We start from the raw sequence: 183,004 nt of genomic DNA, 5'->3' as shown, positions 1-183,004 counted from the left end.
CGTCCGGCCGTCTCTCCGACCCGTCAGCACCACCTCAGCAGCGCCGGTGAAGGGGGTTCTAAGTATTACCAGCAAAAGCCGCAAGCAGAAAATTACATAAACCTGCAAAATTCCGCAAAATTAAAAGTTTCCGTTTTTTATCAAACGATTACACCTCAAAAAATCATACACCAACCTTAACGGCCGACGCGCAAACTACCGAGAATCGGCTTTTGCACAGGGTTACCCACAGACTCAGCCCCGAGTCAGGCGGAATCGGCCTGACGAAACCGAGTCAGCAGGGTTGTGAAGGGAACACGCAGCAACAACAGGCCAGTGATCAGCGACAGATAGATCAGCGGCTCGACCTGAAAACCTTTGGCCAGCATGACATAGTGCAATCCACCAAGTATCGCCGCTGGGAAAACCAGACGCTGCAGGCTGCGCCAGCGCGGGCCCAACCGACGCACCGACAGATTGTTCGATGTCACGGCCAGCGGCAACATCAGGATAAAAGCGGCCATACCCACCGTGATATAGGGGCGCTTCACGATATCGGCCCAAATCTGACTGGGCACCTGCACGTCCAGAACCAGCCAGACCAGCAAATGAAGGCCGACATAGACGAAGGTCAGTACCCCCAATGCACGGCGGAACTTCATCAGGTTCAGCCCAAGAAACCGGCGCAGCGGCGAAATCGCCAACACGAAGATCAGGAGCTGCAACGCCAGTTCTCCGTATTTATGTTCCAAGGCTTCAATTGGGTCCACGCCCAGACCACCGGTCAGGCCTTGATAAAACAACCAGGGGCCCGGAATGGCCCCCAGCAGATACACCGCCCAAACAGAAATACGGCGCAATATCTGGTTCAGGGTCTGCATTGTCTTAATAGTTCTTTGACAAATCCATGCCTTCGTAAAGCCCCGCGACTTCGGTCTCGTAGCCGTTATACATCAGGGTCGGGACACGTTTGGTAAAAAGACCGCCGCCGATCTGACGCTCAGAGGCCTGCGACCAGCGCGGATGATCCACGTTTGGGTTCACATTACTATAGAAGCCATATTCCCTTGGGTTCGCCATGTTCCAGCTGGTTGGAGGTTCGGCATCCGTCAAAGTGATCCGGACAATCGACTTGATGGATTTGAAACCGTATTTCCACGGCACCACCAGACGCAGTGGCGCACCATTCTGGTTTGGGATCGGACGGCCATAAATGCCCGTGGCCAAAATCGTCAAAGGGTGCATAGCCTCGTCCAGCCGTAACCCTTCTCGATACGGCCACTCCAGCACCGGAAACCGCACGCCGGGCATTTCATCGGGGCGGTAGGCGGTTTCAAAGGCAACATATTTGGCACCATCTTGCACGCCTGCCATGCTCAGCAAATCAGACAGTTCGAACCCGTTCCACGGAATCACCATCGACCAGGCTTCGACGCATCGGAATCGATAGATGCGCTCTTCCACTGTCATCTCGGACATAACGTCTTTGAAGTCGTACTCTCCGGGCTTGTCGACCAGGCCGTCAATCTTGATGCTCCAGGGTTCAGTCACCAGCGTATGGGCGTATTTCGCCGGATCATCCTTCCGCGTGCCGAACTCATAGTAGTTATTGTACGAAGTGATCTCTTCCCAGGTGTTCGGCTCCAGCGCCTCTTGCGCCGCGGCACCCCGCGACAATCCCGCCAGTCCGACACCCGCCAGCCCGGCCATCACCTGGCGCCGGTTCAGAAACGCCGCCCGAGGGGTGACGTCGGCATGTGTCAATGTATTGGTCCAGCGATGCGCCATTTATGTCTCCGTAACCAAACACCCTCGAAAGTGAGGTAGTCCGCTGATAACACAGAGCCAAGGAAACAAGCGTAACGATTGAGAGACGGGATTGTAACGTAACGGGTTTGTGCAAGATCGGCGCCAGGAGAGGTGCCTCGATTGGGTCGCGTCACTTCCGCATTACATCAGATCGTTTTCGACATCCTCCGCCGAGATGCCCAGCGCATCCAAACCATTCTCAAGATGGTCGGACAAATGCGGCGTGCCGATCAGATAATCGGCGCAGGGGGTCGATGCTTCGGACTTGGCAGTCGCGACGGCCTCGGCCAGATCTTCGGCAAAAAAGCTTTCGCGCCCGATCCACATGACGGCGACCAGTTCGGCCTGCTCATCCTCACCCATCCGGTCGATAAAGGCGCGCAGCTCGCCCTCGGCCCGTTCCAGTTCACGCCCCATCATGGCGACCTGAGCGATTTTTCTTGCCGAGATTTCCAACATGACCCAACTCCTCGTGTTCGCGGTTTTCATCTTACCACAATCACTCTGTGCTGGCTGAGTCTTTGATCTTACGCAAACAAACCGCCCGCTTAAGGCTCTCGAAAGCGGGATATCGGTTGATCGGGGACGGGCGCAGTCCGAAACGGGCGGAACCGGGCCTTTTTCAGCTTCAGTTTCAGCGCCTGCCACATGATCAGTAGGAACGCGCGACGCGCTCCGAACGGGCGGCGCAACAGCGACCATAGAATGGAGCGATTGGTTAGCGGAGTCCGGGGTCCGGTCAACGTGGCGATCAACCCACCATCCTTGCGGCCGTAATCGATCCATACGCCCACGCGATCCGGGCGATAATCGAACCGGAAAGTGTAAGTGCCTTCGATTTTCTGAAACGGTGAAACGTGCATCAGTTTGTCCGCAACGATCCGGTCCGAGGGTTGAATGGGCGCGAATTCGGAGTTGTGACACAGATAGCTGTGACGTGTGCCATAGGTGTTCGTCACCTCAGCTACCACCGCGTAAAGCTGTTCCGCCGCGTCAAAACAGAACCAGAAGCTGACCGGATTGAACACGTGCCCGAATACACGCGGTTGGGTCAAAAGCGTGATCATTTGGGGTGAGGCGATACGCATCTCATCAAACCGCTCTCGCAGCCACGCCGCGCCACGCCCCTGGCCGGGTTCGCCACCATGGTCCAGATCCCGCCAGTTCGTTATGTTGGTCCGGTTGACCGAAAACAGTGCGGGTGTGTCCAGCTGGCCTTCCGGGTCCAGCAGGATGTAATCGACGGAATACCGAAAGGCATTCTCAATCGCTCCTTTGCGCCCGTGGTAAGTGTGCCCCGCTATATGGTCGACCGTGTTCACGTCGTTTTCCTCAATCTGCCTGCAATCCGTTCAACTGGTATTCATTTCCATGGTCTGCTTTCCCTTAGAATACGACACTCAATACGATATGGATCAAAATAACCGCTCAAAGTGATCCGGCTTGGGCCGCGCCACGTAATGTGGTTATGTTTACCGAGATCAATACCGTGACCTTGGATGAACCGGCGGCGGACAGGCCCGCAGTAAAACCTTGGCGCGCCAGGAAACGCATCAGGGGCAAGCCGGTGAACGGAACGGAAGACAGATGCGAGACCAAAACTGAATGGGTGAGCCACGTCAGGCGCATCCGTGACGCGCAGGATCAGGCGGCCTTTGCCGAGCTGTTTCAACACTTCGCGCCGCGCATCAAGGCTTTCCTGATCAAGTCAGGATCGGATGCCACGCTGGCCGAAGAATGCGCGCAAGAGGTGATGGCAACTCTGTGGCACAAGGCCCATCTGTTCGATCCGGCACGAGCTACGGTGGCCACGTGGGTGTTCACGATCGCCCGGAACAAGCGCATCGACGTCCTGCGCAAACAACGCCGGCCCGAACCCGAAGAATTGGGATGGGGACCCGAGGCGGAACCGGATCAGGACGACGTGATTGCGTTGCAACAGGAATCAGCGCAACTGCGGGACGCTCTGACAGCGTTGCCAGAGGCGCAAAGAGAACTGATCGAAAAGGCCTATTTCGGAGATCTGAGTCACCGCGAGATTGCCTCTGAAACCGGGCTGCCGCTGGGAACGATCAAATCGCGGATACGTCTGGCGTTGGACCGCCTGCGCCATTCGATGAATTGAGATGATGACGATGAGTGAGACCATAAAACATCACCTGACGGACGACCTGCTGATGGCATACGCCGCGGGCGCTTTGCCCGAAGCGTTCGATCTGATGGTCGCAACGCACCTGTCCCTTTGCGACCACTGCCGGGCACGGGCGGAAAGCTTTGACGCGGTAGGCGGATGCGTATTGCAGGATCAGGATGACGGTGCCGCCGTGAGCGATAATTCTCTGGCAGCGACGATGGCGCTTATTGCCAAGGGGGCGCCGACGACGCAACCGGCCCGTCCGAAATGTTCCGTCCTGCCGACGCCGCTGCAGGATTATGTCGGCGGTGACGTCAACGCTATTCGCTGGCGATCGATCGGCATGGGCGTGAAACAGGCGATTCTGCCGACTACGCGTGAGGCCACCGCACGACTGCTGTTCATCCCGGCCGGCGCGGCGGTGCCCGACCACAGCCATAATGGAATCGAACTGACCATGGTATTGCAGGGGGCGTTCTCGGACGAGGTTGACCACTTCGCCCGCGGCGATGTCGAAATTGCGGATGAAAGCCTGCACCATACGCCGACCGCGGATATCTCGGAGGATTGCATTTGTCTGGCCGTCACTGACGCGCCGCTGAAGTTCAGCAAACTGATGCCGCGCCTGTTCCAGCCCTTCCTGCGTATCTGATCCGCAAAACTCGTCTGTGCTACACTGATCCGACTCATTTCATTGGAGCGTGAAACCATGAAGGTATTTCTAACTCTATCCTTTGTTCTCTGTACGATGGCTTCGGTCGCCGCAGCTCAGCAAGTGGCGGATGTCAAATTTGAACCCGGCAATTTCGGCACGATGGTGAGCGGGACGGTTACCGGTGACGAATACTTCGATTACAAACTGGGCGCACAGGCGGGGCAGGAAATGTTTGCCGAGCTTCAGGTCAGCGATACCGATGGCAACGGAGTGATTTATTTCAACATCCTGCCGCCGGACAGCGATGGCGTCGCAATCTACAACGGTTCGATCAATGGCAACACCGCCCGTATCGACCTGCCGGAGGACGGAGATTACACCATCCGCGTTTATCTGATGGGCAATGACCGCGATACCGCCAAGACGGTCGGATACAATCTGGACCTGTCGATCCAGTAGGGCTTAACCTTCGGTCTTGCCCAGCGGCACCACATTGGTGTGGTCGTCCGGTGCCAGTTCCTCGAAATCGAAATTATCCAGCCGCTGCGCCCGGCGGCCCGCCTTTTCCGCGCTGATCTTGATCTCGGAAATATCCTTGGCGGCCTGTCCGAAATGCCGGTCCAGATTGGACACACGGTCGCCCAGGCGCTCCACATCCTTGTGCAAGAGGCCCAGTTCCTTGCGAATTGCCCCGGCCTGTTCCCGCATCCGCGCGTCCTTCAGGATCGCCCGCATCGTGTTCAGCGTCGCCATGCAGGTCGTTGGCGAAACGATCCAGACTCGTTTTGAAAAACTCTCCTGCACCAGTTCGGGGAATTTGGCGTGCAGTTCGGCATAGACCGCCTCGGACGGCAGGAACATCAGCGCACCATCGGCGGTTTCACCATCCAGAATGTACTTCTCGGCAATATCGTTGATGTGCTTGCGCACCGTGCTGCGGAACATCTGAACCGCCGCCTTCAGCTCGGCGTCATTGGTCGAGCCGATCAGCGCCTCATACGCTTCCAGAGGGAATTTGCTGTCGATTACGATCGGCCCCGGCGGGTTCGGCAGGTGGATCAGACAGTCTGCCCGGCGTCCGTTCGACAGGGTCGCCTGCAACTGAAAACTGTCCGAGGGCAGCGCCTTGGAGACAATATCATTCAACTGAATCTCTCCAAACGCCCCGCGCGTCTGCTTGTTCGACAGGATATCCTGCAGCGACAGCACATCACCCGACAGTTTGGTGATATTGTCCTGCGCCTTGTCGATGGCGGCCAGACGCTCCTGTAATTGAGTCAGTGAGGTCGCGGTCTGTTTCGAGGAACCGTGCAGCGATTCCTTCATCCGCTCCTGCATTTCGGCCAGTGCACGCGCCGATTTCATCGCATTGTCTGCTAGGCGGTCGTTCATCTGCTGCTGCACCGAGGACAGGCGCGATTCAACCGTCTGAATCACCTGCACCTGCGCATTGGCCTGCGTGTCAGAGACATGCTGCAACCCGCCGCGCAGTTGTTCCTGCCCCTGACCCAATTGCTGCACATGTTGCCCCAGATGCGCCATCTGCCGTGCCAGCGGTTCCGCCATGCGGGCCGAGCGGTTGGCCGCCCGCAAGGACAGGAACAACAAAAGCAAAATCAGCAGAACCACTCCGCCCCCGATCATCACAACCGGGTCGTTCAACATGTACTGGGTGCCTGCAATCTCAATCATGACGCCTCAAATGTTCTTGTTTTATTCTTCTTAACCCGACCCAGCTTTGGGATCAACTGCGCCCGAACAAACGTTCAATATCGCTCAGCTTCAGCTCCACATAGGTCGGGCGCCCGTGGTTGCACTGGCCGGAATGGGGCGTCGCCTCCATCTCGCGTAGCAGGGCGTTCATTTCCTCGGCGCGCATCCGACGCCCAGAGCGGACCGAACCATGACAGGCCACCCGGCTGAGAATCGCCTCGATCCGCGCCTGCACCGTCTGGCTTTCGCCCTGATCGGCCAGTTCGTCCAGGATATCCAGGATCATCGCACGGGCATCGACCTCACCCAGAATAGCCGGAGTTTCACGAACGGCGACCGCACCGCCACCGAAAGGTTCGAGGGTCAGTCCAAGACGCGACAGATCATCGGCGACCGCCATCAGACGCGCGCAATCCCCTTCCGAGAGTTCGACGATTTCGGGGATCAGCAGCGCCTGTGCGGCGACGCCGTTCTCAGCCATCTGGGTTTTGAGTTTCTCATAGACCAGACGTTCATGCGCCGCGTGCTGATCAACAATCACCATGCCATCGGCGGTCTGGGCGATGATGTAGTTTTCATGCACCTGCCCGCGCGCCGCGCCCAGCGGCAGGTCTTGCACAGGCGGTTCATCGTTTTCCACAATTTCCGCAGCCTCGGGTACGGGCTCGACAATGCTGCCGCTGTAATCGTTGGCAAGTTCGGCAAACCCCGGGGATTGCCCCCGATAAGCCGCCTGTCGAGCCGCGGATGAAGGCCGATCCATCTGGTACACACGCACCGGGGCAGGCTGCGCCGGTTCAGGCCGCATTGCACCCAACGTGGCGTTGGCCACCGTTGTAGATGCCCGATGTCCAGCCTCAGCCAGCGCGTGCCGCAGAGATGAAACGATCAGTCCCCGCGCAACGCCGGGGTCACGGAACCGCACCTCGGACTTGGCCGGATGCACGTTCACATCCACCAGCGTCGGGTCACAGTCGATGAACAGTGCCGCCGCCGGATGACGGTCGCGGCTGAGGAAGTCGAAATAGGCCGCCCGCAGCGCACCGGTCAGCGTTTTGTCGCGCACGGGCCTTCCGTTGACGAACAAGTACTGCGCCACCGCCGCGCCCCGCGAATAGGTCGGCAGTGCGGCATATCCATACAGCCTGATGCCTTCGCGCGTGGCGTCAATCTGCAGCGCGTTCTCGGCAAATTCGCGCCCGATCACACGGGCCAGACGGGCGTGCAAGGCATCGAACAGATCGCCATTCTCACGATCGGCGCGGAACGTCACACGGCCCTCACCTCCGCCCGAAACATCGCGGAGGGTGAAAGTGACGGAGGGCTCGGCCATGGCCAGACGTTTGACGGTGTCGGTGATCGCCTGGGTCTCGGCCCTGTCCGTTCGCATGAATTTCAGTCGGGCGGGTGTGGCAAAGAACAGATCGCGCAGCTCGACCACCGTGCCCACGCGCAGCGCGGCCGGTTTCACCGCCTCCATCTTGCCGCCTGCCACATGGACCGAGGCCGCATCAGCCCCCGGCACCCGGCTGGTGATGGTCAGCCGTCCCACAGCCCCCAGCGATGGCAGCGCCTCACCCCGGAAGCCAAAGGTGTGAATGTTCAACAGGTCCGAACCGTCGATCTTAGATGTCGCATGGCGCGACAGGGCCAATGGCAAGTCGTCAGCAGAAATTCCGCACCCATCATCGGTGACGCGAATCAACGTTTTGCCACCATCGGCGATATCGATGGCAATCCGGGTCGCACCGGCGTCGATGGCGTTTTCCACCAGTTCCTTGACGGCCGAAGCCGGGCGTTCAACCACCTCACCCGCTGCGATACGGTTGATTGCGGCATCGTCAAGCTGCCGGATCACCGGTCGATTTTCGCTGATATTGGGGTTAACCTGCGCCATACCGCTAGACCTAGCACATGCGCGTACGATTCTGCCACTGGTTTAGCGGTTCTGATTTCAGGGAGGGGGCGTTCGAACAACCGCACCGCGTCGGTCCCGGGAAGCGACGATCCTGGTCGCGATTGTCCGAACGATCCGTAGTGAGTGGTGGTCATTCATTTGGTAATTGGGAAGCCACTACCATGAAAAAAATTATAAGGCTTGTTAACTCTGAACGCCCGGTTGATCTGGGCAAAGATCAGCCGACGTGCCAAGATGAACAGTGGCGGGAACACGCCGTGTCAAGCTGTGCTTGGCGCTCCGGCGCGGGTTCGGCACGGGCCCCAAATCGCTGTGCAGGCCAGGATCAGGCCGGACATCGTCGCGATCATCCCCGCCGCGCTAACCGCATCCGCACCCCCAAGCCACATGGGGCCGTAGCCCGCCAGAACATAGCCGGAAACAGCCGAGATGCTGGCAAACGCAACGCTCCACGCAATCTGGGTTTCAAGCCGGTTGGTCATCATGCGCGCCGCCGCCGGAGGGCAGATGAACATGGCGATCACAATGATCGACCCCACCGCATCAAAGGCGGCAACGGCAGCGATCGCGGCTGTAATCACCAAAGCCATTCCCAGCGCTCCGGTGCGAATCCCGATGGTGCGGGCGAACCCTTCGTCAAAGGTCGAGATCTTCAGCGGTCGCCAGAACAGCCAGACAAACAGGATCACCCCGACCATCGTCAGCGCGATGCGCGGCAGTTCCGGCGGCAGGCCCGCCAGCGCCTCAAGGTCCAGCAGAGACGACCAGCCAACAGCGTCCAGCCAGATCAAGCTTTCCAGATTGCCATAAAGCGCGTGTTCCACGTCCAGATGCACGGTCGAGGTATCGGTCTGCTCCAGCAACAGAACGCCGCCAGCAAACATGGTGGTGAAGACGACGCCCATCGCGGCGCCCGGTTCGATCTGCCCCAGCCGCCGAACCGCCTCGATCATCACCACGGCCACCACGGCCGCGCCTGCCGCGCCCAACATCATGGGCCAGGTCGAGATCGCTCCGGTCAGCAGAAAGGCCACAACGATGCCGGGCAGCACCACATGACTGATCGCGTCGCCGATCAGGGCCTGTTTGCGCAGCACCAGAAAATTGCCCGGCAAGGCACATGCGACGGCGGCGAAAATACCGATCAGCAGCGGCGTCAGGGAAAGGGGGACAAACTCTTCACCGCTCATAACCGGATCTCCTGCGGGCCGCCGATCCGGCGGTCGATTTCCGCGATCTGATCGCGGGTCAGCACCGTTTCGATATCGCGCAGCCCATCATAGAGCGCCGCCGTCGCCTCGTGCGCCTGGTCCGCGCGCACGAATTCCCATCTTTTTTCGTCCCGCAAAGCTTTGGCGGCGCGGGCCTTCCCGGCCTCCGTCGCAACGCCATCAGCGCGGGCCAGCCCGGCGCGCCGCAACAGACGCAGAGTCAGCGGTTCATAGATCTTCTGGTCCTGCGCCAGCGCCAGCAGGCCCTGACGGATATGTACCCGGCGCTGAAACCTCAGATGCCGCAAGACCGCTGCCAGAACGCCGCGAACGGGGGCCAGAAGCAAGGACAGGGCGAAAAAGCCAAAGCTGACCAGCACGATGATAGGGCCTGTGGGCAGGTTGGGGGCCGAGGCTGACAGCGCCGCACCCAAATACCCCGCCAAACCGCCTGCCAATCCAGCCAGCAACACCACCCGGTCCGAACGGTCCGTCCAGAACCGCGCCGTGACCGGTGGGATGATCAGAAGCGCCACGATCAAAATCAGCCCGACGATCTTCAGACCCACCACAGTGACGGCCATCACCAGCCCCATCATGGCCAAGTCGATGCGATGCACCGGCAGCCCCCGGGCCGCGGCGTATTCGGGGTCAAAAGCCACCATCGTCATGGGGCGGCGGATGATCATGACCAAAAGCAGGGTCGCCGCCCCGCCGACTGCAATGATCAGCGCGTCCGCCCAGAGCATCCCGGCGGTCGAGCCCAACAGAAACCCTTCGAGCCCCGCCTGTCGCCCAACGCCCATGGTCTGGATCACGGTCAACAGCACAACGCCAAAACCGAAGAACACCGACAGGACCGCTCCGATGGCGGCATCCTCGGCCAGACGGGTACAGCGGGTCAGCCAGTTCATGCACAGCAGGCCGACCCAGGCCGAAACGGCTGACCCCGCCAGCAGTCCGATCAAATTGCGACCGTCGCCGCCAAACGCGACCAACACCATGAAGGCCAGGCAGACACCCGGCAGGGTCGCATGGCTGATCGCATCGCTGACCAGCGCACGTTTGCGCAGGAACAGGAAGGTGCCGGTGACCCCGGCTGATACGCCCAGCAAGGTCGCACCGATAGCGACCAGCGTGGCGTTATAGCCAAGCTGCAGGCTGAGAGCATCCCAAAGCATGATTACCCCAGCGCGCGCGAAATCTGGTCGATCTGGGCGGTGGCCAGACGGCCTCCGTAAGCAGATTGAAGGGTTTCGGCGGTGAAGGCCTCGGCCACCGACCCTTCGGCCACTTTACGCGTGTTGATCAGGAACACGTGGTCGAAGTAATCGGTGACGGTCGCCAGATCGTGATGCACGACGACAACGGTCTTGCCCGCCTCTTTCAGGGATTTCAGTACTGCGATGATAGCCTTTTCCGTGGCCGCATCGACCCCGGCAAAAGGTTCGTCCAGCAGATACAGGTCGGCATCCTGCGCCAGAGCGCGGGCCAGGAACACCCGTTGTTGCTGACCACCCGAGAGCTGACCGATCTGACGATCCGCGAAGTCATGCATTCCGACCCGGTTCAGGCAATTCATCGCGCAGGCCATATGACGTGCCCGAACGCGGCCCAGAAGGCCCAGTTGACGCGACAGGCCCATCAGGACCACATCAATCACGCGCGTGGGAAAATCCCAGTCCACACTAGCGCGCTGCGGCACATAGGCGATACGGGCTCGCTGTTTCTCAAGCGGCTCACCATACACGGTGACCTGCCCGGACAGCGGCGAGACGATTCCCAACGACGCCTTGAGCAAAGTTGATTTGCCCGCACCGTTCGGCCCGATGATCGCCGTCATCGCGCCCGGCTGAACGGTCATGTCCACCGAAAACACCGCCGGTTTCTGCCCGTAGGAAACAGTCAGTCCGCGAATAGCCAGTGGGCTGTCATCGATACCGTTTTCCTGAACCGAAATGCCCTGATCCGCAGCCAGTTCCAGCATCATCTAAAACCCCGCCGACAGTTTGCCGTTCATGCCGCGATCGGGCACATCCGCGCCCAGTGCTCCGGCGATCACAGTAATATTGTGGTCCAACATACCGATATAGGTGCCCTCATAAGTGCCCGGTTCTCCCATGGCATCGGAATACAGCTCTCCGCCAATGCCGACATCATGACCTTTGGCCGCAGCGCCCTCTATCAGTGCACGCATCGACCGGTCGGATACCGAGCTCTCCACGAACACAGCCGTCAGTTGCTGATCTACCAGCGTATCGACCAGCTCTCCGATCCGGTTCAGACCAGCTTCGGACTGGGTCGAGATGCCCTGAATGCCCAGAACCTCATACCCGTAATCCGCGCCGAAATAGCCAAAGGCGTCATGCGCCGTCACCAGCACGCGGTTGTTTTCGGGCACGGCGGCCAACACCTGTTTGCCATAGACCTCCAGCTGATCAATCTCGGCCAGAAACGCTTGTGTATTAGCATCGAAGAGGTCCGCTGCTTCGGGGCGCGCTTCGGTCAGGGCTTCTTGCACCTCCGCGACTACGTCACGCCACAAGGCTGGACTCATCCACAAATGCGGGTCGTATTTGTCGGCATAGTCATCGTGCGCGCGCAGTTTGGACGTATCCACCCCTTCGGCCACAGCCACAACCGCCCGCTTACGGTCGAGGTCGTGGAAAAAGTCTTCCATCTGCGCTTCCAGATACAGGCCATGCCACAGGATCAGGTCTGCGCGGGTCATCGCAACGATATCGCTGCGGGTCTGGCGATAAGCATGCGGATCGACACCGGGGCCCATCAGACCTTTCACCTGGACCTGATCCCCACCCACCTGACGCGCGGCGTCGGCGATCATGCCTGTGGTTGCGACCACTTTCAGCGGAGCCTCGGCCCAGGCTGTCAGTGGCAATGCAGCGGCAAATGCCAAGGCTGCAATAAAGCTGCGACGAATCATATCCGACCCCAATCTGGTAACTTGTTGAGAATGAATATGCGAACCATTCGCAACTAAGTCAACGCTATTGCGAATTATTCGCAAGAAAGTGCCATTTTTGTCCATTTGGTCAAAAAAATTCCACCACTGCGCCCGCTATATCTTCCATTTGGGCGCAAGCCGTGCGAATTTGGCGCAAACCTCCCAAAGGATGTGAATATGGAAACGCAGAGCTCAGAAAGCCCCGTGCGCACCGCGCATCTGCCGCAAGTGACCGAGCCCAGAAACCCAGGTATGGACCTTGATCTGGACTGGGTGCGCGCCGTGCAGGCCAATACCTCGGCCATCGAGCGCCGCGCCGCGACCCTGCCTGGTCGGCGGTCGGTGAAAAAGGACTATCAGGCCGCGTGGCTGCTGAAAGCGATCACGATGATCGACCTGACCACCCTGTCCGGCGATGACACGGTGGGGCGTGTGCGCCGCCTGTGTGCAAAGGCACGCCAGCCGGTGTCGCCCAAAGTGCTGCAGGCAATGGACATGCCGCCGATCACGACCGGAGCGGTCTGTGTCTATCACGACATGATCGAGACGGCTGTGGCGGCGCTGAAAGGTACTGGCATTCCGGTTGCCGCTGTATCCACCGGTTTTCCGGCGGGTCTTTCACCCTTCCACCTGCGGGTGGCGGAGATTGAGGAAAGCGTCAAAGCCGGAGCTGAAGAGATCGACATCGTGATCTCGCGCCGCCACGTGCTGTCGGGTGACTGGCAGGCTTTGTATGACGAGATGAAGGCGTTCCGCGTAGCCTGCGGCGACGCGCATGTGAAGGCGATTTTGGCAACTGGAGAGTTGGGCAGCCTGCGCAACGTCGCCCGCGCCTCGCTGGTCTGCATGATGGCCGGAGCGGATTTCATCAAGACCTCGACCGGGAAAGAGAGCGTCAACGCCACCCTGCCCGTCAGCCTCGTGATGATTCGCGCGATCCGCGACTATTACGACCGCACCGGATACCGCGTCGGATACAAGCCCGCGGGCGGCATCTCCAAGGCAAAAGACGCGCTGGTGTACCTGTCGCTGATCAAGGACGAATTGGGTGACCGCTGGTTGGAACCGGATCTGTACCGTTTTGGTGCGTCTTCGCTGTTGGGCGACATCGAACGGCAGTTGGAACACTATGTGACCGGGGCTTACTCGGCTGGATACAGGCATTCGATGGGCTGAGCCCGTGGATATGACCGGACAGTGAGTATTTGAGAAAAGATGAAGTCATGACAGTCAAAGAGATATTCGAAACCATGGATTACGGCCCCGCCCCCGAAAGCGCCGCCGAGGCGCTGGCCTGGCTGGTCGATCAGGGTGACAAGTTCGGTCACTATATCGATGGGGCCTTCACTAAGCCGGGCAAGGGATTCGAAAGCCGCAATCCGGCGACCGGAGAGGTTCTGGCCAAGCTGACGCAGGCGAAACAGGACGACGTTGACGCCGCCGTTGCCTCTGCTCGCAAAGCGCAGCCGAAATGGGAGAAGCTGGGCGGCGCTGGCCGTGCGCAGTTTCTCTATTCCATCGCGCGCCTGTTGCAGAAGCACTCGCGTCTGTTTGCGGTACTGGAGAGCCTCGACAACGGCAAACCGATCCGCGAGTCGCGCGACATCGACATTCCTCTGGTGCAGCGGCATTTCTACTACCACGCGGGCATGGCGCAGCTGATGGAAAGCGAGTTGCCGACCGCCGAAGCGTTGGGTGTCTGCGGGCAGATCATTCCGTGGAACTTTCCGCTGCTGATGCTGGCCTGGAAAATCGCCCCGGCGTTGGCGATGGGCAACACGGTGGTTCTTAAGCCCGCCGAGTACACCTCGCTGACCGCGCTGCTGTTTGCCGATATCTGCTCGCAGGCTGGGTTGCCAAAAGGTGTGGTCAACATCATCACCGGTGATGGCGCAGTGGGTGAGATGATCGTGGCTTCGGACGTGGACAAGATCGCCTTCACCGGCTCGACCGTAGTTGGTCGCCGTATCCGCGAAGCAACCGCTGGCTCTGGCAAGGAACTGACATTGGAGCTGGGTGGCAAGTCCGCCTATGTCGTGTTCGACGACGCGGATATCGACAGCGCCATTGAAGGTCTGGTCGACGCGATCTGGTTCAATCAAGGGCAGGTTTGCTGTGCGGGTTCGCGCCTGCTGGTGCAGGAAGGCATCGCCGACCGCTTCCACAACAAGCTGCGCGCGCGTATGGACAAGTTGCGCGTTGGCGATCCGCTGGACAAATGCATCGACGTGGGCGCGGTCGTGGACCCGGTGCAGCTGCAAACCATCAAGGGCTTGGTCGAAAGCAACACCGTTGGTCACGTGCATCAGGCGGCTTGCGAACTGCCCGCGAATGGATGCTACTACCCGCCGACGCTGATCTCGGGGCTCGAAACCTCCGACCCGCTGATGCAGGAAGAGATCTTTGGCCCGGTGCTGGTCTCCTCGACCTTCCGCACTCCGGAAGAGGCGGTGGAACTGGCCAACAACACCCGCTACGGGCTGGCCGCGACGGTCTGGACCGAAAATGTGAACCTCGCGCTGGATATCGCGCCCAAGCTGGTTGCCGGTGTGGTCTGGGTGAATGCGACCAACCTGTTCGACGCCGCAGCCGGATTTGGCGGCGTGCGCGAAAGTGGCTTTGGTCGCGAAGGCGGGTGGGAGGGTCTGGCGGCCTATACCAAACCCAAGGGAAAGGCCAAGCCGCTGACCAAGGTTGAAGCCACTATGGGCGAAGGTGCTTCGGTCGATCCGATTGACCGAACCGCCAAAATGTATGTCGGCGGCAAGCAAGCGCGGCCCGATGGCGGCTATTCGAAACCTGTCTGGGGCAAATCCGGCTTGCTGGGCCATGTGGGTCTTGCGAACCGCAAGGACGTGCGCAATGCGGTCGAGGCCGCAGCGGGTGCCAAAGGCTGGTCCAAGACCACCGGCCATTTGCGGGCGCAGATTCTGTATTATATTGGCGAAAACCTTTCGGCCCGTGCGGACGAATTCGCTGCCCGTATCGACGCAATGACCGGCAAAAAGGACGGTGCGAAAGAGGTCGAGGCCTCGATCCAGCGCCTGTTCACTGCTGCGGCTTGGGCCGACAAATATGACGGTCAGGTGCACGGCGTTCCGATCCGCGGCGTGGCCATCGCGATGAAGGAACCCGTTGGCGTAATCGGCGCGCTCTGCGCGGATGAGGCACCGCTATTGGGTCTCGTCTCGGCCATGGCGCCGGCGATTGCCATGGGCAACCGGGTGGTTCTGGCCGCCTCCGAGCCCTACCCGCTGGCCGCGACCGATTTCTACCAGGTTCTGGAAACGTCCGATGTGCCCGCAGGTGTGGTCAACATCCTGACCGGCAGCCACGCGGAACTGGCGAAACCGCTGGCCTCGCACCTGAACGTGGATGCGGTCTGGAGTTTCTCCTCCACTGACCTGTCGGCGGAGATCGAGGTCGTTTCGGCCGGAAACCTGAAACGGACCTGGGTCAATAACGCCACGTCCTTTGACTGGAGCATGGACCATTCCCGCCGCTTCCTGCAGGCTGCGACCGAAATCAAGAACATCTGGGTGCCCTACGGCGAGTAGGGCTCCCGCGTCAGGGAGGCCTACATGAGTTTTTCAGGGGATTTTTCGGGTAAAACCGTCATCGTCATCGGCGGAACCAGCGGTATCAATCGCGGCATTGCCGAGGCCTTTGCGGCCTCGGGTGCCAAACTGGCCGTGGCCAGCCGGTCGCAGGAAAAGGTTGATAATACTGTTGCCGCACTGAAAGACGCCGGTGCGGCTGAGGCGATCGGCGCGGCCTTTGACGTTCGCGACCCCGAAGGGGTAGCGGAGGGCCTCAAGCAGTTCCACGATGCGCTGGGTGATTTCGACGTTCTGGTCTCTGGCGCAGCAGGCAATTTCCCCGCGCTGACGTCCGAGATGTCCGTCAACGCCTTCAGGACGGTGGTGGACATCGACCTGATGGGTACTGTCCATGTGATGAAAGGCGCGTATGCCTTCCTGAAACGCCCCGGCGCCAGCATCATCAACATCTCGGCCCCGCAAGCGTTTCTGCCCTATGAGGGGCAGGCCCATGTCTGCGCCGCCAAGGCCGGGGTCGATCAGATCACCCGCACCCTGTCGATGGAATGGGGGGTCGAGGGTATCCGCATCAATTCCGTCGTACCGGGCTTTATCGAAGGCACCGAAGGTGCAAAACGTCTGGCCCCAACGGAAAACGCTCATGAAGAGCTGCGTCGTGATGTTCCCCTTGGACGCTGGGGGCAACCGCAGGACGTGGCCAATGCCTGCCTTTTCCTTTGCTCGGATATGGCCAGTTATATCAGCGGCACGGTTCTGTCCGTGGACGGCGCGCTCTATCAGCGCGGGTCGGGCAAGTTCGGGCAGATGATGGGGCAGATGCTGCGCAGCGCAGCGGGGAAAAAGGGCTGAGCACCGCTCAGCCCCCATTCATCAGTTTGTGGTTTCCAGACCTTCTGGTTTGCCAACCACTGTGAAATGCAGGCCTTCGGGGTCCAACAGCTCGCTGGCCACACGGTTCACCTCGTCCAGCGTCACCGCATTCACTTTGTCATTGCGGGTGGCGATGTAGTCGATTGGCAGGTTTTCCATCTGCATCCCGACCATGATCCCGGCGATCTGCCCGTTGCCATCAAACCGCAGGGGATAGGCACCGGTCAGATAGGTCTTGGCGTCGTCCAGCTCCTTTTGCGTCACCCCCTCGGTTGCGGCACGGGCCCATTCATCGCGGATCACTTCGACGGCATCGGCAATTCGATCGTTGGCCGAGGAAACCGACCCCAGATAGACCGACGCCAGATCCTTTGGCACAAGGTAAGTCCCGACCCCATAGGTCAGGCCGCGTTTTTCACGCACCTCCTGCATCAGGCGGCTTTCGAACCCGCCGCCGCCCAGAATATGGTTCAGAATGTAGGCCGCAAAGAAATCAGGATCGTCCCGGTCAATCCCTGCATGCCCGAACAGGGCCACCGATTGCGGCGTGTCGAACTCCACGACGCTGACGCCGCCGGGGATGTTCACATCAGCACGTCCCGGGATCGGCTTGCCAGTCTCGGGCAAATCGGCCAGCAGAGTGTCCAGCAATGCGCCCAGTTCCTCTGGGGTGATATCGCCTACGGCGCCGACATAGAGCCGGTCTTTGGCGAACACATTGTCGTAGGCGGTGATCACATCATCACGCGTCAGCGCGGAGACGCTTTCGATCGTGCCCTTGCCTTCCGAACCATAGGGATGATCGCCATATGCCATCTGTGCAAAGCTGCGCCCGGCGATGTCATTGGGGTCGGTCTGATCGGATCTGAGTCCCGACAGAACCTGTGCCTTAACACGGTCCACCGCGTCCTGATCAAAGCGCGGTTCATGGATCGTAGTGCGCAGCAGGTCGATCACTTCTTCCCGATTCTCGGTCAGAAACTGTGTCGAAATCGACACTGAGTCATCGGACGCGTTATACCGGAACGAAGCTGCCAGAGCTTCCAGTTCGCGCGCATAGGTGCGGGCGTCCATGTCACCTGCGCCCTCTTCGATCAGGCCGCTCATCAGGTTGATGGCACCACGTTTTCCGGGTTCGTCCAGCGAGGTACCACCGCGAAAGCGCAGCTCGAGCGCGGTGAAGGGGATCGAATGATCTTCGACCAGCCACGCCGTGATACCACCGGGCGACGTGACCTCTTCGATCTCGATTTCGGCCCATGCGGGCAGAGCAATGACAAAGGCAACCAGGGTTGCGAATATCCGTTTCATTGCGTCACCTCATCGTCGCGCATCAGCCAGCCGGTGACTGATGTTTCCGGTTGCAGTACTTCGCGGGCGGCGGCAATGATCTCATCACCTGTCACGGCCTGCAGGATATCGGGCCAGGCCTGCACATCCTCGACCGTCAGGCCGCTGGTCAGCGCGCGGCCATAGCGGTTACCGATCCCATTCACATTGTCGCGCGCATAGGTCTGGGCGGCACGCAGCTGCATCTTGATCCGGTCCAGGTCTTCTTCGTTCACTCCTTCGGCGATGAAATCGGCCACGACCTGATCCATCGCCTCTTCGGCTTCTTGCAGCGACACACCCTCGGCTGGCACCACCAGCAGATCAAAGGTCGTGTCATCCAGCGAGACGCCGCGATAGAACGCGCCGGCGTAGACGACTTTTTGCTGCTCGAACTGCAACTTTTCGTTCAAGTAGGAGGTCGTGCTGCCGCCCAACAATTCAGCCAGCAAGAACAGCGCGGCCGCTTTTTCCTGCTCACCCGGATCACGTTCCGGCGCCAGATAGCTGCGCTGGACATAAGGTTGCGAAACCCGCGGATCCTTGTAGGTCAAACGACGTTCAGCCGTTTGCGGTGGCTCTTGCGAGCGCACGCGCTCGGGCAGGTCTGGGTTGGCCGGGATGACGCCATAATATTGCTCGGCCAGTGTTTTGACCTCATCGGGCTCGACATCGCCCGTTACCACCAGAATGGCGTTATTGGGCGCATAATGCGTCTGGTAGAAAGACAGCGCGTCCTCCATGTCCAGCGTCTCCATCTCGTGCTTCCAGCCGATAATGGGCACGCCATAGCGGTGGTTGAGATACTGCGCCGCGCTCATCTGCTCACCGAACAGGGCACGCGGGCTGTTTTCGGTGCGCTGATTGCGTTCCTCGAGGATCACGTCACGTTCGGTAACGATATCCTCCTCGGACAGCCGGATGTTGCGCATCCGGTCCGCCTCCATCCGCATCATCAGTTCCAGCCGGTCGGCGGCGACGCGCTGGAAATATGCGGTGTAATCGTACGAGGTGAAAGCGTTGTCATTGCCGCCATTGGCCGCCACGGTGGCCGAAAACTCACCCGGAGCCAGGGTATCGGTCCCTTTGAACAGCAAATGCTCCAGAAAATGCGCCACGCCCGACGACCCGATCGGCTCATCAGCAGATCCGGCACGATACCAGACCATATGTTGCACGACCGGGGCGCGGTGATCCTCGATCACTACGACATCCATGCCGTTATCCAGCGTGAAGGTAGTGACCGCCTCGTGGCCATCCCCGGCAAAAACCGGGGTGGCGGCGATCAGGGCGGCAGACAATGCCAAAGCCCGAACCATGGGGCATCCTCCGTTTCGTTTCTGTGTTCAAACTACGGTGGTGCCGGGCAGGTTCAAGGCCGATGACGGAAAGTTAAAGATTATTCATCAACCGGAGGCGCAGACGGCGTCTCAATCCCGGCGCGACGCGCCGCTTCGTTCTGCTGGTCAGCATTGAGGGTTTCGCGCCGGTAAACCTGCGAGTAGCGATCCACCTTGAACAGGCGCAACCGTGTCAGGCGGCCCTGCTTTTTGCGGAACGCGGCATCTTCGGTGTCCACAACCTGCCGCGTATTGGCCGGAATGCCATAGCGGCTGGAAGCTGTCACAAGGGCCGCATCCGTGGACGGTATCGCCGTGTTAGGGTTCAGCGCAGCGGCACTGCCGCCCAGCGCAACCACCGCATCCGCCTTGGGGGTCGGATCAGTCAGGTTGCCGCCGCCCGGTGTTGGGGCAGGCAGAAACTGGTAATCCTTGGGCTGCGTCAGCGGTTTGACCGGCAGGACAGAGAATTCATCCGGTCCCGGCCCCGGTGCCTCAAGGTGGCGCAGGCCGATATTGGAACAGCCCGCGACGGCAAAACCCAATGTCACAGCAAGTATGGAACGCGGCAACCGCATCAGAGTCTCCAGCCAGTTTCAGGCGCTTCTATCCCATTTCTCCGGGCAGGTCACGAGGGCTTTTTGCCCTCGAACAGTACCAGTCCGATGGCTCCCGCAAAAATGAACACATCGGCAAGGTTGAACACAAACGGGTTGTTGATACCGCAGCAGGACATGTTCAGGAAATCCAGAACATACCCGTACAGCACCCTGTCCACGACGTTTGCAAGCGCGCCGCCGATCAGCAACCCGCCGCACACCAGCATGAGTTTCGACGGCGTCGTGCGCATCAGCCAGATCAGCACGCCGACCGAAATCGCTAGGGAAATACCGATCAGCGCCCAGCGCGCGGCCTCGGTATTGCCCTGGAACAGACCGAAATTGATGCCCCGATTCTCGCCGTATTTGAACACGACAAGTGGCGGCAGCACGTCGATGTTGCCTTCGGCCACGCGCATGACGTGAACGACCAGGTACTTGCTGATCTGGTCGATCAGGAACGCGGCCAGCCCAGCCCAGAGCAGCAGTCGATAGCGCATCAGTGGCGGAAATGGCGCATGCCGGTGAAGACCATGGCCAGACCGGCCTCGTCCGCCGCCGCGATCACCTCGTCATCGCGCATCGAGCCGCCGGGCTGGATCACGCATGTCGCGCCGGCCTCGGCAGCCTCCATCAGACCGTCGGGGAAGGGGAAGAACGCGTCCGACGCCACGGCCGAGCCGATGGTCAGCGGCTGCGGCAGGTCCAGCGCGTCGGCCATGCGTTCGGCTTTCTTAGCGGCGATCAGGGCCGAGTCCACACGGCTCATTTGGCCTGCACCCACGCCGACGGTCGCACCGTCTTTGACATAGACGATGGCGTTGGATTTAACGTGTTTTGCAACCTTCCAAGCGAACAGCAGGTCGCGCATCTGTTCATCGGTTGGCGCTTTCTTGGTAACAACCTTCAGGTCATCCAGGCCGACGAAACCGTTATCCTTGTCCTGTACCAGCAGCCCACCGGCCACCTGACGCACGGTCTTGCCGCCTGCAGTCACATCCGGCAGGCCTTCGGTCGTCAACAAGCGCAGGTTCTTCTTGGCGGCGAAAATGGCCTTGGCCTCTTCCGATGCGCCGGGAGCGATCACAACCTCGGTAAAAATCCCTGTGATTTCCTGTGCGGTTTCGGCATCCAGCGGCTGGTTCAGCGCTACGATGCCACCAAATGCCGAGGTCCGGTCGCAGTCGAACGCAGACTTGTAGGCGTCCAGCAATGTCGTCCCCTTGGCCACGCCGCACGGATTGGCGTGTTTGATGATGGCACAGGCCGCGCCTTCGGACGGATCAAACTCGGCGACCAGTTCAAAGGCGGCATCGGTGTCGTTGATGTTGTTGTAGCTCAGTTCCTTGCCCTGATGCTGAACGGCGGTCGCGACGCCCGGGCGATTGGTGCCGTCGGTGTAAAAGGCTGCCGACTGATGGCTGTTCTCGCCATAGCGCAGAGTCTGTTTCAGCTCACCCGCGAATGCGCGTCGTTTGGGGGCCTCAAGCTCCAGCGCGCCGGCCAGCCAGTTGGACACAGCGGTGTCATAAGCAGCGGTGCGGGCATAGGCTTTTTGCGCCAGCTTACGGCGGAATTTCGGGCAGGTCGCGCCGTCGTGCTGATCCATATCGCCCAGCAGCTTCTGGTAATCCTCGACATCGACCACAACGTTGACAAAAGCGTGGTTCTTGGCCGCCGCGCGGATCATCGCCGGACCACCAATGTCTATATTCTCGACACATTCGTCATAGTCTGCGCCTTTTGCCACAGTGGCCTCAAACGGGTAGAGGTTCACCACCAGCAGGTCGATCGCGCCGATACCGTGCTCCTCCATCGCGGCCACGTGGGTGTCGTTGTCGCGCAGCGCCAGCAACCCACCATGCACCATCGGGTGCAGGGTCTTGACCCGGCCATCCATCATCTCGGGGAAGCCGGTGACCTCGCTGACGTCCTTTACGCCCAGCCCCGCATCGCGCAACGCCTTGGCCGTGCCGCCGGTCGACAGCAGCTCGACGCCGCGCTCGGCCAGCGCCTTGCCCAGCTCGGTCAGCCCGGTCTTGTCGGAAACGGAAAGCAACGCGCGGCGCACGGGGTGAAGATCGGTCATGGGTCCAAAGGTCCTTTTGGCGTCAGTCAAACTCGGGCTCGTCCCGGTGCAGATCGCGCACGGCATAGGCGGTATCCTGTGCCTTGCTCAGCGTCCACCGGACGCGTGTCGCATACTCCATTGCGCGCCCGGATAGAACGATCTGTTTTGTCGCGCGTGGCTTCAGACGGCCTTTTTCAAGGTAAACACTTGGTTCAACGGTCAATTTTCCGACGCCGTCATGGCGGAAAACCCATATCTCACCGCTTTTGAGCGCCATCGACACCGCCGCACCGCCAAGATCAATGGCTGCATCCACATCAGGATGCAAATGAAACCGGATGTCAAACCCGACCCCATTCAACCCAGAGGCGTCCAGCGCCCTGTCAAACTGACGCTTCGCCTTTTCGGTGGCGGTCAGCAAAATGTCCTCGCCGGTCAGTTCGCGCCCGTCAAACCGCAACTCGAACGTACGGGCGTGGGTCAGGCCAAACACCTTGGCATAACCGTCATGCCCCACCATGAATCGCGTGCCTTCGAACGCCTCTTCGAATTCGACCGGAACTTCCTGAGGGGCATCGACCAGTGCTTCAAACTCTGTGCCGGGCGCAGGGGCCGCCAGTCGGGCACTGGAAAACCCGTCCAGACACAGGGTCGAGTGGGACGGTGTGGCGCGACCTGCACGGCGCCATTCAGACCCGAAACTTTCACCGGAACCGCAATTCACTATCAGCGGCCGCCGCCCGGACGTCAGCTCAAACGCAAGGGTCGAGGCATGGGCATTATAGGACGCGGCCCCTTTAGGGGGCACGTTTGCATCCACGATCACGCTGGTCCGCGCTGCGTAAAGCCGCGCATAGCCCATCGCCAGCCCCGTCGCGTGCTGCGGCCTGACCCCGCTGTTGGCCAAAGCCTGATCCAGCCGCCCTTCAACCCCGCGCCCGCCGCCGTGGAACCGAGCTAAGGCGCCATCGGAATGGCGCAGACTGCGCAAGGTGGGGGCCATGCGCTTGATCGCGTTGGCCTGCGCACCGGGTGTCCCCCGGCCCAGATCACTGAGTGCGGCCGAAGTCCAGGCCAGCAAGGTAAAGACCTCCAGCAATTCCTCAGGGTTGCGCGTGGGAATTCCGCCGTGCTGATCGATCTGCTTTTCACATTCCCGCGCCAACGCCCGCAGGGCCGGGTCGGCCAACTGCTCCAACCCTTCCAGTGCCAGCCCGGCCTGAACCAGCCCGGCCAGAGCCTCAAACCGGGGCAGGCCCGGTGTGGCCGCCTGCCAGCGTTTGGACAGGAACCAGGTTTGCTGTGCCAATGAGCGGAAGAACGCGCGGCTTTGTTTCTCATCTGCGCCGCGCAGCAGGAAAATCGCGTGGTTGATCCAGCGCATCACCCGCCGTCCGGTCAGATCGGGTGCCCAGCCGGGGCCCTGCCCACGGCCATGCGCATCGATCCACCCCCAGACCCAACGCTGGGCTTTTTCTCGCGCCCGCATATCTCCGACGGCGGCCAGATCATCCAGCCAGGCAAAGCCGTGACGCTCATTGTCAAAACCGGTGCTGGGGGCCACTACATCCCATAGGCCGGTGTCCTGTGCCTCAACCAGATAGCCGGCGAACAGCAGATTTCCCGCCACCAGCTGCCGACCCCGTGCAAATGACCCAACGGTGCGAGGCTCAGGCTCACCGACAAAACCGGTAACCGCCTTGCGCCTTTGGCTGAGGCGCGCGTAGAGACGGTTTTGAAACCGTGTCCACCGGTTGGCCATGGTATCTGAGTTCGACATGACGCTCGTTACTCTGCCTCTTGCGCTCTGCTGGCGCCTGAACCAACGATAGACCGCGTTGTTCGTCAAGTCATCGAAAAGCGTCGCCTCAGGCCGATTTGTTCAGACAGGCAATATAGAAGCCGTCCATGCCGCCCCGGTCCGCCCAGTAGTCGGGCCGCAGGCGCAGGCCGCCCTCGTCTGTGATCCAGCCCTGTTCGACACCGGCAACGTTAAGAGCTACGCGGTCAATGCGCATATCCGGATACATCTTCAGCGCGTCTTCGACCTGCACCTCGCCCTCATCCGGCAGCAAGGAACAGGTACAGTAGACGAGCCGCCCGCCGGGTTTCAGCAGAGTCCAGGCATGGGCCAGCATCTGCGCCTGCAATTCGATCAGTCCGCCAAATTCTGATCCGTCCTTGGCAAAGGGCAAGTCGGGGTGACGGCGGATGGTGCCTGTGGCGGAACAGGGCGCATCCAACAGGATGGCATCATACTGACCCTGATGTTCCAGCGCATCACCCGCGATAACATCGGCTGTCAGACCAGTACGCGCAAGGTTTTCGCGCACCCGTTCAAGCCGAGATTCTGAGATATCCAGCGCCGTGACCTTGGCACCTGCAGCAGCCAGTTGCAGCGTCTTTCCACCCGGTGCGGCGCAGAGATCCAGAACGGTCTCGCCGGTCTGCGGCGCCAGAATGCGCACCGGCAAGGCCGCCGCCGCGTCCTGAACCCACCACTCACCCCGATCAAAACCGGGTAAGGCAGAGACCTGCCCGGCATCCTGCACCCGCATCGACCCCGTTGGCAGGGCCTCACCGGGTCCGGTCGCCCCCGGTTTAGGAGTGATGTCCAACGGGGCACCCGCAAAATGTGCCTGTTCCATGCCAGCAACGGCCTCGGCACCCCACCCCATGATCAGCGGATCGCGCAGCCATTCCGGCAGGCGCGGCACCCGCATTTTGGGCCATGCATCAGGCCCTTCAGCAGCGACCCTACGGAGAACCGCGTTGACCAAGCCTTTAAGGCGCCCATGCTTGCGCGAACGGCCGACGATCTCGACCATGGAATTGACCACGCCATGCGCCGCTTCGCCGTGGCACAGCTCGACCGCGCCAAGCCGCAGGGCGTTGTGCACGGTCAGGGCCGGTGTCCGGCTCAGGTGATTGTCCAGCAGCCGGTCAGCGCGCTCCAACCCGCGCAGGGTTTCCAGCGTCAGACGTTGGGCCCGCGCGCGATCTTCCGGGCCAAGCCGTTCCAGCGCACCTGCGGCCAGGCATTCGGACAACAACCGCCCTTCACCCAGAATCTGATCCAGCAGATAGATCGCGCTGCGTCGCGCCGCTGTTGCGTTGTCGGACATGGAACTGCCTTTGCTGTGACCCTCGCCCGCATTGCCAAGGGCGGACGGGGGCGTATATCAAGCCCCTGCACGGAAAGGAACCCGATGTCATGAGTGACGACCGCAAAGACCTGCCCCCCGCCGCCCGGCGCGCGCTGGCCGAGGCTGAAGAGCGCCGCCGCAAAGCCGAGGCCGAGGCAAAAGAGATTCCCAAGGAACTGGGCGGGCGCGACGGCCCAGACCCGGCCCGCTATGGCGATTGGGAGAAAAAAGGCATCGCGATCGACTTTTGATCGCCTAACCCCGCAGCGCCTGCAGGAAATCCGCAATCAAAGCACGCTGTTTTTGGGATTTTGCGCGGTCTTCGGGCCAGGTCAGCCAATACCCATCTCGCGTTTCCAAGTGTGGCAACTCAAGCTGACGCAACCGCCCCACCTGCAAATCGGCCCTGGCCAGCGGTACCGACCCCAGCGCCACACCCATCCCTTGCCGGGCCGCTGAAAGGGCGTGCTCCATCGAATCGAAGCTGATGTTTGACGGATTCAGATCGCCCTGATCCGCCTTGCGCGACCAGTCCCGCCAGCCCGGCCGTTCCCCACGCAAGTCGATCAGCGGTGCCCCCCAATCCACACCCGGCGCGGCCATCGGCACCAGCACTTCGGGCGCAATCAGTTCCGCATCCCGCCCTGGCCAGGCACCGCGCCCGTAGCGGATTTGCAGCCACGTCCGTTCTTCATCCAGAGACGACCGCCGTGCCACGGAATCGGTCATCACACGCACATTCGGTCGCAATTCCAGAAACCGGGCAATGCCGGGCACCACCAGCGCGTGAATGTTCGATGACAACCCGGCCACGCGCAATTCGCGCGGCGATTTCCCGAACAGATCCTCGGTATTGCGTTCCAGCGCCTGTAGGCTGTCCTGCACAAGCGGCAGATAGCTCTCGCCTTCAACTGTCAGCGACACCCCCCGCGCCTCGCGCACAAACAGCGTCCGGCCCAGCCAGGCCTCCAGGTTGCCGATCCGCTGACTGACCGCTGCTTGGGTCAGGCCAAATTCCCGCGCCGCCGCCGAAAAGCCGCCCAGACGCCCGGCGGCTTCGAACACGCGCAGCCAGTCCAGCGGCGGCAATCCGATCTTTTTCTTAGCCATTAGTTTTTCCAAGCCTCAGCAGCAATAAGGATTAATTGTCGTAATGCCACAAGGCGCGTATCTCCTCAACCAAAGCCCGCGCCGAACAGGAGACCCCCGATGCTGCGCAATGCCACCCATGACGCCTCGGTCGTGACTGTTGAATTCGACACCGGCACCCGGACCCGCTTTCACGCCATCTGGCTGCGCGACAATGCGCTCGACCCCGAGACCCGCGCGCCCGGAAACGGCCAGCGCCTGATCACCATCGGCGACATTCCCGCCGACATTTCGGTCAGTGCCGCCGAGGTTCTGAATGGTGATCTGAATGTCACCTTTCAACCCGAAGGCAAGACCGTCACCTTCCCCGCCGACTGGCTGGCCGAACACACCTATGACTGCGATCGCAACCGCCCCCTGGGTCAGACGGCCCCCGGCATCACCACTTGGGAACGCGGGATCGAAGCGCCCAGCGCCGATTGGAACGAGGTCCATGCCAACACCGCCGCCAAGCGCGGCTGGCTGGCTGCGGTGGCCGAATACGGCTTTGCCAAGCTGACGGGTGGCCCGACCGAGCCGGAATCGCTGCTGAAAGTGGCGGATCTGTTCGGCTATATCCGCGAGACCAACTACGGCCCCTATTTCGAGGTTCGGACCGAGGTCAATCCGACCAACCTCGCCTATACCGGCCTTGGGCTGCAGGCGCACACCGACAACCCCTATCGCGATCCGGTCCCGACCCTGCAGATCCTCTATTGTCTGGAAAACAGCGCCGAAGGTGGCGATTCCATCGTTGTCGACGGCTTCCGCGCTGCGGAAAAGTTGCGCGAACAGAACCCGGAAGGCTTTGCTCTGCTGGCAGGTTACCCTGCACGGTTTGAATACAAGGGCTCGGACGGGGTGTGCCTGCGCTCGCGCCGGCCGATGATAGAGCTGTCGCCGGATGGTGAGTTGATCGGCATCCGCTTCAACAACCGCTCGTCCGCTCCGTTTGTCGATGTGCCCTTCGACCAGATGGAGGCCTACTACGCCGCCTATCGGCAACTGGGCGACATCATCGACGATCCAGCGATGGGTGTGTCGTTCAAGCTGGAACCGGGTGAAAGCTTCATCGTCGACAACACCCGCGTGCTGCACGCGCGTCTGGGCTATTCCGGTGCCGGTTCGCGCTGGTTACAGGGATGTTACGCCGACAAGGACGGGCTGCTGTCGACCTTGGCCGCGATGGACATGGCCCAACCGGAGGCGGCAGAATGAAACCGGATTTCTCGACCCTGAACCGGAGTAACATCGTCGCCTTTATCGGTGACATCTTCGAGCGCCGCGGCGGCGAGGAATATCTGGGCGAGCCGGTCACCATGGCCGAACACATGCTGCAGGGCGCCACCATCGCCGAGCAGAACGGCCAGCCCGAGGAAATCATCATCGGCGCTCTGCTGCACGATATCGGCCATTTCACGTCCGAGTTCGGCACCTATCACCCAGACGATACTGAGGATCGCCACCACGAGGACGCGGGCGCCGAGGTACTGGAGCAGTTCTTCCCCTCGGTCATCACCGATTGCTGTCGCTATCACGTGGCGGCCAAGCGGTATCTTTGCGCCACCAAGCCCGAGTATTTCAACCGGTTGTCCACCGCCTCGGTCCATACGCTTGAGCTGCAGGGCGGACCAATGAATGCCGAGGAAGTTGCCGCCTTCGAGGCCAACCCGAACCTGAAAGAGATCATTCAGGTGCGCTATCTGGACGAGGCGGGCAAGCGCGCGGATATGGAAACGCCGGATTTTGCCCATTTCGCACCAATGGTGCAGCGCATGGTCGACAGGCATTTGGGGACGCCATGAGCGCGCCGGAATACATCTTTGAGGCCAGTACGAAACCCTCGCTGCCCTGGCACGAGGTGCCGCTGATCCGCGCCACGGACGAGTCGGTCAAGGGTTATGGCTGTCTGGTCGATGACCCCGAAGGGTTCGAGATCGAAATCACCCGCTGGCCGCAACAGGGCTGGCGGCCCATCGACAAAGGCACCGGCGACGAAGGTGGTTGGGTCGAAGGCACCTTTCGTGGCGAGTGGAAGGGCGATGTCCTTTATGGCGAGAACGAAGCGGTCAACGGCCACTACGTTCTCGGTTGGTCGACAGATCCGCAGCAGGCCCAGACCGACCGGCAAACCGCGCCGCGCGATCAGGTACTGCTGTGGCACATGAACTATCACCCGGATGGCGGGCAGATGTTCTGGCCGCTGGACAACAAGCCGTTCATCATCCCCGCCGCCCTACCCGGCGATAACCTGACGCCCGAGAAAGTGGTAGCGTTCTGGTGCGACGGCTCGCGGGGTCTCTATATCCATCCCGGCATCTGGCACGAGGGGATTTTCCCCGTCGAGGACAACCAGCGTTTTCTTGATAGGCAAGGCCGGGTGCATGCGCGGGTAAGTGCGGACATCGGCAAAGAATTCGGTGTTTACCTTGCCTGCCCGCTGCGCGCAGAGAAGATCAGGGAATCTTGATCTGAAACGCGCCAGCCTGGCTTGGCGCGTTTTCAGAATCCCTTAACGTTCACGCCAAACATCTGTGATACTCTCGATAAACGCATTAGTGCGCACGGGAGACATCACATGGGATGGAACAGACGTAGAGTGGTCCAACTTGGAACAGCAGCGACAGTCGGAACGATGCTGCCACGGCTGGCAATCGGGGCAGCCGATCAGAATGACGCGTTTGAACAGGAATTCGCCGATATTTTGAACCGTCTGAAAGCGGCCTTTGCCGAGTTTGGATTTACAGAAGCCAAGCCGCATTCAATTGCGACTGGAATTGATGACTACAATGGCGGCCTACGGCACGATTTCGATCAGGCCGCCCTGCCCTCGAATGCCTTTGTGATTCAGCCTCTGGCGAGGGTGGGCGATGTCGATGAAAAATCCCGCGCGGATGTCCTGCCCCTGTTCCACGAGGTCGGTTGCCACCCCGCCGGCGATGCCAACGGTCAGACAACAACCCGCCTGATGCTGCGCCTTCTGACCGAAGTGTTTGGCCTCGACCCGTCGCGAATCGCCTTTGTCAGCGTGCCGCAATCAGAGGAAATGCGCCCGGTCCTGGATGAGATGGGTTTGCCGTTTGCCGAAAAGGTCCTGCTGCGCGATGAGGCAGAAGCACTGGCCGCCCGCGATGCCTCGGGGTTCTTCTTTCCCGACCCATTTGGCGATGACTATATCGTGACCATGGGTGTCTATTACCGCGTCGGCGACGTGGATGAGCCTGCGCCGACAGCCTACCCTCCACCCCCAGACTGGACCGAGATCGGAGAAATCGTGATTGGCGGCGAGGCTGCGCCCCTTGGGATTTCCATCGGAGCCGAACGTCTCACCTATGCTCTGACAGGCCAGTATCCGACTTGGGATCAGCGGTTGGGAGTTTTGTTTTCGAATGCGGAACAGGAGGGCGCGGAGCCGCCCGGTCTGGCGGCGTTCCGGTGACGGGGCTTACAGCCCCAGCACATCCACCATGTCATACTGGCCGGGCGCCTTGCCCTGCCCCCACAGCGCCGCCTTCAGCGCGCCACGGGCAAAAATGGCGCGGTCAGAGGCCAGATGGCGCAGGACAATACGCTCTCCGGGCGCGGCGAACAGCACGTCATGTTCGCCGACGATGTCGCCGCCGCGAATGGCGTGGAACCCGATGTCACCCCGCTTTCGCGCGCCGGTGATGCCATCGCGGCCCCGGTCCGAGACATCCGTCAGATTGACGCCCCGCCCTTCGGCGGCGGCTTCACCGAGCATCAGGGCCGTGCCCGAAGGCGCGTCGACCTTGTGTTGGTGATGGCCTTCGATGATCTCGATGTCGAAATCCTCGTCCAGTGCAGCCGCGACCTTTTTGGTCAGTTGTACCAGCAGGTTGACGCCAAGGCTCATGTTCCCGGCCCGCACGATGACGGCGTGACGCGCAGCTGGCTCTAAAGCCGCGATCTGCTCATCCGTCATGCCGGTGGTGCCGATCACATGCACACAACGCGCCTGCGCAGCCAGCGCGGCAAATTCCAGCGTTGCCTCGGGCGCTGTGAAATCAATCACGGCCTGCGCCTGCGCGAAGGCCTCCAGCGGATCATCGGTTACGGACACGCCCAACGCCTGACCGCCCATCGCTTCGCCGACGTCCTGTCCGATCCAGTCGTGACCTGCACGCTCGACCACGCCGACCAGACGTGCGTGATCGCTGTCCGTCACGGTCTTGATCAGCATCTGCCCCATGCGGCCCGAAGCCCCTGTGATGACGATCCCCGGAATATGGGTCATTGCGCTGGTCCTTTTGTTGAAGTCGGCTCAAAGCCTCCTACCCCGTTCGCGCCCGCTTGGCAAAGCCTCGCTTTGGGCTTAGATCGGGGGAATGGCAAAGAACAAATTCCACGATGGCCCCGGCCCGTCCCAACGACAGCTACGCGTCGGCGAACTGATCCGCCGCACCCTGTCCGAAGTTCTGGCGCGCGGCGATGTCCACGACCCCGACCTGAACCGCATGTCGATCACCGTGGGTGAGGTGCGCACCTCGCCCGATCTTAAGATCGCCACCGCCTATGTGCTGCCCTTGGGCGGTAAGGGGCAGGAGGACGTGATCGAATTGCTGGCCCGCAACAAAGGTGAGCTGCGGCGCATGGTCGGCAAGAAGGTGGGCCTGAAATTCTCGCCCGATCTGCGGTTCCGTCTGGATGACACGTTTGACCGTCTCGACGACACCCGTCGCATGTTCGATCAGGACGCGGTGCGCCGCGATCTCGACGAGTGATCCGCACGCTGGCCACGCTGGGCGCGGCCCTTTGGGCGGCGCAAGCCTCTGCGGTCACCTGTGAAAAGCTGACCCATGAGGATAAGCGGTACACCATCTGCGAGGTGGATGCCGCCAACGAAGACCTGCGCCTGTTTCTGAATGATGAAAACGGCGACCTGTTGGGCCATTTTTCCTCGGTGAACGAGGCGCTTGAACCCAATGGCCTGCGACTGGCTTTTGCGATGAACGCAGGTATGTATCACGACGACCGTTCACCCGTTGGCCACTATTTGGAAGAGGGCGAAGAGGTCATGCGCGTGATTCCCAATGCCGGGCCGGGCAATTTCGGTCTGCTGCCGAACGGCGTGTTCTGCATCCGCGACGGCCGCGCAGACGTGTTCGAAACGCTGGACTACGTCGATCAGGCACCCGAGTGCCGCTTTGCCAGCCAATCCGGTCCGATGCTGGTGATCGATGGCGAGCTGCACCCACGTTTCCTGCCCGATTCGACCTCGCGCTATGTGCGCAACGGGGTCGGCACCAGCGACGATGGTTCGCGCGCCGTGTTCGCAATCTCGGAAGACTACGTCACCTTCCATGAATTCGGCAGCCTGTTCCGCGATGTTGTCGGCACCCCGAACGCGCTGTTTTTCGACGGCAATATTTCCCGCATGTACGACCGCGCCAGCAACCGCTCCGATGTCGGGTTTTCGCTGGGTCCGATCGTGGGCGTGGTGCAGGATATTCCCTGACGGCCTTCCACCCTTCATGCTAAATTGACAGCGCCCGACCGATCCGCTAGGTCGCGCGCCTCGGCAAAACTCAAGGTGCAAGATGGGACGCAAACGCAAGGGTCGTGACATTTCCGGCTGGCTGGTGGTGGACAAGCCTGCGGGCATGACCTCGACCGCCGTGGTCAACAAGGTGCGTTGGGCGATGGACGCGAAAAAGGCGGGTCATGCGGGTACGCTGGACCCCGAAGCGACCGGCGTTCTGGCCGTGGCCTTGGGCGAGGCAACCAAGACCGTTCCCTATATCACAGACGCGTTGAAAGCTTACATATTCACCGTGCGTCTGGGTCAGGCCACCAACACCGACGATGCCGAAGGCGAAGTGATTGCCGAAAGCACCGCGCGCCCCTCAGATGACGAGATCAAACAGGCGCTGAGCCCGTTTTTGGGTGAGATCATGCAGGTCCCGCCTAAGTTTTCGGCCGTGAAAATCGATGGCCAGCGCGCATACAAGCTGGCGCGCGACGGTGAGGATGTGGAACTGTCCGCGCGCGCCCTGTGGGTCGAAGAGCTGATACTGGTCGACCGCCCCGACGAAGACCACGTTGTGCTGGAAATGACCTGCGGCAAGGGCGGTTATGTCCGCTCAATCGCCCGCGATCTGGGTGAAGCGCTGGGATGCCACGGCCACGTCAAAGAACTCCGCCGCATCTGGTCCGGACCCTTCGAGGCCGAGGACGGGTTGAGCATCGAACAGATTGACGACATGGCCAAAACCACAGCGCTGGACGATTATCTGCACCCGTTGGAAACCGGCCTGTCGGACCTGCCCGAGTTGAAATGCACCCCCGAGGGCGCCACCCGCTTGCGCAACGGCAATCCGGGCATGGTGCTGGCCTCAGACGTGGAATACGGCGATGAGGCTTGGGCTTCGCTGGATGGAAAGGCCGTGGCCGTGGGCGTCTACAAATCCGGCGAATTGCACCCCAGCCGAGTATTTGTTGCCTGAACTATTTTCTTTTGCCTTTGGTTTCGTCCTGAGACAAAACCGAGGCGGCTAGAGATTTAATCTCTTTCTTAGTGGGAGTTTTCTTCCCGGAAAGTACCTTTGAGGCCAAGGACGAGACTTTGTTCCCAGACTGTTTTTTGCTCTCAGTCTTCTTCTTTTTGCCGTCAGTATTCTTTTTGGCGGGTTGCTTTTTCGGTGGCATTTCAATCTCCTATCGAATCAATACAAACACGCTGGCACAAAACGAGAACACAATCCATATGTTGTGGTATCAAATTAACGCAACGGAAAATCAAGTATGATCACCCGTTCCCATACCAAGGGCGACGCGCCCTCAACCGCCGTATATTCCGATTGCGAGAAGTATCGCTATAGTCTGACCCGTATCTGGGACCCGGAGGGTCGCAAGGCGCTGTTCGTGATGCTGAATCCGTCCACCGCGACCGAGGTGCAAAACGACCCGACAGTGGAACGCTGCGAACGACGTGCGCGGGCGCTGGGGTTTGGCGCGTTTCAGGTGACTAACATCTTTGCCTGGCGCGACACCGATCCGCGCAAAATGCGGGCCGCCACGGACCCCGTCGGTCCAGAGAATGACACAGCCATTCTGGACGGCGTTGATTGGGCCGATCAGATTATTGCTGCCTGGGGCACGCACGGCGCACATCTCGAGCGTGGCCCGGCCGTCGAAAGTTTGCTTCGCGGCACCGGACAGCCCCTGTTTCATCTGGGGTTGACCAAGGGGGGGCATCCGAAACACCCGCTCTACATTGCCTACACTCAGCAACCCGAAGCGTGGTGACAAAGGGTTAACCACAAGATCAGCTTGGCTTTGACCAACCGGTTGAACCCATGAGATATTTCATCCTCGGAGCAGTGCTTCACGGAGGGTTCCCATGTTTCTGATCGGTTTGCTGAGCCTGGCCGCCGTAGGCGGTGCAGCCTACGCGATGAGCGATGTTTTCGTTACCGAGGACGAGCCCCAGGATATCGACATCTCGGATGAAAATGTCGACGAGATATCTGAAGGGAACTTTCTGGAGATCGGCGAAAACGTCGAAGAACCCGCCGCACCCGAGCACAGTACGGAAACCGGAGAGCCGGAGCCTTCAACCGGAACCATCATTTCCGAATTCGAGGGCGATCTGGTCATTGCCGGAAGTGACACCGCCGATGACCTGACCGGTCAGGATGGCGACGATCAGATCAATGGATATGGCGGCGATGATAAAATCGACGGCGGCGAAGGCAACGACGTGCTGCACGGGGATGACGGCATGGATACGCTGTCCGGCGGGCAAGGCGACGATATTCTCCACGGCGAGGATGGCGATGACCTGCTGGCCGGGGATGAAGGCGACGATGCTCTCTATGGGCATTCCGGTGAGGATCATCTGGACGGAGGCGTGGGCGATGATGAACTCTACGGCGGTCAGGACAACGACAAGCTGACGGGCGGCGATGGGAATGACGCATTGCAAGGCGGGTTTGGCGATGACGCGCTGGACGGCGGCGCAGGCGAGGACGCGCTGTTTGGCGGCGATGGGGATGACACCCTGACGGGCGACGACGGTGAGGGTGAAAACGCGACGGATTTTCTGAACGGGGGTGCCGGGAATGATACGATCCTTGCGGACAGCGCCGACATCGTGACCGGAGGTGAAGGCGAGGATGAGATCGTCCTGTCTCCCGATGCGGATGACGAGGCCGTCACCGTGATGGATTTCCAACCGGGGCAGGACAAGCTGTTCATATCATGGGATGGTCAGGAAGACCCTGATATTCAGATTGAGACCGACATTGATAACGATGACCTGACCCATGTGCTGATCGACGGGCAGAACGTGGCCCAGTTGCTGGGGGCTGAGGGAATGACTCCGGACGATATTCAACTGATCACAGGGGCAGAACTGGCGCAGCTTAGCACCTTGGGCTGAAGAGGCAGAATCCCTTTGCCATTTCCCGAAAATCCGCATATACGCGCGCATCCGCATCGGAATCGGTGCGGTTTTCTCCATGGGCCTGTGCTGGACGACATCCCGGCCTGCGCCATTCACTCTAACCTTTCAAAGGAGACCCCGATGTCGATTACTGCCGCTGAAAAAGCACGCGTCATGAAAGAATTCGCAACCAAGGACGGCGACACTGGTTCGCCTGAAGTCCAGGTTGCAATCCTGACCTCGCGCATCACCACCCTGACCGAGCACTTCAAGACCCACAAGAAAGACAACCACGGTCGTCGCGGCCTGCTGAAGATGGTTGCCCAGCGTCGTAAGCTGCTGGACTACCTGAAGGGCAAAGAAGAAGCACGCTACCAGGACCTGATCAAAAAGCTGGGCATCCGCCGCTAAGCGCCATTTGGCGTTTTGGACGGGTTTTGAGACCCGCTTTGCAGATTTATACGCCCGCCGCTTTGGTGGGCGTTTTTTTAGCCCTCAAGAAACCCCACAATCAGATGGTCGAACGGGCACAGGCCGGCTTTTTCTACCGTTACTGAACCGACGTGCCCTAAACGGCAGGAATGGCGATAAAACTACCATTTTTACTGACTGCGGAGAAAGACGGAATTTAGCCCAAACCAACGTTGCTTCATTGTGCTGATTTGACAATTTCGGGAGGATTTGACGTCACAATGTTAATAGTGTGGTCAAGTGTATTGATCTGATAGTGTGTCAAATCGCCGGGAAATTCTGACGCCGCCCAAGTACTTCGTTCTACAAAATCTAAAAAGAACGACTTCGAAAGGATTCGAAGCCAATCACCGACGGAATCTTCTTGATCGCTATGTTGAACAAACATTTCTTCGGTCACTGAATAAGCGATAAAATCATAAAATCTCAACCTCACCGCATCGCTTTCAGGTTTGATTTCAAGGGGGTATACGTCATCAATTCCACCCGTACTTTCGGGCTGAGTACTCCGCAAAGCGACAGCAATTTCCACAACCAATTGACGTTGGTTTATCGGTTGAATCTGCTTGGTTAGCCAGTTTCCACCGTTGTTAGCCCAAACAACAATTGGATGCTCAATGGTATTCCAAAGGTCAGTCATAAATTTCTCAATCAATGCGACTACAACTTGGCCCACTCTATCTTGGATTCTCTGAGTTGAAACATGCAACGTCAGCTTTGTCCGCTAAGCCGACCTAATTCGGGTACCTGGTGAATGTCCGTATAGCATCGTCCGCGACATGCCAAATGAGCGAAAGCTTCGGTCGTGTTAGAATACCGGCAAGGGTTCAAGGCCGCATTCATCAACACAATATGAAACGCCCGCCTTCGACGGGCGTTTCGTATTTTTAACATCCTACCTACATCTTCGACCGTTCCGATTTCAGCGCCAGCCACAGGCAGTAGCACATAATCAGAACCACCAGCGTGAAGGGGATGCCGGTTGACACCGCCGCTCCTTGCAGCGCGGACAGGCCGCCACCCAACAACAGCGCAATGGCCACGAGGCCCTCGAGCGTGCACCAGAACACGCGTTGCACGACCGGCGCATCCATCTTGCCGCCTGCGGTAATCGTGTCGATCACCAGCGAGCCTGAATCTGACGAAGTGACAAAAAACACCACGATCAGGATCAGCGCGATGGGCGCCACGATGCCATAAAGCGGCAACTCTTTCAGGAAGCCGAACAGAGCACCCTCGGGGGCGTAACTCTCGATTACCGTGGCGCGAACGCCTTCTGCCCCGCCCGCGTTCAGCATATCGATGGCGGCGCCGCCAAAGGTCGACATCCACAAGGCGCAGACCGCCGTGGGCGCCAGCAGAGCGCAGATGACGAATTCACGCACCGTGCGACCCTTGGAGATGCGGGCAATGAACATGCCGACAAACGGCGACCACGCGATCCACCACGCCCAGTAAAAGGTTGTCCAGCCGTGGAAGTAACTGGTGTCTTCACGCCCGAACGGGTTTGACAATGCCGGCAGGTGCAGCACGTAATCCGTCATCACGTTGAAATACCGCGCGATGGCGGTACCGATCCCGGTTACAACGATGACAAAAATGAACAGGCCCACGGCCATGACCATGTTGATCTCACTCAGCCGTTTAACGCCCGCATCCATGCCCATCAGGACCGAACCCAGCGCAATCATGGTGATGCCAATGATCAGCAGAACAACGACCGTCGGGCTGGGTTCGATGCCGAAGACCTCATTCAACCCGGCGGCTACCTGCTGTGCGCCCAATCCCAGTGAGGTTGTCAGGCCGAACAGCGTCGCAAACACCGCCAGTGTATCGATGATATGGCCCCACCAGCCCCAGACACGCTCTCCCAAAATTGGGTAGAACGCCGATCGCAGGGTCAGAGGCAAGCCAAGGTTATAGCTGAAGATCGCAAGAGCAAGACCGACAGCGGCGTAGACCGCCCAGCCCTCAAGGCCCCAATGATGAATAGTGCCGACGATGCCGGCATATTCATTGCCCGGTACTGCGATATCAATGCCCAGCGGGACTGCGTTACCCTCTTCGGCAAAGTTGTAATAGACCGGTTCCATCACTCCAAAAAACAGCAGCCCGATGCCGATACCGGCGGCGAACATCATCGCAATCCACCCGGCATAGGAATAGTCGGGCTTGGCGTCCTTGCCGCCGATTCGCACCTTGCCCACTGGCAAAACAATCAACACAAGGCAGAACAGGGTGATCGCATCGACCGAAAGCACTAAAAACCAGTCAAATGTGCTGGTCAGCCAGGGCCTGAGCCAACCGAATAGCGCCGCTGCCCCTTCCTGATTTGCAAGTGCGATCAGAACGAACGCAAAGATAAGGATACTCGAGATCAGAAAAACCGGGTTGTGGATATCCAGGCCGAACGGCCGGACGTTATCCTGACCGAGTTCGTATTCTGTTTCGAAATCATAGATCCGTGGATCCGGATCCAACATCTTTTTCGATTGAGACATTCGACTTCCTCTGTTTGCTTTGTGCAAACGCCAAGGCATTCAGTCGGCTGACGGGCATGAGTGTTCTGTTCCCCCTTGGCGTAATCCCGTCTTTTCGACCGCGGGTGAAGTTACGACAGGCTACACTAACATCATAATTTCACAAACTTATTCAATTAACAGAATACATTTTAGAGGCAAAGTTAATGGAATTCCGATGCCCCTGCGAAAATTCATGGCAGGAAAGTGGATTTCAACTCCGGGGCAGGACTGCTCTCTTTCAATCCATCGCAATCTGATGTATGGGCGCAGCATCTGAGACGTTGTGCCCTGACCCCGGCACTCGAACGGAAGATAAAATGGGGTCGGCGGCAATGGGGCCGCCATGCAAAACGGGAGACCCGCAGGGGCGGGAGTGCTCCCTTCTAGGATACGCATATGTTTGATGTAACGAAGAAATCGATGCAGTGGGGCGAAGAGACGCTGACACTGGAAACCGGCAAGGTTGCCCGTCAGGCTGACGGCAGCGTGATTGCCACGCTGGGTGAAACCAGCGTCATGGCGAACGTGACCTTTGCACGGCAACAAAAGCCCGGTCAGGACTTTTTCCCGCTGACCGTGCACTACCAAGAGAAATACTATGCCGCCGGCAAGGTTCCGGGCGGCTTCTTCAAGCGCGAGGCGCGCCCGACCGAGAAAGAAACGCTGACCGCGCGTCTGATCGACCGTCCGATCCGCCCGCTGTTCGTTGACGGCTTCAAGAACGAAGTTCTGGTGATGTGCACCGTACTGAGCCACGATCTGGTCAATGATCCCGACATCGTTGCGATGATCGCCGCGTCGGCCGCACTGACCATTTCCGGCGCGCCGTTCATGGGCCCGATCGCCGGTGCCCGCGTTGGTTTCGAGGATGGCGAATACGTCCTGAACCCGACCGTCGACGATATGCAAGACCTGCGCCTGAACCCTGAACAGCGTCTGGATCTGGTTGTTGCCGGGACCAAAGACGCCGTGATGATGGTGGAATCGGAAGCGTACGAGCTGTCCGAGGCGGAAATGCTGGGCGCGGTGAATTTTGCGCATGAGCAGATTCAGCCGGTGATCGACCTGATCATCTCGCTGGCTGAAGAAGCCGCGAAAGAGCCGTTCGATTTCCAGGCGCCGGATTACTCGGACCTGTACGCCGCCGTTAAGGCCGCCGGTGAAGAGCAGATGCGCGCCGCCTTCGCAATCACCGACAAGCAGGAGCGTACCGCCGCTGTTGCCGCTGCACGTGAAGCGATCAAGGAAGCGCTGACCGAAGAGCAGCTGGAAGACGGCAACCTCAGTTCGGCAATGAAAAAGCTGGAAGCCGGCATTCTGCGCGGCGACGTCGTCAAAGGCGGCAAGCGGATCGACGGTCGTTCGACCACCGACATCCGTTCCATCGTTGCAGAAACCTCCATGCTGCCCCGTACACACGGTTCCGCCCTATTCACCCGTGGTGAAACACAGGCGCTGGCCGTAACCACGCTGGGCACCGGTGACGACGAACAGTTCATCGACGCCCTGCATGGCAACTTCAAATCGAACTTCCTGCTGCACTACAACTTCCCGCCCTACTCGGTTGGCGAAGTTGGCCGCGTGGGTGGCCCCGGCCGTCGCGAGATCGGCCACGGCAAGCTGGCATGGCGCGCCCTGCAGGCGGTTCTGCCTGCGGCGACCGACTTCCCCTACACGATCCGCATCGTGTCCGAGATCACCGAATCCAACGGCTCCAGCTCGATGGCGTCGGTCTGCGGCGGTTCGCTGTCGATGATGGATGCGGGTGTTCCGCTGAAAGCACCGGTTGCCGGTGTGGCCATGGGTCTGATCCTGGAAGATGACGGCGAATACGCCATCCTGTCGGACATTCTGGGTGACGAAGACCACCTGGGCGACATGGACTTCAAAGTGGCGGGTACCGAAAACGGCATCACCTCGCTGCAGATGGACATCAAGGTTGCGGGCATCACGCCCGAGATCATGGAGAAAGCCCTGGCGCAAGCCAAGGACGGCCGGATGCACATCCTGGGTGAGATGGGCAAAGCCCTGTCTGAGACCAACGAATTCTCGGTCCACGCGCCGCGCATCGAGACCATGAACATCCCCACCGACAAGATCCGTGAAGTGATCGGTTCGGGCGGTAAGGTCATCCGCGAAATCGTGGAAACCTCGGGTGCCAAGGTCGACATCAACGACGATGGCGTCATCAAGATCGCCTCGCCGGATGGTGAATCGATCAAGAAGGCCTATGAAATGATCCACTCGATCGTGGCCGAGCCGGAAGAAGGTCAGGTCTACACCGGTAAAGTGGTCAAGATCGTCGACTTCGGCGCCTTCGTGAACTTCTTTGGCAAGCGCGACGGTCTGGTGCACGTGTCCCAGATCGAAAACCGCCGCCTGAACCACCCGTCGGATGTTCTGAAGGAAGGTCAGGAAGTGAAGGTCAAGCTGCTGGGCTTTGATGATCGCGGCAAGGTGCGCCTGTCGATGAAAGTTGTCGATCAGGAAACCGGCGAAGAGATCGTTCCCGAGAAGAAAGAAAAGAAAGAGGAAGGTGCAGAGTAATCTGCCTCCTCATTGACGAACTCAGGCCCCGGCGGAACCACCGGGGCCTTTTTTGTGCTACACTGTCATCAAGGCCGGAGGGAGGGGTGGCGATGTCGGACAATGATCGGATTGAATTCCTGGCGCGGCAGTATTTACGGGCCATCGAAAATGGCGACGTGTCCGAAATGCTGAACCTGTTTGCCGAGGATGCGACGGCAACCTCGCCGATTTCAGGAAAGCAACCGGCGCGGGACTTCTATACCAATGTTATGAAGATCACGAGCGACCGGTCTACCGTTCACAAGAACACCTTTTCCGACACCTCGGGCGCGCTGCAGATGGCGGTGCATTTCGACTACACGCGCACCATCCACGACGGGCACCCCGAAACCATCGAATGCGTGGACCTGTTCGTATTGACCGATGATCAAAGCCGGTTCAAGTCGGTCCGGATCATCTACGACACGGCGCCGGTCCTTGTGGATATTGGCGAGGCCTGAGCGTCAGTGCGCCACGCCTGACGGCCCGTGCTTCATGACATGCCATTGGCCGTAGCTATCATTCAAATCCAATTTGATCGCCGCGTCCGCCTTAGTCGAAGCGCTGCCGATTTCGGCCAACGTGAACTCGATACCGCCGGGAATGTCGATCCGGACACGATGCGGGCCACCGCCATGGGGTGCCTCAATCGGGCGGCCGGTCGAAGTCAGCACATCGCCAATCGTTACGCTGGCCGAGCGCCCCTCCATGTCCATCTCGAAATCAATCGGCACATATAGAGTCTCGTGAACGTTGTCGCACATTGTTCGGAAGACGTGCCAATGGGTCGCCATTTCCTCGGTCTCTTCCCCGTGAAAGACCTTTTCCAAAGCGGCGCGTTGCGCGTCCGAGGCACTTGGGTCGATGATAACCTGCATCTCACCGCCTCCCTCAAATATCGGACCCGGCCAGGCATAGATCAAAGCAGCTTTCGTACCACTTAGATCCGTGTCGCCGAAATACCCCTTTGTTACTTCCAACACTTCAAACCCGCGGCAATGGCCATGGGTCGGCAATTCTTCGAACTGGCAGGGGCATGCATACCCGCAATTGCAGTTCCCAAAAGCATCGCCTTCAATGTACCAATCAGTAAAACCCATCGTCTTCTCCTGTTATGCACAGTCTGAAATCCCGACGTCGTTGGTCGCATGCCTGTAGATTGCTCCCCGGGGACACCCTATCACATTTCGACCGCGTTCAGAACCTGAAGCCAAAGGTGCTCTGATACCAATGAGGCCGCGGCATAAACCTTGGTTTAAAACCAACTGTTTCAACCGAAATCCAATCGCAGCAATCCGGGACCACACCCAGATCGATCGCATCGACGCAACACACGAAAGGAGATGCGAGATGGAAACCTTCAAAATGCTGACACTGACCGGCCTGATCGTAACCGCCCCGGCCCTGGCATTTGCCAATGTGGGACTAGGCGACAAACTGGGAACCAGCGAGGCTGAAATCCGCTCGGCTCTTGAGGCGCAAGGGTACCAGATCGAAGAGATCGAGTTCGAAGACGGCGAGATCGAGGTTGAACTCAGCAAGGATGGCGTGGAAACTGAACTGGTTCTGACCGAGACGGATGGCGTGGTAACCGCCATCGAAATCGAAGAGGACGACGACTGATAGCGTTATCTCAAAGGAGCGCCATGAAGCCTTCGCAGACGTCATTACTCTGGCTCCTTCTGGTGGTGCAGGCTGTCTGCGCCGCCTTTTTCTTGACCGACGCCGCCATGGACTGGACTGGGGGCGAAAGCGCCGGATTCCGCCATCTGCACGGCTTTGAGCTGGTCCTGTCGCTGGCACTGATAGGAGGTCTGGCGGCAACGGTCACACTGATACGCACGCAAAACCGGCGCGTGCACGACATGCAGCGCCAACTGGGCGTAGCGCAGGGCGCTTTTGCGCAGATCATCGAAACCCAGTTCCGTGATTGGCACCTCAGCGACGCCGAGCGTGACGTCGCCATGCTGACGATCAAAGGCCTGCCCATCGCCGAAATCGCCCGGCTCAGGCAGACAAAGGAAGGTACGATCAAGGCACAAAGCGCTGCAATCTATCGCAAAGCGGGTGTCTCGGGGCGGCTTCAACTACTCAGTTTCTTCGTCGAAGAGCTATTGTCCGAGCCCCTTCTGAACAATTCCGAAGCCGGAAAAAGCCAGGTGTGATTAGGCCTGACATTCGGCTTTAACATATTCACTCACACGCCCCCAAAACCCTGTGAAACGAAGTGAAGGCCGCGAACCTTTCCTTCCCCTCTGTCCCGACCACATGTGCGACATACACAATTCGGAACAAAGGACATGGTTATGGCTTCTCGTCTTATTCTCGCCTCGACGGCTCTGACGATCAGCGCATCGGCGCTGGCTGCGCAGAGCCTGACGGACGACATCTACATTCAGGGCTTCGCAGGATACAGCCAGCTGCAGGACAGCGATTTCAGCGGTACCATCAACGGATCGTCGCAATCGGTGGACACCGATTTCGATGGTGGTTTCGGGCTGGGTATTGCAGTCGGCACCGAGATTCCGCGATGGTCAAACGACCAGATCGGCACCCGTATCGAACTGGAGCTGTCCTACCGCGACAATGACGTGGATGGCGTGAACTTCTCGGGCAACGGGCCCGGCGCCGAGGGCAACGTGTCGGGCGATGTGACGCAGACTTCGCTGTTTGCGAATGTTCTGGTCGATTTCAAGCAGGCCGGTGCTTTCACCCCCTATGTCGGGTTGGGTCTGGGCGCCACGTATTCGGATCTGAATTTCGCTTATGGTCCGGGCGTGGCGCTGGATGACAGCGATACGACCTTTGCGGCGCAGCTCATCGCCGGTGTCGCCTATGAGATCGACTCGAACACGTCCCTGACGCTGGACACCCGCTATTCCCGCGCCTTCGACGTCTCGTCCGAGCGTCTTGCCCCCAACGGCGCCTCTACCGGTACGGTCGAAGATGATATCGACGCGTTCAGCGTCAATATTGGCCTGCGCTACGGCTTCTGATTGCAAGAGGGGGACGTGTTTCTCTTCGGTTACTCTTCCCCCGCATGTTCCCGTGTTCTATGCACGGGAACATGCGATCCTTTGTCATCCATATGTCTTCGAGCACAGCACGCAGGCCCAACGCCGAACAACTGTGCGTCGACCTGCCCAACGCCGAGCTGTTCGAGGCCGTGAACGGCCGTGATCCGGACCAGATTGCGGGTATTCAACTGCATCCCGGCAACCTGCACCGGCCACACTACCCCTTTGCCCTGCGCCCCGCCGAAATCGGCGTATTCGAAAGCCACCGCCGGATCTGGCGCAAACTGGTCGAGGAAGAGATTGATCTGGCCATCATTACCGAGGACGACCTGCGCGTCGATCCAGCCCGCATGGCCGAAGCGCTGGACCTGCTTGCCCCGATCGCAACGCCGGATCACCACATCCGAATCCCCGTCAAACAACGCGAAGTGCCCGCGCAAACGCTGGCGGAACGCAATGGGCTGCGCCTGATCCTGCCCAAGGTGATCGGCCTGCAATGCATCTGCCAGATAGTAGGGCGACGGGCCGCCAATCGCCTGCTGGCGGCAACCAACCAGATCGATCGCCCGGTGGATACATTCCTGCAGATGCATTGGCTGACCCACCAGCCCATTCATGCTCTGCAAGGCACTGGAAATCAGGAAGTCGCCGGCGAAATCGGTGGTTCGACCATCCAGGCCAAACCGCCGCTGACCGACAAATTGACCCGCGAGTTCAAACGCGCCGCCTACCGGGCGAAGCTCCACCTGCACCCACAACGTCCGCCTACTTCATCAGGCTGAAAAACCGTCGGGTGAAATCGCGCAGGTGGCGCAAAGGGGGGCAAACACCCCCCCCTGGCACGGGCGCCTCTTAGGACGGCGCCTTGGTCTTACGCAGATAGGGAAAGATCGTCTCGAACTCGCCGAACTTCTCCTTCGCTTCTTCGTCGGACACTGCGGGCGGGATGATCACGTCTTCACCCGGCACCCAGTTCGCAGGTGTCGCCACGCCCTTGGCAGTCATCTGCAGCCCGTCCAATGCGCGCAGGATCTCGGCAAAGTTCCGGCCCACGGTCATCGGATAGGTCATCGACAGCTTCAGTTGCTTGTCCGGGCCGATGATAAAGACCGAACGCACCGTGGCGCTGTCAGCCGGAGTGCGACCATCGGGCAAATAAGCCTCGGCAGGCAGCATGTCGAACGCCTTGGACACGGCAAGACCGTCGTCCGCGATGATCGGAAAGCCGGGGCTGACGTTGCCATAAGCCTCGATATCCTTCTTCCACTTCTTGTGGTCCTCAACACCGTCAACCGACACACCCAGTACCTTGGTGTTGCGGGCGGCCCATTCGTCGTTCAGCTGCGCAACAGCCGAAAACTCGGTGGTGCAGACAGGGGTGAAATCCTTGGGGTGAGAAAACAGAATAGCCCAGCTGTCGCCGATCCAGTCGTGGAACTGAATGGTACCCTGATCCGTTTCCGCAGTGAAATTCGGGACAGTATCGTTAATGCGCAAACCCATGATGCACCTCCTTTTTCAATGAAAAAACCGACTCGGTTGCGCTCAAGGTAAACACTTTGCGCCATTGTTAAAGAACCCGAAGCCTAAGGCGGGCATAAATCTTCCTTTGGGTCGGCAAAATAATTTGATCAAATTTTTCCTTGCGGCGCATTAAGCCCGATGCCAGAGTGTCGCCAAACCCCGGTTTCGGGCATTATGGTCGGGAGGACACGCCATGATCGAAAAACGCGATTTCTACATTAACGGCCAGTGGGTTGCCCCGTCGGCGGCCCATGACTTCACGGTTATCAATCCGTCGACCGAGAAGCCCTGCGCAGTAATTTCATTGGGCTCACAGGCGGATACGGATGCCGCGGTTGCGGCCGCAAAGGCCGCTTTGCCCGGCTGGATGGCGACCCCGGTGGAAGAACGCATAGCGTTGGTGGAAAGGCTGGTCGATATCTACAAGACCCGCAGTGAAGACCTGGCGCAGGCCATGTCGCTGGAAATGGGCGCGCCACTGGATCTGTCCCGTACCTCGCAGGCGGGCGCCGGAGCCTATCATCTGAAGAATTTCATCCGCGCTGCCAAAGCGTTCCAGTTCGAGCGTCCGCTGGGCGATCACGCCCCTAATGATCGGATCATTCATGAAGCCGTGGGCGTCGCCGCCCTGATCACGCCATGGAACTGGCCGATGAACCAGGTCACGCTCAAGGTGGGCGCGGCGGCGATTGCAGGTTGCACCATGGTTCTGAAACCCTCGGAGCAAAGCCCGCTGAACGCGATGATCTTTGCTGAGATGATGGATGAGGCAGGGTTCCCCGCTGGCGTATTCAACCTCGTGAACGGCGATGGTGTGGGCGTGGGCTCTCAGCTGTCGGCGCATCCGGATGTGGATATGGTCAGCTTTACCGGATCGACACGTGCGGGCACCGCGATTTCCAAAAGTGCGGCCGAGACCCTGAAGAAAGTACATCTGGAACTGGGCGGCAAGGGTGCAAACGTTATTTTTGCCGATGCTGATGAAAAAGCCGTCAAACGCGGTGTACTGCACATGATGCAGAACACAGGGCAAAGCTGTAACGCCCCCAGCCGTATGCTGGTCCAGCGCCCGGTCTACGATCAGGCCGTTGAGACCGCCGCCGAAGTCGCCGGAAACATGGCCGTCTCCAACGCCATGGAAGAAGGACGTCACATCGGCCCCGTGGTGAACGAAGTGCAGTGGAGCAAGATTCAGGATATGATCCAGAAGGGAATTGATGAGGGCGCCCGACTGGTGGCAGGCGGTACCGGTCGGCCCGAGGGTCTGAATAAAGGGTATTACGTACGCCCAACGGTCTTTGCCGATGCAAACAATCAGATGACCATCGCGCGCGAGGAAATATTTGGCCCGGTCCTGACCATTATACCTTTCGATACCGAGGAAGAGGCCATCGAAATCGCCAATGACACGCCCTACGGCCTCACCAACTATGTCCAGACACAGGACGGAGACCGCGCGAACCGCATGGCCCGCGCGCTGCGCTCGGGCATGGTCGAGATGAACGGCCAGTCGCGCAGCGCGGGCTCACCCTTTGGCGGCATGAAACAGTCCGGAAACGGGCGCGAAGGCGGCGTCTGGGGTATCGAGGATTTTCTGGAGGTCAAGGCTGTCGGCGGCTGGGCGGCTGAGTAATCCTGCCATCAGATCAAGTATTAAGGGCGAGGCATAACGGGTGCCTCGCCTATTTCTTAAGCAGGCCGCACGACAAGCTGCGGCTCTCCGTCCGAGGTCTCTCGGGGGGACCGGCCATCCCAGCCGATTTCGCCGGTGACGCGTTGCCGAAAGGCCGAAAAGCTGTCGAAGCGCACGACATCCACCGGTCTGTCGAAATGAAGCGTCACTCTGCGGTGCGTGCCGTCCCCCAGCAGGGTCAGGCCGCGAATTCCCGCTGTGAACGGCTGACCCAGATACCGGCCCTCGACCCGATCCCCGACACGCAGGTGCATACGGTTCCCTGACATCGCGCACAGCGTGTTCCAATCCCGGGCGCCGTGCTGATGGGCCAGAAGTTCCAATGCTTCGCTATGTGAAAGTTGCACACCGGAACTGCGCAGTTTCTCTCGCAGCCGTTTTGCCTGCGCTTTCAACTCCTCAACCGGAGCGATGTTCTGTGACATTGTCATGTTTTGCCTCGTTTCCCTGAACGGGCGCGAAATCAGGACGGGGTTCGCATTACCATCCGCGCGCCGGAAAAGGGCAACAGATGTTCTGTCACCGGGTTTCACCAAAGCCAAGCGGCCGCGAACGGCAGGGAACCCGAACCTGCAGCGGTTTTCGCAGCCTCGAAGGGGTCTGTCAATCAGGCATCCGCCTGCGCCGCCTCATACGCCAGCATGGCGCGCTTGACCGGCAGTCCCCAATGATAGCCTCCCAGACCACCGGACTTTCGCAACGCCCGATGGCAGGGGATCAGCCAACTGACCGGGTTGCGCCCCACGGCCGTCCCCACTGCGCGCACGGCCTGCGGCGAGCCCACCCGCTGCGCGATTTCGGAATAGGTCGTGACCTGGCCCGAAGGAATATGCATCAGCGCCTCCCAAACTTTGATCTGCAAGGGCGAACCGATCAGATACAAAGGCGTCGGCTCCAACCGGTCGCTGGCAGCGCCAAAAGCGCTGAGCACCCAGGGGCGCAGGCGCATCGGGTCCTCGACGAAATCCGCCTGCGGCCAGCGCGACAACATGTCTTCCATCGCCTCTTCCTCACCGGTTTCTGCACCGAAAGCCATTCCACAGATACCCTTGTCGGTGCCCATAACCAGCGCAGGGCCAAAGGGGCTTTCGAACCAGCCCCAATAGATCGTCAGACCACGCCCTTTGCGGGCGTATTCGCCAGGGCTCATAGATTCCCATTTCAAGAAAAGGTCGTGCAGTCGCCCACTGCCGGACAACCCCACATTGTGGGCGGTTTCGAGCGTCGTGAAACGCTCTCGCAGCAGCGCCTTGGCGTGGCCCAGTGTCAGGTATTGCTGATAGCGCTTGGGTGACACGCCGGTCCAGCGCGAGAAAAGGCGCTGGAAATGGGCGGGGCTCATGTCCATCTGACGCGCCATTTCTTCCAGGCTGAGGGTCTCTCCGCCCTGATCGATCAACTCGATCGCGCGCCGCATGACGTTGTAGTGATAGCCGCTTTCCGGAGTTTGGACGTTCATGGTCTCACCTCATTATCTTGGGTAAAATATAGCGACGGGGCCACGCCCCCGCGACCCGGAACTTGCGCATTGGCTTTGGGCTTGTGTCATGGGCCGTCGGGCGGCATTAAGACCCGGATGGCAAAGCAACTTGATTATCACACGATCCGCGAGATCTTTACCCGCTTCCACGAGGCCGACCCTGAACCCAAGGGTGAGCTGGAGCATGTGAACGTCTATACTCTGGTCGTCGCGGTGGCGCTGTCGGCGCAGGCCACCGATGCGGGGGTCAACAAGGCCACGCGCGCGCTGTTCAAGATCGCCGATACGCCGCAAAAGATGCTGGATCTGGGCGAGGACGGTCTGATTGAACACATCAAGACCATCGGGTTGTTCCGCCAGAAGGCCAAAAATGTCATCAAGCTCAGCCGTATTCTGGTCGACGACTACGGCGGCGAGGTACCCAACTCCCGCGCCGCGCTGCAATCGCTGCCGGGTGTGGGGCGCAAAACGGCGAATGTCGTGCTGAACATGTGGTGGCATTACCCCGCGCAGGCGGTTGATACGCATATCTTTCGGGTCGGCAACCGCTCGGGTATCTGCCCCGGCAAACACGTCGATGCGGTCGAGCGCGCCATCGAGGACAACATCCCAACAGACTTCCAGCTTCATGCGCATCATTGGCTGATCCTGCATGGCCGTTACCATTGCAAAGCGCGTAAGCCTTTATGCGGAACCTGTATCATCCGCGATCTCTGTCAATTCGAGGACAAGAACCTATGAAAACCTACCAGCTTGTCGGCATCGGAAACGCCGTTGTGGACGTGATTTCCCAGGCCGATGACAGTTTCCTAGAACTGATGGGCATCGAAAAGGGCATCATGCAACTAATCGAACGCGATCGGGGTGAGGTGTTGTATGCCGCGATGGAAGGACGGGTGCAGACACCGGGCGGCTCGGTCGCCAATACAATTGCCGGGGCTGGTGCGCTGGGGCTGGACGCCGCGTTCATCGGACGGGTGCATGACGACGCTTTGGGGCGGTTCTACGCGGATGCGATGAACGAGGACGGTGTCGATTTCGTCAATCCTCCGGTTCCGGGCGGGGAACTGCCAACCTCACGATCGATGATCTTTGTCTCGCCCGATGGCGAGCGGTCGATGAACACATATCTGGGCATTTCGTCTGAACTGTCCTCGGCCGATGTATCCAGCGACGTGGCGGGCAACAGCCAGATCATGTTCCTCGAGGGCTATCTGTTCGACAAGGAAAAGGGCAAGGCGGCATTCCTAGAGGCCGCGCGCAACTGCCACAAGGGTGGCGGCAAGGCCGGTATCGCCATTTCCGATCCGTTCTGTGTGGAACGTCACCGGGTCGATTTCCTGCTGCTGATCGAGAACGAGCTGGATTTCGTGATCGGCAACGAGGCTGAGATCAAGTCGCTGTTCGAAACCGACGATTTGGAAGACGCGCTGGCAAAGACCGCCGAGATTTGCCCTCTGGTCGTGTGCACCCGCTCGGGCGATGGTGTGACCGTTCTGAACGGCGAACAGCGCATCGATGTTCCGGTGGAAAAGGTGGTGCCGGTGGACGCCACCGGCGCAGGCGACCAGTTCGCTGCCGGGTTCCTCTACGGCATGGCCACGGGTCGTGACTATGAAACCTGTGCCCGCATCGGCAATGTCTGCGCCCGCGAAGTGATCAGCCACATCGGCCCGCGTCCCGAGGCGAATATGCTGGAGCTGCTGCGCGCCGAGGGCCTGCTGTAAGCGCCTCTAGAACCCGGCGGTGGCGTCATTCAACGCCCAATCGTATTTATACGCCCTGACGCGCGGTGCTTTTTGCAGCCGCGCGCGCAGGTCCGGATTTGCCGCCGTTTCGATATAGGCCAGCACGGCCTTTTCATTCGGACCGAAATCCTCGCGGAACCAGATGTAGATCTTCGACAGGATCGGTCCACCACGATCATCGAACCGCACCCCGCGCGGGTCGTTGATGTAGGCATGTTCAGCGGCGGTGAAGTCGCGCTCCAGCGTTTCGGCCTGCCAGGCGCGGGCCATCAGGTTTGGACAGCCCACTGCGGCGCAGTTCAGGGCATAGTGGATACGGGGTTCGTTGAATGTCGGTCGGATGATGCGGTGTTCGATATCGTTCAGCGTCAGTGTCTCGCCCGCCACCTGAACCAAGGGCCTGTCCCACGGACCAAAGGACAGCGGACCGTCTGTAATATCGCGGATCGAAGCAACCGGATAGTTCTCAAGGATCACATCCACTGTCACTGCGTTGTACAGGTTGATCCAATAGGCCAATTGCTGCTCGCGGGTCAGGCGCGCCGGGTCAACGGCCTGCAGATCGGTCAGATACCCATCCAGCCGCGCCCGGTCGGCAGGTGTAACCTGCGCATAGGCCACCCGGTTCACGCCCTGCGCATCCGGCGCGACATAACGGGACAGGAAGATGCTCCAATCCTCATGATCGACCCGTTCCCCCGGAGGCGGAGCAGCACGCGTCAGGTCTGTTCCCGGCAAGGGCGCGGCGGCAGGTAAAGCCAGACGTTCCACGCTGGCGCAAGCCGCCAGCAGGGGCGGCAGGAGGAGGACGAGAACCTTCCTCATGACGCGTTCTTCCGGTTCTGCCTCTCGGCCCGCAGCTGACCCTTGAGCCGTTTGAGAGGAGCTTGCAAAGGGTCGCTCAGGTCCGGCAGATCGGGACTGTCGGACAAGCAGGGTATGGCGGCATTCCACCAGCTTGGGCCAATCGGACCTTCAAGGCGGTCGGGGCTGGCCAGATGCAGGTCCCTCCGCGCGTTATGAGCGCACATGGACAAAGGGCCATTCGCCGTAGCCACCATGAAGACGCAAGAGGCGCACCGATCCTCTTCCAACGCATCGGCGGCCATGAAGTTATGAATGAACACAGCCTGCCGTCGCACCGGCCCGCGTAGCAGTCCCGAGCGCAAACGCAGGGCGCATCCCAGCAGATGCAGCCCGGCCCGCATCGCCAGCCGCGGATTGCGCAGAATCATACGCCGCACGCTGTCGCGAATGCCGAGGTGACCGTCCGTTGACCGATCCACCCGTTCCAGCGCGGCAATTACTCTATGCACCAGGCGCCGGTCCGACAGGAGTGACACGGCCCGTCCTCCGGCGGTGACGACGCTGGTATAGCGATTACACTTCGAATGCCCCACCGCGGCCGTGCCGAAATGCAGCGGCGTTTCATATCCTTCTTCAAGCGCCTGGGCGACACTGTCCTGCGTGATCGCATCGGGTCGCTCGCGCAGGACGCCGCGCCCGGTATCGGCCTGCATCTGAAAGGAAACAAAGGCGACCTCGGGGCGGTCGCGCAGAAACCGCGCCAGGGCCGATAGTTCGTCGAAATTGCCGCCAAAAACAGTCGTATTGAACAGGACTCGCAACCCCAACCCGCGCGTCCGCCGGATACAGCTGCAGCGCACGGTGTTCAGTTCGGCCTCGCTGTCAAAACCCTTGCGTTCCTGCGTCATGTCGACATGAAAGGCCACATCGTCCAACCCGGCGGCAGCCAGCCGTGCCAGAAATGCCCGGCTGGCGCGAATACCATTGGTCATCAGACAGGACCGCATACCAAGGCGGCGAATCTCACGGCAAAGCGCCTCAAGATCCGCGACTTTTCGCAGGGTCGGATCGCCGCCCGTCAGCTGCACCGAAACACCGGGACCATAATGGCTGTGGATCGAGGCGAGACGTGCAAATAGGACCGAAAGCGGCGGGTCATAGGTCATCTCGGCCCGATCCGAGAGGTAACAGAGCGTGCAATCCAGGTTGCAGCGCTGGGTGACCTCAAGCGCGACGCAGGCGATGGGATAGAACCGCCCTGCCGTCTGGCCCGCGCCGTATTCGCCGCAACCTTGCAATCCCTCCTGTAGCGGTCGGCGACGGTCGGCACCGTTGAACTTGCGCCCGGCTGGAGAGATGAAGGAAAGGTTGTGCGCGGTGTCATTCATGGGCACCAAGCTAGAGGTGCGCGGTACACCAAACCACGCCCCCTCACGGCAAGTTGTGGCCGGGTGATCCGCGTGACAAAGCGTCAAATTTTCGCCTCAAAACGAAACTAGGAAAATCGGATTGGACTTGAGGGTTAAGAAGAGATGACACGCTGCACGGCTATTCTGGTAGACGGTGACAATATTAGCTCCACTTATGCAAATGAGATTTATACGGCCGCACAAATCTTCGGGCGTGTCGACATCGCAAGGGTCTATATGAACGCGCAGCAAAACTCACCCTGGCATGATGCGAGCAGCTTTCACCTGATACATAGCGGAACTGGCAAAAACGCCACCGACCTTCTGCTGGCCATTGAGGCAACCGAGCTGGCATTTCGCCAGAATATCGAGACCATGGTCATCGCCAGTTCGGACGGAGATTTCGTGCACCTGCATCGACTTTTGCGTGAGCACGGTGTGGTGACTGTTGGAATGGGCGAGGCCAAAACCCCTGGAAACATTCGAAGCTCGTGTTCGCAGTTTACTGAGCTGGGTTCAAACTTGGATCGCAAACAGACAAACGGGGCAAGTAAACTCTACTCTGAATTGGATTTGAAAATCCGCAGCGTCATTGCCGAGGGCAGTACCAGTGGCAAAGGCATTCGCATTGCTGACCTCAATCCATCCATGCGTCGGAAGCACGGCGTCAAGATCAGCTCATATCCTGAAAAAAGCTGGCGCAAGTATTTGGAGGCACGCAAGGGCCTCTATGAGCTTGAGCCGAAGGGGCCGGATGCTCATGTCCGGTTCAAGCCAAACGGGTTTATGTCCTGATCCTTGTTGTTACGACAGATAGTCCGCAAAAGCGGCAACCACCTGCTCATAGACTTCGCGCTTGAAGGGGACAATCTCTTCGATCAGACGATCGGGCTCCTGCCATTTCCAGCGGGTGAATTCCGGGTGTTCGGTCTGTATGTCGATCTGGTCGTCGCGCCCGGTAAATCGCAGCAGGAACCATTTCTGCACTTGCCCACGATAGCGGCCGTGCCAGATTTTGGGCACGATGTCATAGGGCAGATCGTAGGTCAGCCAACCGTCAGTTTCGGCCACCACCTCGACCAGATCGGCTGTGACACCAGTTTCTTCCCACAACTCGCGCAGGGCCGCGTCGCGGGGGTTTTCGCCCATGTCTACACCGCCCTGAGGCATCTGCCAGGCGTCTTTGTGGCGGTCATTGCGCTGACCGACGAAAATCTTGCGCTGAGAGTTCATCAACATCAACCCGACGCAGGGGCGATAGGGCAGTTTGGCGATTTCTTCGGGGGACATGCGCGGCCTCATGAAAGTGCTATGACATGTCTGTATCAAGCGCCACTGCGCCCGCAAAGGGGGTGACGTTAGGTTTCGCGTGACAATGTTGACGCGAACGTCAATCTGTCCGGCAAATTCGGAAGGGAGAGTTCGCCATGACCGCGTACCCAATCATGCTGGCCCCGCTGGATCTGGGCTTTACCACGCTGAAGAACCGCGTGCTGATGGGGTCGATGCATACAGGGCTTGAGGAAACCGGCGACTGGGACAGGGTTGCCGAATTCTATGCTGACCGGGCGCGCGGAGGTGTGTCGCTGATGGTGACAGGCGGGATCGGGCCGAATCTGGAAGGCTCGGTATTGCCTGGCGCGGCGATGATGACCACGGACAAAGATGTCGCCAACCATTCCATCGTGACCGAGCGGGTACATGAAGCGGGTGGCAAGATCGCCATGCAGATCCTGCATGCGGGCCGTTATGCTTATGGTCCGAAATGCGTGGCCCCCAGCCCGGTGAAATCACCCATTTCTCCATTCCCGCCAACCGAGCTGGATGAAGAGGGCATCGAGAAACAGATCAGCGATATCGTCAACGCCGCCGTTTTGGCGCAGAAGGCGGGCTATGATGGAGTCGAGATCATGGGGTCCGAGGGGTATTTCCTCAACCAATTCCTTGTGGCCCATACCAACAAGCGCTCCGACCGTTGGGGCGGAACCTACGAAAACCGGATGCGTCTGCCGATTGAGGTGGTGCGCCGCACGCGTGAAGCCGTTGGCACCGAATTCATCATCATCTATCGCCTGTCGATGATCGACCTTATCCCCAACGGCTCGACCCATGATGAAGTGGTCCAGTTGGCGCAGGAGGTCGAAATGGCCGGGGCTACGATCCTCAATACCGGCATCGGCTGGCACGAGGCGCGGATTCCGACCATCGCCACCAGCGTACCGCGCGCGGCCTTCGCGTGGGTGACCAAGAAGCTGATGGGCAAGGTGTCGATCCCGGTGATCACCTCGAACCGGATCAACACACCTGAGGTCGCCGAAGAGGTCCTGTCGACCGGCTGCGCCGATATGGTTTCGCTGGCACGGCCGATGCTGGCTGATGCGGATTTCGTAAACAAGGCGGTTGCAGGGGACGCTGCGAAAATCGCGCCCTGTATCGCCTGCAACCAAGCCTGTCTGGATCATACGTTCAACGGTAAGCTGACCACTTGCCTGATCAACCCGCGGGCCTGCAATGAGACCGAACTGGTAGTCACAAAGGCCGAAACACCGAAATCCGTGGCCATCGTTGGTGCCGGTCCTGCGGGACTGTCAACGGCAATGACCGCCGCCCAGCGCGGCCATGACGTCACCCTTTTCGACCGCGCCTATGAGATTGGCGGACAGCTGAACATGGCCAAACAGGTACCGGGCAAAGAGGAGTTCTGGGGGCTGGTCGACTGGTACAGGACGATGATATCCGATCTGGGTATCGCGGTGGGGCTGGGCCGCGAGGTTGGCGCAGACGATCTGACCGGTTTTGACGAGGTGGTCATCGCCACTGGCGTCACCCCGCGCGATCCGCAAATTCCGGGGCAGGATCGGGACAATGTCCTCAGTTATATCGACGTGCTGCGCCACAAGGCCGAGGTCGGCCAGTCGGTGGCCGTGATCGGCGCGGGCGGTATCGGGTTCGACGTGTCCGAGTTTCTGGTCGAGGAAGGCCACAGCCCGACCACCGATTTGCCCACCTGGATGAAGGAATGGGGCGTGACCGACCCGGCTAAACACCGTTCGGGCCTGGCACCGGAAGGGCCTCAGCCCGAAGCACCCAAACGTCAGGTCACGCTGCTGCAACGCAAGAAACAGGCGCATGGCAAGGGGCTGGGCAAGACCACTGGCTGGATTCACCGCGCGACTCTGAAGATGAAGGACGTCAATTTCGTGGGAGGCGTGAATTATGAGCGCATCGACGACGAAGGCCTGCACATCAGCTTTGGCGAAGAGCGCGCCGACCCGACCGTGATCGCGGCGGATACGATCGTCTTGTGTTCCGGGCAGGTTTCAGAACGCAGCCTTGCGGACGCGCTCATTGATCGAGGCATTACTCCGCATGTAATCGGTGGGGCGGACGTGGCCGCCGAACTGGACGCAAAGCGGGCAATCAATCAGGGCACACGTCTGGCGACAGCGCTCTGAGTCTTCGGGCTCAGAACTGAATTCACTCAGACAGGGCTAGTTTGACGCCCAGCGCCCCAAAAGCCGTCGCAAAACACCTTTTAATCCAGGCCATCACAGATGGCTTGCGAATGACATAGTCACGCGCCAGCGCGGCACAGGTGCCATACCCGATAAAAACTACAAAGGTCATGGCCATGAACGCCAAGGCGAGCTTGAGGAGTTCCACCCCCGTATGTGCCACGTCCGAAGGTACAAACTGCGGCAAGAAGGCCAGAAAAAACAGGGACAGTTTGGGATTCAGAACATTGATCAACGTCCCGGTCACCGCAATATTGACATAACCTGTCGCGGTTTTCCCCGTGTTGATCTCCATGGCTCCATCCTCTTTGACAATCCCCCAGGCCATGTAGAACAAGTAGAGCACGCCAAGATACTTGATGATCTGAAACGCCAGCGCGCTGGTATGCAAAAGGGCAGCAAGACCGATAACGCTAGCAAGAGCAGCCGGAACGATACCAATAGTGCACCCGGCTGCTGCAGCAAGACTGGCGCGAAATCCGCGCCCCAGCCCGACGGCCAGCGTGTAAAGAACGCCGGTGCCCGGCAATAGTACGACAATCAATGACGTCAGGAAAAACTCTAGTGACATGCGCCCCCCTGTGTTTGGAGGCAGAATTTCCGACACTAATAAGAATGTAAACAGCGCGCTGAAGCGCGCCCTCTAAAGTCTTGGCGATTATTGCACCGTAATCGTAATCACCTCCGACACAATAGGCGTCGCATGGGGCACGTGCCCGGCGTCACCCAGCACCAGTTGCAGAGTGTGTTCGCCAGGGGGCAGGTCCAGCGTCACCTCGGTCTGGCCGCCGCCAAAATGCAGGTGGTTGTCGTCCGCGGGCAAGCCATAGGCCAGCTCATCCGCGCCATCCTCGCCCTCACCCAACGGAGGACGGTCGATCAGCAAATGGTGATGTCCGGTGTTTTCCTTCTCGGTGCCGGAGGGGGCGACACCCATCCCGCTGAGCCCAAAGACTACGGTCACGGGTGATTGTACGGTATCCCCATCGGAAAGGTTCACAAAATAGACCTTTGCGTCAGGGTTGGAAGGCGTCTCACCTCCGGCTAGTGCAAGGCTTGCGGAAAGGCACAATGCAGCGATGGTGAATAAGGCTTTCATGATCTCCTCCGTGGTCACAAAATTGCCATTCTCATCATAGCATATCCGTGCCAATGCCCATAAAATCCCTGCTTTACTAGGCTTGTGGCCATCCCGGAAACCACTGTTTCCGCGTTTCCCGACTGCGAACGATCCGATTTAAATCCCTGATATTATCCCATGTATGCCGCGTTCTCGCCCAGATTGACCCCGATAGTGTGACAATGAATAGAAGACCTGGGGAACGAGTATGGATCGACTGACCGAAATGGAAGCTTTCGCCAATGTGGTGGACCAGGGTGGCTTCACCGATGCGGCCAAGAAAATGGGCATTTCCAAATCGGCCGTGTCAAAGCACGTATCGAGCCTTGAGGCCCGGTTAGGCGCCCGGCTGCTGAACCGCACGACACGCCGTGTATCGCCGACCGAGATTGGGCTGGCCTATTATGATCGCGCGCGTCGTGTTCTGAATGACGCAGGCGAGGCGGATGCGCTGGTCACCTCGATGCAATCCGCCCCGTCCGGCCTGCTGCGGATCAGTGTGGCGACGGATTTCGGCGTGAATCACCTGTCTCCGGTTCTGTCCGAATTCCTGTCGGCCTACCCGGACATCACAGTGAACATGGTTCTGAACAATCGTTTTGTGGAACTGATTTCCGAGGGGTTCGACGTAGCAGTGCGTATCGGAGAGTTGGAAGACAGCACATTGCGCGCCCGCAAGCTGACGGAAACCGTCAAACGAATGGTTGCAGCCCCGAGATACATCGAAAAGTTCGGGCGTCCGCAAAAGATCGACGAACTGAACGAACATAAGCTGCTGCATTACTCCAGCCAGTCGTCAGGGAACGTTTGGAAACTGACTGCGCCATCGGGTGAAAAGCGGCAGGTGCGCACTGCCGGGTGGCTGAGCGTGAACGACGGTCAATCTCTGCTGAATGCCGCGATTTCCGGGTTGGGGATCGCATATCTGCCCAGCTATCTCTACGCAGATGCACTGAAATCCGGCGCGGTTGTGGACGCGATGCCATCGTTGCCGGATGAAGTTCAGGGCGTCTATGCGGTGTACCCGCCCGGCCGCTTTACGCAGCCCAAAGTGCGGGCATTTATCGATTTCCTCGTCGAGTCCTTCAACGACAAGGGCCCGATGGACTGGTAGAAACTCCCACGGTGAAACCTCGATGGCCCGCACTGATGTGCGGGTCTTTTTTTACGTGTTGTGGGGCGGGATCAGAATCGTTCGACCCATGGACGAAGGGTCAGTTCGTCGCTCCAGGCCGAGCGGTCCTGGTGGATCAGATGCATGTATTCTCGGGCGATGGCATTCGGATCCAGCATACTGTCGGGATTGTCCTCAGGTTCGACGCGTTCCGGGCGCGCCGCGTTGCGGATACCGCCATCAATGTTGATCCAGGCGACATGGATACCCTTGGGGTGCAGTTCGCGCGCCATGGATTGCGCCAGACCGCGCTGCGCAAATTTACCCATGGCAAAGGGTGCGGACAGCGGAAATCCTTTGACCCCTGCAGAGGCGCCGGTGAACAGGATAGTGCCGCGCCGGTTGTCCCGCATCTCTTGTGTCAACATCCTGCGGGCGGCGGCCTGGCCCAGCAGGAAAGCCCCGTGGGCGGTGACTTCAACCGCTTTGCGCACGATCTCGGGGTCGAGCTCGGTGATCGGACCCCGTTGCCGGGCCGACGGGTTGTAGCAGGCCACGCGCAGTTCACCCGGGAGGTCCGCGACCAGCGCCGCAACTCCCTGGGCATCGGTCCCGTCCAAATGGTGCAGCGTGGCGCCGGTCTCAGCCGCCAACGATTCCAGATCAGAGACATCGCGCGCCGCCAGATGCAGGCTATAGCCGTCCTGTGCCAGCGTCCTCGCGAATGAGGCCGACAGGCCTGCCCCCGCGCCAATAATCAACGCCTGCGAAGAGTTGTTCCGGTCCGGCATGAGAACTCCTTGGATTTTTGTCCCTTCGTTCTCCTGACCTATATCACTGTGATTAGTTGACCAGCAAAACCGCCTCGACCCGGCGATTCAAGTCGCGACCCTCGGGCGTCGCGTTGGAGGTGAACGGGGCCAGATACCCAATCCCGCGCGCCTCAAGCCGGTCGGCGGCCACCCCGTGCTCTTCGATCAGGCGGGCCCGTACCGCCTGTGCGCGGCCGGTGCTGACAGAAATATTCGCGTCCAGCGTCCCGGTGTCATCCGTATTACCCACAAGCGCCAGACGTTTATCCGGATTGTCCTTCAGGAAACGTGCAATCAACCCCAGCGAGGGAAAAGGACCGTCGCCTAGCGTCATCTCACCCGTTCGGAAATGCAGATCGTCCAGAATGACATGGCCGTCCCGTTCGAGTTCCGCCAACAGGCTTACAGTCTGCTTGACTGGCTCTTCTATAACCAGTGGCGGCGGAACTTCGGCATCCACCGGGGTCACGCGGATCATTTGCACGTAACCGTTTGGCGGATTGCGGCTGACCAACAAACTCAGAACCTCGTTTCCGCGGGTAGCGGACAAAAAGCGATAGTCCTGAATTGCCACATACATATCCGGCGTCGGAACCACCTCGGTCCCAAAGCGGAAATCGAACCCGCCGCAAGCGCGGGCTTCGCATTCGAAAAGAACATCGTAACCCTGCGCGACGATCTGGTCGCGTAACGGTGCCAGCAGTTGCAACGTCGTGCTGGAGCCCGATTGCAACCGCCACGTGATCCTTTCGACCCGCCCTTCGGTCTTGCGCGCGGGTACGATGCCATCGGCGTACGGGCCTGTCGGCAGGTCGTAACTGTCCAGCGGGCTGGCGCGATCACTGAGTTGGCGAGCACCGGCGGGCAGGGTCAGTTCCTGCGCCGCAATCGGCCCGGCCAGCAACAAGAGGATCAGAGAGGCAAATCGGATCATCGGGCCTGCGCGTGATATTCGTCGTTTGGAGCCATCGCGGTCGCGCTGGCGACCCGGTTTGACATGTTGAAAAACCCGGTGACGTTGGCGATGTCCCAGATGTCACGATCGGTAAACCCTACGTTGCGCAGGTACTGGCGGTCGGGCTCTTCGATCTCGGTACTGGCGATGGTCATTTTTGCCGCGAAATCCAGCATCGCGCGCTGGCGGTCATCCAGTGCGGCAACCCGGTAGTTCATCACCAGCTTTTCACCCAACTGGGGATCCCCTGACAATTGCCGGACGGCCGCCCCATGAGCCACCAGGCAATAAAAGCACTTGTTGATCGCCGATACGACGACCGCAATCATCTCGCGCTCCAACTTCGACAGGCCGCTGTCTGAAAGCATCAGATCATTATACATAGTGGTAAACGCGTTCAGTTTGTCGATGTCAAAGGTATAAGCCTTGAGCACATTCGGCACGAAGCCCAGCTTTTCGACACAGATGTCGAAGTATTTCTGCGTCTCGGGCGGCAGCGGGTCCACCATCGGCAGGTCCAGCGCGGTGGGCATGATCTGGTCGTTCACGTCGGGCTCTCTCCTTGGGCAAGCTGACGGTAATGGTATTCGCCGACGATCTCCATCCCGAGCGAATGGTAGAGACCATTTGCCCCTGCATTCGCCTTGGTGCATATCACGCTAAGCGTATGCGCCCTGTTGTCCATTGCCCAGAACGCCGCGGCACGCATGGCCCATTGGCCCACACCCTGACGACGGTGCGCGGGCAGAATTTCCAGCGCATGCACCATCGCAACACCGTCATATATCGCAACGAATCCGGTTCCGGCGGGTTTATCGTCGTTACGCAAAAGCAGGCCTGTTTTCGGGCCTTTTGCCCGGTGCATGACCGCCAGCCGTCGGGGACCGATCCCCCCCTGTGCCCAGATTTCCCTCATGATCGCCAGAGGCTCCCACGTGGGGAATACTGTCACTCGGGGGATCGGGATGCCGGTCAGGTGATCGATTGGGCAGGAATAGACATTGACCGGATCAAGAATCTCATAACCGCGTTCGCTAAGCTGCGCATCCAGAGCCTCGTCCCCCGGTCGCAGACAAAAGATGCGCTTTTGTCCCATCGCCTGCATCGCGGCCTCGGCGGCGTCAATATCGGCCTCTGTCACCGGGTCCAGCGCATTGGCCGCAGATACACGAGATCCACCGCCCTGCCCTTCGCGCAATTGAATTGGCCCCAGACGCTCATACCGGGCGGCAGGCCAGGTACCGTCGACGATGTCGGCCCAGTTGACGCTCACAGATCAAGTTCTTTCGCAAGCCGGGTGGTGGCGGCGTCAATGCGGGACCCGTCGGTGCCGCGCACAACCACATTGGCCCCAAAAACACCGTTGATCTGGAACGGGTAGCAACCGATAGACAGGTCTTCGAATTCTTCGGCCAGCGCGGCCAGGGTGGCAGCAATATCACCTTCGCCCCGGTCCACCCGCAGGGTTTGCGACAGCAGGGGGCTGCCGCCGGTCAGGCCTGGCAGAACGCTGGCGACCATGGCCTGAAAGACCGAAGGCACCCCGGCCATCACATGCACGTTTTCGATGGTAAATCCCGGCGCGGTCGAGACCGGATTGTCGATCAATACCGCCCCGTCGGGAATGCGTGCCATGCGCAGACGGGCTTCGTTCAGCTCCAGACCCGACTTGTCGTAATGTGCCTGCAGCAAGGCGCGCGCATCGTCCCGAATGTCGATATGTGCGCCAAAGGCGTTCGCAATGCAGTCGGCGGTGATGTCGTCATGCGTCGGACCGATTCCGCCGCTGGTGAAAACATGATCATGGCTTTCCGACAGCGCCTTGACCGCCGTACCGATGGCGGAGGCGTCGTCGCTTACGATCCGGACTTCTTTCAGGTCGATACCGTGCTTGGTCAGTTCTCCGGCCAGGTAGTGCATATTCGCATCGCGGGTGCGACCCGAGAGAATCTCATCCCCGATCACCAGCATTGCGGCGGTTGGATTGGCCATGGCGCGCTCTCCCCTTGATCGACCTTTAGGGCAGGTATAGGCCCTGAGACATGCGATTTGAAACCCCCCTTATCCCCGCCCGCCTGATCCGCCGCTACAAACGCTTTCTGGCGGATTGCAGGCTGGAGGACGGACGAGAGGTAACAGCCCATTGCGCCAACCCCGGCTCGATGATGGGGCTGGCCGAACCCGGCGAGAAAATCTGGCTGGAGCCTAATGACGACCCGAAGAAAAAACTGAAATTCGGCTGGAGGCTGGTCGATCACGAAAACAGTCATTTCACCGGGGTCGACACCTCGGTCCCCAACAAAGCGTTGCGCGCGGCATTGGAGGCGGGCGAAATAACCGAACTGGCGGCGTATCAAGCCGTCCGGCCCGAGGTGAAGTACGGTGAAAACAGCCGCATCGACTTTCTGCTGACCCAGCCCGGCCTGCCGGATGCCTATGTCGAGGTCAAAAGCGTGACCCTCTCGCGCCAACCGGGCCTGGCCGAATTCCCCGACAGCGTCACGGCACGCGGCACCAAACATCTGGGTGAGCTGGCGGCGATGGCGGCACAGGGGCACCGGGCGATCATGCTGTATCTGGTGCAGCGCACCGATTGCGAGCTGTTCGCGCTGGCCGCTGATATCGATCCGGCTTATGCGGCGGCTTTTGAACAGGCCAAGGGCGTAGAGCGGTTGGTTTATGGGACGCGGATTTCGCCGGAGGGCGTCTGGGTGAACCCGATCCGTCTGGCTTGAAATCCTCTGCTTCCAGCCCTTTTCAGAGACTGGTTCGATTTCCAGTATTCAACGCCGCAATACCCGGTCAATCGCCTTAAAAGTGCCATACTGCCAGAACACACACGACAAACGAGTTCACCCTATGTGTATGGAGTGGCCTTATAGAACCCGAAAATAATTCAGAGGCACAAATGAAAAAAGTATCCGCGCTTATTATAGCAGCAATCGCCCTGACCGGGTGTTCGGTAGACCCCAAAGCCGCCGCCACCCGTCGCGCCAGCCTGGTTCAGAGCGTATTTCCGAACCCTGCCGATCAGCAGGGGCTGGACCTTGCGTTCCCTCTGGAATCCGGCGGCGTCTACAAAACACTGGAAGTCGGCTTTTTTCCCGATGAGGTTTCCGAACCGGAAGTCAGACGTCGTGTAGCGTCATTCTGTGCCGGGCAGGCCAGCCCAAGACTGACCGGGCAGGCAGCCATCAAGAAGGACTCGGGCATCAGCAACAGAACACAAGGGGATGGATCAGTTCGACCGGTGCACACAATCTTTTATACCTGCGTCTGATCCGATCATATCTGATTTTTTGAAAGACCCCAGCAAATCCGCCGGGGTCTTTTTGGTTTTACAGCAAACTGGTAATACAGTCTTGAAACCTGAAAGGCTGCCAATTCGAATTCGTTTTCTTGAATTTTCCCGGGCCCGGCCCATCTCACAGAGAGCGAAAACAGACGCTGTCCAACACCCTCTGGTACTTTCTGAACAAGCAGCGTAAAAGGAGTGCTGCGCGAAACTTTTGGAGCCTCGCATCGATGAAAGAACATCGTGGCCGTCTGACCAAGGACGGTATCCGCATCTATGAACAGGGTGACTTTGCCGGCATGCACGCCGCAGGCGCATTGGCTGCGCGGATTCTGGATGACGTTGCAGATCATGTCTTTCCCGGTCAAAGCACCGGTGAGATCGACCGCCTGATCACTCAGATGGTCGAGGATGCGGGCGCGACTTCGGCGACAATTGGCTACAAGGGTTATCAGCACGCCAGCTGCATCAGTGTGAATCACGTGGTCTGCCACGGTATCCCCGGCGACAAGCGCCTGAAAGACGGCGATATCCTGAATATCGACGTCACGGTCATCGTCGATGGCTGGTTCGGCGATACTTCGCGCATGTATGTGGCGGGCAAACTGCCGCGCAAGGCCGAGCGCCTGATACAGGTCACTCATGACGCGTTGTTCAAAGGCATCGAGATGGTCAAACCGGGCAACACGTTCGGTGATATCGGCCACGCGATTCAAGCCTATGTCGAAGCGCACCGGATGAGCGTCGTTCGCGATTTCTGCGGCCACGGTCTGGGCCGGGTGTTCCACGCCCCCCCAAACGTTCTGCATTACGGTCGTCCCGGCACCGGGGCCAAGCTGGAAGAAGGTATGTTCTTTACCATTGAGCCGATGGTCAATCTGGGGCGCCCCGAGACCAAGACACTGGCTGATGACTGGACAGCCGTAACCCGCGACAAGTCACTGTCGGCACAATTCGAACACTCGGTGGGTGTAACGGCTGATGGGGTCGAGATCTTTACCATGTCGCCGGGCAACAAGTTCCATCCGACTTATTCGTCCTGATCGGCGGCCTGCTCTCGCAGGAGTTTCAGAAGAAGTGTCTCTTGTCCCCAGGGCGTAATCGCGTCGTGGATGAAGACAGGTGCGCGCAGGAGTTTGCGTTCCGGCCCGGTGGCGGCGCCGGCATCCTGTGAGACAGTCCAGATCGGAGGGGTCAGAACACGATCCATGACCCGGGTTTTAACACGTTCGGATCAAATCCCCAAAAGCGCGGGGACCTCGGCCATGTCAACAAAGACCTCAGCCCCGAGATCGGCCAGTTTCTCGCCTTGTCCGTGTGGCGCATAGGCCAGACAGCGCATTCCCGCACGCATTGCAGCGGTCACGCCGTTCTGGCTGTCTTCGATGACGACGGGCGCAGTTGCTCTGAACCTGTCAGCGGCCGCCCGGAACATCGCCGGGTCGGGTTTGGCCGTTCCCAGTTCATGGGCTGAGTACATCACGTCGCTGAACCGATCCCACAGCCCGTTCTGACCCAATGTGATTCTCATTTTGTCCGGGCTGCCGTTCGATGCGACACAGAAGGGAATGCCCCTGGCGTCCAACGTGGTCAGCAATTCCGGAATACCCCGGACCAAATCCACGCCCTGTTTCAAACGGCGATAGGTTTCTGCATAGACCTGATTGACCCAGTCATCGGGCAGATTTGCACCCAGCGCGCGCGCCTTGTCGCGAACCCCGGTCATGGTGCCCCCAAGGAAGAACCCAACGCTGTCTTCCAACGTCAGATTCAGCCCGTACCGCCCAAGGTTGTCGACCAGCACCTGATTGGACAAAGGCTCGCTGTCGACCAGAACGCCGTCGCAATCGAAAATGACAAGATCGTGCATTTGCACCTCCGCCCGTTTGGGGCCCGGTCTGGCCGAGACGTGAACCGCATGCAAATCAGCGGTCTGCGTTAACCCACCCGCTGGGCCTCAACCTGAAACATTCCGCCACATCAGAGAGATATGCGTATCCCCGTATTTCCGGACGTCCTGCAGGGTGAACGCCTCGGGCGCTTGCATCGGGGCGTTTTCTTCCCAGACCAGCAACGCGTCCTCGGCCACCCAACCGCCTGTGATCGCAGATGCCAGGGCCTTTTGCCCCAGTTGTTTTCCGTAGGGCGGGTCCAGAAATATCAGATCGCAGGCAGCGCCCGGATTGTCGCCCAACCGGGTCGCGTCCCTGCGGATCAAAGTGGTTTGGTCGCCGCTGCGGGTCAGGTCAATATTCTTGCGAACCAAACCCTGAGCGGCGCGGCCATCATCGACAAAGGTCACATGCGACGCCCCGCGCGACAGCGCTTCGAGCCCCAGCGCACCGGTGCCGGCAAACAGGTCCAGCACACGCAGGCCATCAAAATCGATCTGATGGGTCAGTACATTGAACAGACTCTCCCGCACCCGATCCGTGGTGGGGCGCAGCTGCGCACCTGCGTCGCCTTTCCCGACCGGGGCCAAAGCACGGCCCCGGAACTTGCCTGCAATGATCCTCACGCTTTGAGCAGTGGTTTCAGATCGGCTTCGGGGTCGGCGATAACCGCCGGGTCTGCTGTCTTGCCCATTTCGATCAGGCGCTTGCCGACCATATAGGCGCGCGGGTCGTTCATGGCGTCCACGGCAATCAGCCGGTCGCCGTTGTAATACCAGAAGGATACCGTCTGCCCCTCGCCTTGCCGCGTTACGACCCGGTCATAGCCGGTGTTCAGGCCCGCAATCTGCAGTTTGACGTCGTACTGGTCTGACCAGAACCATGGGGTTGCCACATAATCCTTGGCTGCGCCCAGCATGTTCTGGGCCACGACTTCGGCCTGATCGATGGCGTTTGGCACGCTTTCCAGACGGATGCGGTCGCCTTTGTGCGGGAAGGATGCACAATCTCCCGCCGCCCAAATCGAGGGATCGGACGTACGGCCGTAGGCGTCTGTCTTGATACCGTTGTCCAGCTCCAGCCCCGCCATCTCGGCCAGTTGCGTTGTCGGGGCGATGCCCACGCCGACAACAATGAAATCGACCTCAAGCTCGGTGCCGTCGGTCAGCACGGCTCCGGTCACCTTCCCGTTTTCCCCCAGCAGACGGTCAAGCCCAACGCCTTCGCGGATGTCGGCACCGTATTCGCTGTGCAAGGTGCGGAAGTAGTCGCTGGTCTCACGCGCAGCGACACGTTGCAGGATACGATCGGCCATCTCGACCAGGGTCACCTTGACCCCGCGCTTTGCGCAGACCGCTGCCGCTTCTAGCCCGATATAGCCGCCGCCCACGATCAGGGCGCGGGCGCCCTCGGTCACATAAGGTCCCATGTCGTCCACATGGGCCAGATCGCGCACCACGTGCACGCCCTCCAGATCACCGCCAATTGCTGCCGGCAGGCGGCGCGGGTCCGATCCTGTGGTCAGGGCCAGTTCATCATAGGTGATGACCTCATCCCCAATAGTTACAGTCTTCGCCTGCGGGTCGATGGCGGTCACACGCTGGCCCAGACGCAGGGTGATGTTGTTTTCGGTATAAAAGCTCTCGGGCCGCAGGAACAGGCGTTCGAGCTCCATCTCGCCCAGCAGGTAAGCCTTGGACAAAGGCGGGCGCTGATAAGGCAGATGCGGCTCGGCCCCGATCAGGGTGATGTCCCCTTCAAATCCGTCCTTGCGTAGCCTGGCGACAAGCGACGACCCCGCCTGCCCGGCTCCGATCACGACAATATGGCTCATGTTCCTCCCACCCTGTCGAATTCCCGTGGTTAACTTCATCCGCCAACCTATATTGCGACAAAGACTGACTCTGCAAATCCTATCGACAGGAACACAAGAATGATTTCAATAGGTGACACGCTGCCCGACGCCACATTGATCCGGATGGGGCAGGAGGGCCCCGAGGAGATCCGGGTTTCAGAAAAGACAAAAGGACGCAAAGTCGTCATTTTCGCTGTTCCGGGCGCATTTACCGGCACCTGCTCGTCCGAGCATGTGCCAAGTTATGTCCGAACCAAGGATCAGTTTGACGCCAAAGGCGTCGACGAGATCATCTGCTTGGCGGTCAACGACCCGTTCGTGATGAGCGCCTGGGGCGAATCCACCAAGGCCACGGCTGCGGGTCCGACCATGTTGTCCGATGCGGCGTCGAAATTCACCAAAGCCATCGGCATGGATTTTGATGCTCCGCCCGTCGGGCTGTTCGCGCGGTCGAAACGCTATGCGATGCTGGTCGAGGACGGCAAGGTGACCGCGCTCAATCTGGAAGAAAACCCAGGTACCTGTACGGTTTCGGCGGGCGAGGGTCTGCTGAAATCGATCTGATACTGCGTGGCCCAGGGTCGGCTTGGGCCATTAACTCTATTTAACTTGATGCGATTTCCTGATGGGCCAATACTAACCCCATTCAATCAGGGAGTTCTTTGATGAAACTGAAGGTTATCACGCTATTTCTGGGCGCAGCAGGGGCTTTGGCCGCCTGCGGACCGGCCCCGACCCCTCAGCAACAGGCGGCGCGGCAGCATGAGATCGCCTGCCTCAGCGGTACCCTGGGCGGCGCACTGATCGGTGGTGCAATCGGCAACCAGTTCGGCGGCGGGTCCGGCAAGTCGATCTTAACGGCGGCGGGTGCGGCTGCCGGCGGGATTGAAGGCAACCGGTTCGCATGCTGAGGAGAACTGATATGACACGTGGAATTATTGTCATCGCCGCCATGCTGCTCGCTGGTGCAGCCTCGGCTGAAACTGTCGCGGAGTTGCACGAAAAAGAGCTTCAGGCGATCGACGCGAACAATGACGGCTTTCTATCCAAAGATGAATTCGATGCCTTTTCCGACTATGCTTTTCAGGAAATGGACGAGGACAAGAACGGTACGTTGGGTCTGGACGAAGCCAAACCGTTTCTGGACATCAAGCAGTTCCAGAGTGTTGACCGGAACAACGATAGCTTAATTTCCAGAGCGGAATACGATGCGCAGATGAACGATGATTTCATTTCGGCGGATCAGGATGGCAATGGTCAGCTGGACTAACAACAGGAGCCCGCTATGAACAAATGGACCGGTCTGGCGACGCTGGCAGTGCTGGCTGCCTGCGATGTGCCGCAGGCACCCGTTGTCACCGGACCGGATGGTCTGGCGCGTATCCAGATCAACACCAGCGGGCTGACCTGTTACAATAACCGCTGTCTTGACATTAATCCGGCCGCACGCAGTGTTCGCCAGATCGGCAACCGGACCACGCGCATTCCGGGAAATATTGACGTCAGCGACGGAACAGTGACGCCCGAGGAATTCAGGCAAATGGGTACTGCGGCGTCTCTGGCGGGCGGTGAAGGATCGCAAAGCGACCGGGGTTAAACCAGACTGTCCATTTTACGCGCAAGCTTGGCGTCCAGCGCAGAAAGGCCGCCCACATCATGAGTGGCCAAGGTCACCTCGACCGTGCGGTAGATGTTGGACCATTCGGGATGGTGGTTCCACTTCTCGGCGAACATCGCCACCTGCGCCATCCAGCCGAAAGCATGAACGAAATCCTCGAAAATAAAGGTTTTTGTGATCGCATCCCGGTCTTCGACCATGGTCCAGCCGTTCTTGAACAGCGGGTCCAACAGCGGGCCGCGGGTCTCGGTCGACAGTAGTTCGGTCATTGTTGTTCCTCCGGGTTCGATTTTCTGAACGGTCCGTAATCCGTCAGAATCTCGATCTCTTCTCCCACTGCATGGGCTTCGGCGTCCAGAAAGTTCCTGATCGCGTCTGCAAAGCCGGGGTCGCCGACCCAGTGCAAGCTGTGCGTGCGCGTCGGCAGATAGCCGCGCGCCAGCTTGTGTTCGCCCTGCGCGCCAGCCTCGACACGGGACAAGCCTTCCGCAATGGCAAAATCGATCGCCCTATAGTAGCACAATTCGAAATGAAGGCAGGCGTGATGTTCGACGCAGCCCCAGTACCGGCCATAGAGCGTTTCGCGGCCGATGAAGTTCAACGCACCCGCGATGGGGTACCCGTTCCGCTCTGCCAATACCAACGCCACGTCATCAGACATGGTTTCATGTGCAATATCAAAGAATTGTCGGGTCAGGTAAGGCATGCCCCATTTACGTGATCCGGTATCCTGATAGAATGTCCAGAAGGCGTCCCAGTGTTCGGGCTGCAAATCCGCGCCCGTCAGCGTACGGATCTGACCGCCGAAATCGCAGGCTTGCGCCCGTTCCTTGCGGATATTCTTGCGCTTGCGCGAAGATAGCGCGCCGAGAAACCCGTCAAAACCCGCGTAATCGTCATTGAGCCAGTGAAACTGCTGCGACTGGCGCAGCATCAGACCCATTTGCTCACCCGCCAGCGCCTCATCCTCAGTGCAGAAGGTCGCATGAACAGAAGACACCCGGTTGTCGGCGGCTAGCTGCACCGCGCCCTGCACCAGCGCCGACATGCCGACCGCTTCGTAACCGGGCCGCACCAGAAACCGTCGACCCGTCGCGGGTGTGAACGGCACTGCGATCTGCAGCTTGGGGTAATACCGCCCGCCTGCGTTTTCATAGGCATGCGCCCAATTGTGGTCAAAGATATACTCGCCCTGGCTGTGTGACTTGGCATACATCGGGGCCGCGGCAATCAGCATCCCGTCCAGATAAGTGGTCAGGTATTGCGGCTGCCAGCCGGTGCCGCGCCCAACAGACCCGCTTTCCTCCAGCGCCAGCAGGAACCGGTGAGTGGTAAAAGGATCAAGCGGCCGCCCGCCATCGGCGGCCTCGGGGCAGGCGCAGCTGTCCCATTCGGCCGCAGAAATCTGCGACAGCGAGCCCAGTACCTGAACCTCGATTTGCGCCTGATCCATGTGCCCTCCGCGTCTGACCTTTATCTGTGACGCCGTGGGAAGGGATCAACCCGGATGGGGAGCCAAATACCCTTCGAAGGTCACATTATCCGCAATCTTGCGGGCTTCTGCCTCTTGTTCGGGCGACCGCACTGTCCAGCACAGGATCGGTACGCCGCGTGCTTTCAGTTCGACCACGCGGGGGCGGGTAAGGTCGTGAACCTCATGGCTGATGAAACTGGCACCCACGCGGTCGAAATCCGGAATGTCGCGCAGGTGATCGCACACCTTCCGAGGCAGCAGTTCGACCTTGGGCTGGTAAGAGCCCGTCACGATCCCACGTGGCAAATGCGGGGCCAGCCGGGCCAACTCGGCGACGGAATTGGGGTTGAACGACATCAGCGCCACTGGCCCGTCATACCCCTGCAACGCGCGGACCGCGTCCTGCTCCAGCGGGCCCACGTCCAGGCCCATCGCCCCGTCCTGATCCTTGAACTCGATCAGCAACGGCACCTTGCCCGCGACCATGTCTAACACCTCGTCCAGCGTCGGGATGCCATCATCCGCGTACAGCAACGACGTGGCCTGCGCCTGCGCCGAGGTGACCTGACGGATCGGACCGGACTGCCCGGTCAGACGGGTCATGTCATAGTCGTGAAACACCATGGCCCGGTTGTCCGAGGTCATTTGCAGGTCGATCTCGATCCCATATCCGGCGTCAATCGCGGCACGAATCGCCGCCCGGCCGTTTTCCGGGCGGTTGTCCGAAATGTCGTGTAACGCCCGGTGCGCTATCGGGCGCTGCAGGAACACATCAGGTAATATAGGTGTCATTGAACCTCAAAAATGCCTTCGATTTCAACGGCTACGCCCAGCGGCAGTGCCGCGGCGCTGACGGCGGAACGCGAGTGACGACCGGCATCGCCCAGCGCCTCGACCAGAAAATCCGAAGCCCCGTTGATCACTTGCGGCTGAGCGGTGAAATCGGCTGTCGAATTCACGAAACCGGTCAGCTTGATCACGCGAACCAGCTTTTCGATATCACCATCACAGGCCGCCTTGACCTGCGCCAGCAGGTTGATGGCACAAACTTTCGCTGCCGCGGCACCTGCTTCCACGCCCATGTCATCACCGAGTTTGCCGGTGATCAGATCCTCATCCTTGGATATCTGGCCCGAAACGTAAACGATATTGCCTACACGTACGAAGGGCACGTAATTCGCTGCGGGCGCGGGCGCGTCGGGCAGCGTGACGCCCAGGCTTTCCAGTTTTGCTGCGATGCTCATGAAGTTTCCTCCCAATCTTGAGTCGGGGCGAAGCTAACCGGGAAGCCCGAGTTCGGAAAGTGCGAAAAAACCTTTGAAACGGACCGAAAGGTGGGCGTAACTTTTCTTATTCCGGACTGTTGAACTTGTGTCACTTTACCTCGACCTGTCGGGCGAGTTAAACGCTGGCTGTTTCATTTTGACGGTGAAACATCTATGTGACATCAGATTGCGCCGCGCCAAGCGGCCACAGGTGGTATTGATTGAGTGTTCGGGTGAACGACATCCGAATTTTTGGAGTGGCAAAGACCGTGTTGAGCAGAATCAGCTTTTCGCACCTGATCGTCCTGTCCGTGCTGACAGTCCTCAGCGCCTGCGCAACGCAACCCCAGGACGCGGCCGCGCGGGGTGAGATTTTCGACCCTTATGAGAACGCGAACCGGGGTATCCACAAGTTCAACCTGGGCGTCGACCGGTTCCTGTTCCGTCCGGCCTCGAAAGGCTATGTCAAAATCGTGCCCGACCCGATGGTGACCAGCTTTAACCACTTCGCTGAAAACCTGACGATGCCCGGACAGGCTCTGGATTACTTGCTTCAGGGCAACATCAAACAATCGGGCAACGCGTTGTTGCGGTTCGTGATCAATACGACCGTGGGCGGCGCGGGACTGTCGGACCCGGCCAGTGAATTGAACCTGCCACCAGTTGACACGGATTTCGGCGAAACCCTGCATGTCTGGGGCTTTGGTGAAGGCGCCTATGTCGAGCTGCCCTTCTACGGCCCGTCGACCGCGCGGGATTCGATAGGCGTGATCGTCAATCTGTTTTCCAACCCGATCAATTTCAGCCCGGTGCGCCCTGTCGACAATATCGGTGTTTATGCCGAGGTTGTCCGCCGGATGGGAGATCGTGGCCGGTTCGCGGATACGGTGGATTCGATCCTGTATGAAAGCGCGGATAGTTATGCGCAGGCCCGGACTATTTACCTGCAAAATCGCCGCTTTGAACTGGCACGGGATGACGAGGCTACCTATCTGGGTCTTTATGATGACCCCTATGCCGAAACCGGGACCGACCCTGTCAGGGACCCCTATCTAGACCCTTACGAGGACCCTTATGAGGACCCCTATGCCGAATAACCCCTTAAACCGACGCGATTTTGTCGCCACCGGCCTTGCCGGTCTGGCGCTGTCCGCACTGCCCCTGTCTGCCTTTGCCCAGACCGAAGCCAGCGCCAAGGCCCTGGTCGTCAGCGTCGTTGACGACATCAACCGCGTGATCGCCTCGGGCAAATCCGAAAAAGCCATGATCCGCGATTTCGAGAAGATTTTCGTGCAATACGCCGATGTGCCAATCATGGCGCGCTATGTGCTGGGGGCCGATGGCCGCTCGGCCAGCCCGTCGCAGCTGAAACAGTTCACGCGCGCGTTTCAGGGCTATATCTCCAGCAAATACGGCCGACGCTTCCGTGAATTCATCGGCGGCCAGGTCACTGTTCGCAACGCGCGGAAAATCAAGGCTGGCTACGAGGTGCGCACCTCGGTCAAGCTGCAAGGCACGTCCCCGTTCGAAGTGACGTTTCTTGTCTCGGACAAGTCCGGGAGTGACAAGTTCTTCAACATGTTCATCGAAGGGGTGAATATGCTGCTGACCGAACGAACCGAGATCGGCGCCATGCTGGACGCACGCGGCGGCGACCTGAACCGTCTGATCAAGGATATGAAGCGGATCGGTTGATCCGGTCCACGAGGTTAGAAAAAGCGCCGCGCGAAACCCTCGCGCGGCGCTTTTGCTTAATTCAGACGCTCGCCGGTTTCTTTGGCGAAATATGACACCTTGCTCATGTCAAAGGCGAGGTTCAGCATCTTGCCCGCCTGGGCCGTGGTCTCCGCGTGCAGCCGCGCGGTGACCTGTTTGCCGCCGAGTTCCGAGACCACATAGGTATCTGCACCTGCCGGTTCGACCATATCGACCAAACACGTGGCTTCCTGCACTTCGGCGCCGGCGCGGAAACCGGCCTCGGCGATGTCTTCGGGACGCAGGCCCAGGATCACGTCCTGCGGTAGCGACAGATCGCGGGCGTCGTGCAGCACCAGTGTCTCACCCGTGTCACGCGTGATTGCGATTTGTGTGCCCGACCCGTTCTTTGTCGCCTGCGCCGGGATCAGGTTCATCGCGGGCGAACCCATGAAATCTGCCACAAACAGGTTGGCAGGGTTGTTGTAGATCTCGGCCGGGCTGCCGATCTGTTGCACGATACCGCCTTTGAGAACCACGATCTTGGTGGCCAGCGTCATCGCCTCGATCTGGTCGTGGGTCACGTAAACGATCGAGGCATCCAGTGTCTGATGCAGCTTCTTGATCTCGGTACGCATCTCGACCCGCAGCTTGGCATCAAGGTTTGACAGCGGCTCGTCAAACAGGAACAGCTTGGGGTCGCGCACCAGTGCCCGGCCCATCGCCACCCGCTGACGCTGACCGCCGGACAACTGGCTGGGGCGGCGGTTCAGCAGCGGTTCGATCTGCAGCAGCGCGGCGACCTCTTTCAGCTTGGCCTCCTGCGTGGCCTGATCGACGCCACGCACCTTCATGCCAAAAGTGATGTTCTTGGCCACTGACATGGTCGGGTAAAGGGCGTAGGACTGGAACACCATCGCGATGTCGCGGTCCTTGGGGCTGACATGGGTCATGTCTTTGCCGCCAATTGCCAACGTACCGCCGGTGATCGGCTCCAGCCCTGCAATGCAGTTCAGCAGGGTGGACTTACCGCAGCCCGAGGGGCCGACCAGCACCAGGAAATCCCCAGGCTCGATCGAGATGTTAATGTCTTTGAGAATCTCGGTCGCGCCGTAATTCTTGTAGAGGTTGTTGATGTCGAGGATGGGAGCCATGGGTCTTATCCCTTCACAGAGCCAGCGGTCAGACCGCGGATGAAATATTTACCGGCCACGACATAGACGAGCAGCGTCGGCAGCCCCGCGATGATCGCGGCGGCCATGTCGACGTTGTACTCTTTGACGCCGGTGGTGGAGTTTACGATGTTGTTGAGCGCAACGGTTACAGGCTGTGTTCCCGCCTGGCTGAACGACACGCCGAACAGGAAGTCGTTCCAGATCTGCGTGAACTGCCAGATCACGGTCACCACGATGATCGGCAGCGACAGTGGCAGGAAGATCGACCAGAAAATCCGCAGGAACCCGGCACCGTCGACCCGAGCCGCTTTGGTTAGCTCGGACGGAATGGTGACATAGTAGTTGCGGAAAAACAGCGTAGTGAAGCCCAGCCCGTAGATCACGTGGACAAAGATCAGCCCCGGAATGGTTCCGGCGATGCCCATCATGCCCAGTAGGCGCGCCATTGGCAGCAGGACCACCTGGAACGGGATGAAGCAGCCGAACAGCATCAGCGAGAAGATGATGTTGGCCCCTTTGAACCGCCATTGCGCCACGACATAGCCGTTCAGCGCACCCAGCAGGGTCGAGATGGCGACCGCTGGTACAGCGATCAGGACAGAGTTCCAGAAGTAAGGCCGCAGACCTTCGCATTGGATACCGGTACAGGCGCTGGACCATGCGGTTTTCCAGGCGTCCAGACTAACTTCGCGGGGTAGCGAAATCAGGCTGCCGGTGCGGATCTCCTCGAGGCTTTTCAGGGATGTTGTCAGCATCACAAACAGCGGCATCAGGTAATACAGCGCAAACAGGCCCAGCATCACGTAAAGCAACCAGCGCAAGGCAATCTTGCCGGTGGCGCTTTGGGTACGGGTTTGAGTTTGGGGCATCGACAGATCAGTCATTTTTCGCCCTCAGTTCTGAGTAAAGGTAAGGAACCACGATGGCAAAGACGACCAGCATCATGATCATCGCGGAAGACGCCGCCTGACCGATATCACCGCGCGAAAACGCCATGGCGTACATGTAGGTGGCGGGCAGATCGGTCGCGTAACCCGGACCACCACCAGTCAGGGCGATGACAAGGTCAAAGCTCTTGATCGCAAGGTGGGCTAGCACGATGAAGGCAGAAAGGAAGATCGGGGCCATCGAGGGGATGATGATCGCCGTATAGATGCGCCATGTTGGGATTCCATCGACTTGCGCGGCCTTGATGATCTCACCATCGACCGAGCGCAGACCGGCCAGAAACAGCGCCATCACAAAGCCCGAACTTTGCCAGATCGCGGCAATCACGATGGTGTAGATGGCGTAATCGGGGTTCACCAGCCAGTCGAATTCGAAATTCGGAAAGCCCCAGCCTTGGACCATGGATTCAATGCCCAGACCCGGATTCAGGATCCATTTCCACGCCGTACCGGTCACGATCATCGACAGCGCCATCGGGTACAGATAGATCGTGCGAATGGCCCCTTCGACGCGGATCTTCTGATCCAGCAGGATGGCCAGCAACAGGCCCAGAACCATCGCGATCACGATGAACAGCGCGCCGAAGATATATAGGTTGTTGATTGCCGTATCCCAGCGGGGCGAGTCAAACAGGCGTTCATACTGGATGAAGCCCTTGATCTCGTATTTCGGCAGCAGTTTTGAGCGGGTCAGCGACACCCAAGCAGTCCATCCGATAAAGCCGTAGACAAAGATCAATACAGCGATGAACGAGGGTGCCAGTACCACCTTGGGCAGGTGGTTTTCCAGCCATTCGGACATATTAGCCTCCGGGGAAAGTTGCTCTGCCCCCGCATTATAGGGGCAGAGCGTGTGGGATCAGTAGCTGTTGGCCACTGCGTCCGCCAGTTGCTGCACCGCGTCAGCCGAGGACATATCCGAGTTGAAATGCGCGGTCACAACATCCGTGATCGCACCAGCCTGCGACCCACGCAGTGCCATGCCGTGGGCATAGGAAGGCAGCAGCGAACCACCCGCCGAGGTCGAGCCCATATCTTCGGCCGAGATCTTGGCGCAGATGTCAAACGCATCCAGTGCCACGTCTGTCCGCGCTGGGATCGAGCCCTTGTTCAGGTTGAACACTTCCTGGAAGTTCGGCGCAACGATCAGCTTGGCCAGCAGTTCCTGACCAGCGCGGTTGTCGTCACCCTCCACTTCGAACATGGCAAAGCTGTCGACGTTGTACAGATATCCGTCGCCGGGGGTCGAGGCGCACAGGAAATCTTCGCCGGGGGTCTTGCCAGCGGCCAGGAACTCACCCTTGGCCCAGTCGCCCATGATCTGGAAAGCCGCCTCACCATTCATCACCATGGCGGTGGCAAGGTTCCAGTCGCGGCCCGAAAAGTTCTCGTCCACGTAACCGCGCAGAGTGCGCATCTGGTCAAAGACCTGAACCATGGTGTCGGACGTCAGCGCCTCGGGATCGAGATCAACCAGAGCTTTCTGATAGAACTCAGGCCCACCCAGACCCAGAGCAACCGCTTCGAAAACGGTGGCGTCCTGCCACGCCTGACCGCCATGCGCCAGCGGGATCACGCCCGCGGCCTGCAGCTTTTCAGCCGCGGCGTTGAATTCATCCCAGGTGGTGGGCATTTCGATACCGTTGGCGGCCAGTACGTCGGCATTCGCCCAAATCCAATCGATGCGGTGCACGTTCACGGGTGCAGCGCACCACGTGCCGTCACACTGCATGTGACCAGCGATCGACGCTGGCAGAACATCCGCCCATCCCTCGGCCTCGGCCACATTTGAGATGTCGGCCAGAACACCTTCTTCGTACCACTCCTGAATGGCCGGGCCTTTCAGCTGGACGGCAGTCGGCGCGTTTCCGGCCAGAACACGGGCACGCAGAGCGGTCATCGCGGCGTCGCCACCACCACCGGCAACGGGCATATCTGTCCAGGTACCGCCGTTCGAGGCGAACTCTTCCTGCAGAACCGCGACCGACTTGGCCTCACCGCCCGACGTCCACCAATGCAGCACTTCGGCCTGCGGTTCGGCCAATACCGACGACCCGGCCACAACGGCCAGAGTCGATACGGTGGCAAATGCAAAACGTTTCATTTCCTGTTTCCTCCCTGGAAATTCGAAGACTGCCAAAAAGCAGCGATGCCCTCCATTCTGAGACCAGATCACCATCTGGCAACGCGCAATCCGGGGTAAACCCCGGTTGCGGCCCAATTTTTCACCGCTTTTGTTACAGCGTGTTACGTTGACATTGAATCTGTTTCCGTTCGTTACAATTGACGGCACCAAAAGGGCAGAAACCGTGAGGACAAACAGAGTGAGCATACCGCGGCTGTTGGTGGTGGATGACGATCCCGATATGCGGTCGATGATGACCCAGTTCCTGCACCAGAACGGTTTCATCGCCCTGCCCGCCAGTTCCGAAAGTGAAATCCGCGCGCATCTGACGGCGGGCCGGATCGACCTGATCCTGCTGGACGTGATGCTCGGCGACGAAAACGGCGTCGATATCTGCGCCCGCCTGCGTGCGGAACAGGATGTTCCGATCATTCTGGTCTCGGCCCTGTCTGCCGATCATCAGCGTATGGCAGGCTATGAGGTCGGCGCCGACGATTACATCGCCAAGCCATTCAATCCACAGCTGTTGCTGGCCCGTGTGCGCGCGGTGATGCAGCGCGCCCGACGCACGCCGTCGCTGGCCTATCGCCGTCGCACCAGGACCTTTCGCTTTGACGGCTGGCTCTATGACGGCAAACGGGATGAGGTGCACTCGCCCGAAGGTTATCTGGTGTCCCTGTCGCAACGGGAAACCGCGCTGCTCAAAGTGCTGCTGGCCAATCCGCATATCCCCCTGACCCGCGATGAAATCGCGGCCGCGCTGGATGTCACCGGCAGCAGCGACAAGCCCGAGGCACAAGGGCGCGCCATTGACATGCTGGTCGGGCGGCTGCGCTCCAAGATCGAGACAAACCCGAAAGACCCGCAAATGCTGCGCACCGAACGCGGGGTCGGCTATGTCTTTGCAGCCGAGGTCTCAGTGGAAGAGGGCGCATGACGTCGCGCGCGCCGCGCTTGCGCAGCCTGGGCTGGATCTGGACTTTGACGGCCTTCGCTTCTGGGCTGCTGTCTGCGGGGTTATGGTTTGCGTCGGCCCGCGCGTGGGATGACTTTCTGACCCGCGCCTATGTTGCCGGGTTTGCCGTCTACGAGGAACTGCGGGTCGGCAAAGCTCCACCAGATGGTATGACGATTACTGCTTTACCCCCTGCATCGGCACGGCTGGCCGATGCAGGCCAGTTCCAGCAATTGCCGGGTTTTTCAGACCGCAGCTTCGTCACCAACCTGTCGATCCTGACCGACAGTTCCGCACCGCTGTCCGGGCGCGAACTGACGCTGGCCGTGATGTCCGACCGGCTGGTTTACCCGGTATCCGACATCCTGTCGGGTATCGATCAGACCGGCCCCGAGAAGATGGGCAACCTGACCCGTCTTCTGGCCACATATTGCAGCGAACCGATCCTGATCGCGCGGTATGGGCGCAATGCCTGGCAGCAGGTGGACGGGACCGATATCTGGGGCTGCAACGCCGCCCCTGCTGATCTGCGCCTGCCCGCCGCTCTGGCCGCTATTGTTGCTTTGGCGGTCATTCTTACATCGGTCGGCAATGTCTCGGACAGCTTTGCCCGGTTTTCCAGCGCTCTGCGCGGCCGCAAACGCCGTGGCGGGCCGAACAGCTATGATGCAGATGGTCCAGCCGAATTGCGCGACATCGTATCCGCCGTGAATGACCATCTGGACGCCGAGCGTGCGCAGTTGGAAAAACGCGCTACTGTGCTGTCCGGTGTCAGCCACGATCTGGGTACACCTGCCACACGGGTCCGGCTGCGCGCGGCGCTTATCCCCGATGACGAACTGCGCGAAAAGCTCGAGGCTGATGTGGACCAGATGACGGGTATGATCGAAAGCGTCCTGACATACACGCGGTCCGAACTCAGCGTCGAAGAACCCCGTCAGATATCCCTGACCTCGCTGGTCGAGTCTCTGGTCGCGGATTATCAGGACATGGATCTCCCGGTAACGCTGAAAAAGATTGACCCGGTCGCGGTCGAGGGCGCGCCGTCGGTCTTCATGTCGCGACGGGGGCATGGATCACTGCCGGAAACGCGGCGTATACTGATCATCGGGCGTCCCATTTCGTTAAAGCGGGCATTGACCAACCTGATCGACAACGCGCTGAAATACGGGCGGCACGCCGAGCTGCAGCTGGAAACCGATGCACAGACGGCCACGATCACCGTTGAAGACAAAGGCACCGATCTGTCCGTGTCGGATATCGAAGCCCTCATGGCTCCATTTCAACGCGGCTCTAACACAGGGTCTTCCGACGGGTTCGGTTTGGGCCTGACAATCGCCGCGACCGTTGCCGAGCAGCATGGCGGTTCACTGAATTTCGAGGCCGGGGATCAGGGCCTGCGTGCGCGATTGCAGATAACCCGGCAATAACCCATCAGGTCATGTAGCTGCGCACAAGAGCCCCTGCTATCAAAGACCATCCATCTGCGATGACGAAAAAGGCCAGCTTGAATGGCAGCGATACCGTCGCGGGGGGCACCATCATCATGCCCATCGACATGAGTACCGCCGCAACCACCAGATCGATGATCAGAAACGGCAGGAAAATCAGAAACCCGATTTGAAAGGCCCGCGCAATCTCGGACAGCATGAAGGACGGCATCAGGATCGAAAGTGGCGCATTTGCGGACACGGCGATCGCATCGCCCCCGGGTCGCAGGGCCGCCATGGCGTGAAACGTGTCGGGATCCAACCGAGCCGCCATGAACGCGCGGAACGGTTGCAGCGCGCGCTCCAGCGCCGGTTCCACCTCCATCGTTTCCTCGACCATCGGTCGGATGCCGGTTGTCCAGGCCTCGGTAAAGACAGGCTCCATGATGAAGTAAGTCAGGAACATCGCGAGGCTGACAATCAGCATGTTGGGGGGCGATTGCTGCAATCCGATGCCCTGCCGCAGGATCGCCAGAACCGTGATCAGAAACGGAAAGCAGGTGATCATGATCGCCAGCCCCGGCGCAAGGCTGAGCACGGTGATCAGCAGGATCAATTGTATGGTCCGCGCAGAAATTGACCCGCCTTCGCCTAGTGACAGCGACAATTCCTGCGCCACGGCAAAGGATGGCGTCAGCACCGCAAATACGACGACCAACCAAAGCTGGTAACGCATCAGCCGATCCCGTTCTGCAGGTCCGCGATTTCCGTCAGGCGCACCGCAAGTTGACCTGCCTGATCGCCCTCCATCTCTTCCAGCAAGCCACGGGCGACCAGTTGATCGCCCACATAAAGGTCGACAGGATCTTCAATCCGTTTGTCCAGCGTCAGCACGGCATTCTCGCCCATGTTCAGCAAATCGCGGATCAGCGGGCGTGCCCGACCGACCGAGACTGTGACCTCAATCGGGACAGCTTCGAAGGGGTTGGATTTTTCGGGTTTTAGCGAATTCTGATCACTCATTGCTCACTGCCTCTTTTGCCTCAAATACATATGCATCGAATACCGCTGCGACCGATGCGAGCAGATCGCCGCAATCCACCTCGCGCTGAGACGTGCCGACCTGCAGCCGCGCCTGCCCGACCTCCAGCGAAGGATCTTCGATCACACGGGTAGGTGCGGACAGGTCCTGCGGTAGCAGACATTCCACCTCGCCCGCGCGGCCATTGGGCACAAAAATCTGCATTGGCTGGCCAATCTGTTCGCGCGCCATTTCCGTCAACTGTTCAACCAGCCGCGTGGCAAAGCCACGGTCCAGCGTCTCGGGCAGGACAACTTGCACCAGACTCCGGAACATCGGCTCCAGCGACAGGCCCATGCGGGTGATGGCCTCATGATAAGTAAAGGACATATCCTCGAGCGATTTCCCCAGTTCGGCCGACATCTGGCCCCGGTTTTGTTCCTGCGCCTGAATGGCATCCTCCCAACCGGCGCTATAGCCTTGTTCAAAGGCGGCCAGCCGTTGTTCCTCCAACGCGTCCTCGTCCAACAGGTGCAGCTTGCCGCCCCCGGCCTGCTGGGTGAAATCCTCAAGAAGATGGGCTATCGACATCACACACGCTCCTCGCCTTCTTCCAGCCAGCTGCGCAGGATTTCGACGGTCTCTTCCTGCTTGTCCCCAATCATCGCGCGCAGCCGATCTACCGGATCAGCGCCGGATTGTGCTGCTAGCGCCGGAACGTCGCCGGCAGGTGCCTGCCCCGGCAATGAGGTGAATTGCCCGCCTTCCTCTGTCGCAATCTCTCCGGTCAGATAGGAATCGGGCTCGGGCGCGATACCGGCAGGTAGCAGCGCCGGGGCCAAGGCCGATTTCGTCAGAATTGGACGGATCACGAACAGCCCGAGTACCAGCGAGACAATCGCCAGTACCGCCATCTGGATCAGAGACATCGCATCGAAATGCACCTTCTGCCAGATGGAAGCTGAGGCCAGCGTCCCCTGCGGCTCAACAACCGGCAGGTCCAGCGATTTCAGCGTGATGACATCTCCGCGGTCCGAATCGAACCCCACGGCCGAAGCCACCAGTTCTTTCAGCGCTTCCATCTCTGCCTCGGGCATTGGCACAAAGGCTTCAACCCCGGCGGCATCCACAGAACGAGTCCCGTTCACCAGAACCGCCACCGTCAGACGTTTTATCGCACCGGGGGCCTTGTGCACCTCATGCTCAGTCTCTGAGACTTCGTAATTCACCCGTTCTCGCGTTTGCGTCGCGTTGGAATTCGATTCGTCGCCTCCGGCACCATCGCCGTCGGGCAGGTTTGAGGCGACAGTGACATCGGCGGACTGGTTGCGGGCGCTGTCCGACCGTTCCTCGGTATCGGTGCTGATGGCCACGCGCCCTTTGGGATCAAAGCGGCGTTCGCGGATGGATTCGGTTTTGGTCACCGTATCAACACTGACCTCGACCACCGCGTTCCCGGCCCCAACACGCGCCTCGACCAGCCGCAAAACCCGTTCGCGTAGCTGGCGGGCCTTGTCATCCGCCGTATCCGCGGCAACCGCGGTTTCTTGCGCCCCAATCACCGCCCCATTCGAATCGATCACCGCGACATTTTCAGGTGCCAACCCACTGACCGCTGAAGCAATCAAAAACCGGACCGCTTTGGCCTGATCGGATGTGATCTGCGCGCCTGATGGTACCAGGTAGATCGAGGCCGTCGGTGCCACGCTGCGCTGAAACGGGTTGGTCGACCCGTTGGCGATATGAACGCGCGCCTGGCTGACATGCGGGCTGCCAACGATGGTGCGGGCCAGTTCGCCTTCTTTCGCGCGCCAATAGGCGGCATCGAACATCTGCGACGTGGTGCCAAACCCGCTGAGGGAATCCAGCAGCTCATATCCCCGGTTTCCGTTGGCTGGCAGGCCTTCGCTGGCCAGGGTCATGCGCAGCTCATCCCGCTGCGACCCGGGCACATAGATAGAGCCGCCGCGAATCTCATACGGTACCCCGCGCTGATCCAGTGAACGGACGATATCCCCCGCCGCACCGCTTTCCAGCCCCGCATATAGCAGGGTCATCGAAGGCGCCGTCACCAGACGGGACATCGCAAGGACTCCAAGAAAAACCAGCACGACTGCACCAGCGACGATAATTTGTTTACGCCTGTCCAAACTTGCCCAGACAGTTCCGATCTGCTGCACGCTCACCTCCGACTCGCCGACATTCTGTCCGGCTCATCCCCTGTTTGGACGATTGCCCTTAACAATCGGTTAGTCCCTGCCGGGTTAAGACGTTTGCAGATCGGACAAATGAGGACGTCATGACTGACGCGACTGCAGAACAGGCAGATACCCCGGAAAAACCTGGGAAAAAGCGGGTGATCATCGGAGTGATTCTGGCGTTGGCCGGGGCTGCTGGCGGGTATTTCCTGACCACCTCCGGTTTGTTGCCCTATGGCGGCATGCCCGCGGCAGGCGAAGCCGGAGAGACGGAAAAAGGTAAAGCTGTGAAGGCGCTGCCGCAGGTGGGGTTTGTCGATCTTCCTCCGGTAATTGTTTCCGTGAACGCGGGCAATTCACGTCACCTGAAATTTCATGCCCAGCTGGAAGTGAACACTGGCCACATCACCGATGTGGAAAAGATGAAACCGCGAATCATGGACGTTCTGAACGGGTATCTGCGCGCACTCGAAGTATCTGACCTTGAGGATTCACTGGCCCTTATGCGCATCCGCGGACACCTGCTGCGCCGCATGGAAATCGTCGTCGGAGAAGGCCGCGTGCGCGATGTTCTCGTGATGGAATTCGTTTTGAACTAGGAGGCGAAGTTGGAGCTGATTGCAGATATTTTGCTGGTCGCCGGCGCGCTGGGTGCGGGTCTTTACTGTTTCGTGCTGTCCCGGCGGCTGAAGCGATTCACCGATCTGGAAAAGGGCGTGGGCGGGGCGGTTGCCGTATTGTCGACTCAGGCCGATGAATTGAAGAAATCGCTGGATTCGGCGCGGGACGCTTCGGATCAGTCTGGCGCGGTTTTGAAGGATCTGACTGAACAGGCTGAGACGGTCGCACAGCGTCTGGAGCTGATGATGGCGTCCATGCATGACGTCGTTCCGCAGGAAGACGCCGCTCAGAAAACTACAGAGCCGAAACCAGAGGCGGAAGCTGAGTCCGAACTTTCTGACGGATCTCAGCAGATGCCCACAGCCTTTGAGGAACCTGGCGAGCCTGAAGCAGAGGAAACATCCACCACCACGCAGGCCAAGCGTCCTGGCGGATTGATGTTCTTTCGGCATGACCGCAGTCGCGGCGAGGTCGCGACATGACGGGCAATCCAGCAAAAAATAGACCTAAAGGCGGCGTACTTGCCCTCATTTCCTTGCTGATGATCGGATCTGCCGTGATTCGCATTGGTTTCGAAGCCGGACCTGCGCTGGCAAAAACCGCCGAGCCGTCCCGACCCGATTCCGGTCAGCCTCATGGTGAATTACCCGGAGCGCAGGTGCTGCTGACGGAATTGCTGCGCCGGGAGGAGGCGCTGAAACAACGCGAGGCTGCCGCGATAGACAAAGAAAAGGCGCTTGCCATCGCTGACGAGGCTATCGAGACCCGTCTGGTTGCGCTGCAAGAGGCTGAGGATGCTCTGCGTGCAACCCTCGCCATCGCCGAAAAGGCAGCTGAAAATGATCTGACGCGCCTGACCGACGTCTATCAGAGCATGAAGCCTAAAGACGCCGCGGCCCTGTTCGAAACGATGGACCCGACATTCGCAGCCGGTTTCCTGTCGCGCATGCCCCCGGATGCAGCAGCAGGTGTTCTGGCCGGTCTGAGCCCCGAAGCCGCCTATACGATCAGTGTGATCATGGCCGGGCGCAACGCGTCGGCACCTCAGGAATAACGCCCATGTCTTTCAACCCCGCATTGGAATTTGCTGGAGATCACCCATGATCGGACTTATCGGAATTGTTGTCATTTTCGCCATGGTGTTCGGTGGCTATCTGGCTGCGGGCGGTAAGATGGCCATCATTCTGAAATCGCTTCCTTTTGAGATGATGATGATCGGCGGCGCCGCTGTCGGTGCGTTTCTGATCAGCAACGACATGAGCGCCGTTAAACACACGGCCAAGGACATGGGCAAAGTATTCAAGGGTCCAAAATGGAAGCCAGAGGATTATCGCGATCTGCTGTGCCTGTTGTTTTCGCTGATCCGTATTGCCAAAGCCAACCCGGTTGAGGTTGAACAACATATCGAGGATCCCGAGAATTCGTCGCTGTTCTCGGCCTATCCCAAAATTCAATCCGATAAAGAGGCCGTGGACCTGATTTGCGATACGATGCGGTCGGCGTCGATGAATTACGACGATCCACATCAGGTGGAAGAAGTGCTGGAAAAAAGAATGGAGGCGAATTTCCACCACGCAATGCACTCCAGCCACGCCTTGCAAACTGTTGCCGACGGTCTGCCTGCGCTGGGAATCGTGGCTGCTGTTCTGGGCGTAATCAAAACGATGGGGTCCATAGACCAGCCGCCCGAAGTGCTGGGCAAACTGATCGGCGGCGCTCTGGTCGGTACGTTTCTGGGGGTGTTTCTGGCCTATGGTCTGGTCGGTCCCTTCGCGGGCAAACTGAAGGCCGTGGTCGAAGAAGACAACCATTTCTATCAGTTGATCAAAGAGGTTCTGGTCGCCAATCTGCACAATCACAACGCTGCCATGTGCATTGAGGTCGGACGCCAGAATACCCCAACGCATAACCGACCGGATTTCACCGAGCTTGAAGACGCCCTGAAAGAACTCAAACAGGCGGCGGCATGATCCGGGTAGCAGTCCTCATTTCATCCCTGATTGCGGCCGCAACCGGCGCCGCAGCGCGGGAGGTGACCGTGCGCTCGGGTGAGCATGATGGGTATACAAGGCTTGTCGTTCAGGTTCCGCCGGACACCGGTTGGGTGTTGAAGCAGTCAAAGAATGGCGCGCAATTGAATGTGGCGCTGGATAACGTGACCTTTCAGACCGGATCCGTCTTTCAGCGCCTGACCGAAAATCGACTGGCCACCATTTCGCAGCCGAAACCGGGTGCCGCATTGCAGATGGAGTTTGGCTGCGACTGTGTTGCTTCTGCCTTTTTGTTCAGAAAAACCATGATTGTCGTAGATATCGCACCGGGAAGGTTCCCGCCTCCGCTTACCAGTGACATTCCATCCCCGGCTCAGCCCAAAGCTTCTCTTGACGTAACGCCTGTGACCTCAGCGCGGACATTGGACTTACCGGCGCTGCCTCTGTTGACTTTGAATGCGGAGGGATTTGAGGATCAGTTAGCGATGCGCCTGTTGCAAGGTGCCGATCGCGGCATCGTTGACCTGAACATTGCCCCTGTGGGACCAAGGGCATCCACAGCCAATCAAAGCCTGCTGGTTCCATCCGGAATGGAAATGAACATCAGTGTGACGTCGGTGCTGGACGACCTGAACGGCCTGTTGGGCCCGGACATTCCGCAGCTGGAGAAGAAGCCCCCCTGCATATCCAGTGCAGAGTTAGGCTTTGACAGTTGGACCGACAAGCGTCCGTTCCCTGAACAAACCGCAGAACTTCGATCCGGGCTGTATCGCGAATTTGATGTCATCGACAAGGCAAACGTCCTGAAATTGGCAAAGCTCTACACCTATTTCGGGTTTGGCACCGAAGCGTTGAAGGCGCTTGAACTGCTAGGGGAACACTCGGCGGAAACTGACCGAATATCGACTATCGCGCGCGTTCTGGACGACAGTAACCTGTCCGGCCCGAACCCGTTTGCGGGACTTCAGCGCTGCAAAAGCGATGCAGCCCTATGGGCAGCTCTGACCGAAGGCCGATTGCAGGGGGGCGCCGATCTTGCTGCGATTGAACAGACTTTCGCACGCCTTCCGGTGCACCTTCGGCGTCATGTTGGACCGCCGCTCTCGGATATCCTGGTGGAGGCACAGGAAGTGGAGGCCGCCCGGCGTGTCCTGCGCTCGGTGGCCCGCGTCGAAACGCAGCCAAGCCCAAGCGTGGAGCAAGCCAAGGCCAAAGTGGCTACGGCCGAAGGCGACGCCGCCCAAACCGAAGCTTTGCTGAAAGATGTTATTACGGCCTCTGATGCAGCGTTGGAGGCCCCCATGGCCTTGGCGCGCCTGGTCGAAAAACGGTGGTTGGAACGCGGCGCGGTTTCACCGCAGGACATAGATCTTGCCGAATCTTATACTGTTGAGTTTCGCAGATCCGAAATCGGACCCCTGATGCAGCGAACACATGCCGTCGCCCTGAGCCTTGGTCACGAATTCGACCCGGCTCTGGATCTGTTGGCTGACATGCCGGAGGATGCCGAAAGCGTAGAAACTTTGAACCGCGTAGTTCTGATCCTGGCCGAACGGGCCGACGACGCCACCTTCCTGCGGCGCGTTTTGAGTTTGTCGAAAACACATTATCAGGGACTGACAACCGATACGGCGATTACCGTGGCAGACAGGTTGGCCTCGCTTGGGTTTTCTAAACCTGCCTTGACCTTGGCCAAACGACCACAGGACACAATCAGGCGAAACGAACGCGCACGGATTCGGGCAAGGGCAGCTCTGCTGGACAAGCGCCCTCATCAGGCAATGCTTGAGCTGGCCGACGATTCCTCGGATGAGGCCGTTTTGCTGCGGGCAGAGGCAATGCGCGCTACAGGTGAGTTTGCGGTGGCAGGCGACCTGCTGCGCACCTCGGGGCACTTGGATGAGGTGAACAGGTTGTTCTGGCTGTCCGACAGGCTGAACGAGGTTAACACGGAAGTCGGAGCGAAATTTGGTCAGATCATTCAGGCAACACAAGACTTGTCGGAACCGCCATCCCGGTTGCCGGAGAAGCCGCTGGCAGATGCGGCCAATCTGCTGCAGGACAGTCAGGAAACAAGGCAAAAGATAGCTGAATTGCTTGCAGCGCTAGAGCAGGAGTGAGCACCCTTTCTTTCACAAATGTGCCAGAAAAAGTGGCCGAGCGAACCTGTAGAATCGCGGGTTGGACCCGGTTCAATTATCTGACGGATCAAACAGGAGAGGCGACAGGCCCGAGTATCGAGAACCTGGGTTTACCCAGCCCAGTATTGCCGTACGGATCGCGTCAGCGCGTGCGGGACCGATGACCGGGTTTGCGAATTCGGCGTATTTTTCGATTACTTCATCGCGACTAATGGGGGCTTCGGGTCCACCGCGCGCATTGACATCTCCCGACTCTAAAATGCGCCCATCGGTGGTTTTTAAACTGACGTCGGCCCAACGCCCCTGTGGGAAACGTCGGTTATGCCGGTCGCTTTCAGCGACGTGGATGCGCGACATCAACTTTGCCACTGCCGGGTCTGACAACCCCGCACCGGAAATATGTTCGACCCCGATTCTGCCGTAAATGGTCTGCACGGCGACGGCGAAAGGCAGGGAGTACTGCGCCTGGGATGTCGTACCCGGCATACCGGCATACAAACAGGCCGCCTCGTGGAAACTGTTGATGTGAATGGACTGGATTTGCGCGTGACGCAAATTGTTATCCCGCATCACAGCACGAACCCCGTCTATGGCGGCATGTGCCCAACGGCAGATCGGATAGGGTTTTACATATTGGTGCTCGACCTGCCAGAACCGGCCCAGATCGGCCCAATGCGCAGCGGCGGTTTCTGCCTCGATCGTGATGGCGGGCGCGCCGATAAATCCGCGTTCGGCCAGGATGGCCGAAGACATGCCAACCAAAGCCCCCCAGCCTGATCCGTCATGCAGCATCGTCGGATTAGCAATCTCTCGCATCATCTGGCTGCGCGGGCCATGATATTCGGCAATGCCCATCGCCTGCCGCATCTGTTCGGGTGAATGCCTGCGCAGCCGCGCGGCCATGGCCACCACACCCAACGCGTTCCACGCGCCAGAGGTGTGATAATCACTGACCGATGCGTGCAGGGACAATCCCGCGCGCCCTGCGATTTCGTATCCGGTGATTACCGCAGCCAACGCCTCGGGGCCGGTCAGACCCGGGCAGTGCTCAGCAAGAGCGATCAGTGTCGGCAGAACCACGACACCTATATGGCCTTTGGTCGGGTTATAACCGTCATGCCCATCCAGATTGTCGGTCTGCGTCGCCGCGGCGTAAGCTGCCCCCGCCATACTGACCACACGGCCATCGAACATCATCCGAGCGCTATAAGCCGGATCGGTGCTGGCATAGAGCAAAGCCGCCGTGTCGCGCGCGATCACACCGGCCTCCATCGGGCCGGAAGCGATCAGAATGCCCATCGTGTCCAGCATCATCAGCGCTGCGGCTTCTTTGGCACTGTCAGGCATTTCTTCCGCGCTGCGGTTCAGGGCGAAATCGGCGACGCGGTCAAAGGTGGCTGTCATTTGACTGGCTCCGGAATCGCAGTCTGAACATCACGCAGGCGATGGCCTGCCGGATCGAACGGAGGCTCGGCCAGCAGTTTGGCCTTATGCGGCTTGCCCAGAATAAAGACCTCGACCGTATCACCGGGCTGCGCCACTTTGGGATCTGCATACCCGATCGCCAGCGATTTCCCGACCGAATACCCGTACGCCCCCGAGGTTACACGTCCTACCGGAGTGCCGTCGGGCGTAAAGATAGGCTCACCGCCGGTGGCATCTGCATCGGTCACCTCGACCTCAAAGATCGACAGAACCTCGCGCGGGGTGTTGTCCTTGACGGACAGATAGGCGTCTTTGTGCAGGAAGTCCTTGTCCAGCTTGATCAGGCCCGCCAGCCCGACCTCTTGCGGCCAATACTCCTGAGAATATTCGCGGCCCCAGGAACCGTAACCTTTTTCGATACGCAATGTGCCAAGAGCGCGGCCACCGACCGGGCCGCCGCCAATTGCTTTCGCAGCTTCCAATAGCACGGAATAGAGCCTGATTTGATCTTCTTCGGCGCAATGCAGTTCCCACCCCAGATCACCGGTAAAGCTGACGCGGATGGCGAGGCAGGTGACTCCGGCGACGTCGATGGTGCGGGACCGCATGAACCGGAAACCGTCTTTCGAGAGGTCCGCATTAGTCAGCCGTTGCAACAGCTCACGCGATTTTGGCCCGGCCACGTTGAACCCTGCAATGCGGTTGGTGGCGACCTCAAATGTTGTTCCCTCGGGCAGATCGACCATGTTAAAGAACCGTTGGTGGTAGCGTTCGGCCATGCCCGAGCCGATCATCATGTATTCATTGTCGGCAACCTTGGTTATGGTGAAGTCGCCAGCGACACCGCCGCGTACAGAGATCAGCGGGGTCAGGCACGAACGGCCGACCTCGATTGGCACCCGATTGGCGACCAAGCGGTCCAGCCAGTCGTAAGCGCCGGGGCCTTTAATCACGTAATTGGCGAAGTTCGAGATATCAATGACGCCGACATGGTCCCGCAGCATCTGCGCTTCGCGCCCGACCGGCTCCCACCAGTTCTGACGGGTGAAACCGTTGGATTCGCTCACTCCGGGCTGATCGGCGAACCACAGCGGGTGTTCCCAGCCACAGTTCAGACCAAAGACGCCGCCCATATCCTTTTGCATCTCATAGGCCGGACGCACACGCGCCGGACGCCCGGCGCTGCGTTCCTCATTCGGGAAATGGATTGCGAAACGGTGCGTATAAACGTCTTCGACCCGCGCTTTGGTGAATTTTTTGTCCGCCCAGTCGCCAAACCGTGCCAGATCCCAAGCGAACATGTCATATTGCGGCTCACCCTCGACCATCCACTGCGCCGCCAATAGGCCAAGGCCACCAGATTGCGAAAAGCCGGGGATGATACCGGTGCAGCAGAAGTAGTTCTTCAACTCCGGCACCGGCCCCCAGATAGCATTTGAGTCCGGCGACCAGATCATCGGGCCGTTGATCACCCGCTTGACGCCTGCGGTGGCCGCGACTGGCACGCGTTCCGTGGCGCGGATGACGTTCTCCATGATGCGGTCCAGATCGTCCGGGAACAGGTCATGGGCGAAGTCCAGCGGCGTGCCGTTTTCAGCCCAGAACCGCATGTCTTTCTCATAAGCCCCGATCAGCAGGCCGTTGCCTTCCTGACGGAAATAATACTCGCCATCCCGATCCGCGATGGACGGCAGGCGACGGCCCAGTTCTGCAACTTCATCAATCGTCTCGGTGACGAAATACTGATGCTCGGTTGGTTGAAGCGGCAGTTCGATCCCGGCCAGATCAGCCACCTCGCGCCCCCAGAGGCCCCCGGCATTGACCACCCACTGCGTGTGAATGTCACCCTTTTCGGTACGCACGATCCACGAGCCATCAGATTGCTGTTCAGTCCCTATTACAGGGCAAAACCGCTCAATTTCCGCTCCCATCGCCCGCGCGCCGGCAGCGTAGGCCATGGTAACGCCCGAAGGGTCCACGTTGCCGCCATCGGGTTCATACATGATGCAGCGGATGTCATCGAACTGCGCCAGCGGGTGTAGCTCCATCGCCTGTTCACGGCTGACCTCATAGAAGTTCAGACCGTAGAACCTTGCCTTGGCCTCCTGCAGGCGTAGCTGATGTTCGCGGTTTTCCGTCTGCGCCAGATAGAGCGAACCGGGCTGGAACACGCCACAACCCTGCCCGGTTTCCTGCTCCAGTTCCTTATACAGGTTCATCGTATAGTGCTGGATGCGGGTGATGTTGTTGTTGTCGTGCAACCCGTGAATGTTGGCCGCCGCGTGCCAGGTCGAGCCGCTGGTCAACTCATCGCGCTCCAGCAAGACAACATCTGTCCAGCCGAGCTTGGCCAGGTGGTAGAGGATCGAGCAGCCGACAAGACCCCCTCCGATCACTACGGCCTGTGCATGGGTTTTCATCGGCGTGACCTCCTGCTGGCGGGCGCGTGGAGTTGCGCCCCTTCAGGAAAGTCAGCCACAGGTCAAGGCCAGCTTATGCTCTGTTCCCGACGTGAAATGTCGGGAACAGAGCCCGGTTGGCCGGTTTTAATCAGTAGGGCGCTTCGACGTCATTCATCGAAACATAAACTGACTTCATCTCGCTGAAGTGGTTGATCGCCAGTTTCGAGTTCTCGCGTCCGACGCCGGACATTTTCGACCCGCCAAACGGTGCCTCGACCGGAGCGAGGTTGTAGGTGTTGATATAGCAGGTGCCCGCCTCGAACCCGGCCACGATACGGTGTGCGCGGGTCAGGTCATTGGTGAACACACCGGCAGCCAGACCAAATTCGGTGTTATTGGCGCGGGTCAGAACCTCTTCTTCGGTGTCGAAATCCAGCACCGACATGACCGGGCCGAAGATCTCCTCACGCGCGATGGTCATGTCGTCGGTGACATCGGCGAATACAGTGGGTTGCATGAAGAAGCCATCGCCTTCGATCCGGTTACCACCATAAACCAGTCGTGCGCCCTCGGCCTTACCCTTTTCGATATACCCCAGTGCAATGTTCATCTGGTTTTCGCTGACCAAGGGGCCAAAATTAACCTCTTCGTCCAGCGGATCGCCGATCTTGGCGGTTGCCAGACGTTCGGACAGACGGTTCAGGAAGGCTTCTTTGATGCATTTCTGCACGAAGACGCGGGTGCCGTTAGAACAGACCTGGCCCGAGGAATAGAAGTTGCCCAGAATCGCGCCCGACACGGCATTTTCGATATCCGCGTCCTCAAACACGATCATCGGGGACTTGCCCCCCAGTTCCATGGTCACATGCTTCACGCCATCGGCGGCAGCGGCATAGACTTTGCGGCCTGTTGGCACGGACCCCGTCAGCGAGACCTTGGCCACGCGCGGGTCAGTCACCAGCGAGGCGCCGACATCGCCATAGCCCTGAATGACGTTGTAGACGCCTTTGGGGGCACCGGCCTCGATCAGGATTTCAGCCACCTGCAGCGCGGACAACGGCGTGGCTTCCGACGGCTTGAACACCATCGTATTGCCGCAGGCCAGCGCCGGCGCACCTTTCCAGCAAGCGATCTGGGTCGGGTAGTTCCACGCACCTATGCCGACGCAGACGCCCAGCGCCTCGCGGATAGTGTACACGAAGTCCCCGCCACCCAGCGGGATATGCTCGCCGGTCAGGGATGCGGCCAGACCTCCGAAATACTCCAACGCATCCGCACCCGAGGTCGCATCCGCCACCAGCGTTTCCTGAAGCGGTTTGCCGGTGTCATGGGTTTCAAGGATCGACAGCTCGCGATTGCGCTCACGCATGATGTCTGCAGCCCGGCGCAAGACCCGGCCACGCTCTGTTCCCGACAGCGCTGCCCACTCGGCCTGAGCGGATTTAGCGCTAATTAGAGCCTTATTTACGATCTCAGGCGTTGCTGAGTGAAGTCGTGCAATGACTTCGCCAGTCGCTGGATAAATGACGTCGATCGGGGCGCCATTTGTGTCCTCGACATATGCGCCGTCGATAAAATGGCTGGCCGCGGGCTGAAACTTCATGGCGGGTCCTTTTGCTTCAAATGCGCCGGTTGGGTCAGGCGCGGGGAGTGTATTCTTCGCAATTACCTATTATTGATTGATCAGTCAATAAAACGTCGAACTGGCAGGTTCTTGCCGAGTCTGTTGACCCCCTCTTGAAATGAAAGGTTAATGTTCCACTTATGTTCTACATAGTCAGAGGAACTCCCGATGGCCCATCACACGCGAAATTCCGCCCTGAGCGGCCCTTCAAACGACTATCACCTGCTGCCTGTCACCGACCGGCAGATGCGCTATGCCCGTGCCATCGCGCAGCAGTCCGCATTGGAAATCCCTGTTGAGGCCCAGCGGGATCGCCGGTCCATGTCGGCGTGGATTTCAACGCATAAACCAGATGATCCATCGCCATTTGCCAATTACCCAACCGGCAAACAGGTCGCCTTTGCCGAACGGATTTCGCGTAGCAAACGCCGTCCGATTCCAACCGAGTGTTTCCGTGACAAACAGAAGATGTCGCACTGGATCGACCAGAACAAATAACCCAGAACCGGAGTCACTGATGGCTGTGGGTTCGGGCGTATAGGGCCACCGCGGCAGCAACAAACATGCCCAGCAGGATATATCCCGTCACAGCCTCGGCCACGGCCAGTCCACGGCACAGACCGATTGGGGCCATGTCGCCATAACCGACAGTGGTGAATGTGACATAGGAAAAATACAGGATATCAGCCGGACCATGCGCACCGACAACGCACAGGTCGTTATATCCGAACGCGCCATACACAGCGGCGAACAGAAACGGCACCACCTGAATGAAAGACACACCCATCAGGAACAAAAGCCTGCGCGGGGACCTTACCTGAGTCATGTAGAACCAGGATTGCGACACGATCCAGACCACCAGACCGACAGCGGCCATCGTTCCGATGGTGTCGCCCGCAGTGGCTTCGCTGAGGCGTGACAAACCGAACCACGCGAAAAAACTGGCAATGACCATCCCGGCGGTAGCCAGCAGGGTCGACTTCCATTCGTTCAGAGCAGTGGGTCCGCGGGTCATTGAGCCTCCAACACGCTGATATGAAACGGATCATCCAGTTTCCTGCGTGATCCCGCAACCAAAATTGCGGAACGGCCTAATTCGTCCCCAGATGTTCGGACCCGCGCTGACGTGCCAGAAGGATCTGTTTCTGACGTTCACGGAACCGGGCTTTGTCAGCCTCAGATGTCTCACTGATACACTGATGGCAGGACACGCCATGCTCGTATTCCGGCCGTTTCATATCCTCGGGCAGAATCGGACGGCGGCAGCCGTGACACAGGTTATGCGGGCCTTCGACCAGCCCATGCCCGACCGAAACGCGGTTGTCGAAGACGAAGCACTCGCCCTGCCAAGTGCTGTCTTCAGCCGGCATCTCTTCGAGGTACCGCAGAATGCCACCCTTCAGATGGTAGACGTCCTCGACGCCCTGCCCCAGCAAATAATTGGTGGATTTCTCGCAGCGGATACCGCCAGTGCAGAACATGGCGACACGCTTGTTGTGGAACCGTTCTTTGTTATCTTCCCACCACGCCGGGAAATCGCGGAAACTGGCCGTTTCAGGGTCTATTGCACCCTCAAACGTGCCAATCGCCACCTCGTAGTCGTTGCGCGTGTCGATTACCACCACATCGTCCGAGCGGATCAGATCGTTCCACTGCTCGGGTTCGACATAATTGCCAACACGGGTGCGCGGGTCGATATCCGGCTGACCCATTGTCACGATCTCTTTCTTCAGGCGGACCTTCATCTTGCCAAACGGCGGATGGTCCGATGTCGCCCCTTTCCAGTCCAGATCGGCGCAGCCGGGCAAGGCGCGGATATGGGCCAGAACGGCGTCGATCCCGGCACGGGGTCCGGCGATGGTGCCGTTGATCCCCTCTTGCGCCAGCAAGAGCGTCCCCTTGACCGATTGCGCGCGACATAGCTCCAGCAGCGGCTCGCGCAGGGCAGCGTGATCGGCGAAACGGGTGAAGTGATAAAGGGCAGCGATCGTATACATGCACGCGATCTAAACCTGCAGTGGCGGAGTCGCAAGGGATCGGATTGACGACCGCCCCCCTGCCCCGTACCGATAAAACAAGCGTAGGAGACCCCGATGACCCATGCCCTGCTTGTAATCGACGTCCAGAACGATTTCTGCCCCGGCGGCGCGCTGGCCGTGCCCGGAGGGGACGAGGTCGTCGACCCGATCAACGCAATGATGCAGGATTTCGACGCCGTGATCCTGACTCAGGATTGGCATCCGGCCGGGCATTCTTCCTTCGCCAGCTCTCATGCCGGCAAAAGCCCCTATGACATGACCGAGATGCCTTACGGCCCCCAAGTGCTGTGGCCGGATCACTGCGTGCAGGGAACCAATGGCGCAGCATTCCATTCCGGCCTGCGCATAGATGGCGATCTGATCATCCGCAAAGGTTTCCGCAGTGCAATCGACAGCTATTCCGCCTTTTTTGAAAACGACCAGACCACACCCACAGGGCTGGAAGGGTACCTGAAGACCCGCGGGATCAGGAAATTGACGCTGGTCGGGCTTGCGACGGATTTTTGCGTCCATTTCTCTGCCGTTGACGCAGCGCGTCTTGGATTTGACGTAACGGTTCGGATGGACGCGTGTCGGGCCATTGATCTGGACGAATCTCTGGCCTCGGCTGAACTGGCTATGCGCGCTGCCGGCGTAACCCTGATCTAGGGCGTTGACCCCGCCGCCGCCAGATATCTGAGAATGGCGATAACAATGACGGCCAGTCCAAGCGCAAGCCCGATACGCCCTTGAATCGAGCGCCTTTTCGGCTTGGACGCGGCAGAGTACTGCGGCATTTGTGTCGAAGGTGAAACTTCGCGGGCCTCTTCCGCAATGGGGCGGGCTGTCTTTACATCATCGAGAAACTGCCAGAGGTCGAATTCTCCGGGAATCTCGCCCCTTACGCCCATGTCCCTGATATTGGCAAACAGCGCGCGCAGGATGCGTTCCCGGTCAGCCGCGTCCCGTGGACGGTAGTACCCGTGTGCAACATTGCTATCGATCGGTTCCAGACCAAACCCGGCATCCTCGAATATCCAGCGAATTTTTGGGGAGGTCTGCCGCAAGGCCTCAACAGCCCGGTCATCGCGGAACAAAGCACGTACCGTCCTGTCCCCGGACGTCGCAGATTTCGGATCGGTTTCACCGGCCTCAATCGTTACAATATCAAAGTCGTACTCGAGAACCATTCACTGACTTAACCTTGTTCTTCCAACTCCTTCTTTCCACTAAACGGTGAAAAGATCACACAATATGCTCGCTTTATGGCCTCACCTTGGCATTGTCTTCATTCTAGCGACTCTTGCCATTCCACGCACCTATTGATCTAACAACGGAAATCGCAGGAGTTCCCCATGGTCGATATTGCGACACGCGTGTACAATCATAAATGGAAGATTGACCCGATTGTCCGGTCTTTGATCGACACAGACTTCTACAAACTGCTGATGTGCCAGTCAGTGTTTCGAAATAAGCCCCAAACGGACGTGGTTTTTTCACTGATCAACCGTTCGAATCACATTCCACTGGCTGATTTGATTGACGAAGGCGAGCTGCGCGAACATCTGGATCATATACGATCGCTCAGCCTCAGCCGGGGTGAAAGCACCTGGCTGCGGGGCAATATGTTCTATGGCAAACGGCAAATGTTCCGTTCGGATTTCATGGAGTGGTTCGAAAACCTGCGACTGCCGCCCTATCACCTAGAACGCAACGGCGATCAATACGAACTGACTTTCGAAGGCAAATGGCACGAGGTCATGCTGTGGGAAATCCCGGCGCTGGCCGTGTTGATGGAACTGCGCTCGCGGGCGGTTCTGAATGGCATGCGCCGGTTCGAATTACAGGTTCTTTATGCCCGTGCCATGACCCGCGTTTGGGAAAAGATAGAGCAACTGCGCGACATAGACGGGCTTGGTATCGCGGATTTCGGCACGCGGCGGCGGCATTCCTTTTTGTGGCAGGACTGGTGCGTACAGGCCATGATCGAGGGGTTGGGCCCGGCGTTTACCGGCACCTCGAACTGCCTGATCGCCATGCGGCGCGAGGTCGAAGCCATCGGCACCAACGCCCATGAATTGCCCATGGTCTATTCTGCGCTGGCCGATACGGATGAGGATCTGGCACAGGCCCCTTATGACGTGCTGAGCGACTGGCACGATGAACATGACGGCAATCTGCGCATCATCCTTCCCGATACATACGGCACGCAGGGGTTTCTGGACAACGCCCCGGATTGGCTGGCCGGGTGGACGGGTATTCGCGTCGACAGCGGCGACCCGGCGACCGGGGCTGAAACGGCCATCAAATGGTGGGAGTCGCGTGGCGAGGACCCGACCGAGAAACGCGTAATCTTCTCGGACGGCTTGGATGTCGACAAAATCCGTGAGCTTCACAGCCAGTATTCTGACCGGACCAATGTGTCCTTCGGCTGGGGAACGCTGTTGACCAATGATTTTCGCGGTCTTGTCCCGAATGACGCGCTGGCGCCGTTCTCGCTGGTCTGCAAGGCGGTATCGGCCAATGGCCGCCCAACCGTGAAACTGTCGGACAACCCGGAAAAGGCGATGGGACCAAAGGACGAGATCGAGCGCTACAAACGTGTCTTTGGCGTCGGCGCGCAAGAGGCGATCAAGGTGATTGTGTAGGCTCTAACCATGGTGGGCTGCGACAGTTTTCACCTGTGAAAACCCATACAGCGCCTCGAATCCCTTTTCGCGACCATGACCGGATTTTCCAACCCCTCCAAAGGGCAGTTCCACGCCACCGCCCGCGCCGTAATTGTTGATGAACACCTGACCGGAGCGCAACCGTTTCGCCAGTCGCATCTGCCGGGCCCCATCGCGAGTCCAGATGCTGGCGACCAGACCATACTCGGTGTCATTGGCGATCTGTACCGCCTCATCCTCGGTGTCGAAGGGGATCAGAACCTGAACCGGTCCGAAAATCTCGTCTTTTGCTAGAACGTGATCGGGCGAGACGTCGGCGAACAGGGTCGGCTGAACATAGGCGCCGTCAGCCGGTGCGTGATCGACGATGCGCCCTTGCCCCGCGATATTGAGATCGGCACCTTTCGCAAGAAACCCGGACACAATATCCTTTTGTCGGGCCGAAATCAGGGGTCCAACCAGCAAATCCTCTTGCGCGGGACCAACCGTAAGGTCGGCATAGGCCGCTGCCATCCGCGTTTTGACCTGCTCATATACACCGCGCTGCACCAGAATGCGGGATGAGGCCGAACAGGTCTGACCGGCGTTCTGAATGCCTGCATTCACCAGAAACGGCAGGGCGGCGTCCAGATCGGCATCATCAAAAACCAGTTGCGGAGACTTTCCGCCCAGTTCCAGCGTCACCGGCACCACATTGCGCCCAGCCGCCTGCTGCACCAGCGCGCCTGTGGCGACCGACCCGGTGAACGAGATATGGTTCACGCCCGGATGCCCGGACAGGGCGGCCCCGGCCTCGGCCCCCAGCCCAGTCACAACGTTCAGCGCCCCGGCCGGCAAACCAGCCTGTTGTGCCAGATGGGCAAAGGCGAGCGCGGTCAGACAGGCCTCTTCCGCCGGTTTCAGCACGCAGGCATTGCCCATCGCCAGCGCCGCACCAACCGACCGGCCGATGATCTGCATCGGGTAATTCCACGGCACGATATGGCCCGTTACGCCATGCGGTTCGCGCAGGGTATAGACAGTGTAGCCGTCCAGATAGGGAATGGTCTCTCCCATCACCTTGTCCGCCGCACCGCCGTAAAACTCGCAGTACCGCGCCAGCGCGACGGCATCCGCCCGCGCCTGCGTCAGCGGTTTACCCACATCCATCGCCTCGAGCCGCGCCAGATCATCCACGCGTTCCAGCACCAACTGACCCAGCCGAGTCAGGATACGACCGCGTTCCAGCGCGGTCTTGCGCCCCCAGTCCCCGTCCAACGCGGACCGGGCCGCCTGTACTGCGGCGTCGATATCCCCTGCTGTTCCGCGCGCAATCACGCATATTTCCGACCCGTCCGAGGGGTCAATCAGCGGCAATGTCGCCTGTGACACTGGGCTGACCCATGCGCCACCGATCAGACACAAACTTGAATCGAACCAAAGAGGGTTGGACATGTGAGCCTCCGTTTAGTCTCTAATTAGGGTGATTCATGCTACATTCTCACCGATATCCGGCAGGGTCGGGGCCGCTTCGATCAGGGTTCGGGTATAGGGGTGCCGCGGCTCGGAAAAGACCTGCTCGGTTGCGCCCTGCTCGACGATTTGACCGGCCTGCATCACCATCACCCTGTCGGTGATCGTGCGCACAACGCTCAGATCGTGGCTGATGAACAGATAGGTCAAATCATAGGCGGCGCAAAGCTCGGCCAACAGGTCCAGAATCTGCGCCCGGACCGACACATCAAGCGCCGAGACGGCCTCATCGAACAAGATCAGTTCCGGGCGAATGATCAGGGCACGGGCAATGGCGATCCGCTGTCGCTGCCCACCCGAGAATTCGTGGATGTATTTACCCGCATCATCGGGGCTCAGGCCAACGGCACTCAGCATCTCGGCAATCCGGTCCTGACGGCCCGACCCGGTGGGTGGGGTTTCCAGCAGGTGGAACGGTTCGGTGATCAGGCGCGCAACCCGGTGGCGGGGATTGAAGCTGCCATAGGGATCCTGAAACACCACCTGCATTTTGCGGCGCACGGCCAGATCGGGCGAGTGCCCCGAGAAAACAGGTTGGCCGTCCAGACGGATATCGCCCCCCTGCACATCCTCAAGCCCCAAAATAGCCCTAGTTAGGGTCGATTTTCCGCAACCGGACTCACCCACCAATCCCAGTCGTTCACCCCGATTGAGGGTAAAACTGACATTGTTCACGGCGCGATAATGACCTGGTGCCTCAAACAGGCGTTTTCGGGGCTGGCGGTAATCGCGGACCACATTGGTCACCTCAAGCAACGGATGCGGTTTCACGGAGGCGGGCAACGTCACCTGATGGCCCGACGCTTCGAACAGCATACGCGTATAGGGGTGCTGCATGTTTCGCAGCAGATGGTTGGTTGCACCACTCTCAACCACTTCGCCATGGCGCATCACCACGATCTGGTCGGCCATGTCCGCCACCACTGCCAGATCATGGGTGATCATCAGCAGCCCCATGCCAAATTCACGGACAAGCCCCTTGAGCAGGTCAAGAATCTGCGCCTGCGTGGTGACGTCCAACGCCGTTGTCGGCTCATCCGCGATTAGTAATTTGGGCCGCAGCGCGATGGCCATAGCGATCACCACCCGCTGACGCTGACCGCCGGACAGCTCATGCGGAAAGCGCGACAGCGGAAAGCGGTCGGCGGGCAGACCAACGCGTCTCAGTACCTCTTGCGCGCGTTCCCGGGCTTGCGCGCGTGGCATGGCCTTGTGGACCAGGATCGTCTCCATCACCTGATCGCCTACGGTTTTGACAGGGTTTAGAGCGGTCATTGGCTCCTGAAACACCATACCAATCGACGCGCCGCGCAGGGCACACATTTCATCCTCGGGGCGGTTCAGAAGGTCCTGCCCCTCCAACCGGATTGTGCCTTCAGCCACGGCCCCGTGCGGCAGCAACTGCATAACGGCCAGCGCGGTCATCGACTTACCTGATCCGCTTTCGCCCGTTACGGCCACAATCTCACCGGGCTCAATGGACAGGCTGATCTGTTTCAGGATGTCCGAACCGTGGATTGACAGCGAGAGGTCGTCGATTTGCAACAGGTTCATGCGCGCGCCACCCGGATTCGAGGATCCAGCCAATCGCGCAGCCCGTCGCCCAGCAGGTTCAGCCCCAACACCGTGACGATGATCGCCAACCCCGGAATCAGAGCCAAATGCGGGGCAAAACTGACCATTGTCTGCGCATCCGCCAACATCCGGCCCCAGCTAGGCGTGGGTGGCTGTGCGCCTAGACCAACGTAAGACAAACCAGCCTCGGCCAGAATGCCCAGGCTGAACTGAATGGTCCCCTGCACAATCAGTAAATTGGCGACATTGGGCAGGATGTGCTCGGCCGAGATCCGCGCCGCACCCTTACCCGAGACACGGGCGGCGAGGATGAATTCCCGCTCCCACAAAGACAGCGCCGCGCCGCGGGTGATGCGGGCGAAGACGGGGATGTTGAAGATACCGATGGCGATGATCGCGTTGATGGCCCCGGCGCCGAAAACGGCGGTGATCAGGATGGCGATGACAAGCGAGGGGAAGGCAAATACCAGATCGTTGCCGCGCATTATGACTTCGTCCAGCCACGAGCCCTTGCGCGCCGCCGCCGTCAGGCCCAGCGGTACACCCAGCGCCATGCCAATGCCCACAGCCACCAGCGCCACGGCTATGGACGTCCGCGCGCCCACCATGATCATCGAGAACATGTCCCGTCCGAAATGATCCGTGCCAAACCAATGTTGCGTGTTGGGTGATTGCAGTTTGTCCGGGATGTTCAACGCAGCGTAATCGTAGGGCGTCCAGACGAATGAGATCAGCGCTGCCAAAAGAACCAGCGAAGACAAAACCGCGCCAAGGATCAGGTTCCGGCTCATGTCCGGCTCCTCAGCCTTGGGTCAACGGCGGCGTAGGCCAGATCAACGAGGAAATTCACGGTGATCACCGCGAAGACCAACAGCATGACCACCGACTCAACCACGATCAGATCACGGGCCGATATAGCCTGGAACACCAGCCGCCCGAGGCCAGGCAGGTAGAAGACCTGTTCGATGATGATCGACCCGGCCAGCAGGAAGGAAAACTGCAGCCCAATGATGGTCAGCACCGGGATAAGCGCGTTGCGCACCCCGTGCCGCCACAGCGCCTGACGGCGCGACAGCCCCTTGGCGCGGGCAGTGCGCATGAAATCCTCGCCCAGAATATCCAGCAGAGACGACCGCATGACCCGCGCCAGTATGGCCGCCTGCGGCAAGGCCAGCGCAATTGCGGGAAGGGTCAGCGAATGCAGTCCGGTCCAGAACCCTTTGTCCCAACCCGCAAACCCGCCGGCGTTGAACCAGCGCAGATTGATGGCGAAAACCAGCACCAGCATCATGGCGAACCAGAAATTGGGCACCGCGATGCCCAGTTGTGTGGCCCCCATCACCGTCAGGTCACCCGCCTTGCCTCTGCGCGCAGCCGCATAAATCCCGGCGGGAAAGGCGATCAGGGTGGACAGGGTCAGCGCATATAGCGCCAATGGCAGCGACACCCATAGCCGGTCCGAGATCATCTGCGACACCGGCGTGCGATAGGTGTAAGAGGTGCCGAAATCCCCGGCCAGCATACCCCCGACCCAGTCGAAGTACCGCTGCACTTTGGAGACGTCCAAACCAAGCTCGGCCCGTAGCGCAGCCAGCGTATCCTCTTGCGCATTCACGCCCAGCATGAACGATGCAGGATCACCCGGTGCAACTTCGATCACCGCAAAGATGACCGCCGAGGCGACCGCGAGGCTGACCAAAAGTGAAATCAGGCGTTTTAGAGCATAGCGAAGCATTGCGGCAACGTTAGGGGCGCATGTCGCACGGGTCCAGCACCTAAGGCACCAGAAGGTAGGCAAATATCGCGTAGCCAACGATTGCCGCATAGCCCAGAGGGTAGATCCACTTGATCGCATAATTGTCCAGTTTTCTGGCACCTTCCTCTCGCCCCGCAACTTTCAGTTTGCGCAGGGCGACGTTGAACACGATCAGAGCCCCGGTCATCAGGAACATGCACTGAAGAACGAAATCCAGAAACGTCAAATAACCCAGTTTCGGCAAGTCTGCGGATATGGCCCAGTTGAAAGCCACGAAAACCAGTAGATTGCCACCAGCAATCTCAATCCGTCTGCGGTATTCATCGAGGAAAAACAGCGCCCAGCCAACGGTGATCAGAACCAGCATCGGCAGGAACACCCGAATGACATAGTAAGTCAGGTGCCGGTTGCCTTCAAAAATCAGCGCAACCTGATCGCTTTCCCGGCCGGATATTCCGATGACCTTAGAAGCCTCTACCCGCGCATTGTCCAAAATCCATTCTTCTTCGCCCAGCAGGTCGCCGAGGCCAGAGAATTCCTCTAACGGATAGTAGGACACGTATTCGGTCGGAAAGATCGACGCGACGTCAAAATGGAATTCCTGCGTATCGAACGGGTATTTCCGAAAATCGAAATGCGGCGCCTGTAATGTCAGCGAAGATTTCTCGACATAGACGACGCTTCCGTCTTGTCGAAGAGAGGCTGCGGATTCGTGTATCCACTTGTTGGACTGCTGGTTGTGAATGACAAAAGCCGGCACCACAGCCCCGACTTCAGCCGCATGGTCCGCCAGTGCCGGAGGGTTGAAGACCCGGATCTCGCGCCCCAGTTCCTTGGCGTCAAAGGCCAGCAACGGGTCGGTCCATTCAACGCGCAACACAACAACAGCACCATAGTTCTCAGCCTTCTGATCGACGCTGGTGATCTGGTCGATCTTGATACCGATACCCACGTCCAGAGGGTTCTCTGGCGTACCGGCCAAGGCATGCATCCGTCCGTCTAGAACGTTCTGCGCCACAGCCTTTCCGGCAGGTGCTGACGTCAGGCAGATGGCGAATACAAAAAGGCAAAGAACGCGGAACAAGGTCATAGTCAATCAAGAACGGAAACAGAAGATTGCCGGGGCCACGATCCGCAGCCCCGGTGTCTGGTTATTCGGACCAGTTGATCTGGGTCAGGTCGATTGCCGCTGTCGGCGCATTTTCCCAAAGGCCCTGGACACCGGCCTTTGCGACGCCCAGTTTGGCCAACTGAAACAGGTAGCCATTGACAAAGTCGGTGGCGATCAACCGCTGCATTTCACCCAATAGTTTGGTGCGTTCCTCGGGGTCGGTGGTTGCGTTCAGCGTGTCCATCAGTGTCTGGGCGTCAAGACTGTCATACTGGAAATAGTAATCCGGTCGCGCGTAGATACCGATATCCATCGGTTCGGTATGGCTGACAATGGTCAGGCCGTAATCCTTGCCTTTGAAGACCGATTCCAGCCATTGCGCCCATTCGACGTTGATGATCTCGGCCTTGATTCCGACCTCGGCCAGTTGGGCGGCCACGATCTCACCTCCACGTCGGGCATAGGACGGCGGCGGCAGATGCAGGGTAGTTTCGAACCCTTCCTCATAACCGGCATCCGCCAGCAGTTTGGCGGCCTTCTTCGGGTCATAGGCCGAATTGCCGGTCAGATCGACATAGGCCGGGTTATGCGGCGCGAAATGGGTGCCGATGGGCGTGCCATATCCGAACATCGCCCCGTCGATAATGGCCTGACGGTCTATGGCATGGGCCATGGCCTCTCGAACCTGAATATCGTCGAACGGAGGCTTCTTGTTGTTGGTGGACAGTATGGTCTCGCCTTCGGTCGTGCCGACAAGCACCTGAAAGCGCGGATCGGCCTCGAACTGAGGCAGGTTTTCCGGCGCCGGGAAATTGTCGAATACGTCCACATCTTCGGCCATCATCGCGGCAAAGGCGGCGGTCGGGTCCGAGATGAACTTGAACGTGGCCGTTTCCAGCGCGGGCTGGTCGCCCCAATAGTCAGGATTTCTGTTCAGGGTGATGCTGTCCCCCTGCACCCATTCACCAAAGGTAAAGGCACCGGTGCCGACAGGATTGGTCTTGATATTCTCAATGCTCTCGGGCGCGACGATCACCGCGTCACCCCACGCCATGTTGAACAGGAAATTGCCGTTGGGCTCGGACAGGGTGACCTTGACGGTCAGGGGATCGACAACCTCGACGCTTGCGATTCCGGCAAACAAAGCTTTCTGAGCATTGGCACTGTCCGGGGCCATGGCGCGATCAAGACTGAACTTGACGTCCTCAGCATCCATTGGTGTGCCATCATGGAAGGTCACGCCATCGCGCAGTTTGAAGGTGTAGACCGTGCCGTCTTCCGAGATTTCCCAGCTTTCGGCCAGCCCGGGAACAACTGATCCATCCCCCATGAAACGGGTCAGACCTTCAAATATATTGGTGTATACCACCGAATCGATGGCCTGCGCTGCCGCGCTGGTCGGGTCCAGATGCGGCGGCTCGAGCTGCATCGCAATTGTGATATCGGATTTGGCCAGAGCCTGCGTGGCAAAGACGCTGACCCCCAGCGCCAGCGCCGATGCAAAGGACCGAAACATCTGCTTTGTCATAAAAATCTCTCCCCGGTGAATCTTTTGAACCCGCTGTTTTTCAGGCGTTTCTGTGAACAATGTCCCTTTAAACCTCGGGTCAATCAAGGGAATGTTCGCGCAACCGGGGTTTCTATAACCTTACGCAATCTGCTATGCCGCACTGCAACATAGCCACCGCAGGAGCGAGCATGAGCGCCACCGCCCGCAAAAAAGCCCCGAACGCCGAGGATATTCGCGCCCGAAAAGGGGGTGAGCCTCTGGTCAGCCTGACGGCCTATACCACCCCAATGGCACGGCTGATGGACGACCATTGCGATTTCGTTCTGGTGGGCGACAGCGTGGGTATGGTGTTGCATGGGCTGGAATCGACCCTTGGGGTGACAATGGAGATGATGATCCTGCACGGCCAGGCCGTCGCGCGCGGTCTGAGCAAGGCAATGATGGTCATCGACATGCCCTTTGCCAGCTATGAGCACGACCCTGCAGAAGCTTTCCGCAACGCTGCCCGACTGATGGCGGACACCGGCGCGGGTGCGGTCAAACTGGAAGGCGGTGTCGAAATGGCCGAGACCATCCGTTTTCTGGTCAAACGTGGCATTCCCGTGATGGCACATATCGGCCTGACGCCGCAGTCGATCAACACGCTGGGCGGCTACAAGGTGCAGGGCCGCGATGAGCAGGCCACAGCGGTGCTGGCCGACGCCCATGCCGTGTCCGAAGCTGGTGCGTTTTCCGTCGTGTTAGAGAAGGTTCCGCAGGTTCTGGCCGACCGCATCACCACCGAGGTTGCGATCCCCACCATCGGCATTGGTGCCTCGGCCGGGTGTGACGGGCAGATTCTGGTGGTGGATGACATGGTGGGCTTTTTCACCGCCTTCAAACCGAAATTCGTCAAACGCTATGCCGAGCTTGGCCCACAGGCCGAGGCCGCCATCGCCGAATATGCTGCCGAGGTTCGCGCCCGCACCTTCCCCGCGGATGAACACGTCTTTTCCGATCAGGCCCCGTCCAAAGGATCCAAAACATGACCGCCCCGATCTTGCGCCGCCTGAGTGAATTGCGCGCGCTGACCGCCGAATGGCGCAGCAAAGGCGAGACGATCGGCGTTGTCCCGACAATGGGCGCGCTGCATAGAGGGCATCTGTCGCTGGTCGAGGCCGCCAAGGCGGACACCGACCGGGTAATTGTGACGATCTTTGTAAACCCCAAACAGTTCAACAACCCCGAAGATCTTGCCAAATATCCCCGCACTGAAAACGAGGACGCTCAGAAACTGGCCCCCTTCGGCGTCGACGCGATCTACGTGCCCGAGCCCGACGAGATCTATCCGCAAGGCTTTGCCACCACCGTTTCAGTCGCGGGCCTGACCAATGTGATGGAGGGTGAGTTCCGCCCCGGCCATTTCGATGGCGTCGCCACGGTGGTCGCAAAACTGTTTCTGCAAACGCAGGCGGATCGGGCCTATTTCGGGGAAAAGGACTATCAGCAGCTGATGATCGTCCGCCGCATGGCGCGTGACCTGGACATTCCGATTGAGGTGATCGGCTGCCCCACGGTGCGCGAGCCCTCGGGCCTGGCCATGTCCTCGCGCAATCTGCTCCTGTCGCCCGAAGGGCTGGAAGTTGCCGCGAACAAAAACCGGATCATGCGGGAACTGGTCGAGGCGTTGAAAGACGGCGCGCAGTTCGATCCGCTGGCGGCACAAGCCGAGACCGATCTGCTGGCTGCAGGTTTCACACAGGTTGAATACGTGCAACTGCGCTGCGCCGAAACGCTGGAGCCGCTGACCCACGCCTCACGCCCCGCACGGCTGTTTGCGGCGACCTGGGTGGACGGCGTGCGCCTGATCGACAACATTCCCGTCTGAACGCTCTTTCCCGTTTGTCATTGTTTGCGCTAAAGTCCTGCAAAACCAATCGGGAAGGGCGCAGGCATGACCTATATTCTGGCCATTGATCAGGGCACCACATCGTCGCGGGCTATTTTGTTCGATGAGGACATGCAGCGCGCAGGTACCGCGCAGCATGAATTCACCCAGCACTTCCCGCAGGAAGGGTGGGTCGAGCACGACGCCGAGGAGATCTGGGACAGCGTCCTGCGAGTCTGCCGCGAGGTGATGGAAACCACCGGCGTAAGCGCGGATCAGATCGCGGGCATCGGCATCACCAACCAGCGCGAAACCACCGTGGTCTGGGACCGCACAACCGGCAAGCCGATCCACAACGCCATCGTCTGGCAGGACCGTCGCACCGCCGAGATTTGTGCCCGCTACAAACAGGCGGGGTGCGAGGATGACGTGACCACCCAGACCGGGCTGCTGCTGGACCCCTATTTCTCAGGCACCAAGGTCAAGTGGCTGCTTGACACCGTCCCGGGCGCACGGGAACGGGCCGAGGTCGGAGAGCTGATGTTCGGCACCATCGACTGCTTTCTGATCTGGCGTCTTACTGAGGGGCGCAGCCATGCCACCGACGCCACCAACGCCGCGCGTACGCTACTGTTCAACATCCACAAAGGCGAGTGGAGCGCGGAGATCTGCGATCTGCTGGACGTGCCCCTGAACATGCTGCCCGAGGTGCATGATTGTGCCTCGGACTTCGGAAATACGACTCTATTTGGGGGTGATATCCCGATTCTGGGCGTGGCCGGAGATCAGCAGGCCGCCACCATCGGGCAGGCCTGCTTCCAACCCGGCATGATGAAATCAACCTATGGCACCGGCTGTTTCGCGCTTCTGAACACTGGCGACAAACCGGTTGAGTCGAAGAACCGCCTGCTGACGACGATTGCCTATCAGCTGGACGGCAAGCGGATTTACGCGCTGGAAGGCTCGATATTTGTGGCCGGGGCCGCCGTACAATGGCTGCGGGATGCGCTGGAGATCATCGACTCGGCCCCCGAGAGTGGTGAGCTGGCGCAGCAGGCCGACCCGACACAGCACGTGGTGCTGGTGCCTGCCTTTACAGGCCTCGGCGCGCCCTATTGGAAACCGGACTGTCGGGGCGCGGTGTTCGGTCTGACGCGGAACTCGGGCCGCGCCGAGTTTGCCAGGGCCACGCTAGAAAGCATCGCTTATCAGACGCGCGACCTGTGGCACGCCATGCAGGGCGATTGGGGCGCGGATATCAATGTCACTCTACGGGTGGACGGCGGCGCCAGCGCCTCGGACTGGGCGATGCAGGGGTTGTCGGACTATCTGGGGGCCGAGGTCGACCGCCCGGTGATGCAGGAAACCACTGCTTTGGGCGCGGCCTGGCTGGCGGGCATGCGGGCGGGCGTTTACCCGGACCAACAGGGATTTGCAGAAACCTGGGCGCTGGACCGCCGCTTTGAACCCGAACTGTCCGTGGAAAAGCGCGATGCAGCCTATGCCCGCTGGCAACGGGCCGTTTCCGCAGCGATGGCATTCTGAACCTATTGAAGGATCAGCTGTGATCCTTCATCAGCCGCTGTTTCTGACGTGACCAGTCCCGCTTGGCCTGGGTTTCGCGCTTGTCATGGGTTTTCTTACCCTTGGCAATGCCGATTTTGATCTTGGCCATGCCTTTGTGGTTGAAATACAGAACCAGCGGCACCAGTGTCATGCCTTTGCGCTGGGTCGCGTTCCACAGGTTCGACAGTTCCTTGCGCGAGACCAGCAACTTGCGACGGCGGCGTTCTTCGTGCTTGAACACCTTGGCCTGCTCGTAAGGCGCGATATAGCTGTTGACCAACCACAGCTCTCCGTCATCGACCGAAGCGTAACTGTCTGCGATGTTCGAGCCACCTGCGCGCAGGGATTTGACCTCGGACCCTTCCAGCATGATGCCGCACTCGAGATCGTCCTCGATTGCGTAATCGAAGCGCGCGCGCCGGTTTTCGGCGATGACTTTGTAATTCGGGTCTGTCTTTTGCTTGGCCATGACGCGTTGATTTAGGCGTCTTGTGCGGTCCTTGCAAGCCGAAGCGGTCAGGACTTGGCCGAGATGATCAGATCAGGACCGAAAATCGTGTCTGCATGGTTGTGCAGATATATCTTGAGCCATGGTGTAAACCGGGTGGGGTGCCGCTGTACTTCGGCCAGCAGATCATGGTAGTCAATCCAGCGAATATCCATAACTTCATCCGGATTAGGATCGATCTTCAGCGGTCCGCGGGCATGAGCCAGAAACACATCGACCACTTCGTGTTCGATCATGTTGTTGCCGACATCGGCATGATACTCCAGCCGGTGGCGGTATTCGGGATAGAGGCCGGTGATTCCCAGTTCTTCCCGCAGACGGCGCACCGCGCATTCAGAAGGTGTTTCGCCCCAGTCCGGATGGGTGCAGCAGGTATTCGCCCACAAACCCGGCGTGTGGTATTTGCCCAAGGCCCGGCGCTGCAGCAAAATCTCGGTTCCACGTACGACAAAAACCGACACCGCCTTGTGCCGCAGGCCTTTTTCATGCGCCTCAAGCTTGTCCACGGGGGTCAATTCGCCATCAACCCAGGCCGGGATCATGATTCCCATCTGTTGTCTCCTGCTGCCGATCCGCCGGTCCGGCGGAATAAAAGGAACTGGCTGCGGCCGGATCGGCTTGGCGTTGCGAAATCACACTTGCAAAGCATGATGAACCGCGCACCCCCAAGTTGGCGCTGATCCATCCTGTTATCAATCGCACGAAAGGCCGCAGGGGCTGCGGCCTTTCGTAGTCTTACAGATTGTCCGGTTTCAGGCGTTATTCGCCCGACACGCTGACGATATAGGCATAGACGTCTTCGCCGCCCTTCTTCAGCTTGAAGGTCATCTTGGACTTGGCGGCGGTGTCATCCAGATAGGTTTTCAGGAAGGTCTTGGGATCCTGAGCGTACTCGACAAAAGCCGCCTCATCCCAGACCAGACCATTTTCACCAGCGGCGACGATGCTGTCGCCATACTTGAACCCGTCGACAGTGCCCGCGGTGCGACCTGCGATGCCATAGAGGTTCGGACCGGTCTTGCCACCTTTGACGATTGCCTCGCCGTCAGGGCCGGCGATCTGGTGACAGGACTTGCATTTGTTAAAGGTTTTCTTGCCGGCTTCGGCGTCACCTTCGGCATATACGGGTACGGCTAGAAGGCCGACGATTGCGGTAGCGAGGATGCGATTCATAGCTTTTAGCTCCGATACGAATTGGCTGCACCGAAAGGAACCTCGGTGCGGAAAAGAGTCAACGCGCAGATTGCCGCGCGATGCCACTGTGCCACTGCGACATATGGGTCGTCCTTAACTTAAGTCATGTAGCTTTGACCAACATGGCAAAAGGTCGCCTGCCGCAGGCGTCGCCAGATATATCGCCCGCGCAATGGCCCGCGCAAGGCACAGCGACGCCGCGTGCCCCAACAGGCTCAGCTCTGCCTCTTGTGGCAGTGGCGTCGCGCCAGTGCTGACACCAAACACCAGATCGCCGTCGCCCGGCGTGTGGGCCGGCAGGACGGCACGGGCAATGCCATCATGCGCGGCCACGGCCAGCCGCTGGCATTGCGGTTTGGACAGCGCAGCGTCAGTGGCGACAATGGCGATGGTGGTGTTGGTCTTGCCCGGTTCGGCAGGCCGCATGGCCTGCGCCTTGCGACTGACCGGAGGGTGACCCAGACCGGCGCGGGAATCAGGCCCTAACCCGCCAAATTCGTCGCCAATCTCGAAAGGCGCGGCCCAGAAATGACGGTCTCCGGGTGTGGTGACGCTGCCAAGCGGATTGGCCGCTACCAGTGCGCCGACCGTGACGCCATTGTCGAGCACCAGCGAGGCCGACCCCAGCCCGCCCTTGTGCATCGCCGCCAAAGCCCCGGTACCAGCGCCAGCTGTGCCCAGCGCAAAATCCTCAGAGGCCGTTTCAAATGCAGCCTGCCCAAAGGCCCGGTAGGGATTATCCGTCCAGCCTTTGTCACCACCGTTCAACAGGTCAAACAGGATCGCACCGGGAACAATAGGCACCACGGTATCGCCCACCGGATACCCCCGCCCCCGAAAACGCAGCGCATCCGATACGCCGGAACACGCATCCAGGCCAAAGGCCGACCCGCCCGACAGCACAATGGCGTCAACCTGCGTGACGGTTTTGTCCGGGGCCAGCAGATCGGTTTCCCGCGTACCCGGTGCGCCGCCCATCACATGGACCGAGGCGGTAAAAGCCTCATCCGCTGTCAGAACGGTGGTACCGGATTTCAGCGCTGCGTCCTGCGCGTTTCCGACCTTCAGGCCGGGCACGTCGGTGATCAGATTTCTGGGTCCGGGCGTCATACTTGCTCCTCAGATGCAGCGGCCGCCATCAACTTCGAGGGCCGTGCCGGTGATCATGCTCGCCTCATCGGAACACAGGAAACAGGCGGCGTTGGCCATGTCCTCGGGCGTGGAAAAACGGCCCAGCGGGATGGTCGACAGGAATTTGGCACGAATCTCCGGCGTATCTTCCCCCATAAAGGATTTCAGCAATGGCGTTTCCCCCGCCACCGGACAGATCGCATTCACGCGCACGCCAGACGGCGCGAGTTCCACCGCCATCGTCTTGGTCGCGGTGATCATCCAGCCCTTTGAGGCATTGTACCAGTTCAGGTTCGGGCGCGGGGACAGCCCGGCCGTCGAGGCCACATTCAGGATCGCCCCCGCACCACGCGCTTTCATGGCGGGCACAAAGGCGCGGGCGGTCAGGTAGACGGACTTCATGTTCACGTTGAAAACCCGGTCGAAATCCTCCTCGGTGACATCCTCCAGCGGTGTCGGCAGATGCGTCACCCCGGCATTGTTCACCAGAATGTCCAGCTGCCCGAACCGGTCATTTGCCGCCTCTGCCATTGTCTGAACCGATGCTCCATCGGCGACATCAACCTGCTGGGCAATGGCTTGGGCACCCAGAGACGCAGCCGTCTCAAGCGCGGCATCCCCATTGATGTCGGCGACCATCACCCGAGCGCCTTCGGTTATGAATTTCTGCGCGATGCCTGCTCCGAACCCAGAAGCACCACCAGTCACAATCGCGGTTTTTCCCTCCAACCTCATGGCTTTGCCTCTCTGTCGCCTGTGGGTGGCAGAGTAGCAACGACTCACGAAGTTACCAGTTCAATCTTCGGAAACCTTGCCGCGCAATGCTTTCACATCAGACCGCGCCTTTTTCGCCGCCAACCGCCGCTTGACCGAGCCATAGGTGGGCTTGGTGCCAATGCGTCGCTTGGGTTTGACAAGCGCGCGGGCGATCAGTTCGGCCAAACGGTACCGCGCAATCTCGCGGTTGCGGGCCTGCGACCGGGTCTCTTCACACTGAATGATGATCGCGCCCTCTTTGGTCCAGCGCCGCCCGGCCAGCCGTTTGAGCCGTGTCTTGACCGGTTCCGGCAGAGAGGGTGAGCGCGCTGCCTCGAACCGCAACTCGACGGCGGTCGAGACCTTGTTGACGTTCTGCCCGCCAGGACCGGACGAGCGGACAAAGCTCTCGGTCATTTCCCAGTCCTGCAGAGTGATATCGTCATTGATGCGCAACATGAGCAAACCTTACAGGCCGGTTGCAGAAACAAAAAGGGCCGCCCCGGCGGGACGGCCCTTCGAAAGTTCAGGAGGTCGGGTCGGTTAGATCAATCGACCAGCCGGAGCGAGCGCTCCGCCAAGGGCTGCCTCAGCAGGTTTTCCCCCCGGTTGTTCCGACACCTCTCTCCAATCTCTTTCTCGACACTGGATCACCTCCTTTTCTATCTGTTGCGGTTAACTATGAGCCTGACACAAGTTGTGCCATTCTCAAAGCGTTTTTTTACGCAGGCTGAGCGGTCAACCGCGCAACGATCACCTTGAACGGGATCAGCGCGATTAGCGCCAGCGACAATTTCACCAGCCAATCCGCAAACGCGAGCGTCACCCAGAGCGGTGCCATTGGACCGGTTAACATGAAGGGCACGGGCTCCCACGCCCAGTTGATCGCCGTGTCGGCATTGGCGCCAAAGAAAGTAACCGAGGCCGAGAAGGCAATGGTGAAAAACAGTGCGGTGTCCAGCGCCGACCCGATCAGCGTCGAGACCAGCGGCGCGCGCCACCAGCGGCCGCCGCGCAGCGAATTAAACACGGTGACATCGGTCAGCTGCGCGATCAGAAAGGCAGTTCCCGAGGCAACGGCGATCCGTAGCGGCACCGCGGCATAGGTGAACCCGTCACCTTGCAGCATGATCTGACTGCCGATCAGCGAACAGATGACACCGGTGACAAACCCGGCAAATACCACCTTGCGGGCCGTGGCCACGCCATAGACGCGGTTCATGATGTCGGTGACCAGAAAGGCCAGCGGATAGGTAAAGGCACCCCAGGTCAGCAGCCCATCAAAAATCAGGAACTGAACCAGAATGTTCGAGGCCACAACGATGGCGGCCATGGCAATAATGCCGGGTATATAAGCGCGTTGCATTTTCTGATGCCCGTTTTGACAAGGTAGCGGCGACTTGGCCAAGGGACCGTCCCGAGGCAAGCCGCGCTTCTAGACTTTTGACCGGATCGAGTCAATCGGGCAGCAGATATTCGACCAGCTCAGTGCGTTGCAGGGCCAGAAAATTGTCATCCGAGATCATCGTGGCGCGCAATCGCCCCTGCGTGTCTCGCCAGACCGACAGACCTTCGAGGTTGTCATGCGTCCCGGTTCCGGTTTCAAGCAGGATCTCCTCTGCGCCTGGAACATCCCCGTCGATCTGCCACCGCCGCAGGCGTGAGCGGAACCCGATCAGGGACAGCTTCCGTTCCAGAACATAAAGACGACCATCGGGACCAAAATCAGCGGCAACCGGAAGGAACCTGCCCCGTTGCTGCAGAACAAATGGCGTCGCCCATGCCCGCCCATCCCAACGATAGACCGGGATGTTTCCATCGGCGGTGCGGTTCTTTTCAGTCAGAGTATATAGCCGCCCCTTATCGTCGATAGCCAACCCTTCAAAGGATCCATTGTGGTCCAGCCCATCAAACGCCTTGGGGCGCGGTAGGACGCGCGCCTTGCTGCCAGGTCCGGAATAAAACGCCACGCGATGGACGCGTTCGAAGGAGATATAGTAGCTTCCGTCCTGGTCGATGGCGATCCCTTCGGAATCGCCCGTATATCCGGGCAGAGCGCCTCCTGTGCTTGACAAGACCCGCCAGCGGTCGAGAATTTCTATTCCGGTTATCTGGTCCCCATCCCGATCAATCTGCGCCGCCAAAAGTTTGGAACGGTCGCTGAGAGCGACCATCAGACGGCCGTCTTCCGAGATATGAAGCGCCGAAAACCCGCCGAACCAGCCAGCGCTGTGCCTCCAGATGAAGCTACCCAACTGAGTTGCTTTCTTGACTTCGACAGCCCCGACCGAACCGGCCAGCAAAAGCGTCGCAATCAGTTGGACTGCAAGACTGCGGTGCATTGCTGAGGCAAATCGGCCAGACGGTATTCCCGGCGTTTCTTGGGTGGCGGTGCATTCGGATCGGGTGGCGGCGGGTTGAGGATGTTATTCACCCATTGTTGCGCCTCGGCACAGCCGTCACCTTTGGGCGGCGGGTCCTGATTGACACATCCACGTGATCCTCTGGGACATCTCAGACGAACATGAAAATGGTAATGATGCCCCCACCAGGGTCTGATCTTGCGCAGATACGCGCGGTTGCCTTTCTCATCATTGCACATCTGTACCTTTGCACCGGGAAAGACGAAAATCCGCGCCACGCGTTTGTCCTTCGCAGCCTCGCGCAGCACTGCGTGGTGCTGTTTGCTCCAGTTGCCGTTCACAAAAGCCCCGTTGGCACGGCGCAAGGAGATAGACGAGATATTCTCGCGCGCCTTCCGACTCAACCGCAGGTTGTTGCCGGGCAGCATCCAGACATCAATGTCCAGACCCAACTGGTGACTGCGATGGCCTGAGGTCATCGGCCCGCCCCGTGGCTGACTGATATCCCCGATATAGAGACCGTTCCATCCCGGTTGTTTCGCCGCGAACCGGCTGAGGTCCTGCACATAGTCGATTGCATCGGGATGGCCCCAGTTGCGGTTCCGCGACAGGCGCATCGCCTGCCATGTCGGCCCCGTCTCTGGCAGTTGCACTGACCCCGCCGCGCATCCGCGCGAATAACTGCCGAAAGCCGCTGCTTTTTGCTGTGAGTTTTGTTTTTGCGCCCCGAACAACTGCTTGGCCAGGGGTTGCGCCCCCGCCGTGCCTGCCAGTGTGATCGTGGCCAGAATTGCCAAAAAACGTAGTAAAATCATCTGCTCTGATCCCCTTCCGGTTTCACCCAGCGCATCAGGAATAGACCCAGAATAAACAACAGAATGATCGGTGACACCCCCAGTCGCGCATTGCCGGTCACAGTGGTCGCAACGCCGATCAACAAAGGCGCGGCAAAGGCGGTGGCGCGGCCCGACAGGCCGTAAAGGCCAAAGCTCTCGACCGGCGCATTGGGGTCCGTGTGGCGCACCATCATCGAACGGCTGGCCGATTGCAGGATGCCGCCCATACCGCCAATCAGGACGCCGCAACCAAAGAACACCAAGTCGGGCAGACCAGACCCGTCGGGCAGGCTGATGCCATAGATTTGCGTGCGGTCCATCGAAACGACGGTGACGCAGACGAAGATCAAAATCCAGATCGCCACCAAAATCACCGGTTTAGGGCCGTATTTCTTGTCCATCTTGCCGCCGATCCATGCAAAGATGGCCGAGGCCAGAACACTGACAATCCCGAAAACGCCGATCTTTATCAGATCCCACTCGAGCACCAGACGCGCATAAACACCGCCGAAACTGTAAAGCCCGTTCAGCGCGTCGCGGTAAAACATGGATGAACCCAAATAGGTCGCCAGACTAACCCGATGGCGCAGGTCCGACACCGACTTGGCCAGCAGGCTCAGCGCCTCGCTGAAACTGCCCGTTTTGTCGCTGTCCGGATCATCCCGCACCCACAGGAAATACGGCACCATGAACAGAATGAACCACGCAGCGGTGAACGGCCCGACAAAGCGGGTACCTTCGCGGCTTGCGGCATCCAGACCAAAAGCGGGCTGCATCCCGATCAGTGTCTTGCCATTGGGCTGCTCCACAAACAGCAGCAGCATGATCGCCAGAGAGATCAGGCCACCGAAATACCCGAACGCGAACCCTGACCCCGAAATCTCGCCGACTTCGTTGTCGTCGCCCAGGTCGGGCAGCTGCGAGTTGATGAAGATCAGCGCGTATTCCGCGCCGACAAAGCCCAGACCAAAGGCCGACAGCATCAGCCACATGTTCGACCCATCCGGCAACGTGTACCACAGCGCTGCCGAGCCCACCGCGTACATCACCGAAAAAGCGAAAATCCACGGAATGCGGCGGCCCGACACATCCGCCATTGCACCCAGTAGCGGCGCGCCGAAAGCAATGATCAACCCTGTGATTGTCAGGCAATGCGCCCAGACCGTCTGCGCCTGCGCGGCCGCAGCCTGCGCATCCATCCCGGAATTGGTGTAATACCCCGCCGCGACGCCGGCGAAATAGGGGCCAAAAACAAAGGTGACCAAAAGCGAATGATAGGGCTGGCTGGCCCAATCGAAAAACCACCAGCCCCAGATGCGCTTGCGCTTGGAAATTTCTGCCATAACTGCCCCTGTTTATTGTTGCTTTTATAAGACGGGCCTTTGGGTCAATTCGCAAGCGTTCTGTTGGTGCGGACTTGCTCTTTGCCACGGGTGCGCTTAGGTCTCAGCAGATGTGAAAACGGAGGCCCCATGCTGTCGCTGATCCAAATTCTGCTGCTGATCCTGGACATTGTCTGGTTCATCATCCTTGCCCATGTGATCATGAGCTGGCTGATCAACTTTCAGGTGCTCAACCTGCATCAACAGCTGGTGGCGCAAATCTGGTACGGTCTAAACCGTATTCTGGAACCGATTTACGGCCCGATCCGCCGTTTTCTGCCTGCGATGGGCGGGCTGGACCTGACGCCCCTGGTGGTGCTGATCGGCGTCTATGCGCTGCGGATCATCCTGATTAACAATATCGGCTATTTTGTCTGACCTCTTGTTCACCGAATCTTAGTGTGTGATTGTCCTGTCTTAAGAGCAGATAAACCAAAATACAGGGCAACCCCGCACATGTTCGACGCCGCACCCCTGCTGCGAGATGTCTTTGGATTCGACGACTTTCGCCCCGGTCAGGAAGAGATCGTCGATGCCGTGACCGCAGGTGAAAACGTGTTGGCCATCATGCCAACAGGCGGTGGTAAATCCCTGTGTTATCAACTGCCTGCGCTGCTGCGGGATGGTGTGACGGTGGTGATCTCTCCGTTGATCGCCTTGATGCGCGATCAGGTGCGCGGGTTGCAGGAATCCGGGGTCGAGGCCGGGGCGCTGACCTCGGGAAACACTCCAGAAGAAACCGATGCCGTGTGGGAGGCGCTGGAGGCCGGGCGGCTCAAATTGCTCTACATGGCGCCCGAGCGGCTGGCCGCGGGGTCGGCGCTGGGCATGTTGCGGCGGATCAATGTCAGCCTGATCGCCGTGGATGAGGCCCATTGTGTAAGTCAGTGGGGCCACGACTTCCGCCCTGATTACCTGCGGATCGGAGAGTTGCGGCGCGCGCTGGACGTGCCGCTGGCCGCCTTCACCGCCACAGCGGACGCTGAAACGCAGGACGAAATCGTCCAAAAGCTGTTCGACGGCACCGCCCCCCGCAAGTTCCTGCGGGGGTTTGACCGTCCCAACATCCATCTGGCCTTTGCCGCCAAGGACGGGCCGCGCAAGCAGATCCTCGACTACGCCGGGGCGCGCAAAGGTCAGTCCGGCATCGTCTATTGCGGCACCCGCAACAAGACCGAGGTGCTGGCGCAAGCCCTGCGCGCCGAAGGGCATGTGGCTTGCCACTACCATGGCGGGATGGAGGCTGAGGATCGCCGTATCGTCGAAACCCGTTTCGCGCGTGAGGACGGTCTGATCGTAGTTGCGACAGTGGCCTTCGGCATGGGCATCGACAAGCCCGACATTCGCTGGGTCGCGCACGCAGACCTGCCGAAATCGATCGAGGCTTATTATCAGGAAATCGGCCGCGCTGGTCGTGACGGCGGCCCGGCAGAAACCCTGACACTGTTCGGCCCCGACGATATCCGTCTGCGCCGCTCGCAGATTGATGAAGGTCTGGCGCCGCCCGAACGACGCATGGCCGATCATGCGCGGCTGAATGCTCTGTTGGGGTTGGCCGAAGCGCTGGAGTGCCGCCGCGAGACTCTGTTGGGCTATTTCGGTGAACAGGCCGAACCTTGCGGCAAATGCGACCTGTGCGACAGCCCACCCGAGGTGTTCGACGGCACCACCCCGGTCCGCATGGCTCTGTCCGCGATCCTGCGCACCGAGGAATGGTTCGGCGCGGGCCATCTGATCGACATCCTGCTGGGCAATGAAACAGACAAAATCCGCGCACGCCGTCACGACAACCTGTCCACCTGGGGCATCGGCAAGGACTGGTCGCGCCCGCAATGGCAGGCGATCTTCCGGCAGATGATGGGTCACGATCTGGTGCGCCCGAACCCCGAACGCCACGGCGCGCTGCGCATGACCGAGGCCGCAAAGCCGATCCTGAAGGGCGAGGCGCAGATCAACCTGCGCAAGGATACGCTGCGCAAGGCGACCCGACGACCTGCGGCCAAGATGATGGTGTCCGAGGAAGACGCACCGCTGCTGTCCGCGCTCAAGGCCAAACGCCGGGCGCTGGCGGAATCTGCGCGGGTTCCGGCTTATGTCATTTTCCCTGACCGTACCCTGATTGAAATGGCTGAAACGCGCCCTGCGACGCTGGACGACATGGCCCGGATCAGCGGCGTCGGTGCGAAAAAGCTGGAACGTTATGGGGCCACGTTCCTTGAGGTTTTGACCGGTGCGGTGGAGGATTTGCACCCCGCGCGGCGCAAACTGGCCGGGCGCGAGCAGGGTGATATCTATGACCGCCTGCTTGAGGTTCAGACCCAGCTGTCGCGCGGGCCGGACGGGATCGACAAGCCGCTGACCTGTTCCGCCTCACAACTGGCAAAGGTGGCGCAATTGCGCACCGACGATCCGCGCGCGATGGAGCAGGTTCTGGGCGACCGACGTCACGAAAGGTTTGGTGCCGCCTTTCTGGACGTGCTGCGTCAGGCGGGCTAGATACCTGCGAACAGGCATGAAACGAGGGCGGATATGCTGGTAGTGATTTCCCCGGCCAAGCGGCTGGACTGGGCACAGCGGGACGTCGAGGTCACGCAACCGGATTTTCAGGACGACGCGATCCGCCTGTCAAAAACCGCCCGCAACCTGACCTTGGGCGATCTGAAAAAACTGATGGACCTGAGCGACGACCTGGCCCGCCTGAACCGCGACCGCTTTCGCGCCTTCTCGGATACTCCCTCGGCGAATGTGACCCGCCCCGCAGCATTGGCCTTTGCAGGCGACACCTATCAGGGGCTCGAGGCCGCCTCGCTTGACGACGAAGAAATCGAATGGGCGCAGGATCATCTGCGCATCCTGTCCGGCCTTTACGGCATCCTGCGCCCGCTGGATGCGATTCAGGCGTATCGACTGGAAATGGGCAGCAGGCTGAAAACCCGGCGCGGCAAGAACCTGTATGAATACTGGCGCGATCAGCTGAGCAAGACTTTGAACACGCAGGGCGAAGCGATTGGGTCAGATGTTCTGGTGAACTGCGCCAGTCAGGAATATTTCGGCGCGGTAGACCCTAAAGCGCTGAAACTGCGGGTCATCACGCCGGTATTCATGGAGGACAAAGGCGGCACGCCCAAGATCGTCAGCTTTTTCGCCAAGAAAGCGCGTGGAGCCATGGCGCGATACATCATTCTGCACCGCCTGACCGATCCCGCCGGGTTGCTGGATTTCGACACCGGCGGATATGAATACCGCCCGGACCTGTCGGAAGAAAACAAGCCTGTTTTCCTGCGCCCCTATCAGGCCTGATCCAGCATCGACGGGTCAAAGGCGACCAATTCGACCGTGTTCCCTTCGGGATCTTCGGTGAAAATACCGCGCCACCCGATCCATCCGAATTGTTCGACGCGGTATGGCTGGCCGATTTTGTCATACCACCGCATCACAGCCGCCTGTTCGGCGAATGGCAGGGACAGCGCAATGTGATGCAGCGACGACCCTGCCCCCGTTGCGGGGGCTTCCGCACCCGCAGGATGCAGCCCGGGCCGCGGGGCGGCCGAATGGTGAAACAGGGCCAGCACCTGAGTGTGCCCGCCGAACCCTTCGGCGATGCGAAAGAAGGTAATGGCGCTGTTATGGTCGCCGGACAGACGCTCCAACCCAATTACATTTTCATAGAACTCCACCATCGCCCCCATGTCGGCGCAACGAATGGCAATCTCGCCCAGCGCGCGAGGGTGAAATCTACGATCTTCTGACATGCGCTCACCCTAGTCTGGCTCAGCGTCTTCAGCAATGACAGACAAGGCCTCTTCGGGTTGGTTATCCAGGATCATCTGGTGGATTTTCATTTTTTGCAGCGGCTTGGTCAGGTAATGATCCAGTCCGGCGGACAGAATGCCCTGATCATCCCCTACCATTGCATGGGCCGTTAAGGCGACGATTGGCACGTGACGCTTGGTCCCGATCTCACGCCGCCGGATTTCCGCCGTGGCTTGCTTTCCATCCATATTGGGCATTGAGATATCCATGAAAATCAAATCCGGGTCGAAATCCCGATGTTCCTGCACAGCCTCGATCCCGTTGCCCGCAAACCGAAGTTCAATGTTCAGATCCTTGACCATCTTTTCCAAGATCAGCTGATTGGTTCTGTTATCCTCGGCAGCCAGGACCCGCATGAGCCGCTGGTTTTTTCCCGTCTTGTCCGGTTCCTGGTGCTGTTCACCTGCCCTCACGGCGATTGTATCCTGCTCCTGCGGTGTTCGACCAAGGGCCATCAGACGGGAATACAGCTCGGCCCGGGGTATGGGCTTTTGCAAAACCCCCTCGATCAGGTGGCGGGCCGGGTTGGCGTGAATGACGCCGGGGTTGGCTGACATGACAACTACGGGCAGGTCCGCCCAACCCCGGTCTTTCAGCGTTGTCGCCAGTTCCAACCCATCCATATCTGGCAGGTCGTGATCACAAAGTAGCAGGTCCACACTGTCATCCACTACTGCCAACGCCTCTCCACCGGACGCGCAGACCGTGACCTGCGATCCCAGCCGCCCCAGCTGTTTCGACAATATGGCGCGATTGACGGCCAGATCCTCAACCACAACCACGTGACGTGGACAGTCGGCCAGATCGGGCGGCGTGGGTTGCGGGCCTTCGACAGTGGGCAGTGTGATGCGGAATCCGAAACAGGAGCCCTGTCCGAATTCGCTTTCGACCCAGACCGACCCGCCCATCAGAGCTATTAGCCGCTTGGTGATGGCCAGACCCAGACCAGTTCCTTCGAACTGACGGTTGCGCTCGTCCTCGACCTGATTGAATTCCCCAAAGATGTGGCGGATCTTATCTGCTTCGATGCCGATGCCCGTATCTTCGATTGCCACGTGAATGTCGCAGATATTGGCGTCAGGGTTTGGCACGCCGGTTACGCGGATCAGAACATGGCCCTCGGACGTGAACTTGACCGCGTTGCCCACCAGATTGGTCAGAACCTGCCGGACGCGACCAGGGTCGCCCACAAACAGCGTCGGCAGGAACAGGTCATAATCGACCAGCAAGGACAGCCCCTTGTCGCGGACACTGGGCTGCAACAGCATCGCCACTTCCAGAATGCAGCGTTCGAAATCGAACTGTTCAGGGTGAAGGATCAGCTTGTCTGCCTCGATCTTGGAATAGTCCAGCACGTCATTGATGATCACCAGAAGTGCCTCACCTGAATTGCGGATTGTATTGAGATAGAGCCTTTGTTCCTCATCCAGCGGCGTTTCCGACATCAATTCGGTCATCCCGACGATACCGTTCATCGGGGTTCTGATCTCGTGGCTCATATTGGCCAGAAAAGCCGATTTAGCGCGGTTCGCAGCCTCCGCCCGTTCGCGAGCGGCCTTCAGCTCGGCCTCATGACGAACTGATGCAGTGATGTTCAGGCCCAGACTGACCACATCGCCCCCGTTGCCGCGTTGGTCGATCAGCTTGAAATAATGACCATTCCACAATTTTATCACAACTGGTTCCGGGTGCGGTTGCGCCCATCGCGTCAGCATTCTGGCCTGCCAATCAGCTGCGGAGTCCGACCCGATGTCCACCAGGCCTTCTGACGTCAGAATCTCGAGTATGCGGGAATAAGTGATTCCCGGAGCGACGTCTTCGACCCCGTCGAATACGCTGAGATAGGCCGCGTTGGCGCCGATCAGCCGGCTTTGATCGTCAAAGAAAGCGAACCCGTCCTGAATGGTTTGTATCGAATGCCACAACCGGCGTTCGGCCACTTCGATCTTGGCATTTGCCAGCGTCAGGTCGGATTTGACCTTTTCATTCTCATCCCGAACCGTTTCCACCTCGGCCTGCGTTTCACCAATGCGCTTGGTCAGCGCCATCGCGTGCAAACCCAGCTTGCGGTTGGCCGCGGACAGTTCAGCCTGTTTCATATCCAAGAGTCGCTCAGCCGCCAGCCGCGCGCGCCGTTCCTGTGCCAGTTTTCCTGCAAGACTCATTTTTGGTGACCCCGGAGTAATCCGCGCCCAGCATCCGGACAGAGCGTGAAAAAGTGTTTAAGCCGTTGCCTTTAGATCGACGCCCATGTCAGAGTTCGCCGCGAAACGGAGGTTTGCAATGCGATGTATTCGTTATTTTTCAGTACTTTGCGCCATTGTACTATGCACCCAACAGGCAGCGGCGGACTGCGCCTCTGATGCCCAGATCGACCGTTTCGTGCAGGATTATTTGAAGGGCACACCCACAGCCGCCCTGTCCACGGGAGGCAGCATGGAGGACGCGCTGTGCACGCAGGCCAAATTAATCCATGCGTTAGAGCCGCATTTAGGTCCGGTGGTCGGCTACAAGGCCGGTCTGACCAGCACACCCGCGCAGGAGCGGTTCGGTGCGTCTGAACCAGTTCAGGGTGTCCTTTTTCGTGACATGATGCTGGAGGATGGAGCCACCATTCCATCACCATGGGGCGCGCGGCCGGTCTTTGAGGCCGATCTTGTGCTTGTGGTCGGTGACGCGCGGATCAATCAGGCTACAACACCGGTGGAGGTGATGGCGAGCATATCCGTCGTCCGCCCCTTCATCGAACTGCCCGATCTGACCCTTGCCGAGGGCGAGCCGATTACACCAGTCACCCTGACGGCCATAGGCGTCGCGCCGAAACTTGGTGTGTTAGGCTCTGAAATTCCTGTTTCCGACCCGGCTGCTATGGTGCAGGCGCTGGCGGACATGACCGTAACGCTCAGCGCGGCGGACAGTGAGGTTCTGGCGCAGGCACCGGGTGTTGCGGTTCTGGGGCATCCGGCCAACGCGGCCCTTTGGCTGATGTCCAAGGGAATCGAATTCCAGCCCGGAGACCTGATCTCGGTCGGGTCCTTCGGACCGCTTTTTCCACCCGCTAAAGGCAAGGGCGGTGCATCCGTTACCTATGAGGGGTTACCTGGCAATCCGACCGTCAGCGTAAAGTTCGAGTGATCAGCGCCGCCCTTCGCGCAGCCAACCGCTTAGCAGGAAACCGCCCGCCAGCAAAAGCACCAGCCAAGGCGGCAGCAGACCGGCTTGGGTAACGTCACGCGTTTCATAGGCATTGCGCGGCGTCAGGCCGACCCAGCCCCGCCCCGCAGCCGGACGTCCGGCGCGTACGTTGCGGATTGAGGGCAGACCGTCCTCCAATCGAATGACGCCGCCGCGCATTTCGGCCAGCACGGGTTGAAGAACTCCACCGGTCGCAATGGTGCGTTCGAATTCTTTCGGTGCAGCAGGTCCCAGCCCGATCACCGCCGATTGCTCACCCTCCTGTAAACGGTACAGACCGATCTCCGGCCCGAAATACTGCGCTTCGAACCGGCCCGGGCTGACTTCGTTCAACATGATCTCGTGCGTTTCACCGTTCGGGCGGGTCACGGTTACTGGCCCGACCTCGTCCTCAAGCGTCTGGCGAATGATGCGCATGATCTGCCCATTGGCTTCGGCCCAAAGTGCCTCTTCCTCAAGCTCCGGTTCTTTCATCATCCAATGGGCCAGCCGGCGCAGCAGTTCCAGCTGCGGGCCACCGCCTTCGAACCCCCGGCTCCACAGCCAGGCGTGGTCCGAGGCCAGCAGCGCCACGCGCCCCTCGCCGACGCGATCCAGTACCAGCAGCGGCCGCTCATCCACGCCGGTCATCAACAACTCACCCGTGCGGTGTTTCACGTCGATCTGGCGCAGCCACGCGCCCCAGTCTTCAGAGTCGCCAAGGTTCGTCGTCACCGGATGGCGGTGGCCAAGGTCGGTAACCATGGGGACAAAACGTTCCTCGATCACGCGCGCCGTCGGCTGCGCGGGCAGGATTGGCGCCAAAGGCGAGCGGAAAATACTGTCGGCTGAAGCAAAATCCGGACCGGCAGCAATCAGCACCGCGCCGCCTTCGTTGATATAGTTGGTGACGTTGTCCAGATAGATCGCGGGCAGGATGCCGCGGCGCTTGTAGCGATCAAAGATGATCAGGTCGAAATCATTGATCTTTTCCAGAAACAGCTCGCGCGTCGGGAAGGCGATCAGTGAAAGCTCGTCCACCGGCACCCCGTCCTGCTTTTCGGGCGGGCGCAGAATGGTGAAATGCACCAGATCGACTGAGCTGTCGGATTTCAGCAGGTTGCGCCATGTTCGCCCGCCCGGGTGCGGCTCGCCCGAGACTAACAGCACGCGCAGCCTGTCGCGTACCCCGTTCATCTGGATCAGCGCGGTGTTATTGCGGTCCGTCAGCTCGCCCTCGGCCTGCGGTACGGTGAACTGAATGACGTTGCGCCCGCCATGGGGCAACGTGATAGGCAATTCAACATCAACGCCGATGGGAATATTGAAACTTTCGGACTCGGCCCCGTCCACCGAAATCTCAAGGGGTGCAGAAGCCGCCCCAGCGGGCGCGGCGCCACTGTCCTCGACCCGCAGGGTCAGGGTGACCGGCTCATCGATAATGGCGAACGCGGGAGCGTTGCGGACGATCAGGCGGCGGTCCCAATCCGCGGCGCGCCCGGTCTGCAACAAGTGCATCGGCGCGGGTAGATCGGGAGCCTGATCGATATCGTGCACAATGCCATCCGACACCACCAGAATGCCTGCAATGCGCGCGCGCGGCTCTTCCGCCAGCGCGGCGTTCAGCGCCGCCATGACTTGCGTGCCTTCGTCTCCGTCTCCGTCCCCTACGCGGATACGGCGCAGTTCGGTGTTGTCGCGGGTTTCGATGACGGCGGCCAGTTCATCGGCGGCCTGGGTGGTCTGATCCGCCCGGTCCGAGAGGGTTTGGCTGGCGCTTTCATCCTCGATCAACAAAACGATATCGGTCAGCGGCGCGCGATCCTCGACCTGATAAACCGGCCCTGACAGCGCCGCGATGACAACCAAAGCAGCCAACCCGCGCAGTGCCCAGCCCGACAGACCGCGCCACAGGGCCAGCACGACTCCGCCAACCGCAATTGCGGCCACGATGGCCAGAACTGGCCACGGTATCAGCGGATCGAATATGACGGTTCCTGTCATTGTCCCAACCTGTCCAGCAGAGCAGGCACGTGAACCTGATCGGATTTGTAATTCCCGGTCAGCACGTGCATGACCAGATTGACCCCGAAACGACTGGCCAATTCGCGCTGACGCTCCCCGGCATAGCCGCGCCCCACCGGTAGCAACGACTGCCCATTGCGATCCACGGCCCAGGCAGAGGCCCAGTCATTGCCACCAATCACCACCGGCGTCACGTTGTCGTTGAGATTGCGGAAAGGCATCCCCTCGATCTGCTCAGCGTCCAAAGGCGCGGCCTCGACCCAAATCTCCGTGCCTGCATAGCGGCCCGGAAAATCCTGCAACAAATAGAAAGTCCGGGTCAGAACATGATCACGGGGAACAGGCTCTAATGCTGGGATATTCAGCGGTGCTGCCAGTTGTTGCAGCTTGCGCCCGTTTGGGCTTGCGGCGCCGAACCGGGCCACATCGGCATCGCGCGTGTCAAACAGGATCATCCCCCCCGACCGCAGGTAAGCGTTGAGCTTGGCGTAAGCCTCAACCGAAGGCTGCGGCTGGTCCGGCGTGATCGGCCAATAGAGTAACGGGAAGAACGCCAGCTCATCGCGTTCCAGATCGACCCCGATCGGATCTGAAGGTTCGACCGAAGTGCGGTAGAAAAGCGTCTGTGACAACCCGCGCATCCCTGCCCCGGCTACATCGTCGACCTGCCGGTCGCCCGTCAGCACATGGGCGAGGACCAGCTCTTTGGTGGCGTTCAGCGCGAATTCTGTATCCTCGGGTGTTTGCGCTTGCGCCTCGGGCACCAGCAGCATGGCGCCCAAGACGACCGCTGCAGCCTTGGCCAAGCCAAGCCGTCCAGACAGAGCCAGCGATGCAATTACGTCAACGGTCAGCAGAATCAATGCAATGCTGAGCAGAATGCCCCCGATGGGCGTCTCCGAATTCACCTCTTGCCCCTTGATCGGAACGTCTGCGGGCCAAACCGCCGGGCTGAGCACCGCGTTCTCAGACAGAACGTTCAGCGCCAGTTTCTGCTTGCCACTTTCATAAAGACCAGGCCGCAAGTCAGGACCGATTGTCCCGGACACCAGCTCACCCCCGTCCACCCCAGCCAGATTGCCTGCGTCGGACAAGGTACCGAAACCGTCCATGACTTGAATCGGTTCCCACGTGGTGCCCTGCAATTGGGACACCTGTCGGGATTTCGCGGCAGAGGCCACGGCCAGCCGGTCCAGCATTTCAACAAACAGTCCCGACAGGGGAAGGCTGGACCACTCCGCATCCGCCGTCACGTGGAACAGCACCACCTGCCCCAGCCCCAGCGCCTTGCGCGTCACCAGAGGGGTACCATCGGACAGCGACGCAATCACCCGATCCGCCAGGTTAGGGTCCGGTTGCGCCATGACCTGCGTGGTGACAGTCACGTCATCCGGCACCTGCAACCCATAGAAAGGAGAGTTCTCCGGGAAGGGCGCCAGCCCCTTAGCCTCACCCCAGCTCATCGCGCCGCCGACCGAACGGCCACCGCTGCGCAGACGGACGGGAAGTAAAACATCCTCGGCATCCCGGCCCAGATCGCTGGCGGCCATGCGCGGCCCGGCAAAGCGCAGCAGCAGCCCGCCCTGTTCGACCCATTCTACCAATGCGATCTGCTCGGGCTCAGACAGTTTCGCCACATCAGCCAGCACGATCACGTCGGGGTTGGCGGGCAGCACCTCGAGCAGGCCACCTTCAACGAAATCGGCCGTAGGGACCAGAACCTGCGTCAGGTAGTGCAACGGGGACAGCAACTCCAACCCTTCGCGGTTGAGCGTTCCCGCGATCAGCGCGACCTCCCGTCGGCGCAGGCTGTCATCGGTCAGCGTCACCGCCCCGGCTGATCGCTGGCCCTGAATTTCGAATCGTGTGATGCGGGCGCGCATTTCGGACGGCAGGGCCAGCTCAACCTGAGCCTGTGTGTCGCCGCTTGCGAACTCTATCTCAGTCGATTGCAGAACCCGCATGGCCCCGGCCGGATCACGGCCCTGTGCCAGCACCGTGATACGTGTGGCCGGGCCGGGAACTGCCCGTTGGGCCGCCAGTTGGATAACCCCGTCCTGATAGGCGGCAGGAAGGATCGCAACAACCGGCGCGGGGGACTGATACACCGTCACACCACCACGGGATTGCAGCGCGGCCAGAACCCCTTCGTGCCCGCCATATTCCAGGCGGTCACTGAACCAATGAGTGTCAAAGCCTCCTTCCACCTGACTCACCGCGGCCAGAGCCAGATCAATCTGCTCACCCGTCGGCTGCCACGGAGTCGGTGTCAGGCCCGGCAAACGCCCGCGCCAGGCTTCGGCGGCCTGAAAGACGGGTGTTTCGGGCTCGGTCAGGCTAAGGATCGCAACCGTTCGGCCTGCCCGTCCGGCCTCGGTCAGTTGTGCGTTGATCTGGTCCAACGTTGTCGACCACCGTGTGCCCCCCGCCCAGCTGGCATCCAGCACCAGCAATAACGGCCCGGAGCCGGACTCATCCCGCGAAGGGTTCAGAACCGGCCCGGCCAGCCCGATGATGATCGCCGCCGCTGCCAGCATCCGAAGCAACAACAACCACCATGGGGTGCGATCAGAAACGCTCTCGTCATCTTTCAGCCCCAGCAGCAGCGTCACCGCCGGGAACAACCGCCGGATCGGCGCCGGTGGCACGGCGCGCAGGATCAGCCACAGGATCGGCAGGGTCAGCAGTCCCAGCAACACCCAGGGCGCGGTAAAGCCGATGCCCGCAAGAACCGTCATACCGTCCCCCCGTCCAGCGCCCGATAGAGCCACAACAAAGCCGCTTGTGCACTGTCACCGGTATGATGCAGACCCAGCTGCCACCCAGTTGCGCGGCACAGTTGCGTCAGCGCATCCTTGCGTTCAGCGAGCCGGTCCAGATAGCGGCCGCGCAAATCTCCGGCCTTCAGTGTTTCATGCCGGACAGACCCTCCGACGCTTTCAAAAATGGTGCGGCCCCGATAGGGGAATGTCTCCTCACCGGGGTCCAGTACCTGCAGCAGCACCCCTCGCACACCCCGATCGGCAGCTTTGGTCAGGGCCAGTTCAACCTCATCCAGGGAGCCGAGAAAATCGGAAATGAACACGGCGCGTGCGTGAGGGATCATGGCGCGGTGTTCCGGCGGCGAATAGTCCGGATCAGCGTCTTCGGACCAGGCTTCCGCCAGCCGGATGATCTGAGCGTTACCGCGCCGGGGCGGCAGAGTTGTTCCGGTCAGGCCAACACGCTCTCCGCCTCGCACCAGAAGAATAGCGGTGGCAAGCCCCAACAGACGTGCCCGGTCGGCCTTGGTGGCCAGTGACTTGTTGGAGGCAAAGCGCATCGAGGCACCCTGATCGACCCACAGCATCACCGATTGCGCGATCTGCCATTCGCGCTCACGTACAAACTGCTGATCCCCGCGAGCGGATCGCCGGTGGTCTATCATCCGGCGGCTGTCACCGATCTGCGCGGGGCGGTATTGCCAGAAATCATCGCCAAGGCCCGAGCGTCGCCGCCCGTGATCGCCCAGCAGAACGGTTCCCGCCAGATGCTCGGCCCGCGCCAAAAGGGGCGGCAGCCGTGACGCCTCGGCCTCGGATCTTTCACGAAGGGTCAGCGCGGCATTCACGCCGCAACCTCGGTGCGGATCAACCCGGCAGCGGTGGTTTCGATGAGGTCAGCCAGGCTGTCCCCACGCGCCCGCGCCGCAAAGTTCAGCGCCATCCGGTGGCTGAGGACGGGGCGGGCCATATCCAGAACGTCCTCGGCACTGGGCGCCAGAAGCCCTTGCAGCATCGCCCGGGCACGCACCGTCATCATCAGCGCCTGCGCCGCGCGGGGGCCGGGACCCCAGGCGACCGTTTCGGCGACGCGCTCGGACGCGCCCGGCTCTTCCGGGCGGAAGGCGCGGACCAGATCGAGGATCAGCTCGACCACCGATTCCCCCACCGGCATCCGGCGCAACAGAACCTGCGCGGCCAGCAATTCCTCTTTGGTGAAAATCTGATGCGCCACTTCTTCTTCGACGCCTGTCGTGGCCAGCAGAATATCACGTTCGGTCTGGCGGTCCGGGTAATCCACATCGATCTGTACAAGGAACCGGTCCAGCTGCGCCTCGGGCAGCGGATAGGTGCCTTCCTGTTCGATCGGGTTTTGCGTGGCCAGCACATGGAACGGCTCATCCAGCGCACGGTCCTCGCCCGCAACGGTCACCGTGCGTTCCTGCATCGCCTGCAACAGAGCTGATTGCGTTCGAGGGCTGGCGCGGTTGATCTCATCCGCCATCAGCAGTTCGCAAAAGATCGGGCCGGGAATGAAGCGGAAATGGCGGCTGCCATCTTCGGCTGTGTCCAGCACTTCAGAGCCCAGAATATCGGCAGGCATCAGGTCGGGCGTGAACTGAATGCGGTTACCGTGCAAGCCCATCACGGTGGACAATGTCTCAACCAATCTTGTCTTGCCCAGACCGGGCAATCCGATCAGCAGGGCATGACCGCCACACAGCAACGCGGTCAAGGCCAGATCCACGACCCTTTCCTGTCCGATGAAGCGGTGGGTGATTGAGGACTTGGCCTCTTGCAGCTTGTTTTCCAGCGCTTCGATCTCGGACACGAGGTCGGCAGGTTCGGTCATGACTTTCCCTTCCGTGGACTATTATGATTGAAGTGTATCGCGCTGAGAGGAAATGGCAAAAGCAATGAGCGGACAAAAACCTGTGACCCCTTCGCCTGACGGGCTGGCGGCTTCGGTCAAAGCGGCCAAAACCAGGGGTTTACCCCCTGTACACCTGTGGAATCCTCCGTTTTGCGGCGATCTGGACATCAAGATCGCAAAAGATGGCTCATGGAGTTATTTAGGGTCGCCTATCAACCGGTTCGAGCTTGTGAAGCTTTTTTCCTCAATTCTTAAGAAAGAAGACGGCAAGTTCTATCTTGTGACTCCGGTCGAAAAGGTGGGAATCACCGTTGAGGACGCGCCTTTTGTTGCGGTTGATTTCGACGCGCAGGGCGAAGAAGAGGCGCAGACCCTGACATTCACGACCCATGTCGGCGACACGGCGATAGCGGGACCGGACCACCCGATCCGGATTGTTATCGGCCCGGAAACGGACGAACCTTCGCCCTACATATTGGTTCGCGCCAACCTGGAGGCGCGCATTGACCGCAAGAGTTTCTACCGCCTCGTCGATATCGGCACCCATCACGAAGGCTGGTTCGGCGTCTGGTCCGGCGGGCAGTTTTTTCCTCTGATAACGTCACAAGCGCTGGATCAGAACTAGGCCGGTTGCGGCGGCTTCCGTTCTCCTATCAGCACCACAGCAAAGGCAGAGATTTCGGCGCCAGCGCACAGGTTCAATTCCGGTTCTCCCCCATGACCAGCATGATCACCATCACGTGGAACGACGTGACGTTTGTGTGGAATAGGGTTAACGCCACGCCCAGCCTCCCAACAGCTGAAATAAACTGCACCTGACTGAGACTCATGGAATCTAGAGCCTAATACACCGGCATCGATTCCACGGACAGGTCCGGGCTCAGCACCATCGTTTTCAAACCATTTTTCGGCCGGGCGCAGTTGAAAAAACTCGCCGCAATGATCCGAACAGCTCTGATTTGTGTGGGATAATATGGCCGATTTTCGACAATCTGTCCTTTTCGATCCCTTTCGCTGATAGCACCCGGCGGCTAAGGTCCGGCCACCAACTGTCCGAGGCCGGTCATGCCCAAATTCGCCGCCAATATCTCTCTGCTCTTTGCCGAGCTTCCCTATCTGGAACGATTTCAGGCCGCGGCGGAGGCCGGGTTCAAGGCCGTCGAAATTCTGTTCCCCTATGAACTGGCCGCAAAAGAAACCCGCCGCGCGCTGCTGGCCAACGGGCTGGAACTGGTGCTGATCAATGCGCCGCCGCCGAATTACACGGGAGGCGAGCCAGGTTATGCGGCCGTCCCGGGGGGCGAGGCCCGGTTTCAGTCCGATATCCGCCGCGTTCTGCGATATGCCGATGTATTGCACTCCCGACTGATCCACATCATGTCGGGCTATGCCTCGGGACCGGATGCGTTGGATTGCTTTGTGCGAAACCTGCAATGGGCAGCGGACACAGCGCCTCAGCAGCAATTCACCATCGAACCGCTCAACACCCTATCCCAGCCCGGCTACTTCCTGAACGATTACGATCTGGCGGTCGAAGTTCTGGACCGAGTCGATCGCGCCAATGTCGGCCTGCAATTTGACAGCTTCCACGCCCATATGATCCACGGCGACGTGCTGACGGTTTGGCAGCGTTTTCACCCAAGGTTCGTCCACGCCCAGATCGGGGCCGCCCCCGACCGGTCCGAACCGGGGCGCGGACCGACGGATTTCGAGAGCCTGTTCGCAGCCATGGACGACACAGGCTATTCCGGTTGGGTCAGCGCCGAGTACACCCCTTCCACACCACACACGTCCGAAACTCTGGGCTGGATGCGACATCACTTCGCCCGATCCTGACTGGCAATCGCGTAAAAAGTATTTAAAACCGGGGCATCGCGACCTTGAGGATGCCCGAATGATCCCTGCCCGCTTTGCCCACGCCCTCTTTGGCCTGATCATGTCCGGCCTGATGTCCTGTATCGTCACCGGTATTGCCACTGTCAAAGCGGTGGGGTTTGGCCCTAATACGCTCGGTGACTGGATGGCATCCTGGGCCTTTAGCTGGCCCATCGCGTTCACCGTGATCTTAACTCTCGGCCCCACTGTCAAACGTATGGTCGAAGGCTGGGTCAGACCATAGGGCTGACCCGCTGCGAAGCGAGCCCGCCGGGCTTGATGCGCAGAGCCGTCCCTAGTGCGCCTCGGCCCAGTTGGCGCCCTGCCCGGCATCCACGCTCAGCTTGACGTCCAGCTTGACCGCCGGGTCCGACGCACCTTCCATCACGTCCCGCGCCACACCGATCACCTGATCCACGGAATCCTCTGCCACTTCGAACAACAGTTCGTCATGCACCTGCAGCAGCATCTTGGCTGGCAGACCATTGATCGCGTCCGGCATCCGCACCATCGCGCGCCGGATCACGTCTGCCGCCGTGCCCTGAATCGGCGCGTTGATCGCCGCCCGGCGCGAAAACCCTGCATGAGGACCTTTGGCGTTAATTTCGGGCGTGTGAATTTTGCGCCCGAACAGAGTCTGTACATAGCCATGCTCTTTGGCGAAAGCGACAGTGTCATCCATATAGCGGCGAATGCCGGGGAAGCGCTCGAAATAGCGGTCGATGAACCCTTGCGCCTCGGCCCGCGGGATGCGCAGGTTGCGCGCCAGACCAAAGCCCGAGATGCCATAGATCACACCAAAGTTGATCGCCTTGGCCTGACGGCGGATATCCGGAGTCATCTCGTCCAGCGGCACATCGAACATCTCGGACGCGGTCATGGCGTGAATGTCCAGCCCATCCGAAAATGCCTGTTTCAGAGCCTGAATGTCGGCAATATGCGCCAGAATCCGCAGCTCGATCTGGCTATAGTCGAGGCTGACCAGCACATTTCCCGGCTCGGCGATGAACGCCTCACGAATGCGCCGCCCTTCTTCGGTGCGCACGGGGATGTTTTGCAGGTTCGGATCGGTCGAGGCCAAGCGTCCAGTGTTGGCACCGGTGATTGAATAAGACGTATGCACCCGACCGGTGTCGGGATTGATATGGGTTTGCAGCGCATCCGTATAAGTCGACTTCAGCTTGGACAGTTGCCGCCAATCCAGCACCCGGCGCGGCAACTCGTGCTCAGTCGCCAGGTCTTCTAAAATATCCGCCCCGGTCGAGTACTTCCCGGTTTTGCCTTTCTTACCGCCTTCCAGCCCCATCTTGTCGAACAGGATCTCACCCAGCTGCGCGGGTGAACCAACGTTGAAATTCTCACCCGCCAGCTCGTGAATTTCGGCCTCTAACCCGGCCATTTTTTGCGCGAACGCGTTGGACATGCGAGACAGCACATCGCGGTCGACCTTGATGCCATGCATCTCCATCTCGGCCAGAACCGGCACAAGCGGACGCTCCAGGGTTTCATAGACCGTCGTCACCTGTACCTGATGCAGTTGCGGTTTGAACAGTTTCCACAACCGCAGTGTGATATCGGCATCCTCGGCAGCGTAAGCCGTGGCCTCGTCAATCGGCACCTTGTCGAAGGTGATCGCCGATTTGCCCGAACCCAACAACGGCTTGATCGGGATCGGTGTGTGGTTCAGATAGCGTTCGGACAACGTGTCCATGCCATGTCCGTGTTCACCGCCATGCATCGCATAGGACATCAGCATCGTGTCGTCGATCGGGGCCACGTCTATGCCGTAACGCGCAAAGATCTTGGCATCATATTTCATGTTCTGCCCGATCTTCAGGACCGACGGGTCCTCGAACATGGGTTTCAGCAGTGTTAGAGCCTCGTCCACAGGCATTTGCCCTTCGCTTAGCGCATCCGACCCGAACAGATCATCGCTTGCGCCATCGCGGTGGGTCAGGGGGATGTAACAAGCCTCGCCCGGTTCGACCGACAGCGAGATACCGACCAGATCGGCGATCATCTCGTTCAGACCGGTTGTTTCGGTATCCACAGCCGCCCAGCCACGCTCGTAGGCCTGATCGATCCATTTTTGCAGAGCCGCCGCGTCGCGCACGCATTCGTAATTTGACGCATCGAACGGGATGGCTTCGGCCTCTTCCTCTTCGGCGACAGGTGCGGGCGCGTCGGCGATAACTGGCGCCTCAGCTCCCAGCTTATCCGCAATCCGCTTGGTCAGGGTGCGGAACTCCATTTCAGCCAGAAATCCTAGCAGCGTTTCCGGCTCGGGGTCTTTCACTTCAAGATCGTCCAGCGTGAAGTCCAGAGGCGTTTGCTCATCCAGTTGCACCAGCTTTTTCGACAGCTCGATCTGATCGCGCTTTTCGATCAGGGTCTGACGACGCTTGGGCTGTTTGATCTCTTCGGCGCGGTCCAGCAGCGTTTCCAGGTCGCCATATTCGTTGATCAGCAAGGCTGCGGTTTTGACACCGATGCCCGGAGCGCCCGGAACGTTATCGACGCTGTCGCCCGCCAGCGCCTGCACATCCACCACGCGTTCAGGGCCCACACCAAATTTCTCGAATACCCCGTCGCGGTCGATGCGTTTATTCTTCATCGCATCCAACATCTCGACGCCATCTCCGACCAGCTGCATCAGGTCCTTGTCGGAACTGACGATGGTCACACGCCCTCCGGCCTCACGCGCCTGAACCGCCAGGGTTGCAATGATGTCGTCGGCCTCATACCCTTCGAGCTCTTTGCAGGCGATGTTGAAGGCTATCGTCGCCTCGCGTGTCAGCGGCATCTGCGGGCGCAGGTCCTCGGGCATCGCCTCGCGGTTGGCTTTGTACAGATCGTACAAATCATTGCGGAACGTGTGCGAGCCCTTATCGAAGATCACCGCCACATGGGTCGGCGCATCCGGACCCGCGTTTCCTTCGACATATTTCTGCAGCATGTTGCAAAAGCCGGAAACGGCACCGATTGGCAGCCCGTCGGATTTCCGTGTCAGCGGAGGCAGCGCGTGGTAGGCCCGAAAAATAAAGGCTGATCCATCGATCAGGTGCAAATGACAGCCTTTTCCGAAACTCGTAGTCATAGCGCGCCCTTTCTCGATCTCATCCGAAATCACTAATGGCACGGGTGACGCAACAGAACCACCCGAACCAAGGCTACAATCTTCATCTTTTCAAAAATACTCACGACCCAATTCAGGTCACAGGCACTCAGGCGTCCGCCTCATGCCCAGTCAGCACATATTTGCAGTCGCAATAAGGGCACTCGACCCAGCCGGCATCCTCCGGAATCTGCAACCAGACGCGCGGATGACCCAATGCACCTTCGCCGCCGTCACAGGCGACACGGGCGGTTTCGACGATCTTGGTTTCCGGCGCATCAAGTGTCACGGCTGGCGATCCTTCTTTGGTTGTCGGCCTCGCGGGCATGTATTAGGTGCGTTTATGAGCGATGAGCAAACCGGGGGCAAGGGTCACATGCGTGATGCGGCAATCAGGATCGACGGGCTGCACAAGGCCTATCGGGGCAGCAAGGGCCAGCCCGAGAAGCACGCGCTGAAGGGCATAGATCTGACAGTACCGCGCGGGTCGGTTTTCGGGTTGCTTGGTCCGAACGGGGCGGGGAAATCGACCCTGATCAACATTCTGGCCGGATTGGTTGTGAAATCGTCCGGTAACGTGTCGATCTGGGGGTTCGACCAGGATAAGGATCCCCGTCAGTCGCGCGCTGCCATTGGTGTGATGCCGCAGGAACTGAATCTCGACCCGTTCTTCACTCCTCGCGGCGCGCTCGAGGTTCAAGCGGGCCTCTACGGCGTGCCGAAATCAGAACGCCGCAGCGACGAGATTCTCGAACTGGTTGGCCTCAGCGACAAGGCCGAGGCCTACGCGCGCACCTTATCGGGCGGCATGCGGCGGCGGTTGTTGCTGGCCAAAGCGCTGGTGCATCATCCCAAGGTGCTGGTTCTGGACGAACCCACAGCGGGTGTGGATATCGAACTGCGCCAGATGCTCTGGACCAATGTGCGCAAGCTGAACGAACAGGGCATGACCATCATCCTGACCACCCATTACCTGGAAGAAGCACAGGAAATGTGTGACGAGATCGCCATCATCAACCACGGCGAGAAGATCGCGCAGGACAGCACCGCCAACCTGCTGAGCCGTATGGACAGCCGGACTATGGTGATTGCTCCGGACAGCCCCGTTTCGAATCTGCCCGTGACTGAAGGTGTCGAGGCCGCGCTGCAGGATGATGGCAATTTGATACTGCGGTATCGCAGCACGCAGACCAGCGCCGAACAGGTTCTGGAATCCGTCCGTCAGGTTGGCATCCGCATTCGCGACGTTCGCACCGCTGAGGCCGACCTCGAGGACGTATTCCTCGCGCTCACCTCTGCCCGGGCGGACGATCTGCCGACAGATGATCAGACCAAGCCGCGCCGGGGCATGCACCGGGTCAAGCTTTAGGTGCGGTCGATTCTTGCCTGATAGCAGTTGTTTCGCGCGGACCGGACGTGAATGTAGGACACGTCCGGACGCGCAAATATACTCCTGACAGAAGCTTCAATCTGATCGGTGGGTGTGATCGCGCCGGTGCCATAGACGATCCGGTCATCCGATCCATATCCTTTAATCAGATAATCCGAGGAAGAGATCAGGATCTCTGGCAACTGTTCGCCCTCGTACCGCTCGCATGGGGTGGCGCATAGAAAGATTGGACCGGTTTCGGCATAAGGATGTGTCTCTAAAAAAGGCCGATGTGCCAATATCAGCATCTCGTCACCCTCGGGAATGTTTCGCAAACAATGGCGGCAGGGATTGCCTGCCCCCGTGGAAACAGCGCGCTCGGGCGCGGCGCCATAGGCATCCGGCGCACCGGCCTGAAGGGCGCGCACCTCTTCGGTGGGCAAAGCAGTGATCTTAAACATCTCGGGTCTCCTTCCTTGCCGTGAACATGCCCGCTGCCGCGGATCCTGACGACCCGTTTCCTGCGCAATGCGCAAAGGACTCGAAAAAGAACAAAACGTGAATATAATAGGGAATCGTCATGTATGCCGAACTGTCGATCACGTCGAATTTCACCTTCCTCACCGGGGCCTCCCACCCCGAGGAGTATATGGAGCGTGCCGTCACCCTGGGCCTGCCCGCCATCGCAATTGCCGATGACAATTCGGTCGCCGGGATCGTCCGTGCCCATACCCAAGGACGCGAGATCGCCCGCAAGGTGCGCGAACGGCTGGAGTGGGAGGCGCAGAATACCTCGATCGGCCCGCCCTGCCCCGATCACATCCCGAAACCACCCTCTTACCCGATCCACGCGGTGCCGCGCCTGATCCCGGCGGCAAGGCTGATCTTTACCGATGCGCCCACTGTCACCGCCCTGCCCCTGAACCGGCAGGGGTGGGCCAATCTGTGCCGCATCCTGTCCAAGGGCCGCCTGCGCGCCGAGAAGGGCGACTGCATCCTGCACCTGTCGGATCTGCTGGAATTCTCTGACGGTCTCCACCTGCTGCTCTGGCCACAAACGGCCCGGTCTCCGGGCGGCGCGGACGCGTGGCGGACACAGGCAGATCAGCTGACGCGCCGCTTTGCCGGGCGGATGCATCTGCTGATGCATCCCCGGTATGATGGCGCAGACACTACATATTTCCCTTTATTAGAGGCTGAGTCGAAGCAACTCGACATCCCTACGATCGCCAGCGCCACGCCGCTGATGCACCACGGTGCCCGCCGCAAGCTGGGGGATGTGGTGACCGCCATCCGCCTGCGCCGCAAAGTCGATGAGCTGGGCCGCGAGGCGCTGGCCAATGGCGAACAACGCCTGCGTTCGGAATCGGAAATGCTGCGAATATTCAAAGGCCATGAGGGGGCCGTTACCCGCGCTCACGCCCTCAGCGAACAGCTCAAATTCTCGCTGGATGAGCTTCGCTACGAATATCCCAGCGAGGGCAGCGAACAGGAAACTCCGACCCAACGCCTGCATCGTCTGGCACAGGAAGGGCTGCACTGGCGCTATCCGGCGGGCGCGTCGGAGAAAGTCAAAAAGATGCTGGCGCATGAGCTCGCCCTGATCGGCAAGCTGAAATACGAACCCTATTTCCTGACCGTCCGCGACATCGTGAAATTCGCCCGCTCGCGCGATATCCTCTGCCAGGGGCGCGGCTCGGCGGCCAATTCGGTGGTCTGTTTCTGCCTCGGCATCACCGAGGTCAGCCCCGAGATGGGCACCATGGTGTTCGAACGCTTCGTCTCTGAGGCGCGCGACGAGCCACCCGATATCGACGTGGATTTCGAACACGAACGCCGCGAGGAGGTGATCCAGCATATCTACGACCGCTATGGACGGGAACGCGCAGGCCTCTGCGCGACAGTCGTGCATTACCGCGGCAAGCGCGCCATCCGCGAGGTCGGCCGCGCCATGGGCCTGACCGAAGATACCATCTCGGCGCTCTCGTCACAGCTCTGGGGCTTCTTCTCAGCCTCGGGCCTTGAAGCCCAACGGATGCGCGAAATTGGCCTTGATCCCGAGGATCGGCGCCTGAAACAGACTCTAATGCTGGTCTATGAGATAGACGGCTTTCCCCGCCACCTCTCGCAACATGTCGGCGGCTTCATCATCACCGAGGGGCGGCTGGACGAACTTGTTCCCATCGAAAACGCCACGATGGAGGACCGCACGGTCATCTGCTGGGACAAGGACGACATCGACAGCCTTGGCATCCTCAAAGTCGATGTGCTGAGCCTCGGGATGCTCACCTGCATCCGCAAGGCGTTCGATCTGATCGGGCAGCACCATCAGACCCAATACACGCTGGCCACCCTGCCGCCCGAGGATCCAACGGTCTATGACATGCTCTGCAAGGCCGACTCGGTTGGCGTGTTTCAGGTGGAAAGCCGGGCGCAGATGAACTTTCTGCCCCGTATGCGGCCGCGCAATTTCTATGATCTGGTGATTGAAGTCGCCATCATCCGTCCCGGCCCCATTCAGGGCGACATGGTCCACCCCTATATCCGCCGCCGCAATGGCGAGGAGGAGGTCAGCTTCCCCTCGGACGAACTGGGCGAGGTACTGGGAAAGACGCTGGGCGTGCCGCTGTTTCAGGAGCAGGCGATGCAGATCGCCATTGTCGGCGCGGACTTCACCCCGGAACAGGCCGACCGCCTGCGCCGTTCGCTGGCGACCTTCAAGAAGCACGGCAATGTCAGCGAGTTCCGCGCGCTGTTTCTGCGCGGAATGAAACGCAACGGCTATAAGGATGATTTTGCCGAGCGCTGTTTTTCGCAGATCGAAGGCTTCGGCTCATACGGTTTCCCCGAAAGCCACGCGGCGAGCTTTGCGCTGCTGGTCTATGCCTCGGCCTGGATCAAATGCCATCACCCCGGCATCTTTGCCTGCGCCCTGCTGAACTCGCAGCCGATGGGGTTCTACGCCCCGGCGCAAATCGTGCGGGATGCCCGCGAGCACGGGGTGCGGGTGCGCCCGGTCTGCATCAATGCCAGCTTCTGGGACAATGTGATGGAGCCTGACGGCCAGGGCGGGTTGGCCCTGCGGCTGGGCTTTCGCCAGATCAAGGGGCTGAGCGAAGAGGATGCCAGTTGGCTGACCGCCGCGCGCGGCAATGGCTACCATCAGGTCGATGATGTCTGGCGCCGCGCCGGGCTGGGGCCGTCGGTGATTGAACGGCTGGCCGAGGCCGATGCCTTTGCCGCCTGCGATCTGACCCGGCGCGATGCCTTGTGGCAGGCCAAGGCGATCGCCACCGCCAAACCACTGCCTCTGTTCTCACAGGATCTGGAGGGCGAGGCGCTGGTCGAACCCGAGGCGTACCTGCCGCAGATGACACTGGGTGAGCAGGTGGTCGAGGATTACGTCGCTACCCGCCTCAGCCTGAAAGCGCATCCGGTCGCCCTGTTGCGGCATCTGCTGACACCGGACGGGCGCGACAAAACCACCTCTGTCACCTGACGCCAGAACGGCCTATCTGACCAAAACAGAGTCGAAATTCAGGCCACCATGTCCAGACCCACCCTTCCTCCGCGCTTTCCCGCGACGCCCGACCAGATCAACACGCAGGTCAGCGCCTTTTATGCCCGGGTCCGGAAGGACAAGCTGCTGGGCCCGGTCTTTGCGAACCATGTCACCGACTGGCCAGCGCATGAGGACAAGATCGCCGCTTTCTGGCGCAACGCCATCCTGTTTGAGCGCAGCTATGACGGCAATCCGCAGCGGGTGCATATCGAACGGCCCGATGTGAAACCTGACATGTTCGCCCATTGGCTGGACTTGTTCGAAGAGGTCGCCACCCAAACTCTGCCGCCGGAAACCGCCACCCCGTGGGTCGCGCTGGCCCGCCGCATCGGTGTCGGGATGAAGGCAGGCGTGCAATCGGCTCGCCAGCCCAAGGACGCGCCTCCAATCTTGAGTTGATCTCACAACATGGCAGCATTGCGATGTTAGCGGTAAAATAGGGGCTATGCGGGCCGACCAAATGAGTTTACTCAGAGGCAAGACAGCCCCCTTGCGCTGCGACAGCACAGCGCCACCACACCGACATATCACCCGAGGCAACAGCGATGAGCACTCAAAACACCACCCTCCGGGGACTTGGTTTCGCGTTTCTTGGATTCGCGGTTTTTGCCAGCCATGACGCGCTGATCAAGGTGCTGGGCGGTACCTACTCGGTGATGCAGATCATCTTTTTCGCCACGCTGTTTTCTTTTGTGCCCATGGCGGTCACGATCCTGACTGACCGGACAACCGGGAACTTCCTGCCCCATCGCCCGTGGCTGGTCCTGCTGCGGTCGGGCCTGATGGTCACGGCGATGTCCTGCGCGTTTTACGCCTTTTCCGTTTTGCCACTGGCCGAGGTCTATTCGCTGCTGTTTTCCTTCCCGCTGATCGTCACAGTCCTGTCGATCCCGCTTCTGGGCGAAGTGGTTCGCGCCCAGCGTTGGGCCGCGGTCGGTGTGGGCCTGATCGGCGTGCTGATCGTCCTGCGCCCCGGCGCAACGGATATAACCCTCGGCCATCTGGCCGCCCTGACGGCCGCATTTTGCAGCGCCTTCGCCTCGGTTCTGGTGCGAAAGATCGGCAATCAGGAACGATCTGCGGTTCTGATCCTCTATCCCATGCTGCTGGCCATTGTCGTCATGAGCCTTGCACAGCCTGCCGTGTATCAGCCGCCATCCCTGCTGCATCTGGCGATGATGGCGCTGGTCGGAGTGTTCTCGGTGATCGCACAGCACCTGATCATTCTGGCCTATCGCGCAGCCCCCGCCGGGGTCGTCGCCCCCAGCCAGTACAGCCAGATCATCTGGGCCACGCTGTTCGGCATGATCTTCTTTGGCGAAAACCCCGACGTCTGGGTCGCGGTCGGGGCCAGCGTCATCATCGCCTCCGGCGTTTTTGTGGTCTGGCGCGAAACCCGGTCGAACGCATCGGCCAACACGCCTGTTCTGCGTGTGCGGTCGCCGCGGTCCGATACCGGGGCATCAAGGCCAGGCAAATAAGCCGCTGGCAACGAATAACGGCGCGCAATAGTGCGCGCCGTCGATCCTCAAATAGGAAAAATTGCCGGTTTTGAGCCTTAGTAGACCACAACCGAGCGGATGCTCTCGCCCTTATGCATCAGGTCGAAACCGTGGTTGATGTCGTCCAGCCCCATGGTGTGTGTGATCATCGGGTCGATCTCGATCTTACCTTCCATGTACCAGTCAACGATCTTCGGCACATCGGTCCGGCCACGGGCGCCGCCAAAGGCGGTTCCGCGCCACGACCGGCCGGTGACCAGCTGGAACGGACGGGTCGAGATTTCGGCCCCGGCGGGCGCCACGCCGATGATGATCGATTCACCCCAGCCCTTATGCGCCGATTCAAGCGCGTCGCGCATCACGCCGACATTGCCGGTGGCGTCAAAGGTGTAATCGGCGCCGCCCCTGGTCAGGTCGACCAGATAGGGAACCAGATCGCCTTCGACCTCTTTCGGGTTCACGAAATCGGTCATGCCGAATTTCGTGGCCATTTCCACTTTGGACGGGTTCAGGTCGACGCCGACGATCTGATCGGCCCCGGCCAGGCGCAGGCCCTGGATCACGTTCAGACCGATGCCGCCCAGACCGAAGACGATGGCGCGGCTGCCGATCTCGACTTTGGCGGTGTTGATCACCGCGCCGATACCGGTGGTCACGCCGCAGCCGATATAGCAGATTTTGTCGAACGGCGCGTCCTCACGCACTTTGGCCAGCGCGATTTCGGGCAGAACCGTGTGGTTCGAAAAGGTCGAACAGCCCATGTAGTGCAGGATCGGATCGCCATCCAGCGTCGAGAAACGCGACGTTCCATCGGGCATGAGGCCCTGGCCTTGCGTCGATCGGATCGCCTGACACAGGTTGGTCTTGGGGTGTAGACAGTATTCGCATTCGCGGCATTCCGGGGTGTAAAGCGGGATCACGTGGTCACCCGGCTTCAGGCTGGTCACGCCGGGGCCGACCTCGACCACGACACCTGCGCCTTCGTGGCCCAGAATGGCCGGAAACAGGCCTTCGGGATCAGCTCCCGACAGGGTGAATTCGTCGGTATGGCAGATGCCGGTGGCCTTGATCTCGACCAGAACCTCGCCCGCTTTGGGGCCTTCGAGGTTCACGTCCATCACTTCCAAAGGTTTGCCTGCCTGAACGGCGACGGCGGCACGGGTACGCATGGTGTTTGTCTCCCTGTCTTATTTGCCCCGACCCTGCGTCAATTGCAGGGCATTTTCAACTGCGCTTTGGTGACAGATTGGCTAATGTTTTGATATTGCAGAAACGACATTGCCGCAAAGAGGAACGCCAATGCACCGATTTATCCCCGCGCTGGCCCTGCTGGCAGCCTGTGCCGAGACACCGCCCCCACCGGAAGACATCCCGATCCCACCCGAAGCCTCGCCGGTCGATCTGGCCTTTTGTGAGGGCGACGCGATTGCCGGTTCCATTGGCCAGCCGGTGTCGACCATCCAGGCCCAACTGCCTGAGCGAGCGCGCGTTCTCGGCCCCGATGGTATCGCCACGCAGGATTACCGCATTGATCGTCTGAATGTGTTCGTGGACGGGTCCGGGGTCATTCAGCGCCTGACCTGCGGGTAAGCGTGGACTCGGCAGGTGATTCTCGGATAAGAACAAAATGAGAACATTTTAATGTCTGCCCGATGCCCAAACGCCGAATACTTTCGCTATGGTTCCCCCGTCTGGGGGCTGAACGGCTGATCCGTGCCGCGCGGGGCCTGCATGACGGGCCTTTGGCCGTGGTGGCGGAACAGTCAAACATGCAGGTCGTCACCTCGCTGAATGCGGATGCTCAGGCCGCCGGTCTGCGTGTGGGGCAGCCGGTGCGCGACGCTCACGCCATGTGCGCGGCCCTTGTCACCCGCCCCCGCAACGCCCCGTCCGAGGCCGCGTTCCTGACCGCACTGCGCCGCTGGGCAGGCAAGTTCAGCCCATGGGTGGCTGAGGAAGCGCCAGACGGGCTGATCGTCGACCTGTCGGGCTGCGCCCATCTGTTCGGCGGTGAAGAGGCGTTGCTGAGCGTCCTTGAGACTGACTGCGCCGATATGGGCCTGAGCGTGCAGATGGGCATCGCCGACACGCTGGGCGCGGCCTGGGCGCTGGCGCGTTATGCCGGGAACGAGGCCACATCCGACCGCAACGGCGACGCCATCAGCCAAGAGGCGCGCGCGACCCGCGCCCGGGCGGGAAAACGGCGGCACTGGACCAAGGGCGGGGCCGCGCCGCAGGTGATGGCGCTGGGTGGTGGCGCGCGGATTGCTGCGCCGGGGCAGGCCTATGGCGCGCTCAGCCCCCTGCCTATTGCGGCGCTGCGACTGGATGACCCCGTCGTGGCGCAGCTGAACCGTCTGGGCCTGCGCCGGATCGGTGATCTGCTGGGCCAGCCCCGCGCCTCTCTGGCGCGGCGGTTCGGACGCGGGCTGGTGCTGCGGCTGGATCAGGCGATGGGCAGCGCGCCCGAACCGGTCTCACCCGCCCGTCCGCCACATCACTTTGCGGTGCGGATGACCCTGCCCAACCCGATCGGGCTGATCGAGGACGTGATGGCCGCCATCGACCGGGTGTTGCCGGCGCTTTGCACCAAGCTGGAAGAGAAAGGCCGCGGCGTCCGCACCCTGCGGCTCGAGGCGCACCGCGCCGATCAGGCGGCCGAGATTATCGAGGTTGGCCTGGCCCGCCCAACCTTTGATAAACACCGCATTCGCCCTTTGTTAGAGATGAAGATTGACAAGATCGACGCGGGCTATGGCATCGACATGCTGCGGCTGGAGGCGGTGCAGTCTGAGCCCATCCACGCCCGCACTATGGCTGGCCATGCCGAGGCCCGCCGCGCCGTGCGTGATCGGCTGGAGGGCAATACCGCCGTGGACGATCTGATCGGCAAACTGGGTGCGCGGGCGGGGTTGGAGACAATCACCCGGCATCACCCGGCGGCCTCGCATATCCCCGAGAAAACAGCGCAGACGCTGGCTGCGGCATGGTCGGAACCCGCCCGCGACTGGCCCGCCCCGCCGCGCCCGCGCCCCTTGTTAATGTGGCAGCCCGAGCCGGTGATGGCCCCGGAAACCCCGGACGTGCCCAGCGCGTTCCGCTGGCGCGGGCGCGACTGGCAACTGGCGCAGGCCACCGGCCCGGAACGGATCGCGCCGGAATGGTGGCTGGACGACCCCAACTGGCGCAGCGGCGTGCGGGATTACTGGGTGGTGGTGACCGAACAGGGCGAACGGCTGTGGCTGTTTTACGGCCATGGCGGCACCATGTCGGCGGGCTGGTTCTGTCAGGGACAGTTTGCTTAGACTCTATTTTCCGCGATAAACGAGAATATCCGGCAGGTAATCGATCAGGCGGATAAACCAGGAAAACGGGGCCGGAAAATCGGTGCGGAACCGGCGGCGCGACATTGCCTTGACCACGCGCTCTGCTGCGTCCTCGGGACTCATCAGCATCGGCATCCTGAAGCTGTTCTTCTCGGTCAAGCGAGTCTTGACGAAACCGGGATTGACGATTCGCACCGTCACGCCGGTGCCCGCCAGATCATGCCGCATGGTTTCCGCCAGAGAAATCAGCGCCGCCTTGCTGGCGCCATACCCAACCGCAGCAGGCAAACCGTGATAACCGGCCAAAGACCCGATCAGCGTTATCTCACCACGTCCGGCTTTGACAAAACCCGGAACGACTTCGCCCAGAACGCGCAGGGCACCCAGATAGTTCACATCACCCATCATCAGGGCCGCCTTGGAATCCCAACCCGTCGCGCGCATCGGTTCATAAGCCCCGGCATTGTAAACAAGCCCGTCCACCCTTCCAGCCTCGACTGCGGCATGAGAAACAGAGTCTAAATAGGCCACATCACAAGGAACTGCACGGGCATGCGGAAGGGTGGCGCATATCTCGGCCAGACGGTCCGCATTGCGCGCGGACAGGATCAGATGGGCACCCCGACGGCTCAGCGCCCCGGCCAGCGACCGGCCCAGGCCTTCGCTGGCGCCGATGATCCAGTAGGTTTTTCCATCAAAGCTGCTCATGCCGGGGCCATTTCACTCTTGTTTGATGTTACTACGGCCTCGCGGCTGTGTTGGATCAAACCCTGCCCAAAGTGGCAGGTGCGACAACAACAGTCACAACACAGTTCGCCCGGAAAAAACATCTCATCCGATTGATCCACCTCCGCCTGTCCTGCGTATCCCGTTGTAAAATGTCGTATAACGAGGATGGAATGTTCGACGAAACCCGAGGCGTACGCAAGAAAATCGCAGTCGTAGGTGCAGGCATCTCTGGCCTGTCAGCCGCTTACTATCTGTCCGAAAATCACGATGTGACAGTGTTCGAGGCCGAAGCCCGGCTGGGTGGGCACGCCCGCACTGTCATGGCGGGCAAAAACGGCGATCAGCCGGTCGATACCGGGTTCATCGTATTCAACTACGTCACTTACCCATACCTGACAAAGCTGTTCGACGAACTGAACGTGCCCGTCATCGAAAGCGAAATGAGCTTTGGCGCCACCATAGACAATGGCCGCATCGAATACGGGTTGAACAACCTGCGCACCCTGACCGCACAGAAGCGCAACCTCACACGCCCCGCGTATTACAAGATGATTGCCGACATATTGCGGTTTGGCCGAGAGGCCCCCGGCGCCGCCCAGGACGACGACACCACAATCGGCGAACTGGTCGATCAGCTGCGTCTGGGCCATTGGTTTCGACACAACTATCTGATGCCGATGTGCGGCGCGATCTGGTCCACTCCGGTCGAGTTTGTCGATCAGTTCCCGGCCCGATCTCTGGTGCAGTTCTTCCGCAATCACGCCCTGATGGCCAGTGGCCGCGCCAATCAGCATCAGTGGTACACGGTCAAAGGCGGTAGCATTCAATATGTTCGCCGGATCGATGCGGCCCTGCGCGCCCGTGGCTGTGTAATCCGACTTGCCTCGCCCGTCGATCACATCCGTCGTGGCGATGCGGGTGTGACCGTTTACAGCCAGGGTCAGGTGGATCTGTTCGATGAGATTATTCTGGCAACCCATTCCGATCAGTCGCTGGCCATTCTGGGCGAGACCGCCACTGCTGCAGAAAGGGCCGCTCTGGGCGCGATCCGTTACCAGCCCAACACCGCCATTCTGCACTGCGACCCCCGCCAGATGCCCTGGCGGCGCGCCTGCTGGTCCAGTTGGACCTATCGTTCGCAGGAGGGCAGCGTTGGCGTCACGTATTGGATGAACCGGCTGCAGAATATTCCGGACAGTGATCCGCTATTCGTGACGCTGAACGCATCATCAGAAATTCCCGCGGATAAAATCTATGACACAGTCGAATTCGCCCATCCGGTATTCGACAAGGCCGCCCTGCGCGCGCAAGGCCAAATTCGCGCGATGCAGGGACAGAACCGAACCTGGTTTGCCGGTGCATACAATCGGCACGGCTTTCACGAAGACGGGATTGCCAGCGCGATGCGTGTCGTCGAACGCCTGAACGGCACCCCGCACACAATCGGAGCTGACAATGGCACTCCTGCGAAAGAGCCGACCATCCCTGCCTCGGCTCATCACTGATACTTGCCGTCCCGCGCTGGTTTCACTTGTTGTGCTGGCTCCAGGCGCGCTGGTCGCGTCGCCAATCACCCAAGCGCTGGCTGACGCCCAGCTAAAAGGAAGTGCGACCTTTCGGTTTTTAGGCATACCGGTATACGACGCCAAACTCTTTACGCCCTATGGCGCGGCGCTAAGTTGGAATGAGGAATTTGGCTTGCAGCTGACCTACCGCAAGTCTCTCAAGCAGAAGGCGCTGGTTGAATCGACGCTTGATGAAATGGCCCGGCAGGGAAACCCGGCCCCGACGCAAAGGCAGCTGGAACAGTGCTTTCAGGCGGTCAGCAAGGGCGATAACTACATTGCGATCTCGGAAGGTCCGAACAATGTTGGCTTCTGGCGCAATGGCCAAAGGACCTGCACGCTGTCGTACCCGGGCGCAAAGCGCGCCTTTATGTCCATTTTTCTGGGCAATGACACCCGATCCGCAAGTTTCACACGTCAGTTGAAGGGCCAGTGATGCTGTATCCGCGCGTCAGCCTTTACGCGTTGATGCTCGCTGCAACGGGTATCCCGTTATATATCCATCTGCCACGCTTCGCTGCCGTCAACCTGGGCATAGGTCTGGGCGTGATTGGAACCGTATTGTTGGTGATCCGTCTTGTGGATCTGGTTCAGGACCCGCTGATCGGCTGGGCCATCGATCGCTGGCCACGGGCGCAGGCGCTGTTTGCCGCAACCGCCACGATCGGGCTGGCAGTTGGGTTTCCCCTGCTGTTCGGCCTGCCAAAAGGAGCCAAAATCTCTGTTTTAGTCTCTGTTTTAGTACTTTTGTTCTCGGCTTATAGTCTGGGAACTATCTTGCTCTACGGTCGTAGTGCAACGCTGGCCAAGCACCCCGACCCTAAAGAGCTGATGACGCTGGCCGCCTGGCGCGAAGGTGGGCAACTGACCGGTGTGGTCCTTGCTGCAAGTGCCCCGGCCTTGTTCGTGGCCTTTGGAGCCAGCGCGCAGGGCTATCCGACCTTCGGCCTGTTTCTGAGTGTTCTGGCCGTCCTCACACTGATCCTCACTTTCCCCATCTGGCAACGCACTCCGATCACCGGCGAAAGGCTGTCCGTTTCCGGGATGGGTCAAGCCGGAGCGCTGCGCCTTCTGGCGCTGGTTCTGGTCAACAGCCTGCCGGTGGCGATCACGTCGACGCTGTTTCTTTTCTTTGTGGAAGACCGCCTGCAATTGCCCGGAAAAGCCGGGCCGCTGCTGATCCTGTTCTTCCTCAGCGCGGGGGCGAGCGTGCCGCTCTGGGCGCGGTTCAGCAACCGGATTGGCCCGAAACAGACTCTGGTGATCGCGATGCCACTGTCGATTGCCAGCTTTATCGGCGCGGCCACATTGTCGGCGGGCAACCTGACCGGGTTCGCTGTGATCTGCCTAACATCCGGTGCCGCGCTGGGGGCGGACATGGTGGTTTTGCCTGCCATGTTTTCGGTCGCGCTGACGCGCGCGGGGCTGAACGCCTCGGCCGCGTTTGGCATCTGGTCATTCGCGGGCAAGCTGAGCCTTGCGCTGGCCGCTTTTTTCACTCTGCCGCTGTTGGAGCGCAGCGGGTTCACCCCGGGACAGGCAAACTCGGCCGAGGCGCTGCGGACACTCAACCTCGCCTATGCCGTGCTGCCCTGCATCCTGAAACTCGGCGCGTTTGGAATGGTTCTGACGTTGCCCACTGAGGTCTCAGCCAAATGAATCTTGTTGCCGTCCTCCTGCTCGCCATCCTTGCCCTGCTTGCGGCCAGAAGCAAGTTCCTGAGCTTCCGTTCCCAATCCCCTGCGGATTACACAGGAACCGGACCCACATTCCTGATGAAAGAAAACCTGAATGGGGAAATCCTGTCAGAAGGTCTGATCTATGGGCCCAACGGCAAGATGTCGAACAGCTTTGCCGCCCGGATGGTTGGCGAATGGGACGGCAATATCGGAACTCTGGCTGAATATTTCACCTACTCCAACGGCAAGAAGATGACCCGCAAATGGTATCTGACGTTGGGTACCGGCAATACCTTCACCGCCAAGGCGGACGATATCGTGGGCGAAGGTCAGGGCACCATTTCGGGATCAACTGTCAAACTGACCTACCGCATCATCCTTCCCGAGGATGCGGGCGGGCACACGCTGGATGTCACCGACTGGATGTATCTGACGGAAAACGGCGTGATCATGAACCGATCCGAGATGCGCAAATTCGGCTTCAAGGTCGCCGAGCTGATCGCCACAATGCGCCCCGCCCCAGAAGCTAAGGCAGCCCATCTGAAGGGGGCCGGCGGCTATGACCCAACAACTGAGGCGAGGCCGTTACAATGACCTCGCGCTGCGTACTAATCACTGCTCTTGCCGTAATTGGCCTGGCCGTACTGACCGCCTGCTCAGCCAAACCGCGCGTACCCAGAAGCTTCCTGTCCGACCGGCAGTTAAATCTTGAGGAGTTCTTTGCGGGAAAAACTATCGCCTTTGGTCAGTTTCAGGACGTTCTGGGTAATGTCCCCCGCCGTTTCACGGTTGATATCGAGGGTACATGGAATGGTGAAACTCTGACCCTGGTCGAGGATTTCGTCTATGACGACGGCGCCACAGAGCAACGGATCTGGACGCTGACCAAAACAGGCGCAGACACGTGGACCGGAAGCGCGCCGGGTGTATTGGGCACGGCCAGCGGGGTAGAGCGTGGTGATACCTTCAACTGGAAGTACAAGATCGATCTGCCAGTCAAGGACGGCACCATGCGGGTAACTTTCGACGACTGGATGTGGTTGCTGGACGACGACCGCCTGCTGAACCGCGCTTATGTCTCGCGCTATGGTGTGCGGCTCGGTGAGGTTATTCTGTTCTTTGAAAAACAATAAAGCACCCCGTTCGAAACGAGATCTTAGTTGCTGGAATAGACGAAAGACAGCGACCTGCTGACACCTCCTGGTGGCTTCGGGAAAGGAGAGGCCGCTTCGACCTGCGCCTTGGCCGCCCGTTCAAGATCCGGTGAGCCGTTGGTGTCCACGACTTCAACATAGTTCAGGGTTCCGTCCGGGTTGATCACAAAAAACACCCTCGCAAAGCCTCGCGCCGCTGTATAGACGACTGGCGCCCGGTTCAGATGAACCAGAACCCGCCCGGCATAGTTCGTCCGGTCCGAATTTCCGGGCCCGCGCCCGCCTGACCGGGTACCGCTGTCGTCCACAGTAAAGACATCGATGCCCCTGCGTCTGTACGTCGTCAGCGGCGACTCGATCTCGCGTGAGGGGTACTGCAACGCGCTGAAATCTCTCGACCCGCCCAGCACACCTTGCGGTTCGGGGTCCGGACGGCGATCCGGAAGCCGGGGTCGGACCGATGAGGTCACCGCCAGCTCCGTCGCCTCGTCCTCCTCTGCCGTTTCCGTCACCTGCTCTCCGGCTGGGATGTCTGCTTCGACAACCTCAGGTATGTCGTCCGGAGAAACCGAAGGAACAGGCTCGGGCGCATCTGGCGGTTCGGGCACTTGGGCTGCCTGTGGCGGCGCGGCGGTGACGGCCTCGGTCTCGGCTGGGGGTTCGACCGGGGTTTCGACCGCATCCGGGGTGCCTTCCGGAGCTTCGATGACCTCAGCCGTCTCTGCAGGTGTCTCATCCACCTCGTCGCTAGCCGCCGCTTCGCCATCCGCGATGTTTTCAGTTTCAGCAGCGTCCGGCCCAACAGGCTCGGTTACATCCGGCTGCACAAGCTCGTCAGTTCCGGTATCGGGAGAGAACGTTTGCTGTGGATCATCCGAGGCGACATGCACTTCGCTGGTTGGAATTTCCGCCGGCTCAGGTTCAAGCTGCTCCTCAACTGGCGGCTCCGGTTCCTCCGCAGGCTCGGGTTCAAGCGGTTCGGTGACCTTATCGACCAGGTCTTCGAAGCTGTTGCCCAGCTCGACCGTATCCGTTGGGCCGGTGTCTCTCGGTCGTTCTGTCAGCCGGGGCGCAGTTAGGCTCAACCCCATGGCATGCAGCAGCAGCGACAACAGAACGGCGATGGCCGCGATGACGACCGAGCCCCGGATCATTCCAGCGCCTTCTCGGTCACGACAAACACCGATGTGGCCCCCAGACGGCGCAGAGTGCCGGTGACTTCGATCAGCCGCGAGCCAGCCGCATTCCGGTCCGGCACGATACGCACTGGCCCAGGCGCGCGCCCGTCCATATAGGTTTCTGGTTCAATGAGTACGCCGCGAAAACTGAGCGTCCCGTCCCGGTGCAGAACCAGTGCATCTGGCGGCTCGCGTCCCTCAAGCGCGGACGTGTCCACAAGGTCCAGATCGGGGTCCAGCGGCGTGGCCACCGTGCCCGCGATCAGAAAGAAGATCAGCATCAGGAAGACGACATTGATCAGCGCAATGGTCGAGTCGCGTTTGCGGCGAGGACGGGAAAAACGGATCATTCCAGCACCAGAACGCTGAGCCCTTCACGTCCGCGCAACTCGACCAGCAAGTCCACCAGATGTTGCGCCGTCGTATCGGAATCCAGGCTGATCAGAACCTGCCCGGTCGTCACCTGCGCGGTCAATTCCACCAGCGTGACGGGCGCACCGTTCAGAACCAGCCGTTCTGCCCCCAGTTGGACAAATACCCTGTCTTGAGGCGCCTCGGTTGCAGTGCCCCCGGTTGTGGCATTGCTCAGTTCGATCTCGCCATATTTCGAGAAGGTCGATGTCAGCATGAAGAACAGCAACAGCAAAAAGATCACGTCGATGAGCGGCGTCATCGCCAATGGACGCCGGACGAAGGGTGCCGCGTTACGCATGCCCGGGCGCGACGACCGCAGTTTGGGTGTCATCCGCCAGCGGAATCGCCTGCCCCGGCACCAGAACCGTGCGCAGCGCCTTGTCCGCAAAGACCCGCTCGCGCGCTGTGCGGCTTTCGAACCAGGACAACACCATCGAGGTCGGCATCGCGACCGCCAGCCCTACGGCCGTGGTCACCAGCGCCACCCAGATACCGCCTGCCAATAATGACGGATCAACCGAGGACCCGGCGTTTTGTAGGCTCTGAAACGCCTCGATCATGCCCAGAACTGTCCCGAACAACCCCAGCAGAGGGGCGAGTTGCGCCACCGTGTCCAATAACCGGAAACCCCGTTCCAGACCGGCCAGCGCCAGACCCGCCTCGGCGTCCAGCCTTTGGTCCAGACCGGGTGCATCCGGCGCGTCCATCGCGACCCTTACAAGCGGTGCAAGGTAGCTGCGGCTTTTGGCCAGACGCGCGCGAGCAGACCGTTCATCACCGGCGTCCCAGGCTGCCAGAGCCTCGGACAGGACCCGGTGCCGCCCTACGCCTGAAACCGTGAATTGCCAGAGTTTGTATAACGTGACCGCAACCGTCACCACGGACATGGCAATCAGGATACCAACCACCGGCCCACCAAGGGCCAGGATTTCACGCAAAGCGTCAAGAAAGCTCATCCCAATAGCTCCACATCTGTTCGGCTGCGCAGGGTCAAGGCCTCTGTGCACATCTTGCTCTCTGACCCACCGACAACACAGGTTTTTATGCCGTTGATCAGAACACGCCCAACCTGCGCACATATCACGTTCCGCACCAGAAACTGGCGCACACGCGGCAGACCCTTTGGTAGTTCCCCGAAATTGTACAACGCTAGTGTGACCACGCTACCTGAACTATCAAAAATTACTGTTTCATAGCCCACGTCGTCGATTTTTGTTTCCGTCTCATTCTGGGTCACAAATGTTAGCAGGCAGGCCCCCTCGACATCCTGAATTGTATTGAGCTCCAAAAACAGACCCATTGGCGCCTCATCGGTGGATTGGGCCTGCGCGACGAGAGGCAGAATAGCGAAAACTGCGGCAATGGCCGAATGGCGGAACTTCATTGGCACACTCCCGGTTGTGCAACGCAAGCAATAGCGCCCGGTTAGACATGACAAGCGCTATATCCCTCATATCCAAGACCGCTTTCGCGCGAAAGGGCCGCCGACGCCTTTGTGATATAAGAAAAATTCAACAGGCAACGGACCGCTGCCAAAGAGGAGGACACCCTTTAGGCATTCGGTGCCAGATCGCATCGGATTTTGACCCCACCAAAGACAGTCGTTCAGGAAAAGATAAACTCGTCCGTCAGAAGTAACGGCTTCGACTGAACTTTGTCCGCACCGATCGATCCTGAAGAGCTTGAAGAAACTCTGACAGGGCGCACAGTGTTTTTTGCCCGGTTCTTTCGAAGCTCAAGTTCATTCAGCAAAAAGAAAATTCCCGCACGTTTACCCATCAGGGCTTCAGGTACCCTGACCGGCAAAACCTGCGTTTTTTTCTGAGAATACTTCATAAAGTAACCTCCGGGCCAAAGCGCCGCGGCCTGCATAGCCGGGAAAAAGGGCAAAAATTGGACTTCGACCGAAGAATGCGGAGATTGCGTGTCTTCTCGCTCAAGGAAGGGCGATGAATGACTGTCCGGTTTTTTCGAGCCCGACCATCACTCACCACCCCGATGGGCTTGCTGATCCTGCTCAATCGCTGAAACCATGCAGGAAATTCCGGTGCAAGCCACAGGATACAGCTGTTTTTCGGTGGTGCGGACATGCGTCAGCAGCGATCAGCTTTCGCGGAAAGCGTGCGCCAGCTGGTCGGTCAACGGTTTGAGCAAAAAGCTCAGAACCGAGCGGTCGCCCGTCTGCAAAAACGCTTCGATCGGCATGCCGGGGATCAGCTCGGACTGTCCCAGCCGAGCCAGTTCTTCAGGCGGAAGAGTCACATCGACGCGATAAAATCGACGGCCTGTCGCAGGGTCCTCAACGCTGTCGGGAGAGACGCGGGATACAGCACCGAAAAGTTCCGGGGTTGCACGTTGATCGAATGCGGGAAACCGGAGTCTGGCGGTCTGACCCATGTGCACGATGTCAATGGATTCCGGCGCAACCTCCACTTCAAATTCCAGCCCGTCCGTGACCGGAACAACAGTCAACAGCGTTTCTTGCGGAGCCACGACCCCACCGGCCGTCCACACCTGCAATTCATGCACAATGCCCCCAACCGGCGATCTGATATCAAGGCGGCTCAGCATTTCGTCCAGCCGGGCCAGTTCCAACCGGTTTTCGTCAATGTCGGCAGTGACCTGACGCAGTTCCAGAACCACATCATCATGAAATTCCTGATCGGCCTGAGTGATTTTGAGTTCAGAATCCTGAATCGAGTTCCGAATACGCGTCAAATCTGTCTGAAGCACAGCGATCTGGCCCAGCAAATCCACCTGCCGGCCCTGAAGCGACAGCAGCCTGCTCTCCGGAACCAGCCCCTGATCGAACAATGTCTCTACATTGCCGATCTCCCGGTCGACCAGTGCAACCTGACTTTCCGTAGCCTCCAATTGCGCCTCAATACCTTCGATCTGGGCTTCGTGCTGCTCAATTTGTTCGTTCAGCTGCGCTTTGCGGCTATCCAGTACAGCCCGCCGTGACCTGAATGCCTCGACCTGGCCCTGCAAGTGTCGCTGCACAGCTTCCTGATCAAGCTCGGCAACCATCTCAACCGGCTGTATTTCAGTCAGGTTCAGGCGTTCCGCCTCCAGACGGGCTTTGCGCGTTGCCAACTCGGCCAAGACACCGCGCACGATATCCCGGTTGATTTGCGACAATTTCGGGTCAAGCTGCAGGACCACCTGCCCCGCCTCGACCAGATCGCCGTTCTTGACCAGAATATCGCGGACCTTACCCCCTTCGAGGCTCTGAACCGGGCGCGGGTTGCCCTGCACGGCAACTTCACCAGTCGCGATGACCGCGCCGCCGATTGTTATGAACTTGAACAGCCCAACCAACAGCAACAACCCGATGACACTGCCAAGAGCTATTACCTGCTCGGTCCGACTAAGTTTGGTTTTGATGCCCGTCTTTTGCGTCATTTCAATTACCCGGCTCTTCTTGATTCAAACGGAATCGGTTCTGAGGGCACCGATTGCATCGCCATGTTGACTATCTCGTCGCGCGGACCGAACTTGGCCACTTTACCTTTGTTCAAGATCAACACTTTGTTCGATTGAAGCAGCACATTCGGCCGGTGGGCGGTCACAACGACGGTGCTGCCTGCTTCCCGAAGCAAACTAATCGCTTCGATAACTGTTTGGTCACCATACGAGTCCAGATGAGCGTCGGGTTCATCCAAAACAACAAGCCTCGGCAGTTTGAACATTGCGCGTGCAAGCCCGATCCTCTGCGCCTGCCCGCCCGACAGGGGCTGACCTTCGTGGCCTACTCTCGTGGCATACCCATCCGGGAAACCAAGGATCATTTCGTGTACGCCGGCGTGACGCGCGGCCTCAAAAATATCCTTTTCTTTCGCCTGATCATCAAAGCGTGAGATGTTTTCGGCGATTGTTCCGGGCAGCATTTCCACGTGTTGTGGCAGGTAGCCGATGTGTTGGCCCAGATCATCCGGATCCCATTGATCCAGTGTCGCACCGTCCAGCCGAACCTCTCCGAAATCAGGGCGCCAAACTCCTACAAGCGTCTTCGCCAGACTCGACTTGCCTGCCGCGCTGTTGCCAATAATTCCCAGGACATCACCGGGCTCCAGCGCGAAACTGACCTGATCCAATATCCGTGCACGGACCCGCTGCCCATTCGCGGGAACCAGCTTGGTCACGTTCTTGAGTCGAATTGCACCCGTGGGTTTCGGCAGCGCGACTTTGGGCTTGTGCGCCGGAGCTTCGTCAAACACCTCGCTCAGACGTTTGTGCGCCTCAGACGCACGGCCGATCCCGCGCCACTGTCCAATTACCTGATCGATGGGAGCCAGGGCCCTGCCAGCCAGAATCGACGCCCCAACAATCATCCCTGCAGAAATCTGTTGCTGCAGAGCCAGATACGCGCCTGCGGTCAGCAACATCGATTGCAATAACAGACGGAAAACGCGGGCACTGGCCGAGAAACCGTCAGACCGATCTCCTCCCATTTGCGATTGCGCCACCGCACCTTCATGGGCCGCCCGCCACCGCTTGGTCACAGCCGCGCGCATGCCCAGCGCCTTGATGGCTTCGGTGCTACGAAGGCTTTGATTCACAAAAGCGCGTTCAGCCCCGTCTAACTGCATCGCCTGAGCCAGGGGTTTCCGGCTGGTCCACTGATTGATCACCGCCAAAACCACAACAACCGCAGCTCCGGCCAAAGTCAGGTAGCCAAGCCACGGATGAATAATAAAGACTGCAACAAGAAAAATCGGGATCCAGGGCAAATCGAATAAACCACGGATCGCCGGGCCGGAAAGGAAGCTGCGCACAACCTCAAGGTCACGCAAGCTGCTCGCGCTTTTGCTGCGTTGGCCGCCATTCTCCAGCACCTGAAGAAAGGCCAGTTCGCCGGTCATCTCGTCAAACCGGAAAGCGGCACGTGACAAAACGCGTGATCTGATAAATTCGTACACGCCCATAAAGGCATAGAGCACCAAAACGATCAGAAACAATCCGGTCAATGTCGAAACTGATCCGCTGGCCAAAACCCGATCGTATATCTGCAGCATGTATAGTGGGCCGGTCAGCATCAGAAGATTGATGGCCGCACTGAAAAATCCGGCACGAATAAAAGCGCCGCGCAGGGCCTGAACCGCGCGCCCATAGGGCGTCAGAGTCACGTCATTAGGTTTCATTGCATCACTGCCCGAGTTTCTTGCCTGTATTTTATCTGCTTTTCAAAAGCGATCTATTCGCGCCTTGCCCAATACTTCGGAACGGCGCGTCGAACGCAACTTTTGCAGAGAATCCCCATATTCAGGTTGCGGAAAATATTGATGGTATTTCGAAAGGAAAGCAGGCTTGAGCTGACAGTCAGATCTAGGCGGGTTTCTGCGGGATTCCGGCTGCAAGGTTCAGCGGTATATTGCCCAATAGCACATGGAAAACATGCTCAATAATGCATTCATCCCCAATTTCCCAAGGTTAAATCACGCTGGGATTGGCGGAATTCAGTTCTTTCGCAATGCCTTACTGAAAACGATTGTCGGAGGGGCGGGTAATTACCGTCAAAGGCAGCCATTTCTCTGCTCAAGCGACCGAATCTACCGGCGTTCCCGGCAATGAAACCTGCCCGTCCCTCAGCTTTTCAGGTCACTTGACGATCAAACTGAAGGCTCTGCATCGGTAAGGAAAGACACTGAACGCCAGCAGTCTGTATAGGACGTCGGACCTGTCCGCGCGCAGAATCCGGCCGTGGCCAATCAAACAGATACTGACCTATTCCCGAGGCTGGCGTTTCTCTTGCCGAAGGGTTCTTCTGCCCGAGCGAAAGCGGATCGACGCCAGATTGCTCGGGGAAGGGTGTCTAAAGGAGAGCAAAACGGAAGCCACCTTGAACAGGCAGGTCTAGTAACCTCAAATGACCGAAATCAGCGCGTTTGCAGCCGTCACAAACCCGGCAACCGCGACCGAGCTTGCCAGAAGTATACAAATAATTTCCAATGCGCTGAGCTTCATTTTGACCCCCATCAAAACGCAGTGCACTCCATAGAGCAACTCTGGCGTAGCGCAAAGAGAGGGTGTGTTTACGGCGCGGAAACCCGCCGCGCGAACGGCGTGTATTCGCTCAGGCATTGGCACAGGACTCAATCTGCGGGTCGTGCTGGTATCACTTGCAGCTTGACCTGTTGCCTCACCGCATCAACCAGATACGCACCCGCCATACGCCCACGCAGTAACAATCGAGGCAACCCCCACGGTATGTGTTTTCCTTTGCCAGTTCTCTCTTTCAGCTTTGCCAGCATTTGATCCACTTCCGGCAATTTCAGAACCATTTCCGGCCATACAGAGCAATCAGATTTCGCGCTTTTCCATCATTTTGACGAGATGCGCTGAAGTGTGTTTATGCAGCCTCAAGGCTCCTTTTGCTCAAGCTCAACGGGCTTGGACGGGATGGCGTGCGTGATAATGGTTTACCGCTCCACCAGATTGGAGTTCGTATAGCGCACAAGAATTCCAGCCCACCCGTCAAGCACAGCTAAGCGCCCAACTCAAGATTAGCCCGTCACGCTTTGTCTTTGCCGGGGATCACACTTATTCCGGGGCTGCAGCAGGTGCGGGCTCCTCACCCCCTGCGTCCTCGCTGTCGGTCCTCATCATGGAAAGAGCCAGAACAACAACTAGGACCGCGGCGATAATGATAAAATTCCTGTTCATATCTTTTCTCCCGAAGCAGTGAGCAGCACCCACAGCGGCAAGCCACGAAGAGTTTAAGCCAAGACCTGCTTCTCTGGTGCCTGACCGGAATGCTGTTCGTAATGATCGACCGCCGACAAGTATTCTTCCAGCCGTTTGCCCTCGTCAGTATCCGGTTCCGATCCCCACAAGTATTCTATTTCCCGGAGCGCAGCACGGTATTCAGCCTGGGTGCGGACAAATGTCATGGTAAAGCCTCTATGCATAAATCAATTTGAGACTTCATATCCTAGTTTCCGCGATTCTGATAGATGGTCCGCCGTCTTGCAATTGCGGCCGAAGCAACCAACCAAAGTTCTGAACAAGTCAGATTGCGGTATTACAAGGCTCAGGACCAATTGGTTGCACCCGGTCGGCTCGCGATTGCTGCGCCGCAGCACTAAATTGCATCGTGAAAGTCCGCAAATAAGCCGGACCGTCGTGGCGCGTTTGCAAATGCGTGAATTTGAGACTACGGCAGAAACGGGCTCAATTCATCGTTTTAAGCGAATAGCAGCGAACGGCGGGATCGAACCGGAGCAGATTTCAATTTGGCACGCCGGCGCCGCTACGCAGCGCATGAACACACGAAGGAAAAGCAAAAGGCCAGCCTTTCGGCCAACCCCTCACTTTTGCTGCCTGTATCTTTTCGTCAGTTACAAGCCGATTGGCCTGCATACATTCCAAGTCCAGCGCCTGCCGCCGTAGCGAGGGTTTTACCCGTGCCTGCACCAATCTGGTTGCCCAAGACGCCACCAAGAGCTGCACCCCCCAGAACACCAGCAGCACACCGAGCGTCGTTTTGTGCTTGAGCCTGAGTTGGCGTTGTCGGGGCTCCACATGCTGCCAAGAGCAATGCGCCACCAAGCAGGCAAGCTACCGTTGTCTTCTTCATGTCGGTTTCCTTACGTTCGTTCGTATGTCTCGGCCTCTTGTTTTTAGACATGTAGGTTCTGCCGAACCTTTCGCCAACCCGCCGGTGGTCCAGAAGCAATAACCCGCCCAATGACGGGTAATTCGTTGGCTGAGCAATATCTTCATGCGGTTCTGGGGTGAACCACAGCTTAATTCACTCACCTGAATTTCATGGTCGGCAATCCCAACGTCCGATTTCCGTCGCGTTCGACTTTCTGCAAGGACAAAGAACCAAAGTGTGATCAACGGCGACTAGAGCGTCCGACGTTGCCTAACCAGTAGGTCTCTTGCTATTCCGCGTACCCACTGGAATTGCTTTCCGAGCTTGGCTCACAACGATCTCTCTTAGTGACCAAAAAGGCACGCCTCAATGTATGTTGCGGTGCTTACGTATTGCTTCCGGCGAGCAGAATACACCTTAGGCTCTCCGCATGAAGCCAGATAAAACATTGCTTTCATTTAAAAAAGTGGTGAGCCGTGCAGGATTCGAACCTGCGACCCACTGATTAAAAGTCAGTTGCTCTACCAACTGAGCTAACGGCCCACTCTTTCGTTGGATCTTGTCGATCCGTGGCGCTCTCTAAGGCATTTTCCCGACCGGGTTCAAGTCCTTATTTGCACCTCGTTTCGCCGTCACTTAACTTGTTTCCGGCGTCCCGATAGGCGGCTTAATTAGGCAGGTGGCGCGGGGGGGTCAACCCCTTTTTTCAGGAATCTTCACTGCAGGGTGGATTCCTTTCCAGCGCGGGGTTATATGCCCGCCATGCAACGAATACTGACCACCGGATTGCCCTTCATGAAGATGCACGGGCTGGGCAATGACTTTGTCATTGTGGATGCGCGTGCACAGTCGGTCGATATTTCACCCACGCTGGCGCGGGGAATTGGGCACCGGCAATTCGGCGTAGGCTTTGACCAGTTGGCGGTCATCGAAAACGGTGAATCGGATGCACATCTGGTGTTCTACAATGCGGACGGTTCGACCTCGGCCGCGTGCGGCAATGCCACACGGTGCATCGCGCGGTTCCTGATGGAAGAAACCGGTAAATCTGACCTGACCCTGACCACCGAGCGCGGAACCCTGTTGGCGCACGACGCCGGGGACGGCCTGACCTCGGTCAATATGGGCCAACCACAGTTGGACTGGCACGAGATTCCGCTGGCCGAAGAAGTCGATACGCTGGAATTGCCGATTGAGGGCGCACCGACCGCCACCGGGATGGGCAACCCGCACTGCACTTTTTTTGTTGAGGATGCCGAAGCCATCCCACTGACGGAATTTGGGTCTCGGTATGAATATCATCCGCTCTATCCAGAACGCACCAACGTGCAGGTGGCGCAGGTCGTCGGACCGGATCACATCCGCATGCGCGTGTGGGAACGGGGGGTGGGAATAACACTGGCCTCAGGCTCGTCCTCTTGTGCGACAGCGGTTGCAGCCGCGCGCCGCGGGCTGACCGGGCGCCGGGTGCAGGTTGATCTTGATGGCGGCACGATCTGGATCGACTGGCGCGAAGATGGGGTCTGGATGACCGGACCGACCTGCCACGTCTTCTCGGGCACATTGACGACGGAATTTCTGAGGACGCTGGAATGAGAGCCCCCAAATTCACCACGCTGGGTTGCCGCCTGAACGCCTATGAGACCGAGGCGATGAAAGAACTGTCTCAACAAGCTGGTCTTGCCGACGCCGTGGTGGTGAACACCTGTGCTGTGACGGCCGAGGCCGTACGCAAAGCGCGGCAGGAGATACGTAAGCTGCGGCGGGAAAATCCCCACGCTCGGCTGATCGTGACGGGCTGTGCGGCACAGACCGAACCTGAGACCTTCTCCGGGATGGAAGAGGTCGATGCCGTGATTGGCAACACCGAGAAAATGCAGCCCGACACCTGGAAAGGCATGGCTGCGGATTTCATCGGAGAAACCGAGACCGTTCAGGTCGATGACATCATGTCCGTCACGGAAACCGCCGGGCACCTGATCGACGGGTTCGGTACCCGCTCGCGCGCCTATGTGCAGGTCCAAAACGGCTGTGACCATCGCTGCACCTTCTGCATCATCCCTTACGGCCGTGGTAACTCGCGCAGCGTCCCGGCGGGCGTGGTGGTGAACCAGATCAAGCGGCTGGTGGACAAGGGCTATAATGAGGTTGTTCTGACCGGTGTTGATCTGACCTCATGGGGGGCCGACCTACCGGCGCAGCCCAAGCTGGGCGATCTGGTGATGCGTATTCTGAAACTGGTGCCCGACCTGCCGCGCCTGCGGATCAGTTCGATCGACTCGATCGAGGTGGACGAGAACCTGATGCAGGCCATCGCCACAGAGCCACGGCTGATGCCGCATCTGCACCTGTCGCTGCAACATGGCGACGACCTGATCCTGAAGCGGATGAAGCGCCGCCACCTGCGCGATGACGCCATCCGCTTTACCGAAGACGCCCGCAAGCTGCGCCCCGAGATGACCTTTGGCGCCGATATCATCGCGGGCTTTCCGACCGAAACCGAGGCGCATTTCGAAAACTCGCTGAGACTGGTGACTGAGTGCGATCTGACCTGGCTGCACGTCTTTCCCTATTCCAAGCGTGAAGGCACTCCGGCGGCCCGTATACCGCAGCAGATCAACGGCACGATCATCAAAGACCGTGCGGCACGCCTGCGTGCTGCGGGTGAAGCACAGGTCACTAAGCATCTGGCCTCCCAGATAGGCCAAACCCACCACATCCTGATGGAAAACCCGCATATGGGCCGAACCGAGCAATTCACTGAGGTATCCTTCGAATCTCCGCAAACCGAAGGGCAGATCGTGACGGCACAGGTTTCCGGTTGCACCGAAACGCAGCTGATTGCCTGAAGCAGAGACCGCTCAGCCGGTGACAGCAGATACGGCGGCGGTGTCGTAGAATTCCTCGTTTTCACAAACCAGCCCGTCGCGGAACCGGCAAATGATGACAATCGGTGTTTCGACCGTCTTGCCGGTGCCTTTGTGCGTCCAGGCACACACGCCGAGGCCAACGACCCGGTCGTCTTGCGCAATGGTGTCCTTCAGGGTCCAGTGCTGCATTTCGAAAGCATTGGTCAGGTCCTCCAGATACTCCTGCATCTCGGCCTGACCGTCACGCGCGCAACTGAAGTCCAGCCCATACTGCCCGCGACCGATGGAACGCATACACAGATCTTCGGTCGTGTATTTCTTCCACATCCCGATATCTGAGGCCTTGCTGTCGTTCCATTCCGCGAAGGCTGTCCGTAGCTTTTTGACATTGCTTTGCGTGCCCATAATTCGCTCTCCCAAATGATTTTCGCTGAAAATGCGCCGCCCCTGAAACTAAGAAGGGCTGTGCGAGTATAGCACCGGGAAGCAACCAAACAAAAAAAGGCCCGGCGTTTTCCACCGGGCCTTTTGAAATTCAGGGGTGAGCCGTCAGACTCAGTCCTTCTTTTTGCCTTTCACAGTGGCCCACAGGCGCTTGTTGACCAGGTACAGCAGCACCGACAGAAGGGTCAGGAAAACAACGCCGACAAAGCCGGAGTATTTGCGTTCCATCATCTTGGGCTCGGCGGTCCACATCAGAAAGGCCGCAACGTCCTCGGACATGGCTTCGACTGTGGCCGGGTGACCATCGGCGAACTCCACCTGATCTTCACCCAGCGGCGGTGCCATCGAAATCCAGCCACCCGGGAAGGCGGTGTTTTCGTACAAAACCGCGCCCGCTTCTTCCTTTTCGTGGCCGGTATAGCCATCCAGCAGCGAGGCGATGTATTCCGGGCCACCCATGCCTTTGATCAGCTGGTTGATGCCCAGACCATAGGGGCCGTGGAATCCGGCGCGGGCCTTGGCCATCAGGCTCAGGTCCGGTGCGCCAACGCCGTCATTGGCCGGAAAGTGATCGGTCGGGATCGCCGGGCGGAAATCATCCAGCTCGGGGTCGAACACTTCGAAGTTATCAGCCGCATATGCGATGACTTCTTCTTCCGAATAACCCAACGCCTCAAGGTCGCGCAGGGGCACGTATCTCAGGCCGTGGCAGGCCGCGCAGACCTCGGTGTAGACCTGAAGGCCGCGCTGCAGCTGGTTTTGATCCCAGGTGCCAAAGGGGCCTTCAAACGAAAAGTGGAAGTCCTCGATATGCTGCTCGCCGCCACCTGCTGCGAAGGACGCAGCAGGAGCAAGGGCGATGGCAAACGCGGCACCGATTGCAAGTTTCTTGAACATGTTTCCGGTCCCTCTTCTTACTCGGCCGGCGTGGCGTCGGCGTCAGCCTTGCCATAATGCGCATTGAAGTCTTCTTCGATGGTTTCCGGCTGCGCCTCGGGTTTTTCGATGACACCCAGGATTGGCAGGATCACGAAGAAATAGGCGAACCAGTAGGCGGACGCGATCAGCGAGAAGGTCGCATAGGGCTCTTCCGCGGGCATCGCACCCAGCCACATCAGGGCAAAGAAGTCGATGATCAGCAGGTAGAACCACCATTTGAACATCGGACGGTACTTGCCCGAACGCACGCTCGACGTGTCCAGCCAGGGTGCCAGCGCCATCGCCAGGATCGCACCGAACATCGCAATCACACCAAAGAACTTGGCGTCGACGATGCCGCCGGTGATGAAGCTGGCGAACTGAACGACCCAAACCTCACCGGTGAAGGCACGCAGGATCGCGTAGAACGGCAGGAAGTACCATTCGGGCACGATGTGTGCAGGCGTGACCAGCGGGTTGGCTTCGATGTAGTTGTCCGGGTGGCCCAGATAGTTCGGCATGAAGCCGACGATGGCCCAGAACACGACCAGGATCACGGCCAGCGCGAACAGGTCCTTGATCACGAAGTAGGGCCAGAACGGCAGGGTGTCTTTCTCGGCCTCGGCTTTCGAACCGCGACGCACCTCAACACCCGTGGGGTTGTTGTTGCCGGTGGTGTGGAAGGCCCAGATGTGCACGATCACCAGTGCCGCAATCACGAACGGCAGCAGGTAATGCAGCGAGAAGAAGCGGTTCAGCGTGGCGTTGTCCACCGCAGGCCCGCCCAGCAACCAGGTCTGGATCGCGTCACCGATGAACGGGATCGCGCCAAACAGACCGGTGATCACGGTCGCACCCCAGAAGGACATCTGGCCCCAGGGCAGAACGTAGCCCATGAAGGCGGTGCCCATCATCATCAGATAGATCAGCATCCCGATGATCCACGTGATTTCACGCGGGGCTTTGTACGACCCGTAGAACAGGCCGCGGAAGATGTGGATGTAAACCGCAACAAAGAACAGCGACGCGCCGTTCATGTGCAGGTAGCGCAGCATATAGCCGCCATTCACGTTGCGCATGATGTGTTCGATGCTGGCAAAGGCCAGATCAACATGCGGGGTATAGTGCATCACCAGAACGATACCGGTGACGATTTGCAGCGCCAGGCAGAACGCCAGAACGATGCCCCAGATCCACCACCAGTTCAGGTTTTTGGGGGTAGGGATCATCAGGGTGTCATACAGCAGGCCGACGATGGGCAGACGGCTGTTCAGCCACTTCTCGCCATTTGTCTTCGGCTCGTAGTGATCGTGGGGAATTCCGGACATCTGGGTCTCCCTTAGCCGAGCTTGATGGTTGTCGCGTCCAGCCATTCAACGGGCGGGACGGGCAGGTTTTCAGGCGCGGGGCCTTTGCGGATACGACCGGCAAGGTCATAGTGCGAACCGTGGCAGGGGCAGAACCAGCCACCGAAATCACCGGCATCACCCAGAGGTACGCAGCCCAGGTGGGTACAGACGCCCATCTGAACGATCCAGGCACCGGGCGCTTCGCCTTCGGGCGACGGCATCACACGGTTGGCGTCAGTTGCAGGCGCATCAGCGGGCAGATTGAAGTTGCGGGCCAGCGGATCAGGTAGTGCATCTACGCCTTCGGCGTCCTGTTCCTGCGCTTCCTGAATCTCGGCACCGGTGCGGTGACGGATGAATACTGGTTTACCCAACCATTTGACGGTCAGCTGCGTGCCCGGCTCGACACCACTGACATCCTGGCGAATCGAGGACAGAGCCTGAACGTCTGCCGATGGGTTCATTTGGTTGATCAGGGGCCATACGGCTGCACCCGTCGCAACGACACCTGCGCCGCCAGCGACGTAGTAGAGGAAATCTCTGCGGGTGCCTTCGTGGTCTTCTGCGTGGGACACGAGGTTTTCTCCGATTCCGGCGCCCGGGTATGCCGGGCAAACATGCATCAGCACCGCATCAAAGCGGCGTCTCATCGCGGCTATCTAGCCGGGAGAAATCGGTTCGTCCAGCGGTCATAGGCGCGCACTACGCCGCATCTGGGCATTCATGTCACAACGAAGGGTTAAAATTTCAAGTTTTGGACGGGGTTAGACGGGGAAATCCGCCGATCCCCCGGATCCGATTCGATGTGATTCGGCTTGGGCGTAATCCACGGAAAGCTGTTCAGACATCGGGTCTCAACCCGCGCAACGGCCCTCAATCTTCATTACTTTGACCAGATTTTGCCATGTAATTTTCAACTTTTGCGAGATTCTGAGCCCCGTAAATATTGAGTTTAAAATAGATATTTTACAAAGGCCTAGATGCGCCTGATTTCGATTGCACTTTTAACGGGAATGCATGAAGGCCGGGGAAAACCTAACCTCAGCAGGACGTTCCCCATGTCAAAGCTCTTTGCAACCGTACTGACCTTCACGCTGGCTGTTTCGTCTCAGGCCACAGCCGCCGGTGATCCGGCGAAAGGTGAAAAACTCTACAACCGCTGCTCTTCGTGCCACGCGATCATCAAAGATGGCGAGGTTCTGGTCAAAGGCGGCATCACCGGGCCGAATCTCTTTGGTGTCGTCGGCCGCGTGGCCGGGTCCGAGAACGATTACCTGTACGGAAGTGAGCGTCTGCCGGTGGGGATGTTCACCGACGACATGATCCGGGCTGGTCAGGAAGGCCTGATCTGGACACAGGAAAACATCTCAGCCTATTCGCAGGACCCGATTGGGTTCATTCAGGAATACCTGGATGACGAAACCGCGCGTCCGAACATGAGCGTCAAGCTGAAAAAGGGAGCCGATGATATCGCGGCATATCTGGCGACATTCAGCAACTGACCAGTTTGGCTGGTCACGTTTCCCGCATCAACGTGGCCAGCTGCCCGATCTCGCTGCCAATACCGTCAGTTTCGACGTGACCCGCCGCAGCAAGGCGTACTTCGTCCGGTTTGTTCTGGTTCAGCTTCCAGGTGCCTTGTATGTCGGTCACCTGCATTCTGCAGGGAATAATCATGCGCATCATGCGATCCAACGCATCCGGGGTCATCTTGCCCGTGCTCCACTGCGGCTTCGGCCGCAGCCGATCCTCATAGAACGCGGATTGGCGATCCAGCAGATCACGCAATTCTTCCTGAGGGCGCAATTCAAGCTGGCCGGTCAGATGCACTGCCACATAGTTCCATGTCGGCACCTGATCCTCGACCCCATACCAGTCAGGCGAGACATACCCGTCCGGCCCGGACACCGCGATCCGGGCAACGTGCGGTTCATTCAACGCTCGCACAATCGGATTCGACCGCACCAGATGCAGCGCGGCCACCGAGCCGTCTTCGCTCAGCAAAAAGGGAACATGGCTGAGCAATGGTGCTTCACCCGTTGACAACGCCAGAACCCCGAACGCCCGGTCGCGCGCAAAGGCGATGTGGCGCGTAAGGTCTTCGGCGCGGAAGGCGGGGTTGGGGTGCATTGTGTTCCTCCTGTGAAATCTCTTGCAGAACCGCCCTGTCCTTGGCAAGGTCCTCGCGTTCTCAGGGCGGGGTGAAATTCCCCACCGGCGGTATGCGGGCCTTGACCCGTAAGCCCGCGAGCGGCCCCGATTTTAGGGGTGACAAGCAGATCTGGTGAGAAGCCAGAGCCGACGGTTAAAGTCCGGATGAAAGAGAACGTGCTGGCACGCCGTAATGCGGAGTGTCTGCTCGTGATCGCCTTGGGTGACGTGTCTGTTGCGAAAGGAGATCATGATGACACACACCCGCTATGCATTTGTCAAAGCCAACTGGCATTCCGGTATCGTCGACCGGGCGCTCGACGGGTTTCTGGAGCTAATCCCCGCCGAACAGGTCGACGTCTTCGACGTCCCCGGCGCATTCGAAATGCCGCTGCTGGCCCGCGATCTGGCCCAGACCGGGCGCTACGCCGCCGTGACCTGCGCCGCCTTTGTGGTGGATGGCGGCATCTACCGCCACGAATTCGTGGCACAGGCCGTGGTTGACGGGCTAATGCGCGCAGGGATGGACACGGGCGTACCGGTTCTATCGGTATCGCTGACCCCGCATCAGTATCAGGAAACCGATCACCACAACGCCATCTACTGCGCGCATTTCGTGGAAAAAGGACGCGAGGCCGCACAGGCGGCGCTGAAAATCACCGAGACCCGCTCCGGATTGGCTTCGGCCGCGTGACGTGAAAGGGTTGGGGCCTGACTGCCCCAACCGCAAATCCGCTTGAGGCCACGGGCCTTGCCCGCTAATCACGATCCTCAAAGGAGCACGCCTTATGTCGATGAACAGCTTTGGACATCTTTTCCGCGTCACCACCTGGGGTGAAAGCCACGGGCCCGCCTTGGGCGCGACCGTCGACGGGTGCCCGCCGGGTGTCGCGATTGACGAAGGCATGATCCAGCACTGGCTGGACAAGCGCAAACCGGGGCAGAACAAGTTCACCACCCAGCGGCGCGAACCCGATCAGGTGAAAATCCTGTCCGGCGTGTTCGAAGGCCAGACCACTGGTACGCCGGTGCAGCTGATGATCGAGAACACCGATCAGCGCTCCAGGGATTACGGTGACATCAAAGACAAGTTCCGTCCGGGTCACGCCGATATCACCTATTGGCAGAAATACGGCATCCGGGATTATCGTGGCGGCGGGCGCAGCTCGGCCCGCGAAACTGCATCGCGAGTGGCAGCAGGCGGATTGGCGCGCGAAGCGATCAAACAGATCGCGCCCGACGTGCAGATCATCGGCTATATGACCCAGATCGGTCCGCATAAGATCGACCGCGGCAATTTCGACTTGTCGCAGATCGAACAGAACCCGTTCTGGACACCCGACTCGCAGGCGGCCGAGGACTGGGCAACTTATCTGGATGATCTGCGCAAATCCGGCAACTCGGTCGGGGCAGTGGTCGAAGTTGTGGCGCGCGGTGTACCTGCGGGCCTTGGCGCACCGGTATATGCCAAGTTAGACACTGATCTGGCGGCTGCAATGATGTCGATCAACGCGGTTAAAGGCGTAGAGATCGGGGAAGGCATGGCCGCTGCCGACCTGACCGGCGAAGCTAATGCGGATGAGATTTTCATGGGGCAGGACGGCCTTGAATTCAGCTCAAATCACGCCGGCGGTATCCTCGGCGGTATTTCGACCGGGCAGGATGTTGTGGTCCGCTTTTCAGTCAAGCCGACCTCATCAATCCTGACCACCCGCAAGACCATCACCAAGTCCGGTGAAGAGACCGAGATCATCACCAAAGGCCGTCACGACCCCTGCGTCGGCATCCGCGCTGTGCCGGTGGGCGAGGCGATGATGGCTTGTGTGATCCTCGACCACCTGTTGCTGCATCGCGGCCAGATTGGAGAGAACCGTGGACGGATCGGCTGATCTGCGCAGCCAACTGCGCGGCATTGTTGCGCAGCGGATGGAGACGGACCCCGCCCACGATTTGGCCCATCTGGACCGGGTCTGGGTGAATGCACAGGCCATCGCGGATCACGAGACCGATATGCCTGTGCTGCTGGCGGCCAGCTATCTGCATGATTTGGTGAACCTGCCGAAAGACGATCCCGACCGCCATCTGGCCTCGCGCCGGTCAGCGGCGGATTCAGAGTCTATTCTGGGTGATCTAGGGTATAATCAGGACCAGGTCCGTGCCATTCAGCACGCGATTGAGGCACACAGCTTCTCGGCCAATATCACCCCTGAGACGATCGAGGCGCGCATTCTGCGCGATGCCGATCGGCTGGATGCGTTGGGCGCAATCGGTGTCGCGCGTAATTTCTCCGTTTCAGGAGCATTGGGACGGTCGCTCTATGATCCGGCCGACCCGTTTGCGGAAAGCAGACCTCTGGACGATCTGCACTTCTCGCTCGATCACTGGAAAGTCAAACTTCTCAGCCTGCCCGACGAAATGCTGACTGAGACCGGAAAACAGATCGCGCAACAGCGGATCGAGCGCATGATTCGCTTCCTTGAGGAATTCGCCGAAGAGATCGGCGGCACTCTGCCGCGATCCTGGGTGACGCGCTGACTCCAGCCGTTGATCTTTCCGCCGCAAAGGCGCAGGTTCGCGCCGATGGCAAAACCCTTAACATCGCATCGACCCGTCCTGGCCGTGTCGCTGAAGCTCAGCGCGTTGGTTTTGTTCACGTCGATGCAGGCGCTGGTCAAAGCGCTGTCTGATGATTTCCCGCCCGGAGAGATGGTGTTCTTTCGTTCACTCTTCGCCGTTCCTGTCATCATTGGCTGGCTGATCTACCGCGGTGAACTGGCGCAAGGACTGGTCGTCAGGAAACCCATGGGCCATTTCTGGCGCGGGGTTCTCGGCACCAGCGCCATGGGCCTGACATTTACCGGGCTCAGCCTGCTGCCCCTGCCCGAGGTCACCGCGATTGGCTACGCCACGCCAATCTTCACACTGATTTTGGCGGCCATCATTCTCGGCGAGCGCATCCGCATGATCCGCATCGGTGCCGTCGCAATCGGATTGCTGGGCGTTCTGATCATGATCTGGCCACGGTTGGGCGGCAACAACATGGATACTGCCGCCACAATTGGCGCGCTCTGCGTACTTGCCGCCACGATAGCGCGCGGTTTTGTCCAGATTCATATCCGACAACTGGTACAGGTCGACCACCCCGCCGCCATCGTATTCTACTTCTCGCTGACCGCCACGCTGCTATCTGCGCTGACCGCACTCTGGGGCTGGACCATGCCGACGTGGGAACAGGCTGCGATCCTGATCAGCATGGGGCTGATTGGAGGTGTGGCGCAAATCCTCGTAACCTCGTCCTACCGGTTCGGACAGGCCTCGATGCTGGCGCCCTATGACTATACGACCATGCTGTTTGCAATTGTGATCGGCTATGTGTGGTTCGACGAACTGCCAACGCTGGTCATGCTGGGCGGGGCCGCTCTGGTCATCGCGGGCAACGTGCTGGTCATCCTGCGTGAGCACCAGTTGGGGCTGGAACGCGGCAAGGCGCGGGCGGTCACGGACCCGAAAGCCTGACCTTTACCTTTGCCAAACTTCGCTTAGTTTGAGGCCAACATCAGAAAAGGTTTCCAAGATGAGCGACGCACAAGACCACAAGGAAAAGATGCAAAAGGTGCAGGCCGAGCACCGCAAGAAAGTGTCGGAGGCCATCGACCCCGAACGCGGGCTGGTGTTGATCAACACCGGTAAGGGCAAGGGCAAGTCCTCGGCGGCCTTTGGCGTGGTCATCCGGGCTCTGGGCTGGGGGCAGAAGGTTGCGGTCGTGCAGTTCATCAAGGGTAAGTGGAAGACCGGTGAACGGCGGTTCTTTGAAGAGCGTGATCTGGTGACATGGCATACTATGGGCGAAGGTTTCACCTGGGACACGCAGGATCGCGAGCGCGACATCGCCGCAGCAAACGCGGCCTTCGACAAGGCGTGTGCATTGATGGAAAGCGGCGAGTACGACCTGGTGGTTCTGGACGAGATCAATATAGCCCTGCGGTATGAATATCTGACGGTCGAGCAGGTGATTGACGGACTGAATGCCCGATCCAACAAAACCAGCGTGTTTCTGACCGGACGGGACGCTCCGCAGGCGCTGCGTGATTATGCTGATCTGGTCACGGAAATGACCGAAGAAAAACATCCATTCCAGGCCGGTATCAAAGCCCAGCGCGGCGTCGATTTCTAAGTTTAGGGTCTAAACAGCCCCAATGCGGGGCTGTTACCCTTGCGGGTTTTCGTACTGAAACCTGACCGAACCGCGTTGACTGGCTGCACTGGCCGGCAACAGAGGCGCAGATTCATCTTCCTCGGTTTTCTTCTTTTCGACATAGGCACAAAAATCATCGTCGCAGCAGCACCCGCAGGCGGTGGCTGCCTCATGCCGTGCCAGAATTTCGTCAAGCGGATCGCCCATTTCCATCCCCTTTCTCCAGCGTCAGTTCAACCCGGCGCGTCGTTTCCGAGGCGGTGGCGCGCCCTCACCATATCATACGCTAGGCTCGCAGACCGCCTCGAAAGCTAATGCTGGACGTTCAAACATCTGGCCTTGCTCGTTATCTGATTGTTTTTGTCGGAAATTTCAAGATCAGAAAAACGCGCCGTGAATTTGTCAGCGGCAGTGAGCCGCCTGTTTTAAAACAAGCGGCCCAGATTCCTGAATGCTCCAAAGTTATCTTGTGACACCTGTGGAATATGTGCTCAGGCGGCGACGCCTTGTTCCGGCGCGCTGAGCGAGATAACGGCGACCACCGCCGCGCCGTTCAGCCAGTAATAAATCGCATCCAGGCCCGAAAACCCAAACAGGCCGGGCGCGGCCAGAAACACGACGCCGACCAGCAGATCAGCGGCCAGGTGGAATTTGTAGGGCAGAACTCGCCAAATCCCCAGATGATGGTCGGTCAGAACAGTCAGTACAAAGGCTGCGGCTCCGGTGGCCACGGACAGCCACAAGGCCATCGGATTGGATTGCCCCAGTCCCAGAACAAAGGGCAGCACCATCAGTGCCAGGGCGACCGGGTAGTCCAGATAGGCGTGAACGGTGCGGGTAACGAAACGGACAGACATTGAAATTTCCTTTCCTTGCTTGGCATGGCTTCAAGCTAGGACAGGGTTCCCGAACGTATTAGCCCGGATCGTTCGCAAAACTTTGCAGATCGTTCGAAAGCCAGTCTCTTCAGTGCATAGCCCGGTACGCTGCCGGGGACAGTCCGACCTGTTTCTTGAATACCCGGGAAAAGGCGGCCTCGGAAGCATAGCCCACTTCGGCAGCGGCATCCGCGACGTTCCAGCGGGCCTCGGTCAGGCCGTGACAGGCGATCTGCATCCGCCAGTCCGTCAGGTACTGCATCGGCGTCGTGCTCATCTTCTCGGCAAACAGCTGGGCGAATGCGGTGCGCGACATCCCGGCCTCGCGCGCCAGCGACTCGACGCTCCAGTCCTGCGCGGGGGCCTGGTGGAACGCGGTCAACGCGCGCGAAACGCGCAGGTCTGCGAACCCGGCCAGGGCTGTGTCGCTGGGGCTTTGATGTTCAAGATGCGCTCGGATGGCCTGCGCGAACAGCACTTCGGACAATTTCAGCGCGATCAGATCGCCGCCGATCCGGGCGCCGCTGACCTCGGAACCGATCATGCGCAAGGTCGCCTCAATCCAGGCGCCGGCCTCCTCGCCGTAGTTTTCGATCAGGATGTAGGGAGGCAGGCGGTCGATCAGCATATGCCCGGTACCTTGCCGCCCCGGTGGACCGGTAAAGGAAAAGTGGCCGCAGATCAGCTGGGTGTCGCGGCTCTTGTCCTCGCCGCCATAGATCAGGACACCGTCGCCCTGATATCCTGACTCCTCCAGAACCTGTTCCAGCGGCAAAGCATCCAGTGGTTTGACCTCATTGCACAGCAAGGCATGGGCAGCACCATGCGGGATCAGGATCAGATCACCCTGCCTCAGGCGCAGTGTTTCCCCTGTGTTAGAGACGTAAACCTTCAACTCACCGCGCTGAACGAAGTGGAACCGGGCGACGTTCTGATATGCTGGCACCTGAACACCAAAAGGCGGCGTGAATGAGGTGCGGAAATAGAATGTCCCCCGCAGAGACAAGCGGGTGAGGATATCGCTGAGCAGGTCCAACATGGGCGTAACGTACACTGACCCGCGCATTCGTCCAGTCACCTGAACGATCTGCACAAAAGCTTGAACTGCAGGCAAAGAAAAACCCCCGCGAAACGCGGAGGTTTCAAATCACATCGCCATGAACGGTCAGGCGCGCACAAGCGCCTCATATTCTTCGGCAATCTCGCGGGTGATGTCGCCGACCTCAAAGGTGTAGTCGCCGATCTGACCCACCGGAGTGACTTCGGCAGCCGTGCCGGTCAGCCAGCATTGTTCGAAATCGGCCATTTCCTCAGGCTTGATATGGCGTTCGATCACGTTGATGCCCTTGTCCTTCAGCATCTGGATCACGGTCTGGCGGGTAATACCGTTCAGGAAGCAGTCGGCAAGGGGGGTGTGGACCTCGCCATCCTTGACGAAGAACACGTTGGCCCCGGTCGCCTCGGCCACGTAACCGCGGTAATCCATGAACAGAGCGTCCGAACAGCCCTTGGCCTCAGCCTTGTGTTTCGAGATGGTGCAGATCATGTAAAGACCCGCCGCCTTGGCGTGAACCGGGATGGTTTCGGGGCTCGGGCGTTTCCATTCCGCAATGTCCAGTTTGGCGCCCTGCATTTTGGCGTCGCCATAATAGGCGCCCCAGGGCCAGACCGCGACGGCCATGCGCACCGGATTGCGAGCCGAGGCCACGCCCATATCCTCACCCGAGCCGCGCCAGACCAGCGCCCGCACATAGGCGTCCTGCAACCCGCTGGCTTTCAGCGCTTCTTCCTTTGCGGTTTCGATCTGATCGACCGTGTAGGGCATCGGGATGTCCAGCGCCTCGGCCGACGCGATCAGACGCTCGGAATGTTCGCGGCTTTTGAAGATCTTGCCGTTGTAGGCCCGCTCACCCTCGAAGACCGAGGACGCGTAGTGCATCGCATGGGACAGGATGTGCACATTGGCCTCGCGCCAGGGCACCAGTTCGCCATCCATCCAGATAACACCGTCGCGATCATCATAACCCGCCATGCGAAACCTCCTGAACCGGGTTGAATTTTTCGATTATTGCGCCAGTTAAGTCCGAACCGGACATAAAGTTGCGCAAAAACTGCAATTCGATACCCGTCCACTCTTGGAATGTCAATAACGCTGACATAAAGTCGGTCAGTGTAACGAATGAGGCATGATATGTCGGATACGCGCCCCGCCCAAGTCTTTGGCGGCGAAAGTCTTTTATTTTTGACCGACGAACAGTTGCGGCAAGGTATCGAGGCGATGTTCTTCGCCTATCGCGGCTTTACCGCCGACCCCGATCGCATCCTGGCGCAGTTGGCATATGGGCGTGCGCATCATCGGGCCATCCACTTCATCAACCGTGCGCCGGGGACAACGGTCAACAACCTACTGGCCATTCTTGGGGTGACAAAACAGTCTCTGAATCGGGTGCTTCGGACGCTGATCGACGATGGTCTGGTCGAAAGCCGGGTCGGCACTGTGGACAAACGCGAAAGACACCTATTTCTGACGGAACAAGGCAAGGCGTTAGAGGCCAAGCTGTCCGAAGCCCAGCGCGTGCGGATGCGTGCCGCCTATAAAGAGGCGGGACCTGAGGCCGTGTCAGGGTTTCGTAAAGTGCTTGAAGCGATGATGGATGCTGATATGCGTCATGCATATACGAAACTGCGGGATACAACCTCATGAGCGATATGGACGCCCATCTGCTGATCGTCGACGATGACGAGCGCATTCGTGATCTGCTCAAGAAGTTCTTGATGCGGAGCGGATTTCTTGTGACGGCCGCCCGCGATGCCGCGCACGCGCGACGGGTGTTGTCAGGGTTGGATTTCGACATGATCGTTCTGGATGTGATGATGCCGGGCGAGGACGGCGTCAGCCTGACCCGGTCGCTGCGCGAAACACACGCGACGCCTATCCTGTTACTGACCGCGAGGGGCGAGACCGAGCATCGGATCGCGGGGCTTGAGGCCGGCGCGGATGATTACCTCGCCAAGCCGTTCGAGCCGAAAGAGCTGTTGCTGCGGATCAACGCCATCCTGCGTCGAATGCCGGAAACACCAGCTCAGGATACGGCGACCAAAATTCTGAATCTCGGCCCGATCCGCTATGACGTGGAACGGGGAGAGATGTGGCAGGGCGAAGAACCCGTGCGCCTGACCGCGACCGAGAGCCAGTTGATGAAGATTTTCTCAGCTCAGCCTGGCGAGCCGATCAGCCGCGCCAAGCTGGTCGAAGATCTGGGCCGCGACAAAGGGCAGGCGCAGGAGCGGGCGGTGGATGTTCAGATTACCCGCCTGCGCCGCAAAATCGAGCAGGACCCGAAACAGCCACGGTATCTGCAGACCGTACGTGGGGCTGGGTATATGTTGGCACCGGACTGATCTTGCCGTCACGCGGCGATTTCATACCTTTGGTGAAGAAAAAATTGGCCATATGAACAGGGGATTTCGATGAAAACCGCCCTCTTGACCCATGCAGATTGCCTTGGGCATGTGACACCGGACGGACATCCGGAGCGGGTGGCGCGGCTGGAGCATATCCTGCACGCGCTTGAGGCCCTGGATCTGAACCGGGTGACGGCTCCTCTGGCGGCGGATGACGACCTGTTGAGGGTGCACCCTGAAAGCTACATCCGTGACATACAGAAGGTGCGACCGACGAACGGGTTTGCCCAGATCGACGGTGATACATTCATGTCTTCGGGCTCAGTCGACGCCGCCTATCGCGCCGCAGGCGCGGTCGTGCGCGCTGTGGATATGGTGCTGGGCGGAGAGGCTCGGAACGCCTTCTGCGCCATCCGTCCCCCGGGGCATCATGCGGAAACAGAAACCGCGATGGGGTTTTGCCTGTTTGGAAATGCGGCGCTTGCGGCAAAACACGCGCTGGATCATCACGGGCTGCAACGCGTGGCCGTTGTCGATTTCGATGTGCACCACGGCAACGGAACACAAGACCTGCTGTGGGATGAAAAGCGCGCGTTGGTGATCACCAGCCAGCAGATGCCATTGTGGCCCGGATCGGGGCGCCCGGATGAAACCGGTGCCTTTGAAACGGTTCTGAACATCCCGCTGTCTCCCGGAACTGGAGGTGGTGAAATGCGCGCTGCCTACGAATTGCAAGCCTTCCCGCGGCTGCGGGTGTTCAAACCCGAACTGATCATCATATCCGCCGGCTTTGACGCGCATCAGGACGACCCTTTGGCTAATCTGAACTGGTCCACCGGCGATTTCGCCTGGATCACCGCCGAGCTGTGCAAGATCGCCGAGGAGCTGTGCGAAGGCCGTATCGTCTCGACTCTGGAAGGCGGGTATGATCTGAACGCACTGGCCGAGGCCACACGCGCCCATGTGGAAGAATTGATGAAGGCAGCCCGATGACCGATACCCCTGTAGACCAGATGACATTTGAACAGGCGATGAAAGAGCTTGAGGCCGTTGTTGGCCAGTTGGAGCGTGGTGACGTGGCGCTGGACCAATCCATCGCATTGTATGAACGCGGGGCGGCATTGAAAAAGCGCTGCGAGGATGAGTTGAAGCGGGCCGAGGAAAAAGTGGCCGCGATCACTCTGGACGCAAACGGTCAGCCGACCGGGACGACTCCCGTCGAAGGTCAGTAAATGTTTCAGGACATTCTGGCGCAGGATGCTGTGCGGATTCAGAACCATTTCGACCTGGTGCTGGGGGCGCTGGACGATCTGAATGTGACGCGGGCAATGGCCTATGCCACGCAGGGCGGCAAGCGGCTGCGCGGGTTTCTCGTACTTGAAAGTGCACGCCTGCATGATATCGACGCGGGCCGCGCGATCTGGCCGGCGACGGGGATTGAGGCCTTGCACGCCTATTCGCTGGTACATGACGATCTGCCCTGCATGGATGACGATGACATGCGTCGCGGACGCCCGACCGTTCATGTGAAGTGGGACGAGGGTACCGCCCTTTTGACCGGCGACGCGTTGCAGACGCTGGCTTTTGAGCTATGCACGCGGCCAGAGGTCGGCGATGCGGAGGTTCGGGCCGAGCTGGCTCTGACATTGGCCAAAGCAAGCGGCGCTCAGGGGATGGTGCTTGGACAGGCGCTGGATATCGCGGCGGAAACAGCGTCGAATTCGTTAACGCTGGACGAGATTACACACCTGCAAGCGGGCAAGACCGGTGCACTGATCGAATGGTCAGCCTGTGCGGGCGCGCGTCTGGCGCAGGCAAATCCGGAGCCACTATGCCGCTACGCGCAAGCCCTTGGCCTTGCCTTTCAGATAGCCGATGACATCTTGGACGTAGAAGGCGATGCCGAAAAGGCCGGAAAGCGTCTGCAAAAGGACGCCGAGGCAGGCAAAGCCACGTTTGTTTCGTTGCTGGGTCTGGATGCAGCCAAGGACCGCGCTGCCGACCTGGTGGATCAGGCCTGCGCCGCGCTGGATGGGTACGGTGCATCGGCTGAAACCTTGAAGGACGCCGCCCGCTTCGTTATTGCCCGGGACAGCTAAGTCAGGAACGCGCCACATGTCTGAACGTCCGAACACGCCATTGCTTGATCTTGTGAGCCGCCCAGCGGACCTCAAGCAGTTCTCGGACGCGCAGTTGAATCAGATCGCACACGAGTTGCGGGCCGAAACGATCTCGGCCGTTTCGGTCACAGGCGGGCATCTGGGCGCGGGGCTGGGTGTGGTCGAACTGACCACCGCACTGCACGCCGTTTTCGACACCCCGCGCGACAAGATCATCTGGGATGTAGGACATCAATGCTACCCGCATAAGATCCTGACCGAACGGCGTGACCGTATCCGCACCCTGCGTATGAAAGATGGCCTGAGCGGGTTCACCAAACGCAGCGAGAGCCCGTATGACCCGTTCGGCGCGGCACATAGTTCGACCTCAATCAGTGCAGCTTTGGGATTTGCCGTCGCCCGCGATCTGGGCGGCGTCACACCCGAAGGTCTGGGCGACGCAATTGCCGTGATCGGCGACGGGTCGATGTCGGCGGGCATGGCCTTTGAGGCGATGAACAACGCGGGCCACCTGAAAAAACGCCTGATTGTGATTCTGAATGACAATGAGATGAGCATCGCCCCGCCGGTTGGCGCGCTCTCCAGCTATTTGTCCCGGATCTATACCGAGGCGCCTTTCCATGATCTGAAAGCTGCAGCCAAGGGCGCGGTATCGCTGCTGCCCGAACCCTTCCGCGAAGGTGCCAAGCGCGCCAAGGAAATGCTCAAGGGCATGGCAGTAGGCGGCACGTTGTTCGAGGAGCTGGGCTTTTCCTACCTCGGCCCGATCGACGGTCACGATATGGATCAGCTGCTTCCGGTTCTGCGCACGGTCAAGGCGCGGGCGACGGGTCCGATCCTGATTCATGTGCTGACGAAAAAAGGCAAAGGCTATGCCCCGGCCGAGCAGGCCCGCGACAGAGGCCATGCCACCGCGAAATTCGATGTTGTCACGGGTGAACAGAAAAAAGCCCCGTCCAACGCGCCCTCTTATACCTCGGTCTTTGGCAAGACGCTGGCGGATGAGGCTGGACGGGATGACAAGATCGTTGCCGTTACCGCCGCGATGCCGGACGGCACTGGTCTGAACCTTTTTGCCGAACGGTACCCCTCACGTTGTTTCGACGTGGCGATTGCGGAACAGCACGGTGTGACCTTCGCAGCGGCGCTGGCGGCCGGGGGGATGAAGCCCTTCTGCGCGATGTATTCCACTTTCCTGCAGCGCGGATACGATCAGGTTGTGCATGATGTGGCCATTCAGCGCCTGCCGGTGCGCTTTGCCATCGACCGTGCGGGTCTGGTGGGGGCCGACGGCGCGACACACGCGGGGGCCTTCGACATTGCTTATCTCGCCAATCTCCCAGGAATGGTCGTCATGGCCGCTGCGGATGAGGCGGAACTGATGCATATGGTGGCCACAGCCGCCGCTCATGACGACGGACCCATCGCTTTTCGCTACCCGCGCGGCGAGGGTGTGGGCGTCGATCTGCCCGAACGTGGTGAGGCACTGGAAATCGGCAAGGGCCGCGTGATCCAAAAAGGCGCACGGGTTGCACTGCTGTCTTTCGGCACGCGTCTGGCCGAGGTTCAAAAAGCAGCCGAGGCCCTGTCAGCCCGGGGCATAACCCCCACCATCGCCGATGCCCGTTTTGCCAAACCGTTGGATCAGGACATGATCCTGGATCTGGTCGCAAACCACGAAGCGCTCATCACTATCGAAGAGGGCGCTGTCGGCGGCTTCGGCAGCCACGTGGCGCAACTGCTGGCTGACGAAGGTGTATTCGATCACGGGCTGAAATACCGTTCGATGGTATTGCCGGATATCTTCATTGATCAGGCCAGCCCGGCAGACATGTATGCGGTGGCAGGCATGAACGCCGAGCAGATTGAAGCCAAGGTGCTGTCTGTGCTGGGCGTGACCACCATTGGCGAAAAGCGCGCCTGATCTGCACAGACGAATTTATCGGGTTTCGTTCTCGGGATCGCCAAAGCTTCAAGGATATCTGCGCTTGGTCAACCCGGTCAAAGTCAGCTTTCACGGTGTATCCGGATATCGCGCAACAGACCGACGACCTCTTCGATGTCCGGGTGCCGTCTGGACGGGTGCGGAAGCTGGACGGTCAGCGCCCGCCCGGTTGAACCATCTTTCGCTGAAAGCCGCATCAGTTCCCCTGATTTAAGCGCTTTCTCGATCAGGCAACCATGCCCCATCAGGGCACCTGCGCCGGATTTGGCCTCTTCGACGGCAAGTGCATAAAGCGAGTATTGTGGCCCACGCGAGGGATCACCGACAGGCACTCCTGTTGTTTCCGACCACAGCATCCAGTCGGTTTTCCACGTCTGATCATGCAACAATGGTATGGTGTCCAACCGAAAACTATCCGTCAGTTTAGGCGAGCAGACAGGAAAGATGGGATCTTCCGCCAGCACGATCTGATCTTCGAATTCGTCAAGACCACAGAAGAAAACGGACATATCGAAAAGCTCTCGTGACAGGCGTGGTGGATTCTCCAGCGCCGTAATCGAGAAGTTCAAGTCGGGTCGAAGCTCGCGCAGCTTTCCCAATCGCGGGGGTAGCCAGAGCTGCGCAACTGAGGGCAAGGCCGCTATGTGGATTTCCGGGCTCGGAGCCAGATTTCGCAGGCTTTGCGTTGCAGCGGCCAGATGATCGAAAGCCTGTGTGAATTCATCTGCAAGACTTCTCCCTGCGGGCAACAATGCGACACCCTGGGGGTTTCTCACAAACAATGCTGTCCCTGCCCAACCTTCTAACGCTTTGATATGCTGCGAGACCGCACCGGGTGTGACGTTTAATTCTTCGGCCGCGGCCACGAAACTCTGCAACCGCGCAGCAGCCTCGAAGGCCCGCAAAGCATTGAGGGGTGGCCCTTTGGGACGACGGGGGTGGACAGCCATATCGATAGCCTTAGTTTTTCTACGCCATGAAATAGCAAATCTGATTTGCGCTGTCACTCAATTCGGTCAATCTGATCCTGAGTTTGGAGGCTATTGATATGACCGTTGAACGAAGAGACTGGGTTCCTGCGGCGTGCGAAACGCTGGTTCAGAAAATCGCGAACGAAACTTCGCGCACATCATCCGCGGACCTTCTGGCGCGGATCGATCACCTTGCAACCAGGAACAGGGAAATTCACGAGCACGAGTGCTTTAACCTCAATCCGGCGACCAACGTGATGAACCCAAGGGCCGAAGCCCTTCTGTCATCCGGGATCGGGTCGCGGCCGTCGCTCGGATATCCCGGCGACAAGTATGAAATGGGTCTGGAGGCGATTGAAAAGATCGAAGTCATTTCCGCCGAACTGTGTGCCGAGGTGTTTAACGCCCGATTTGCGGAAATCCGTGTACCTTCGGGGGCGATTGCAAATCTCTACGGCTTCATGGCCACCTGTAAACCGGGCGATACGATCATCGCGCCTCCCGCCTCGATCGGGGGACATGTGACGCATCATATCGCCGGATGTGCAGGGTTGTTCGGCCTGCGCACCGTGAACGCCCCAACCGATGCAAATGGCTATTCCGTCGATCTCGACCATTTGCGCGAACTTGCACAGAAAGAACAACCAAAGCTGATCACAATTGGCGGCAGCCTCAATCTGTTCGAACATCCCGTCAAGGAAATCCGTGCCATTGCTGACGAGATCGGCGCCAAAGTCATGTTTGATGCCGCACATCAATGCGGGATCATTGCGGGCAAAGCGTGGCGCAACCCGCTGACCGAAGGCGCGCATTTCATGACAATGAGCACGTACAAGAGCCTTGGCGGACCCGCCGGCGGGCTTATCGTAACGAATGATGCTGAGATCGCGAAATCGCTGGATGCCATTGCCTTTCCCGGCATGACTGCAAATTTTGATGCCGCAAAATCGGCAGCGCTTGCGGTTACGATGCTTGATTGGCGCGACTACGGCGCGGATTACGCAGCGGAAATGATTTCTATGGCGCGGGCATTGGCCAAAAACCTGGATGCGAAGGGCATTCCTGTATTCACAGGTCGCGAAGGATTCACCAATTCACACCAATTTGCCGTTTTGGCTGAATCCTTCGGAGGCGGGCAGGCTGCGTCCAAAACCCTGCGTCAGACAGGATTTCTGGCCTGCGGAATCGGCCTGCCCGCGCCCGAGGTAGAAGGTGACATGAATGGCTTGCGCATCGGTACGCCGGAATTGGTGAGATGGGGCATGACGTCTGACGACTCGGACAGATTGGCTTCGTTGATCGCACGTGGATTGGCGGGCGAGGATATCGCCGCACAAGTGGCGGACTGGCGACGCAGCTTCGCAACGCTGCAGTTCGTTCATACGTGAAAGGAGGGGCCATATTGCGAAACTGTATCAGATGGCTGATGTCAGCTCGAAAGCTCAATCTCCTGCGAATGATCGGAATGTGATGTGAACCCGTGTCTTGTCTGGACAGACACCCCCCTTGTCGGCATTGTGCTGATCAAAACAAGCGCAGAAACTTGTTTTGCCTGAAAGAAATCCCACTCGGGCAGGATTAGCGCGGCGTTGGTTCAGCAGCGAGGAGACAAGAATGCGCTTTTTATTACGTGGGTTGGTGCTGTTCAGCGCAGTTGCTTTGTTCCTCGTTGTTGTAGTCTGGCTTTTCCTGTCGTCATCCTTGTTGTCCTCTCCCAGAACTGCCTTCGTCGAGGGCCTTCTGTCCGATGAGCTTGGTCGGGACGTTCTGATTGAAGATGACGTACGAATTGGCATCGGACGAACATTCGAGGTTTCAACTACAGGTCTGGCGCTTCCCAGTGCTTCGGATTCCGATGTCAATCTTGCGCAGATCGACAGGCTTGAATTCGACGTCTCCGCGAAAGACCTGTGGAAAGGTCAGCTTTCCCTGAGCAATTTCACTGTGGGTGTCCTCGACATGCAAGGCAATCTGATCGCAATTCTCAAAAAAGCACAGCCCGCGGTTGAGGCGGGCATTGATGTCGATGACTGTCTGCTAAAGATTGGTTGCGGGAGCAGGATTTGACCTTTGTCGAACCACAGCGCTTCTGAGAAAACCCAGATGAACTAAAGGCCAAAGTTAACAAGGGCAATCTGATCGTAAAAACCATGCCTAAAGTGGATATTCGACTAGTAGTCGACCAACAACTGCTTTGCGCAACAAAGCGCCATTTCGCTGCGTTCACGCCAACGGCAGTGTGGCGCGCTTTGTCAACGTTGGAGCATCAGTGAGAATTGTATCTTTTCGCACTATAGCTGAGATACTTTCAAAGAAAACACACAGGAAAATAGACATTGGTTCCGGATGCCTTGTTGGGTCTGCTCCTGGGCGTGGGCCAGAACGCCCACTGACCGCGACAGGTAGATCGGACTTTGCGCGAATGGAGCTATGAAGCCAGGCTCGGCGTAAATTGCGGCGGCCGCGCCTTAGATGTTCATCGAGGTCAGGTGACCTTTGAGTATCCACGCTTTGGAGTAAACCCTCCGACTTCCAGTCGGATCCGCTTCAGCGC

194 protein-coding genes, 1 tRNA gene and 1 riboswitch are annotated in these 183,004 nt (G+C 59.5%); of the genes, 87 read left to right on the top strand and 108 right to left on the bottom strand.

The window, feature by feature from the left end:
• Positions 1–180 (top strand): hypothetical protein (locus tag GOX66_RS25600; RefSeq protein ID WP_214652612.1); only part of this gene is annotated, 180 nt, incomplete at its 5' end.
• 65 nt (positions 181–245) lie between these two features.
• On the opposite strand, the gene msrQ is transcribed toward GOX66_RS25600, so the two are convergent.
• From msrQ to GOX66_RS11975, 4 genes are all read right to left on the bottom strand, one after another.
• Positions 246–860: a protein-methionine-sulfoxide reductase heme-binding subunit MsrQ gene (msrQ, locus tag GOX66_RS11990; RefSeq protein WP_170762909.1), complete on the bottom strand. Its 615-nt coding sequence runs from the start codon at positions 858–860 to the stop codon at positions 246–248.
• Between the two features lie 4 nt (positions 861–864).
• A complete protein-coding gene (msrP, locus tag GOX66_RS11985; RefSeq protein WP_170762907.1) occupies positions 865–1,767 on the bottom strand; it encodes a protein-methionine-sulfoxide reductase catalytic subunit MsrP in 903 nt (300 codons plus the stop codon).
• 162 nt (positions 1,768–1,929) lie between these two features.
• Positions 1,930–2,247 carry a DUF3775 domain-containing protein gene (locus GOX66_RS11980; RefSeq protein ID WP_170762905.1) on the bottom strand — a complete coding sequence of 106 codons (318 nt, stop codon included), beginning with the start codon at positions 2,245–2,247 and terminating at the stop codon, positions 1,930–1,932.
• 89 nt (positions 2,248–2,336) lie between these two features.
• On the bottom strand, positions 2,337–3,110 hold the full coding sequence (locus tag GOX66_RS11975; RefSeq protein ID WP_170762903.1) for a DUF1365 family protein: 774 nt from the start codon (positions 3,108–3,110) through the stop codon (positions 2,337–2,339).
• Between the two features lie 146 nt (positions 3,111–3,256).
• Between GOX66_RS11975 and GOX66_RS11970 the strand changes: the two genes are divergently transcribed.
• From GOX66_RS11970 to GOX66_RS11960, 3 genes are read left to right on the top strand one after another with little or no spacing between them, the layout of a single operon-like run.
• Positions 3,257–3,913 carry a sigma-70 family RNA polymerase sigma factor gene (locus tag GOX66_RS11970; protein ID WP_170762901.1) on the top strand — a complete coding sequence of 219 codons (657 nt, stop codon included), beginning with the start codon at positions 3,257–3,259 and terminating at the stop codon, positions 3,911–3,913.
• 10 nt (positions 3,914–3,923) lie between these two features.
• Positions 3,924–4,574, top strand: coding sequence for a ChrR family anti-sigma-E factor (locus GOX66_RS11965; protein WP_170762899.1), 651 nt, complete (start codon positions 3,924–3,926; stop codon positions 4,572–4,574).
• A 57-nt stretch (positions 4,575–4,631) separates the two neighbouring features.
• Entirely contained in the window at positions 4,632–5,036 is a 405-nt protein-coding gene (locus tag GOX66_RS11960) for a hypothetical protein (RefSeq protein WP_170762897.1), read from the top strand.
• 3 nt (positions 5,037–5,039) lie between these two features.
• Here GOX66_RS11960 and GOX66_RS11955 read toward each other — a convergent pair whose 3' ends face one another.
• The 6 genes from GOX66_RS11955 to GOX66_RS11930 form a co-directional block, all read right to left on the bottom strand.
• A complete protein-coding gene (locus GOX66_RS11955; protein ID WP_170762895.1) occupies positions 5,040–6,269 on the bottom strand; it encodes a DNA recombination protein RmuC in 1,230 nt (409 codons plus the stop codon).
• Positions 6,270–6,321: 52 nt separating this feature from the next.
• Positions 6,322–8,187, bottom strand: coding sequence for a DNA mismatch repair endonuclease MutL (mutL, locus tag GOX66_RS11950; RefSeq protein ID WP_170762892.1), 1,866 nt, complete (start codon positions 8,185–8,187; stop codon positions 6,322–6,324).
• 281 nt (positions 8,188–8,468) lie between these two features.
• Positions 8,469–9,398: a metal ABC transporter permease gene (locus tag GOX66_RS11945; RefSeq protein WP_170762890.1), complete on the bottom strand. Its 930-nt coding sequence runs from the start codon at positions 9,396–9,398 to the stop codon at positions 8,469–8,471.
• On the bottom strand, positions 9,395–10,600 hold the full coding sequence (locus GOX66_RS11940) for a metal ABC transporter permease (RefSeq protein ID WP_170762888.1): 1,206 nt from the start codon (positions 10,598–10,600) through the stop codon (positions 9,395–9,397). The genes GOX66_RS11945 and GOX66_RS11940 overlap by 4 nt, the downstream gene beginning before the upstream one ends.
• Before the next feature lie 2 nt (positions 10,601–10,602).
• Positions 10,603–11,406: a metal ABC transporter ATP-binding protein gene (locus GOX66_RS11935; protein WP_170762922.1), complete on the bottom strand. Its 804-nt coding sequence runs from the start codon at positions 11,404–11,406 to the stop codon at positions 10,603–10,605.
• Positions 11,407–11,409: 3 nt separating this feature from the next.
• A complete protein-coding gene (locus tag GOX66_RS11930; RefSeq protein WP_170762886.1) occupies positions 11,410–12,363 on the bottom strand; it encodes a metal ABC transporter solute-binding protein, Zn/Mn family in 954 nt (317 codons plus the stop codon).
• A 198-nt stretch (positions 12,364–12,561) separates the two neighbouring features.
• Between GOX66_RS11930 and deoC the strand changes: the two genes are divergently transcribed.
• From deoC to GOX66_RS11915, 3 genes are read left to right on the top strand one after another with little or no spacing between them, the layout of a single operon-like run.
• A complete protein-coding gene (gene deoC, locus GOX66_RS11925) occupies positions 12,562–13,560 on the top strand; it encodes a deoxyribose-phosphate aldolase (RefSeq protein WP_170762884.1) in 999 nt (332 codons plus the stop codon).
• 47 nt (positions 13,561–13,607) lie between these two features.
• The gene (locus GOX66_RS11920; RefSeq protein ID WP_170762881.1) at positions 13,608–15,941 is read left to right on the top strand and encodes an aldehyde dehydrogenase family protein; all 2,334 of its coding nucleotides are present in this window, start codon (positions 13,608–13,610) and stop codon (positions 15,939–15,941) included.
• Positions 15,942–15,965: 24 nt separating this feature from the next.
• Positions 15,966–16,793 carry an SDR family oxidoreductase gene (locus tag GOX66_RS11915; protein ID WP_170762879.1) on the top strand — a complete coding sequence of 276 codons (828 nt, stop codon included), beginning with the start codon at positions 15,966–15,968 and terminating at the stop codon, positions 16,791–16,793.
• Between the two features lie 21 nt (positions 16,794–16,814).
• Here the strand turns inward: GOX66_RS11915 and GOX66_RS11910 are convergent, their stop codons facing one another.
• The 7 genes from GOX66_RS11910 to GOX66_RS11880 all read right to left on the bottom strand — a co-directional run bounded on the left by GOX66_RS11910 (position 16,815) and on the right by GOX66_RS11880 (position 25,278).
• The gene (locus GOX66_RS11910; RefSeq protein WP_170762877.1) at positions 16,815–18,125 is read right to left on the bottom strand and encodes a M16 family metallopeptidase; all 1,311 of its coding nucleotides are present in this window, start codon (positions 18,123–18,125) and stop codon (positions 16,815–16,817) included.
• Entirely contained in the window at positions 18,122–19,462 is a 1,341-nt protein-coding gene (locus tag GOX66_RS11905) for a M16 family metallopeptidase (RefSeq protein WP_170762875.1), read from the bottom strand. The genes GOX66_RS11910 and GOX66_RS11905 overlap by 4 nt, the downstream gene beginning before the upstream one ends.
• 80 nt (positions 19,463–19,542) lie before the next feature.
• The gene (locus tag GOX66_RS11900) at positions 19,543–20,061 is read right to left on the bottom strand and encodes a DUF3035 domain-containing protein (protein WP_170762873.1); all 519 of its coding nucleotides are present in this window, start codon (positions 20,059–20,061) and stop codon (positions 19,543–19,545) included.
• Between the two features lie 50 nt (positions 20,062–20,111).
• Positions 20,112–20,582: a signal peptidase II gene (gene lspA, locus GOX66_RS11895; RefSeq protein WP_170762871.1), complete on the bottom strand. Its 471-nt coding sequence runs from the start codon at positions 20,580–20,582 to the stop codon at positions 20,112–20,114.
• Complete coding sequence (gene purH / locus GOX66_RS11890; RefSeq protein WP_170762869.1) at positions 20,582–22,171, bottom strand: bifunctional phosphoribosylaminoimidazolecarboxamide formyltransferase/IMP cyclohydrolase; 1,590 nt, start codon at positions 22,169–22,171, stop codon at positions 20,582–20,584. The genes lspA and purH overlap by 1 nt, the downstream gene beginning before the upstream one ends.
• A 22-nt stretch (positions 22,172–22,193) precedes the next feature.
• Positions 22,194–23,933: a heparinase II/III family protein gene (locus tag GOX66_RS11885; RefSeq protein WP_170762867.1), complete on the bottom strand. Its 1,740-nt coding sequence runs from the start codon at positions 23,931–23,933 to the stop codon at positions 22,194–22,196.
• Between the two features lie 88 nt (positions 23,934–24,021).
• Positions 24,022–25,278, bottom strand: a complete 1,257-nt coding sequence (locus tag GOX66_RS11880) for an RsmB/NOP family class I SAM-dependent RNA methyltransferase (RefSeq protein ID WP_170762865.1) — start codon at positions 25,276–25,278, stop codon at positions 24,022–24,024.
• Positions 25,279–25,367: 89 nt separating this feature from the next.
• Here GOX66_RS11880 and GOX66_RS11875 point away from each other — a divergent pair, with 89 nt between their 5' ends.
• Complete coding sequence (locus GOX66_RS11875) at positions 25,368–25,550, top strand: DUF1674 domain-containing protein (protein WP_170762863.1); 183 nt, start codon at positions 25,368–25,370, stop codon at positions 25,548–25,550.
• Positions 25,551–25,554: 4 nt separating this feature from the next.
• Here the strand turns inward: GOX66_RS11875 and GOX66_RS11870 are convergent, their stop codons facing one another.
• On the bottom strand, positions 25,555–26,409 hold the full coding sequence (locus GOX66_RS11870) for a LysR family transcriptional regulator (protein ID WP_170762861.1): 855 nt from the start codon (positions 26,407–26,409) through the stop codon (positions 25,555–25,557).
• 99 nt (positions 26,410–26,508) lie between these two features.
• Here GOX66_RS11870 and tmpA point away from each other — a divergent pair, with 99 nt between their 5' ends.
• The 4 genes from tmpA (at position 26,509) to GOX66_RS11850 (ending at position 29,866) form a co-directional block, all read left to right on the top strand.
• Positions 26,509–27,645: a 2-trimethylaminoethylphosphonate dioxygenase gene (gene tmpA, locus GOX66_RS11865; protein ID WP_170762859.1), complete on the top strand. Its 1,137-nt coding sequence runs from the start codon at positions 26,509–26,511 to the stop codon at positions 27,643–27,645.
• Positions 27,642–28,232: a (R)-1-hydroxy-2-trimethylaminoethylphosphonate oxygenase gene (tmpB, locus tag GOX66_RS11860; protein ID WP_170762857.1), complete on the top strand. Its 591-nt coding sequence runs from the start codon at positions 27,642–27,644 to the stop codon at positions 28,230–28,232. Before tmpA ends, tmpB begins: the two co-directional genes overlap by 4 nt.
• Complete coding sequence (locus GOX66_RS11855) at positions 28,229–28,897, top strand: ureidoglycolate lyase (protein ID WP_170762855.1); 669 nt, start codon at positions 28,229–28,231, stop codon at positions 28,895–28,897. The genes tmpB and GOX66_RS11855 overlap by 4 nt, the downstream gene beginning before the upstream one ends.
• A gap of 108 nt (positions 28,898–29,005) precedes the next feature.
• Positions 29,006–29,866 (top strand): hypothetical protein, encoded by an 861-nt coding sequence (locus tag GOX66_RS11850; protein ID WP_170762854.1) that lies wholly within the window; start codon positions 29,006–29,008, stop codon positions 29,864–29,866.
• Between the two features lie 6 nt (positions 29,867–29,872).
• Here the strand turns inward: GOX66_RS11850 and dapB are convergent, their stop codons facing one another.
• Complete coding sequence (gene dapB / locus GOX66_RS11845) at positions 29,873–30,682, bottom strand: 4-hydroxy-tetrahydrodipicolinate reductase (protein WP_170762852.1); 810 nt, start codon at positions 30,680–30,682, stop codon at positions 29,873–29,875.
• A 91-nt stretch (positions 30,683–30,773) separates the two neighbouring features.
• Between dapB and rbfA the strand changes: the two genes are divergently transcribed.
• The 3 genes from rbfA to truB all read left to right on the top strand — a co-directional run bounded on the left by rbfA (position 30,774) and on the right by truB (position 32,891).
• Positions 30,774–31,169, top strand: coding sequence for a 30S ribosome-binding factor RbfA (gene rbfA / locus GOX66_RS11840; protein ID WP_170562172.1), 396 nt, complete (start codon positions 30,774–30,776; stop codon positions 31,167–31,169).
• Entirely contained in the window at positions 31,166–31,903 is a 738-nt protein-coding gene (locus GOX66_RS11835; RefSeq protein ID WP_170762849.1) for a phosphodiester glycosidase family protein, read from the top strand. Before rbfA ends, GOX66_RS11835 begins: the two co-directional genes overlap by 4 nt.
• An 82-nt stretch (positions 31,904–31,985) precedes the next feature.
• A complete protein-coding gene (truB, locus tag GOX66_RS11830) occupies positions 31,986–32,891 on the top strand; it encodes a tRNA pseudouridine(55) synthase TruB (RefSeq protein ID WP_170762847.1) in 906 nt (301 codons plus the stop codon).
• A 1-nt stretch (position 32,892) separates the two neighbouring features.
• On the opposite strand, the gene GOX66_RS11825 is transcribed toward truB, so the two are convergent.
• Entirely contained in the window at positions 32,893–33,093 is a 201-nt protein-coding gene (locus tag GOX66_RS11825; RefSeq protein ID WP_170762846.1) for a hypothetical protein, read from the bottom strand.
• Positions 33,094–33,189: 96 nt separating this feature from the next.
• Here GOX66_RS11825 and GOX66_RS11820 point away from each other — a divergent pair, with 96 nt between their 5' ends.
• The 3 genes from GOX66_RS11820 (at position 33,190) to rpsO (ending at position 35,242) form a co-directional block, all read left to right on the top strand.
• Positions 33,190–33,693 (top strand): DUF1643 domain-containing protein, encoded by a 504-nt coding sequence (locus tag GOX66_RS11820; protein WP_170762844.1) that lies wholly within the window; start codon positions 33,190–33,192, stop codon positions 33,691–33,693.
• Between the two features lie 94 nt (positions 33,694–33,787).
• On the top strand, positions 33,788–34,828 hold the full coding sequence (locus tag GOX66_RS11815; RefSeq protein ID WP_170762842.1) for a calcium-binding protein: 1,041 nt from the start codon (positions 33,788–33,790) through the stop codon (positions 34,826–34,828).
• A 144-nt stretch (positions 34,829–34,972) separates the two neighbouring features.
• Positions 34,973–35,242 (top strand): 30S ribosomal protein S15, encoded by a 270-nt coding sequence (gene rpsO, locus GOX66_RS11810; RefSeq protein WP_008757925.1) that lies wholly within the window; start codon positions 34,973–34,975, stop codon positions 35,240–35,242.
• 238 nt (positions 35,243–35,480) lie between these two features.
• On the opposite strand, the gene GOX66_RS11805 is transcribed toward rpsO, so the two are convergent.
• Both GOX66_RS11805 and GOX66_RS11800 read right to left on the bottom strand, forming a co-directional pair.
• Positions 35,481–35,942: a hypothetical protein gene (locus GOX66_RS11805; protein ID WP_170762840.1), complete on the bottom strand. Its 462-nt coding sequence runs from the start codon at positions 35,940–35,942 to the stop codon at positions 35,481–35,483.
• A gap of 259 nt (positions 35,943–36,201) precedes the next feature.
• Positions 36,202–37,803 carry a BCCT family transporter gene (locus GOX66_RS11800; protein ID WP_170762838.1) on the bottom strand — a complete coding sequence of 534 codons (1,602 nt, stop codon included), beginning with the start codon at positions 37,801–37,803 and terminating at the stop codon, positions 36,202–36,204.
• Positions 37,804–38,220: 417 nt separating this feature from the next.
• Between GOX66_RS11800 and pnp the strand changes: the two genes are divergently transcribed.
• Positions 38,221–40,371, top strand: a complete 2,151-nt coding sequence (gene pnp / locus GOX66_RS11795; RefSeq protein ID WP_170762836.1) for a polyribonucleotide nucleotidyltransferase — start codon at positions 38,221–38,223, stop codon at positions 40,369–40,371.
• A 92-nt stretch (positions 40,372–40,463) separates the two neighbouring features.
• Positions 40,464–40,853, top strand: a complete 390-nt coding sequence (locus GOX66_RS11790) for a nuclear transport factor 2 family protein (protein WP_170762834.1) — start codon at positions 40,464–40,466, stop codon at positions 40,851–40,853.
• 3 nt (positions 40,854–40,856) lie between these two features.
• Here the strand turns inward: GOX66_RS11790 and GOX66_RS11785 are convergent, their stop codons facing one another.
• Positions 40,857–41,492, bottom strand: coding sequence for a DUF1326 domain-containing protein (locus GOX66_RS11785; RefSeq protein ID WP_170762832.1), 636 nt, complete (start codon positions 41,490–41,492; stop codon positions 40,857–40,859).
• A gap of 250 nt (positions 41,493–41,742) precedes the next feature.
• On the opposite strand from GOX66_RS11785, the gene GOX66_RS11780 reads away from it, so the two are divergent.
• The 4 genes from GOX66_RS11780 to GOX66_RS11765 all read left to right on the top strand — a co-directional run bounded on the left by GOX66_RS11780 (position 41,743) and on the right by GOX66_RS11765 (position 44,191).
• Positions 41,743–42,015, top strand: coding sequence for a PepSY domain-containing protein (locus GOX66_RS11780; protein WP_170762830.1), 273 nt, complete (start codon positions 41,743–41,745; stop codon positions 42,013–42,015).
• Between the two features lie 23 nt (positions 42,016–42,038).
• A complete protein-coding gene (locus tag GOX66_RS11775) occupies positions 42,039–42,557 on the top strand; it encodes a helix-turn-helix transcriptional regulator (protein WP_170762828.1) in 519 nt (172 codons plus the stop codon).
• Positions 42,558–42,698: 141 nt separating this feature from the next.
• Positions 42,699–43,388, top strand: coding sequence for an outer membrane protein (locus tag GOX66_RS11770; protein WP_170762826.1), 690 nt, complete (start codon positions 42,699–42,701; stop codon positions 43,386–43,388).
• Between the two features lie 44 nt (positions 43,389–43,432).
• Complete coding sequence (locus GOX66_RS11765; RefSeq protein WP_336509468.1) at positions 43,433–44,191, top strand: glycosyltransferase family 25 protein; 759 nt, start codon at positions 43,433–43,435, stop codon at positions 44,189–44,191.
• Between the two features lie 70 nt (positions 44,192–44,261).
• Here the strand turns inward: GOX66_RS11765 and GOX66_RS11760 are convergent, their stop codons facing one another.
• The gene (locus GOX66_RS11760) at positions 44,262–44,912 is read right to left on the bottom strand and encodes a peroxiredoxin (protein ID WP_170762822.1); all 651 of its coding nucleotides are present in this window, start codon (positions 44,910–44,912) and stop codon (positions 44,262–44,264) included.
• Between the two features lie 214 nt (positions 44,913–45,126).
• Here GOX66_RS11760 and GOX66_RS11755 point away from each other — a divergent pair, with 214 nt between their 5' ends.
• Entirely contained in the window at positions 45,127–46,566 is a 1,440-nt protein-coding gene (locus GOX66_RS11755; protein WP_170762820.1) for an aldehyde dehydrogenase family protein, read from the top strand.
• Between the two features lie 56 nt (positions 46,567–46,622).
• Here the strand turns inward: GOX66_RS11755 and GOX66_RS11750 are convergent, their stop codons facing one another.
• On the bottom strand, positions 46,623–47,057 hold the full coding sequence (locus GOX66_RS11750; protein WP_170762819.1) for a glyoxalase superfamily protein: 435 nt from the start codon (positions 47,055–47,057) through the stop codon (positions 46,623–46,625).
• 176 nt (positions 47,058–47,233) lie between these two features.
• Positions 47,234–48,085, bottom strand: coding sequence for a bifunctional helix-turn-helix domain-containing protein/methylated-DNA--[protein]-cysteine S-methyltransferase (locus tag GOX66_RS11745; protein WP_170762818.1), 852 nt, complete (start codon positions 48,083–48,085; stop codon positions 47,234–47,236).
• Positions 48,086–48,202: 117 nt separating this feature from the next.
• On the opposite strand from GOX66_RS11745, the gene nth reads away from it, so the two are divergent.
• Both nth and GOX66_RS11735 read left to right on the top strand, forming a co-directional pair.
• Positions 48,203–48,847, top strand: a complete 645-nt coding sequence (gene nth / locus GOX66_RS11740) for an endonuclease III (RefSeq protein WP_170762816.1) — start codon at positions 48,203–48,205, stop codon at positions 48,845–48,847.
• Positions 48,844–49,833: an adenosine kinase gene (locus tag GOX66_RS11735; RefSeq protein WP_170762815.1), complete on the top strand. Its 990-nt coding sequence runs from the start codon at positions 48,844–48,846 to the stop codon at positions 49,831–49,833. Before nth ends, GOX66_RS11735 begins: the two co-directional genes overlap by 4 nt.
• A gap of 6 nt (positions 49,834–49,839) precedes the next feature.
• Here GOX66_RS11735 and GOX66_RS11730 read toward each other — a convergent pair whose 3' ends face one another.
• Complete coding sequence (locus GOX66_RS11730; protein WP_170762813.1) at positions 49,840–50,679, bottom strand: DUF547 domain-containing protein; 840 nt, start codon at positions 50,677–50,679, stop codon at positions 49,840–49,842.
• Positions 50,676–52,049 carry a radical SAM protein gene (locus GOX66_RS11725; RefSeq protein ID WP_170762811.1) on the bottom strand — a complete coding sequence of 458 codons (1,374 nt, stop codon included), beginning with the start codon at positions 52,047–52,049 and terminating at the stop codon, positions 50,676–50,678. Before GOX66_RS11725 ends, GOX66_RS11730 begins: the two co-directional genes overlap by 4 nt.
• Before the next feature lie 144 nt (positions 52,050–52,193).
• Between GOX66_RS11725 and GOX66_RS11720 the strand changes: the two genes are divergently transcribed.
• Positions 52,194–52,865, top strand: coding sequence for an NYN domain-containing protein (locus tag GOX66_RS11720; RefSeq protein WP_170762809.1), 672 nt, complete (start codon positions 52,194–52,196; stop codon positions 52,863–52,865).
• 9 nt (positions 52,866–52,874) lie between these two features.
• Here GOX66_RS11720 and GOX66_RS11715 read toward each other — a convergent pair whose 3' ends face one another.
• Entirely contained in the window at positions 52,875–53,360 is a 486-nt protein-coding gene (locus tag GOX66_RS11715) for an RNA pyrophosphohydrolase (protein ID WP_170762807.1), read from the bottom strand.
• A 137-nt stretch (positions 53,361–53,497) separates the two neighbouring features.
• Here GOX66_RS11715 and GOX66_RS11710 point away from each other — a divergent pair, with 137 nt between their 5' ends.
• Positions 53,498–55,525, top strand: a complete 2,028-nt coding sequence (locus tag GOX66_RS11710) for an NADPH-dependent 2,4-dienoyl-CoA reductase (protein WP_170762805.1) — start codon at positions 53,498–53,500, stop codon at positions 55,523–55,525.
• A gap of 22 nt (positions 55,526–55,547) precedes the next feature.
• Here the strand turns inward: GOX66_RS11710 and GOX66_RS11705 are convergent, their stop codons facing one another.
• Together GOX66_RS11705 and GOX66_RS11700 are read right to left on the bottom strand one after the other, a co-directional pair.
• A complete protein-coding gene (locus GOX66_RS11705) occupies positions 55,548–56,156 on the bottom strand; it encodes a LysE family translocator (protein WP_170762797.1) in 609 nt (202 codons plus the stop codon).
• 87 nt (positions 56,157–56,243) lie between these two features.
• On the bottom strand, positions 56,244–56,684 hold the full coding sequence (locus GOX66_RS11700) for a DUF4399 domain-containing protein (RefSeq protein ID WP_170762795.1): 441 nt from the start codon (positions 56,682–56,684) through the stop codon (positions 56,244–56,246).
• Positions 56,685–56,913: 229 nt separating this feature from the next.
• Here GOX66_RS11700 and GOX66_RS11695 point away from each other — a divergent pair, with 229 nt between their 5' ends.
• Positions 56,914–57,819 (top strand): LysR family transcriptional regulator, encoded by a 906-nt coding sequence (locus GOX66_RS11695; RefSeq protein ID WP_170762793.1) that lies wholly within the window; start codon positions 56,914–56,916, stop codon positions 57,817–57,819.
• 71 nt (positions 57,820–57,890) lie between these two features.
• On the opposite strand, the gene GOX66_RS11690 is transcribed toward GOX66_RS11695, so the two are convergent.
• The 5 genes from GOX66_RS11690 to GOX66_RS11670 are packed head-to-tail and all read right to left on the bottom strand — an operon-like array spanning position 57,891 to position 61,578.
• Positions 57,891–58,610 carry an SDR family NAD(P)-dependent oxidoreductase gene (locus tag GOX66_RS11690; RefSeq protein WP_170762791.1) on the bottom strand — a complete coding sequence of 240 codons (720 nt, stop codon included), beginning with the start codon at positions 58,608–58,610 and terminating at the stop codon, positions 57,891–57,893.
• A 52-nt stretch (positions 58,611–58,662) separates the two neighbouring features.
• The gene (locus GOX66_RS11685) at positions 58,663–59,565 is read right to left on the bottom strand and encodes an OmpA family protein (protein ID WP_170762789.1); all 903 of its coding nucleotides are present in this window, start codon (positions 59,563–59,565) and stop codon (positions 58,663–58,665) included.
• The gene (locus GOX66_RS11680) at positions 59,562–60,119 is read right to left on the bottom strand and encodes a peroxidase-related enzyme (protein ID WP_170762920.1); all 558 of its coding nucleotides are present in this window, start codon (positions 60,117–60,119) and stop codon (positions 59,562–59,564) included. Before GOX66_RS11680 ends, GOX66_RS11685 begins: the two co-directional genes overlap by 4 nt.
• Positions 60,120–60,130: 11 nt before the next feature.
• Positions 60,131–60,859: a GNAT family N-acetyltransferase gene (locus GOX66_RS11675; protein ID WP_170762787.1), complete on the bottom strand. Its 729-nt coding sequence runs from the start codon at positions 60,857–60,859 to the stop codon at positions 60,131–60,133.
• The gene (locus GOX66_RS11670; RefSeq protein ID WP_170762785.1) at positions 60,856–61,578 is read right to left on the bottom strand and encodes a competence/damage-inducible protein A; all 723 of its coding nucleotides are present in this window, start codon (positions 61,576–61,578) and stop codon (positions 60,856–60,858) included. The genes GOX66_RS11675 and GOX66_RS11670 overlap by 4 nt, the downstream gene beginning before the upstream one ends.
• Before the next feature lie 50 nt (positions 61,579–61,628).
• Here GOX66_RS11670 and sfsA point away from each other — a divergent pair, with 50 nt between their 5' ends.
• The 3 genes from sfsA to map all read left to right on the top strand — a co-directional run bounded on the left by sfsA (position 61,629) and on the right by map (position 63,924).
• Positions 61,629–62,321 carry a DNA/RNA nuclease SfsA gene (gene sfsA / locus GOX66_RS11665; RefSeq protein ID WP_170762784.1) on the top strand — a complete coding sequence of 231 codons (693 nt, stop codon included), beginning with the start codon at positions 61,629–61,631 and terminating at the stop codon, positions 62,319–62,321.
• Positions 62,322–62,494: 173 nt separating this feature from the next.
• Entirely contained in the window at positions 62,495–62,866 is a 372-nt protein-coding gene (locus tag GOX66_RS11660) for a hypothetical protein (RefSeq protein WP_170762782.1), read from the top strand.
• 245 nt (positions 62,867–63,111) lie between these two features.
• A complete protein-coding gene (map, locus tag GOX66_RS11655) occupies positions 63,112–63,924 on the top strand; it encodes a type I methionyl aminopeptidase (protein WP_170762780.1) in 813 nt (270 codons plus the stop codon).
• Here map and GOX66_RS11650 read toward each other — a convergent pair.
• The 4 genes from GOX66_RS11650 to GOX66_RS11635 all read right to left on the bottom strand — a co-directional run bounded on the left by GOX66_RS11650 (position 63,912) and on the right by GOX66_RS11635 (position 66,607).
• Complete coding sequence (locus GOX66_RS11650; RefSeq protein ID WP_170762778.1) at positions 63,912–64,091, bottom strand: hypothetical protein; 180 nt, start codon at positions 64,089–64,091, stop codon at positions 63,912–63,914. The genes map and GOX66_RS11650 overlap by 13 nt on opposite strands.
• A gap of 24 nt (positions 64,092–64,115) precedes the next feature.
• The gene (locus GOX66_RS11645; RefSeq protein WP_170762776.1) at positions 64,116–64,751 is read right to left on the bottom strand and encodes an HAD family hydrolase; all 636 of its coding nucleotides are present in this window, start codon (positions 64,749–64,751) and stop codon (positions 64,116–64,118) included.
• Between the two features lie 87 nt (positions 64,752–64,838).
• Positions 64,839–65,399: a 16S rRNA (guanine(966)-N(2))-methyltransferase RsmD gene (gene rsmD / locus GOX66_RS11640; RefSeq protein WP_170762774.1), complete on the bottom strand. Its 561-nt coding sequence runs from the start codon at positions 65,397–65,399 to the stop codon at positions 64,839–64,841.
• Positions 65,396–66,607: an NAD(P)/FAD-dependent oxidoreductase gene (locus GOX66_RS11635; protein WP_170762773.1), complete on the bottom strand. Its 1,212-nt coding sequence runs from the start codon at positions 66,605–66,607 to the stop codon at positions 65,396–65,398. Before GOX66_RS11635 ends, rsmD begins: the two co-directional genes overlap by 4 nt.
• Positions 66,608–66,706: 99 nt before the next feature.
• On the opposite strand from GOX66_RS11635, the gene GOX66_RS11630 reads away from it, so the two are divergent.
• The 4 genes from GOX66_RS11630 to GOX66_RS11615 all read left to right on the top strand — a co-directional run bounded on the left by GOX66_RS11630 (position 66,707) and on the right by GOX66_RS11615 (position 68,225).
• A complete protein-coding gene (locus GOX66_RS11630; protein ID WP_170762771.1) occupies positions 66,707–67,192 on the top strand; it encodes a peroxiredoxin in 486 nt (161 codons plus the stop codon).
• A 101-nt stretch (positions 67,193–67,293) separates the two neighbouring features.
• The gene (locus GOX66_RS11625) at positions 67,294–67,539 is read left to right on the top strand and encodes a glycine zipper 2TM domain-containing protein (protein WP_170743684.1); all 246 of its coding nucleotides are present in this window, start codon (positions 67,294–67,296) and stop codon (positions 67,537–67,539) included.
• Between the two features lie 11 nt (positions 67,540–67,550).
• On the top strand, positions 67,551–67,898 hold the full coding sequence (locus GOX66_RS11620; protein WP_237212566.1) for an EF-hand domain-containing protein: 348 nt from the start codon (positions 67,551–67,553) through the stop codon (positions 67,896–67,898).
• A 15-nt stretch (positions 67,899–67,913) separates the two neighbouring features.
• Positions 67,914–68,225, top strand: coding sequence for a hypothetical protein (locus tag GOX66_RS11615; protein WP_170762767.1), 312 nt, complete (start codon positions 67,914–67,916; stop codon positions 68,223–68,225).
• Here GOX66_RS11615 and GOX66_RS11610 read toward each other — a convergent pair.
• The 4 genes from GOX66_RS11610 to GOX66_RS11595 are packed head-to-tail and all read right to left on the bottom strand — an operon-like array spanning position 68,222 to position 70,964.
• Complete coding sequence (locus tag GOX66_RS11610) at positions 68,222–68,515, bottom strand: 4a-hydroxytetrahydrobiopterin dehydratase (RefSeq protein ID WP_170762765.1); 294 nt, start codon at positions 68,513–68,515, stop codon at positions 68,222–68,224. The genes GOX66_RS11615 and GOX66_RS11610 overlap by 4 nt on opposite strands.
• Positions 68,512–69,699: a GNAT family N-acetyltransferase gene (locus tag GOX66_RS11605; RefSeq protein WP_170762763.1), complete on the bottom strand. Its 1,188-nt coding sequence runs from the start codon at positions 69,697–69,699 to the stop codon at positions 68,512–68,514. The genes GOX66_RS11610 and GOX66_RS11605 overlap by 4 nt, the downstream gene beginning before the upstream one ends.
• Positions 69,700–69,744: 45 nt before the next feature.
• Positions 69,745–70,512, bottom strand: a complete 768-nt coding sequence (locus GOX66_RS11600; protein ID WP_170762761.1) for a glycerophosphodiester phosphodiesterase family protein — start codon at positions 70,510–70,512, stop codon at positions 69,745–69,747.
• A complete protein-coding gene (locus GOX66_RS11595; RefSeq protein WP_170762759.1) occupies positions 70,509–70,964 on the bottom strand; it encodes a RidA family protein in 456 nt (151 codons plus the stop codon). Before GOX66_RS11595 ends, GOX66_RS11600 begins: the two co-directional genes overlap by 4 nt.
• A 293-nt stretch (positions 70,965–71,257) precedes the next feature.
• On the opposite strand from GOX66_RS11595, the gene GOX66_RS11590 reads away from it, so the two are divergent.
• Positions 71,258–72,082 carry an MlaA family lipoprotein gene (locus GOX66_RS11590; RefSeq protein ID WP_174822722.1) on the top strand — a complete coding sequence of 275 codons (825 nt, stop codon included), beginning with the start codon at positions 71,258–71,260 and terminating at the stop codon, positions 72,080–72,082.
• A complete protein-coding gene (locus GOX66_RS11585) occupies positions 72,072–72,680 on the top strand; it encodes an MlaC/ttg2D family ABC transporter substrate-binding protein (protein WP_170762757.1) in 609 nt (202 codons plus the stop codon). The genes GOX66_RS11590 and GOX66_RS11585 overlap by 11 nt, the downstream gene beginning before the upstream one ends.
• Positions 72,681–72,736: 56 nt before the next feature.
• Here the strand turns inward: GOX66_RS11585 and GOX66_RS11580 are convergent, their stop codons facing one another.
• From GOX66_RS11580 to GOX66_RS11565, 4 genes are read right to left on the bottom strand one after another with little or no spacing between them, the layout of a single operon-like run.
• Positions 72,737–73,834, bottom strand: coding sequence for an ABC transporter ATP-binding protein (locus GOX66_RS11580; RefSeq protein ID WP_170762755.1), 1,098 nt, complete (start codon positions 73,832–73,834; stop codon positions 72,737–72,739).
• A gap of 5 nt (positions 73,835–73,839) precedes the next feature.
• Positions 73,840–74,739: a carbohydrate ABC transporter permease gene (locus tag GOX66_RS11575; RefSeq protein WP_170762753.1), complete on the bottom strand. Its 900-nt coding sequence runs from the start codon at positions 74,737–74,739 to the stop codon at positions 73,840–73,842.
• On the bottom strand, positions 74,732–75,604 hold the full coding sequence (locus GOX66_RS11570; RefSeq protein WP_039543053.1) for a carbohydrate ABC transporter permease: 873 nt from the start codon (positions 75,602–75,604) through the stop codon (positions 74,732–74,734). Before GOX66_RS11570 ends, GOX66_RS11575 begins: the two co-directional genes overlap by 8 nt.
• Before the next feature lie 57 nt (positions 75,605–75,661).
• The gene (locus GOX66_RS11565) at positions 75,662–76,906 is read right to left on the bottom strand and encodes an ABC transporter substrate-binding protein (protein WP_170762751.1); all 1,245 of its coding nucleotides are present in this window, start codon (positions 76,904–76,906) and stop codon (positions 75,662–75,664) included.
• Positions 76,907–77,126: 220 nt separating this feature from the next.
• Here GOX66_RS11565 and GOX66_RS11560 point away from each other — a divergent pair, with 220 nt between their 5' ends.
• Together GOX66_RS11560 and GOX66_RS11555 are read left to right on the top strand one after the other, a co-directional pair.
• Complete coding sequence (locus GOX66_RS11560; RefSeq protein ID WP_170762749.1) at positions 77,127–77,864, top strand: response regulator; 738 nt, start codon at positions 77,127–77,129, stop codon at positions 77,862–77,864.
• Positions 77,861–79,312, top strand: a complete 1,452-nt coding sequence (locus GOX66_RS11555) for a sensor histidine kinase (protein WP_170762747.1) — start codon at positions 77,861–77,863, stop codon at positions 79,310–79,312. The genes GOX66_RS11560 and GOX66_RS11555 overlap by 4 nt, the downstream gene beginning before the upstream one ends.
• 4 nt (positions 79,313–79,316) lie before the next feature.
• Here the strand turns inward: GOX66_RS11555 and fliP are convergent, their stop codons facing one another.
• Genes fliP through fliF form a run of 4 tightly spaced genes read right to left on the bottom strand, consistent with a single transcriptional unit; the run spans position 79,317 to position 82,513 of the window.
• Complete coding sequence (gene fliP, locus GOX66_RS11550; protein WP_170762745.1) at positions 79,317–80,048, bottom strand: flagellar type III secretion system pore protein FliP; 732 nt, start codon at positions 80,046–80,048, stop codon at positions 79,317–79,319.
• Entirely contained in the window at positions 80,048–80,335 is a 288-nt protein-coding gene (locus GOX66_RS11545; protein WP_170762743.1) for a FliM/FliN family flagellar motor switch protein, read from the bottom strand. Before GOX66_RS11545 ends, fliP begins: the two co-directional genes overlap by 1 nt.
• Entirely contained in the window at positions 80,328–80,924 is a 597-nt protein-coding gene (locus GOX66_RS11540; protein ID WP_170762741.1) for a FliH/SctL family protein, read from the bottom strand. Before GOX66_RS11540 ends, GOX66_RS11545 begins: the two co-directional genes overlap by 8 nt.
• Positions 80,924–82,513, bottom strand: a complete 1,590-nt coding sequence (gene fliF / locus GOX66_RS11535) for a flagellar basal-body MS-ring/collar protein FliF (RefSeq protein WP_170762739.1) — start codon at positions 82,511–82,513, stop codon at positions 80,924–80,926. Before fliF ends, GOX66_RS11540 begins: the two co-directional genes overlap by 1 nt.
• A 119-nt stretch (positions 82,514–82,632) precedes the next feature.
• On the opposite strand from fliF, the gene GOX66_RS11530 reads away from it, so the two are divergent.
• From GOX66_RS11530 to GOX66_RS11510, 5 genes are read left to right on the top strand one after another with little or no spacing between them, the layout of a single operon-like run.
• Entirely contained in the window at positions 82,633–83,130 is a 498-nt protein-coding gene (locus GOX66_RS11530; RefSeq protein WP_170762737.1) for a flagellar basal body-associated FliL family protein, read from the top strand.
• A gap of 9 nt (positions 83,131–83,139) precedes the next feature.
• A complete protein-coding gene (locus GOX66_RS11525) occupies positions 83,140–83,634 on the top strand; it encodes a hypothetical protein (RefSeq protein ID WP_170762735.1) in 495 nt (164 codons plus the stop codon).
• Positions 83,631–84,206 (top strand): MotE family protein, encoded by a 576-nt coding sequence (locus tag GOX66_RS11520; protein ID WP_170762733.1) that lies wholly within the window; start codon positions 83,631–83,633, stop codon positions 84,204–84,206. Before GOX66_RS11525 ends, GOX66_RS11520 begins: the two co-directional genes overlap by 4 nt.
• 46 nt (positions 84,207–84,252) lie before the next feature.
• Positions 84,253–85,122, top strand: coding sequence for a flagellar motor stator protein MotA (gene motA / locus GOX66_RS11515; RefSeq protein WP_170762731.1), 870 nt, complete (start codon positions 84,253–84,255; stop codon positions 85,120–85,122).
• Entirely contained in the window at positions 85,119–87,263 is a 2,145-nt protein-coding gene (locus GOX66_RS11510) for a hypothetical protein (protein WP_170762729.1), read from the top strand. Before motA ends, GOX66_RS11510 begins: the two co-directional genes overlap by 4 nt.
• A gap of 72 nt (positions 87,264–87,335) precedes the next feature.
• Here the strand turns inward: GOX66_RS11510 and GOX66_RS11505 are convergent, their stop codons facing one another.
• From GOX66_RS11505 to betB, 3 genes are all read right to left on the bottom strand, one after another.
• The gene (locus GOX66_RS11505) at positions 87,336–88,688 is read right to left on the bottom strand and encodes an MmgE/PrpD family protein (RefSeq protein WP_170762727.1); all 1,353 of its coding nucleotides are present in this window, start codon (positions 88,686–88,688) and stop codon (positions 87,336–87,338) included.
• Positions 88,685–91,129, bottom strand: a complete 2,445-nt coding sequence (locus GOX66_RS11500) for a GcvT family protein (RefSeq protein ID WP_170762725.1) — start codon at positions 91,127–91,129, stop codon at positions 88,685–88,687. Before GOX66_RS11500 ends, GOX66_RS11505 begins: the two co-directional genes overlap by 4 nt.
• A 130-nt stretch (positions 91,130–91,259) precedes the next feature.
• Positions 91,260–92,714: a betaine-aldehyde dehydrogenase gene (gene betB / locus GOX66_RS11495; protein ID WP_170762723.1), complete on the bottom strand. Its 1,455-nt coding sequence runs from the start codon at positions 92,712–92,714 to the stop codon at positions 91,260–91,262.
• Positions 92,715–92,903: 189 nt separating this feature from the next.
• On the opposite strand from betB, the gene GOX66_RS11490 reads away from it, so the two are divergent.
• Entirely contained in the window at positions 92,904–93,233 is a 330-nt protein-coding gene (locus GOX66_RS11490; protein WP_170762721.1) for a hypothetical protein, read from the top strand.
• 13 nt (positions 93,234–93,246) lie between these two features.
• On the opposite strand, the gene GOX66_RS11485 is transcribed toward GOX66_RS11490, so the two are convergent.
• Both GOX66_RS11485 and trhO read right to left on the bottom strand, forming a co-directional pair.
• Positions 93,247–93,750 (bottom strand): potassium channel family protein, encoded by a 504-nt coding sequence (locus GOX66_RS11485; protein ID WP_170762719.1) that lies wholly within the window; start codon positions 93,748–93,750, stop codon positions 93,247–93,249.
• A gap of 76 nt (positions 93,751–93,826) precedes the next feature.
• Complete coding sequence (gene trhO / locus GOX66_RS11480) at positions 93,827–94,732, bottom strand: oxygen-dependent tRNA uridine(34) hydroxylase TrhO (RefSeq protein WP_170762718.1); 906 nt, start codon at positions 94,730–94,732, stop codon at positions 93,827–93,829.
• Between the two features lie 96 nt (positions 94,733–94,828).
• Here trhO and pncA point away from each other — a divergent pair, with 96 nt between their 5' ends.
• Entirely contained in the window at positions 94,829–95,422 is a 594-nt protein-coding gene (gene pncA, locus GOX66_RS11475; RefSeq protein WP_170762717.1) for a bifunctional nicotinamidase/pyrazinamidase, read from the top strand.
• Here the strand turns inward: pncA and GOX66_RS11470 are convergent.
• Entirely contained in the window at positions 95,419–95,943 is a 525-nt protein-coding gene (locus GOX66_RS11470; protein WP_170762716.1) for a hypothetical protein, read from the bottom strand. The two genes, pncA and GOX66_RS11470, sit on opposite strands and share 4 nt — an antisense overlap.
• Positions 95,944–96,108: 165 nt before the next feature.
• Between GOX66_RS11470 and pncB the strand changes: the two genes are divergently transcribed.
• Entirely contained in the window at positions 96,109–97,401 is a 1,293-nt protein-coding gene (pncB, locus tag GOX66_RS11465; protein ID WP_170762715.1) for a nicotinate phosphoribosyltransferase, read from the top strand.
• 3 nt (positions 97,402–97,404) lie between these two features.
• Here the strand turns inward: pncB and GOX66_RS11460 are convergent, their stop codons facing one another.
• From GOX66_RS11460 to GOX66_RS11435, 6 genes are all read right to left on the bottom strand, one after another.
• Positions 97,405–98,856 (bottom strand): aldehyde dehydrogenase family protein, encoded by a 1,452-nt coding sequence (locus GOX66_RS11460; RefSeq protein WP_170762714.1) that lies wholly within the window; start codon positions 98,854–98,856, stop codon positions 97,405–97,407.
• A 33-nt stretch (positions 98,857–98,889) separates the two neighbouring features.
• Entirely contained in the window at positions 98,890–100,488 is a 1,599-nt protein-coding gene (locus tag GOX66_RS11455; protein ID WP_170762713.1) for an ABC transporter ATP-binding protein, read from the bottom strand.
• Complete coding sequence (locus tag GOX66_RS11450) at positions 100,485–101,300, bottom strand: ABC transporter permease (protein WP_170762712.1); 816 nt, start codon at positions 101,298–101,300, stop codon at positions 100,485–100,487. Before GOX66_RS11450 ends, GOX66_RS11455 begins: the two co-directional genes overlap by 4 nt.
• The gene (locus GOX66_RS11445) at positions 101,297–102,244 is read right to left on the bottom strand and encodes an ABC transporter permease (RefSeq protein ID WP_170762710.1); all 948 of its coding nucleotides are present in this window, start codon (positions 102,242–102,244) and stop codon (positions 101,297–101,299) included. Before GOX66_RS11445 ends, GOX66_RS11450 begins: the two co-directional genes overlap by 4 nt.
• Positions 102,245–102,284: 40 nt before the next feature.
• Positions 102,285–103,283 (bottom strand): ligand-gated ion channel, encoded by a 999-nt coding sequence (locus GOX66_RS11440; RefSeq protein ID WP_336509466.1) that lies wholly within the window; start codon positions 103,281–103,283, stop codon positions 102,285–102,287.
• A 133-nt stretch (positions 103,284–103,416) separates the two neighbouring features.
• Entirely contained in the window at positions 103,417–104,904 is a 1,488-nt protein-coding gene (locus GOX66_RS11435; RefSeq protein ID WP_170762706.1) for an ABC transporter substrate-binding protein, read from the bottom strand.
• A 170-nt stretch (positions 104,905–105,074) separates the two neighbouring features.
• Here GOX66_RS11435 and panB point away from each other — a divergent pair, with 170 nt between their 5' ends.
• The 3 genes from panB to glpK all read left to right on the top strand — a co-directional run bounded on the left by panB (position 105,075) and on the right by glpK (position 108,298).
• Positions 105,075–105,914 (top strand): 3-methyl-2-oxobutanoate hydroxymethyltransferase, encoded by an 840-nt coding sequence (gene panB, locus GOX66_RS11430; RefSeq protein WP_170762704.1) that lies wholly within the window; start codon positions 105,075–105,077, stop codon positions 105,912–105,914.
• Positions 105,911–106,753 carry a pantoate--beta-alanine ligase gene (gene panC, locus GOX66_RS11425; protein WP_170762702.1) on the top strand — a complete coding sequence of 281 codons (843 nt, stop codon included), beginning with the start codon at positions 105,911–105,913 and terminating at the stop codon, positions 106,751–106,753. The genes panB and panC overlap by 4 nt, the downstream gene beginning before the upstream one ends.
• 66 nt (positions 106,754–106,819) lie before the next feature.
• On the top strand, positions 106,820–108,298 hold the full coding sequence (gene glpK, locus GOX66_RS11420; RefSeq protein WP_170762699.1) for a glycerol kinase GlpK: 1,479 nt from the start codon (positions 106,820–106,822) through the stop codon (positions 108,296–108,298).
• 13 nt (positions 108,299–108,311) lie between these two features.
• Here glpK and smpB read toward each other — a convergent pair whose 3' ends face one another.
• The 10 genes from smpB to GOX66_RS11370 form a co-directional block, all read right to left on the bottom strand.
• Entirely contained in the window at positions 108,312–108,788 is a 477-nt protein-coding gene (smpB, locus tag GOX66_RS11415; RefSeq protein WP_170762697.1) for an SsrA-binding protein SmpB, read from the bottom strand.
• Between the two features lie 47 nt (positions 108,789–108,835).
• Positions 108,836–109,378: an isopentenyl-diphosphate Delta-isomerase gene (gene idi / locus GOX66_RS11410; RefSeq protein WP_170762695.1), complete on the bottom strand. Its 543-nt coding sequence runs from the start codon at positions 109,376–109,378 to the stop codon at positions 108,836–108,838.
• 208 nt (positions 109,379–109,586) lie between these two features.
• Positions 109,587–110,000, bottom strand: coding sequence for a c-type cytochrome (locus GOX66_RS11405; protein ID WP_170762693.1), 414 nt, complete (start codon positions 109,998–110,000; stop codon positions 109,587–109,589).
• Positions 110,001–110,114: 114 nt separating this feature from the next.
• Positions 110,115–111,131 carry a P1 family peptidase gene (locus GOX66_RS11400; protein WP_170762692.1) on the bottom strand — a complete coding sequence of 339 codons (1,017 nt, stop codon included), beginning with the start codon at positions 111,129–111,131 and terminating at the stop codon, positions 110,115–110,117.
• A gap of 9 nt (positions 111,132–111,140) precedes the next feature.
• Positions 111,141–111,887 (bottom strand): SDR family oxidoreductase, encoded by a 747-nt coding sequence (locus GOX66_RS11395; protein WP_170762690.1) that lies wholly within the window; start codon positions 111,885–111,887, stop codon positions 111,141–111,143.
• A 60-nt stretch (positions 111,888–111,947) separates the two neighbouring features.
• Positions 111,948–112,367 carry an alternative ribosome rescue aminoacyl-tRNA hydrolase ArfB gene (arfB, locus tag GOX66_RS11390; protein WP_170762688.1) on the bottom strand — a complete coding sequence of 140 codons (420 nt, stop codon included), beginning with the start codon at positions 112,365–112,367 and terminating at the stop codon, positions 111,948–111,950.
• A gap of 262 nt (positions 112,368–112,629) precedes the next feature.
• Positions 112,630–113,274 carry a queuosine precursor transporter gene (locus GOX66_RS11385; protein ID WP_170762686.1) on the bottom strand — a complete coding sequence of 215 codons (645 nt, stop codon included), beginning with the start codon at positions 113,272–113,274 and terminating at the stop codon, positions 112,630–112,632.
• A 91-nt stretch (positions 113,275–113,365) separates the two neighbouring features.
• On the bottom strand, positions 113,366–114,250 hold the full coding sequence (locus GOX66_RS11380; protein ID WP_170762684.1) for an esterase-like activity of phytase family protein: 885 nt from the start codon (positions 114,248–114,250) through the stop codon (positions 113,366–113,368).
• Positions 114,223–115,086 carry a penicillin-insensitive murein endopeptidase gene (gene mepA / locus GOX66_RS11375; protein ID WP_170762682.1) on the bottom strand — a complete coding sequence of 288 codons (864 nt, stop codon included), beginning with the start codon at positions 115,084–115,086 and terminating at the stop codon, positions 114,223–114,225. The genes GOX66_RS11380 and mepA overlap by 28 nt, the downstream gene beginning before the upstream one ends.
• Positions 115,083–116,450, bottom strand: coding sequence for an MFS transporter (locus GOX66_RS11370; protein ID WP_170762680.1), 1,368 nt, complete (start codon positions 116,448–116,450; stop codon positions 115,083–115,085). The genes mepA and GOX66_RS11370 overlap by 4 nt, the downstream gene beginning before the upstream one ends.
• 129 nt (positions 116,451–116,579) lie before the next feature.
• Here GOX66_RS11370 and GOX66_RS11365 point away from each other — a divergent pair, with 129 nt between their 5' ends.
• From GOX66_RS11365 to yaaA, 3 genes are all read left to right on the top strand, one after another.
• On the top strand, positions 116,580–116,867 hold the full coding sequence (locus GOX66_RS11365; RefSeq protein WP_170762678.1) for a YggT family protein: 288 nt from the start codon (positions 116,580–116,582) through the stop codon (positions 116,865–116,867).
• Positions 116,868–116,945: 78 nt separating this feature from the next.
• The gene (gene recQ, locus GOX66_RS11360) at positions 116,946–118,985 is read left to right on the top strand and encodes a DNA helicase RecQ (protein ID WP_170762676.1); all 2,040 of its coding nucleotides are present in this window, start codon (positions 116,946–116,948) and stop codon (positions 118,983–118,985) included.
• Positions 118,986–119,018: 33 nt separating this feature from the next.
• Positions 119,019–119,789 carry a peroxide stress protein YaaA gene (yaaA, locus tag GOX66_RS11355; protein ID WP_170762675.1) on the top strand — a complete coding sequence of 257 codons (771 nt, stop codon included), beginning with the start codon at positions 119,019–119,021 and terminating at the stop codon, positions 119,787–119,789.
• Here the strand turns inward: yaaA and GOX66_RS11350 are convergent.
• Entirely contained in the window at positions 119,780–120,241 is a 462-nt protein-coding gene (locus tag GOX66_RS11350; RefSeq protein ID WP_170762673.1) for a VOC family protein, read from the bottom strand. The genes yaaA and GOX66_RS11350 overlap by 10 nt on opposite strands.
• A gap of 9 nt (positions 120,242–120,250) precedes the next feature.
• Entirely contained in the window at positions 120,251–122,467 is a 2,217-nt protein-coding gene (locus tag GOX66_RS11345; RefSeq protein WP_170762671.1) for a response regulator, read from the bottom strand.
• 118 nt (positions 122,468–122,585) lie between these two features.
• Here GOX66_RS11345 and GOX66_RS11340 point away from each other — a divergent pair, with 118 nt between their 5' ends.
• A complete protein-coding gene (locus tag GOX66_RS11340; protein ID WP_170762669.1) occupies positions 122,586–123,437 on the top strand; it encodes a 2-keto-4-pentenoate hydratase in 852 nt (283 codons plus the stop codon).
• Here the strand turns inward: GOX66_RS11340 and GOX66_RS11335 are convergent, their stop codons facing one another.
• The 4 genes from GOX66_RS11335 to GOX66_RS11320 are packed head-to-tail and all read right to left on the bottom strand — an operon-like array spanning position 123,438 to position 130,115.
• Positions 123,438–125,480 (bottom strand): hypothetical protein, encoded by a 2,043-nt coding sequence (locus GOX66_RS11335; RefSeq protein ID WP_170762667.1) that lies wholly within the window; start codon positions 125,478–125,480, stop codon positions 123,438–123,440.
• A complete protein-coding gene (locus tag GOX66_RS11330; protein WP_170762665.1) occupies positions 125,477–128,239 on the bottom strand; it encodes a DUF4159 domain-containing protein in 2,763 nt (920 codons plus the stop codon). The genes GOX66_RS11335 and GOX66_RS11330 overlap by 4 nt, the downstream gene beginning before the upstream one ends.
• Positions 128,236–129,111, bottom strand: coding sequence for a DUF58 domain-containing protein (locus GOX66_RS11325; protein ID WP_170762663.1), 876 nt, complete (start codon positions 129,109–129,111; stop codon positions 128,236–128,238). The genes GOX66_RS11330 and GOX66_RS11325 overlap by 4 nt, the downstream gene beginning before the upstream one ends.
• Positions 129,108–130,115, bottom strand: coding sequence for an AAA family ATPase (locus GOX66_RS11320; RefSeq protein ID WP_170762661.1), 1,008 nt, complete (start codon positions 130,113–130,115; stop codon positions 129,108–129,110). Before GOX66_RS11320 ends, GOX66_RS11325 begins: the two co-directional genes overlap by 4 nt.
• Before the next feature lie 64 nt (positions 130,116–130,179).
• Here GOX66_RS11320 and GOX66_RS11315 point away from each other — a divergent pair, with 64 nt between their 5' ends.
• From GOX66_RS11315 to GOX66_RS11305, 3 genes are all read left to right on the top strand, one after another.
• Entirely contained in the window at positions 130,180–130,761 is a 582-nt protein-coding gene (locus GOX66_RS11315; RefSeq protein WP_170762659.1) for a DUF1285 domain-containing protein, read from the top strand.
• A gap of 440 nt (positions 130,762–131,201) precedes the next feature.
• Entirely contained in the window at positions 131,202–131,972 is a 771-nt protein-coding gene (locus tag GOX66_RS11310; RefSeq protein WP_170762657.1) for a hydroxypyruvate isomerase family protein, read from the top strand.
• Between the two features lie 58 nt (positions 131,973–132,030).
• Positions 132,031–132,255: a DUF2798 domain-containing protein gene (locus GOX66_RS11305; protein ID WP_170762655.1), complete on the top strand. Its 225-nt coding sequence runs from the start codon at positions 132,031–132,033 to the stop codon at positions 132,253–132,255.
• A gap of 51 nt (positions 132,256–132,306) precedes the next feature.
• On the opposite strand, the gene polA is transcribed toward GOX66_RS11305, so the two are convergent.
• Positions 132,307–135,108, bottom strand: a complete 2,802-nt coding sequence (gene polA / locus GOX66_RS11300; protein WP_170762653.1) for a DNA polymerase I — start codon at positions 135,106–135,108, stop codon at positions 132,307–132,309.
• 127 nt (positions 135,109–135,235) lie between these two features.
• A complete protein-coding gene (locus GOX66_RS11295; protein ID WP_170762651.1) occupies positions 135,236–135,415 on the bottom strand; it encodes a zinc-finger domain-containing protein in 180 nt (59 codons plus the stop codon).
• 87 nt (positions 135,416–135,502) lie between these two features.
• Between GOX66_RS11295 and GOX66_RS11290 the strand changes: the two genes are divergently transcribed.
• Positions 135,503–136,495, top strand: a complete 993-nt coding sequence (locus tag GOX66_RS11290) for an ABC transporter ATP-binding protein (RefSeq protein WP_170762917.1) — start codon at positions 135,503–135,505, stop codon at positions 136,493–136,495.
• Here the strand turns inward: GOX66_RS11290 and GOX66_RS11285 are convergent.
• Positions 136,492–136,956 (bottom strand): DUF1203 domain-containing protein, encoded by a 465-nt coding sequence (locus tag GOX66_RS11285; RefSeq protein WP_170762649.1) that lies wholly within the window; start codon positions 136,954–136,956, stop codon positions 136,492–136,494. The genes GOX66_RS11290 and GOX66_RS11285 overlap by 4 nt on opposite strands.
• A gap of 119 nt (positions 136,957–137,075) precedes the next feature.
• Between GOX66_RS11285 and GOX66_RS11280 the strand changes: the two genes are divergently transcribed.
• The 3 genes from GOX66_RS11280 to GOX66_RS11270 all read left to right on the top strand — a co-directional run bounded on the left by GOX66_RS11280 (position 137,076) and on the right by GOX66_RS11270 (position 141,538).
• A complete protein-coding gene (locus GOX66_RS11280) occupies positions 137,076–139,994 on the top strand; it encodes an error-prone DNA polymerase (protein WP_170762648.1) in 2,919 nt (972 codons plus the stop codon).
• 48 nt (positions 139,995–140,042) lie between these two features.
• Positions 140,043–140,456, top strand: coding sequence for a group III truncated hemoglobin (locus tag GOX66_RS11275; RefSeq protein WP_170762646.1), 414 nt, complete (start codon positions 140,043–140,045; stop codon positions 140,454–140,456).
• 146 nt (positions 140,457–140,602) lie between these two features.
• Positions 140,603–141,538: a DMT family transporter gene (locus GOX66_RS11270; RefSeq protein ID WP_170762644.1), complete on the top strand. Its 936-nt coding sequence runs from the start codon at positions 140,603–140,605 to the stop codon at positions 141,536–141,538.
• 77 nt (positions 141,539–141,615) lie between these two features.
• Here the strand turns inward: GOX66_RS11270 and GOX66_RS11265 are convergent, their stop codons facing one another.
• Complete coding sequence (locus GOX66_RS11265) at positions 141,616–142,728, bottom strand: S-(hydroxymethyl)glutathione dehydrogenase/class III alcohol dehydrogenase (protein ID WP_170762642.1); 1,113 nt, start codon at positions 142,726–142,728, stop codon at positions 141,616–141,618.
• Positions 142,729–142,858: 130 nt separating this feature from the next.
• Here GOX66_RS11265 and GOX66_RS11260 point away from each other — a divergent pair, with 130 nt between their 5' ends.
• The gene (locus GOX66_RS11260) at positions 142,859–143,149 is read left to right on the top strand and encodes an I78 family peptidase inhibitor (RefSeq protein WP_170762640.1); all 291 of its coding nucleotides are present in this window, start codon (positions 142,859–142,861) and stop codon (positions 143,147–143,149) included.
• A 62-nt stretch (positions 143,150–143,211) separates the two neighbouring features.
• The gene (locus tag GOX66_RS11255; protein ID WP_170762639.1) at positions 143,212–144,864 is read left to right on the top strand and encodes a DUF6504 family protein; all 1,653 of its coding nucleotides are present in this window, start codon (positions 143,212–143,214) and stop codon (positions 144,862–144,864) included.
• Between the two features lie 3 nt (positions 144,865–144,867).
• Here the strand turns inward: GOX66_RS11255 and GOX66_RS11250 are convergent, their stop codons facing one another.
• Positions 144,868–145,593 carry an SDR family NAD(P)-dependent oxidoreductase gene (locus GOX66_RS11250; protein WP_170762636.1) on the bottom strand — a complete coding sequence of 242 codons (726 nt, stop codon included), beginning with the start codon at positions 145,591–145,593 and terminating at the stop codon, positions 144,868–144,870.
• 191 nt (positions 145,594–145,784) lie between these two features.
• On the opposite strand from GOX66_RS11250, the gene GOX66_RS11245 reads away from it, so the two are divergent.
• Genes GOX66_RS11245 through GOX66_RS11225 form a run of 5 tightly spaced genes read left to right on the top strand, consistent with a single transcriptional unit; the run spans position 145,785 to position 149,991 of the window.
• The gene (locus tag GOX66_RS11245; protein WP_170762635.1) at positions 145,785–147,119 is read left to right on the top strand and encodes an NAD(P)/FAD-dependent oxidoreductase; all 1,335 of its coding nucleotides are present in this window, start codon (positions 145,785–145,787) and stop codon (positions 147,117–147,119) included.
• Complete coding sequence (locus tag GOX66_RS11240) at positions 147,070–147,615, top strand: hypothetical protein (protein WP_170762633.1); 546 nt, start codon at positions 147,070–147,072, stop codon at positions 147,613–147,615. Before GOX66_RS11245 ends, GOX66_RS11240 begins: the two co-directional genes overlap by 50 nt.
• Positions 147,615–148,838, top strand: a complete 1,224-nt coding sequence (locus GOX66_RS11235; protein WP_170762631.1) for an MFS transporter — start codon at positions 147,615–147,617, stop codon at positions 148,836–148,838. The genes GOX66_RS11240 and GOX66_RS11235 overlap by 1 nt, the downstream gene beginning before the upstream one ends.
• The gene (locus GOX66_RS11230) at positions 148,835–149,452 is read left to right on the top strand and encodes a DUF3833 domain-containing protein (protein WP_170762629.1); all 618 of its coding nucleotides are present in this window, start codon (positions 148,835–148,837) and stop codon (positions 149,450–149,452) included. The genes GOX66_RS11235 and GOX66_RS11230 overlap by 4 nt, the downstream gene beginning before the upstream one ends.
• Positions 149,449–149,991, top strand: a complete 543-nt coding sequence (locus tag GOX66_RS11225; protein WP_170762627.1) for a DUF3833 family protein — start codon at positions 149,449–149,451, stop codon at positions 149,989–149,991. Before GOX66_RS11230 ends, GOX66_RS11225 begins: the two co-directional genes overlap by 4 nt.
• Positions 149,992–150,014: 23 nt before the next feature.
• On the opposite strand, the gene GOX66_RS11220 is transcribed toward GOX66_RS11225, so the two are convergent.
• The 13 genes from GOX66_RS11220 to GOX66_RS11165 all read right to left on the bottom strand — a co-directional run bounded on the left by GOX66_RS11220 (position 150,015) and on the right by GOX66_RS11165 (position 159,747).
• Positions 150,015–151,166 (bottom strand): energy transducer TonB family protein, encoded by a 1,152-nt coding sequence (locus tag GOX66_RS11220; RefSeq protein WP_170762624.1) that lies wholly within the window; start codon positions 151,164–151,166, stop codon positions 150,015–150,017.
• Positions 151,163–151,540: an ExbD/TolR family protein gene (locus tag GOX66_RS11215; protein ID WP_170762622.1), complete on the bottom strand. Its 378-nt coding sequence runs from the start codon at positions 151,538–151,540 to the stop codon at positions 151,163–151,165. The genes GOX66_RS11220 and GOX66_RS11215 overlap by 4 nt, the downstream gene beginning before the upstream one ends.
• On the bottom strand, positions 151,537–151,902 hold the full coding sequence (locus tag GOX66_RS11210; RefSeq protein WP_237212565.1) for an ExbD/TolR family protein: 366 nt from the start codon (positions 151,900–151,902) through the stop codon (positions 151,537–151,539). The genes GOX66_RS11215 and GOX66_RS11210 overlap by 4 nt, the downstream gene beginning before the upstream one ends.
• Positions 151,895–152,560, bottom strand: a complete 666-nt coding sequence (locus GOX66_RS11205; protein ID WP_170762621.1) for a MotA/TolQ/ExbB proton channel family protein — start codon at positions 152,558–152,560, stop codon at positions 151,895–151,897. The genes GOX66_RS11210 and GOX66_RS11205 overlap by 8 nt, the downstream gene beginning before the upstream one ends.
• Positions 152,557–152,988 carry a hypothetical protein gene (locus tag GOX66_RS11200; RefSeq protein WP_170762619.1) on the bottom strand — a complete coding sequence of 144 codons (432 nt, stop codon included), beginning with the start codon at positions 152,986–152,988 and terminating at the stop codon, positions 152,557–152,559. The genes GOX66_RS11205 and GOX66_RS11200 overlap by 4 nt, the downstream gene beginning before the upstream one ends.
• Positions 152,989–153,209: 221 nt before the next feature.
• Positions 153,210–153,440 carry a hypothetical protein gene (locus tag GOX66_RS11195; protein ID WP_170762617.1) on the bottom strand — a complete coding sequence of 77 codons (231 nt, stop codon included), beginning with the start codon at positions 153,438–153,440 and terminating at the stop codon, positions 153,210–153,212.
• Between the two features lie 267 nt (positions 153,441–153,707).
• Positions 153,708–155,009 (bottom strand): HlyD family type I secretion periplasmic adaptor subunit, encoded by a 1,302-nt coding sequence (locus GOX66_RS11190; RefSeq protein WP_170762614.1) that lies wholly within the window; start codon positions 155,007–155,009, stop codon positions 153,708–153,710.
• 5 nt (positions 155,010–155,014) lie between these two features.
• The gene (locus tag GOX66_RS11185; protein WP_170762613.1) at positions 155,015–156,748 is read right to left on the bottom strand and encodes a type I secretion system permease/ATPase; all 1,734 of its coding nucleotides are present in this window, start codon (positions 156,746–156,748) and stop codon (positions 155,015–155,017) included.
• A 721-nt stretch (positions 156,749–157,469) separates the two neighbouring features.
• Complete coding sequence (locus GOX66_RS11180; RefSeq protein WP_170762611.1) at positions 157,470–157,688, bottom strand: hypothetical protein; 219 nt, start codon at positions 157,686–157,688, stop codon at positions 157,470–157,472.
• 459 nt (positions 157,689–158,147) lie between these two features.
• Positions 158,148–158,270, bottom strand: a complete 123-nt coding sequence (locus GOX66_RS26050) for a hypothetical protein (RefSeq protein ID WP_272871509.1) — start codon at positions 158,268–158,270, stop codon at positions 158,148–158,150.
• A gap of 53 nt (positions 158,271–158,323) precedes the next feature.
• Positions 158,324–158,497: a hypothetical protein gene (locus tag GOX66_RS11175; RefSeq protein ID WP_170762609.1), complete on the bottom strand. Its 174-nt coding sequence runs from the start codon at positions 158,495–158,497 to the stop codon at positions 158,324–158,326.
• 443 nt (positions 158,498–158,940) lie between these two features.
• Positions 158,941–159,183, bottom strand: a complete 243-nt coding sequence (locus GOX66_RS26045; RefSeq protein WP_170762607.1) for a glycine zipper 2TM domain-containing protein — start codon at positions 159,181–159,183, stop codon at positions 158,941–158,943.
• Between the two features lie 488 nt (positions 159,184–159,671).
• Positions 159,672–159,747: transfer RNA gene (locus tag GOX66_RS11165), tRNA-Lys, on the bottom strand.
• Positions 159,748–159,957: 210 nt separating this feature from the next.
• Between GOX66_RS11165 and dapF the strand changes: the two genes are divergently transcribed.
• A complete protein-coding gene (gene dapF, locus GOX66_RS11160; RefSeq protein ID WP_170762605.1) occupies positions 159,958–160,800 on the top strand; it encodes a diaminopimelate epimerase in 843 nt (280 codons plus the stop codon).
• A complete protein-coding gene (gene mtaB, locus GOX66_RS11155; protein ID WP_170762603.1) occupies positions 160,797–162,053 on the top strand; it encodes a tRNA (N(6)-L-threonylcarbamoyladenosine(37)-C(2))-methylthiotransferase MtaB in 1,257 nt (418 codons plus the stop codon). Before dapF ends, mtaB begins: the two co-directional genes overlap by 4 nt.
• 12 nt (positions 162,054–162,065) lie before the next feature.
• On the opposite strand, the gene GOX66_RS11150 is transcribed toward mtaB, so the two are convergent.
• From GOX66_RS11150 to petA, 4 genes are all read right to left on the bottom strand, one after another.
• Positions 162,066–162,479 carry a nuclear transport factor 2 family protein gene (locus tag GOX66_RS11150; protein WP_170762600.1) on the bottom strand — a complete coding sequence of 138 codons (414 nt, stop codon included), beginning with the start codon at positions 162,477–162,479 and terminating at the stop codon, positions 162,066–162,068.
• Between the two features lie 150 nt (positions 162,480–162,629).
• Positions 162,630–163,415 (bottom strand): cytochrome c1, encoded by a 786-nt coding sequence (locus tag GOX66_RS11145; protein ID WP_170762598.1) that lies wholly within the window; start codon positions 163,413–163,415, stop codon positions 162,630–162,632.
• A gap of 17 nt (positions 163,416–163,432) precedes the next feature.
• On the bottom strand, positions 163,433–164,764 hold the full coding sequence (petB, locus tag GOX66_RS11140; RefSeq protein ID WP_170762596.1) for a cytochrome b: 1,332 nt from the start codon (positions 164,762–164,764) through the stop codon (positions 163,433–163,435).
• Between the two features lie 11 nt (positions 164,765–164,775).
• Positions 164,776–165,360 carry a ubiquinol-cytochrome c reductase iron-sulfur subunit gene (gene petA / locus GOX66_RS11135; RefSeq protein WP_170762913.1) on the bottom strand — a complete coding sequence of 195 codons (585 nt, stop codon included), beginning with the start codon at positions 165,358–165,360 and terminating at the stop codon, positions 164,776–164,778.
• A 483-nt stretch (positions 165,361–165,843) separates the two neighbouring features.
• Between petA and GOX66_RS11130 the strand changes: the two genes are divergently transcribed.
• Complete coding sequence (locus tag GOX66_RS11130) at positions 165,844–166,287, top strand: c-type cytochrome (protein WP_170762594.1); 444 nt, start codon at positions 165,844–165,846, stop codon at positions 166,285–166,287.
• 13 nt (positions 166,288–166,300) lie between these two features.
• Here the strand turns inward: GOX66_RS11130 and GOX66_RS11125 are convergent, their stop codons facing one another.
• Positions 166,301–166,915, bottom strand: coding sequence for an FMN-binding negative transcriptional regulator (locus tag GOX66_RS11125; protein WP_170762592.1), 615 nt, complete (start codon positions 166,913–166,915; stop codon positions 166,301–166,303).
• A 53-nt stretch (positions 166,916–166,968) separates the two neighbouring features.
• Positions 166,969–167,117: riboswitch (FMN riboswitch) on the top strand.
• 72 nt (positions 167,118–167,189) lie between these two features.
• Between GOX66_RS11125 and GOX66_RS11120 the strand changes: the two genes are divergently transcribed.
• The 5 genes from GOX66_RS11120 (at position 167,190) to cobO (ending at position 171,110) form a co-directional block, all read left to right on the top strand.
• Entirely contained in the window at positions 167,190–167,630 is a 441-nt protein-coding gene (locus GOX66_RS11120) for a 6,7-dimethyl-8-ribityllumazine synthase (protein ID WP_170762590.1), read from the top strand.
• A 94-nt stretch (positions 167,631–167,724) separates the two neighbouring features.
• A complete protein-coding gene (gene aroC, locus GOX66_RS11115) occupies positions 167,725–168,825 on the top strand; it encodes a chorismate synthase (RefSeq protein WP_170762588.1) in 1,101 nt (366 codons plus the stop codon).
• Positions 168,809–169,471, top strand: coding sequence for an HD domain-containing protein (locus GOX66_RS11110; RefSeq protein ID WP_170762586.1), 663 nt, complete (start codon positions 168,809–168,811; stop codon positions 169,469–169,471). Before aroC ends, GOX66_RS11110 begins: the two co-directional genes overlap by 17 nt.
• A gap of 45 nt (positions 169,472–169,516) precedes the next feature.
• Entirely contained in the window at positions 169,517–170,452 is a 936-nt protein-coding gene (locus tag GOX66_RS11105) for a DMT family transporter (protein WP_170762584.1), read from the top strand.
• Between the two features lie 58 nt (positions 170,453–170,510).
• Positions 170,511–171,110: a cob(I)yrinic acid a,c-diamide adenosyltransferase gene (gene cobO, locus GOX66_RS11100; protein ID WP_170762582.1), complete on the top strand. Its 600-nt coding sequence runs from the start codon at positions 170,511–170,513 to the stop codon at positions 171,108–171,110.
• A 33-nt stretch (positions 171,111–171,143) separates the two neighbouring features.
• Here cobO and GOX66_RS11095 read toward each other — a convergent pair whose 3' ends face one another.
• Positions 171,144–171,338: a hypothetical protein gene (locus GOX66_RS11095; RefSeq protein WP_170762580.1), complete on the bottom strand. Its 195-nt coding sequence runs from the start codon at positions 171,336–171,338 to the stop codon at positions 171,144–171,146.
• Positions 171,339–171,445: 107 nt separating this feature from the next.
• On the opposite strand from GOX66_RS11095, the gene GOX66_RS11090 reads away from it, so the two are divergent.
• Positions 171,446–171,604 (top strand): hypothetical protein, encoded by a 159-nt coding sequence (locus GOX66_RS11090; protein WP_170762578.1) that lies wholly within the window; start codon positions 171,446–171,448, stop codon positions 171,602–171,604.
• A gap of 18 nt (positions 171,605–171,622) precedes the next feature.
• Here GOX66_RS11090 and GOX66_RS11085 read toward each other — a convergent pair whose 3' ends face one another.
• From GOX66_RS11085 to GOX66_RS11075, 3 genes are all read right to left on the bottom strand, one after another.
• The gene (locus GOX66_RS11085) at positions 171,623–171,988 is read right to left on the bottom strand and encodes an SPW repeat domain-containing protein (RefSeq protein ID WP_170762576.1); all 366 of its coding nucleotides are present in this window, start codon (positions 171,986–171,988) and stop codon (positions 171,623–171,625) included.
• Positions 171,989–172,097: 109 nt separating this feature from the next.
• Positions 172,098–173,048 (bottom strand): AraC family transcriptional regulator, encoded by a 951-nt coding sequence (locus GOX66_RS11080; RefSeq protein ID WP_170762911.1) that lies wholly within the window; start codon positions 173,046–173,048, stop codon positions 172,098–172,100.
• Between the two features lie 126 nt (positions 173,049–173,174).
• The gene (locus GOX66_RS11075) at positions 173,175–174,041 is read right to left on the bottom strand and encodes a branched-chain amino acid aminotransferase (RefSeq protein WP_170762574.1); all 867 of its coding nucleotides are present in this window, start codon (positions 174,039–174,041) and stop codon (positions 173,175–173,177) included.
• Positions 174,042–174,200: 159 nt separating this feature from the next.
• Between GOX66_RS11075 and GOX66_RS11070 the strand changes: the two genes are divergently transcribed.
• From GOX66_RS11070 to dxs, 6 genes are all read left to right on the top strand, one after another.
• Positions 174,201–174,713: a MarR family winged helix-turn-helix transcriptional regulator gene (locus GOX66_RS11070; RefSeq protein WP_170762572.1), complete on the top strand. Its 513-nt coding sequence runs from the start codon at positions 174,201–174,203 to the stop codon at positions 174,711–174,713.
• Positions 174,710–175,411, top strand: coding sequence for a response regulator (locus GOX66_RS11065; protein ID WP_170762570.1), 702 nt, complete (start codon positions 174,710–174,712; stop codon positions 175,409–175,411). Before GOX66_RS11070 ends, GOX66_RS11065 begins: the two co-directional genes overlap by 4 nt.
• A gap of 69 nt (positions 175,412–175,480) precedes the next feature.
• Positions 175,481–176,407, top strand: a complete 927-nt coding sequence (locus GOX66_RS11060) for a histone deacetylase family protein (protein ID WP_170762568.1) — start codon at positions 175,481–175,483, stop codon at positions 176,405–176,407.
• Positions 176,404–176,646: an exodeoxyribonuclease VII small subunit gene (locus tag GOX66_RS11055; protein ID WP_058272726.1), complete on the top strand. Its 243-nt coding sequence runs from the start codon at positions 176,404–176,406 to the stop codon at positions 176,644–176,646. Before GOX66_RS11060 ends, GOX66_RS11055 begins: the two co-directional genes overlap by 4 nt.
• Positions 176,647–177,513: a polyprenyl synthetase family protein gene (locus tag GOX66_RS11050; protein WP_170762566.1), complete on the top strand. Its 867-nt coding sequence runs from the start codon at positions 176,647–176,649 to the stop codon at positions 177,511–177,513. It abuts the gene before it with no gap.
• 16 nt (positions 177,514–177,529) lie between these two features.
• Positions 177,530–179,458: a 1-deoxy-D-xylulose-5-phosphate synthase gene (dxs, locus tag GOX66_RS11045; protein ID WP_170762564.1), complete on the top strand. Its 1,929-nt coding sequence runs from the start codon at positions 177,530–177,532 to the stop codon at positions 179,456–179,458.
• An 83-nt stretch (positions 179,459–179,541) separates the two neighbouring features.
• Here dxs and GOX66_RS11040 read toward each other — a convergent pair whose 3' ends face one another.
• On the bottom strand, positions 179,542–180,429 hold the full coding sequence (locus tag GOX66_RS11040) for a LysR family transcriptional regulator (protein WP_170762562.1): 888 nt from the start codon (positions 180,427–180,429) through the stop codon (positions 179,542–179,544).
• Between the two features lie 98 nt (positions 180,430–180,527).
• Between GOX66_RS11040 and GOX66_RS11035 the strand changes: the two genes are divergently transcribed.
• Together GOX66_RS11035 and GOX66_RS11030 are read left to right on the top strand one after the other, a co-directional pair.
• Complete coding sequence (locus GOX66_RS11035) at positions 180,528–181,838, top strand: serine hydroxymethyltransferase (RefSeq protein WP_170762560.1); 1,311 nt, start codon at positions 180,528–180,530, stop codon at positions 181,836–181,838.
• Positions 181,839–182,064: 226 nt separating this feature from the next.
• Positions 182,065–182,517, top strand: coding sequence for a hypothetical protein (locus GOX66_RS11030; RefSeq protein ID WP_170762558.1), 453 nt, complete (start codon positions 182,065–182,067; stop codon positions 182,515–182,517).
• Positions 182,518–183,004 lie beyond the last annotated feature (487 nt).

It is taken from the genome of Ruegeria lacuscaerulensis (assembly GCF_013031245.1).
Lineage (GTDB): Bacteria > Pseudomonadota > Alphaproteobacteria > Rhodobacterales > Rhodobacteraceae > Ruegeria > Ruegeria lacuscaerulensis_C.
The sequence above is the reverse complement of the archived record's forward strand: the minus strand, read 5'-3'. Positions and strand labels throughout refer to the sequence as shown.

Excerpts from the sequence above, each read along its gene's own strand:
- msrQ (WP_170762909.1), bottom strand. The coding sequence starts at position 860 with ATGCAGACCCTGAACCAGATATTGCGCCGTATTTCTGTTTGGGCGGTG.
- msrP (WP_170762907.1), bottom strand. The coding sequence starts at position 1,767 with ATGGCGCATCGCTGGACCAATACATTGACACATGCCGACGTCACCCCT.
- GOX66_RS11980 (WP_170762905.1), bottom strand. The coding sequence starts at position 2,247 with ATGTTGGAAATCTCGGCAAGAAAAATCGCTCAGGTCGCCATGATGGGG.
- GOX66_RS11970 (WP_170762901.1), top strand. The coding sequence starts at position 3,257 with ATGTTTACCGAGATCAATACCGTGACCTTGGATGAACCGGCGGCGGAC.
- GOX66_RS11965 (WP_170762899.1), top strand. The coding sequence starts at position 3,924 with ATGAGTGAGACCATAAAACATCACCTGACGGACGACCTGCTGATGGCA.
- GOX66_RS11960 (WP_170762897.1), top strand. The coding sequence starts at position 4,632 with ATGAAGGTATTTCTAACTCTATCCTTTGTTCTCTGTACGATGGCTTCG.
- GOX66_RS11955 (WP_170762895.1), bottom strand. The coding sequence starts at position 6,269 with ATGATTGAGATTGCAGGCACCCAGTACATGTTGAACGACCCGGTTGTG.
- mutL (WP_170762892.1), bottom strand. The coding sequence starts at position 8,187 with ATGGCGCAGGTTAACCCCAATATCAGCGAAAATCGACCGGTGATCCGG.
- GOX66_RS11945 (WP_170762890.1), bottom strand. The coding sequence starts at position 9,398 with ATGAGCGGTGAAGAGTTTGTCCCCCTTTCCCTGACGCCGCTGCTGATC.
- GOX66_RS11940 (WP_170762888.1), bottom strand. The coding sequence starts at position 10,600 with ATGCTTTGGGATGCTCTCAGCCTGCAGCTTGGCTATAACGCCACGCTG.
- GOX66_RS11935 (WP_170762922.1), bottom strand. The coding sequence starts at position 11,406 with ATGCTGGAACTGGCTGCGGATCAGGGCATTTCGGTTCAGGAAAACGGT.
- GOX66_RS11930 (WP_170762886.1), bottom strand. The coding sequence starts at position 12,363 with ATGATTCGTCGCAGCTTTATTGCAGCCTTGGCATTTGCCGCTGCATTG.
- deoC (WP_170762884.1), top strand. The coding sequence starts at position 12,562 with ATGGAAACGCAGAGCTCAGAAAGCCCCGTGCGCACCGCGCATCTGCCG.
- GOX66_RS11920 (WP_170762881.1), top strand. The coding sequence starts at position 13,608 with ATGACAGTCAAAGAGATATTCGAAACCATGGATTACGGCCCCGCCCCC.
- GOX66_RS11915 (WP_170762879.1), top strand. The coding sequence starts at position 15,966 with ATGAGTTTTTCAGGGGATTTTTCGGGTAAAACCGTCATCGTCATCGGC.
- GOX66_RS11910 (WP_170762877.1), bottom strand. The coding sequence starts at position 18,125 with ATGAAACGGATATTCGCAACCCTGGTTGCCTTTGTCATTGCTCTGCCC.
- GOX66_RS11905 (WP_170762875.1), bottom strand. The coding sequence starts at position 19,462 with ATGGTTCGGGCTTTGGCATTGTCTGCCGCCCTGATCGCCGCCACCCCG.
- GOX66_RS11900 (WP_170762873.1), bottom strand. The coding sequence starts at position 20,061 with ATGCGGTTGCCGCGTTCCATACTTGCTGTGACATTGGGTTTTGCCGTC.
- lspA (WP_170762871.1), bottom strand. The coding sequence starts at position 20,582 with ATGCGCTATCGACTGCTGCTCTGGGCTGGGCTGGCCGCGTTCCTGATC.
- purH (WP_170762869.1), bottom strand. The coding sequence starts at position 22,171 with ATGACCGATCTTCACCCCGTGCGCCGCGCGTTGCTTTCCGTTTCCGAC.
- GOX66_RS11885 (WP_170762867.1), bottom strand. The coding sequence starts at position 23,933 with ATGTCGAACTCAGATACCATGGCCAACCGGTGGACACGGTTTCAAAAC.
- GOX66_RS11880 (WP_170762865.1), bottom strand. The coding sequence starts at position 25,278 with ATGTCCGACAACGCAACAGCGGCGCGACGCAGCGCGATCTATCTGCTG.
- GOX66_RS11875 (WP_170762863.1), top strand. The coding sequence starts at position 25,368 with ATGAGTGACGACCGCAAAGACCTGCCCCCCGCCGCCCGGCGCGCGCTG.
- GOX66_RS11870 (WP_170762861.1), bottom strand. The coding sequence starts at position 26,409 with ATGGCTAAGAAAAAGATCGGATTGCCGCCGCTGGACTGGCTGCGCGTG.
- tmpA (WP_170762859.1), top strand. The coding sequence starts at position 26,509 with ATGCTGCGCAATGCCACCCATGACGCCTCGGTCGTGACTGTTGAATTC.
- tmpB (WP_170762857.1), top strand. The coding sequence starts at position 27,642 with ATGAAACCGGATTTCTCGACCCTGAACCGGAGTAACATCGTCGCCTTT.
- GOX66_RS11855 (WP_170762855.1), top strand. The coding sequence starts at position 28,229 with ATGAGCGCGCCGGAATACATCTTTGAGGCCAGTACGAAACCCTCGCTG.
- GOX66_RS11850 (WP_170762854.1), top strand. The coding sequence starts at position 29,006 with ATGGGATGGAACAGACGTAGAGTGGTCCAACTTGGAACAGCAGCGACA.
- dapB (WP_170762852.1), bottom strand. The coding sequence starts at position 30,682 with ATGACCCATATTCCGGGGATCGTCATCACAGGGGCTTCGGGCCGCATG.
- rbfA (WP_170562172.1), top strand. The coding sequence starts at position 30,774 with ATGGCAAAGAACAAATTCCACGATGGCCCCGGCCCGTCCCAACGACAG.
- truB (WP_170762847.1), top strand. The coding sequence starts at position 31,986 with ATGGGACGCAAACGCAAGGGTCGTGACATTTCCGGCTGGCTGGTGGTG.
- GOX66_RS11825 (WP_170762846.1), bottom strand. The coding sequence starts at position 33,093 with ATGCCACCGAAAAAGCAACCCGCCAAAAAGAATACTGACGGCAAAAAG.
- GOX66_RS11820 (WP_170762844.1), top strand. The coding sequence starts at position 33,190 with ATGATCACCCGTTCCCATACCAAGGGCGACGCGCCCTCAACCGCCGTA.
- GOX66_RS11815 (WP_170762842.1), top strand. The coding sequence starts at position 33,788 with ATGTTTCTGATCGGTTTGCTGAGCCTGGCCGCCGTAGGCGGTGCAGCC.
- rpsO (WP_008757925.1), top strand. The coding sequence starts at position 34,973 with ATGTCGATTACTGCCGCTGAAAAAGCACGCGTCATGAAAGAATTCGCA.
- GOX66_RS11805 (WP_170762840.1), bottom strand. The coding sequence starts at position 35,942 with ATGACTGACCTTTGGAATACCATTGAGCATCCAATTGTTGTTTGGGCT.
- GOX66_RS11800 (WP_170762838.1), bottom strand. The coding sequence starts at position 37,803 with ATGTCTCAATCGAAAAAGATGTTGGATCCGGATCCACGGATCTATGAT.
- pnp (WP_170762836.1), top strand. The coding sequence starts at position 38,221 with ATGTTTGATGTAACGAAGAAATCGATGCAGTGGGGCGAAGAGACGCTG.
- GOX66_RS11790 (WP_170762834.1), top strand. The coding sequence starts at position 40,464 with ATGTCGGACAATGATCGGATTGAATTCCTGGCGCGGCAGTATTTACGG.
- GOX66_RS11785 (WP_170762832.1), bottom strand. The coding sequence starts at position 41,492 with ATGGGTTTTACTGATTGGTACATTGAAGGCGATGCTTTTGGGAACTGC.
- GOX66_RS11780 (WP_170762830.1), top strand. The coding sequence starts at position 41,743 with ATGGAAACCTTCAAAATGCTGACACTGACCGGCCTGATCGTAACCGCC.
- GOX66_RS11775 (WP_170762828.1), top strand. The coding sequence starts at position 42,039 with ATGAAGCCTTCGCAGACGTCATTACTCTGGCTCCTTCTGGTGGTGCAG.
- GOX66_RS11770 (WP_170762826.1), top strand. The coding sequence starts at position 42,699 with ATGGCTTCTCGTCTTATTCTCGCCTCGACGGCTCTGACGATCAGCGCA.
- GOX66_RS11765 (WP_336509468.1), top strand. The coding sequence starts at position 43,433 with ATGTTCCCGTGTTCTATGCACGGGAACATGCGATCCTTTGTCATCCAT.
- GOX66_RS11760 (WP_170762822.1), bottom strand. The coding sequence starts at position 44,912 with ATGGGTTTGCGCATTAACGATACTGTCCCGAATTTCACTGCGGAAACG.
- GOX66_RS11755 (WP_170762820.1), top strand. The coding sequence starts at position 45,127 with ATGATCGAAAAACGCGATTTCTACATTAACGGCCAGTGGGTTGCCCCG.
- GOX66_RS11750 (WP_170762819.1), bottom strand. The coding sequence starts at position 47,057 with ATGACAATGTCACAGAACATCGCTCCGGTTGAGGAGTTGAAAGCGCAG.
- GOX66_RS11745 (WP_170762818.1), bottom strand. The coding sequence starts at position 48,085 with ATGAACGTCCAAACTCCGGAAAGCGGCTATCACTACAACGTCATGCGG.
- nth (WP_170762816.1), top strand. The coding sequence starts at position 48,203 with ATGGCAAAGCAACTTGATTATCACACGATCCGCGAGATCTTTACCCGC.
- GOX66_RS11735 (WP_170762815.1), top strand. The coding sequence starts at position 48,844 with ATGAAAACCTACCAGCTTGTCGGCATCGGAAACGCCGTTGTGGACGTG.
- GOX66_RS11730 (WP_170762813.1), bottom strand. The coding sequence starts at position 50,679 with ATGAGGAAGGTTCTCGTCCTCCTCCTGCCGCCCCTGCTGGCGGCTTGC.
- GOX66_RS11725 (WP_170762811.1), bottom strand. The coding sequence starts at position 52,049 with ATGAATGACACCGCGCACAACCTTTCCTTCATCTCTCCAGCCGGGCGC.
- GOX66_RS11720 (WP_170762809.1), top strand. The coding sequence starts at position 52,194 with ATGACACGCTGCACGGCTATTCTGGTAGACGGTGACAATATTAGCTCC.
- GOX66_RS11715 (WP_170762807.1), bottom strand. The coding sequence starts at position 53,360 with ATGTCCCCCGAAGAAATCGCCAAACTGCCCTATCGCCCCTGCGTCGGG.
- GOX66_RS11710 (WP_170762805.1), top strand. The coding sequence starts at position 53,498 with ATGACCGCGTACCCAATCATGCTGGCCCCGCTGGATCTGGGCTTTACC.
- GOX66_RS11705 (WP_170762797.1), bottom strand. The coding sequence starts at position 56,156 with ATGTCACTAGAGTTTTTCCTGACGTCATTGATTGTCGTACTATTGCCG.
- GOX66_RS11700 (WP_170762795.1), bottom strand. The coding sequence starts at position 56,684 with ATGAAAGCCTTATTCACCATCGCTGCATTGTGCCTTTCCGCAAGCCTT.
- GOX66_RS11695 (WP_170762793.1), top strand. The coding sequence starts at position 56,914 with ATGGATCGACTGACCGAAATGGAAGCTTTCGCCAATGTGGTGGACCAG.
- GOX66_RS11690 (WP_170762791.1), bottom strand. The coding sequence starts at position 58,610 with ATGCCGGACCGGAACAACTCTTCGCAGGCGTTGATTATTGGCGCGGGG.
- GOX66_RS11685 (WP_170762789.1), bottom strand. The coding sequence starts at position 59,565 with ATGATCCGATTTGCCTCTCTGATCCTCTTGTTGCTGGCCGGGCCGATT.
- GOX66_RS11680 (WP_170762920.1), bottom strand. The coding sequence starts at position 60,119 with ATGCCCACCGCGCTGGACCTGCCGATGGTGGACCCGCTGCCGCCCGAG.
- GOX66_RS11670 (WP_170762785.1), bottom strand. The coding sequence starts at position 61,578 with ATGGCCAATCCAACCGCCGCAATGCTGGTGATCGGGGATGAGATTCTC.
- sfsA (WP_170762784.1), top strand. The coding sequence starts at position 61,629 with ATGCGATTTGAAACCCCCCTTATCCCCGCCCGCCTGATCCGCCGCTAC.
- GOX66_RS11660 (WP_170762782.1), top strand. The coding sequence starts at position 62,495 with ATGAAAAAAGTATCCGCGCTTATTATAGCAGCAATCGCCCTGACCGGG.
- map (WP_170762780.1), top strand. The coding sequence starts at position 63,112 with ATGAAAGAACATCGTGGCCGTCTGACCAAGGACGGTATCCGCATCTAT.
- GOX66_RS11650 (WP_170762778.1), bottom strand. The coding sequence starts at position 64,091 with ATGGATCGTGTTCTGACCCCTCCGATCTGGACTGTCTCACAGGATGCC.
- GOX66_RS11645 (WP_170762776.1), bottom strand. The coding sequence starts at position 64,751 with ATGCACGATCTTGTCATTTTCGATTGCGACGGCGTTCTGGTCGACAGC.
- GOX66_RS11635 (WP_170762773.1), bottom strand. The coding sequence starts at position 66,607 with ATGAGCCATATTGTCGTGATCGGAGCCGGGCAGGCGGGGTCGTCGCTT.
- GOX66_RS11630 (WP_170762771.1), top strand. The coding sequence starts at position 66,707 with ATGATTTCAATAGGTGACACGCTGCCCGACGCCACATTGATCCGGATG.
- GOX66_RS11625 (WP_170743684.1), top strand. The coding sequence starts at position 67,294 with ATGAAACTGAAGGTTATCACGCTATTTCTGGGCGCAGCAGGGGCTTTG.
- GOX66_RS11620 (WP_237212566.1), top strand. The coding sequence starts at position 67,551 with ATGACACGTGGAATTATTGTCATCGCCGCCATGCTGCTCGCTGGTGCA.
- GOX66_RS11615 (WP_170762767.1), top strand. The coding sequence starts at position 67,914 with ATGAACAAATGGACCGGTCTGGCGACGCTGGCAGTGCTGGCTGCCTGC.
- GOX66_RS11610 (WP_170762765.1), bottom strand. The coding sequence starts at position 68,515 with ATGACCGAACTACTGTCGACCGAGACCCGCGGCCCGCTGTTGGACCCG.
- GOX66_RS11605 (WP_170762763.1), bottom strand. The coding sequence starts at position 69,699 with ATGGATCAGGCGCAAATCGAGGTTCAGGTACTGGGCTCGCTGTCGCAG.
- GOX66_RS11600 (WP_170762761.1), bottom strand. The coding sequence starts at position 70,512 with ATGACACCTATATTACCTGATGTGTTCCTGCAGCGCCCGATAGCGCAC.
- GOX66_RS11595 (WP_170762759.1), bottom strand. The coding sequence starts at position 70,964 with ATGAGCATCGCAGCAAAACTGGAAAGCCTGGGCGTCACGCTGCCCGAC.
- GOX66_RS11585 (WP_170762757.1), top strand. The coding sequence starts at position 72,072 with ATGCCGAATAACCCCTTAAACCGACGCGATTTTGTCGCCACCGGCCTT.
- GOX66_RS11580 (WP_170762755.1), bottom strand. The coding sequence starts at position 73,834 with ATGGCTCCCATCCTCGACATCAACAACCTCTACAAGAATTACGGCGCG.
- GOX66_RS11575 (WP_170762753.1), bottom strand. The coding sequence starts at position 74,739 with ATGACTGATCTGTCGATGCCCCAAACTCAAACCCGTACCCAAAGCGCC.
- GOX66_RS11570 (WP_039543053.1), bottom strand. The coding sequence starts at position 75,604 with ATGTCCGAATGGCTGGAAAACCACCTGCCCAAGGTGGTACTGGCACCC.
- GOX66_RS11565 (WP_170762751.1), bottom strand. The coding sequence starts at position 76,906 with ATGAAACGTTTTGCATTTGCCACCGTATCGACTCTGGCCGTTGTGGCC.
- GOX66_RS11555 (WP_170762747.1), top strand. The coding sequence starts at position 77,861 with ATGACGTCGCGCGCGCCGCGCTTGCGCAGCCTGGGCTGGATCTGGACT.
- fliP (WP_170762745.1), bottom strand. The coding sequence starts at position 80,048 with ATGCGTTACCAGCTTTGGTTGGTCGTCGTATTTGCGGTGCTGACGCCA.
- GOX66_RS11545 (WP_170762743.1), bottom strand. The coding sequence starts at position 80,335 with ATGAGTGATCAGAATTCGCTAAAACCCGAAAAATCCAACCCCTTCGAA.
- GOX66_RS11540 (WP_170762741.1), bottom strand. The coding sequence starts at position 80,924 with ATGTCGATAGCCCATCTTCTTGAGGATTTCACCCAGCAGGCCGGGGGC.
- GOX66_RS11530 (WP_170762737.1), top strand. The coding sequence starts at position 82,633 with ATGACTGACGCGACTGCAGAACAGGCAGATACCCCGGAAAAACCTGGG.
- GOX66_RS11520 (WP_170762733.1), top strand. The coding sequence starts at position 83,631 with ATGACGGGCAATCCAGCAAAAAATAGACCTAAAGGCGGCGTACTTGCC.
- motA (WP_170762731.1), top strand. The coding sequence starts at position 84,253 with ATGATCGGACTTATCGGAATTGTTGTCATTTTCGCCATGGTGTTCGGT.
- GOX66_RS11510 (WP_170762729.1), top strand. The coding sequence starts at position 85,119 with ATGATCCGGGTAGCAGTCCTCATTTCATCCCTGATTGCGGCCGCAACC.
- GOX66_RS11505 (WP_170762727.1), bottom strand. The coding sequence starts at position 88,688 with ATGACAGCCACCTTTGACCGCGTCGCCGATTTCGCCCTGAACCGCAGC.
- GOX66_RS11500 (WP_170762725.1), bottom strand. The coding sequence starts at position 91,129 with ATGAAAACCCATGCACAGGCCGTAGTGATCGGAGGGGGTCTTGTCGGC.
- betB (WP_170762723.1), bottom strand. The coding sequence starts at position 92,714 with ATGAAGTTTCAGCCCGCGGCCAGCCATTTTATCGACGGCGCATATGTC.
- GOX66_RS11490 (WP_170762721.1), top strand. The coding sequence starts at position 92,904 with ATGGCCCATCACACGCGAAATTCCGCCCTGAGCGGCCCTTCAAACGAC.
- GOX66_RS11485 (WP_170762719.1), bottom strand. The coding sequence starts at position 93,750 with ATGACCCGCGGACCCACTGCTCTGAACGAATGGAAGTCGACCCTGCTG.
- trhO (WP_170762718.1), bottom strand. The coding sequence starts at position 94,732 with ATGTATACGATCGCTGCCCTTTATCACTTCACCCGTTTCGCCGATCAC.
- pncA (WP_170762717.1), top strand. The coding sequence starts at position 94,829 with ATGACCCATGCCCTGCTTGTAATCGACGTCCAGAACGATTTCTGCCCC.
- GOX66_RS11470 (WP_170762716.1), bottom strand. The coding sequence starts at position 95,943 with ATGGTTCTCGAGTACGACTTTGATATTGTAACGATTGAGGCCGGTGAA.
- pncB (WP_170762715.1), top strand. The coding sequence starts at position 96,109 with ATGGTCGATATTGCGACACGCGTGTACAATCATAAATGGAAGATTGAC.
- GOX66_RS11460 (WP_170762714.1), bottom strand. The coding sequence starts at position 98,856 with ATGTCCAACCCTCTTTGGTTCGATTCAAGTTTGTGTCTGATCGGTGGC.
- GOX66_RS11455 (WP_170762713.1), bottom strand. The coding sequence starts at position 100,488 with ATGAACCTGTTGCAAATCGACGACCTCTCGCTGTCAATCCACGGTTCG.
- GOX66_RS11450 (WP_170762712.1), bottom strand. The coding sequence starts at position 101,300 with ATGAGCCGGAACCTGATCCTTGGCGCGGTTTTGTCTTCGCTGGTTCTT.
- GOX66_RS11445 (WP_170762710.1), bottom strand. The coding sequence starts at position 102,244 with ATGCTTCGCTATGCTCTAAAACGCCTGATTTCACTTTTGGTCAGCCTC.
- GOX66_RS11435 (WP_170762706.1), bottom strand. The coding sequence starts at position 104,904 with ATGACAAAGCAGATGTTTCGGTCCTTTGCATCGGCGCTGGCGCTGGGG.
- panB (WP_170762704.1), top strand. The coding sequence starts at position 105,075 with ATGAGCGCCACCGCCCGCAAAAAAGCCCCGAACGCCGAGGATATTCGC.
- panC (WP_170762702.1), top strand. The coding sequence starts at position 105,911 with ATGACCGCCCCGATCTTGCGCCGCCTGAGTGAATTGCGCGCGCTGACC.
- glpK (WP_170762699.1), top strand. The coding sequence starts at position 106,820 with ATGACCTATATTCTGGCCATTGATCAGGGCACCACATCGTCGCGGGCT.
- smpB (WP_170762697.1), bottom strand. The coding sequence starts at position 108,788 with ATGGCCAAGCAAAAGACAGACCCGAATTACAAAGTCATCGCCGAAAAC.
- idi (WP_170762695.1), bottom strand. The coding sequence starts at position 109,378 with ATGGGAATCATGATCCCGGCCTGGGTTGATGGCGAATTGACCCCCGTG.
- GOX66_RS11405 (WP_170762693.1), bottom strand. The coding sequence starts at position 110,000 with ATGAATCGCATCCTCGCTACCGCAATCGTCGGCCTTCTAGCCGTACCC.
- GOX66_RS11400 (WP_170762692.1), bottom strand. The coding sequence starts at position 111,131 with ATGACGCCCGGACCCAGAAATCTGATCACCGACGTGCCCGGCCTGAAG.
- GOX66_RS11395 (WP_170762690.1), bottom strand. The coding sequence starts at position 111,887 with ATGAGGTTGGAGGGAAAAACCGCGATTGTGACTGGTGGTGCTTCTGGG.
- arfB (WP_170762688.1), bottom strand. The coding sequence starts at position 112,367 with ATGTTGCGCATCAATGACGATATCACTCTGCAGGACTGGGAAATGACC.
- GOX66_RS11385 (WP_170762686.1), bottom strand. The coding sequence starts at position 113,274 with ATGCAACGCGCTTATATACCCGGCATTATTGCCATGGCCGCCATCGTT.
- GOX66_RS11380 (WP_170762684.1), bottom strand. The coding sequence starts at position 114,250 with ATGCACCGCAGTCTTGCAGTCCAACTGATTGCGACGCTTTTGCTGGCC.
- mepA (WP_170762682.1), bottom strand. The coding sequence starts at position 115,086 with ATGATTTTACTACGTTTTTTGGCAATTCTGGCCACGATCACACTGGCA.
- GOX66_RS11370 (WP_170762680.1), bottom strand. The coding sequence starts at position 116,450 with ATGGCAGAAATTTCCAAGCGCAAGCGCATCTGGGGCTGGTGGTTTTTC.
- GOX66_RS11365 (WP_170762678.1), top strand. The coding sequence starts at position 116,580 with ATGCTGTCGCTGATCCAAATTCTGCTGCTGATCCTGGACATTGTCTGG.
- recQ (WP_170762676.1), top strand. The coding sequence starts at position 116,946 with ATGTTCGACGCCGCACCCCTGCTGCGAGATGTCTTTGGATTCGACGAC.
- yaaA (WP_170762675.1), top strand. The coding sequence starts at position 119,019 with ATGCTGGTAGTGATTTCCCCGGCCAAGCGGCTGGACTGGGCACAGCGG.
- GOX66_RS11350 (WP_170762673.1), bottom strand. The coding sequence starts at position 120,241 with ATGTCAGAAGATCGTAGATTTCACCCTCGCGCGCTGGGCGAGATTGCC.
- GOX66_RS11345 (WP_170762671.1), bottom strand. The coding sequence starts at position 122,467 with ATGAGTCTTGCAGGAAAACTGGCACAGGAACGGCGCGCGCGGCTGGCG.
- GOX66_RS11340 (WP_170762669.1), top strand. The coding sequence starts at position 122,586 with ATGCGATGTATTCGTTATTTTTCAGTACTTTGCGCCATTGTACTATGC.
- GOX66_RS11335 (WP_170762667.1), bottom strand. The coding sequence starts at position 125,480 with ATGACAGGAACCGTCATATTCGATCCGCTGATACCGTGGCCAGTTCTG.
- GOX66_RS11330 (WP_170762665.1), bottom strand. The coding sequence starts at position 128,239 with ATGACGGTTCTTGCGGGCATCGGCTTTACCGCGCCCTGGGTGTTGCTG.
- GOX66_RS11320 (WP_170762661.1), bottom strand. The coding sequence starts at position 130,115 with ATGACCGAACCTGCCGACCTCGTGTCCGAGATCGAAGCGCTGGAAAAC.
- GOX66_RS11315 (WP_170762659.1), top strand. The coding sequence starts at position 130,180 with ATGAGCGGACAAAAACCTGTGACCCCTTCGCCTGACGGGCTGGCGGCT.
- GOX66_RS11310 (WP_170762657.1), top strand. The coding sequence starts at position 131,202 with ATGCCCAAATTCGCCGCCAATATCTCTCTGCTCTTTGCCGAGCTTCCC.
- GOX66_RS11305 (WP_170762655.1), top strand. The coding sequence starts at position 132,031 with ATGATCCCTGCCCGCTTTGCCCACGCCCTCTTTGGCCTGATCATGTCC.
- polA (WP_170762653.1), bottom strand. The coding sequence starts at position 135,108 with ATGACTACGAGTTTCGGAAAAGGCTGTCATTTGCACCTGATCGATGGA.
- GOX66_RS11290 (WP_170762917.1), top strand. The coding sequence starts at position 135,503 with ATGCGTGATGCGGCAATCAGGATCGACGGGCTGCACAAGGCCTATCGG.
- GOX66_RS11285 (WP_170762649.1), bottom strand. The coding sequence starts at position 136,956 with ATGTTTAAGATCACTGCTTTGCCCACCGAAGAGGTGCGCGCCCTTCAG.
- GOX66_RS11280 (WP_170762648.1), top strand. The coding sequence starts at position 137,076 with ATGTATGCCGAACTGTCGATCACGTCGAATTTCACCTTCCTCACCGGG.
- GOX66_RS11275 (WP_170762646.1), top strand. The coding sequence starts at position 140,043 with ATGTCCAGACCCACCCTTCCTCCGCGCTTTCCCGCGACGCCCGACCAG.
- GOX66_RS11270 (WP_170762644.1), top strand. The coding sequence starts at position 140,603 with ATGAGCACTCAAAACACCACCCTCCGGGGACTTGGTTTCGCGTTTCTT.
- GOX66_RS11265 (WP_170762642.1), bottom strand. The coding sequence starts at position 142,728 with ATGCGTACCCGTGCCGCCGTCGCCGTTCAGGCAGGCAAACCTTTGGAA.
- GOX66_RS11260 (WP_170762640.1), top strand. The coding sequence starts at position 142,859 with ATGCACCGATTTATCCCCGCGCTGGCCCTGCTGGCAGCCTGTGCCGAG.
- GOX66_RS11255 (WP_170762639.1), top strand. The coding sequence starts at position 143,212 with ATGCCCAAACGCCGAATACTTTCGCTATGGTTCCCCCGTCTGGGGGCT.
- GOX66_RS11250 (WP_170762636.1), bottom strand. The coding sequence starts at position 145,593 with ATGAGCAGCTTTGATGGAAAAACCTACTGGATCATCGGCGCCAGCGAA.
- GOX66_RS11245 (WP_170762635.1), top strand. The coding sequence starts at position 145,785 with ATGTTCGACGAAACCCGAGGCGTACGCAAGAAAATCGCAGTCGTAGGT.
- GOX66_RS11240 (WP_170762633.1), top strand. The coding sequence starts at position 147,070 with ATGGCACTCCTGCGAAAGAGCCGACCATCCCTGCCTCGGCTCATCACT.
- GOX66_RS11235 (WP_170762631.1), top strand. The coding sequence starts at position 147,615 with ATGCTGTATCCGCGCGTCAGCCTTTACGCGTTGATGCTCGCTGCAACG.
- GOX66_RS11230 (WP_170762629.1), top strand. The coding sequence starts at position 148,835 with ATGAATCTTGTTGCCGTCCTCCTGCTCGCCATCCTTGCCCTGCTTGCG.
- GOX66_RS11225 (WP_170762627.1), top strand. The coding sequence starts at position 149,449 with ATGACCTCGCGCTGCGTACTAATCACTGCTCTTGCCGTAATTGGCCTG.
- GOX66_RS11220 (WP_170762624.1), bottom strand. The coding sequence starts at position 151,166 with ATGATCCGGGGCTCGGTCGTCATCGCGGCCATCGCCGTTCTGTTGTCG.
- GOX66_RS11215 (WP_170762622.1), bottom strand. The coding sequence starts at position 151,540 with ATGATCCGTTTTTCCCGTCCTCGCCGCAAACGCGACTCGACCATTGCG.
- GOX66_RS11210 (WP_237212565.1), bottom strand. The coding sequence starts at position 151,902 with ATGCGTAACGCGGCACCCTTCGTCCGGCGTCCATTGGCGATGACGCCG.
- GOX66_RS11205 (WP_170762621.1), bottom strand. The coding sequence starts at position 152,560 with ATGAGCTTTCTTGACGCTTTGCGTGAAATCCTGGCCCTTGGTGGGCCG.
- GOX66_RS11200 (WP_170762619.1), bottom strand. The coding sequence starts at position 152,988 with ATGAAGTTCCGCCATTCGGCCATTGCCGCAGTTTTCGCTATTCTGCCT.
- GOX66_RS11195 (WP_170762617.1), bottom strand. The coding sequence starts at position 153,440 with ATGAAGTATTCTCAGAAAAAAACGCAGGTTTTGCCGGTCAGGGTACCT.
- GOX66_RS11190 (WP_170762614.1), bottom strand. The coding sequence starts at position 155,009 with ATGACGCAAAAGACGGGCATCAAAACCAAACTTAGTCGGACCGAGCAG.
- GOX66_RS11185 (WP_170762613.1), bottom strand. The coding sequence starts at position 156,748 with ATGAAACCTAATGACGTGACTCTGACGCCCTATGGGCGCGCGGTTCAG.
- GOX66_RS11180 (WP_170762611.1), bottom strand. The coding sequence starts at position 157,688 with ATGCCTGAGCGAATACACGCCGTTCGCGCGGCGGGTTTCCGCGCCGTA.
- GOX66_RS26050 (WP_272871509.1), bottom strand. The coding sequence starts at position 158,270 with ATGAACAGGAATTTTATCATTATCGCCGCGGTCCTAGTTGTTGTTCTG.
- GOX66_RS11175 (WP_170762609.1), bottom strand. The coding sequence starts at position 158,497 with ATGACATTTGTCCGCACCCAGGCTGAATACCGTGCTGCGCTCCGGGAA.
- GOX66_RS26045 (WP_170762607.1), bottom strand. The coding sequence starts at position 159,183 with ATGAAGAAGACAACGGTAGCTTGCCTGCTTGGTGGCGCATTGCTCTTG.
- dapF (WP_170762605.1), top strand. The coding sequence starts at position 159,958 with ATGCCCGCCATGCAACGAATACTGACCACCGGATTGCCCTTCATGAAG.
- mtaB (WP_170762603.1), top strand. The coding sequence starts at position 160,797 with ATGAGAGCCCCCAAATTCACCACGCTGGGTTGCCGCCTGAACGCCTAT.
- GOX66_RS11150 (WP_170762600.1), bottom strand. The coding sequence starts at position 162,479 with ATGGGCACGCAAAGCAATGTCAAAAAGCTACGGACAGCCTTCGCGGAA.
- GOX66_RS11145 (WP_170762598.1), bottom strand. The coding sequence starts at position 163,415 with ATGTTCAAGAAACTTGCAATCGGTGCCGCGTTTGCCATCGCCCTTGCT.
- petB (WP_170762596.1), bottom strand. The coding sequence starts at position 164,764 with ATGTCCGGAATTCCCCACGATCACTACGAGCCGAAGACAAATGGCGAG.
- GOX66_RS11130 (WP_170762594.1), top strand. The coding sequence starts at position 165,844 with ATGTCAAAGCTCTTTGCAACCGTACTGACCTTCACGCTGGCTGTTTCG.
- GOX66_RS11125 (WP_170762592.1), bottom strand. The coding sequence starts at position 166,915 with ATGCACCCCAACCCCGCCTTCCGCGCCGAAGACCTTACGCGCCACATC.
- GOX66_RS11120 (WP_170762590.1), top strand. The coding sequence starts at position 167,190 with ATGACACACACCCGCTATGCATTTGTCAAAGCCAACTGGCATTCCGGT.
- aroC (WP_170762588.1), top strand. The coding sequence starts at position 167,725 with ATGTCGATGAACAGCTTTGGACATCTTTTCCGCGTCACCACCTGGGGT.
- GOX66_RS11105 (WP_170762584.1), top strand. The coding sequence starts at position 169,517 with ATGGCAAAACCCTTAACATCGCATCGACCCGTCCTGGCCGTGTCGCTG.
- cobO (WP_170762582.1), top strand. The coding sequence starts at position 170,511 with ATGAGCGACGCACAAGACCACAAGGAAAAGATGCAAAAGGTGCAGGCC.
- GOX66_RS11095 (WP_170762580.1), bottom strand. The coding sequence starts at position 171,338 with ATGGGCGATCCGCTTGACGAAATTCTGGCACGGCATGAGGCAGCCACC.
- GOX66_RS11090 (WP_170762578.1), top strand. The coding sequence starts at position 171,446 with ATGCTGGACGTTCAAACATCTGGCCTTGCTCGTTATCTGATTGTTTTT.
- GOX66_RS11085 (WP_170762576.1), bottom strand. The coding sequence starts at position 171,988 with ATGTCTGTCCGTTTCGTTACCCGCACCGTTCACGCCTATCTGGACTAC.
- GOX66_RS11080 (WP_170762911.1), bottom strand. The coding sequence starts at position 173,048 with ATGTTGGACCTGCTCAGCGATATCCTCACCCGCTTGTCTCTGCGGGGG.
- GOX66_RS11075 (WP_170762574.1), bottom strand. The coding sequence starts at position 174,041 with ATGGCGGGTTATGATGATCGCGACGGTGTTATCTGGATGGATGGCGAA.
- GOX66_RS11070 (WP_170762572.1), top strand. The coding sequence starts at position 174,201 with ATGTCGGATACGCGCCCCGCCCAAGTCTTTGGCGGCGAAAGTCTTTTA.
- GOX66_RS11065 (WP_170762570.1), top strand. The coding sequence starts at position 174,710 with ATGAGCGATATGGACGCCCATCTGCTGATCGTCGACGATGACGAGCGC.
- GOX66_RS11060 (WP_170762568.1), top strand. The coding sequence starts at position 175,481 with ATGAAAACCGCCCTCTTGACCCATGCAGATTGCCTTGGGCATGTGACA.
- GOX66_RS11055 (WP_058272726.1), top strand. The coding sequence starts at position 176,404 with ATGACCGATACCCCTGTAGACCAGATGACATTTGAACAGGCGATGAAA.
- GOX66_RS11050 (WP_170762566.1), top strand. The coding sequence starts at position 176,647 with ATGTTTCAGGACATTCTGGCGCAGGATGCTGTGCGGATTCAGAACCAT.
- dxs (WP_170762564.1), top strand. The coding sequence starts at position 177,530 with ATGTCTGAACGTCCGAACACGCCATTGCTTGATCTTGTGAGCCGCCCA.
- GOX66_RS11040 (WP_170762562.1), bottom strand. The coding sequence starts at position 180,429 with ATGGCTGTCCACCCCCGTCGTCCCAAAGGGCCACCCCTCAATGCTTTG.
- GOX66_RS11035 (WP_170762560.1), top strand. The coding sequence starts at position 180,528 with ATGACCGTTGAACGAAGAGACTGGGTTCCTGCGGCGTGCGAAACGCTG.
- GOX66_RS11030 (WP_170762558.1), top strand. The coding sequence starts at position 182,065 with ATGCGCTTTTTATTACGTGGGTTGGTGCTGTTCAGCGCAGTTGCTTTG.